Source organism: Acinetobacter sp. BMW17 (assembly GCF_001592855.1).
Lineage (GTDB): Bacteria > Pseudomonadota > Gammaproteobacteria > Pseudomonadales > Moraxellaceae > Acinetobacter > Acinetobacter johnsonii.
The window spans coordinates 1-170,627 of the sequence record NZ_LSOD01000008.1; the positions used below are offsets into that span (position 1 = coordinate 1).

Annotated in this window: 152 protein-coding genes, 2 tRNA genes, 4 pseudogenes and 1 riboswitch; of the genes and pseudogenes, 87 read left to right on the plus strand and 71 right to left on the minus strand. The window is 43.0% G+C overall.

Going from position 1 to position 170,627, the window contains the following annotated elements:
* Nucleotides 1–71: 71 nt before the first annotated feature.
* From AXW61_RS17050 to AXW61_RS01765, 3 genes and pseudogenes are all read left to right on the plus strand, one after another.
* Nucleotides 72–1,162, plus strand: a protein-coding gene (locus AXW61_RS17050; protein ID WP_085940648.1) for an IS4-like element ISAba1 family transposase whose coding sequence is annotated in 2 segments (ribosomal slippage) — nucleotides 72–612 and nucleotides 612–1,162 — 1,092 coding nt in all. Because the reading frame shifts where the segments join, the coding sequence is not laid out codon by codon here.
* Nucleotides 1,163–1,182: 20 nt separating this feature from the next.
* Nucleotides 1,183–2,598, plus strand: a pseudogene (locus AXW61_RS01760) (TonB-dependent receptor); the annotation flags it as partial.
* 161 nt (nucleotides 2,599–2,759) lie between these two features.
* Nucleotides 2,760–3,497: a sulfite exporter TauE/SafE family protein gene (locus AXW61_RS01765; RefSeq protein ID WP_062031789.1), complete on the plus strand. Its 738-nt coding sequence runs from the start codon at nucleotides 2,760–2,762 to the stop codon at nucleotides 3,495–3,497.
* Here the strand turns inward: AXW61_RS01765 and AXW61_RS01770 are convergent.
* The 4 genes from AXW61_RS01770 to AXW61_RS01785 all read right to left on the minus strand — a co-directional run bounded on the left by AXW61_RS01770 (nucleotide 3,494) and on the right by AXW61_RS01785 (nucleotide 9,676).
* Nucleotides 3,494–4,399, minus strand: coding sequence for a LysR family transcriptional regulator (locus AXW61_RS01770; RefSeq protein WP_062031790.1), 906 nt, complete (start codon nucleotides 4,397–4,399; stop codon nucleotides 3,494–3,496). The genes AXW61_RS01765 and AXW61_RS01770 overlap by 4 nt on opposite strands.
* 158 nt (nucleotides 4,400–4,557) lie before the next feature.
* On the minus strand, nucleotides 4,558–5,859 hold the full coding sequence (locus AXW61_RS01775) for a solute carrier family 23 protein (protein ID WP_058951473.1): 1,302 nt from the start codon (nucleotides 5,857–5,859) through the stop codon (nucleotides 4,558–4,560).
* A gap of 300 nt (nucleotides 5,860–6,159) precedes the next feature.
* Entirely contained in the window at nucleotides 6,160–8,844 is a 2,685-nt protein-coding gene (gene ppc, locus AXW61_RS01780; protein ID WP_062031792.1) for a phosphoenolpyruvate carboxylase, read from the minus strand.
* Between the two features lie 205 nt (nucleotides 8,845–9,049).
* On the minus strand, nucleotides 9,050–9,676 hold the full coding sequence (locus AXW61_RS01785; RefSeq protein ID WP_062031797.1) for a TetR/AcrR family transcriptional regulator: 627 nt from the start codon (nucleotides 9,674–9,676) through the stop codon (nucleotides 9,050–9,052).
* 150 nt (nucleotides 9,677–9,826) lie between these two features.
* On the opposite strand from AXW61_RS01785, the gene AXW61_RS01790 reads away from it, so the two are divergent.
* From AXW61_RS01790 to dnaJ, 4 genes are all read left to right on the plus strand, one after another.
* On the plus strand, nucleotides 9,827–10,927 hold the full coding sequence (locus AXW61_RS01790; RefSeq protein ID WP_062031800.1) for an efflux RND transporter periplasmic adaptor subunit: 1,101 nt from the start codon (nucleotides 9,827–9,829) through the stop codon (nucleotides 10,925–10,927).
* Nucleotides 10,928–10,929: 2 nt separating this feature from the next.
* Nucleotides 10,930–14,067, plus strand: coding sequence for an efflux RND transporter permease subunit (locus AXW61_RS01795; RefSeq protein ID WP_062031801.1), 3,138 nt, complete (start codon nucleotides 10,930–10,932; stop codon nucleotides 14,065–14,067).
* Between the two features lie 131 nt (nucleotides 14,068–14,198).
* Complete coding sequence (locus AXW61_RS01800) at nucleotides 14,199–14,576, plus strand: hypothetical protein (RefSeq protein ID WP_004978426.1); 378 nt, start codon at nucleotides 14,199–14,201, stop codon at nucleotides 14,574–14,576.
* A gap of 104 nt (nucleotides 14,577–14,680) precedes the next feature.
* The gene (gene dnaJ, locus AXW61_RS01805; protein ID WP_004978425.1) at nucleotides 14,681–15,799 is read left to right on the plus strand and encodes a molecular chaperone DnaJ; all 1,119 of its coding nucleotides are present in this window, start codon (nucleotides 14,681–14,683) and stop codon (nucleotides 15,797–15,799) included.
* 63 nt (nucleotides 15,800–15,862) lie between these two features.
* Here the strand turns inward: dnaJ and AXW61_RS01810 are convergent, their stop codons facing one another.
* Nucleotides 15,863–16,102: a hypothetical protein gene (locus AXW61_RS01810; protein WP_062031804.1), complete on the minus strand. Its 240-nt coding sequence runs from the start codon at nucleotides 16,100–16,102 to the stop codon at nucleotides 15,863–15,865.
* 197 nt (nucleotides 16,103–16,299) lie between these two features.
* Between AXW61_RS01810 and dapB the strand changes: the two genes are divergently transcribed.
* Nucleotides 16,300–17,121 (plus strand): 4-hydroxy-tetrahydrodipicolinate reductase, encoded by an 822-nt coding sequence (gene dapB / locus AXW61_RS01815; protein WP_062031806.1) that lies wholly within the window; start codon nucleotides 16,300–16,302, stop codon nucleotides 17,119–17,121.
* Nucleotides 17,122–17,180: 59 nt separating this feature from the next.
* The gene (locus AXW61_RS01820; protein WP_062031808.1) at nucleotides 17,181–17,828 is read left to right on the plus strand and encodes an START domain-containing protein; all 648 of its coding nucleotides are present in this window, start codon (nucleotides 17,181–17,183) and stop codon (nucleotides 17,826–17,828) included.
* Between the two features lie 42 nt (nucleotides 17,829–17,870).
* On the opposite strand, the gene AXW61_RS01825 is transcribed toward AXW61_RS01820, so the two are convergent.
* Nucleotides 17,871–18,272 carry a hypothetical protein gene (locus AXW61_RS01825; protein WP_062031811.1) on the minus strand — a complete coding sequence of 134 codons (402 nt, stop codon included), beginning with the start codon at nucleotides 18,270–18,272 and terminating at the stop codon, nucleotides 17,871–17,873.
* Nucleotides 18,273–18,371: 99 nt separating this feature from the next.
* Between AXW61_RS01825 and AXW61_RS01830 the strand changes: the two genes are divergently transcribed.
* Entirely contained in the window at nucleotides 18,372–19,823 is a 1,452-nt protein-coding gene (locus AXW61_RS01830) for a PLP-dependent aminotransferase family protein (RefSeq protein WP_062031814.1), read from the plus strand.
* Between the two features lie 30 nt (nucleotides 19,824–19,853).
* On the opposite strand, the gene AXW61_RS01835 is transcribed toward AXW61_RS01830, so the two are convergent.
* The 8 genes from AXW61_RS01835 to AXW61_RS17055 form a co-directional block, all read right to left on the minus strand.
* Complete coding sequence (locus AXW61_RS01835; protein WP_062031817.1) at nucleotides 19,854–20,876, minus strand: NAD(P)-dependent alcohol dehydrogenase; 1,023 nt, start codon at nucleotides 20,874–20,876, stop codon at nucleotides 19,854–19,856.
* Between the two features lie 36 nt (nucleotides 20,877–20,912).
* Nucleotides 20,913–21,467, minus strand: a complete 555-nt coding sequence (locus AXW61_RS01840; RefSeq protein ID WP_062031819.1) for a DNA-3-methyladenine glycosylase I — start codon at nucleotides 21,465–21,467, stop codon at nucleotides 20,913–20,915.
* Between the two features lie 19 nt (nucleotides 21,468–21,486).
* Nucleotides 21,487–21,732 (minus strand): hypothetical protein, encoded by a 246-nt coding sequence (locus AXW61_RS01845; protein ID WP_004691836.1) that lies wholly within the window; start codon nucleotides 21,730–21,732, stop codon nucleotides 21,487–21,489.
* 15 nt (nucleotides 21,733–21,747) lie between these two features.
* Nucleotides 21,748–22,290, minus strand: a complete 543-nt coding sequence (locus AXW61_RS01850) for a M23 family metallopeptidase (protein WP_171254037.1) — start codon at nucleotides 22,288–22,290, stop codon at nucleotides 21,748–21,750.
* Nucleotides 22,291–22,374: 84 nt separating this feature from the next.
* Nucleotides 22,375–23,409, minus strand: coding sequence for an A/G-specific adenine glycosylase (mutY, locus tag AXW61_RS01855; protein ID WP_062032076.1), 1,035 nt, complete (start codon nucleotides 23,407–23,409; stop codon nucleotides 22,375–22,377).
* 108 nt (nucleotides 23,410–23,517) lie between these two features.
* A complete protein-coding gene (locus tag AXW61_RS01860; protein ID WP_004691832.1) occupies nucleotides 23,518–23,880 on the minus strand; it encodes an HIT family protein in 363 nt (120 codons plus the stop codon).
* Between the two features lie 74 nt (nucleotides 23,881–23,954).
* Nucleotides 23,955–24,695 carry a dienelactone hydrolase family protein gene (locus AXW61_RS01865; RefSeq protein ID WP_062031824.1) on the minus strand — a complete coding sequence of 247 codons (741 nt, stop codon included), beginning with the start codon at nucleotides 24,693–24,695 and terminating at the stop codon, nucleotides 23,955–23,957.
* 165 nt (nucleotides 24,696–24,860) lie between these two features.
* A complete protein-coding gene (locus tag AXW61_RS17055; RefSeq protein ID WP_004647174.1) occupies nucleotides 24,861–25,019 on the minus strand; it encodes a DUF1328 domain-containing protein in 159 nt (52 codons plus the stop codon).
* Between the two features lie 201 nt (nucleotides 25,020–25,220).
* Between AXW61_RS17055 and AXW61_RS01870 the strand changes: the two genes are divergently transcribed.
* Both AXW61_RS01870 and AXW61_RS01875 read left to right on the plus strand, forming a co-directional pair.
* Nucleotides 25,221–25,673, plus strand: coding sequence for a YcgN family cysteine cluster protein (locus tag AXW61_RS01870; protein ID WP_062032079.1), 453 nt, complete (start codon nucleotides 25,221–25,223; stop codon nucleotides 25,671–25,673).
* 99 nt (nucleotides 25,674–25,772) lie between these two features.
* A complete protein-coding gene (locus tag AXW61_RS01875; RefSeq protein ID WP_062031827.1) occupies nucleotides 25,773–27,050 on the plus strand; it encodes a replication-associated recombination protein A in 1,278 nt (425 codons plus the stop codon).
* Nucleotides 27,051–27,147: 97 nt separating this feature from the next.
* Here AXW61_RS01875 and AXW61_RS01880 read toward each other — a convergent pair whose 3' ends face one another.
* Complete coding sequence (locus AXW61_RS01880; RefSeq protein WP_171254036.1) at nucleotides 27,148–27,768, minus strand: LysE family translocator; 621 nt, start codon at nucleotides 27,766–27,768, stop codon at nucleotides 27,148–27,150.
* Nucleotides 27,769–27,854: 86 nt separating this feature from the next.
* Between AXW61_RS01880 and AXW61_RS01885 the strand changes: the two genes are divergently transcribed.
* Nucleotides 27,855–28,322, plus strand: coding sequence for an Lrp/AsnC family transcriptional regulator (locus tag AXW61_RS01885; RefSeq protein WP_228254617.1), 468 nt, complete (start codon nucleotides 27,855–27,857; stop codon nucleotides 28,320–28,322).
* Nucleotides 28,323–28,481: 159 nt separating this feature from the next.
* Here the strand turns inward: AXW61_RS01885 and AXW61_RS01890 are convergent, their stop codons facing one another.
* The 9 genes from AXW61_RS01890 to dapA all read right to left on the minus strand — a co-directional run bounded on the left by AXW61_RS01890 (nucleotide 28,482) and on the right by dapA (nucleotide 35,957).
* A complete protein-coding gene (locus AXW61_RS01890; RefSeq protein WP_062031829.1) occupies nucleotides 28,482–29,258 on the minus strand; it encodes an ATP-binding cassette domain-containing protein in 777 nt (258 codons plus the stop codon).
* 8 nt (nucleotides 29,259–29,266) lie between these two features.
* Nucleotides 29,267–29,980 carry an ABC transporter permease gene (locus tag AXW61_RS01895; RefSeq protein WP_004691821.1) on the minus strand — a complete coding sequence of 238 codons (714 nt, stop codon included), beginning with the start codon at nucleotides 29,978–29,980 and terminating at the stop codon, nucleotides 29,267–29,269.
* Nucleotides 29,977–30,666: a histidine ABC transporter permease HisQ gene (gene hisQ / locus AXW61_RS01900; protein ID WP_004691820.1), complete on the minus strand. Its 690-nt coding sequence runs from the start codon at nucleotides 30,664–30,666 to the stop codon at nucleotides 29,977–29,979. Before hisQ ends, AXW61_RS01895 begins: the two co-directional genes overlap by 4 nt.
* An 84-nt stretch (nucleotides 30,667–30,750) precedes the next feature.
* Complete coding sequence (locus tag AXW61_RS01905; protein ID WP_005401457.1) at nucleotides 30,751–31,536, minus strand: ABC transporter substrate-binding protein; 786 nt, start codon at nucleotides 31,534–31,536, stop codon at nucleotides 30,751–30,753.
* 434 nt (nucleotides 31,537–31,970) lie between these two features.
* Nucleotides 31,971–32,642, minus strand: a complete 672-nt coding sequence (locus AXW61_RS01910; RefSeq protein ID WP_062031832.1) for a YrbL family protein — start codon at nucleotides 32,640–32,642, stop codon at nucleotides 31,971–31,973.
* Between the two features lie 49 nt (nucleotides 32,643–32,691).
* Nucleotides 32,692–33,321: a YrbL family protein gene (locus AXW61_RS01915; protein ID WP_062031835.1), complete on the minus strand. Its 630-nt coding sequence runs from the start codon at nucleotides 33,319–33,321 to the stop codon at nucleotides 32,692–32,694.
* A 358-nt stretch (nucleotides 33,322–33,679) separates the two neighbouring features.
* Nucleotides 33,680–34,399 (minus strand): phosphoribosylaminoimidazolesuccinocarboxamide synthase, encoded by a 720-nt coding sequence (purC, locus tag AXW61_RS01920; RefSeq protein ID WP_004691818.1) that lies wholly within the window; start codon nucleotides 34,397–34,399, stop codon nucleotides 33,680–33,682.
* A 36-nt stretch (nucleotides 34,400–34,435) separates the two neighbouring features.
* Nucleotides 34,436–35,044, minus strand: a complete 609-nt coding sequence (locus AXW61_RS01925; RefSeq protein ID WP_005401459.1) for a hypothetical protein — start codon at nucleotides 35,042–35,044, stop codon at nucleotides 34,436–34,438.
* Nucleotides 35,045–35,057: 13 nt separating this feature from the next.
* Nucleotides 35,058–35,957, minus strand: a complete 900-nt coding sequence (gene dapA, locus AXW61_RS01930) for a 4-hydroxy-tetrahydrodipicolinate synthase (protein ID WP_039890664.1) — start codon at nucleotides 35,955–35,957, stop codon at nucleotides 35,058–35,060.
* 599 nt (nucleotides 35,958–36,556) lie between these two features.
* On the opposite strand from dapA, the gene pncA reads away from it, so the two are divergent.
* The 3 genes from pncA to ppk1 all read left to right on the plus strand — a co-directional run bounded on the left by pncA (nucleotide 36,557) and on the right by ppk1 (nucleotide 40,449).
* Nucleotides 36,557–37,195 carry a bifunctional nicotinamidase/pyrazinamidase gene (pncA, locus tag AXW61_RS01935; protein ID WP_062031838.1) on the plus strand — a complete coding sequence of 213 codons (639 nt, stop codon included), beginning with the start codon at nucleotides 36,557–36,559 and terminating at the stop codon, nucleotides 37,193–37,195.
* Nucleotides 37,196–37,265: 70 nt separating this feature from the next.
* Complete coding sequence (locus AXW61_RS01940; protein WP_062031840.1) at nucleotides 37,266–38,240, plus strand: bile acid:sodium symporter family protein; 975 nt, start codon at nucleotides 37,266–37,268, stop codon at nucleotides 38,238–38,240.
* Nucleotides 38,241–38,385: 145 nt separating this feature from the next.
* Nucleotides 38,386–40,449 carry a polyphosphate kinase 1 gene (ppk1, locus tag AXW61_RS01945; RefSeq protein WP_062031843.1) on the plus strand — a complete coding sequence of 688 codons (2,064 nt, stop codon included), beginning with the start codon at nucleotides 38,386–38,388 and terminating at the stop codon, nucleotides 40,447–40,449.
* A 54-nt stretch (nucleotides 40,450–40,503) separates the two neighbouring features.
* Here the strand turns inward: ppk1 and AXW61_RS01950 are convergent, their stop codons facing one another.
* The gene (locus AXW61_RS01950) at nucleotides 40,504–41,757 is read right to left on the minus strand and encodes a hypothetical protein (RefSeq protein ID WP_062031846.1); all 1,254 of its coding nucleotides are present in this window, start codon (nucleotides 41,755–41,757) and stop codon (nucleotides 40,504–40,506) included.
* A 77-nt stretch (nucleotides 41,758–41,834) separates the two neighbouring features.
* Here AXW61_RS01950 and serB point away from each other — a divergent pair, with 77 nt between their 5' ends.
* From serB to AXW61_RS01965, 3 genes are all read left to right on the plus strand, one after another.
* On the plus strand, nucleotides 41,835–43,055 hold the full coding sequence (gene serB, locus AXW61_RS01955) for a phosphoserine phosphatase SerB (RefSeq protein ID WP_062031849.1): 1,221 nt from the start codon (nucleotides 41,835–41,837) through the stop codon (nucleotides 43,053–43,055).
* A gap of 410 nt (nucleotides 43,056–43,465) precedes the next feature.
* Nucleotides 43,466–43,801 carry a ciprofloxacin tolerance protein AciT gene (gene aciT, locus AXW61_RS01960; protein ID WP_004691806.1) on the plus strand — a complete coding sequence of 112 codons (336 nt, stop codon included), beginning with the start codon at nucleotides 43,466–43,468 and terminating at the stop codon, nucleotides 43,799–43,801.
* A gap of 150 nt (nucleotides 43,802–43,951) precedes the next feature.
* Nucleotides 43,952–44,431 (plus strand): SCP2 sterol-binding domain-containing protein, encoded by a 480-nt coding sequence (locus AXW61_RS01965; protein ID WP_004691804.1) that lies wholly within the window; start codon nucleotides 43,952–43,954, stop codon nucleotides 44,429–44,431.
* Nucleotides 44,432–44,535: 104 nt separating this feature from the next.
* On the opposite strand, the gene dtd is transcribed toward AXW61_RS01965, so the two are convergent.
* Entirely contained in the window at nucleotides 44,536–44,976 is a 441-nt protein-coding gene (dtd, locus tag AXW61_RS01970; RefSeq protein WP_062031851.1) for a D-aminoacyl-tRNA deacylase, read from the minus strand.
* Between the two features lie 300 nt (nucleotides 44,977–45,276).
* Between dtd and pncB the strand changes: the two genes are divergently transcribed.
* The 3 genes from pncB (at nucleotide 45,277) to asd (ending at nucleotide 48,348) form a co-directional block, all read left to right on the plus strand.
* Nucleotides 45,277–46,488 (plus strand): nicotinate phosphoribosyltransferase, encoded by a 1,212-nt coding sequence (pncB, locus tag AXW61_RS01975; protein WP_062032087.1) that lies wholly within the window; start codon nucleotides 45,277–45,279, stop codon nucleotides 46,486–46,488.
* A 163-nt stretch (nucleotides 46,489–46,651) separates the two neighbouring features.
* Entirely contained in the window at nucleotides 46,652–47,500 is an 849-nt protein-coding gene (locus tag AXW61_RS01980) for a sulfurtransferase (RefSeq protein ID WP_062031854.1), read from the plus strand.
* Entirely contained in the window at nucleotides 47,497–48,348 is an 852-nt protein-coding gene (gene asd, locus AXW61_RS01985; protein WP_062031857.1) for an archaetidylserine decarboxylase, read from the plus strand. Before AXW61_RS01980 ends, asd begins: the two co-directional genes overlap by 4 nt.
* Nucleotides 48,349–48,446: 98 nt before the next feature.
* Here the strand turns inward: asd and phoR are convergent, their stop codons facing one another.
* The 3 genes from phoR to AXW61_RS02000 all read right to left on the minus strand — a co-directional run bounded on the left by phoR (nucleotide 48,447) and on the right by AXW61_RS02000 (nucleotide 51,438).
* A complete protein-coding gene (gene phoR / locus AXW61_RS01990; RefSeq protein ID WP_004691795.1) occupies nucleotides 48,447–49,805 on the minus strand; it encodes a phosphate regulon sensor histidine kinase PhoR in 1,359 nt (452 codons plus the stop codon).
* Between the two features lie 9 nt (nucleotides 49,806–49,814).
* Nucleotides 49,815–50,525 (minus strand): phosphate regulon transcriptional regulator PhoB, encoded by a 711-nt coding sequence (phoB, locus tag AXW61_RS01995; protein ID WP_004691794.1) that lies wholly within the window; start codon nucleotides 50,523–50,525, stop codon nucleotides 49,815–49,817.
* 214 nt (nucleotides 50,526–50,739) lie between these two features.
* On the minus strand, nucleotides 50,740–51,438 hold the full coding sequence (locus tag AXW61_RS02000) for a TetR family transcriptional regulator (protein ID WP_062031860.1): 699 nt from the start codon (nucleotides 51,436–51,438) through the stop codon (nucleotides 50,740–50,742).
* Between the two features lie 203 nt (nucleotides 51,439–51,641).
* Between AXW61_RS02000 and AXW61_RS02005 the strand changes: the two genes are divergently transcribed.
* On the plus strand, nucleotides 51,642–52,481 hold the full coding sequence (locus AXW61_RS02005) for an SDR family NAD(P)-dependent oxidoreductase (protein WP_062031862.1): 840 nt from the start codon (nucleotides 51,642–51,644) through the stop codon (nucleotides 52,479–52,481).
* A 97-nt stretch (nucleotides 52,482–52,578) separates the two neighbouring features.
* On the opposite strand, the gene AXW61_RS02010 is transcribed toward AXW61_RS02005, so the two are convergent.
* The 5 genes from AXW61_RS02010 to AXW61_RS02030 all read right to left on the minus strand — a co-directional run bounded on the left by AXW61_RS02010 (nucleotide 52,579) and on the right by AXW61_RS02030 (nucleotide 57,812).
* The gene (locus AXW61_RS02010; RefSeq protein ID WP_062031865.1) at nucleotides 52,579–53,946 is read right to left on the minus strand and encodes an MATE family efflux transporter; all 1,368 of its coding nucleotides are present in this window, start codon (nucleotides 53,944–53,946) and stop codon (nucleotides 52,579–52,581) included.
* A gap of 124 nt (nucleotides 53,947–54,070) precedes the next feature.
* Nucleotides 54,071–55,228, minus strand: coding sequence for a methionine aminotransferase (locus AXW61_RS02015; RefSeq protein WP_062031868.1), 1,158 nt, complete (start codon nucleotides 55,226–55,228; stop codon nucleotides 54,071–54,073).
* Between the two features lie 112 nt (nucleotides 55,229–55,340).
* On the minus strand, nucleotides 55,341–56,648 hold the full coding sequence (locus tag AXW61_RS02020) for a DUF445 domain-containing protein (protein WP_062031872.1): 1,308 nt from the start codon (nucleotides 56,646–56,648) through the stop codon (nucleotides 55,341–55,343).
* Between the two features lie 16 nt (nucleotides 56,649–56,664).
* Nucleotides 56,665–57,234 carry a hypothetical protein gene (locus tag AXW61_RS02025; RefSeq protein ID WP_058951504.1) on the minus strand — a complete coding sequence of 190 codons (570 nt, stop codon included), beginning with the start codon at nucleotides 57,232–57,234 and terminating at the stop codon, nucleotides 56,665–56,667.
* A 38-nt stretch (nucleotides 57,235–57,272) separates the two neighbouring features.
* A complete protein-coding gene (locus AXW61_RS02030) occupies nucleotides 57,273–57,812 on the minus strand; it encodes a DUF924 family protein (protein WP_062031874.1) in 540 nt (179 codons plus the stop codon).
* A gap of 225 nt (nucleotides 57,813–58,037) precedes the next feature.
* Here AXW61_RS02030 and gshA point away from each other — a divergent pair, with 225 nt between their 5' ends.
* Nucleotides 58,038–59,615, plus strand: coding sequence for a glutamate--cysteine ligase (gene gshA, locus AXW61_RS02035; RefSeq protein WP_062031877.1), 1,578 nt, complete (start codon nucleotides 58,038–58,040; stop codon nucleotides 59,613–59,615).
* 19 nt (nucleotides 59,616–59,634) lie between these two features.
* The gene (locus AXW61_RS02040) at nucleotides 59,635–60,150 is read left to right on the plus strand and encodes a disulfide bond formation protein B (protein ID WP_058870537.1); all 516 of its coding nucleotides are present in this window, start codon (nucleotides 59,635–59,637) and stop codon (nucleotides 60,148–60,150) included.
* Between the two features lie 54 nt (nucleotides 60,151–60,204).
* Here AXW61_RS02040 and AXW61_RS02045 read toward each other — a convergent pair whose 3' ends face one another.
* The gene (locus AXW61_RS02045) at nucleotides 60,205–61,536 is read right to left on the minus strand and encodes a hypothetical protein (protein WP_062031880.1); all 1,332 of its coding nucleotides are present in this window, start codon (nucleotides 61,534–61,536) and stop codon (nucleotides 60,205–60,207) included.
* 240 nt (nucleotides 61,537–61,776) lie between these two features.
* Here AXW61_RS02045 and AXW61_RS02050 point away from each other — a divergent pair, with 240 nt between their 5' ends.
* The 7 genes from AXW61_RS02050 (at nucleotide 61,777) to urtE (ending at nucleotide 70,238) form a co-directional block, all read left to right on the plus strand.
* On the plus strand, nucleotides 61,777–62,352 hold the full coding sequence (locus AXW61_RS02050; protein WP_062031883.1) for a YqiA/YcfP family alpha/beta fold hydrolase: 576 nt from the start codon (nucleotides 61,777–61,779) through the stop codon (nucleotides 62,350–62,352).
* A 14-nt stretch (nucleotides 62,353–62,366) separates the two neighbouring features.
* Nucleotides 62,367–64,247 carry a DNA topoisomerase IV subunit B gene (parE, locus tag AXW61_RS02055; protein ID WP_062031885.1) on the plus strand — a complete coding sequence of 627 codons (1,881 nt, stop codon included), beginning with the start codon at nucleotides 62,367–62,369 and terminating at the stop codon, nucleotides 64,245–64,247.
* Nucleotides 64,248–64,624: 377 nt separating this feature from the next.
* Nucleotides 64,625–65,908: an urea ABC transporter substrate-binding protein gene (urtA, locus tag AXW61_RS02060; RefSeq protein WP_062031888.1), complete on the plus strand. Its 1,284-nt coding sequence runs from the start codon at nucleotides 64,625–64,627 to the stop codon at nucleotides 65,906–65,908.
* Nucleotides 65,909–66,004: 96 nt separating this feature from the next.
* The gene (urtB, locus tag AXW61_RS02065) at nucleotides 66,005–67,636 is read left to right on the plus strand and encodes an urea ABC transporter permease subunit UrtB (protein WP_062031891.1); all 1,632 of its coding nucleotides are present in this window, start codon (nucleotides 66,005–66,007) and stop codon (nucleotides 67,634–67,636) included.
* 4 nt (nucleotides 67,637–67,640) lie between these two features.
* The gene (gene urtC, locus AXW61_RS02070) at nucleotides 67,641–68,714 is read left to right on the plus strand and encodes an urea ABC transporter permease subunit UrtC (protein WP_062031893.1); all 1,074 of its coding nucleotides are present in this window, start codon (nucleotides 67,641–67,643) and stop codon (nucleotides 68,712–68,714) included.
* Complete coding sequence (gene urtD / locus AXW61_RS02075; RefSeq protein ID WP_062031896.1) at nucleotides 68,711–69,529, plus strand: urea ABC transporter ATP-binding protein UrtD; 819 nt, start codon at nucleotides 68,711–68,713, stop codon at nucleotides 69,527–69,529. Before urtC ends, urtD begins: the two co-directional genes overlap by 4 nt.
* Nucleotides 69,530–69,539: 10 nt before the next feature.
* Nucleotides 69,540–70,238 (plus strand): urea ABC transporter ATP-binding subunit UrtE, encoded by a 699-nt coding sequence (gene urtE, locus AXW61_RS02080; protein ID WP_004978326.1) that lies wholly within the window; start codon nucleotides 69,540–69,542, stop codon nucleotides 70,236–70,238.
* A gap of 73 nt (nucleotides 70,239–70,311) precedes the next feature.
* On the opposite strand, the gene AXW61_RS02085 is transcribed toward urtE, so the two are convergent.
* Nucleotides 70,312–71,034, minus strand: coding sequence for a hypothetical protein (locus AXW61_RS02085; RefSeq protein ID WP_062031899.1), 723 nt, complete (start codon nucleotides 71,032–71,034; stop codon nucleotides 70,312–70,314).
* A gap of 196 nt (nucleotides 71,035–71,230) precedes the next feature.
* Here AXW61_RS02085 and AXW61_RS02090 point away from each other — a divergent pair, with 196 nt between their 5' ends.
* On the plus strand, nucleotides 71,231–71,737 hold the full coding sequence (locus tag AXW61_RS02090) for a DUF1877 family protein (protein WP_062031902.1): 507 nt from the start codon (nucleotides 71,231–71,233) through the stop codon (nucleotides 71,735–71,737).
* On the opposite strand, the gene AXW61_RS02095 is transcribed toward AXW61_RS02090, so the two are convergent.
* The 3 genes and pseudogenes from AXW61_RS02095 to AXW61_RS17910 form a co-directional block, all read right to left on the minus strand.
* Nucleotides 71,726–72,232 carry a GNAT family N-acetyltransferase gene (locus tag AXW61_RS02095; RefSeq protein WP_062031905.1) on the minus strand — a complete coding sequence of 169 codons (507 nt, stop codon included), beginning with the start codon at nucleotides 72,230–72,232 and terminating at the stop codon, nucleotides 71,726–71,728. The genes AXW61_RS02090 and AXW61_RS02095 overlap by 12 nt on opposite strands.
* Before the next feature lie 94 nt (nucleotides 72,233–72,326).
* Nucleotides 72,327–73,076 carry an outer membrane protein OmpK gene (locus tag AXW61_RS02100; protein ID WP_062031908.1) on the minus strand — a complete coding sequence of 250 codons (750 nt, stop codon included), beginning with the start codon at nucleotides 73,074–73,076 and terminating at the stop codon, nucleotides 72,327–72,329.
* 153 nt (nucleotides 73,077–73,229) lie between these two features.
* Nucleotides 73,230–73,436: pseudogene (locus AXW61_RS17910) on the minus strand (purine permease); the annotation flags it as partial.
* 332 nt (nucleotides 73,437–73,768) lie between these two features.
* On the opposite strand from AXW61_RS17910, the gene AXW61_RS02105 reads away from it, so the two are divergent.
* The 5 genes from AXW61_RS02105 to AXW61_RS02125 all read left to right on the plus strand — a co-directional run bounded on the left by AXW61_RS02105 (nucleotide 73,769) and on the right by AXW61_RS02125 (nucleotide 78,113).
* Nucleotides 73,769–74,143 (plus strand): HPF/RaiA family ribosome-associated protein, encoded by a 375-nt coding sequence (locus AXW61_RS02105; RefSeq protein ID WP_004691760.1) that lies wholly within the window; start codon nucleotides 73,769–73,771, stop codon nucleotides 74,141–74,143.
* Between the two features lie 139 nt (nucleotides 74,144–74,282).
* Nucleotides 74,283–74,825 (plus strand): hypothetical protein, encoded by a 543-nt coding sequence (locus AXW61_RS02110; RefSeq protein WP_004978318.1) that lies wholly within the window; start codon nucleotides 74,283–74,285, stop codon nucleotides 74,823–74,825.
* Between the two features lie 14 nt (nucleotides 74,826–74,839).
* Nucleotides 74,840–75,610 carry a transporter gene (locus tag AXW61_RS02115; RefSeq protein ID WP_062031911.1) on the plus strand — a complete coding sequence of 257 codons (771 nt, stop codon included), beginning with the start codon at nucleotides 74,840–74,842 and terminating at the stop codon, nucleotides 75,608–75,610.
* A 19-nt stretch (nucleotides 75,611–75,629) separates the two neighbouring features.
* Complete coding sequence (gene dsbD, locus AXW61_RS02120) at nucleotides 75,630–77,456, plus strand: protein-disulfide reductase DsbD (protein ID WP_062031914.1); 1,827 nt, start codon at nucleotides 75,630–75,632, stop codon at nucleotides 77,454–77,456.
* Between the two features lie 18 nt (nucleotides 77,457–77,474).
* A complete protein-coding gene (locus tag AXW61_RS02125; RefSeq protein ID WP_062031917.1) occupies nucleotides 77,475–78,113 on the plus strand; it encodes a glutathione S-transferase family protein in 639 nt (212 codons plus the stop codon).
* Here AXW61_RS02125 and AXW61_RS02130 read toward each other — a convergent pair.
* Nucleotides 78,110–79,345, minus strand: coding sequence for a GGDEF domain-containing protein (locus AXW61_RS02130; RefSeq protein ID WP_062031920.1), 1,236 nt, complete (start codon nucleotides 79,343–79,345; stop codon nucleotides 78,110–78,112). The genes AXW61_RS02125 and AXW61_RS02130 overlap by 4 nt on opposite strands.
* Nucleotides 79,346–79,591: 246 nt before the next feature.
* Here AXW61_RS02130 and AXW61_RS02135 point away from each other — a divergent pair, with 246 nt between their 5' ends.
* The gene (locus AXW61_RS02135; protein ID WP_039890677.1) at nucleotides 79,592–80,158 is read left to right on the plus strand and encodes an NAD(P)H-dependent oxidoreductase; all 567 of its coding nucleotides are present in this window, start codon (nucleotides 79,592–79,594) and stop codon (nucleotides 80,156–80,158) included.
* A gap of 70 nt (nucleotides 80,159–80,228) precedes the next feature.
* Here AXW61_RS02135 and AXW61_RS02140 read toward each other — a convergent pair whose 3' ends face one another.
* Nucleotides 80,229–81,140: an alpha/beta hydrolase gene (locus AXW61_RS02140; protein ID WP_062031922.1), complete on the minus strand. Its 912-nt coding sequence runs from the start codon at nucleotides 81,138–81,140 to the stop codon at nucleotides 80,229–80,231.
* Between the two features lie 155 nt (nucleotides 81,141–81,295).
* Here AXW61_RS02140 and AXW61_RS02145 point away from each other — a divergent pair, with 155 nt between their 5' ends.
* Entirely contained in the window at nucleotides 81,296–81,733 is a 438-nt protein-coding gene (locus AXW61_RS02145; protein ID WP_004691748.1) for a DUF2147 domain-containing protein, read from the plus strand.
* Between the two features lie 49 nt (nucleotides 81,734–81,782).
* On the opposite strand, the gene AXW61_RS02150 is transcribed toward AXW61_RS02145, so the two are convergent.
* Nucleotides 81,783–82,133 (minus strand): Spx/MgsR family RNA polymerase-binding regulatory protein, encoded by a 351-nt coding sequence (locus tag AXW61_RS02150; protein WP_062031925.1) that lies wholly within the window; start codon nucleotides 82,131–82,133, stop codon nucleotides 81,783–81,785.
* A 454-nt stretch (nucleotides 82,134–82,587) separates the two neighbouring features.
* A complete protein-coding gene (locus tag AXW61_RS02155) occupies nucleotides 82,588–83,406 on the minus strand; it encodes an exodeoxyribonuclease III (protein ID WP_062031929.1) in 819 nt (272 codons plus the stop codon).
* A 39-nt stretch (nucleotides 83,407–83,445) separates the two neighbouring features.
* Between AXW61_RS02155 and pyrE the strand changes: the two genes are divergently transcribed.
* Nucleotides 83,446–84,096: an orotate phosphoribosyltransferase gene (gene pyrE / locus AXW61_RS02160; RefSeq protein WP_004691742.1), complete on the plus strand. Its 651-nt coding sequence runs from the start codon at nucleotides 83,446–83,448 to the stop codon at nucleotides 84,094–84,096.
* Between the two features lie 37 nt (nucleotides 84,097–84,133).
* Here pyrE and AXW61_RS02165 read toward each other — a convergent pair whose 3' ends face one another.
* From AXW61_RS02165 to AXW61_RS02180, 4 genes are all read right to left on the minus strand, one after another.
* The gene (locus AXW61_RS02165; RefSeq protein WP_062031932.1) at nucleotides 84,134–84,994 is read right to left on the minus strand and encodes a methylated-DNA--[protein]-cysteine S-methyltransferase; all 861 of its coding nucleotides are present in this window, start codon (nucleotides 84,992–84,994) and stop codon (nucleotides 84,134–84,136) included.
* A 168-nt stretch (nucleotides 84,995–85,162) separates the two neighbouring features.
* Nucleotides 85,163–87,400 (minus strand): TonB-dependent siderophore receptor, encoded by a 2,238-nt coding sequence (locus AXW61_RS02170; RefSeq protein WP_062031934.1) that lies wholly within the window; start codon nucleotides 87,398–87,400, stop codon nucleotides 85,163–85,165.
* Between the two features lie 196 nt (nucleotides 87,401–87,596).
* Entirely contained in the window at nucleotides 87,597–87,794 is a 198-nt protein-coding gene (locus tag AXW61_RS02175; protein ID WP_062031937.1) for a DUF3565 domain-containing protein, read from the minus strand.
* Nucleotides 87,795–88,247, minus strand: a complete 453-nt coding sequence (locus tag AXW61_RS02180; RefSeq protein ID WP_062031940.1) for a MarR family transcriptional regulator — start codon at nucleotides 88,245–88,247, stop codon at nucleotides 87,795–87,797.
* Between the two features lie 181 nt (nucleotides 88,248–88,428).
* On the opposite strand from AXW61_RS02180, the gene AXW61_RS02185 reads away from it, so the two are divergent.
* The 9 genes from AXW61_RS02185 (at nucleotide 88,429) to lpxC (ending at nucleotide 98,666) form a co-directional block, all read left to right on the plus strand.
* A complete protein-coding gene (locus AXW61_RS02185) occupies nucleotides 88,429–88,911 on the plus strand; it encodes a glutathione peroxidase (RefSeq protein WP_062031943.1) in 483 nt (160 codons plus the stop codon).
* Between the two features lie 215 nt (nucleotides 88,912–89,126).
* Nucleotides 89,127–90,071 carry a glutathione synthase gene (gene gshB / locus AXW61_RS02190; protein ID WP_062031945.1) on the plus strand — a complete coding sequence of 315 codons (945 nt, stop codon included), beginning with the start codon at nucleotides 89,127–89,129 and terminating at the stop codon, nucleotides 90,069–90,071.
* Nucleotides 90,072–90,551: 480 nt separating this feature from the next.
* On the plus strand, nucleotides 90,552–91,649 hold the full coding sequence (murG, locus tag AXW61_RS02195; protein WP_062031947.1) for an undecaprenyldiphospho-muramoylpentapeptide beta-N-acetylglucosaminyltransferase: 1,098 nt from the start codon (nucleotides 90,552–90,554) through the stop codon (nucleotides 91,647–91,649).
* A 12-nt stretch (nucleotides 91,650–91,661) separates the two neighbouring features.
* Nucleotides 91,662–93,110, plus strand: a complete 1,449-nt coding sequence (murC, locus tag AXW61_RS02200) for a UDP-N-acetylmuramate--L-alanine ligase (protein WP_004691731.1) — start codon at nucleotides 91,662–91,664, stop codon at nucleotides 93,108–93,110.
* 56 nt (nucleotides 93,111–93,166) lie between these two features.
* Complete coding sequence (locus AXW61_RS02205) at nucleotides 93,167–94,096, plus strand: D-alanine--D-alanine ligase (protein WP_062031950.1); 930 nt, start codon at nucleotides 93,167–93,169, stop codon at nucleotides 94,094–94,096.
* Nucleotides 94,097–94,951, plus strand: a complete 855-nt coding sequence (locus tag AXW61_RS02210; RefSeq protein ID WP_062031953.1) for a cell division protein FtsQ/DivIB — start codon at nucleotides 94,097–94,099, stop codon at nucleotides 94,949–94,951.
* Between the two features lie 66 nt (nucleotides 94,952–95,017).
* Entirely contained in the window at nucleotides 95,018–96,280 is a 1,263-nt protein-coding gene (gene ftsA / locus AXW61_RS02215; RefSeq protein WP_004691727.1) for a cell division protein FtsA, read from the plus strand.
* Nucleotides 96,281–96,443: 163 nt separating this feature from the next.
* Nucleotides 96,444–97,640, plus strand: a complete 1,197-nt coding sequence (ftsZ, locus tag AXW61_RS02220) for a cell division protein FtsZ (protein WP_062031955.1) — start codon at nucleotides 96,444–96,446, stop codon at nucleotides 97,638–97,640.
* Between the two features lie 123 nt (nucleotides 97,641–97,763).
* A complete protein-coding gene (lpxC, locus tag AXW61_RS02225) occupies nucleotides 97,764–98,666 on the plus strand; it encodes a UDP-3-O-acyl-N-acetylglucosamine deacetylase (protein WP_062031958.1) in 903 nt (300 codons plus the stop codon).
* A 97-nt stretch (nucleotides 98,667–98,763) separates the two neighbouring features.
* On the opposite strand, the gene AXW61_RS02230 is transcribed toward lpxC, so the two are convergent.
* Nucleotides 98,764–99,204, minus strand: a complete 441-nt coding sequence (locus AXW61_RS02230) for a hypothetical protein (RefSeq protein WP_058870506.1) — start codon at nucleotides 99,202–99,204, stop codon at nucleotides 98,764–98,766.
* 108 nt (nucleotides 99,205–99,312) lie between these two features.
* Between AXW61_RS02230 and AXW61_RS02235 the strand changes: the two genes are divergently transcribed.
* The 10 genes from AXW61_RS02235 to recJ all read left to right on the plus strand — a co-directional run bounded on the left by AXW61_RS02235 (nucleotide 99,313) and on the right by recJ (nucleotide 112,852).
* On the plus strand, nucleotides 99,313–99,996 hold the full coding sequence (locus AXW61_RS02235; protein ID WP_062031959.1) for a M23 family metallopeptidase: 684 nt from the start codon (nucleotides 99,313–99,315) through the stop codon (nucleotides 99,994–99,996).
* Nucleotides 99,997–100,272: 276 nt separating this feature from the next.
* Complete coding sequence (aceE, locus tag AXW61_RS02240) at nucleotides 100,273–102,975, plus strand: pyruvate dehydrogenase (acetyl-transferring), homodimeric type (RefSeq protein ID WP_062031962.1); 2,703 nt, start codon at nucleotides 100,273–100,275, stop codon at nucleotides 102,973–102,975.
* A 2-nt stretch (nucleotides 102,976–102,977) separates the two neighbouring features.
* Nucleotides 102,978–104,948 (plus strand): 2-oxo acid dehydrogenase subunit E2, encoded by a 1,971-nt coding sequence (locus AXW61_RS02245; protein ID WP_062031966.1) that lies wholly within the window; start codon nucleotides 102,978–102,980, stop codon nucleotides 104,946–104,948.
* Between the two features lie 149 nt (nucleotides 104,949–105,097).
* A riboswitch (yybP-ykoY riboswitch) is annotated at nucleotides 105,098–105,236 on the plus strand.
* A 76-nt stretch (nucleotides 105,237–105,312) separates the two neighbouring features.
* Nucleotides 105,313–105,888: a TMEM165/GDT1 family protein gene (locus AXW61_RS02250; protein WP_062031969.1), complete on the plus strand. Its 576-nt coding sequence runs from the start codon at nucleotides 105,313–105,315 to the stop codon at nucleotides 105,886–105,888.
* Nucleotides 105,889–106,070: 182 nt separating this feature from the next.
* Nucleotides 106,071–106,868: an MBL fold metallo-hydrolase gene (locus AXW61_RS02255; RefSeq protein WP_062031972.1), complete on the plus strand. Its 798-nt coding sequence runs from the start codon at nucleotides 106,071–106,073 to the stop codon at nucleotides 106,866–106,868.
* Nucleotides 106,869–106,962: 94 nt separating this feature from the next.
* Nucleotides 106,963–107,328: a YkgJ family cysteine cluster protein gene (locus AXW61_RS02260; RefSeq protein ID WP_062031975.1), complete on the plus strand. Its 366-nt coding sequence runs from the start codon at nucleotides 106,963–106,965 to the stop codon at nucleotides 107,326–107,328.
* Between the two features lie 226 nt (nucleotides 107,329–107,554).
* Nucleotides 107,555–109,021, plus strand: coding sequence for an IMP dehydrogenase (guaB, locus tag AXW61_RS02265; RefSeq protein ID WP_004691717.1), 1,467 nt, complete (start codon nucleotides 107,555–107,557; stop codon nucleotides 109,019–109,021).
* A gap of 121 nt (nucleotides 109,022–109,142) precedes the next feature.
* Nucleotides 109,143–110,474 carry a phosphoglucosamine mutase gene (gene glmM / locus AXW61_RS02270; protein ID WP_062031978.1) on the plus strand — a complete coding sequence of 444 codons (1,332 nt, stop codon included), beginning with the start codon at nucleotides 109,143–109,145 and terminating at the stop codon, nucleotides 110,472–110,474.
* Nucleotides 110,475–110,488: 14 nt separating this feature from the next.
* Nucleotides 110,489–111,145 (plus strand): pyridoxamine 5'-phosphate oxidase, encoded by a 657-nt coding sequence (pdxH, locus tag AXW61_RS02275; RefSeq protein ID WP_062031981.1) that lies wholly within the window; start codon nucleotides 110,489–110,491, stop codon nucleotides 111,143–111,145.
* The gene (recJ, locus tag AXW61_RS02280) at nucleotides 111,146–112,852 is read left to right on the plus strand and encodes a single-stranded-DNA-specific exonuclease RecJ (RefSeq protein ID WP_062031983.1); all 1,707 of its coding nucleotides are present in this window, start codon (nucleotides 111,146–111,148) and stop codon (nucleotides 112,850–112,852) included.
* Nucleotides 112,853–112,898: 46 nt separating this feature from the next.
* Here recJ and AXW61_RS02285 read toward each other — a convergent pair whose 3' ends face one another.
* Together AXW61_RS02285 and AXW61_RS02290 are read right to left on the minus strand one after the other, a co-directional pair.
* Nucleotides 112,899–113,735, minus strand: coding sequence for a putative porin (locus AXW61_RS02285; protein WP_062031986.1), 837 nt, complete (start codon nucleotides 113,733–113,735; stop codon nucleotides 112,899–112,901).
* 167 nt (nucleotides 113,736–113,902) lie between these two features.
* Nucleotides 113,903–114,685 carry a putative porin gene (locus AXW61_RS02290; RefSeq protein ID WP_062031990.1) on the minus strand — a complete coding sequence of 261 codons (783 nt, stop codon included), beginning with the start codon at nucleotides 114,683–114,685 and terminating at the stop codon, nucleotides 113,903–113,905.
* 483 nt (nucleotides 114,686–115,168) lie between these two features.
* Between AXW61_RS02290 and prfB the strand changes: the two genes are divergently transcribed.
* The 5 genes from prfB to AXW61_RS02315 all read left to right on the plus strand — a co-directional run bounded on the left by prfB (nucleotide 115,169) and on the right by AXW61_RS02315 (nucleotide 120,116).
* Nucleotides 115,169–116,264 (plus strand): peptide chain release factor 2 gene (gene prfB / locus AXW61_RS02295; protein WP_100222790.1). Its coding sequence is split into 2 segments (ribosomal slippage): nucleotides 115,169–115,240 and nucleotides 115,242–116,264, totalling 1,095 coding nucleotides; the frame shifts between segments, so codons are not numbered across the junction.
* 140 nt (nucleotides 116,265–116,404) lie between these two features.
* Nucleotides 116,405–116,704 (plus strand): metalloregulator ArsR/SmtB family transcription factor, encoded by a 300-nt coding sequence (locus AXW61_RS02300; protein WP_062031993.1) that lies wholly within the window; start codon nucleotides 116,405–116,407, stop codon nucleotides 116,702–116,704.
* Between the two features lie 27 nt (nucleotides 116,705–116,731).
* Nucleotides 116,732–117,811, plus strand: a complete 1,080-nt coding sequence (locus AXW61_RS02305; protein ID WP_062031995.1) for an alkene reductase — start codon at nucleotides 116,732–116,734, stop codon at nucleotides 117,809–117,811.
* A 99-nt stretch (nucleotides 117,812–117,910) separates the two neighbouring features.
* On the plus strand, nucleotides 117,911–119,191 hold the full coding sequence (locus tag AXW61_RS02310) for a 3-deoxy-D-manno-octulosonic acid transferase (RefSeq protein WP_062031998.1): 1,281 nt from the start codon (nucleotides 117,911–117,913) through the stop codon (nucleotides 119,189–119,191).
* A gap of 214 nt (nucleotides 119,192–119,405) precedes the next feature.
* The gene (locus AXW61_RS02315; RefSeq protein WP_062032000.1) at nucleotides 119,406–120,116 is read left to right on the plus strand and encodes a 16S rRNA (uracil(1498)-N(3))-methyltransferase; all 711 of its coding nucleotides are present in this window, start codon (nucleotides 119,406–119,408) and stop codon (nucleotides 120,114–120,116) included.
* Here AXW61_RS02315 and AXW61_RS02320 read toward each other — a convergent pair.
* Nucleotides 120,102–121,073: a mechanosensitive ion channel family protein gene (locus AXW61_RS02320; protein ID WP_004691703.1), complete on the minus strand. Its 972-nt coding sequence runs from the start codon at nucleotides 121,071–121,073 to the stop codon at nucleotides 120,102–120,104. The two genes, AXW61_RS02315 and AXW61_RS02320, sit on opposite strands and share 15 nt — an antisense overlap.
* Nucleotides 121,074–121,527: 454 nt before the next feature.
* On the opposite strand from AXW61_RS02320, the gene acs reads away from it, so the two are divergent.
* Complete coding sequence (acs, locus tag AXW61_RS02325; RefSeq protein ID WP_062032003.1) at nucleotides 121,528–123,471, plus strand: acetate--CoA ligase; 1,944 nt, start codon at nucleotides 121,528–121,530, stop codon at nucleotides 123,469–123,471.
* Nucleotides 123,472–123,590: 119 nt separating this feature from the next.
* Here the strand turns inward: acs and AXW61_RS02330 are convergent, their stop codons facing one another.
* The 5 genes and pseudogenes from AXW61_RS02330 to msuE all read right to left on the minus strand — a co-directional run bounded on the left by AXW61_RS02330 (nucleotide 123,591) and on the right by msuE (nucleotide 127,485).
* Nucleotides 123,591–124,205, minus strand: coding sequence for a riboflavin synthase (locus AXW61_RS02330; protein ID WP_062032006.1), 615 nt, complete (start codon nucleotides 124,203–124,205; stop codon nucleotides 123,591–123,593).
* A gap of 61 nt (nucleotides 124,206–124,266) precedes the next feature.
* Nucleotides 124,267–125,088 (minus strand): annotated as a pseudogene (locus AXW61_RS02335) (SDR family NAD(P)-dependent oxidoreductase).
* Nucleotides 125,085–125,495: a DoxX-like family protein gene (locus tag AXW61_RS02340; protein WP_062032009.1), complete on the minus strand. Its 411-nt coding sequence runs from the start codon at nucleotides 125,493–125,495 to the stop codon at nucleotides 125,085–125,087. Before AXW61_RS02340 ends, AXW61_RS02335 begins: the two are co-directional and overlap by 4 nt.
* 127 nt (nucleotides 125,496–125,622) lie before the next feature.
* Nucleotides 125,623–126,729, minus strand: coding sequence for a dimethylsulfone monooxygenase SfnG (sfnG, locus tag AXW61_RS02345; protein WP_062032012.1), 1,107 nt, complete (start codon nucleotides 126,727–126,729; stop codon nucleotides 125,623–125,625).
* A 27-nt stretch (nucleotides 126,730–126,756) separates the two neighbouring features.
* A complete protein-coding gene (gene msuE, locus AXW61_RS02350) occupies nucleotides 126,757–127,485 on the minus strand; it encodes an FMN reductase (protein ID WP_062032015.1) in 729 nt (242 codons plus the stop codon).
* 377 nt (nucleotides 127,486–127,862) lie between these two features.
* Between msuE and AXW61_RS02355 the strand changes: the two genes are divergently transcribed.
* Nucleotides 127,863–128,513, plus strand: coding sequence for a response regulator transcription factor (locus tag AXW61_RS02355; RefSeq protein ID WP_004691689.1), 651 nt, complete (start codon nucleotides 127,863–127,865; stop codon nucleotides 128,511–128,513).
* Nucleotides 128,514–128,571: 58 nt separating this feature from the next.
* Here AXW61_RS02355 and AXW61_RS02360 read toward each other — a convergent pair whose 3' ends face one another.
* Together AXW61_RS02360 and AXW61_RS02365 are read right to left on the minus strand one after the other, a co-directional pair.
* Nucleotides 128,572–129,339, minus strand: a complete 768-nt coding sequence (locus AXW61_RS02360; RefSeq protein WP_062032017.1) for a hypothetical protein — start codon at nucleotides 129,337–129,339, stop codon at nucleotides 128,572–128,574.
* 402 nt (nucleotides 129,340–129,741) lie between these two features.
* On the minus strand, nucleotides 129,742–133,239 hold the full coding sequence (locus tag AXW61_RS02365; RefSeq protein WP_062032089.1) for a PAS domain-containing hybrid sensor histidine kinase/response regulator: 3,498 nt from the start codon (nucleotides 133,237–133,239) through the stop codon (nucleotides 129,742–129,744).
* Nucleotides 133,240–133,425: 186 nt separating this feature from the next.
* On the opposite strand from AXW61_RS02365, the gene AXW61_RS02370 reads away from it, so the two are divergent.
* From AXW61_RS02370 to betT, 4 genes are all read left to right on the plus strand, one after another.
* Nucleotides 133,426–133,758 carry a DUF485 domain-containing protein gene (locus AXW61_RS02370; RefSeq protein WP_004691685.1) on the plus strand — a complete coding sequence of 111 codons (333 nt, stop codon included), beginning with the start codon at nucleotides 133,426–133,428 and terminating at the stop codon, nucleotides 133,756–133,758.
* Entirely contained in the window at nucleotides 133,758–135,473 is a 1,716-nt protein-coding gene (locus AXW61_RS02375; RefSeq protein ID WP_062032020.1) for a cation acetate symporter, read from the plus strand. Before AXW61_RS02370 ends, AXW61_RS02375 begins: the two co-directional genes overlap by 1 nt.
* A gap of 251 nt (nucleotides 135,474–135,724) precedes the next feature.
* The gene (locus AXW61_RS02380; protein ID WP_004691682.1) at nucleotides 135,725–136,414 is read left to right on the plus strand and encodes an ion channel; all 690 of its coding nucleotides are present in this window, start codon (nucleotides 135,725–135,727) and stop codon (nucleotides 136,412–136,414) included.
* A gap of 157 nt (nucleotides 136,415–136,571) precedes the next feature.
* Entirely contained in the window at nucleotides 136,572–138,539 is a 1,968-nt protein-coding gene (gene betT / locus AXW61_RS02385) for a choline BCCT transporter BetT (protein ID WP_062032021.1), read from the plus strand.
* 49 nt (nucleotides 138,540–138,588) lie between these two features.
* On the opposite strand, the gene omp33-36 is transcribed toward betT, so the two are convergent.
* Nucleotides 138,589–139,476: a porin Omp33-36 gene (gene omp33-36, locus AXW61_RS02390; protein ID WP_062032024.1), complete on the minus strand. Its 888-nt coding sequence runs from the start codon at nucleotides 139,474–139,476 to the stop codon at nucleotides 138,589–138,591.
* 1,086 nt (nucleotides 139,477–140,562) lie between these two features.
* Between omp33-36 and AXW61_RS02395 the strand changes: the two genes are divergently transcribed.
* Both AXW61_RS02395 and AXW61_RS02400 read left to right on the plus strand, forming a co-directional pair.
* Nucleotides 140,563–142,308 carry a GGDEF domain-containing protein gene (locus tag AXW61_RS02395; protein WP_062032028.1) on the plus strand — a complete coding sequence of 582 codons (1,746 nt, stop codon included), beginning with the start codon at nucleotides 140,563–140,565 and terminating at the stop codon, nucleotides 142,306–142,308.
* A gap of 60 nt (nucleotides 142,309–142,368) precedes the next feature.
* Nucleotides 142,369–142,836 carry an HIT domain-containing protein gene (locus tag AXW61_RS02400; RefSeq protein WP_062032031.1) on the plus strand — a complete coding sequence of 156 codons (468 nt, stop codon included), beginning with the start codon at nucleotides 142,369–142,371 and terminating at the stop codon, nucleotides 142,834–142,836.
* A 231-nt stretch (nucleotides 142,837–143,067) separates the two neighbouring features.
* Here AXW61_RS02400 and uvrA read toward each other — a convergent pair whose 3' ends face one another.
* The 3 genes from uvrA to tenA form a co-directional block, all read right to left on the minus strand.
* Nucleotides 143,068–145,899 carry an excinuclease ABC subunit UvrA gene (uvrA, locus tag AXW61_RS02405; protein ID WP_062032033.1) on the minus strand — a complete coding sequence of 944 codons (2,832 nt, stop codon included), beginning with the start codon at nucleotides 145,897–145,899 and terminating at the stop codon, nucleotides 143,068–143,070.
* A 320-nt stretch (nucleotides 145,900–146,219) separates the two neighbouring features.
* Nucleotides 146,220–146,594 (minus strand): hypothetical protein, encoded by a 375-nt coding sequence (locus AXW61_RS02410; RefSeq protein ID WP_062032036.1) that lies wholly within the window; start codon nucleotides 146,592–146,594, stop codon nucleotides 146,220–146,222.
* 160 nt (nucleotides 146,595–146,754) lie between these two features.
* Nucleotides 146,755–147,429, minus strand: coding sequence for a thiaminase II (tenA, locus tag AXW61_RS02415; RefSeq protein ID WP_004691671.1), 675 nt, complete (start codon nucleotides 147,427–147,429; stop codon nucleotides 146,755–146,757).
* Nucleotides 147,430–147,641: 212 nt separating this feature from the next.
* On the opposite strand from tenA, the gene AXW61_RS02425 reads away from it, so the two are divergent.
* The 3 genes from AXW61_RS02425 (at nucleotide 147,642) to ssb (ending at nucleotide 150,881) form a co-directional block, all read left to right on the plus strand.
* Nucleotides 147,642–148,721, plus strand: a complete 1,080-nt coding sequence (locus AXW61_RS02425) for a DUF475 domain-containing protein (RefSeq protein ID WP_058870674.1) — start codon at nucleotides 147,642–147,644, stop codon at nucleotides 148,719–148,721.
* A gap of 159 nt (nucleotides 148,722–148,880) precedes the next feature.
* Nucleotides 148,881–150,245: an MFS transporter gene (locus AXW61_RS02430; protein ID WP_004978200.1), complete on the plus strand. Its 1,365-nt coding sequence runs from the start codon at nucleotides 148,881–148,883 to the stop codon at nucleotides 150,243–150,245.
* 51 nt (nucleotides 150,246–150,296) lie between these two features.
* Nucleotides 150,297–150,881 (plus strand): single-stranded DNA-binding protein, encoded by a 585-nt coding sequence (gene ssb, locus AXW61_RS02435; RefSeq protein WP_058951561.1) that lies wholly within the window; start codon nucleotides 150,297–150,299, stop codon nucleotides 150,879–150,881.
* A 207-nt stretch (nucleotides 150,882–151,088) separates the two neighbouring features.
* On the opposite strand, the gene AXW61_RS02440 is transcribed toward ssb, so the two are convergent.
* Nucleotides 151,089–152,507, minus strand: a complete 1,419-nt coding sequence (locus tag AXW61_RS02440; RefSeq protein ID WP_062032039.1) for an aspartate ammonia-lyase — start codon at nucleotides 152,505–152,507, stop codon at nucleotides 151,089–151,091.
* A 134-nt stretch (nucleotides 152,508–152,641) separates the two neighbouring features.
* Here AXW61_RS02440 and AXW61_RS02445 point away from each other — a divergent pair, with 134 nt between their 5' ends.
* Nucleotides 152,642–153,532, plus strand: a complete 891-nt coding sequence (locus AXW61_RS02445; RefSeq protein ID WP_062032041.1) for a LysR substrate-binding domain-containing protein — start codon at nucleotides 152,642–152,644, stop codon at nucleotides 153,530–153,532.
* 135 nt (nucleotides 153,533–153,667) lie between these two features.
* Here AXW61_RS02445 and AXW61_RS02450 read toward each other — a convergent pair whose 3' ends face one another.
* Entirely contained in the window at nucleotides 153,668–154,966 is a 1,299-nt protein-coding gene (locus AXW61_RS02450) for a dicarboxylate/amino acid:cation symporter (protein WP_062032044.1), read from the minus strand.
* Between the two features lie 896 nt (nucleotides 154,967–155,862).
* Here AXW61_RS02450 and AXW61_RS02455 point away from each other — a divergent pair.
* The 4 genes from AXW61_RS02455 (at nucleotide 155,863) to ahpC (ending at nucleotide 159,339) form a co-directional block, all read left to right on the plus strand.
* Entirely contained in the window at nucleotides 155,863–156,855 is a 993-nt protein-coding gene (locus tag AXW61_RS02455) for a DUF1852 domain-containing protein (RefSeq protein ID WP_062032047.1), read from the plus strand.
* Nucleotides 156,856–156,878: 23 nt separating this feature from the next.
* A complete protein-coding gene (locus AXW61_RS02460; RefSeq protein ID WP_062032050.1) occupies nucleotides 156,879–157,925 on the plus strand; it encodes a methionine synthase in 1,047 nt (348 codons plus the stop codon).
* A gap of 80 nt (nucleotides 157,926–158,005) precedes the next feature.
* Nucleotides 158,006–158,497 carry a flavin reductase gene (locus AXW61_RS02465; RefSeq protein WP_017396908.1) on the plus strand — a complete coding sequence of 164 codons (492 nt, stop codon included), beginning with the start codon at nucleotides 158,006–158,008 and terminating at the stop codon, nucleotides 158,495–158,497.
* A 278-nt stretch (nucleotides 158,498–158,775) separates the two neighbouring features.
* Nucleotides 158,776–159,339 carry an alkyl hydroperoxide reductase subunit C gene (gene ahpC / locus AXW61_RS02470; protein WP_062032053.1) on the plus strand — a complete coding sequence of 188 codons (564 nt, stop codon included), beginning with the start codon at nucleotides 158,776–158,778 and terminating at the stop codon, nucleotides 159,337–159,339.
* Between the two features lie 97 nt (nucleotides 159,340–159,436).
* Here the strand turns inward: ahpC and AXW61_RS02475 are convergent, their stop codons facing one another.
* On the minus strand, nucleotides 159,437–160,360 hold the full coding sequence (locus AXW61_RS02475; RefSeq protein WP_062032055.1) for a LysR substrate-binding domain-containing protein: 924 nt from the start codon (nucleotides 160,358–160,360) through the stop codon (nucleotides 159,437–159,439).
* Between the two features lie 127 nt (nucleotides 160,361–160,487).
* On the minus strand, nucleotides 160,488–161,114 hold the full coding sequence (gene ycaC / locus AXW61_RS02480) for an isochorismate family cysteine hydrolase YcaC (RefSeq protein ID WP_062032058.1): 627 nt from the start codon (nucleotides 161,112–161,114) through the stop codon (nucleotides 160,488–160,490).
* 332 nt (nucleotides 161,115–161,446) lie between these two features.
* Here ycaC and AXW61_RS02485 point away from each other — a divergent pair, with 332 nt between their 5' ends.
* From AXW61_RS02485 to AXW61_RS02495, 3 genes are all read left to right on the plus strand, one after another.
* A complete protein-coding gene (locus AXW61_RS02485) occupies nucleotides 161,447–162,328 on the plus strand; it encodes a pirin family protein (RefSeq protein WP_062032061.1) in 882 nt (293 codons plus the stop codon).
* 414 nt (nucleotides 162,329–162,742) lie between these two features.
* Entirely contained in the window at nucleotides 162,743–164,041 is a 1,299-nt protein-coding gene (locus AXW61_RS02490; protein WP_004978178.1) for an FAD-dependent oxidoreductase, read from the plus strand.
* 3 nt (nucleotides 164,042–164,044) lie between these two features.
* On the plus strand, nucleotides 164,045–164,875 hold the full coding sequence (locus tag AXW61_RS02495) for a class I SAM-dependent methyltransferase (RefSeq protein ID WP_062032064.1): 831 nt from the start codon (nucleotides 164,045–164,047) through the stop codon (nucleotides 164,873–164,875).
* A gap of 67 nt (nucleotides 164,876–164,942) precedes the next feature.
* Here AXW61_RS02495 and AXW61_RS02500 read toward each other — a convergent pair.
* The 3 genes from AXW61_RS02500 to AXW61_RS02510 form a co-directional block, all read right to left on the minus strand.
* Nucleotides 164,943–165,018 (minus strand) — tRNA-Thr (locus AXW61_RS02500).
* Between the two features lie 183 nt (nucleotides 165,019–165,201).
* On the minus strand, nucleotides 165,202–165,429 hold the full coding sequence (locus AXW61_RS02505) for a hypothetical protein (protein WP_004691623.1): 228 nt from the start codon (nucleotides 165,427–165,429) through the stop codon (nucleotides 165,202–165,204).
* 313 nt (nucleotides 165,430–165,742) lie between these two features.
* Nucleotides 165,743–165,832 (minus strand) — tRNA-Ser (locus tag AXW61_RS02510).
* Between the two features lie 119 nt (nucleotides 165,833–165,951).
* On the opposite strand from AXW61_RS02510, the gene AXW61_RS02515 reads away from it, so the two are divergent.
* Nucleotides 165,952–167,832, plus strand: coding sequence for a potassium transporter Kup (locus AXW61_RS02515; protein ID WP_062032068.1), 1,881 nt, complete (start codon nucleotides 165,952–165,954; stop codon nucleotides 167,830–167,832).
* A 58-nt stretch (nucleotides 167,833–167,890) separates the two neighbouring features.
* Here the strand turns inward: AXW61_RS02515 and AXW61_RS02520 are convergent, their stop codons facing one another.
* A complete protein-coding gene (locus tag AXW61_RS02520; protein ID WP_062032071.1) occupies nucleotides 167,891–168,499 on the minus strand; it encodes a hypothetical protein in 609 nt (202 codons plus the stop codon).
* Between the two features lie 257 nt (nucleotides 168,500–168,756).
* Between AXW61_RS02520 and AXW61_RS02525 the strand changes: the two genes are divergently transcribed.
* Together AXW61_RS02525 and AXW61_RS02530 are read left to right on the plus strand one after the other, a co-directional pair.
* Nucleotides 168,757–169,845: a DNA/RNA non-specific endonuclease gene (locus tag AXW61_RS02525; RefSeq protein ID WP_062032092.1), complete on the plus strand. Its 1,089-nt coding sequence runs from the start codon at nucleotides 168,757–168,759 to the stop codon at nucleotides 169,843–169,845.
* A 76-nt stretch (nucleotides 169,846–169,921) separates the two neighbouring features.
* A complete protein-coding gene (locus AXW61_RS02530) occupies nucleotides 169,922–170,167 on the plus strand; it encodes a hypothetical protein (RefSeq protein ID WP_062032074.1) in 246 nt (81 codons plus the stop codon).
* 83 nt (nucleotides 170,168–170,250) lie between these two features.
* Here the strand turns inward: AXW61_RS02530 and AXW61_RS02535 are convergent.
* Nucleotides 170,251–170,532, minus strand: a pseudogene (locus tag AXW61_RS02535) (aquaporin); the annotation flags it as partial.
* Between the last annotated feature and the right edge of the window lie 95 nt (nucleotides 170,533–170,627).

Below are 170,627 nucleotides of genomic sequence, written 5' to 3' on the forward strand. Positions count from 1 at the left end.
CTCTGTACACGACAAAAATAGATAACTCATTGAAATAATGTCACAATAATTGTTTTCTAACGACGAATACTATGACACATCTCAATGAGTTATATCTTATCTTAAACAAATCTCTAAAATGGAACAAGTCACATTTAAAGTGCTTTGCGCTCATCATGCTTGTGATTATTTTAAAGCAAACATGTAATCTTTCTTCTGCATCTAAAGCCTTGCCCATCAAGTGTTTACCACAATCATTTTATCGACGTATGCAGCGCTTCTTTGCAGGTCAGTATTTTGATTATCGTCAAATTTCTCAGTTGATTTTCAATATGTTTTCATTCGACCAAGTGCAACTGACTTTAGATAGAACCAATTGGAAATGGGGAAAACGAAATATTAATATCCTGATGCTCGCAATCGTTTATCGTGGAATAGCGATACCTATCCTTTGGACATTGCTTAATAAACGTGGAAATTCAGATACGAAAGAGCGTATTGCTTTGATTCAACGCTTTATAGCCATTTTTGGTAAAGACCGTATTGTGAATGTGTTCGCAGACAGAGAGTTTATCGGTGAGCAGTGGTTTACATGGTTAATTGAACAAGACATCAACTTCTGCATTCGTGTTAAAAAAACTTCATTGTCACCAATCATTTAGGAAAGAATCATAAAATTAGTGATTTATTTCGCCATCTTAAAGTTGGTCAAATTGAATGTCGTAAACGACGGATTTTGGTTGGTCGGGTGAAACTATATATAAGTGCACTACAGTTAGAAAATGGAGAGCTTTTACTCGTCGTTTCTCCTCAGTTTAATGCCAATGCTATTCAGGATTATGCATTACGCTGGGAAATTGAAACCTTATTCAGTTGTCTCAAAGGACGCGGGTTTAATCTTGAAAATACGCGCTTGACAGACCCTAGACGAGTGAAAAAATTGATTGCGGTGTTAGCTATAAGCTTCTGTTGGTGTTACTTAACGGGTGAATGGCAACATAATCAAAAAAAAGCGATAAAAATAAAGAAGCATGGACGACTCTCAATGAGTTTATTTCGCTATGGTTTAGACTATGTTCAAATGGCGATTCAGCGTTTAATTGGTTTTGGGAAAAAAGAAGAGTTTAAGGAAATTTTGGCAATTTTAAGAAAGCAGAATCCTGATAGGATAAGGGTTCTGTGAAATTTGTCGTGTACAGAGATAAAAATTATTATATTGCACCGTCTTATAATTTTGACTTAGGTGAAAAAGACGAACTGTCTGTAATTGCCAGCTATCAGCATCGGGATTTTATTCGCCAGCAGGGGATTCCCTATAGTAATGGCGCTTATAAAAAATATTCACAGATCTTATTTTTTGGCGCGCCGAATCTAAGCAATACGGTTGATGTTTTGCGCTTAGGTTCGAACTATGCGCATTATTTTGATAATGGCTGGACCTTTAAACAAAATTTTGCGGTCACCAAAACCGATGCAGATAACAATCCTGTATTGGCGGGGAGTAATAACACTTTACCGACCATCAAACGGACGGTGGAAAGACAGATTAAAGACGATGTGAATTTTGCGCTGGATCATAATTTGTCACGTCATTTTGATTGGGGCAAAACCCAATATGATTTGATGGTTGGTTTGGACATGATGCATGAACGCAGTGACTATGAGCGCCGTAGTAACAGCTTGTCATCCTTTAATGCCAATAATCCGATCTATACCCCTATCGCAAAGGCGACCACGACCAAATCGCATCAAATTACAGATACCCAATATATGGGCGTATATCTGCGTAATAATTTTAAAATTGATGATCATTGGATCTTGGGCTTATCGGGTCGTCATGACTGGACACAGGTCGAAGTCGATGACCTTTTCAATGATACGACGCTGAAAAACTCGGACAATGCTTTCACAGGTAATGCATCCTTGATGTATCAAATCAATGATAAGTTTGCTCCCTATGTGAGTTATGCAACCTCATTCTTTCCTGTGAGCGACACTGGCGCTGGCGGAACACTGTTGGACCCTGAAGAGGGAGAGCAGTTTGAGGTTGGGGTTAAGTTCCAAGGGCTGAATCAACGGCTGCAAGGTTATGTGGCTTATTATGATTTAACCCGTCAGAACGTGACTGAGTCGGATTCTACCCTCGGTTATTCTGTGCAAATCGGTGAACAAAAAACCAAAGGTTTTGAAACGGAATTATCCGCTGCATTGACGGATCAATGGAACCTGACTGCAACCTATAGTTATATTCCTACTGCGGAAACGACAGAAAGTACGACCACAAGTGATATTGGTAAGCGGATTAACCATGTGCCTAAAAATGCCGCCTCTTTATCAACCCAATACTTCTTTGCGGATGAGCAACTGGGCTGGAATATTGGTGCCAGTGCGAATTATCAAGGCGAGCGTACAGCACAACGTGGGACTTCTTATGTACCGCTATCGAGCTATACGCTCTATGACGTCAGTGCTGGCTATGAAGCTAAAAATTGGGGCGCAAAGTTCAGTGTAAAAAACCTGTTTGATAAAGAGTATCTAGTCGGCACCACGCCAAATGCGCAATTGGTCAATTGGGGCGATCCACGTACTTTCCGCTTCAGCCTAAATTTCAAATACTAAGCAGAATTGCACTGCATCACATCTGGATTCAATAACAGTTGAGTCCAGACCATTCTTTCCAGTAAGCCTCAATCTTTGGTTGAGGCTTACTTCTAAAAACAGTGATATGAGCACAGATTTAAATTTTATAGCATGGCGCTAAGTGTTTAGAGAGAAGCGTCATGCTTGCTTTTGTTATTTTTGTTTTTGCTGTCGCAGGCATGATTAAGGGTACCATTGGTCTGGGTTTGCCCGCCGTGTCGATGGGACTTTTATCTTTGGTGATTAGTCCATTTCAAGCGGCAACTTTGCTGATTATCCCTTCAATGGTCACGAACTTTTGGCAATTGTTTGCAGAAGGGCGTGTACTGCGACTGGTACAACGCTTTTGGCCGTTGCTGGTGGGCATGATCATTGGTTCAGTTTGGAGTGTTTTTCCTACACTTGGACATGGCGAATTTCAAAGTGAAGCGCTGTTGGGCGGGATGCTGGCCATTTATGGTCTATATGGTTTGTTTGCTAAAAACATGCCCAACTTAGCCCCGTATGAAAAATATTTATCACCAATCATGGGATATTTGGGCGGTGCTTTGACGGTGGCGACAGGGGTGGTGGTGATTCCCGTGGTTCCATATTTGCAGTCCTTGCATTTGAAACGGGATGATTTGGTACAATCGCTCGGCCTTGCCTTTACCGTTTCAACTTTATGTCTTGCTGTGTATTTACATCTAAATCCTGTTGAAGACACTCCCATTGACTATCAACTGTCGTTGATCGCTCTGCTTCCTGCATTGCTCGGAATGTGGTTGGGCACTAAAATTCGCTACCGCATCCCTGAACAAGCCTTTCGTAAGGTGTTCTTTGTGGGCCTAGTGCTATTTGGCAGTTATATGGTTTTACATCAACTGGGCTGGCTTTAATGCGCAATGAGTTGGTCATGTTGGCTCAAGAGGAATTGACTAAAGCGTTGGTAATCTGCGGGGAGCTGATCAAAACACTGTGCGGCTAACAGCAACTTACGGTTTGCCCATTTGCCTAAGAGTTCAATTTGCTGAAAATCATACTGTGCTTTTAAACGCAGTGCTGCCCGTTTGGGAATAATCGCAATGCCGACGCCATTGGCAACGACTTGGGCGATTGCAGCAAAGTTCGGCACCCGTAGACGATAGTGGATGTCACAGCCTAAGCGTTTGGCTTGCGCTTCTATTGACTGTTGTAAGGAGTGATATTGCATGAGGCCCACAAACGGATGTTGCAATAATTCACCCAGTTCTAGTTGAGCCGCAGTGGCAAGTGGATGCTGGCTTGGGCAGATCAGTACCAACGGGTCTTCAGCAAACTCTTGGGTTTCAAGCTGCCCTGCATCAAAAAAACCGGAGATCAGTCCTAACTGTGCCGTGCCTGTGCTGAGGGCCTGAATGATGTCATTGGTTTCGGCTTCTTTCAATTCAATATGAATCTTCGGATTTTCCATCAAATACTGCGGCAGCAAGTGCGGTAAGTACTCACTCTGTGCCGATGAGTTGCACCACAATATAATGTTGCTCGTTGCACTGTGGGCAAAGGGCAACATGGCCTGTTGTAATTGCTGCTGTTGTTGCAGTAAGTGCTGCGCATGTTCCGCAAAGGTTTGTCCAGCAAGGGTCGCTTTTACCCCAGTTGCATGGCGGGTAAATAAACTGACTTCAAAATGCTGTTCTAATTTTTTAATCCGCTCACTGGCGGCCTGTAAAGAAATGGCGGAACGTTCTGCACCTTTGGTCAGACTGCCTGTACTCAGGATATTGATAAACAATTGCAGATCAAAAAAATCAAGGCGCATGGCAGGGTCAAAGCGAAAAATGTTGCTTTATCTTAGTCCTTTTTGCGTTTTGAGACATCCTTTAGCGTAGCAGCGTGTGTAATCGGAGCCAGAGTATTCGACCAAAAAAAGCAGCCCGAAGGCTGCGATCAAAATGGATAATCAAAATATCAGGCAGATTAATCTTTTTGTCCTAAGCTGAAGAACCAGTTTAAGAACAACGCTGCAAACGTAGCAGTACCAATACCACCCAAGTTAAAGTTGCCAATTTGTAAGGCAAAATCACCTGTACCTAAAATGATGGTGACTGCAGCGACCATCAGGTTTTTGTTCTGTGAAAAATCGACTTTGTTTTCAATCCAGATTTTTGCACCTGCGATGGTAATCAAACCAAACACCACAATTGACGCACCGGTTAAAATCGCGGTCGGAATGGTATGGATGATGGCACCAAACTTCGGAGATAGACCTAAGAAAATGGCAAACACACCTGCGATGGCAAAAATGATGGTCGAGTAAACTCGTGTGACTGCCATGACCCCAATGTTTTCACCATAGGTGGTCATGCCTGGTGCGCCGACACCACCCGCTAATGTCGTAGCGACACCGTCGGCAACAAACGCTTTACCAATGTGCGGATCCAGATTTTCACCAGTCATTGCACTCACGGCTTTGATGTGACCGAGGTTTTCTGCTACCAAAATTAACGCGATCGGTGCAATGATCATCATGGCATTGGCATTAAATTCAGGCGCATGAAAAGTTGGTAAACCAAACCAAGCGGCTTGTTGAATCGGGGCAAAATTAATCGCTGTGCCATAGCCCATAACATTGGTCACGATGAAATAGACCAAGTAAGACAGTAACAAACCAATTAATAATAAGAGACGTTGCAATAAACCTCGGGTAAAGACTGCAATTGAGCCCATACATAACACGGTAACCAGCGCCATCCACATATTAAAGGAATTGCCCGCAACGCCTTTGACCGTCACTGGGGCAAGGTTGAGACCAATAATCATCACCACAGCACCTGTCACCACAGGCGGCATCAGTTTTTCAATCCACTTAGTGCCCGTTGCCATGACCATAAAACCAAACAAAGTATAGAGCACGCCGCAGGCAATAATACCGCCGCCCGCCATAGCTAAGTTTGGATTGAGTGCTCCTGTGCCCGATGCGGTATAGCCCGTTGCTGCAATCACGACCCCAATAAAGGCAAAACTTGAACCTAAATAGCTCGGAACACGTCCACCCGTCATAATAAAGAACAAGATGGTACAAATCCCGGACATTAAAATAGCAAGGTTGGGATCGAAGCCCATCAAGAAAGGTGCAAGAACCGTTGCTCCAAACATGGCAAAGGCATGCTGCACACCTAAAATTGCACTTTGTGAAGCAGGGAGGTATTCACTTGTGCCAACAGGACGTGCATCGATATTGCCTTCGTACGGGCGCCATTTGGGAAACCAATTGGACATTTTTTGAGCACTCTAAAGATAAATTGTGCACATCATACTCTTGTTTTTTAGAAGATTTAATCAGTGATACAAAAAATTGTTAAAACTAATCTTATGACTTTTCAGAACTTTTTACCGCATGGTAAAACTTTATATTTTTAAAAATAATGATAAATCAAGGTTTAATTGGTAAATTTAGCCAATCGCACATTCATAAATATTTATGATTGGATTGATAAAAAAATTATAAAAGGTTTGACCATGCGTTCAATAAAAAAGCACATCATAGTGATGTGCTTTAAATGGAGCGGGCTTAAAACTTTATCCTGTGTTACGAAGACCCGCTGCAATGCCGGCGATACTTACCATAAGTGCATGATCTACAGGTGTATTTGTTTCCTGACGCTCTTCTAGGTAACGGCGGCGACGTTTCATTAACTCTGCTTGGAGTAAATGCAGGGGCAATAAATACGGTTTGCGTACTCTCATCGACTGATCTAAAACTTCGTTACTGCTGAGGAGTTTAGACTCACCTTTAAGTGCCAATAGGGTTTGCACCGCATACTTTAAGCGCTGACGTAGATGTTCACCGAGCACTTTCAAGTCTTCATCATCGGTCAGGTGCGACTCATAATACAGCGCCACATGAGCATCAGACTTTGAGAGCACCATTTCCAACATATCAATCAGGGTTTGGAAATATGGCCAAGCCACCAGCATTTCATCTAAGGTGGTTTTATGTCCTTGATCAATCACTTGGTTAATTGCTGCGCCTGTACCCAACCAAGCGGGTAGCATCAAACGAATCTGGGTCCACGCAAATACCCAAGGAATGGCACGTAAGGACTCAATGCCGCCAGTGACTTTACGTTTTGCTGGGCGTGAGCCAAGTGGTAACATTTGCAGTTCAAGCTCTGGCGTGACTGTACGTAAGTACTTTACGAAGTGCGGGTTTTCTCGCACGGTTTGACGATACACCTGTACCGACAAATCGGTCATGCTGTGCATTAACTCGCGCCACTCAGGTTTTGGGACGGGCGGTGGCAGTAAAGTGGCTTCTAAAGTGGCAGCGGTATAAATCTCTAAGTTTTGCAGCGCAATGCCTTCTAAGCCAAACTTGAAGCGAATCATTTCACCTTGTTCAGTGACTCGAATTGCACCTGAAATCGAACCGGGTGGCTGTGAAAACAGGGCTTGTTGCGTTGGCGCACCCCCACGGCTGATGGAACCGCCACGACCATGAAATAGTGTGAGTTGTATGCCATGCGTTTTCGCAATCGCGGTTAATTCTTCTTGCGCACGGTACTGTGCCCAATTGGCTGACATAAAACCTGCATCTTTTGCCGAGTCAGAATAGCCAATCATGACTTCATGTTTGCCCTGAATATGCTGTTTATACCAATGCATATTGAATAGGGTATTCATGGTGGCTGCGGCGCCATCTAAGTCTTTCAATGTTTCAAACAATGGCACCACACGTAGTGGATGTTGGATGCCTGCTTCTTTTTGCAAAAGCAGTACCGCCAGCACATCACTTGGATATTCAGCCATCGAAATAATGTAGGCACCTAAACTTTCTTGAGGCTGCGCTGCCAAAGTACGCATGGTGGCAAACACTTCTTGCACTTCAGGTTGTTCAATTAAACTTTGCGCAGGTTCATTTAAATGCTTCGGCAACAGTGGACGTTTGCTTTGTAGCTCTTGCAATAAGAAGTTTTGACGCGCTTGTTCGGTCCACGTTTCAAAATTACCCAGACCCAAATATTCAGTAATGGCCGAAATTGCTTGGCGATGACGGCCTGACTCTTGACGAATATCCAGTTTTAGCAGTTCAATCCCGAAACAGTTCACCCGATGGATAAAGTCCAGCAGTTTCCCATTGGCAATTTCAGGCAGGTTGCTGGCAATTAAAGAACGATAACACAGCAGTAAAGGCTGTAGCAGTTCCTCTTTGGCTTTAATCACCAAGCTATCATCGGCATCGGCACCGCGCAGTTTTTCTGCGAGCCAATGGCGTGTAGCTTTTAAACGTTCGCGGGTATCGCGTAAATATTCGCGGTAGGGTTCAGGATGGTCTTGACCCAAGGCTTGACGCAGTTCATCGCTACAGCTTTGAATCGACAGTTCCCAACGCAAGTCTTCAATGTCACGTAAGTAAAGATCAGCCGCTTTCCAACGCGATAGCCACAGGACTTCTTGAGTAATGTTGTGTGTCACATTCGGGTTGCCGTCACGGTCACCACCCATCCATGAAGCGAAACGTACAGGTGCCACATGTAAAGGCAGACGTTGCCCACAGTGCTCAATCACCATGTCGTCTAGTTCACGCATGAACTTCGGCACGGCATTCCATAAGGTTTGCTCAATAGTAGTAAAGCCCCATTTTGCTTCATCGACTGGGGTTGGACGGTGTTGACGAATTTCATCGGTCTGCCACGCCGAACAGATCAGTTGTTTTAAATCTTCAAGGACTGTTTGGCGTTCACGAGGGGTTAGTTTTTGCTGATCCATTTTAAATAAGGCATCGTTGATACCATCATATTTTTGGATCAGAGTACGACGGCTGACTTCAGTGGGGTGAGCAGTCAGAACCAGTTCAATATTTAAATCACAGATTTGCTGGAACAGCGTATCGGTTGAAATGTCGTTATTTTTAAATTTAGCAAAGAGATGGTCGAGCGGATTTGGAGAGGGTGCGGTCTCATCAAATTCACTTTGACGACGGCTACGGACCACATGGTATTGCTCTGCAATATTGGCAAAGTTCAAAAAGTGGGTAAAAGCACGCGTCAGAGGTAAAATTTCATCATCTTCAAGGCTAAAAAACAATTGTTCCAGCTGTTTTTCAGCTTCGACTTGACCATCACGAGCACCTTTAGACAATGCGCGAATTTGCTCGACCTGATTAAACAAATCTTGTCCTGCATGCTCCTTGAGGGTTTCACCCAATAGGTTGCCGAGTAATCGGACATCTTCACGTAGTGGAGCATCAATTTGTTGAATCATGATTATTATTCCCTCGTTGTTCTTAATTTGACTATACCCCGATTCGATGACAATCCAAGTAGGGGCAGACAAAAGTAGGGGATTAATTGCTGAATTTAGAATCAAATGAACAACTTAGGGCAAGAAATTGTTTTAAAGGAAAGAGGGTTTTTAATTTCAAGCATTTGAATTAATTATAAAAAATATAAATTTAATTAACCGAGTCTTAAGGTTTTTGTAAGGGGTATTTTAATAAAAAAACCGCCATAGCCTCTTGAATCAGTTGCTCGCGTTGTTCGGCATTTGGCACTTCATTCATCCCCAGTAACATTTCTTGGTGACGATATCCAAACAGCAAAGACATTAATAAGGTGATGACCTCGTTGGCCTGTTCAAACTGAAGAACGCCTAAGGTTTGGGCTTGGTCAAAGAACTGTTCCCAAATCGCCCGCATTTTGAGGTGAGAGGCTTTATAGAAGTTCTCTAGCAATGGGTTTTGTTCAGCGGCTAGCTGCAAGAGCAGGTGCTCCAGCTTGATGGCCTCAGGCAGGTTAATAATATGCATTGATAACGCACAGATCTGTTCGAGCATGGGCACAAAGTCTTCGGCACGTTGCAATTGAAATGAACGACCCAGCATCAGCTTTTCACAGGTTTCCTCAATTGCACAACTGAACAGATTGGCTTTGTCCTGAAAATGGTTATACACCGTAAGTTTGGTGACATGTGCTTCCTTGGCAATATGATCCATGCTGGAGCCGTGGTAGCCATGTTGTAAAAACAACTGACGTGCCACCTCCAAAATACGTTGCCGTTTTTCTAAATCCTTGGGACGTCCTGCTGAAGCTTGCACACATTTTCCTAAAAAAAAGTTCAAAAAGTCATTTACATCTGAGCATATCTTTAATTAGTGTACTATACAGTATATTAATTAAAAAATAACCAAGTTAAGTCTGGATATTGTGCCTGATTAATTGGTGGTTATGGAAGAAGAGCAGACTTCATGAGCAAAATTCAGACCCTTGTGGCAAGTATGATGGTGGTGTGTAGTATCACCTTGTGGGGATGTAGCAAAGACACGACCGAACCAGAGTCAGTGCCTTTGGTAATGGTGAGCCAACCGAATACCACGCATCTAGAACAAAAAAGCTATGCAGGCGAAGTGCAAGCCCGCCAACAAACGGCACTGTCTTTTCGTGTTGGGGGACAAGTCACGGAGCGTTTGGTCGATGTGGGTGACCAAGTTAAAGTCGGACAAGTTTTAGCACGCTTAGATGTACAGGATGCCCAGTTGCAATTAAATGCAGTCAAAGCACAGTTGGAGAGTGCCCAAGCGGCTGAAAAAAATGCGCAGGATGAACTCAATCGCTTTAAACAGTTATTACCGAGTAATGCAGTGAGTCGTTCACAGTACGACAGCGTTGAAAATCAATATAAAGCCGCACTGTCGAGCTTGAAACAAGCACAAGCCAATTATAACGTTACGCAAAACCAAACCAGTTATAACCAACTGATTGCCAATAAAAACGGTGTGATTACCGAGCGAAATATTGAAATTGGACAGGTGATTTCAGCAGGGCAACCCGCGTTTCAACTGGCCATTTCAGGTGATCGTGAGGTGGTGATTGGTGTGCCTGAACAAGCCATTGCTCAGATTAAAGTTGGACAGGATGCAGTCGTCACTTTGTGGTCCAAACCCGATGAACGTTTTGCTGCCTACGTCCGTGAAATTTCGCCTGCAGCAGATCAGTCACGTACTTTTAGTGTCAAAGTGGCTTTGCGTGAAGGACAAAATACGATTCAACTGGGACAGAGTGCTCGGGTGTTTTTCAGTTCAGCTGAAAGCAATGTGTTGAGTGTACCGTTAGCCAGTGTTTCCGCTGCAGGTAAAAATGCCTATGTCTGGGTGGTGAATGCTGATAACAGCATTCGTAAAGTCCCTGTCAGCGTGGGGGAGTATGGTCGAGACAGCGTTACCATTCGTTCAGGTTTACAGCCAACGGACTATGTCGTGGTGGGTGGGGTGCATTTACTGCGTGAAAAACAAAAAATTCAACCGATTAGCCGTGACAATAAAACGGTCAAGATTGCGACAGGAGGTTAAGCATGAACTATAACCTGTCGGAATGGGCCTTAAAGAATAAGGGCTTGGTCCTTTATTTGATGTTGTTGCTGGGCATCGTGGGTGTGGTGTCTTATTCCAAACTAGCACAGAGCGAAGACCCGCCTTTTACCTTTAAAGTGATGGTGGTACAGACCTATTGGCCGGGTGCAACGGCGCGTGAGGTGTCTGAACAGGTGACCGACCGTATTGAAAAAGAGCTGATGACCACGGGTAAGTATGAGCGCATTATGGCCTACTCCAGACCCGGCGAGTCGATGGTGACTTTTGTGGCACGAGATGCCATGCGCTCCAGTGAGATACCTGATGTGTGGTATGACGTACGCAAAAAGGTTGGAGACATCAAACATCAGCTGCCCAATGGGGTACAAGGACCATTCTTTAATGATGAGTTCGGCGATACATTTGGCAACATTTATGTGCTGACGGGTAAAGACTTTGATTATGCAGTGATGAAAGAATATGCCGACCGTCTACAGTTACAACTGCAACGTGTCAAAGATGTCGCCAAGGTCAACTTGGTTGGACTGCAAGATCAAAAGATCTGGATTGAAATTTCCAACACCAAGTCGGCACAGCTAGGCATTCCTGTGACAGCGGTGCAACAAGCCCTGCAACAGCAAAATACCATGGCCAGTGCAGGTTTTTTTGAAACAGAATCAGATCGTATTCAACTCCGAGTCACAGGGCAAATTAAGAGCGTTGAAGAACTGCAACGCATGCCTTTATTGGTGAATGGAAAAACCATCCAGCTCAGCGATGTTGCCGACGTCTATCGTGGCTTTAGTGAGCCTGCTCAACCCCGAATGCGCTTTATGGGGGAAAATGGCATTGGTATTGCAGTGTCGATGCGTAAAGGTGGCGACATCTTGGCTTTGGGTAAAAACTTAGAAACTGAGTTTTCCAAGCTGCAAAAAACCTTACCTTTAGGTATGGAGCTGAAAAAAGTTTCAGATCAGCCTGTTGCGGTGAAGCGTAGTGTCAACGAGTTCATGAAAGTTTTGGCTGAAGCGGTGATTATTGTACTGCTAGTCAGCTTTTTCTCGCTGGGTTTCCGGACTGGACTGGTGGTGGCATTCTCCATTCCACTGGTCTTGGCCATGACCTTTGCAGGCATGAATATTTTTGATGTCGGTCTACATAAAATTTCTTTGGGTGCCCTGATTTTAGCGCTGGGCCTCTTGGTCGATGACGCCATTATTGCTGTGGAAATGATGGCAATCAAAATGGAACAAGGCTACAGCCGACTACAAGCCGCAGGGCATGCATGGCGAACCACTGCCTTTCCTATGTTGACGGGAACTTTGATTACCGCTGCGGGCTTTTTACCAATTGCCACGGCAGCGTCCAGTACAGGTGAATACACTCGCTCTATTTTCCAAGTGGTGACCATTGCCTTAATTGTGTCATGGTTTGCAGCGGTGCTTTTTGTACCTTATTTGGGTGACAAACTCCTGCCCGATTTTAATAAAGAGCTGATTCAAAAAGCGCCGTGGTATAGCCGTCTGTGGGCACGTTCGCGCAAACAGCCAGAACCTCAGCCGATGGTGCATCATACAGGTGAGCATCACGATCCTTATCAAACCAAGTTCTATCAAGGTTTTCGCCGTTGGGTCGATCTGTGTGTGACCTATCGCAAAACGGTCATTGCGACGACTGTGGCTATTTTTGTGCTCTCGGTGTTGATGTTTAAGTTAGTACCACAGCAGTTTTTCCCGCCTTCAAATCGTGCCGAAATTTTGGTCGACTTAAAACTTGAAGAAGGTGCATCTTTAACGGCAACTGAAAATGCGGTGAAAAAAGTTGAACAGTTCCTGTCGAAGCAAGAAGGCATTGATAATTATGTGGCATATGTGGGCACAGGCTCGCCACGTTTTTATTTACCGCTCGATCAGCAGCTACCACAAGCCAGCTTTGCTCAGTTTGTGGTCTTGGCCTCTTCACTGGATGATCGCAATGAAATTCGTAAATCCTTAGACACCCAAATCCGTCAGTTATTGCCTGATGTGCGTACTCGCGTCTCTTTACTTGAAAATGGCCCCCCTGTCGGTTATCCACTTCAATATCGCGTGTCGGGTGAAGACTTGACCCAAGTGCGTGCTTGGGCGGATAAAGTCGCGGCGATGCTGAGTGTTAACCCCAACACCACCAATGTGCATTTGGACTGGGGTGAACCAAGCAAGATGATCAATTTAGAGATTGACCAAGACCGTGCCCGCCAAATGGGGGTATCGAGTTTAGATTTGGCCAATTTCTTGAACAGCTCAATTTCGGGTGCCACCATTAACCAGTACCGTGAGAAACGTGAGCTGATTGAAATCCGTTTACGTGGCGATCAAGCCGAGCGGGTTGAAGTAGCATCATTGGCAAGCCTTGCCGTTCCAACCTCAAATGGCGGAACAGTACCATTGGCACAAATTGCAAAAATTGATTATAGCTTTGAAGAAGGTTTGATTTGGCATCGTAACCGCCTACCGACTATTACGGTACGTGCAGATATTCGGACCAAGTTACAACCGGCCACTGTGGTGGATGAAATGGCGGAGCACATGAATCAGCTGCGTGCGGAACTGCCGAATGGTTATTTGGTTGAAGTCGGCGGCACAGTGGAAGAGTCTGCGCGTGGGGGTAAATCGGTTGCAGCGGGTATGCCTTTGTTCTTGGCCGTAGTCATGACTTTGCTGATGATTCAACTGCGCAGTATGTCTCGTGCCACGATTGTCTTGCTCACCGCGCCTTTAGGTTTGATTGGCGTGGTGTTGTTCCTGTTACTGTTCAATAAACCTTTTGGCTTTGTTGCGATGTTGGGCACCATTGCCTTGTCGGGCATGATCATGCGCAATTCACTGATTTTAATTGATCAGATTGAGCAAGACATTCAAGCGGGGCATGAATCATGGGATGCGATCATTGATGCGACGGTGCGACGTTGTCGTCCAATTGTGCTGACGGCATTGGCAGCTGTTCTGGCGATGATCCCATTGTCTAGAAGTATTTTCTTTGGACCTATGGCCGTTGCGATCATGGGCGGACTGATTGTGGCGACGCTATTAACCCTGTTCTTTTTACCTGCCTTGTACGCGCAGTGGTTTAAAGTAAAAAAAATTAGCCATAAGCTGTAAATTTATGCCAATATCAGGTGCGAAACGTTGAAAATTTCAATATAGTAGCACCTGAAATTTATGGCATTTTTATAAAGCAGTTTTTTGCTACACATTAAAAAACCAACGATGTGGCAAATGGGGTTAAACGCATGATGCAAGACAATGTAACCAAGTATCGCCGCTCTATCGCGATTTCTTATGTCTTCATGTTTTTGGCTTTGTTTACTGTGATTAGTGGCGCATTTTCCTATTGGTATGCCCGAAAAGTCACGCAAATTGATCATGCCGAAGTGTGGTTACAAGCGCAAGCACTCTGGGTCATGCGCAATATTGTGATTTATAGCATTTTGGCTTTATTTGCAGCACTGTGGTTTATTCCTCTTATTTTCTTCACTTGGGACAGCGCATTGTGGGTGACTGCATGCACGGTTGCAGGTGTGGTTTTTAGCTGTATTGCATTTCTCTTCCTTCTAAATGCATGGTTTAAAGGCCTGTCTAAATTTTTGAAAAATAAAGCAGTTTTCTAATTCTACTGATTTTTTTTCAAACACCCCCTTGTAAAACTTGGTTTGAACCCAATTTCAGACCACAGTTGAGTATTAAATAAATTCCGTGAGGAGCATCGCCAGACATGGCTAAACGTGATTATTATGAGGTTTTAGGTGTTGCTAAAACCGCTAGTGATGATGAAATTAAAAAAGCCTACCGTAAGTTGGCGATGAAATATCATCCGGACCGCAACCCTGACAATGCTGAAGCTGAAGAGAAGTTTAAAGAAGCGGCTGAAGCTTATGAAATTTTATCGGATAGCGAAAAGCGCAGCATGTATGACCGTATGGGCCATCAAGCCTTTGAAGGTGGTATGGGCGGCGGAGGCGGCTTCGGTGGTGGTTTCAGCGCAGAAGACATTTTCAGTCAATTCGGTGACATTTTCGGTGGCGCATTTGGTGGCGGCGGTGGTCGTGGTCAACAGCGTGCACGTCGTGGTTCTGACTTACGTTATGTGATGGAACTGACGTTGGAAGAAGCAGTAAGAGGGGTGAAAAAAACCATTACTTTTACCGCACCAGCGCCGTGTGAAACCTGTGACGGTAAAGGCTCTAAAAACCCGAATGATGTTGAAACCTGTAAAACTTGTCATGGTGCAGGTCAGGTTCGCATGCAGCAAGGTTTCTTCTCTGTACAGCAGACTTGTAGCACCTGTCGCGGTCAGGGTAAGATCATTAAGAACCCATGTAATACCTGTCATGGTTCAGGCGTTAAAGACCGTCAACAAACCTTAGAAGTGACGATTCCTGCGGGCGTCGACAACGGTGACCGCGTTCGTTTAACGGGTAAAGGCGAAGCGATTCGTGATGGTCAGTCAGGCGACTTGTATGTAGAAGTGGTGGTGCGTGAGCACGAAATCTTCCAGCGTGATGGTGCAGACCTGTATATGGATGTCCCTGTGAGCATTGCCGATGCTGCTTTGGGTAAAGAAATTGAAATCCCGACACTCGAAGGTCGTGTGAGTTTGAAAATTCCTGAAGGCACACAAACGGGTAAAATGTTCCGTTTACGTGGCAAAGGGGTTAAACCTGTACGTACCAGTATGCAAGGTGACTTACTCTGCCGTATCGTGATTGAAACGCCAGTCAACTTAACAGCACGTCAACGTGAACTGTTGAAAGAGTTGCAAGAAACTTTAGATGGAGATGATCACAAATCATCACCAAAGAAGAAGTCTTTCTTTGACCGACTGTTTGATTAATTGAATACGGTACGTCTGAATTGGTGTTGAAAAGAGCGGGAATATTTTCCCGCTTTTTTTATGTTATTGCGCTTCTGCTGGCAGCTCAGGTTGATCGATCTCTTCAACCGACACCATTTCTTCAGCCATAGGTGCAGTGGCTTGTACTTGTTGCTCGGCCTGTGCTTTGGGATGTGTGCTGGTGGTGATCTTTACCTGTGACAAACTTTCTAAGGTGTCGCCCGCTTGAACAGCGGGTTCAGCCTGAACCTGTGCCCAACTGCCCCCAAACGCCATCGCTAGAAAAAGTACCTTGGCTTTCATTCTATTTTCCTCATTTTAAAGTTGTTTTTAAACGCGAACCTAGTCTGCGTAAGATTGATTGCAAATTTGTGAAAAGCTGGAGAAATCATGTTTGAAAATAAAGCGATTTTTTCGATGAAAATGGTCAACAAACCTTAGTCTGGGCAATCAGTTTTGCTATAGTAAGAGCAATTTTGAAGCTAGATTAGGAATATGTTATGTCAGCAGCTCCACGCATTGGTGTCTTAGGTGCCGGCGGCCGTATGGGTCGCATCCTTATTCAAGCGGTACACGAAGCAGGCTATCAACTCGCTGCGGCAGTGGAACGCCCTGAAAGCTCACTGGTTGGTACAGATGCAGGTGAGCTTGCTGGTATTGGCAGCCTCGGCGTGAAGGTGGTGGGTAGTCTGGAAGCGGTAGTGAAAGATTGTGATGTGATTATTGATTTCACTGCACCAGTAGCGACTGTTCAACATTTAAAAATTTGTCGTGAAGCTGGGGTTGCCATTGTCATTGGTACCACGGGTATGAATGACGAACAAAAAGCTTATTTGGATGACTCTGCGACTCAAACACCTGTGGTCTATGCAGCCAACTATTCTGTGGGGGTCAACGTTTCGATTAAGCTGTTGGAATTGGCGTCTAAAGTCTTTGGCGACACAGTGGATATTGAAGTGATTGAAGCGCATCACCGTCATAAAGTCGATGCACCATCAGGCACAGCGTTGATGATGGGTGAGGCCATTGCGGGTGCTTTAGGTCGTGACTTGAAAACCGATGCAGTGTATTGCCGTGAAGGTCATACAGGACCACGTGAGCGTCAAAGTATTGGTTTCCAAACCATTCGTGGCGGCGATATTGTCGGTGAACATACGGCTATGTTTATTGCTGATGGTGAGCGTGTTGAAATTACTCATAAAGCGACCAACCGTATGAACTTTGCTTCGGGTGCGGTACGTGCTGCGGCTTGGGTGGTAGGACGTGAAGCACGTAAATATGACATGAAAGATGTACTGGGTTTTAACGACATTCAAGTTTAAAAACCTGCTTCATTCGCCATAAAAACAAGATAAAAAACTAAAATAAGACGAAGAATAGAATGAAAAAAGTCATATATATGGCTTGTGTTGTTGCCGTGATGACGACAGCACAAGCCAAACCTATGGATCAAGCCAAACTCAGTATTCATAAAAATAATATTAAAGTTTGGACCTATCAAAATGCGCAAAACCCAGTCTTTTTATATAAGGCTGAAACCACGTTTGATGTACCGATTGAAAAAGCAGTGTCATTGATCTTAGATGTTGACCATGCGGTGAAATGGGTGCCGTATATGGGCAGTGTGAAAGTCTTGTCGCGTGATGATAAAAAAGGCGAGTTTCAGCTGTATATGGTGCTGGATTTTCCTTTTCCTTTAAAAGACCGTGACTTGGTGGTGCAGGGGAAAATGACCAAGGACAGTCAGGGCATTATTAGCATTAAAAATAAAGCGATTGATAAAAACATTCTTAAAAATCCAGATTATGTGCGTCTAAATCATTATGAGGGCGATTGGACTTTTCAGAAACTGGGATCAAATAAAGTCAAGGTTTCGACCTCAGGTTATGCTAACCCTGAGGGATCGATACCACTGAAGTTTGTGAATATGTTTGTCCAACAACAACCCTATCAAATGCTGCAAAAAATGAAAAATCAATTGCTGGAACAAGAGGGGACACCTGCCCACTTACCGACTGCCTTACATTAATTTTAAAGACGAAGAAGCCTGCAATGCAGGCTTTTTTAAAACTTAAGGCTGTTGATAAGCGTTCAGCAGCTCTAAGGTTGAAGCCTTAGGCAGGTCTAACTGGATTAAACTGAGCATGGCATGTCCTTCACCAGCGAGCGAGATCTTGAAGTTTTCAGCACTGCTTTGGTCACATTGAAACTGTAAATTTTTCTGGCGAGGCAAGTTCATCTGCATTTCACGTTCATTGTTCAACCGATATTGATAGGTTCGTTGGGTCGAGGTTTCAGTCAAGCTCGGCGCTAAACTTAAAAACTGATAATCCGTTAAATTTTGCGTTTTCAGAAAGCCTTCAATCAGTGCTTTACAAATAAAATGCTGCTGCTGTACCTGCTGCGAAATATGTGGCGGTTGGCAAGCCGATAAGCTCAATAAGCAAAAGAGAGATATGATTATTTTTTTCATAAAAGTGCCTATTTATGGTTGTGAACGAATGACAGAAGCATAATTCTGTTGGCATAATGGATACAGATACATAAGATTTAAAAAAATAGGTACAGATGAATGGCATTTCAGTATCAAAGCTTGGCTGCACAGTTGCTTGAAAAAATTCAAAATGCTGAATTACCCGCAGGGCAAAAGTTGCTGTCGTTACGCCAGTTTGCTAACTTACAAAAGGTCAGCTTGAATACGGCCAAGAGCTGTTATGAGCTACTCGAGTCGCAGGGGTATATTCATGTGAAAAATAAGTCGGGTTATTTTGTCAGTTATCAGAAAAATACCAGCCCATCTATTCCTGTACCACAGCATCCTGATTTTCAGTCTCAAGCCCGTGATATTTCTAATTTAGAGCTACAGCTAGAAATTCAACAGTCTTCCATTAATAGCCGTCTCATCCATTTGGGCGCGATTCAGCTTTCTCCAAAACATGTGCCTGTAGAAGCGCTCCGCCGCTCCATTCAACGCGCCTTAAAACACAGCCAACCTGAAGATTTTTTATATAGCGATAAGCAGGGCCATATTCGCTTACGGCAGGCCTTGTCTGAGCATTGGGCTGAAGATGGCTTCTATATTTCGCAGGATGATATTTACATCAGCAATGGCTGTATGCCTGCGTTGTCGGTGATGATCCAACACCTCAGCAAGGAAGGGGACAGCGTAATTGTGCCCACCCCGAATTTTAATGGTCAGTTGCAAATGTTGGCGGGGTTAAAACGAAAAATTATTGAAATTCCAGCCGATACCCAAGGCTTTGATCTTGAACGTTTAGAGCAGGTCATGCAAAGTTCAGGCGCAAAAGCGTGTTTACTCACGGCCAATTATCAAAATCCATTGGGGTTTTGCTTAAGCAATGCAGAAAAAGAAAAAATTGCACAACTGGCGGCGCGCTATCAGTGCTATGTGATTGAAGATGATATCTATGGTGAATGTAGTTTCAGTTCGAGTCGTCCGTTGCCGATTAAGTATTGGGATCAGCAGGGTTATGTGATTTTCTGTGGTTCGGTTTCCAAGTCACTTTCAACTGCGTATCGGGTAGGTTGGTTTTGTATTCCGCAGCGCTTAGCGCATTTGAAGGCTACGTTACTGATGCAAAATATCACAGTGAATACACCCTTGCAGTTGGCACTGGCCGATCTCATTTATAGTCGTGCTTATCGGGAGCATTTACAGCAGTTAAAGCCGATTTTGAAACAGCAAGTTGAGCAATACCGACACATGATTCAGCATGCCTTTAACGGAATTGAGTTACGTATCAATCAACCCTTAGGTGGTTATGCGCTGTGGTTACAGCTACCCGAGTGTATCGATGGTTTAGATATGTACTATTTTGCTCAGCAGCACGGTATTAATATTGTGCCAGGCGAAGTCTTTGGTGAAGGGCAGCGTTATAAAAACTGTATCCGCCTCAATGCAGGTCATGAAATTTCAACAGATATTCGAGCAGCGGTCACCTTGTTGGCCGATTGGGTGAAAGCGCAACTCAGCAGTTCGACGTTGGTCAAACAAGCGGTATAAAAAAAGCGCCTGTTTTGAGGCGCTTATGGATTAAAAATCGGCTTTGAGGACGATCCGATAGCGGGCTTTTCCAGAATGTAACCGTTCCAGTGCTTCATTCAACTGTGACATAGGATACAGTTCAATTTGTGGCGCAATGTTTTTACGTGCAGCGAATTTGAGTAGCTGACGTAATGCCGCAGGGGAGCCAGTGGGTGAACCCGTGATAGACTTTGCTCCAGCAATCAGACTACCTGCATTTAACTTGATGGGCTCAAGGGGCAGGCCTAGCAGATGGATCGTGCCATTCGGTGCCAGTGTACTAATATAGGCAGGCCAATTGAGCGTGACATTCACCGTACTGAGCAATAGATCGAATTTGCCTCGCTGGGTTTTAAGCGCATCCACATCACGGCTATTCACCACATGATCTGCGCCCATAGCTTTGAGCTCGTCAGTTTTGTCTAGGTTCGAGGTGAATGCAGTAATTTCACAGCCCCATCCTCGAAGTAGCTTAATGGCCATATGCCCTAGACCACCAATCCCAATTACCCCGACATGGTGAATGGCTTGGATTTGGTGTTTTAAAATCGGATCAAAAACGGTAATACCGCCGCACAATAAAGGACCCGCTGACTCAGGATCCAGCTCTTCAGGTAAAGGAATAATCCACTGCCAACCTGCGCGGACTTTGTCGGCAAAGCCGCCTGCATGACCGACGATGGTTGCTGTCGGTCCTCCTGTACAGAGCACTTGTTGGCCCGACACACAGGGATCACAGTGTTGGCAGCTTTCTGCCGTCCAGCCAATACCGACGCGCTGTCCAAGTTTAAGCCCTTTGGCTTCGGAGCCTAAGCGACTGATGGTGCCAATAATTTCATGACCAGCGACAACGGGGTAGACCGAAGAGTTCCATTCATTGTTAATGACTGAAACATCGGAATGGCACAATCCACAATATTCGACTTGGACTTCGACCTGATGTGGTTGCAGTTCACCCGCATCGAATTGATAGGGTTGTAGTGCTGCACCTGCTTGCATTGCCGCATAGGCACGAATGGTGTTATCCGTCATATTCTATATCCTTATTTTCCTGTTTTTTATGTACTTTTATTTAAAATGACAGCTGTTTTCGTGATCATTGACCATACCGACTGCTTGCATAAAGGCATAGCAGGTGGTGGGTCCGACAAATTTAAAGCCCTGTTTTTTTAGGGTTTTAGACATATTTTGGCTTTGAGGTGTCTGTGCAGGTGCTGTGCGGTAGTCCGGGACATTATTGTTGATTGCGTGTTGCCCGACAAAGTTCCAGAGCCACTCAACGGGGTCAATGCCTTGTTGCTTTAGGGCTTGCCATGCAAGCGCATTGTCACGAATGGCGGTCAGCTTCCCGATATGGCGAATTAAGCCGATATCTTGGACTTTTTCGGCTAAGTCTGTATCACTCAAAGCCGCAATTTGTTCAATGGAATATTGAAAAAACTGGCGATGATAATGTTCACGCTTTTTCAGGACGGTAATCCATGACAGCCCCGCTTGTTGACCTTCGAGGCAGAGCATCGCAAATAACTGCTTTTCATCATGTAGTGGTTTACCCCACTCATGATCATGGTAGTCGATGTAAAGTGGGTCTGAGGAGCACCATCCGCAGCGTTTAGTGGTCATGAACATGCTCCTGATCTTTTTATAGGGTAAAAGGTGCCCATTGGTCGTGTTGATTGTCCCAATAAAACAATTGGGCGTGTTCGAGGTCGGAAAAGTTAATCCAAACATCTTTTCCTGTTTTTTCAGCAAATCCAGTACTGATTAAAAGCGCATCTTCGGTAATTTCCATGATCCAACCTTGGTGGTTTTGTCCGGCCAAGATGATTTTTTGTTGATTGCCTGATTCAGCAAATTCGACCAGACGGTTGATCAACGCTTCTGACATGAAAAATTCCTAAAGTTAACGTAAATAAGGATAGGGATTTACTGCACCACGGCCTTTACCTTGTAAATAAAGTCCATAATGCAAATGTGGGGCTGTGTGCCGTGCATTGCCTGTATTGCCGACATAGCCGATCAGGTCGCCTTTTCTGACATAGTCGCCGACACTTAAGCCACGTTTATGGTCATCAAGATGAGCGTAGTAATGCCAAGTGCCTGCTGGCCCCATAATCCAAACCACTTTACCACCCAAATTGTTATTGCGTAAGTCTGCGACGAGCCCTTCTGTGGCAGAAAAAACTTTTGTTCCACGTGGAGCCAGAATGTCGATGCCTTCATGCGTCCGTCCACTACTGCGAGACGCTCCCCACGTATCTGTGAGTCCATGACGTTTAATGCCTTGAACGGGTACAGGCAGCTGCTGAGCTAAACGCATGTTTTTCAGCTGTTGGACTTGTGAGGCAGGTAACTGGCTTCCACTTGGTGCAGGCGGCGTGGTACGGCAAGCTGCGAGTAACAGAATCACAAAACTTAAACTGGCAAGCGCAGAAAGGCGGGGCAAACAATTACGCACGAACAATCCTTTATTATTTCAGTGATCTAATTTTAAAGTCTAAGGGTGAACCCAATCGATCACCCAACTATGTCACAGTTGAATTGCTGAGATCAATTTTTTCATCGCAGTTGGGATGCCCATTTCTGTGACGTTTTGTATGTCTATCCATGTGCTGGCCAATTCTATACTTAAATGTTCGAGTTGATCGGCATCGACTTCAAAGCAAAGCGCTTCCAGTTGCCAAGTGAAATGGGTGAAACTATGCGAAATTTCAGCACGTTGCGAGACTTGTTTCAGTCCTAGACTTTGGCACAGTTGCGTGAGTTCATCACGATTTTCAAAAATAGGTAAACACCATAAACCACCCCACAGTCCACTATTGGGACGCTGTTGCCACAGCCATTGATTGTGATGACGCAGCACCAAAACTTGGGCTGACTTCACAGGCACAGCTTTCTTGGGTTTTTTAAAAGGCAGCTCAGTTTCTAGCCCTTGTGCATGGGCCTTACAGTGTTGCTGCATTGGGCAGTATAAACACAGCGGTTTTTTAGGGGTACAGACGGTTGCCCCCAAATCCATGATGGCTTGGGTATAGTCGTGGTTACGTTCAGTTGGACAGAGTTCAGTGGCCAGTTGCCACATGCTGCGTTCATGCACAGGTTTGCTTAGATCATCCTCAATGGCAAAAAAACGCGCGAGCACGCGTTTTACATTGCCATCCATAATGACGCCGTACTGACGTAAACCCAAAGACATCAGCGCCCCTGCGGTTGATGGACCAATACCTGGCAGTTCAATCCAGTCCTCTAAAGTTTGAGGAAAGTGTCCCTGACGTGCCACAACCCCTGCGGCTTTATGTAGATTACGTGCACGGGCATAGTAGCCCAGACCTGCCCAGTAAGGTGCGACCTCATCCCATGATGCTGTCCCTAAAGCTGCAACGGTTGGGAAGCGTTCGATAAAACGCTCGAAGTATTGCAGCACGGTTTTGACTTGGGTCTGTTGCAGCATAATTTCAGACACCCAGACTTTGTAGGGATCATTGGCTACTTGCCATGGCAGGTCATGTCGACCATGAACATCGAACCAAGTCAGTAACGCATCTGAAAAAGAGAAAGGAGACATCTGAGGCACAAGCAAGAAATTCGGCTTAGTATAACTGAATGTCTTTTCTGAGCCCGAGTTTTTGCGCATAAAAAATGGCGCTTACGCGCCATTTAAAACCATAAAAACTTAGTCTTTTGTCATGCCCCAACGTGCATCGAGTTTTAGCTCTTGGTCTTTGTAGCGTGGAATAATATGGATATGTAAGTGTTCAGATACATTCCCAAATATTTCACCGTCATTAAAACCAATATGAAAGCCTGAAGGTTGATGACGTAATTGAAGTTCATTACGTGCCAGTTCCAGCAAAGACATTAAACTTTTACGTTCTTTGTCGGTAATGTCAAAAAATGAGCTCACATGACGTAGAGGGATAATGACACAGTGACCTTTAGACAATGCATTGGGTTCGGGCAAAATCACCCCAAAGTCATTTTTATCAAGCACGTCATATTCATCAAAATTACAATATTGGCAGTGGGTCTCAGTCATTGTTATCTCCTCTAAAATCTAATTATGTATCCTGTTGGATCTGAAAAATCAAATAGTTGAATTCTCAGCTCTAGTTAAGCACTGAGATTGCGTTCTAGCAAGTCATACATTGCATCTAGCCCTTGTCTTTCTGCTTCTGGGTTATAGCCCAAGTCTACGCCATTGGCTTTGGCACGCTCATCGGCCAATGGGTTGCTAAAACCGTGCTTCGCATCTTCAAAAATGATGACTTCATGGTCCACTTTTGCCGCATGCATTTCTTCACGGAAGCTGGCAACATCATCCAACGTGACCATGCTGTCTAACTCACCATGTAAAACTAAAATTTCACCCTGAATTTGACCTTCGACCGCAGGGGCTTTCGGTGCCAATGTGGCATGGAAAGTCACCACTGCTTTTAGTGGTGCGCCTGAGCGAGCTAAGTCTAAAACCACTTTACCGCCATAACAAAAACCAATCGCCGCCAGTTGAGTGGGATTCACTTCAGGCTGGGCTGCAAGCGTATCTAAACCTGCTTGCGCACGGTTGACGATGGTGTCTGCATCGGCAAAAGTTTGCATCATCCATTCATAGGCTTGTTTCGCATCTGTGGTGACATTTTTGTCGCCGTACATATCAATCGCCAGTGCGGCATAACCGTGTTCAGCCAGTTCGCGAGCACGTTGTTCAGTATATTCATTTCGGCCCCACCATTCGGGTGCAACGATGATACCTGCATGCGGTGTTTGAGAGCTTGGTGCTGCAAAATAACCGACTAAGCGTTGTCCATCGGCTGCGTTATATTGAATTTCTCGAGTTTGAATACTGATTGTCATGCTCAAATCCTGATAGATGATCTGTTCTGATTAAAGCATAAAAACTTTTACAAGGATTTGAAAAATATTCCGATCTACATGAGAAGTGTGAGAAATTATTTTTAAAGGCACACATAAAAAAAGAAGGATCTGAATCCTTCTTTTTTTTATTAATAGTCGCGTACTTTAGACTTTGCCACGGGATAAAAATCCGACAATCGCTAGAATCACAGCAATCACCAATAAAATAATCGCAAAGTCTTTGGATAAACCTGCTACGCCGCCAAAACCAAGTAAACTTGCAATCAGTGCAATCACTGCGAAGATAATCGCCCAACGAAACATAATTTTTCTCCATAGATGTTCTTATTTATTACTCTATTAGTATAGAAAGAAGGCTCGGACACACTGTGTTGCTTTTGTTTAAAAAGTGTTCTGTTTGTATTTTAAGTTTATGAATATGATGTAAATATTGAAAATTTGATGGTGCTGAAAAGTACAGTTACTATAGGGTATAATGTGCTATTGAGTTTATCGGCAAGCGTCATGTCACAGGAATTACGACTAGAGTTTTGGAAGCATTATGCGCTCACTGAGCTACGTTCAGCAGAGTGGGAAGCGTTGTGTGATGGTTGTGGTCTGTGCTGTTTGGTGAAACTTGAAGATGAAGAAAGCCAAGAAGTCGCCTATACCAAAGTGGCCTGTAAACTGCTGGACTGTCAAACGGCCAGTTGTCGGGATTATCCGAACCGCAAGCAGCATGTGCCCGATTGTATCCAGCTCACGCCCGAACTTTTAGACACGATTCATTGGTTACCACCGAGCTGTGCTTATCGCCGTCTGCATGAAGGTAAAAATTTGCCCAGATGGCACTATTTGAACACGGGCTCACGTCAAAGTATTCTGAAAGCGAAAAAGTCTGCAGCAGGACGCTGTATTTCTGAAGAAGAGATTCAGGATGACGACATCGAAGACTATATTGTGCGTTGGGTTCGCTAGCCGATAAAAGCACAATCAAATTGCATGAAAAGCTTGTGTCATTTGCCTGAATTTGCCATAACATAAGCATTCGATGAACGCATGATAAGTCCTAGCCCTATGTCTGATAGCAATATTCCACTGCCTGAACGTTTACGCCCGCGTGATTTATCTGAAATTATTGGGCAGGATCACTTATTGGGTGAGCAGGCACCGCTCCGCCAAATGATCGATCAAGGGCATTTGCCATCGATTATTTTTTGGGGGCCGCCAGGCGTGGGGAAAACCACCATTGCTTTACTGCTGGCGCAAGCGATTGATCGACCTTTTGTCAGTCTATCTGCACTCAATACGGGTGTTAAAGAGCTCCGTGAGATCATTGCTGATGGTGGAGATTTAATGCCACCTGTGGTGTTTATTGATGAAATTCATCGCTTTAACAAATCACAGCAAGATGCCTTACTGAATGCTGTGGAGAAAGGCAAAATTACCCTCATTGGTGCCACCACCGAAAATCCTTCTTTTGAAGTCAACAGTGCATTGTTGTCGCGTTGTCAGGTCTATACCTTAAATGCGCTCGATGCCGATGCGATTCAAACTTTATTACTGCAAGCGATTAAGAACGATCCGTTTTTAAAAGAACGTTATATTCAAATTGAAGAATTTGAAGCACTGGTGCAGTTTGCCGCAGGTGATGCCCGCAAAGCCTTGAATTTAATTGAACTGATTGCGGGCACCTTCGAGCCTGACGTTGAAAATATCGTGACCAATGCAATGGTGGTCAAAGTTGCACAGCAAAATATCGCCCGTTATGACAAATCGGGTGAGCAGCATTATGATTTGGTGTCGGCTTTTATTAAGTCAATTCGAGGGAGTGATCCTGATGCCACCTTGTATTGGATGGCACGTATGCTCAAAGGCGGTGAAGATCCTGTTTTTATTGCCCGTCGGATGTTGATTGCAGCCTCTGAGGACATTGGCAACTCAAACCCCAATGCACTGCTGCTTGCTGGAGAATGCTTCCGTTCTGTTCAAGCGGTGGGCATGCCAGAGTGTCGAATTATTCTTGGGCAGTGTGCGGTGTATTTGGCGACCAGTGCCAAAAGTAACAGTACTTATCTTGCGATCAACAAAGCGTTGGATTTGGCTGAAAAAACAGCGAATTTACCTGTGCCGTTGCATTTAAGAAATGCTCCGACCAAGTTGATGAAAGAGCAGGGCTATGGCGTCGACTACTTGTATCCGCACAACTATCCAGAGCATTTTGTGATGCAAGAATATTTACCCCCTGAGCTCAAAGGAACCAAACTGTATGAGTCAGCACGTAATAAGCGTGAGGTTGAAGGTGAGCGTTTACAGCAACGCCGTTGGCAACAAGAGCAGCAACAGCAGCAGTAATAAAAAAGCCTGATGAAAAAATCAGGCTTTTTGCTTTTGAGGCATAGGATTTAGTCACATTTATTGAGCAGTTTTTTCTTTAAGTACTGTAGCGTTTTTATGTTCCGATGTGCGTATTCATCAATTTTAATGCTGCAGGTAACACAGCGACCAATAAGGCGATTGCCATCGTTATGTTAAAGCTCAAGGCAAAGCGCGGTTTCATTAGATATTGGCGTAAGAAAAGACCACCGACTGCCCAAACCCCGACACATGGAATGGAAACCACCATTAAAATCAGGGCCGCATAAAGAATATCACTGACATAATGGTTTAAAGCAAAATATGTGGCAATGGTGCTGATAGAGATAATCCATGCTTTGGGATTGACCCACTGAAAAAGAGCCCCTTGTAGAAAACCCATCGATGGTTTTTGTTCTAATTCGATGTTGAGTGGCCCACTGGACGCGATTTTCCATGCGAGCCACAGAATATAAGCAGTGCCGATCAAACCTAAAATAAATTGGAGCTGGGGCAGGGCTAGAAACATCTGATTTAACCCGATGCCAATGGCGAAGAGTTGCACGGCCACACCAAAGGCAATGCCTAAAACCAGAGGTAGGGTTTTACTGATGCCAAATCGTGCACCAGACAGCATGACCAGTGCATTATTGGGTCCAGGTGTGCAGGTCATCACGACACAGAACAGCAGATAAGAGACAAACAGTGACGCATTCATAAAGGGGATGGCGTAATCAAATAAATATCATTTTATTGTTGATCTAGCACAATTTGGTTGTATATTGATCGTTAATACTGAGTTTTATGCAACAAATGATTGAATTAGATCGATTAGACCGAAAAATATTGTGTGAGCTTGAACGCGATGCACATTTAACCAATATTAAACTGGCAGAACGCGTGGGTTTGTCACCCTCGGCCTGTTTACGACGCGTGCAAGAGTTAGAAAGAATTGGTGTGATCCGAGGCTATAAAGCGGTGATTGACCGTTCGCTTTTGGGTGTTGGTTTAACGGTTTATGTGACTATTGGGCTGTCTTGTCACTCAAAAGAAAGCTTGAGTCAGTTTGAGGATGTGATCACTGCAACGGATGAAGTTACTGAGTGTCATACCATTACAGGCTCGGTCGAGTATTTGCTCAGGGTTGAAGTGGCAGACATCAAGTCTTATAAAAAGTTTCATACTGATGTTTTAGGAACGATTCCATCCATTAGCTCGATCACCAGTTTTTTGGTGATGGATACCACTAAAAATCGATACACCAATCTATAAAAACTTAGGTGGAAAGATAAAAAAACCGAGCGAAACTGCTCGGTTTTTTATCTGAATGCATATAGTTTCGCGGGATCAGATCAAACGAGGCGCTTTATCTTTTCAACAGAGCATTGAATGTTGAATCATTGCTGAGACAAGCTCTTGAAAGCTATTCAATTATTTAAAGTTACCCTCTAAAAACTGTTGCAGGCGTTCACTTTTGGGGTGAATCAAAACTTCTTTTGGATCACCTTGTTCTTCAATTTTGCCTTGATCTAAGAAAATAACATGATTGGACACATGGCGTGCGAAGCCCATTTCATGGGTGACCACAATCATGGTTCGGCCTTCTTCAGCCAAACTTTGCATCACTTTCAATACCTCACCCACCAGTTCAGGGTCTAGAGCACTGGTCGGTTCATCAAATAACATCACTTCAGGTTCCATCGCTAAGGCACGGGCAATTGCAACACGCTGTTGTTGTCCTCCTGACAAAAAAGACGGATATTTCTTTTCGACATTTTCTGCGAGCCCAACTTTTCTTAAATATTTTCGCGCACGCTCTTCTGCCTCACTCCGCTTTAGCTCCAAGACATGAATGGGCCCTTCAATAATATTTTCTAATACCGTCATATGCGACCATAAATTGAAATGTTGAAAGACCATCATCAGTTGGGTGCGCATTTTTTGCAGTTGTTTAGGGTTTGTCGCTTTGAGATCGCCATTTTTATCTAAAGTGGTCTCTAACTGTTCGCCATTGAGTTGAATGCTGCCTTGGCTCGGTTGCTCTAGAAAATTGATACAACGAAGAAAGGTACTTTTACCAGAACCCGAGGAACCAATAATACTAATCACATCACCTGCATGTGCCTCAAGTGAAACCCCTTTTAAGACTTCATGATCGCCAAAACTTTTACAAAGGTCTCGAATCACCAGTTTTGCTGAATTTTCCATTGTTTCTCCTAATGATTCGATGGTTTTAAAAACGCCAGCCAGCGTTGTTCCAATTTACGAAAGATCCAAATGAGGATAAATGCCAGACAGGCATACAGCACAGCGGCAATGCCAAAGGCATCAAACGTGGCATAAGTGGCAGCATTGACATCTCGTGCAATTTTGAGAATATCAGGCACGGTTGCAGTGAAGGCAATGGTGGTTGCGTGCAGCATCAAAATGACTTCATTGCCATAAAACGGCAATGCTCGGCGTAGCATCGACGGAATAATAATGCGGGTATAGCGTTTCCAAGGCGACATTCCAAAAGCTTTTGCTGCCTCAATTTCGCCATAGGGAATCGAACGTATGGCCCCTGCAAAAATTTCAGTGGTATAAGCTGCTGTATTGAGTGCAAACGCTAAAATGGTGCAATTAAGCCCCTCTCTAAAAAACTCATCGAGCCGTTCATGGGCATGGACAAATTCGAGACTATAAATCCCAGTATAAATAATCAGTAGCTGCACATATAAGGGGGTACCACGGAAAATATAAGTAAAAAACCAAACAGGTCCACGTACAAAAGCATGCTCAGAAACTCGAGCAATTGACAAAGGCACAGCCAGAACAAAACCAATCGCAATCGATAAGACCAGTAGCCACGCGGTCATGGCGACCCCAGTCATTTGAAAACCATCGGTCCACAGATAGGACTGCCAGTATTGTTGAATAATTTCAATCATAGTTGTCCCTTTTTCACACCAGCAGAGTAACGACGTTCCAGCCACATGAGAATCAAATTCGAAAGGGTGGTGATGGCCAGATAAATGACGGCTGCAACAATACTGAAATAGAACACTTGCATGCTGCTTCGACCTGCATCTTGGGTAATTTTGACGATGTCGGTCAAACCAATTAAGGACACCAAGGCAGTGGCTTTGATGAGGACTTGCCAGTTATTGCCAATCCCCGGTAAGGCAAAACGCATCATTTGTGGAAAGAGGACACGCCTGAAGACTTGAAATGGGGTCATGCCATAGGCATATGCAGCTTCAAGTTGACCTTTGGGGACGGCTTGAAATGCGCCACGAAAGGTTTCCGTAAAATAAGCCCCATAAATAAAGGCTAAAGTAATCACCCCTGCCACAAAGGGATTGATGTCAATTTGCTCCATATGGATCGATTCGGTAATCGAGTTCAATCCAAGTTGCAGGCTATAGAACAGCAACAACATGATCACCAGATCAGGAACACTACGAATGAGCGTGGTATAGAGGGTTGCAACATGACGTAAGATTTGAATACGAGAGAGTTTGGCACTCGCCCCAAACAATCCAATAATGATCGAAAGCACTAGTGATAACAAAGCAAGCTGTATGGTCATCCAAGTGCCACTGAGTAATACGGGACCATAGCCAGACAGAAACATACTCAGTTTCTCCGAGTAAAAATATAAAATTTTATAAATCAGCAATATATATAGGGTGTCGGTATTTAACCGACACCCTATAAATTAATAAATGCTGAAAGAGAAGTATTTTTTCTCGAGTTTCTTATAGGTGCCGTCGGCAATAATTTCAGCTAATGCTTTATCAATATTCTTTTTCAGATCAGCATCTTCTTTACGTAAGCCGATTGCAGCCCCTACACCTAGTGTTTTGGCATCGACCACATTATTGCCTGCAAAAGCAAAGCCTTTGCCTTTCGCCGATTTTAGGAAACCAGCATCGACCATAATCGCATCTTGTAATGTTGCATCTAGACGTCCCGAAACCATGTCTTGGTAAAGCACATCCTGGTTTGGGTAAGGAACCACATTCACACCTTTAGGTGCCCAATAGGCTTTTGCATAGCCTTCTTGAATCGTACCTTGTTGTACACCCACACGTTTGCCTTTTAGGGATGCAGGCGTAGGGAGTAAAGGAGAGCCTTTCTTCGCGACCATACGGGTAGGCGTGTTGTAAATTTTATTGCTAAATGCGATTTGTTTTGCGCGATCCGTAGTGACCGTCATTGAAGACAGAATACCGTCGAATTTTTTCGCTTTGAGCGCAGGAATCATTCCATCAAAGGAATTTTCTACCCAGACACATTTGGCTTTTAATTTGGCACAAATGGCATTGCCCAAGTCGATGTCAAAACCGACCAGCTTATTGTCTGGTGTTTTATATTCAAAAGGTGCATACGCAGATTCTGTGCCAAAACGAATGGTTTTCCATTCTTTTGCTTGGACAGTACTACTTAGTGCTACGGCTACGAATGTAGTGGAAAGTAGTAATTTTTTTTGCCAGTTTTTCATTTTAAATATAGCCATCCGTAAAAATCAAATCTAAGAAATAAGACGAAGATAGAACTTACCCTACTGAGTACTTTTGAATAAAAGCAACATCTATACCAGTTTTCTGCTCTTAGGGGATCGATGGATCTTGTCGCCATGAGAGATGAGGAAATAAGGGTATTTTTTCGGTTGGAATAATTTTTATCTGAGAACGTCCTGTTCATATGTTTTTATCATATTAAAAAATGAAGTTGAGACATAGCTGAAATATACCTGAAGTCTTGTGCGCTATGACGTACAGGATTGTTGATTTTTTAACAGTGGCCCAATGTTTTACAAGACTATTTTTCAGTGCTGAATAGCTCACAAATAAACTGAAGTACTGCAATAGCTGTGGATCTGAAAACAAAAAACCGAGCGATTAAGCTCGGTTTTTTATCTTATTGCATGTTTAATTATGCAGATTTAGCAAAATCAGAAAATTCAGGTTCTTTTGCTGTATCCAGATATTCTTGCATTTTGGCACGAATTCTTTGTTCAATTTTACGAACATTATGTGCATTAATTCTTTTGCTCATAGCTCGGATTGGAATAAATAATTTTTCACCCATACCATCGACCAAGACAAATTCGGGTTGATTGCTTCGTGTTTCGGTATACATAATGCCTTCGATATTCACATCGTTATACACAATATGTAGTTCACAACAATCATTAAAAAATTGATCTAAGGCTTTTGCATGTTGTTCAGTAAATTGATGTGTTTGACAAAGCTTAGCCAGTGTTACCCCTTGCTTGGTAGGGCTGACAATTTTTTCAACAACGAGTCCCAAACCTTTGTTGGTTTGTACTAAACCATATGGGGTTTCAACTGGAAATTGGAAACGATTTTGACGGTAGTGATTTTTACACAATTGCAGGTATTGTAGAATTTCTCGACGAAATTGTTTATACGGACCTTGCGCGTGCGTGCGTTTGAATCCTTTGAGATGAGCCCATTCACCATCAGCAGTAAATCGGTTTGGGTTCATTATTTTAATGGCTTTATCGTGCTCTGTCGGGTGTTGGTAAACGATTTTATAACCACCTTGTCCTAAGAGTTGCAGCTGGTCGAGTTGATAAATCATAATTTTGGCTTCAATCAAATAAAGTATGCGGAACAAATGGAATACGGACTTATTGCATAAGATTATTCATTTGTTGACGAATTTTATTTTCAACTTTATGGATGTTGCTGGTATTGATGGACTTGAACATGGCTCTGAGGGGGATAAACAGCTTTTCACCCATACCATCAACCAAGACAAATTCGGGTTTATTATTACGAGTTTCGGTATACATAATGCCGGCGATATTGACCTCCCCAAAAACAATATGTAAATCACAACATGCCTTAAAAAACTCATCTAAAGCTTGCGTATGTTTTTCTTCAAACTGTTTGGTTTTGCAGAGTTCAAATAAGGTCATACCTTGGTCATTTGGGCTGACAATTTTTTCGGTAATTAGACCTAAGCCATGACTGGTTTGAGCAAAGCCATAAGGGGTTTCGACAGGAAAGACAAACTGATTGTGCTTATATTGGTTTTTACACAGTTGAAGATACTGGAGAAGTTCTCGGCGAAACTGTTTGTAGACTCCTTGTGAGAGCTGGCGCTTAATTTTTCCGTGACCTTCCCAGCCGCCATCACTTCCTACACGCTCAGGATTCATGATTTTAATCACTTTATTTTCATCAACAGGATGTTGGAATACGATTTTTGAACAACCTTGTCCTATTTTTTGTAGATCAGTAATTTCATAAATCATGGTACTTTCCGAAACAAATGAGAGCTACACGATTGAATCATGTAGGGTAAAAATCTGCGTAGACTTACAATTGTACACAGAATATAGGCAAAACTCATGCTTTTGCCACTTTGTTTTAATATTGTTTTAATAATTGTACGTTATAGGAGTGCATTATTTTGAATAAAAAACAAACAAATTAGAGATTTAAAAGAATTTTATAAACGATTAAAATTTATACATATGTGACCAGTGGTTATCATTTTTTATAAGTAAGGTTTTTCTTTTTTACCGCATTCAAAATGCATCATCAGTGTTTAATGGATGTTGCATAAAAAAACCGAGCGATTAAGCTCGGTTTTCTTGAATCTGTAACTGATTAGATATCAGAAAGGTCGATACCTAAACGTGCAGCAACTTCTTCATAAGCTTCAACCACACCGCCTAAACCTTGACGGAAACGGTCTTTGTCGAGTTTTTTCTTGGTTTCTTTGTCCCATAGACGACAACCGTCTGGAGAGAACTCATCACCAAGAACAATTCGGTCGTGGAATACACCAAACTCAAGTTTGAAGTCCACAAGTAGCATGCCACCTTGGTCAAATAAGTTTTTAAGCACTTCGTTTACTTGGTAAGTGAGGACTTTCATTTGCTCAAGTTGCTCGGCAGTTGCCCAACCTAAAGCAATTGCTTGAGACTCATTGACCATTGGGTCACCAAGCGCATCATCTTTGAAAAATAATTCAAAAGTCGGCGGGGTTAATTCCTTACCTTCTTCTACACCTAAGCGACGGCATAAAGAACCTGCTGCATAATTACGAATTACACATTCAACAGGGATCATGCTGAGTTTTTTCACTAGAACTTCAGTTGGAGAAAGAAGTTTTTCAAAGTGAGTCTCAATGCCAGCCGCAGCCAATTTATCCATGATAAAGGCGTTAAAACGGTTGTTCACCTTACCTTTACGATCTAGTTGTTCGATCTTTTCACCATTGAATGCCGAAGCATCATCACGAAAGACTAAAATCAGGTGGTCTGCACTGTCTGTTTCATAGACAGATTTCGCTTTACCAGTATAGAGCAAGGTTTGTTTTAACATGAGGGAACCTTTTTCAAAAAAAAATGCCTAGTACGACTAGGCTGGCCAATTTTGGTAAATCTGGGTTAACAATTCTGTGGCTTTTTCAGGCGCTGCAAAACTGTTATCGGCATTGAACACAGCGAGGTTATTGCTGCTGCCGACCGCGGTTAGTCTTAACACATAGACCTGTTGATCGATTTTAATGGTTGCTTCATAACCATTTTTGCTTTGACCAACAATTTGATGGTTGAGGCTGCTGAGGGTGGCAAGCGTATATTGCCAAATTGTAGCAGAATTTCCCTCAATTTTGAGCAGCGGATTCTTATTTCCGTCAATAATCAATTGAGGGCGGCTCACAGCTGTATCAACTGTTTCCGTTGATTCTGCATTCGACATGACTTGAGCAGCTTGAGGGCGCGGCATTGCAAAACGGTTTCCGCGCTTATTTTCAAGTACAGGTGCATGTTCAAGAGCGAGCGCTTCAACCGTTGGAGCTGGATACAACGGCGTTGCAGGTCGAACCATAGAGCCTTCAGGGTACTTAAGAGGTTCTAAGGTTGCTGTTTCTTTATAGTCCAAACTACCGTTATTGACTGCAAGGGAACTACAACCCGCTAAACTGACAACTGAAAGTGCGAGAGTAAGACCTAAACGTAATTGCATATTGATGTGCTCTTTATTTAATGACACCCGCTGTTGTGAGTGCTTCACGGAGCGGTGTGCGATATTGTTCTGCAAGTGGTGTTAATGGTAAACGAATACCCGTTTCGATTAACTCCATTTCATGAAGTGCCCATTTCACAGGAATTGGGTTTGATTCGCAAAATAGAATTTCGTGTAAATTTGCAACTTGGGTATTTAGGTTTTCAGCTTGTTCAGCTTCGCCTGCCAGTGCTGCCGCACAAACATCGCTCATTTCTTTTGGGGCAACGTTCGCAGTCACAGAAATATTACCTTTTGCTCCCGACAGAATCAGTTGATAAGCCGTTGCATCATCACCTGAATAGACGGTCATCGCTTTGCCAGCAAGGCCTTCGAGCAGTGCTTGGCCACGAGGGACATCACCTGTGGCATCTTTAATGCCCACAATTTGAGGAATATCGGCCAAACGAATGACCGTTTCATTCGCCATATCGACACCTGTACGACCAGGTACGTTATACAGAATTTGAGGAAGATCAACAGCTTCAGCAATAGCTTTATAGTGTTGATATAAGCCTTCTTGAGTCGGTTTATTATAATAAGGGGTAACCAGAAGAGCAGCATCTGCACCGAGTTCTTTGGCTTCTTTCGTCAACTCGATGGCTTCACGCGTTGAATTCGCGCCAGTCCCCGCAATAATCGGGATACGTTTGTTGGCGACACGAATGATTTCTTTAATCACTTGTGTATGCTCTTTCATGCTTAGAGTAGACGCTTCACCCGTTGTACCGACAGCAACAATGCTATTTGTGCCTTGTGCGATGTGCCACTCAACGAGCTTCTCTAGACCCTTCCAATCTACGCTGCCATCTTCAAACATAGGGGTGACGATTGCGACAATTGAGCCTTGGATGGTCTGTGCTTGCTGAGTCATTTTAAAAAAATATCCTATTTGTCCATCCAGTTAGGCCAGAAAAACATAAGATTGGATGGGTGCGTATTTTAATTTATAGCATTTTCAAAGCGCTGATGCATTGAATAATGCTTATGCAAATTATGAACGAACACAACATGAAGAACAATATGCTTTAGTCAAAGTGTATAAAAACTTTATCTTTCGCTACAAAAATACAGCTTGTTCAAATGGTAGACAAAGAAATGCTTTTCATTTTGCATCTGAAAAGGGCATTTTGCATAACCTATGGCCGTGGATTGAGGTATTTAAAGAAAGAATCTCTTCATCTCAATCGAGCATTAGAAGCCGATCAAATTGAATATTGGGTTATAAGCTTCTATAAACGTCAGGATTTTGCATGATTATACGAGTTCTCTAAGTATGTGTGACATCGTCCTTTTAACGTTATAGATCAATGTCCAGTATTTTGTTCTATATTCTATCTTCGCTTCAATTTGCCACAATACCCATTGCACTCAAGGCTGCGGTCATTTAATTTTGACCCGCGAGGATGAATACTGTTTTATAAATTAAGCTAAGCTTGGCCTTCGAGCGCAGAACTAAAAGGACAGAGAAGAATGCAGAAGAATATGGCATTGATTGTGGTGGATGTACAAAATGGTTTTACGCCTGGTGGAAATTTAGCGGTAGCAGGATCAGATCAAATTATTCCTAAAATTAATCAGCTTGGCGATTATTTTGACACTATTATACTCACCCAAGATTGGCATCCTGAAAATCATATTTCTTTTGCAGACAATCACCCCGATCAACAAGCCTTTCAAACGATTGAATTAGACTACGGCACACAAGTGCTCTGGCCACGTCACTGTGTACAAGGTACACAGGATGCGGAATTGCATCCCGATCTTGACCTTGCCAAAGCGCAGTTGATCATTCGTAAAGGATGTCATACGCACATTGATAGTTATTCGGCTTTTTTAGAAGCCGATCATAAGACCCAGACGGGACTCGCAGGCTATTTAAGAGAGCGTGGGATTGATACTGTATTTATTGTTGGGATTGCAACTGACTTTTGTGTGGCATGGACGGCAATAGATGCCTGTAAACTCGGTTTTCAAACTTATGTGATTGCCGATGCCACCAAAGGCATTGATTTACATGGTTCTTTACAACATGCATGGCAAGAGATGCTGGCCCATGGTGTGAAACGTCTGTATTGCAAAGATATTGTGCAACAATATGCCGTGAACTGATGCGCTGAACCAATCGGCTCACCTCAATCACTAATATCGACATTATAAAAACATGCAGTAGGGAAAGGTCATGGGCACTTTTTTAAAATTTACCGCTTGGATTCAAAAAACCTTTGCTCTATGGGTGGTGTTATTTGCATGCATTGCGCTCCTAAGCCCTGAAACTTTTGTCTGGATGAAAGCTTATATCACGTGGATGTTAGGGCTGATCATGTTTGGTATGGGCATGACCATGACACTGGATGATTTTAAAGGGGTGATGCAAAGTCCTAAAGCAGTTGCAATTGGGGTGGCGGCTCAGTTTGTGGTGATGCCAAGCGTGGCTTATCTGTTGTGTTTATTATTTCGCTTGCCGACTGAAATTGCGATCGGGGTGATTTTGGTGGGTTGCTGTCCGGGTGGCACTGCATCCAATGTGATTACTTATATGGCGAAAGGCAATACGGCTTTGTCTGTCGCATGTACTACGGTATCGACCTTATTGGCACCTGTGTTGACTCCCGCGATTTTCTATCTGCTAGCCAGCCAATGGATTGAAATTAATGCATGGTCGATGCTGAGTTCAATTTTACAGGTGGTTCTGTTCCCGATTATTTTAGGGCTGGTGGTACGTGCCGTGCTGAAACAGAAAGTCGAAAGCTATATTTCGGTGATGCCCTTAATTTCTGTAGTGGCGATTGTGCTGATTGTGGCAGCGATTATTGGCGGCTCAAAAGCACAAATTTTAGAATCAGGCTTATTGATTTTAGCTGTGGTGGCGTTACATAACGCGATTGGTTATTTACTTGGCTTTGCAGCAGCACGGATGTTTCACTTGCCACATGCCGACTGTAAAGCGGTTTCGATTGAGGTCGGTATGCAAAACTCAGGACTAGGTGTGGCTTTGGCAGCTGTACACTTTGCCGCTTCGCCAATTACGGCTGTACCTAGCGCAATCTTTAGTTTGTGGCATAACATTTCAGGGCCAATTTTAGCCAGCTATTGGGCCGCGAAAGCAGACGCTACAGCCAAGGAAAAAAGTGAAAAGGAACATATGTCGGTTTGAATACTGTACGCTGTTGCAGCTTTAAGCATAAAGTCAGGATGAATTTTCTATTTGGCATGAGGTTGTAACTAAACTGTCATAAAGACTACCTAACATCCCCGCCAAACACTTCATAACAGACTGTTGCAAACAGCATTGAGAGGGTATGGATAATTTTCAGCATTCATCGGCGACGTATTTTAACCGAGAGTTATCGTTATTTGAGTTTCATCAGCGGGTTTTAGCACAAGCATTAGATCCGAGTTTGCCAGTGCTGGAGCGTTTAACTTTTTTAATTATTTTTTCACGTAATTTAGATGAGTTTTTTGAAATTCGTATTGCGGGCTTGATGAAACAACGCGATATGAATGTGATAGCACGAACCCCTGATGCTGTTCCTACTGAAGTGATATTAGAAGGCCTGTCCGAATCCATTCATTGTGCCGTCAAAAAACAGTTTGAAGTTTTAAATCATTCGATTTTGCCTGAGTTACAAGCGCAAGGTATTCAGTTCATCCAGTTCCAAGATATTTTAGAAAAACATAAAGCGTGGATTGCAGAATATTTCGCCAAAGAAATCCAACCCGTTTTGACCCCAATCAGCTTAGATCCATCACATCCTTTTCCTCGCCTCGTGAATAAAAGCCTGAATTTCATTGTGAGTTTACAAGGTAAAGATGCTTTTGGACGAAGCATTGAGATGGCGATTGTCCCAGCGCCGCGCTCATTACCGCGTTTAATTCAGATGCCGAAAAACGTGGCAGGCAATATCGACACGCAGATTTTTTTAACCGCAATGATTCAACAGCACATCAGTGATCTGTTTCCAGGGATGAAAGCCACGGGCTGTTATGCTTTTCGTGTGACGCGTAATGCAGATCTGATATTGTCGGAAGATGTTGATGATTTGGCAGTGGCACTAAAAGATGAGTTGTCGTCACGCCGTTTTGGTCGCGCGGTGCGTTTAGAAATCGAAGATGACTGCCCCGAAGCGGTGATTGATTATCTGCTCAAGGAATTTGATTTAACTGAGCAGGAGCTTTATCGCATTGATGGGCCGATCAATCTTTCACGCCTCAGTATCAGTTGTGACCGACCTGAATTGAAGCATCCAGTTTTTATTCCAGTCATTCCCAAAGTTTTGCGTAAACAAAAAAGTACCTTTGATACCTTAAAAGCACAGGATGTGTTATTGCATCATCCTTTTGATTCTTTTCAGCCTGTGATTGGTTTATTAAAAGAAGCAGCGAAAGACCCAAATGTGCTGGCGATTAAACAAACGCTCTACCGCAGTGGGCCTGACTCTGAAATTGTACAGGTCTTGGCAGAAGCAGCACGAAATGGCAAGGAAGTCACAGCCGTGATTGAGTTACGGGCGCGTTTTGATGAAGAGTCGAACATTATCGTGGCGAATATTTTGCAAGAAGCTGGGGCGGTGGTGGTGTATGGCATTGTCGGTTATAAAACTCATGCCAAAATGATTTTGATCGTACGCCGTGAAAATGCCCAGTTGATCCGTTATGCCCATCTGGGCACAGGCAATTATCATGCGGGTAATGCGCGTATGTATACCGATTATGGGTTGATGACCACACAGCCTGATATTTGTGAAGATGTACACCGTATGTTCCAAGAACTGACGGGAATGGGCAAAATGGCCAAGTTGAAGGCGTTGTTACATGCGCCTTTTACGTTACATAGTGAACTGTTAAAACTGATTGAGCAAGAAATTCAGTTTGCACAAGCCGGTCAAAAGGCGCGTATCATCATTAAAGTCAATGCCTTAACGGAGCCGCAGTTAATTGCCGCACTGTATCGTGCGTCACAAGCGGGGGTACAGGTCGATCTGATTATCCGTTCGATCTGTTGTTTGATTCCACAGGTCCAAGGCATGTCTGAGAATATCCGTGTGCGTTCGATTGTGGGCCGTTTTCTGGAACATACCCGCGTGTATTGTTTTGAGCATGGCGGTGAGAAAAAGCTGTACTGTGCCAGCGCAGACTGGATGGGCCGTAATTTATTTTCGCGTGTGGAAACCTGCTTTCCAATATTAGATCGCGTTTTGAAAAAGCAGATTTATAAAGACGGATTAATCAGTTACTTAAATGATTGTTTGAATGCTTGGGAGCTACAAGCCGATGGTCATTGGCTTAAAGTGGCCTGTACCGATCCAGAGCAAAGGTATAGTGCGCAGCAACATTTAATTGCGCAGAAGCAACTCAAAATTTAACAGTTGCCATAAAAAAGCCTGACGTAGGTCAGGCTTTTTTATGGTTGGACTTAGTTAAGAGGCCTTAGATTGTTTTGCTTTTAAAATTTCCGTTCTTAAGCTTTGTGCCAACTCTGCAGACTCCGCACCCATGCCATTGACCATAAAGGCATGACGGGTCAAGACATTGGTTGGATTAGGTAAATTCACCAGTTGGTAACTTTCAGAAATGTCTTTCAATAATTCGTTGCTTAAATGTATGGCACTTTCTTTGGCAGACAACTGTTGGACCAAACGCTCAGCAGCTTGATTTGCAGACAGCTGCATCGCATCGACTGAGGTTGAAATGCCACAGCGCGTTTGCAAAACAAAGCGCTTTTCTTCGCGGTAACGTTTATATAAAACCTCAGATAGCAGTTGGAACACACTACTGATCATCATTAAACACGGCACTGCATTCGGCGTGTCTGTCGACATGCTGAGGGTGGCACCATGTTCATTAAAGGATTGAACTGTAGTGATGTCCGTGCTGTTGAGTTTGTAGTGTTTTAGACAAAGTTCTGTGCTTTTATTGAGGAAAATTTGACACAAATTAAAGTATGGAATAGACACGGTTGTATTCACCGAGTCCATCAACTGTTTCGGGTCATAAAATTGAATATTGAGCGCAACCGAATGATTATCCACGATCACAGGTTTCTGTTCTTTGGGCTTCGCACTGGTTTTGATTTGTTGTTGTGCTTGGGCAATCGCGACCGCCGTATGGTGTTTTTCCTGTTCAAGCGTTTGGGTTAAAACTTGAATTTCATGTTTTAAGCGGGATTCGTTATTGATCCGTGCCAAATATTCGGTACGGCTTGGGCGCGCAATGGCGCGATAAGCCAACCACAGTAAACCATGAATCGCTAAGGACAATAAAATCGCTAACCACTGAGTACGTAAAATCTCACCCATACTTGGTTTAATGAGCGTGATTTCAATGCTACCTACTTTCTTTTCATTTTGCAGCGCATCACGGACAAATACTTCACCATCACGTGTTCGAACTTGGCCACCTGTGGCCAAGACTTGATTGTTGGCATCCAAAATACGAATGGAAGCTACGCTTGGGTTGGTCGCATAGCGATCCACCAAAAGCGCAAGGGAAACCGTGTTGGCAGGCTCCAGCTCTGCAAGACTGTCTGTGACCAATTGAGAGGTCATCAGTTGGCCTTGGTTGGCACGGTTTTCATTCAGTTGATGAGTCGTTGCCAATACCAATAAAAAGGTATGTAAAGCAAAACTTACAATTAATAGGCTAGCAAATAGCCCTTGTCTAGGCGCATTCAACGTAAACTTCCAAAGAAAATATATTCAATTTCGATTATGATTCTAACAATAGTCGTAGCTCAGACCCGAGTCAATTCATGCGAGAAATCATTCTTATTTCATTTTTAGGACCAGACCAGCCGAATCAGTTCACTCGATTAATGCAGGTATTGTCCACTCATTCATTACAAATTTTAGATGTCGGACAAGCAGTTATTCATAACCAATTGACCTTAGGTATTGTTATTTCTTCAGACAACCAAACCGCAACAGCTTTGGCGATGAAGGAAATTCTAATTTTAGCACATGATATTGGTTTAACTGTACGTTTTAAACCAATCACTACAACTGAATATGACCAGTGGGTGAGCGAAGGTGGGCGGACGCGTTATATCGTCACGGCTTTGGCGCCAGAGCTTGAGGCGTCTCACTTACAAGCAGTTACAAATATTGTGTCCAACCAAGGTTTCAACATCGAAACCGTGACCCGTTTGTCAGGTCGTCCAGTCTTAAATGGCGAAGTCGATGGGCCGAAACGCGCCTGTGTTCAATTCGGTTTAAGTGGTCAAATGCTGGATGCCGCAGCCATGCGTGCAGCCTGTTTACGTTTGTCACATGAACTAAATGTCGATGTAGCGGTACAAGAAGACAATGCCTACCGTCGTAACCGCCGTTTGGTCTGTTTTGATATGGACTCGACCTTAATCGAGCAAGAAGTGATTGATGAGTTGGCGATTGAAGCGGGTGTCGGCACACAAGTCGCTGAAATCACAGAACGTGCAATGCAGGGTGAGCTGGATTTCCAACAAAGCTTCCGTGCACGTGTCGCACTGCTCAAAGGGATGGATGCCTCTGTCCTACCTAAAATTGCAGAACGTCTGACTGTTACAGAAGGTGCTGAACGCTTAATTTCAACTTTAAAAGCATTAGGTTACCGCACGGCTATCCTGTCGGGTGGTTTTCAGTACTTTGCAGAGTATCTACAAGCTAAACTTGGTATTGATGAAGTCCATGCCAATGTCTTAGACGTTGAAAATGGGTTGGTGACGGGCGAAGTTAAAGGTCACATTGTCGATGGTGCACGTAAGGCATTATTATTACGTGAGTTAGCCGATAAGATGGGCATTTCTCTTGAGCAAGCGATTGCAGTGGGCGATGGTGCGAACGATTTACCGATGCTGTCGATTGCTGGCCTAGGTGTAGCTTTCCGTGCGAAACCGCTGGTGAGACAAAACGCCAATCAAGCTATTTCAAGTGTCGGCTTAGATGGGGTGTTGTATTTATTGGGTGTGCACGATAAAGATTTAAATCGTGCTTAAAGCATCTCAGTCTTATCAAAAACGCAGCCTTTGAGCTGCGTTTTTTTGTTGCAAATTTAAGCGAAAAACGATGAGCGGTCAGTGAAAAATGTCGATAAAAACAACGATCAATAGAATTGGAAAAAATATTTTTAAGTGCTGAAAATACGGGTTTTATTTTGTAATGACACGCCAAGACTGAGCGCGTCTTTGTTTTGGAAAAGTTCAAATCTAAAAAAATGTAATGACAATATAATATGGCGACAAGGTATGTCGCATTCTAAAAATACAAGCCTTTTTTTCTTTTCAAAACTGCTCATAATGCATGCATAGAGTTTGAAAGATACACAATCCATTAATTTTAAACGGTATCGGGGATGAGTTCAGCACAGTGTATCAGTCGCCTGAATTTATCTTAGACGGAGGTTTTTATGGTAACAGCGAATTTAGCAACCATCGTTGGCTTAAGTTTAGTCGCCGCTGCGTTAATTGCTGTTTTCTTTTCGCCTTATCGTCGCTGGTTGAGTTTTATGGTGGCGGGTATGGTGTTTTGGGGAATATTGGAAGTCATTCGCCTAGGTGTGCAAGCAGTGTTTGAAATGCCGATCACTTATAGCTACTTAACTGCTTTAACTTCAGCGATGCTTATTGTGACGATGTTGCTTCTACGTGAAGACCGTCGCGCAGAACGTGCACTGGCGCAGCGCCGTTGTATTGAACATACACCTGTATATGAAGATGACCAACAGCAGTGTTCTAGCCGCTAAGTCATAACCTCATACCGTAAAAGAAGATGCCTAGAGCATCTTTTTTACGTTCTTACATGATTGTTATACAAAGCCTAGCGGTAAAAATGGCAACTTGTGGTAGCATTGAAAACAGTCAATTTATCAACAATTACAATAGGCTTTCATGTCATGAAACTATCTTCAATTCCTGTGGTTAAACTTCCATTGGTTGATGTCAGCACGGATCCGCTGGATTTAATGGTTACTGGTTTGGCACTTCGTATGAAACAGCTGGCGCGTACCAGCCCAAAATTTATTGAATTAGTTCATGAACGGCAGTTCCGTATTCAAATTGGCACGGATCTGGGTATGGCACGCCAAATTATTGTGAATAATGGTCAGATTGATACCGTTTCAGGTGATGCTGAAAAAGCCGATTTTATTTTACAGTTTGCGGACAGTGAGCAGGGTGTGAAAACTTTAATCAAAGGCGACCCAACCGCATTTATGACGGGTATGCAAAACGGCAGCATTAAAATGGAAGGTGATTTTGGTCTCTTGGTTTGGTTTAATCAAGTTGCAAAATTGGTTCCACCAAAGTTACCAAAGCCTGTGAAAGCAAAAATTAAAGCCGCTCGCGCGTTTTTGAAAGAAAAAACCGGTAAGTAAAAAGATTTTTTAAACATCTCGATTCCGTCTCCTTTATAAAAGGCAGATTGAGCGCAATGAAATCGAAAAAGCCCTCTATCGAGGGCTTTTTATGCATGGTGTTTTTATTCGATTTCTAAATTGAAAGTTACGGGCCCATCATTGACCAAATGTACTTTCATGTCGGCAGCAAAAATACCGGTTTGCACATGCTCAAACTGGGTCTTGGCATAGTCAACCAGTTGTTCGTATAAGGCTTGAGCATCATTCGGTGGCATGGCTGGTCCAAAGTCAGGACGTAAGCCTTTTTGGGTGTGCGCCATCAAAGTAAATTGAGAAACCAGAAGAATCCCACCACCGGCTTGGCTGACATTCCAGCCCATTTTGCCTTGTTCATCGTCAAAAAAGCGATACTTTAAAATTTTATCGATCAGTTTTTTGCCTTTGTCTAAAGTGTCTTCTTTCCCAAGGCCTAAGAAAACCAAGATACCGTGTTGAATTTCGCCTGTGGTTTCACCATCGACCACCACTTTGGCTTCGAGAACGCGTTGTAATAAGGCCCGCATGACTGATTCTATCTACCATTTGATTGTGTAGACTGAAATTGTAGCAAACCTAATGCAGCACAGGAGAAACATCGATTGAAAAAACAAGGCTGTTGCGTTGATATCCATAGCAATGTTTAAGTAAAAGAACATAGGCCAAGAGCGATGACAATAAAGACATCAACACTTGGATTCTGAATCAAGAGAAACAAGGATCTATCGAGTAATTGGTCGAATAGCAAGACCGAATTACCAAAACATGGCTATGCAGTTTAAAAAAATGTGCTTTAATGCAATAAGTTGCTAAAAACCGAAAATGATATGTCTGCCATCATCCAATCCTTATTAGATACTGATCTGTACAAATTTACGATGCTACAGGTGGTCCTGCATAAGTTTCCCCAAGCGCATAGTGTGTACCAGTTCCGTTGTCGCAATTTGGATGACACGGTCTATCCTTTGGTCGACATTCTCGATGATTTAAATCACCAATTAGATTTGCTCTGCCAATTACGTTTTCAAGACGATGAGCTGCAATACCTGCGTGGTTTGCGCTTTATCAAAAGTGATTTTGTCGATTATTTAGAATTGTTTCAGCTCAAACGCCGTTTTATTGTGGCCAGTATTGATCACCAAGGCCGTTTAGACATTCGGATTGAAGGGCCGATGGTTCAAGCCATGATGTTTGAAATCTTTGTGCTTGCTATCGTCAATGAGCTGTATTTCCGCCGTATTCGAAGTGAAGAGGTCATGGTTGAGGGCGAACGTCGCTTACAGGCCAAAGTGGCATTATTAAAACACTATGAAACATCGCAAACGCCAAGTGATCCCCCATTTTTAGTCTCTGATTTTGGTACGCGGCGCCGCTATAGTTTGGCGTGGCAAAAACATGTGATTGAAGTGTTTAATCAAGCTGCACCGCATATTTTCCGTGGTACCAGTAATGTCTTAATTGCGAAGCAATTGGGCCTAACCCCGATTGGCACCATGGCACATGAATTCCTACAAGCATTCCAAGCGCTGGATGTACGTTTACGTAATTTCCAAAAATCAGCACTGGAAACCTGGGTACAAGAGTACCGTGGTGATTTAGGTATTGCTTTGACGGATGTGGTGGGGATGGACGCATTCCTGCGTGATTTTGACTTGTACTTTGCCAAATTGTTCGATGGCTTGCGCCATGACAGTGGTGACCCGTATGAATGGGGCGATAAGGCCTATGCCCACTATAAAAAGTTGAAAATTGACAGTAAAACCAAAATGCTAACGTTTAGTGATGGACTGAATTTAGAGAAAGCATGGGACCTGCACAATTATTTCAAAGACCGTTTCCAAGTCAGTTTCGGAATTGGTACCAATTTGACCAATGATATGGGACAAACGCCATTAAATATTGTGCTTAAACTGGTCGAGTGTAATGGCCAGTCGGTTGCGAAAATCTCAGATAGTCCGGGTAAAACCATGACGGATAACGACACCTTTTTAGCGTATTTACGTCAGGTTTTTGAGATTGCTGAAGCAGAAGCCAATTAATCCAAAATATAGGCAATGCCAGAATCCGTTCTGGCATGGTTGTATTAAAAAACTGATGAATAGTGATATCTATAATTCTGCTAAAAGAATGCAAAAAATCAGAATAATTGTAAAAATGAGTTGTGCTAAGATCAAAGCATAATCTGAAAACATACGAAATAATATGACACATTCTGCCTTTGATTTTGGCTTGTTGATAGACGCAGAGCAGTTGGTTCCGCATTTAGGGAATGACAAATTACGCATCGTCGATTTAAGTCGAGCTTCAGTCTATGACCAATTGCATATTCCTCATGCTTTACATTTAAAGCCAAAATTTTTGGTGCGCCAAGATGAACAAGCCACCGGTCTACTTCCTGATGTAGAAGGTTTACAAGAGCTGATTCGTTATTTGAATATTTCACCCGAGCATCATGTGGTGGTTTACGATGATGAAGGTGGCGCTTGGGCGGGGCGTTTGATTTGGAATTTACACTGCTTAGGTTTTGAAAATACCAGTCTGCTGAATGGTGGAATTCATGCATGGCTTGCAGCAGGACTTCCAACCACTTCTGAAGTGGAGCAGTTTGAACCTGTCCGTGCTTTGGTACAGGTCGATCAAGCCAAAATACAGCAGTATCGAATTGAATATGCTGAGTTATTAGAGAAAGTTCAAAGCAGCCAAGTCCAACTCTGGGACTGCCGAACAGAAGACGAATATACGGGTCTACGTCTTGCAGCGCGACGCGGCGGTCACATTCCAAATGCACTACATTTTGAATGGAGTACTGCCCTTAACCGTGAAAATCATTTAAGATTGCACCCTTTAGAACGCACGCAGCAACGCTTAGAACAATTGGGTTTTAACTTAAATGAACCTGTGGTGGTGTACTGTCAGTCACATCACCGCTCAGGACTGGCTTATATTTTAGGTCGTTTATTGGGTTGGAATATTCAGGCGTATGACGGTGCGTGGAGTGAATGGGGCAACCGCCTCGACAGTCCTATCATTACCGGAGAGATGCCGTCTTGAGCCTCACATCACGCTTAAAAAAACAAATTTTCATTCAAGCTCAACGTGTTGTACCCCAACATCAGTTATCACGTGTCGTGGGTAGAGTCGCAGCCAGCGAAAATCCGATTGTGAAAAATGCGGTCATCACTGCGTTTAAAGCGCAGTACGGCATTGATATGTCGATTGCTGAGCAGAGCAATGCACTGAAGTTTAAGTCCTTTAATGAATTCTTTACCCGTGCATTAAAAGAGGGTGTACGTGATATTGATACCGATGCGACCAGTATTGTATCGCCTGCGGATGGTGCGATTTCACAGTTGGGTCCAATTGTGGAAGGTGATATTTTTCAAGCCAAAGGACAAAAATTCACCGTTGATAATTTAATTGCAGATCCACAGTTGGCTGAACCTTTTAAAAATGGTCAGTTTGCAACAGTGTATTTATCGCCTAAAGATTATCACCGTGTGCATATGCCATTTGCAGGTACATTGACTGAAACCTTATATGTGCCGGGTGAATTATTCTCGGTCAATCAAACCACTGCTGAAAACATTCCAGGCTTGTTTGCCCGCAATGAACGTATGGTCTGTTTATTTGATACAGAAATCGGCCGTATGGCCGTAGTTCTCGTTGGCGCCATGATTGTGGCGGGGATTGAAACGGTTGCAACAGGAAAAGTGAAGCCGACTGGCCGTTTAGAATTAAATCAGCATAACTTGTTCTTGGACAAAGGCGCTGAACTGGGTCGCTTTTACTTAGGCTCAACCGCTGTGGTACTGTTTGAAAAAGACAAAATGACGTGGGATGCAGCCTTTAAAGCCAACTCGACTGTGGTGATGGGTGAAGCGATGGGACATACAGTTTAATCGTTTCAGCTCTCGGTCACCGTCCTTGTTAAACGGACGGTGAGAGACAAAAAAAGCACCGATATCGGTGCTTTTTTCATGCTTTTGAAGAAAGAGCCTTATTCAGGATTATAGGTGCGTTCTTTGGGGAAAATCACTTTAAAAATAGAGCCTTGATTTTCTTTGGATTCAATTTCTAAATGAGCTTGGTGTTGCATTAACACATGTTTCACAATTGCGAGTCCTAAGCCTGTGCCACCCGTTTGTCGACTGCGCGCGCTGTCAACACGGTAGAAGCGTTCGGTTAAACGGGGCAGGTGCTTAGGATCAATGCCGATACCAGTATCTTCCACAGTAAAATAAGCCTGTTCACCATTGTCATGCCAACCCATGGTCACCGTTCCGCCTTTCGGCGTGTATTTGATGGCATTGGTAATCAGATTACTAAAAGCGCTGGCCAACTCCATATCTGAACCGATTAAGTCACAGTGACTGTCGATATCGAGATTGAGCGTATGCCCATAATCAATATTATAGGCATGTGCATCGTCATAAAGTTGGTTCATTAAGCTAGGCATGTCAATGATTTGATTTTTAGCAATTTGCTTGTCATTTTCTAGGCGTGACAGTAACAACAAATCATTCACCAAGGCATTCATGCGTTTGGCTTGTGCCTGCATTTGGTCAAAGGCCCGCTTCCAACGTGGGTTGAGGTCTTCTTGGTCGGTAAAGGTCTCAATATAACCACTGAGTACTGTGAGTGGTGTGCGTAGTTCATGTGAAATGTTATCGACAAAGTCTTTACGCATTTGTTCGAGATTGTGCATGCGGGTCACGTCATAGGCGACTAGTAAGCGACTTTCACCACCAAATCGAGTCATTTTGACTTGAACATAATGTTCATCAAAACTGGATGACTTCATTTTTAAGCCATCTGGTGCAGCATCAATATTATTGTAATAATCCACAAAACTCGGTTGGCGTAATAAAGTCAAAATATTACGGCCACGGTCATTTTGTTCGATGCCTAATAACCGTTCTGCAGCAGGGTTCCACCATTCAATTTGTTGCATGTCATCGATCAGCACCACTGCTTCTTGCAAAGCGACCAAGGATGACTGCGCCCGATCAATCAACCCGACCATTTCCGCTTGTACAATACGTTCTTGGCGCTGTGCACGATAGACATTGAACAATAATGCCCCCCAAATGCCCCCAAGGTTGGGTGGAACTTCGTAGGGACGATTGGAAATCCAGTCATTGACTAAATACAAAGAGCGCATTTGCAGAATAAAAAAAACGGCAAAAGCAAAGGAAATACACGTCCAAAAATAACCGACGCCAAAGCCAATCAAGCTTGCAATCAGCAAGAAAAAGGCAAGGAGACGTAAGTCCTGTTTGGCAAAGCCCCATAAACTGCTGTATCGCGTTTTTTTATGCTCGCGTGCAAGTTCAGGGACCGGGTAGGGTTCATACATAAAACAAAATTAACCTAGGGCGATATCCGCACGTGTAGAGAATCGATAGCCTGTACCCCGAACTGTTTGCACAAAGCGATCTGCCGCATAAGGCTCAAGCACTTTACGTAAGCGGCGAATATGCACGTCGATGGTACGGTCTTCAATATACACGTTTCCGCCCCAGACTTGGTCAAGAAGTTGTGCACGGGTGTAGGCACGCTCAGGATGAGTCATGAAGAAGGCCAGTAAACGATACTCGGTTGGTCCCATGTCGAGGAAATTATTGCCAAAGCTGACCCGTTGGCTGACAGGGTCTAAGATTAAGCCATTGGCATCAATCGATTTTTCACCACTGAGCGCGTTAGCGCGGCGTAAAACTGCTTTAATCCGTGAAACCAATTCACGGGTCGAAAACGGTTTAGTCATGTAGTCATCTGCACCAGCGTCCAGACCTTGCACTTTATGGTCTTCTTCACCACGTGCCGTGAGCATAATGACTGGAATTTCAGAGAGATTTTCATCGCGCTTGAGACGGCGACATAAGTCTACGCCACTGACGCCACCAGGCATCATCCAGTCGAGCAAGATCAAAGCAGGGCGCTGATCCACAATCATTTGGTGGGCTTGTTTTGCATCTTCTGCTTGTAAGCATTGAAAGCCTGCCATATCCAACGAGGTGTGAATCATTTCTCGAATGGGAAGTTCATCATCGACGATTAAAATGTAGTCATCTTTCACAACGCAATATCCTATTGTAGGTAACGGCAGGCCGTTTTAATTTTATGACAGGCTTATTACAAAGATTAATTATGACAGTATCATTGCAAAAAACAGACGATTGATGAAATTTGCAAAAAAATGTGACAAAAAATCGTCATATTGGGATTCAAAATTAATGGAAGTTTAACCTAAATTGCATTCGGAAATGCCGATTGCATCCAAATGAAAAGTCTTAGACATCCAATTTTGCCCGTGTATTCGGGTCTGAAAAAGTTTCTAGAAGTGAAATAAACACAATACGGCTGGAGGATAAAACTTCTTCAAAGGATTGTTTAAATCCACTGACCACCCAACGGATCGCAATTTGTGTGACATAGCCATTGAGACCAGTGGCGACCAGCGAAATTTCTCGTTCGGACCGGTTAATTTGCGGCATCATTAGCATCACAAAGGCTTGAATCATTCGGTCAAAACGGGTCATGGTTTCATGAATGGTGGCTTGGTTATGTAATTCTTGCACCAACATTGCATCGATATAAATAATACGCGCCATGCGGGGATTATCTTTTAAGGTGGTGAGCAGGGCACGCAGACCAGCATCAATCATTTTGTGTGGATCTGAAGAGGCTTGCATGATGGCTTGCATAACATTGTGCTGTAACTCATCGATCAGCTTTAAAAAAATGGTTTGAAATAGTTGCTCACTTTTTTTAAACGACTCATAAAAATAACGTTCAGTAAGTTTGGCTTCATTACAAATATCTTTCACCGTCACGGCAAAAAAGCCGTGAGTGCCGTAGGCTTCAATGCCTGCTTCAATCAGTTTTTCACGACGCAGCTGTTTACGTTCAGAAAGCGATAAGCCTTTGAATTGTCTTTCTTTAATTTTATTGTTGTCGCTGTTTTTTTGTACTGGTTCAGATGCCGTCATCAGATTTCATCGCCCTATTTGAAAGCCAAGGTTTTGCATAGTTTAGCAATAAACCACGACTCTACCTATGCGTAGGCTCTAATCTCTAGCTGGTTTTCATGGACTTGACACTTTTGGCTATTAAATTTATGACAATTGATATTGTCAATTATAAAAAAAGCATCTACAGTCGATGTACAAAGATAAAGGACAACCACAATCTCATGAAGAATTTTAAAAATAAAGTTGCGGCAATTACAGGTGCAGGATCGGGTATTGGACAACAATTGGCACTTTTATTGGCCAAGGCGGGCTGTCATGTATCATTGAGTGATGTCAATGAACAAGGGTTGGCGAAAACAGTTGAACTGCTACAAGGCACCAATGTACGTGTCACCACGAAAAAATTAGACGTCTCAGACCGCTTAGCGATGCAAGCGTGGGCTGAAGAAACCGTACAAAATCATGGTTCTGTGAATATGATTTTTAATAATGCCGGCGTTGCTTTGGGTTCAACCGTAGAAGGTGCATCCTATGAAGAGCTGGAATGGATCGTGGGGATTAATTTCTGGGGTGTGGTCTATGGCACCAAAGAGTTTTTGCCTTATATTAAAAAAACAGGCGATGGGCATATCATCAATATTTCCAGCTTATTTGGTCTAACGGCTCAACCGACTCAATCTGCTTACAATGCTACTAAATTTGCGGTGCGAGGCTTTACGGAGTCATTACGCCAAGAGTTAGATATGGAAAACTCTGGTGTGAGCACGTTGTGCGTGCATCCGGGTGGGATTCGAACCAATATTGCCAATACTGCCAAAGTGAATGACAGCTTGCGTAGCATCGGGATGAACCCTGAGAAGTCTGCACAGACCTTTAATAAATTATTACGTTGCCCACCCGAAGAAGCGGCACGTCAAATTTTAGAGGCGGTACAAAAAGACAAGCGTCGTTTATTGATTGGTAATGATGCGAAAACGCTAGATTTGATTCAGCGTATCTTACCGACGGGCTACCAAAAAGTGACTGCTTTTGCGACCAAATTAAGCCAAAGAAAGTCTTAATGTCGTGATGTAAAAAAACCCGCATTGGCGGGTTTTTTATGCTTATGTTAAAAAGTGTTGTGATCAAAAACGTCTTCTATCAAATATCTATTTAGCTTTAAATGAGCGTTTCAATGGTCTTTTTCTTCCAAACAAATTGATAATAAAGTCCTTGCATGATGCATAAGCTGACAAAGGCCAGCGCATAAGCATACCAAATCCCTTGCAGTCCCCACCATTCACTAAATAAGTAGGCACAGGGCACTTCAATCGCAATAATCGCAACGATATTGATCACCATGGGCATGGTGACCGTACCGCTGGCCCGCATAATAGAGGCAAAAATGGCACTTGCACCAAAGAATAAAATGGACCACAGCACAATGAACAACAGCTGTTGCCCCAGCTCGACCACCGCATGGTCCGTGATAAAGAGTGCCATGAGGTATTTGGAGAAAAGATAAGCCAAGACCACCAAGGAGCCTGTAATGATGATATTCATGCCGAGTGCCGTACGCGTGACTTTGGCCAATAACTCGGATTTGCCTGCGCCAATGGCTTGTGCACCAAAAATCGATGCAGCAATGGCAATCGACAGGGCCGGGAATTGAATATAATTCAGAACCTGATTGACCGCGCCATAAGCTGCGGTCGCACCGGCCCCATGGCGGTTGACTAGACCTACAATCACAAGGCCTGCGACGGAGGTGGTGATCATTTGAATGCCTGTTGGAATTCCTAAGCGGAGAATGATTTTACTCAACTGACGGTCAAAGCGAATATGACGTAGCAGTTGTGCATCAAGCCTGAGTGGGTGCTGTTTATAGTTCAAATAGAAATACAAAAAGGTCAACACGGAAACAAAACCTAAAATGGTCGCAATGGCAGGCGCAACAATCCCCAGTTTGGGAAAGCCAAAATAACCCGCAATCAGAACGGGTGTGACACAAAGCCCAATCAAGATGGTCATGCCAGAGGCAATCAGAGGCGTCGTGCTATCTCCGACACCGCGTAAAATTGAGGTATAAATAATATATACAAACAGGAGGGGGCTACCTGCCAACATCCATTGCACATAAGGTAGCGAGAGATGCATGACATCTTCATCGATACCCAAAGCCGATAAAATTGGTCGCGCAAAAATCACCCCTAAAAATGCAATAAAGCTGCCACCAATGAGGGTCATAAAAATAGTGGAGCCGACTACCGCACGGACTTTTTCAATATTTTGTGCGCCCCATGCTTGACCAACCAAGACGGTAGAACCCGCGGATAGTCCAATTACGAAGGCCATTAAGCAAAATAGGATGGGGAAGAACACTGCAACCGCTGCAATCGCCTGCACCCCCATCATCTGTCCGACAAAGATGGTATTAATTGTACCCGACAGATTTTGCAGAATATTGGTGGCAATCAAAGGCATCAGGAAAATAAAAAAGGCTTTCCATAGCTTTTGCTGTTGCACCAATGGGGCGTGTGCTGACATAAGTCATCCTGAGGTTATTTTTATTACATTTCTAAGGCTTACCCTAGCATAGTTCGGTGCTGAAAAGCCGATGTATTTCAGTAAGCGAAGCCTGTTTTTGTACAAAAGCAAAGCTGAAAAAGGTTTAAACGCTTTGCAAAATTTCAGCTGCCTGAGCCAAGGTTTGATCGGTCTTGGCAAAGCAAAAACGAATCATGCGCAAAGCCTCTGGTGCCTGCTGATAAAACACCGAAACAGGAATGCCAACAATGCCATGCTGCTCTGCCAGAAAGCGGCAAAATTCAACATCGTTTAAATCGGGACGAATGTGGCTGTAGTCGACATTTTGAAAGTAAGTGCCTTGCGAAGGCAGCCATTGAAAGTGTGATCCAGTTAAACCCTCAATAAAACGATCGCGTTTTGCTTGATAAAAGCCCGCTAAGTTTTGAATATGCTCAGGATGTTGCTGCATATAATTGGCTAACGCCAGTTGTACTGGGGTGACTCCGCAGAAGTTGGCAAACTGATAGACCTGACGGAACAGTTGCATCAGCGTAGGTGTAGCAACGCAGTAGCCGGTTTTCCAACCGGTCACATGAAAGGTTTTGCCAAAGGACCCCACCACTACACTGCGCTCACGCAGTTCAGGAAAAGACAGCGCCGAATAGTGGCGTTGACCATCAAATACCAGATGTTCATAGACTTCATCGGACAGGACTAAAATATTGGTGTCGCGAATCAGTTCAATCAGGGTGAGCCAATCTTGTTTGCTCCAGATAGCACCACTCGGATTGTGTGGCGTGTTGATAATGATCAGTTTGGTTTTGGCAGTGATGGCTGATTTGACCTGCTCCCAATCGACCGAAAAATGCGGTGCTTGGAGCGCAATATGAATGGCCTTACCCCCGACCAAAGCCACACTTGGCGCATAGCTGTCATAACTGGGGTCAAAAATGATGACTTCATCGCCCGCATGAACCACAGCTTGAATGGTGGCAAAAAGGCCAATGGTTGCGCCCGGAGTGATGGTAATTTCAGTCATCGGGTCGAGCTGAATCTGATCGCGTTGTGCAAATTGCTGCGCCAGTTGCTCGCGTAATAACCAGACCCCGTCGCCTGGAGCATACTGATTGAAACCACTTTGAGTGGCCTGTGCTAAAGCATCCAGCAGTTCAGCGGGGGCTTCGAAGTCTGGAAAACCTTGGGATAGATTTAGGGCATTTAAGCGCTGTGCCATGGCACTCATGGTGCTGAAAATAGTGACGCCTTGTGCAGGCAGTTTAGATGAAGGCAACTGAATCATGAATGCTTAAAAGTGTCTAAATATCAGCCCAAAATAGCATATTCATCCCCTTTTACTTATGCAAATTTTGTATGTAGGACAGGGGTAAAGCATGCATTTTTATGGATTGCTTTTATAAGAGCAGTTCCACTGCCGCGCGAATAATCCCCAGTGCTAAGCCAATAAATGCACCGACTACCACACCATTGACCCGAATCATATGCAAGTCGCCACCGACTTCATTTTCGATCTTGTCAATCATCACACTGGAGTCCCATTCGTGAATACGTTCGCTGATAAAACGAATGACTTTTTCGCTGTATTGGTCGCTGAGATTGACCGCAATGCCGCTGAGGCGTTGATTGAGCAAATCTCTGACGGCTTGATTGGAGATGATGTTTTCCCCAATTTGTTGAATGGATACACGGATGTTCTGAGCAATGCCAGAGTCTGGTTTTTGTAAGTCTTGCTTAATGGCATCACATAAAATGACCACTGCACCGCTAATAAAATTCAGCACTTGTGGGCTATCTAGCAGGGCATCTTTGGTTTGGTTTAAACGCTGGCTGGCTTTACTCTCTGTGTCTGCTAGTTCGAGCATGAGCGTATGCCCTATCGCTTCAATCTTTTGACGCCACGGATGCTCAGGATCGGCCAACATCGACTCGACTCGTTGAATGAGTGAGTCGATGGTTCTTTGCTGCACATCGATACCAATCCAACTGGCCCCTTTGGCCAGTTTCCAAACCCCGAGTTCTTTGAACAAGGTTCGGGTCAACTCACGACTTTGTTCAGGATGTTGGGTCATCCAGTCATGCGCCAAGTCGAGTCCGCGTTGTAATACATCTTGATGGAAATCATTTTCTAGCACTGCACGCAGCATTTCACTGGCCAAATGATTGACCTGAGTGTTACGCACCCACTGCACGCTGTTACTTTGAATAAAGCGCCCGATTTGTTCTTGGCCCACAAACTCAAAGACTTTAGGCACCGTTTGTTGAATGACTTGGGTGACTTGCAGATTGTTTTGTGGGTTGGCGAGCCATTGGCCAACCGCCAAAGACAGGTCGGTACTTTGCAGGCTTTTTTCCACCACTTGTGGAGAAAGAAAATTCTCTTGTACAAAGCGGCCCATAGACTCTGCAATACGGTCTTTGTTACGAGGAATAATTTCGGTGTGATCGCGTAAAAACTTTGGAATCGGCATTTTTCCAAAGGGATTACGGAACAGCACAGTAATGGCATACCAGTCAGCCAAGCCACCGACCACACCTGCTTCTGCGGATAACATTAAAATATGAATGATCCAGACTTTGTCTGTGGGGACAAACTTGGCAACGACCATCAGCAGCAGCCATGTCACCACTGCCGTGATCAAGGCAATGGTGGCAAAGCGTTTACTGCGTTTCAGACTCGATGGGACGGCTTGAGGTTCATTCATAGGCAGGCTCTATGCTTTATTTGCTGGTCGACGCTGGACTGCTGGGTTCAGGCGGTGGGAGCACTTCACCAGTTGGACTCAAACCGTATTTTCCACCCAGCGATTTTAAAATCAGCGTGGCATCAAAGGCATCGCTTGGTGCCGATTTTTGGTCTTTAAAGCATTGAATGCTGTATGACACTTGCACGGGGTCAATGTCAACTACACGTGGTACATCGTAGAACGGGTCAGGCCAAAAGGCTGGATGGCGAGAATAATAACCATATGGGTAGTAAGGCATTGGGTTTGAATACACCACGGCCTGCCTTGGTGGTTGGTTCTGGTTGCTCGGGTCATTCAGTACTTTAAAGAAGCGATAACCATTTTGCACTGTGGTTTGCGCAGCTTTGACCAGCGTAATTTCTTCAGCCGTGCCATAGCTCATATTTGGACGAGCTTGGAAACTGATACGATAAGTCGAGGTGTTTAATGGCGTATTACTAAACCGACCTAACTGGTCGAAGGTTAAGGGCTTTGAGGGGGTAGAGGCACAGCCGACTAAACTCAGACCCGTCGCCAGTGCACAGGCGATTAAAATTTTCTTCATGAGATAGACTCCTTAGCACAGAGGGAGAAGCCGAACAGTTAAAAATGGCTGTTGGGCTGAGTCAAAAAATCCAGTTCTTCTTGGCTTGAGTTGCGGCCAAGGACTTGGTTCCGATGCGGATAGCGTCCAAAACGATCGATAATCACTTTGTGACGCTGTTCAAAATCGAGGTTAATCGGATTGCCTAAGTCTTCGAATAATTTTAAAGCATATTGATGAATAAGTTTCGATTCACTATGCATAAAGGGCATATATAAAAAACTACGTTGTATGGGTGGCAGTGCTGCATCCAGTTTTAGCGTGATGGCTTCTTGTGCCAAAGCCAAGGCCAAAGCGTCCTGAGCAAAGGCCGAAGAACTGTTGCGATACAGGTTTCTCGACAGTTGGTCGAGCACAATAATTTCAGCCAAACGCCCTTCAGCACTACTGCGCCAAGACCATAGCTCAGCATGCGCCGCTTGTTGATGAATTGTCTTAAATTTTTCTTCGATGAGTGCATCGAACGCATCATTTTGGCTAAACCACCAGCTTTGGTTTTTGGGATCGAACCAAAAATCTAAAATTTCTTGATAATTCATAAAGTTTACAATTCTTTAGCATTTATTCTTCAATACAATCACACTTTTGACATGTCTAATAGCGTAACTTTGTGATAAATATTTTCCGAAAAAATAGAACAGATGGTTTACTTGAAAATAGGACTGGGTGTAATGTGCCGAATTAAAATCACGTTATACTGATATAAACTGATGATTTTATTTTATTCGTCGTTGTAATTGTTTCTTCCAAAAAGTGAGATTGTAATGGGTCAACCCGCATCTAAATCTACAGCTGTGTTACCGACTTGGGTCAATTCATCACTTTTGCAAGGGATGTTACGCGGGATTGAGCGTGAAAGTCTGCGCATGCAAAGTGATGGTTTTTTATCACAAGCCGACCACCCTCAAGCTTTGGGTTCTGCGCTGACTCATCCACATATCACGACGGATTATTCGGAAGCTTTATTAGAATTTATTACACCGCCCCAGCCTAGCATTACCGAGGCGTTGCATTATTTAAAAGACATTCATAGCGTGGCGCATCGTCATTTGGAACATGGTGAAAAGCTCTGGCCGCTGTCGATGCCATGTATGTTGGATGACAATGACGATAAAATCCGTTTAGCCCAATATGGCAGCTCAAATATTGGGAAGTTCAAGACCTTGTACCGCCATGGTTTAGGGGTACGTTATGGTCGTCGTATGCAAACCATTTCAGGTTTACACTATAACTTGTCTTTTCCTGATCAACTGTTTGAACAATTACAACAACACGAAACAGATGAGGCACTAAAAGCTTTATCTGCACAAGACTATCGTAGTCACCGCTATTTTGGTTTGATCCGCAACTTTATTCGCCTTACACCGTTGGTCATGTTCTTGGTCGGGGCAAGTCCATCGGTCTGCCAGTGTTTTATGACAGGGCGTGAACATCATCTGTTGCCATTGCTGCGCGGGACCTTGTATTTACCGTATGCAACTGCTTTGCGAATGGGACGTTTTGGTTATCAAAACTCAGCACAAAAGCAGCTCGGGATTCATTACAACAATATCGACGGTTATCTCGAAGGCCTACAAAAAGCAGTCAAAACGGCTTATGCGCCGTTTAGTCGCTTAGGCCTCAACGATGCGCAGGGCGAACCGATTCAAATTAATGATCATGTCCTGCAAATTGAAAATGAGTACTACAGTTTGGTGCGTCCAAAGCAAGTACCGCAAGCAGGTGAAACGCCATCACAAGCGCTGAGCAATCGTGGTGTCGGTTATGTAGAACTGCGTGCGGTGGATGTGAACCCGTATAGCCCAATTGGGATCAATGAAGATACCGCAGGTTTCTTAGAGGTGTTGGCGCTGTATTGCTTGCTGCTGGATAGCCCAGATTTATTAGCTGAAGAGCAAGATCAAATCGAGAAAAACCAAGCGGAAGTGGTCAATCGTGGTCGCGCACCGAATGCTGCAATTGCTGTGGGTGAGCAATCGTTCCCGATTGAAGCATGGAGTCAGTCTCATTTAGAGGCTATGCAAGAACTGGTTGTGTTGTTAGATCAGTGCTATGACACCACACTCTATAGCAAAGCGATGACAGTCATGCAACAGAGAGTCGCTGAAGTTGATGATACTTTGTCGGCGCAGATGATCGAAGATACTCTGGAAGCGGGTGGGACATGGGGCTTTGGTAGCCAAATGGCCGCACAACATGCATCAAGTTATGAGCGTCATCAGTTGAGTGCAGAGACATGGGCTTATTTTGACGATTTAGCTACGCAATCACTGCAACAACAACAGCAATTAGAGCAAGACAGTCAACTGAGTTTTGAGCAGTATCTTGCACAATTTAGATAAAAAATTAAGAGGATTGACCATGCAATGGAGTTATCGCTTCGTGAGTGGTGTTTTGGTTTTAGCCAGTATCATTGGGATGGCCTTTGCCTTATATTTAGAGCATGGCCCGCTACAGTTAAACCCATGTCCACTCTGTGTGTTCCAACGTGTGGGACTGATTGGACTGGGGATTATTTCGCTGATTGCCTTTTTGCATAACCCCGCATCGAATGGTTTTAAACGCTTTTATGCATTTTTAGGCAGCCTCTCGATCTTATGGTCGGCCGGTGTGGCAGCACGTCACGTTTGGTTACAGAGCTTACCGCCTGATCAAGTGCCGAGCTGTGGCCCAGGCTTGGATTATTGGTTAGACACGTTGCCGCTGCGTGCTGTGTTTGAGCAAGTCTTAACAGGTTCAGGTGAATGTGCACTGGTAGATTGGACGTTCTTAGGTCAGTCTTTACCTGTGTGGTCTTTGGTGTTTTTTGTGGCACTGGCGTTGATTAGCCTGTGGCAACTGTTGCGTAAATATCCAAGCCATGCGAAGAAAAAATAATAAAGATAAAAAAGCCAACGTCATGTTGGCTGTTTTATTCGATGTATCAGTGGTTTAGGTGAGTGCAATGCCTTCTAAGTCATCCAACCCGATCATGTATTCATGCACTTGACCATATTCCGTTTCAGTTGGATTTGGATAGAACCAATTGACGATTTGTTCGGCAACACTGGCATGGGTGTGTAGCTCAAAATGGTTTAAGCCGTAGAAAATGGCTTTATGTGAATCGGGGACTTTTAGTTGAAAGCGCGGATTCATATGCTCGCCTAAGGCACTTTTCACACTGACCAAATAATCCCCGATCACATTGAGCGCACGATATTTGCGATGTTCAAACTCAATGGTACCTGCCACCAAGAAGGTATTGATATGGGAGGGTAAGGGGGCTGGTTTTCGGTTGTCATCAACATGACCAATACGCGCTTCATTATGTTCCCAGTCATCATCCCGCACACTGCCATGCCGTAAGTCTAAAATACCGTTGCTGCGAATGTTGACGATATGCCCAATAATTTTGACAAAAGGGAAACGTCCCAGTTTGTCTTGTAAATGAAAGCCAAAACGTTCTAAAGCCGCACCATGATGAGGAGAACCGATACAGACCATGTTTTCCACCACATGAATCCAGCTTTGCATATTTTGTTTGCCATAGAACAGCGCACTACGTGAAACCAGTCCACCCATACTGTGCCCAATGAGATCAATCGAGCTAATCCGTGGGTTGCGGTTGAGTAAGTCTTGTAATGAGTTGGCAAAGCTACGCCCATTGGCTGAAATACGACGACCCGTGTTGTAGTTGAGATATAGCATGGTATTTTGCGCACGTTGTGCCAGCAGCTTTTCCCCTATACCGCCATAACGCGCCGTGCTCCAGTACAAATGGTTCATGCATAGACCATGGACCATAATCACCACGCGACCAGACAACTCGCCTTGCTGGATAGCACCGTAATGATCATAAAACACCATCGGTAGCGCCACAGGGTTATGATATTTCAGTAAATAGTCGCCCAAAACACCATTGATTGCACCGACTAAATAATGCATGGTTGGAGTTAAGGGTTTGCGATGCAAATTTGGAAATTTTTCAATGATATGACGCAAACTTGGCGCCAATAAATAGCTACCGTAGTTTTGCAAGGTATTGAAGGAAAACTGGTAAATTTTTTCAATCGACCGTGTCGACAAAAACTTCTTGGAACTGGTTTCATTCATCCCAAATAAACTGATTAAAATTTCACGCTGAATGGCCTGAATTAAATCGTGGACGACATCGCCTAAGCGGGTTGTCACCAACTGAGCAATCCCTTCAAGCAGGTCGGCTTGGCTGGGAGGAGTACGATCCCATTTACAATAGGTCTCGTGCAGAGGCGTTAAACTTGGCATTTTTTCTACCCTTGTGTTTCTGTGTCCAAAGGGACTTTATTTTTTTCAACGATCACGGTATAAATTCTTAGCACTCTAGCTTATCTAATTCATCTCGAACAACTTTTACAATAGCGATGAATACACAGATGACCTTATTTTTTTGTCTGACAATTTTTATATCCATACAAAATAATACAGTCGGCTGAAGCCATCTCTTTTGAGTTCAATAAAAATGATGTAGAAGAGTAAATGTACAGCATGAATATTATTTATTTACATGGCTTTCAAAGCAGTTCTTTATCGATTAAAGGTCAATTGCTGAAACGCTATTGCGAATCTCGTCCACAGTGGTACGTGCATTTGCCAGACTTGAACATGCCGCCACATTTGGCCCTAGAAAAATTGGCCGCCTTGATTCAGGAGCTGGATCAGGTGGTACTGGTGGGCAGCAGTTTAGGTGGTTTTTATGCGACACAACTGGTCGCGAAGTTGGCAGTGCCGGCTGTGCTGATCAATCCAGCTATGCAACCATGGCATTTGTTCCGAGATCTATTTGGTGCGACGCAACTGCCCTATAGAGTCAATGAACATTGGACGCTCGATGATGCGCAATTGGACTATTTAGAGCAGATTGAGCTGCCATTTGTGCAAGATGCAGACAAAATTTTAGTGTTATTGCAACAAGGCGATGAAGTTTTGGATTATCGTGAAGCACAGCGCTATTATAATGGCGCAGCGCTTGTGATCTCGGAAACGCAAGGCAATCATGCGATGGAAGATTTCGCAGACAAAATACCGATGGCATTACAGTTTTTATCGGACTGCTTAAAATAAGGAAACAGTACAACGTGTCTCAATATACGGCTCAATCGCTTGAAGTATTATCTGGTTTAGATCCGGTACGTCGTCGTCCCGGCATGTATACCGATACCACACGCCCAAACCATTTGGCGCAAGAGGTTATTGATAATGCAGTCGATGAGGCACTGGCCGGTCATGCCAACAAAATTACCGTCACTGTTTATAAAGATGGTTCACTCTCAGTAGAAGACAATGGTCGCGGTATGCCTGTCGATATTCACCCTGAATATGGCCAGAGCGGGATCGAGATCATTCTCACCAAGCTGCATGCAGGTGGTAAATTCAGTACCGACAACTACCAGTTTTCAGGTGGTTTGCATGGTGTAGGCATTTCCGTGGTGAATGCCTTATCTAGCCGAGTCGAAGTAGAAGTTCAGCGTCAAGGCAACCTTTACCAAATGGCCTTTGAGCAGGGTGAGCCGACTGCGCCTTTGGCGGTATTAGAAGGCAAAGCTCCGAAGCGTGCGACAGGGACCACCGTTCACTTTTGGCCTGAAGCCAAATATTTTGATTCACCGAAATTTGCTCTGAAAGCGCTGAAGCACAACTTAAAAGCCAAAGCCGTTTTGGCGGCAGGTTTGCAAATCAATTACGTCGACCAAATCAATGACGAAAAAATCGTTTGGCAGTTTGAAAATGGCCTCGTCGATTATTTGATGGATGAAATTGAGGATCGTGAGATTCTGCCTCATCCAGCCTTTGTGGCAACAGGAGATGCTGAGCGTGCCAGTGCGGAATTTGCCATTTGTTGGAATGTCGATGGCGGCGAGTTGGTTCAAGAAAGTTATGTGAACTTGATTCCAACGGCGCAGGGCGGAACCCATGTGAATGGTCTACGCTCAGGTGTGACCGATGCGATGCGTGAGTTTTGTGAACTGCGTAACTTGCTGCCACGCAATATGAAGCTGTCGGCTGAAGATGTCTGGGATGGTGTGAACTATATTTTATCGTTGAAGTTCCAAGAGCCACAGTTTTCAGGCCAAACCAAAGAGCGTTTATCCAGCCGTGAAGCATCGGGCATTGTTCAAAACATTGCCAAAGATGCTTTTGCACTGTGGTTGAACCAAAACTCCGATATTGCCATGCAGTTGGCGGAAATGGCGATCTCAAAAGCAGGTCGTCGTCTGAAAGCTGCGAAAAAGGTCGAACGTAAGAAAATTGTGGCAGGGCCGACTTTACCTGGAAAACTTTCAGACTGCGTTGGACATACCCTAGAAGAGTCTGAACTGTTCATTGTGGAAGGTGATTCTGCGGGTGGTTCAGCCAAGCAGGCGCGTGATAAAAACTTCCAAGCGATCATGCCTATTCGTGGAAAAATCTTAAATACGTGGGAAGTCTCTTCTGATGAAGTCTTGGCTTCGCAAGAAGTGCATAACATTGCCATTGCGATAGGGGTCGATCCGGGGTCGGATGATTTATCAGAATTACGTTATGGCAAGATCTGTATTTTGGCCGATGCTGACTCGGATGGTCTACACATTGCGACGTTGCTGTGTGCTTTGTTTGTGAAACATTTTCCGATCTTGGTTGAAGAGGGACATCTGTATGTGGCGATGCCACCGCTGTATCGAATTGATGATGCAAAAGATGTGCACTATGCCTTGGACGATGACGAGCTCGAAAGCATGTTGAAAAAATGCAAAACCAAGAACCCGCAAATTACTCGATTTAAAGGTTTAGGTGAAATGAATGCCAGTCAACTGCGTGAAACAACACTGGATCCAAACACACGCCGTTTGGTGCAATTAGATTTGGATGATAGTCATTTTACTGCAGGTTTATTGGACAAATTACTGGCCAAAAAACGTTCGAGTGACCGTAAAGAATGGTTAGAGCAGAAAGGTAACTTGGCCGAATTGGTGGTTTAAGTACCGCTAAGGACAAAATAAAAAGCCCGCACATTGCGGGCTTTTTTGCTGCGCAGATGAGCAATAAAATTGCGCCTAATCTGTGCACAATTTTTCAGATCAATCGACTGAATTAGGCGAAATGAATTGATTTGGAACACATGATGTATACAAGTTTGTATGCAGAAAAGTAGCCATTTGGGCGAAAATCCACCTAAAATGCAGTGCATTTAATAATTAATAAATAATTGATAAATATTAAAATAATTAAAATTTTTACAATGATTTTCACATCATAAAACCCTGCTTGGCATAGAAATTGAATTGGCACTCATAGCGCGAATAACAATCATGCATTGCAAAATGCACCCTAAGTTTCAAGTTTGGAGAAAATCAAGATGTTCCAACAAAAATTACTCACGAAAACATTCCTTGCAACTGCAATGATGGGGACTATTGCTTTGACAGGTTGTTCAAAACCTGCGGAGAAAGCGGAAACAGCAACGTCTGAGCCAACAGCGGCAATGAGTAGCGGTGACACCATCAAAGTCGGAATTTTGCACTCGCTATCAGGCACCATGGCAATTTCTGAAACCTCTCTCAAAGACACGGCATTGATGACCATCAATGAAATTAATGCCAATGGTGGGGTACTGGGTAAAAAGTTAGAACCTGTAGTGGTCGATCCGGCATCTGATTGGCCTTTATTTGCTGAAAAGGCACGTCAACTCATTACCCAAGATAAAGTCGCGGTGATTTTTGGTTCATGGACATCGGTATCGCGTAAGTCAGTGTTACCTGTGGTAGAAGAGTTGAATGGTTTATTGTTCTATCCCGTGCAGTATGAGGGGCAGGAGCAGTCGAAAAATATTTTCTATACAGGCGCCGCACCGAACCAACAAGCGATTCCTGCGGTGGAATATTTGATGAGCGAAGAGGGCGGTAAAGCAGAGCGCTTTGTTCTACTCGGTACGGATTATGTCTACCCACGTACCACCAATAAAATTTTACGTGCGTTCTTGAAGTCCAAAGGTGTGGCCGATGCGGACATCATGGAAGAGTACACCCCCTTCGGTCATAGTAACTATCAAACCATAGTTGGTAATGTGAAGAAATTTGCTGCGGGTAAGAAAACCGCGGTCATTTCAACCATCAATGGCGATTCTAATGTGCCGTTCTATCGTGAGCTGGGTAACCAAGGCATTAAAGCTTCGGATATTCCAGTCATGGCTTTCTCTGTGGGTGAAGAAGAACTCCGTGGTATTGATACCAAACCATTGGTTGGACATTTGGCTGCTTGGAACTATTTCATGTCGGTGAAAAACCCGACCAACACCGAATTTGTCAATAAAATGAAGCAGTATGCGGTGCAGTATAAGTTGCCGAATGCTGACAAAATCGTGACCAATGATCCGATGGAAGCCACCTATGTGGGCATTAATATGTGGAAACAAGCGGTTGAAAAAGCAGGCAGTACCGATGTTGATAAAGTTCGCGTTGCGATGGCAGGCCAAGAGTTCAAAGCACCTTCAGGCTATACCTTAAAAATGGATGCTGAAAATCATCATCTACAAAAACCTGTGATGATTGGTGAAATTCGTGGTGATGGTCAGTTTGACGTGGTCTATAAAACACCAAATGTGATTAAGGCGGAACCTTGGAGTCCGTACATTCCTAAATAATTTTCTTAAGCGTTGAGCCTGCTGCGATCGCTGTGGGCTTTTCAGTAAGCACATCCCGATGCGGGATGTTTTAAGCAAGCTTAAGGAAGTCATATTATGAATCTTAAATTTTTTTGTGCTGCACTGATGTGCGCAATTGCACAGCTTGTGAGCAGCAGTGTTTGGGCTGAAGAGGCGCAACTTTCTGCTCAGGCCCAAAGCGTATCAGCATCGAATGATACGATTCAACGTTTTGTCAAAGCTGAGTTTGCTGAGCGCCGTGCCATGCTCAACCAATGGCCGGGGACGATTGAAGAATTTGATCGATTGGTGGCACTGATCGACAGTGATGAGCTGTATCGGGATAGTGCAGGCACGACGTATATCTTAAAAAATAATGAAAAATTATTGCGTTATCCCGATGAGCAAGTGATTGAAACTTGGCCAGGGGATTTGTCTCAGGTAACTTTGGTCAACACCTTACGTAAGGCTTTAAATTTTGGGCAGGCACAGGCCAAATTAAAATCTGAAGAATCTGCCCAACGTTTAGCAGCCATTGATATTTTAGAAAATAATCTGTCTGAACTGAATGTTGCGCAGATTAATCAGCTCTATCTGCATGAACAAAATAATAAAGTTAAACAGCGCTTGGCACAGCTTAAAGCGCGCCTCGACTTTGAAAGTCCAGATGTTTTAGTCCAAATTCAGGCTGCTAAAGTCCTTACCGATTCCAACAGTCCCGAGGTGTTGGCACTGGTTGAGCAGGCTTTAACTCAATCAAATTTGAACCCCGAACTCAAAGCTGTTTTGGTGGATGCCAAAAGTCAGATTAAAACACGGATTCAGGCCAGTGAATGGGCAGGGCATGTGTTTTCTGGTTTCAGTACAGCCAGCATTTTACTGCTAGCAGCACTCGGGTTGGCCATCACTTATGGTCTGCTTGGTGTGATTAATATGGCGCATGGTGAGTTGATTATGATTGGGGCTTATACCACCTATGTGGTGCAAAGCCTGTTTAAGACCTACTTGGGTAGCTATGTCGATTGGTATTTGATTGCTGCCATTCCTGCGGCCTTTTTGGTGAGCGCGCTGATTGGCATGTTGATTGAACGGACGGTAATTCGACCACTATATGGTCGTCAGCTGGAAACGTTGTTGGCCACTTTTGGCGTCAGTCTGATTTTGATGCAATTGGTGCGGATGATTTTTGGCGCACAAAATGTTGAAGTCTCGAATATTTCTTGGTTATCGGGCGGTATTGCGCTGAGTCCAAGTTTAATGCTGCCGTATAACCGGATTGCCATTATTGTGTTTACGGTTGCGGTGCTACTGCTGTTGGTTTACCTGCTTAATAAAACTCGCTTTGGTCTGTTTGTTCGTGCAGTGACACAAAACCGTCAAATGGCACGTGCTGTCGGTATCCGCTCTAGCCGTATCGATATGTTGGCCTTTGGGCTGGGTTCTGGGCTGGCTGGTCTAGCGGGCTGTGCCTTAGCACAAGTGGGCAATGTTGGGCCTGATTTGGGTCAGAACTATATTATCGATGCTTTCTTGGTTGTTGTGGTAGGTGGTGTCGGGCAAGTTTGGGGAGCTGTGCTGGCGGCGCTTGGTTTAGGGATCAGCGGTACGGTCCTTGAAATTGGGATGGGGGCTGTTCTTGCAAAAATTATTCTACTGGTTCTTGTGATTTTGTTTATTCAAAAACGTCCACAAGGTTTGTTTGCCATCAAAGGCCGTTTTGTGGAGTAAGCACATGAAAATCAATTCTTTATTTTCCGATAAACCTTATAGTGCGCTCGCTATTGCGGTCTGCTTTGCGGTGATGTTGATCCTGCCTTGGTTACATTTGTTACCAGTAGATTCAGCCTTTCATCTCTCTGCGTATTGGGTCACCTTGATTGGCAAAATCATGTGTTTGGCTCTGGTGGCTTTGGCGCTAGACTTGGTTTGGGGTTATGCAGGCATTTTAAGCCTAGGCCATGGCTTGTACTTTGCACTCGGTGGCTACGCGTTTGGTATGTATCTGATGCGCCAGACTGCAGGTGATAGCCTGCCTGACTTTATGCGGTTTTTAAGCTGGACTGAACTACCGTGGTATTGGGTGGGCAGCAATCATTTCTTATGGGCTTTGGCCTTGGTGGTGTTGGTTCCCGGTGTGGTGGCCTTCATCTTTGGTTTCTTTGCCTTTCGCTCCAAAATTAAAGGCGTGTATTTTTCGATTATTACGCAGGCGATGACATTTGCTGCGGCACTGTTGTTTTTCCGCAATGAAACAGGCTTTGGCGGAAACAATGGGTTTACAGGCTTTAAGAGCATTTTAGGCATGGACATCACGTCTGCTCCCATGCGTGCCACCTTATGTTCCTTAACGGCTTTGGTGTTGATGCTGTGCTTCGTGGGTCTGCGTCATCTCATGAATAAACCCTACGGTCGTGTGTTGGGGGCGATTCGGGACAGTGAAAACCGCTTGCAGTACTTGGGCTACCGCACGCTGTGGTACAAGCTTTCTGCATGGGTGCTGTCTGCAGTGATTGCAGGTATTGCAGGAGCTTTGTATGTGCCTCAGGCTGGCATTATTAACCCGAGTGAAATGAACCCCGTTAATTCGATTGAAATGGCGGTATGGGTGGCTGCGGGTGGGCGTGGGACTTTGATTGGCCCAATTTTGGGTGCAGGGTTAATTAATGGCGTAAAAACCTATTTCACCGTGGCTTATCCAGAAGCATGGTTATTGATCTTGGGTGCTTTATTTATTGTGGTCACCATTTTCTTACCCAAAGGTGTCACTGGTCTGTTTGACCGTTTTAAAAAGGAGCGTAGCGAATGAGTGAGCTAATACAACCTCATGGTGGCCATGCTTCAGACGGCTATGGACGTCCCAAAGAACAAGGCGCCGACTTCAGTCATGGGATTGCACTGTACTTGGAAAAAGTTAGTGTTTGGTTTGATGCTTTTCGTGCCTTAAATGATTTATCACTATACATCCAAGAAGGGGAGCTACGCTGCATCATTGGGCCCAATGGGGCAGGTAAAACCACACTAATGGATGTGATTACGGGAAAAACCCGACCGACAGAAGGCTCCGCTTTTTTTGGGCAAAACTATGATTTGGCCAAGATGAGTACCGAGCAAATTGCGGAAGCAGGCATTGGGCGTAAATTTCAAAAACCAACGGTATTTGAAAACTTTAGCGTGATGGAAAACTTGCTACTCGCTGCACCCAAAGATAAGCGGGTGAAGAAAAGCTTCTTCAGCAAACTAGATCCAGACGCACAGCTGGCTTTGGATGAGTCATTGGCGCAAATTCGCCTAGAAGAGTGGGTACATAAACCTGCGGGACTGTTGTCACATGGACAAAAACAATGGTTGGAAATCGGCATGCTGCTTATGCAACGTCCTAAGCTGATCCTACTCGATGAACCCGTGGCCGGTATGACCGATGCCGAAACGGAACGAACAGCTGAGCTATGTTTAGAGTTAAAGAAAAATCACACTTTGGTGGTGGTTGAACATGACATGAGCTTTATCGACACCATCAGTAAAAAAGTGACGGTACTGGCTCAAGGGGCGATCTTAGCCGAAGGTACATTGGCTGAGGTACAGGCCAATGAGGATGTGATTGAGAAATATTTAGGACGTTAAGGAGCCGACCATGTTAGAAGTCAAAGACGTCAATCAGTTTTACGGTGGCAGCCATATTTTAAGAGATGTCTCCTTTCAAGCCCCTGTGGGAGAGTGCTCCGTGGTGCTGGGGCGGAATGGCGTTGGGAAAACCACCTTACTGAAATGTTTAATGGGGATTTTACCGATCAAGTCCGGACAGATTCTACTCGATGGTCAGGACATATCGAAAATGAGTCCCGAGCAACGTGTGCGTGCAGGTTTGGCTTATGTGCCGCAAGGGCGTGATATTTTTTCAACCTTAACTGTCGAAGAAAATATCCTGATTGGCATGGCCAAGTTTAAGGGAGCGAAAACTCGAAGAGTGCCTGAGCATTTGTATGAAATTTTCCCAATTTTAGATGAAATGAAGCACCGCCGAGGTGGGGATTTATCGGGTGGGCAGCAGCAGCAACTGGCGATTGCGCGTGCTTTAGCATCAGAGCCTCGGGTATTGATTTTGGATGAGCCTACAGAAGGCATTCAACCTTCTATTATCAAAGACATTGGCCGAGTGATTCGTAAACTGGCGGATGGCGGCGACATGGCGGTGGTTTTGGTCGAGCAGTTTTATGATTTTGCCGAGGAGCTGGCCGATGCATATACCGTCATGGCCCGTGGACAAGTGATTGCGCAAGGTGCAGGCTGTGAAATGCCTGCAAAAGGTATTCGAGAATTGGTAGCGATTTAAGCTTTTTTATTCTCCCCCTCTTCCAAAGGGAGAGGGGGAGAATGATGAAAATATTGAATATTGTATCGCGATCTTAGTCTACTTTTAGAAATAAACCGTCTGCCGAAACATTGTGCCCAAAACCACAGCTCATGGTATTGGTTTCACTGACACGGATGGTGTGTCCCATTTTGGGATCGAAGGCGAACTTTAAATTTATTTTACAGTCATCGACCTGATATTGCGCTTGAGTTCGATTTAGCGGCATGGTGGTTTCAAATTCGCCAATATTGGGTCCATAGATGAGACTGCGTAGTCCCATATAAAGACCATTAAATTCAATTTGATATACATTCTTAAGCGGTTTTACCTCAATCTGATTCCACTGCCCAAAGCCTGCATACTGCACATATTTACCTGCCAGTGTTGCTGACTGTTTAGGGAGTGGCAGTTGCTTTAAATTAAATTGACTGGATTTCGACTCAGCATTACGCAAAAACCATGCTCTAGCCCAAAGCGGTTTTCCCAACTTGCTATAACTTAAACCGACATTGTTGTTGGCAATTTCGACATCACGTTCAGTGAGGGATACACCACTTTCAGGTTGATTCATTAAACAAAAAGAAGACCACGTCGCCTGATACTGAAATTGCTCTAACGCTTTTTGATATTGTTTTTGATCATAAAATTTCTTACCAGTGCTGGCAGAGCTTTTGATTTTGGCACAACCTTGGCGAAGTTCTTGTTCAAAGGTGTCGTCTGCTGAAGCGAGTGTGCTTACAGTTAAAAGTCCAATCAAGAATGGATACTTAGGCATGATTTGATTCCATTTTCGTTATGCTTTGAATAAAACATAGGGAGCTATTCGAAGTAAAGGGACAATCTTTAGGAGCTCGCAATTATTTAAGATAGAGGAATGATGGAAACTGAAAAATTACTCATACAAATTGTTTGAGCAGTGTGCTTTTAGACGCGCTAAGCTAATGCAAAGCAACAACAATAAGAGCAGCCATATGGACACATTATTATTAAGTATTCCGCCCAATGCTTTGGAAACGTTGATTTTAGAATCTATTTCTGTCGACGATGTGCTGAATTCGGAGCACATCGAGTCACATCTGCTTTTAGGTAAAAACTGGAAAATCTTACAGACCTTATTGCAAGGCAGTTTTAAGTCTGGCACTTCTTTACTGGCTTTGAGTTTGCAAGCCGAGCATCACTTGGCAGAGCGCCAAAAACAACTTACAGAGGTACGTTATAACACCGCGGTGCGTGTGGTTGAAGTCCAAGAAGCTTTAGAAAAACTGGATATCGAAGACTTTAAAAAGCATATGCAAACCAATTGTTTGAAACGCTTAGAACAGGAACATGGCATCCAGACCGAATCGATTGAATTGCAATTTGCCGAGTTGAGTTTAGTCTTTGCTCAGCTCAGAAACTTTTATGAACATGCGGCCAAGCATACATATGCCGTAATTAGCGTAACCAGTGACAAGGTAGTCCCGACCTCACTGATTTAACAGCAGTTGCATCAACACCAGATCACGCCATTGCCCAAACTTTTGTCCGACTTGGGGCATATAGCCAGTTTGTACAAAGCCAAACTTTTCATGCAAAGCAATTGAAGCCAGATTGGCGTGGTCAATCCCTGCAACCATGACATGCATGTGCTGCATTTTTGCTTGTTCAATCAAATACGCTAAAAGCTGTTGACCTAAGCCCTGACGTGCATAGTTGGGTGAAATATAAATTGAGTGCTCAACGGTATAACGATAGCCTGAAAAATTACGGAAGGTGGCATAGTCTGCAAAGCCTGCAATGGCCTGCGTTTCTTGGTCTTCCACCACGCAAAATGGAAATTGGTTTTGTTGAAAGTGTAGTAATTGTTTTTGGAAATGCGCTAAATCATAGGCATGTTCATTCCACGTCGCCATCCCATGTAGCACTTCAGCATTATAAATGTCTTGGATTGCAGGAAGATCGTGTTCAGTGGCTGGGTGAATGATAAAAGACATGAAAGTGGTCGTATGCTTTGGGGCTTTATGATGCTGCTTTTACATAAAAAAAAGCAAGACAGAAGTCTTGCTTTTGGATATTCACAAAAGTGAATTAGAAGTGGTATTTGATTAATGCACTTACGTCATTTTGGTCTAAACCTTTGATGGCGTATTTGTTGTTCCAAACTGAGTGCTCAACACCCACATAAAGACGTGTATCTGGAGAAATGTGTTTACCTACATTCCATTTCCATTGAGTTGTCCAGTTTAACTCACTTGCATGAGTTGCATTTTCACCTGTTGACCAGTCAAGGAAGCCGTCAATAAGAAAATCTTCTGAACCAAGTTTAACTGGGATACCGTAGGCAGCAGTCATTTGGTAGTCATCAGTCATCCCTTTTTCATTGTCTGCTTTGTAGAAGTTAAGCTGAGCATATTGGAAATAAGGAATAGCAAGATCAAAACCAATACCATAGAGGTAGTTATTGAAGTCTGCACCTGGGTAGTTAGAGCTGTTCGCTTCCCATGTTCCTGCAATTAAAATATCTTTGATCGGACCAGCTTCTAATTTAGTCCCTGTCACTGCACTTAAGCTTAAACGAGGAGAAAGCTCGAAATATGTGCTGTTTTCAAAGTCATTGTGAGCACGGTCAGCAAAGCCAAAAAAATCACCATATTTTAACTTAGCAGTATATTCTACAGTTGCAGTCGTTTGCTGGTTGTTGTCACCCATATTTGCAGGATGAGCATAGTTTTCACCATATAAACCAGTGATGCTAAAGTCTTGCCAAATCGGCGCAGCTTGAGAGATTGCCGCAGCAGAAGATAATGCTACGAAAGCAGCAATTTGAGTCAGTTTCATGAATATTTCCCCAAAAAATCGGATACAGGATACCGATTATTAAGCAAAAATAAAGCCAAATTTGACGAACGTCATGGAAAATAGATATCAAAATGAGCCATTTTTTATACTTTTTTTACCAAATGGTTTAATATTGCCTTTCAGACATGACACTTAATTTGATATGGACCTTCTTGGAAAAAATGTTAGGTGATTGAATAATAAATTTAGCAATATCGACATGATACTGCTCGAGAGAATCCTAGAATGCAACAGGGTTTGTACTTACTTGAGGATCTTTGCAAAGAATGAGTGATCGATGTTTGGAGTCATTCCTGCCGCAATTGAAATTGTCATAATCATTAGATTTTTTTGTTCATTCTAGCCAATGAAGTCACGTGAATAGTTAGAAGATGGAATCAAATCCATCTGTTTTTAGCCATGCAAGTAAGGGCTTGTCACAATAAGTATCCTTTTCATATTTTTTTAAAAATATCACTTGCATAATTTTCAGTTAGGCCCGATATTCAAAGGAGAAGGACACAGATCTGCAGACTCAAAAGTGTTCATCATTCAATCGATGGAGGTTATATTCCAAAGCAATTGAAGATGGTCGAATACTGTTAAAACAGTAAGTTACAAGTGTACCAAGAGATAAAAATCTTCGTACAACAAAAGAGTCGAATAAAGAAAGAGAGAGAGGATGTTATTTTATGAACATAGAAATCCGTACAGATAAAAACATTCAAAATAGTGACCGTTTAATTAGTTATATACGCGAAGAGCTGAATCAAGAATTTCAACGTCACAGTGAGCGCATTACCCACTTTTCAGTGCATCTAAGTGATGCCAATAGCCATAAAGGCGGAGATGACGACATTCAATGTATGATTGAAGCGCGTCCAGCAGGTTTAAAACCCGTGGTTGTAAATCATAAAGGTCATAATGTCGATACTGCGATTCATGGCGCGATCGATCGCCTTAAACGTAGTTTAGAACATACCTTTGAAAAAAATGATAAACCACGTGCTGGCCAACCTGTATATGCAGATCAGGATGATGGCCTAGTTGATGATGAGGAAGATTAAACCTCACCGAATTTAAAAAAAGCCCCTCAATCAGGGGCTTTTTTAATGCTGGGCACTCACTTTTATCCAACATTACGGATAACAAATGTCCCGTTTATTCGGCATAATAGAATAAACTGAATTGAAGAGCGTCATCTCCATGTTAACCGCGCAACAACAAGCTTTCGTGCAAGCACTTGAAGAATTAGATCTTCAACAAGTTCAACGTCTATTGACCGATGGGTTAAGTCTCAATTTTATCGATCCTGAAAAAGGACCTGTGATTTCTGTCTGGTCAGATGGCTTATTCAAATGGTGGGAAGCGATTTGCGAAGCGTATGAAGCAGGCGCACCGCTGTCAGAACAAGAAAAACAACAGACTCTAGCGGTACATTTAGACATTTTAGAACAACTGATTCATGGCAAAGCAAACTTGCATTTGTGGGATACAGAAGAAATTTATGGCCCACTTTGGGATGCTGCAAGTGCTGCATGTGCGCCCGCGGTCAAACGTTTATTGGATGAAAAAGTTGATCCAAACACCAAAGATGAAGATGGTTTAACCATTTTATCCTCCATTAGCGATTTATTCTTTGATTGTGAGTTTGACGAAATTAATTGGGCTGAAGCATTGGCTGAAGAAAAGCAAACCCTAGAGTTGCTTCGTCAGCATGGCGCAAAAATGACAAAAGAATTAGCTTAAACAGCGAGATCATCATGATGCAATTAAAACATTTAGGTTTATGTGTAGCCACTGGGTTCAGTATGAATGCGATGGCTGCAGATTTTTCCTTTGACCGTCCGGGTTCGGGCATAGGGACAGGGATTACGCCTGTGGGGCAGTTGGCTTGGGAGCAGGGCTTGGCCAATGCGCACTATGCTGAATCGACCACGACTGATGGTGAAAAAGTCAAAACCACCAGCTTAAATGCAGATATGTTATTGCGCACAGGTTTAGCTGAAAACATCGAATTGCAATTGGGTTGGGCTGGACCCTCTTGGCAACAAGTGAAAGTGGCTGGCCATAAGTCTGAAACAGACGGCTTGGGTGATGTCAGTGTCGGGGTGAAAGCGGCGATTCCCTTGGAAGATGAACGCTTGAGTATGGCAGTGCTGGCTGAAGCGATTATTGCCACAGGTAATGATGGTTTCACCAATGAAGATGATATTTATAGCCTGTCATCTGTGGTGGCATACGATTATAGCGACCTCGTGTCGACATCTATCACCATGCGTTATGAAGTGCAAAATAGTGATTGGGCCATTTCTGCAATTCCGACTTTAGAGTACCAATTTACCGATAAACTCAGTGGTTTTTCTGAATTGGTTTATCGTAAAGCAGAAAGTCAAGACAATGAATATGCGCTCGGTACAGGTGTCATGTATGCGGTGAATAATCGGATGCAGTTGGACGCAAGTGTTGGTGTTGACTTAAATGGTTCAGATAAAAGTTATTATTCAGGACTTGGCGTTTCATACTTATTTTAATTAGAAAAAAGAACATATTATGAAAAAGCATCTTCATCTGAAACAGGGGATGAGCGGCAAAACGTGGTATCTGGCGCTGTCAGTATTGATCATCAATCTGTGTATCTGGGCCAGTATCCTAAACGTTCATGCGGAAACTCCACTTCTTTCAGCTGAAGATGCTTTTCCATTTACAGTGGAATCCACGACTGAGCATAAGGCTCAACTGCACTGGAATATTCCTGAACAGTATTATCTGTATCAGCACAAATTTGAAGTGCAACAGGCGGGTCAGCCCCTTAAGCTTGAGCTACCGCCTGCGCATGATCTGTATGATGAAAACTATGGACACACCCAAGTTTATTATCAACAAGTGCAATTTGACTTAGACACACAGGCTTCACAAACTTATAAGGTGACTTGGCAAGGCTGTGCCAAAGATCGCATTTGCTATCCACCGCAAAGTATTGAGTTTAAAACCGATGTCAACGGTTTGGTCAGTCTACAAGACCAAGCAGGTGGCTCAAAACGACTGTTAGATTTAGCCGCGCAGTCGAATCCGCAATTTGAGCCGATCAGTCCAACGGTCACTGCTGAACCCGTCGTAACAGCTTCCGATGCGATGGCTGCGCAAGATCAAATTTGGTCTGAAGAGTTAGCCAAAAGCTCATTGGCTTATGGTTTATTGCTGTTCTTTGGCCTCGGGATATTACTTGCGTTTACGCCGTGTTCTTTGCCGATGTTGCCGATTTTAACCTCATTAATTATTCGCGATAGCAAAGGCCTCAAAGCATGGATGATTGCCTTGGTCTTTGTGTGCAGTATGGCCATGGTCTATGCCATTTTGGGTTTGGTGGCCTCATCTGCGGGTTTGAACTTCCAGCGTTGGTTACAACAGCCATCCACCCTGATTGCTTTTAGCATTCTTTTTGTTTTATTCGCGCTCAATCTATTTGGTTTGTTTGAACTTAAACTGCCGCAAGCCGTGGTGAATAAACTCGATCATATCCAGTCTATGCAAAAGGGTGGAAGTCTGATCAGTGCTGCGATTATGGGCATGATCTCTGCGCTGTTGGTTGGACCGTGTATGACGGCACCTTTGGCAGGCGCTTTACTGTTTATTTCGCAGACACAAAGCCAGTGGCAAGGGGCCATTTTGCTGTTCACCTTAGGCTTTGGTATGGGGACACCATTGTTATTGGCAAGCGTACTGGGTGCTAAGGTATTACCTCGTGCTGGTCTGTGGATGAATCAGGTTCGGGTATTCTTTGCTTTCATCATGTTGGCTTTAGCGCTGTATTTTGTGCGTCCTTTGCTTTCTGAAACATGGATGCAAGCACTGAGTCTGCTGCTAGGCTTGAGCTTTATTATTTATGTGTTGTATCGTTTGATGTGGCATAAAACCCAATTGCGTATGCTGTACATCGTGGCTCTAGTCATTGGCGGGACGTATATTGCTTATAGCCAATATCAGCAGAGTCAGCGTTTCTTTGAAGCACCAGTGGCTGCATCTGCGCGTTGGCATGTGGCAGCGACAGCAGCGGAGTTTAAGCAGCTCTTGGCACAAGCACCAAAAGGTCAAAAGATCATTATCGATGTCTATGCTGATTGGTGTGTTGCTTGTCAGCCGATTGAACGCCGTATATTAAAATCGGCAACGGTACAGCAAGCACTTGCGCCGTATTATTTGATCAAATTAGATTTGAGCCACTACGATGCAACCCATCAAGTGCTCTTAAACCAGTGGGATATTTTAGGACCACCGACCTATTTATTCTTAGATGCCTCACAACAAGAAATTCGTGGTTTACGTTTAACCGGTGCATTTACTGAGGCTGAACTTTTAGCTCAATTACAACGTTTTTAAACCTGAGGGAGAGCGGGTATGCAACGTTTATATATTGCCAATAAAAATTACTCCAGTTGGTCGATGCGAGCGTGGTTGGTCTTGACTGCATTTGATCTGGATTTTGAAGAAATCCTCATTCGCTTTGATGCGACAAACCCCAGTTTTAAAGAGCAACTGTCCCACATTCATTCCAATGCTAAAGTGCCCGTATTGGATGTGGGTGAATTTAAAATTTGGGATTCTTTAGCTATCTGTGAATATTTGGCCGAGCAAAATCCAGATTTAGCTCTGTGGCCCAAGCTTGACTATTTGAGAGCAGAAGCACGGAGTATCAGTGGTGAGATGCACAGTAGTTTTATGGCACTACGCCAATTATGCCCCATGAATATTCAAGCGCAGTACAGCATAGCTGAGGGGCTAGCTTTGTGTGCGCAGCATGCTGAATTAAGAGCAGATGTCGAACGAATTGAACAAATTTGGGCACAGCGTTCGGATGAGCATACCTTTTTATTTGGTGATTTTTCTATAGCCGATGCCTTCTATGCCCCTGTAGTGATGCGTTTCAAGAGTTATGCACTGCCTGTATCTGAACGTAGCCAGCAGTATATGCAACACATTATGCAGCATCCTGCGGTCATACAATGGGTCGACGCGGCACGGGCAGAAGCCGTTTAGTTAGGTGAAATGTGCTGTGTGTCACCACATGCAGCGCTATATTTGAGCTCACCGGGATTGATTTCTAAATAGCATTTGATTTGATTACGTCCACTGGCTTTAGCGGCATAGAGTGCTTTGTCTGCTTGACTCAAAACTTGCTGAGGTCTGAGTCCATGGTGAGATTGTGCAATACCAAAACTAGCTGTGACATGGATAGATTGGCCTTCATCATTGTTAATGACTAAAGCCTCGATGGCTGAACGACAACGTTCCGCAATTTGATGGGCTTTAGGGAGTGAAGCATGTTTTAAAATAAGGATAAACTCCTCTCCGCCAAAGCGCCCCACTAGGTCATGGTCTTGTATCTGGTCATTTAATTCTTGGCTCACAGCGATGAGCACGTTATCTCCGATATGATGTCCAAATTGGTCATTGATGCTTTTAAAATGATCGAGATCTAAGAGGATAACCGCATGGGGATTCTGCGGATCTTGCTGATGCAAATACTCCAAACTTTGGCTAATACGGCGACGGTTAAATGTATTGGTTAGTGGGTCGATCTGACTTAAATGTTGAATGAGTCGTTCACGATGTCGCCATTGGCTAAGTAAAATTTCAAATAAAATTAGACAAGTGATTAGAATGGGAATAACGAAATACAGCATCGATAGGAGCCAAAACCCATTGAGAAAGAGTTGGCCATCAATCTGAAAAATTGGAGCATAAGGAATCACATCAATAAAACTGAGGCAGCCTGAGACGGTTAAGAAGCCTGTCGCAGGAATTAGCATCGCATACACGATCTTTCGCTCAAACAACACCAAACCGACAGCGATCAGACAAATATAGACCACCATAGTGACAGGGCTAAACACCCCAATCATATAACCGTTATAGCAAAGTGAGATGATTAAAATTCCAATCGCAATATAAGGGAGGAATCGTTTTACCCAAGCTTGTTTTTGTAGGGCATAGCAAGGGTAAATCAAACCCAATAACGTGATGAAAAAAATGGAATTAATAACCAATTTATGGCGCAAAAGCTGAACATTAACGACATGCCAATATTCTGAGTTGAACAGTACAAAAGTCTCCCAAACTAACCAGATCAAATTGACACAACAGCCGAGAACAAGGATTAAAATACACTTTTTCAAGGTATCCCAGTTCATAATCACTTCCTCTTCAAGTAGATAATGAGAAAGTTTGCTGTTGCTTAGCTGTTTAGATATTGAGAACAATGAACTCATTCAATCGTTTCATCCTTGATATATCCGCTTTATTTTTTAAATAATGTGATTGATTTCTTATACATTGCTTTCAACATATCACAATCTTATAAAAAGACGGTATCAAAGGTGACGAACTGAGTATGTAGCTCAGCAGGGAAAGACCATTCTATTTTTAGAACATAGTGTTTTGAATAGGCCTATTATTCTAAGGATAATCTTATTTTAAAATGCAACTATTCAATAAAGATTATGTTGGAACATCCCATGAAAGTTTTACATATTGATTCAAGTATTATGGCGGATGCTTCTGTGTCTCGTCAGTTGAGCCAAGCGATTGTTTCGCAACTCAGCGAAAAGCATGCGCAAGTTGAGGTTGAATATTTGGATTTGGCAACGCAACCGATTCCACATTTAGACGCAGAAATTTTAATGGGTCAAAATGCAGAACAATCGGCTCTGGGCGAACGTATTATTCAACAGTACTTAGATGCGGACGTTGTGGTGATTGGTGCAGCGATGTATAACTTCGGGATTACTTCGACTTTAAAAGCATGGATTGACCGCATTAGTGTTGCAGGTCGTACTTTCAAATATACTGAAAATGGCCCGGTCGGTTTGGCTGGTGACAAGAAAGCCTATATTGCCAGTAGTCGCGGTGGTGTCTATGGTGAAAATAGTCCTGTTGACTTCCAAGAAGGCTTCTTAAAAACCGTCTTTAATTTTACCGGTGTGACCGATGTTGAAATCATTCGTGCTGAAGGCGTGAATATGGGGCCAGAGCTGAAAGATAAAGCCATTGCAGCAGCTTTAGCACAGGTGCAAGCGATTTAAACAATAACTGTAGTTCCATGATTCCTCATTTGGTCAGCGTTAAGCTGACCTTTTTTTATGCAGGATGTGTCTAGTCTTGGTCGAGCGCTTGAGCAAACGTTGCGATATCATCCAATGCCATTTTAGCTTCTGGAAACCATGCATTAAACATTTGAAAGTTATGCCACATGCCTGTGTATAGTTTAAATGTTACGTCTACGCCGGCCTTGGTTGCTTTATCTCTAAACCGCTGGGCATCGTCCAAGAGAATTTCTTTCGAACCGACTTGTACAAGGGTCGGCGGGAGGTCTGCTAAATCATCAAATAAAGGTGAAACAAGTGGGTCGGCGGGGTCGATTTGTTCTGGAACATAATAGTCGATGCCTGTTTCAAGGGCCTCGATGGATAAAAGTGCATCGAGCTTGCTGTTATAGCGAATAGATTCACTGGTTAAGCTTAAATCCAAAAATGGCGAAAGTAGAATTAATCCACTGACTTGAGGACGTTGCTCATCACGAATGCGCAGCGCCAAGGCTAGCGCTAAATTTGCACCACATGAATCCCCTGATAAAATAATATCTTTGGCCTGTATACCTTGCTCCAATAACAGCAGATAAACATCAAAAAGCGCATCAATGGCTTCAGGATAGGGGTGTTCGGGTGACAAAGGATAGTCAAGGTGAATGACTTGCATTTGTGTACTGGCTGCAAGGTCTGAGACAAACGCACGGTGGGTATTCATTGAACCTAAAAAGAAAGCTCCACCATGAATATGCAAAATGAGCTGAGTGGCTTCAGTTTCAGGTTTTAACTCTTCCGCACGCAGGCCTGCAAGACGTAGAGGACGAATCTGGATCGACTTATTGAGCGGAAAGGCACGACACATTTGTTCAAGAAGAAAACGCTGACTACTGGGTGGGAGACTAAAGCGACTTGGGGTTCGAATCGTGGTTTTTAAAAACTGCTCTGTAATGATTTGTTTCCATGGATCGGCAATCTTCATAGTTATTCCATTTTGTTATTTGTTTTACCTTGAGTTTGTGTATTTACCAACATAATTTACAAGGTTACACTAATTGGTCACATTGAAAAATTGAAAAATTGTTGTGACTTTTTAATAATGATAGTCGTCTATACTAGACTAGGGAAATGACAAAAATGAAAAAAATTGCACTTGCGTTAAGCGTACTAGGATTAACCGCTCTAGCTCATGCAGCAGATCCGCTGAATGGCACTGTTTGGAAAACGATTGATGACAAAACTAAACAAGCGAAAGCCTTGGTTAAATTCACTGAGCAAAAAAATGGAACTTTAACTGCGAGTATTCAAGGTATTTTGACACCAGGTGAAGAAAATGCATGTACCAAGTGTGAAGGCCCATACAAAAACAAATCGTTGAAAGGTTTAACGATTGTACATGGTCTGAAAAACGCGGGCGGTACAAGCTATGAAGGTGGATCAATTTTAGATCCGCAAACGGGCAAAACTTATAAATTAAAAGGCAACATTGCTGCTGGTGGTAAAAAACTAGAGCTTCGTGGCTACATTGGTGTGGCTGCATTAGGCCGTAACCAAACTTGGATTCGCGCGAACTAATCCCATCCAACAAAAAAAGCCGAGCAATTGCTCGGCTTTTTATTTTTTGTTAAGCCTTCAAGGCACGAATTGCATCTTCATTGAAACCCACAATAAAACCATCGGGTGTTGCAATCACGGGGCGCTTGATGAGACTGTTATGTGTGGTGAGAGCATCAATCAGTCCTTGCTCTGAAGCTAAAGCAGTGTCTTGTTCTGCTTCAGTCAGCTTACGCCAAGTGGTACCTTTCTTATTCAGGACCACATCTGCCCCAATCTGATCGAGCCATGTTTTGACAGTCGTAGCATCAATGCCTTGTTTTTTATAATCATGAAACTCATACGCTAAACCTAACTCATTCAGTAGGTCGAATGCTTTTTTCATTGAATTACAATTTTTAATGCCATACACGTTTAACATGGAAAACCCTTCTGAATTTTAAGCTGGGTTTAGAGTAACGGAAAAAGCAGAGCAGCTCTAGTGTCGCGATTTAAGCCAATAGCGTCATCGTCTTGTCATAAAAGCGTTTTAGAATTAAATCAAAGAAAAATAGAATATAAAAAGAAGAAGCATTAAAAAAAGGCAGAGACTAAAAAAGAGAAAACCCGCATTTAATCATCCTGATCATGCGGGTCTCATTACAACGTCCATTGTCACATCCTTGAAAACCAACTATTTCCATAGTTCGTTTTAATTTCATCCTACGGCGTCCTGTCCTTGTGCTGTCATCCTGACATCGTCCCTTTGCCGTGGAAACATAATGCATTGATTGATTGATCAGAAAAAGACTCAAAAAACGGCAGATAATGTAGGTTAAAAACTCATATCCAGTAAACAGTTGTTCACTGGATATGAGCTAAATATTTACATTTATCTAGATTTTGTAGTCAATAATGACAGGTGCATGGTCGCTAAACCATGTTTCTTTATAGACCCAAGCATTGACTGTACGGGCTTTCCAGTCAGGTGAGCACGCTTGATAGTCAATGCGCCAGCCCACGTTCTTCGCACGGGCTTGTCCACGGTTTGACCACCACGAATAAAGCTCAGCTTCTGGACGTACTTCACGGAAAGTATCGACATAGCCAAGTTCATCATAAATATGATCGAGCCAAGCGCGTTCGTGCGGTAAGCAGCCTGAGGCTTTTTGATTGCCTGACCAGTTTTTAATGTCGATGCGTTTATGCACGATGTTGTAGTCACCACAGACAATCACGGATTTATTTTCATCGCGCCATTGTTTCAAAATTTGTTTGTATTCTTCTAAGAAGTGGTCTTTACGTACTTGTGCTTCTTCACCAGAAGAACCCGATGGTAAATAGAGTGAACAAATATGCACGTTTTGGTCTAAGCCTAAGTCAAACTCAGCCGAAATAAAGCGGCCTTGAGAATCGGCTAATTCAAAACCAAGTCCATCAGTAACTGAAACAAATGGTAAACGGCTATAAATAGCAGTGCCAGCATACCCTGGACGTTCAGCAGGGAACAGGTGAGTATGCCAGCCTTCAGGTTTAAATTTATCGGTCCATTGTTCGTGGGTGATGCGAGATTCTTGCATGCAAATCACATCAGCATCTGATGTGGCAATCCAATCAAAAATCCCTTTTTTTTCTGCAGAACGTAGACCATTTACGTTAATTGAAACCACACGTAAAATTTTTTGATCACTTGGATAGCTACTCTTTGGTATCATGCGCAAGTCTTACCTCAATTTGAAAATACGGAGCACCGCATGACAACGCAAGCGACATTTAACCCTCAAGCTTTTATCGAACTCGCATTATCACGTGGCGTGCTTAAATTTGGTGAGTTTACTTTAAAATCGGGTCGTGTGAGTCCTTATTTTTTTAATGCAGGTCTACTTAATGACGGTGAAGCTTTGTCATTACTGGCGTCTGGCTATGCAGCCAAACTGACAGAATGCAACAATGTTGAGGTGGTGTTTGGTCCTGCGTACAAAGGGATTCCTTTTGTTGCTGCAACAGCAGTGGCTTTGTCACAAAATCATGGGGTAAGTGTGCCTTGGGGTTTTAACCGTAAAGAAGCCAAAGATCATGGTGAAGGTGGGGTCTTGGTTGGTGCATCTGTTGCAGGCAAAAAAGTCTGGATTATTGATGACGTGATTACTGCAGGTACAGCGATCCGTGAAGTGGTCACCATTTTGAAAAATGCAGGTGCGCAGATTGCAGGTGTGTTGGTGGCATTAGACCGTCAAGAAAAAGGTCAAGGTGAACTGTCTGCGATTCAAGAAGTCCAAAAAGAATTGGAAATTCCTGTGCATGCACTGGTGACCATGAAAGATTTGATGAATTATTTAGAGGCTAAAGGTGAGACAGAGGCTTTAGCAAAAATGGAAGCCTACCGCGTGAAGTATGGCGTCTAAGCATTGAAACAAAAAAGGGAAGCTTCGGCTTCCTTTTTTATTCGCTTTCTTTTTCAGTTGGTGTTTGGCTATGCGCACCTTCCCAGCCAATCATCGCGGTTTTACGTGTCGTCCCCCACATATAGCCGCCATGTTGCCCTGAAGACTGAATGACCCGATGGCATGGAATTAAAAAGGCAACGGGATTGTTACCAATTGCTGTTCCGACCGCTCGTGAGGCACGCTCTTGCCCAATCTCTTGGGCAATATGTGCATAACTGCTGAGCTGCCCCATGGGAATTTTGAGCAGGCTTTGCCACACCTTGAGCTGAAAGTCGGTGCCTTTCAGATGCAGTTTAATCTTTGATAGGCTGTGTTGATCTTGCTGAAAAATTGTGAGTGCTTTGCGTTGTAATTCATCCTGATCTTCAATAAATGTCGCACGTGGAAACTGTTTTTTCAGATAGGCCAATGCATCCCGATTTGCTTCGGTAAAGGCCATATGGCAAATCCCTTTAGGGGTTGAGGCAATAATGACGGAGCCAAAAATGGTCTCGGCAAAGCTGTAGTGAATGTGGAGTGCTTCACCGCCCTGTTTATATTCTGCGGGCGTCATCCCTTCGATTTGGACAAATAAATCATGCAATCGACTGGTGCTGGAAAGGCCAGTGTCAAAGGTTGCTGCAAAAATATTATTTTCTGTGTGATTTTTCAAAACCGACTTTGCATATTCCACACTAATATATTGCAGAAATTTCTTCGGGCTAATACCTGCCCATTCGCTAAAGATACGCTGAAAATGTGTAGGACTTAAATGCACGTGTTCAGCAATTTCAGCCAAACTGGGTTGCTGTTTGAAGTTTTGTTCAATATATTCAATCGCCTTTGCCACACGTGCGTAATTGCTATGTTCTGTCATGATTACTCGCGGAAATCATTTAACTTAAGAAAACACTAACAAATCCAGCGAGGCCTGAAAATCCGTTTCTTGCGCTTTATCAGAAAAGACTAAAGCATGCATTCCTTGCTAAGCATAAAAAACGGAACAGTGACCTGTTCCGCTTGAGATGGCGTTTTAATTAAAGGTTTAGAACTGGTAGTTCAAACGCATGAGGAAGCTACGTGGTGTACCTGGCATAGAGTCTGAACGCCAGTATTCTTTATTGGTCAAGTTACTGACAGCTAAAGTCACGTTCCATGGATCAGCACTATAACCAATGGCAGCATCGACACGATTGAAACCATCCATTTTGGTCAAGTTATTGATGTTTGGATAGTAAGAGCCAACATAAGTTACACCAACTTCACCATAGAGTTTTTCTGTAGGCAAGTAGCGCACAAACAGGTTACCTGTATTTTTAGAGGTATTAGAAAGGGTATTTCCTACATTTTCAGGCTTTTCTTTGTCTTTTTTCACTTCAGTATCGGTATAACCATAACCACCACGGACAAATACATTGTCCAGTACACGTCCGATGAAGCTGAACTCTAAGCCTTTTGATTGATGTTCACCACCAATAGACCAAAGGAAGGGTTGTTCTTTTGAATCAGGTTGATAACGAATATTCTTTTTACGAATGTCATAAACTGAAAGTTGTGTGTTTAAGCGTTGGTCTAACCAATCACTCTTAACCCCAATTTCATATTGTTCATTGTATTGCGGTTCAGCGTCATAGTATTTAGGGTCAGTATTGACATCAACAGAAATATTGCCGCGACCTCCATAAGGGGCGAAGCTCTTGTTATATGAGGTATAAAAACTATGTTGTTCTGATGGCTGCCATACAAAGCCAATATTAGGGCTGAAGGTCGTATCATCATATTGTTTTGAAAGGTTCTGGATATTATTGGTCGATTTGAAATTGTACTGATCATAGCGCATACCTAACATCATTTTAAGTTCAGGTGTGAGGCTAATTAAATCTTGAGCGAAGAATCCCATTGACTCACCTACGTGATGATTATCAGAGGTTACAGGGAGGCGTTCCGAGCTTGGCAACGTATTATATTGGTCTGCTGGATTGTAGGGGTTAATAAAACCATAGTAGCGAGGAACACCTGTACCACTTGAGTAATTTCCTAGTTTTGGTGAGCGGTCTTCACGGCTGACATCTGCACCGACGAGGAGCTGATGTTCTATAGTTCCAGTTTTGAATGAGCCAGAAATATCAAAAGTATTGGTAATGGTTTTATTCATGGTTTCTTGCCATGCATAGCTTTGACGTACGTAACCATTCCAAGTACATGCTTTCGGCGTTGTTTCTAAAGTGAGATTATTGTTGCAATAGGTGCCACCAAAGAAGTTGTCAAAGTTCTGATAAGCTTGGCGATAACTGAGCGCCCAGTGGAAATTCCAATTTGGCGCATATTGATATTTCACATCAGTACGAATAACTTGTAATTCATCTTCAATAAAATCGCCTTCTTGAGCAAAGCCAGTCTTGATTGAAACACCCGCAGGTAAGTTACTATAAGAAGGCCCGCGGTCAGGGGTTCGATTTAATTTGTCATAAGTATATTGTGTGGTCCACGTGAGGGTTTCATCATCATTTTTATAAGTGAAACTTGGCGAGATCATTTCAATTTTACTATCAATGCCTGAACGGAAACTATCCGCTTCACCGTATTCACCTGTTAAACGGACAGCCCAATTGTCATTCAACACTTGGTTAATATCTGCTGTTGCACCGTAGTTATCATATGAGCCTACATAAGTACCGACGGAACTTTTCGAGTCAAAGTTGGCGTATTTACTCACCATATTGATCACACCACCGCCAGCACTACGACCGTAAAGTACCGAGGCAGGGCCTTTTAAAATTTCGATCCGTTCAATGTTGGATGTGCTGCGACGTACTTGGCCACTTTCACGAATACCATCACGGTAAATATCACCCGAGTCGGCAGAGAAACCACGGAGGGTGATGCCATCACCACGCGTATCGTAGCTGGTGGATACTCCCGGTGTGCCTTGTAGCATCACACTGAGGTCGTTAGAGCCATAGATTTTATATTTCTGTACATCGATGGTATCGATGGTTTGAGGAATATCTTTTTTCTTTAACCCATTTCGTGTGACATTGGCCTGATCATAATCGACATAGCTTTTGATTGGATCAAGTTCACTCATTGCCTCAATTTTCAAGGTAGGCAGAACTGCTGTTGTGTTCGATTTGTTTGTCGTCGCTTGAGAGGAGGGGTTCTCATTATTTTGTAGTGTCGCTTCATCCGCATAGGCTGCATGCGCATTTAAAATCATAAAGCTGAGAAGGCTATATTTGAATAGGTTAGAACCACAAAGCGGCTGTGGTGAAAATTTCATCATGATTTAAGGCTCGAAGAGAGTGAATTGCCAATAAAAATGAGAAGTATAATCATTTACCAAAAATGAACAAGACTTACGGTAATATTCATTTTTTCTACATAGTTTTACTGGGTTGAAAAGTATAGCTGTACAGGCTTTTTAATTTTTCTAAAAAATTGATAAATAAGCATTAAAATTTGAAGAAAATGTAAAACAATTATTTTTGTGCATTTTCCATGCATTTTTTACAGCTTAAAAGAACGCCTATTTTTTCTTGGCGTCCTTGCTCAGTTTGTACCCAAGGGCGGTTTTGCCACGGTGGAGTATGGCGGACATGTTGTGTGTGGCCACAGGCAAGCTCCGCCACCCAATGATGTTCTGCATCGAGATGAAAACCGACAATCGCTTGTTGCACTTAAGTATCTCGACTGACGTGTTGAGGCTGTTCTAAGCCGTTTAAAAAACGCTGACACAGTTGATGGATGGCTACCAAATCATCGGGATCTAGACCTAAAGAACACGCCAGCTCAAATGGAATGGCCATAATTTTATCTTTGGCTAAGAGTGCTTTTTCCAGCAGAACGACTTTTTTCATACGTTCATCTTCTTTGACAGCAACACGCTTTAAAAACTGTTTTTCTTCTAGTTTTTTAATAATCGGGGTTAAGGTGCCTGAGTCAAAAAAAGTTTTTTGTCCAATCTCGGTCAGCGTCACATTGTCCTGCTCGTATAAAGCCAACAAAACAATAAATTGCGGATAGGTCAGATCGTAAACCTGTAAGCGTGGACGGTATTGACGAACCATGGCATTGGTTGCGGAATACATGGCAAAACACACGCGGTTTTCTAAAAGTGGGGTGTCCGCCATATTGCATGTCCTTGGGTGTTAATGTCTGTAAAGCAGTATAAATGAAATAGGGATGAAAGTATATTGCGCATAATAATATTGTGCGCAAGTTAATTGTGTGCGATATTATTTTGCGGATGAAGTCGGTTCAGTTTTTGAAGCGACTTTCAGTAATGACATTTTGATGAATGGAAGAGATGTAATGAGCACAATTTATGATTTTCAGGCCGAACTGTTGGAAGGCGAGCAAAAAAATCTGGCCGATTATCAGGGCAAGGTTTTATTGGTGGTGAATACCGCCAGCCAATGTGGTTTAACCCCGCAATTTGAAGGCTTGGAACAGTTATATCAGGACTATCAACAGCAAGGTCTGCTGATTTTAGGTTTTCCCTGCAACCAATTTGCGCAGCAAGACCCTGCGAGTAATGAAGAGATCGGCAGTTTTTGTCAGCGTAATTATGGGGTCTCTTTCCCGATGTTTGCCAAAGTTGACGTGAATGGTCCTACAGCGCATCCGCTGTATCAGTATTTAACCACTGAAGCTAAAGGCATTTTAGGTAGTCAAAGCATCAAATGGAATTTCACCAAATTTCTCATTAACCAAAAAGGGCAGGTGGTGAAACGCTATGCGCCGATTGTTAAACCTGAAAAAATTGCCAAGGATATTCAACGCCTTTTGACTTAATGGAGAAAGTGTGGAAAGGAGCTGCCGTGTGGTAATAGGCGCATACTTCCTTTGTTGTATCGAGCAGTTAGTATCTGATTTGTTAATGTAATGTGTTGTAGTTATTTGAATAAAATAGATTTTTTAATCTTTAATTATTACACAACTTGTTGCACTCAAACCTGAAAACTTCGTTATACTTTTTGCCAAGTTTAAAAAATATGAGCGTGAGAATTATGCGTGTACTGGTAGTGATGGACCCGATTGAAACGGTGAATCTGAAAAAAGATTCCACCATGGCCATGTTATGGGCAGCAAACCGTCGCGGACATGAACTGGGTTATGCATTACAACACGATTTATATATCGATCAAGGCAAAGCCTTTGGTCTGATTTCTCCCTTAAAAGTGTTTGAAGACTACGATCATTATTTTGAGTTGGGCGAACAGCAAAAAGAGTCCTTGGCCGATTACGATGTGATTTTGATGCGTAAAGATCCACCGTTCGACATGAACTTTGTCTATACCACTTATATTTTGGAACAAGCGGAACGTGAAGGTGCGTGGATTATCAATAAACCACAGTCCTTACGTGACTGTAATGAAAAACTGTTTGCCACGCAGTTCCCAGAACTCCAAGTCCCTACATTGGTGACTTCACAACAAAGCCTGATCCGTGAATTTATCAAAGAACATGGTGATGTGATTGTGAAGCCTCTCGATGGGATGGGTGGCATGGGAATTTTCCGTTTATATCAAGATGGTGTAAACATTGGCTCAACTTTGGAAATGTTGACGGAAATGGGCACACGTCCGATTATGGCGCAGCGTTATATTCCTGAAATTGTGGAAGGGGATAAACGTATCTTGCTGGTCAATGGTGAACCTATTCCGTACTGTTTGGCGCGTATTCCACAAAACGGCGAAGTGCGTGGGAATTTGGCCGCAGGTGGTTTGGGTCAAGCACGTCCTTTGACTGAGAATGACAAGGCCATTGCCGCAAAAGTGGGACCTTTCTTACGTGAAAAAGGTTTGGTTTTTGTCGGACTTGATGTGATTGGCAATTACGTGACCGAGATTAATGTCACCAGTCCAACCTGTATTCGTGAGATTGATGCGCAATTTGGTACCTCGATTGCCGATGATTTATTTGATGTCTTGGAAGCAGGCAAAGCCAGCTAAAACGACAGAACAGGAACCTGAAATGGTTCCTTTTTTACTTCATGGAGGTGGTCGGTTTTGGAATAGAGCTGTACTTTGCTGCAAAGTGTATAAATTTGGTTGAAAATAAAGCGGATTATGTTGCTAGACACCACTAATTTTCATTCTGTTCAAATGTATGCACTCAGATTGTATTTCTAGCCGCTAAAATGAAGTGAATTACACTTTAGAATGATGTTAAATATTTGATTCAAATCAGCTTCATTGTTTTATTTTTAAATATCTCCAATTGCACTGTTGAGCCTGATTGTGTGCTGTAGTTTGAGTAAAAATGCACATCTGATAACAAATCTAGTTTAAACTTGAAAATCAGTAGAAAAAAACAATCAAATGCCTGTTGAAAAAAAGTAAATAATCTTTCGCGGCTATGCGTTTGTGATTACAATTGATCGCTTAAAATTGAATTTTGTTTCCATATTTTTAGAATTGAAGAATTAGACTGTGACCGAAGCAACACCAACAAAGCCGAAACATGTAATGATGATGGCTGCCGGAACGGGCGGGCATGTTTTTCCAGCACTTGCTGTGGCTAAGGAATTACAGCAACAAGGCTGTCAAGTCTCGTGGCTTGCTACGCCTACAGGTATGGAAAATCGCCTGCTTAAAAATCACGATATCCCAATTTATCAAATTGATATTCAAGGTGTGCGCGGCAATGGCTTAGTCCGCAAAGTATTGGCACCCTTTAAAATTTTAAAAGCCACTTTAAGTGCAATGCGTTACATGAAGCAGCTCAAAGTCGATGCCGTCGCGGGCTTTGGGGGTTATGTCGCTGGGCCTGGTGGATTGGCTGCGCGCGCACTGGGTATTCCTGTGATTATTCATGAGCAGAATGCGATTGCTGGATTTACCAATACGCAGTTATCACGTATTGCCAAAACAGTGTGTCAGGCTTTTCCAAACACCTTTGCTGCACAAGATAAAATTGTGACCACGGGCAATCCCGTCCGCAAAGAAATTACGGAAATTTTAAATCCGTCTTGGCGTTATCAAGAACGTGAAAAAGCAGGGGCCATGCTTCGAGTTTTAATTGTGGGTGGCTCGTTGGGTGCACAAGCGTTAAATGAGCGTGTTCCTGAAGCATTGAAGCAATTGAATGTGCCGTTAAGCGTTTATCATCAGTGTGGTCAAAACCATGCAGATGCGACCCAAGCGCGTTATGCCAATGCCCCTGAACAGTTTCAGGTTGAAGTCCACCCTTTTATTGAAGATATGGCCCAAGCCTATAGCGATGCCGATTTAATTATTTGCCGTGCTGGGGCGTTAACCGTGACCGAAATTGCCACTGCGGGTGTGGCTGCGGTGTTTGTTCCACTGCCAAGTGCTGTGGATGATCATCAAACGGCTAATGCAAAGTTCTTAGCCAATATTGGTGCAGCCAAAATTTGCCCGCAAGCAAGCATGACGCCCGAGAGTTTAAAAGAATTATTATTACCCTTGATGAACCGTCAGTTATTGTCTGAAATGGCAGTGAAAGCACGTCAGCAAGCACAACCCGATGCAACCCAACATGTGGTTCGTTTAATTCAAGCATTGTAAACCGAGTATTTTATGTCGCCATCTACGCCTGCTGATCAAGCAAAAAAGTTAATTAAAGTGCCAGAAATGCGCCGTATTAAGCACATCCATTTTATTGGGATTGGTGGTGCGGGTATGTGTGGTATTGCTGAAGTGCTCAAGAACCAAGGCTACAAAGTCTCAGGTTCAGATATCAAAGCATCAAAAACCACGGCTCAGCTTGAAGAAAACGGCATCAAAGTCTATATCGGGCATACGGCTGAAAATATTCAAGGGGCAAACGTGATTGTGGTGTCGACTGCAATTGATGCAGAAAACCCAGAAATTAAAGCGGCTATTGAAACGCGTACACCTGTGGTGCGCCGTGCAGAAATGCTGGGTGAGCTGATGCGCTACCGTCATGGGATTGCTGTTGCGGGAACACATGGTAAAACGACGACCACTAGCCTAGTCACGTGCATGTTGGCAGAAGAAAATCTCGATCCAACTTATGTGATTGGTGGTTTGCTGAACCGCACCGGTGTGAATGCTGCGCTGGGCGCGAGTCGTTTTATCGTGGCAGAGGCAGATGAATCAGATGCGTCATTCTTGCATTTGCAGCCAATGGCTACCATCGTGACCAATATCGATGCCGACCACATGGACACCTATGGTGGTAGTTTCGATGTCCTAAAAGATACCTTTGTACAGTTCTTACAAAAACTACCGTTTTATGGCTTGGCTGTGGTGTGTGGCGATGATGCCAACATTCGTGAAATCATGCCGCGTATTGGTCGTCCATTGATCACGTATGGTTTTAACGAAGACAATGACATTCGTGCAGTGGATATTGAACAAGAAGGCATGCAGTCGCACTTTACCGTATTGCGTAAAGATCGTGAGCCTTTACGTTTAACCATCAATTTGCCGGGTTTACATAATATTTTAAATGCGCTTGCAGCAATCGGTATTGCAACCGATGAAGGTGTGTCTGATGCTGCGATTGCACGTGCGTTGGAAAGTTTCAGCGGTGTAGGTCGTCGTTTCCAAGTCCAAGGTGAATTTGACATCGAAGGCGGTAATGTGAAATTGGTGGATGACTATGGTCACCATCCAAAAGAAGTTGAAGCGACCATTAAAGCTGCACGAGCAAGCCATCCAGACCGCCGTTTAGTGATGATGTTTCAGCCACACCGTTTTAGCCGGACCCGTGACTGTTTCGATGACTTTGTGGATGTACTGTCACATGTCGATCAGTTGTTGCTGCTTGAAGTCTATCCTGCGGGTGAAAAACCGATTGTGGGTGCAGACAGTCGTTCATTGGCGCGTAGTATTCGTTTACGTGGCGATGTAGAGCCGATTTTGATCGATCCAGTCGAAGGTAATTTGCAGCATGCGTTGAAAAAAGTGTTACAAGCGGATGACTTGTTATTGACGCAAGGCGCAGGTAATGTGGGGGCTATCTCGGTTGAGCTTGCAAGCAATCATTTATATTTAAAATAATCACGTTTTGTGATTACTCAATGAATAAAACAGTCATAAAGTTTAAGGATATCAACGTGTCAAATGCTTCAAAATTCGGCAAAGTAGCGGTGTTGCTTGGTGGTAAGTCTGCTGAGCGTGAGGTTTCTCTAGATAGTGGTGCAGCTGTACTTGAAGCATTGGTTCGTTCGGGTGTAAATGCAGAGGCTTTTGATCCGCAAGAGCGTAGTGTGACCGAATTGGTCGGTTATGACCGTGCGTTTATTGTGTTACATGGTCGCGGTGGAGAAGACGGTCAAATCCAAGGGGTCTTGGAGTGGCTCAATATCCCGTATACCGGAACAGGCGTACAGGGTTCTGCTATTGGCATGGATAAAGTTAAAACCAAGCAAGTTTGGCAGGGTTCAGACTTACCGACAGCACCCTATCGCATTATTAGCCAAGAGTCAGATTTAACTGAAGTGGTGGCGAATTTGGGTCTTCCACTGATTATCAAGCCAGTACACGAAGGTTCAAGTGTCGGCATGAGTAAAGTTGAAAAAGCAGAAGATTTGGCAGCGGCAATTGCCAAAGCGACCCAACACGATGCTGTGGTGATGGCTGAAAAATGGATTACGGGACGTGAGTTCACGATTTCATTTTTAAATGGTCAACCGCTACCTGTGATTCGTCTACAACCGCCTGCGGATGTGGCTTTTTATGATTATGAAGCGAAATATCAACGTAATGATGTGGAATACGGAATTCCGTGTGGCTTAAGCACTGAAGAGGAGCAGAAGTTGCAAGCGCTTTGCCTCCGTGCATTCCAAGCGGTGGGTGCAAGTGGTTGGGGTCGTATTGATGCGATGCAAGATGAGCAAGGCAATTTCTGGTTACTAGAAGTGAATACAGTACCTGGGATGACCAGTCACTCTTTGGTGCCGAAAGCAGCAAATGCAGTGGGTTATAGCTTTGATGCGCTTTGTGTCCAAATTTTAGAGCAAACACTGACAGGTGCGACTCACTAAATGGCGCAATTACCCGCTTCTATGCGCCGTAAACGCGCAGCGATTACGTCGATACACGATAAACCACCGACGCGTAAGGAAAAGCTTGGCAACTTCGGTGGTTGGGTGATGTTGGTCGTTGCCGCGGCGGTGCTGTTGGTTGGTATTTATGGCTTATATCAAGTCATGACAGATGCACGTGTGGCCGAACTTGATGTAGTAGGTGTACGTTCTGAGGCGGAAAAGAATCAGCTGATGGGACATGTTTCACCAGCCATTACCCATAATTATTTCACCTCCGATTTAGAAGAAATTCGTGATCGAACTTTAGAGCTGGCTTGGGTCGATCGTGTGGTGGTTTCGCGCGCATGGCCGAATGCGATTCGCGTTCGCGTTATGCCACGGCATGCAATTGCACGTTGGGGGACAGGGCGTCTCTTAAGTGACAGCGGTGATGTATTTAGTGAAGTGACACCGAAAAATAATCAGAATTTACCTTTATTACACGGCCCAATCAGTCAATCTAAAATGATGATGCGCCGTTATAATGAAATTAATCAATTATTCCAGCCAGTCAACCTTCGTTTAAAAGAACTATATTTAACGGAGCGTATGACTTGGTTTATGCAGTTCGATTCAGGTTTACGTGTTATCGTAGATCAGGATCAAACCATGAGTAAGCTGCAACGTTTGAGTTATTTGGCTCAAAGTGATTTGAAGCCAGTTTGGGCCAAAGTATCTGCCATTGATTTGCGTTATCGGAATGGCTTGGCCATCCAATGGAAGAATGCTGCCGCACCAAAGATAGCAAATGGTCATTTTGTTGTAACGATTGATGACACAAGCATTGCAGGCGGAGCAGCAGCAAAGCCATAATACTTGGCTTTAAAACAGAGGCATAAAGCCATAAATTAAACAAACATGTGATGGTAGTAGTAAATAATGAATGAAGCGGTTCCCTCAGTTGTTGCGATTGACATTGGGACGCACAAAGTTTCAGTTTTGATTGGTAAGGTACATGCGCCAGACAATATCCAAGTGATAGGAATGGCAACTGCTCGTAACCGAGGCATGAATAAAGGAAAAATTGTAAGTCTTGATAAAGTCATTACAGCGATAAAAAATGCCGTGCAAGAAGCAGAAGATATGGCTGAATGCCGTGTCCATTCCGCGTGGGTGTCGATCCCAAGTGCCGAGTTAAAAAGCTTTTATGCATCTGGACGAACGCCAGTTGAAAATACTGACCATACAATTACAACAAGTGAAGTGGTTCGTGCATTAGAGTTGGCCAAAGCCAGCCACATGACCTCGGATCATTATTTGGTCAGTGCTGTTCCACTGGGCTTTGAGCTGGATGACTCCACTGAGTGGGTACAAAACCCAATACGGATGTCTGCACACAGCATGATTGGTCATTATCAGTTGATGATGTTACCGATTAGTACCATGCAAAACCTTGATCGAGCATTAAAAGGCGCGAACATCGGGGTAGAAAAACTGGTGGTGTCTTGTTTGGCAACGGCAGAAGCGAGCCTACTCAAAGATGAAAAAGAGTATGGCGTCTGTTTGGTTGATATTGGTGCAGGCACCACCAACATTGCGGTGTATTTGGATGGCCGTTTGGCGTTGACACATACTTTGCAGCGTGGTGGCGAGCATGTCACCCGTGATATTGCTGCTGTGTTACAAACCACCACTGAAGAAGCTGAGCGAATTAAATTACTCTATGGGTGTGTCGACATTAAGTCGGTTAAACCGGACCATATGATTCAGATCCAAGGGATTGATGGTCCGCAAACGATTAGCCGTATTGAGCTGACTGAAATCGTGATTGCGCGTTATGAAGAAATCTTAGGCCAAGTTCGCCAAGAGCTAGAGCGTAATGGTGCGATTCATGGTTTGTATCATGGTGTGGTGTTAACAGGTGATGCTAGTCAAATCGAAGGTATGGTGACGTTGACTCGTCGTATGTTGGGTGTGTCTGCGCATTTGGGTAATCCACCTGTGCAAGTGACAGCAGATGAGCAAAATATTGCCGCACTGCGTCGCTCTCAGTATGCCACTGCCGCAGGTTTGTTGATGTTTAGTCAGAGCGAAACACAAGAAACCATAGTGGAACCAGAAGATACAGAAAAACTGTCTCTGATTAAACGCGTTGGACGTGCTTGGTCTGGACTCAATGAAAAGCTGAAATCTGTTTTTTAAGTTGAATTTTTTTGGAATATTGTTAAGAAGTTGTACAACGCATCGCTTAAACTTGACAAGCTATGGCTTGCACAGCATGCTTAAAAGCAATTTTGTTTATTAAGATCAAGGCAGTATACGGGCTTAAGTGACTGCCAATAACGAATTAGGAAATCTATAGGTCATGGCCTCATTTGAATTTTTAGAAGATGATCAAACCGATAGCAACGGTCAAGCCCGTTTTACTGTGTTTGGTGTTGGTGGTGCAGGTGGTAACGCCGTACAACACATGCTTGAGTCAGATATTCAAGGTGTAAAATTTGTATGTGCCAATACGGACAAGCAAGCGCTAGACCGTATGAATGCACAATTCAAGATCCAGTTGGGTGAGCAAAGTACTCGTGGTTTAGGTGCGGGCGCCAATCCAAATGTAGGTCAAGCAGCGGCTGAAGAAAGTCGTGACTTGATTCGTCAGCACCTTGAAGGCACTGACATGGTGTTTGTCACTGCCGGCATGGGCGGTGGTACAGGTACAGGTGCTGCGCCAGTGGTTGCTGAAATAGCCAAAGAAATGGGCATTTTAACCGTAGGCGTGGTAACGACACCGTTTAACTTTGAAGGTAAGCGTCGTCTTCAGTCTGCTGAGCAAGGCATTGAAGCATTAGAAGCGCATGTAGATTCTTTAATCATCATTCCAAACCAACGTTTGTTAAAAGTTTTCCGTGACATCTCAATGAAAGATGCTTACAAAAAAGCGGATGATGTCTTATTAAATGCGGTGCGTAGTATTTTTGATTTAGTAGTACGCCCAGGTCATATTAACCTTGACTTTGCTGACTTGAAAACTGCGATGAGCACACGTGGTTATGCCATGATGGGGGCGGGTTTAGGTCGTGGTGAAAACCGTGCACGCCAAGCGGCTGAGCAAGCAATCCGTAGTCCATTGCTAGATAACGTCACTATTATGAATGCCAAAGGAATTCTGATTAATGTGACGGGTGGTGATGACGTTACGTTTGGTGAAATCGAAGAAATTACCGACGTTGTGAACCAAATTGTCGATCTAGATGAAGGCCAAGTCTTCTACGGTACCGTATTTGATCCAGATGCGCGTGATGAAATCAGTGTGACTGTGATTGCAACGGGTTTGACTCGAAATTCAGCAGATTCTGCTGAGCCAGTGAAGCGTCCAAATGCACATGTGCAGGTAGCACAACATGGGCATGCAACGCAAGCGGTTGTTGAAGATGATGATGTGCCTGCAATCCAGCGTCAGAACCAAGACGTGGCTGCTGCAGCGAATTCTGCATCGACAGTGAGTGCTGCACGTCCAACACCAATGAGTATTCAAGATTACTTGAAAAATCAACAACGTAAGTAGTATTTGTCTATGTGGTTAAGCCACATGTGATGAAGAAAAGGTAGTCTCTGACTACCTTTTTGTTTTTTATCAATGGCTAAATATGCTAACGTATAGCGGTTTAGTGGTGAGATGATATGAAACATGTTGAAACAAAGAACTCTACAACGTGTCGTTAAAGCAAGCGGCATTGGTTTGCATAGTGGTCAAAAAGTCTTAATTAACTTTGTGCCACATCATGCGGACGGAGGAATTGTGTTTCGTCGTATCGATCTCAATCCACCAGTCGACATTCGTGCAAATGCGATGTTGATCCAAGAGGCTTTCATGTGTTCAAACTTAGTTCAAGAAGATGCCAAAGTCGGTACGATTGAACATGTTATGAGTGCAATTGCAGGTCTGGGTATTGATAATTTGATCATTGAAGTGTCTGCCTCTGAAGTGCCGATTATGGATGGCAGTGCGGGTCCGTTTATTTACTTACTGATGCAAGGCGGCCTCAAAGAACTGGATGCCCCTAAAAAATTTATTAAAATACTCAAACCTGTTGAAGCGCTTATCGACGACAAACGCGCCATTTTCCGCCCGCATGAGGGTTTCCAACTCAACTTCACCATTGACTTCGATCATCCCGCTTTTAAGAAAGAATATCAGTCTGCTACTATCGATTTTTCAACCGAAACCTTTGTTTATGAAGTCAGCGAAGCCCGTACTTTTGGTTTCATGAAAGATTTGGATTATCTCAAAGCCAATAATCTCGCTTTAGGGGCAAGTTTAGACAATGCCATTGGCGTTGATGAAACGGGGGTGGTGAATGAAGAAGGTTTGCGCTTCTCAGATGAATTTGTTCGTCACAAAATATTAGATGCGGTGGGGGATCTTTACTTGCTCGGCCACCAAATTATTGCCAAATTTGATGGATATAAGTCTGGGCATGCTTTGAATAATCAATTATTGCGCAATGTCCAAAGTGATCCAAGCAGCTATGAAATTGTAACATTTAATGACGAAGATCAGTGTCCAATTCCTTATGTGAGTGTGACTTAAGTCATTGTCTTTATTGTGTGATGTTATATTGTAACAATCATAAATGTGATGAATTTATCATTTTAAAAACGCAATTCTGACGCGGTTCGAGACGAGGTTACTTTTTTTTGCTTGCCAAACGGCGCATTGCTTGGCTAAGCTTAGGGTCGCTCACAAAGTCAGCAGCACCTCGAATTAAGTCTTGAGTTTCTGTGCTTAGCGATCTTGAAATAGATTGTATCTTTGCGGGTGTTTGAGAGGGGATTCTCAAACGAACTTGGAGTTTTTGTAGGTCTTTAAACTCATCAAGTTCCGACAGTTGTGCAATATATTGTTTTTGAAGGTAACCAAGTTGACTAATCATCGCTTGATTTTCGCCGGTAATCGTCAAAATACCATATTGATAACAAACAACCTGCCACTGCTCTGGTTGCGGTAGGATAGGTTGAATCAGTTTTGTAAGTTTCTGCCATGCAGTCACTTGCTTTGAGAGAAACGTTAAGTTTCCTGTTTTTATGTGTTTTCTGGTTTGTTGAAAGAGATTCACTGGTTCGGACATACATATTTCCTTCATGTTAATGTCTTAATCTTATGCGCTTCTTTCGGTAGATATCAAGGACGAGATCACGCAAGAAACATTCGTAAGAACAGTTTTAAGAGGTTTTTTATGCATATGCGACGTATTTTGTTGGCTTTTTCTTTTGCGGCATCGGCTGCTTCAGTAGCCTTCGCTGATTTGGTAGAACTCAATACAAATAATGCATCTTCGGATCGAATTGAGCAATTGACACGCACTTTATCAGAAGGTGCTTATACCGAATCGAATGATATTGATGTTCCTGCCGAAACGAAAATGACCGTTCAGCTCCGTGAAAAAACGGTTGAACTCAACAATGCTTCACTGGCGAAAAAATACGGTTCGGAATCCTCTGCAAAAAGTTTTTCAAATAATCCATATTCGTGGTTAGTGACACACCCGCTTCCAAGCGCACGTGTGAGCTCAAGTTACGGCGGCCGCACCATGAATGGTCGTGCTGAGCGCCACTCAGGTCTAGATCTTGCTGCGCCAAGCGGTACACCGATTTATGCGACAGGTCCCGGGATTGTGACCAAGTCAGGTTGGGGTACGGGCTATGGTCAATATGTTGAAATTAACCATGGCAATGGTTACATCACGCGCTATGCTCATGCATCACGTTTAATAGCACGTGTTGGCGACCGTGTAGACGCGGGTGAACATATTGCCAATGTCGGATGTACAGGTCGTTGTACTGGCCCACATTTACACTATGAAGTAGTTAAAGATGGTCAACGCAAAAACCCATCGACTTATCTAGCAATGTTGCCTTAATCCGATTTGATCGATGATCCGAACTTACCGTTGGTCTGATGCTTGAAAAAGGAATACAGCTCTGACGGAATCTAAGTTAGCATCAAAAAACAGCATTAAATGTATAAAAAACCGCCTAAATTGGCGGTTTTTTGTTATCTTGGGTAACGAATGGTCAATGACTATTTAGTTGCTAAATAGTATGGCTCAGCCATATTCAGCTGTAGCGATACTCTTATAGGACGAAAGTATGATACATATTAGCGTATAAGATTAGGATATCGAAATAGGTGAATTATGGCGTTTTATGGTGATACTGACGCGCAAGAAACGCAAGAGTGGCAAGATGCGTTTGACTCCGTTTTACAACACATGGGGACTGAGCGTGCAGCTTTTCTACTAGAAAAACTGTATCAACAAGCAATCGCTAAACATGTCCCTATTCAGCGTTTAAACACGCCTTATTTAAATACAATTTCAGTGGCTGAAGAACCTGCAATGCCAGGCGATCAAGACATGGAGCGTCGTATCCGTGCATTGATTCGTTGGAATGCGCTAGCGATGGTACTCCGTGCCAATAAAACGGGTGATGACTTAGGTGGTCACTTGGCAAGTTTTGCATCTTCAGCAACATTATATGATGTCGGTTTTAACCACTTTTTCCGTGCCAATAACGACAACTTTGGTGGGGACATGATTTATTATCAAGGTCACTGTGCGCCAGGTATTTATGCGCGTTCGTTCCTTGAAGGTCGTTTGACTGAAGAGCATCTAAACAATTTCCGTCGCGAAGTGGACGGTGTTGGCTTACCTTCTTATCCGCATCCATACTTAATGCCTGATTATTGGCAGTTCCCAACGGTATCGATGGGTCTTGGCCCAATCATGTCGATTTACCAAGCACATATTCAAAAGTATTTGATGAACCGCGGTTTAATCAAAGAAGAAAATCGCAAAGTTTGGGCATACCTTGGCGATGGTGAGATGGATGAGCCAGAAAGCACAGGTGCAATTTCACTTGCGGGTCGTGAAAAATTAGACAATCTCATTTGGGTTGTAAACTGTAACTTACAGCGTCTAGATGGCCCAGTACGTGGTAACGGTAAAATTATTCAAGAATTAGAATCTTTATTCCGTGGCGCGGGCTGGCGTGTCATTAAAGTGGTTTGGGGCCGTCACTGGGACCCACTACTGGCTAAAGACAGCACTGGTGCTTTAAAAGCGGTTATGGAAGAAACACTGGATGGCGAATACCAACGCTTACAAGTGAAGGGTGGTGCATATGCACGCGAAAAATTCTTTGGTAAATACCCAGAAGCGGCTGAGTTGATTAAAGACTTAAGCGATGAAGATATTGATAATCTAAATCGTGGTGGTCATGACCCGTACAAAGTTTTTGCAGCCTATGCAGAAGCATGTACAGCCAAAGGTCAACCAACTGTAATCTTAGCGAAAACTGTTAAAGGTTATGGTTTGTCTGATGAAATTGAAGCAGTAAACAAAACGCATCAAATCAAAAAGATGCAAATCGAATCTTTAAAATATGTACGTGATCGCTTCAATTTGCCATTTAACGATGAGCAATTAGAAGAAGTGCCTTTCTATCGTCCAAGCGAAAACTCGCCTGAATTGAAATATATGAAGGCACGTCGTGAGGCCTTGGGTGGTTATTTGCCTGCACGTCGTAAAGAAAGTGAACAGTTGGCTATTCCAGAACTTTCTGTCTTTGATGCAGTATTAAAAGGCTCACAAGGCAAAGAACAATCAACCACCATGGTGATGGTTCGTTTAATCGCTGCATTGTTAAAAGAAAAAGCCATTAAAGACCGTGTTGTTCCTATTGTTCCAGATGAAGCACGTACTTTTGGTCTAGAAGGTATGTTCCGTCAGTTAGGTATTTATGCAGCCAATGGTCAGCATTACACGCCTGAAGACCAAGAACAGTTGATGCATTACCGTGAAGCAAAAGATGGTCATATGCTTCAAGAAGGCATTAACGAAGCAGGTGCAATGAGCGCTTGGGCAGCATTGGCAACAAGTTATTCAACCAATAACTTACCCATGATTCCAATGTACATGTACTACTCTATGTTTGGTTTCCAACGTATTGGCGACATTGCATGGGCTGCAGGTGATGCACAAGCACAAGGTTTCTTATTGGGTGCAACAGCAGGTCGTACCACGCTAAACGGTGAAGGTTTACAACACCAAGATGGTCACTCGCATATTCTTGCAAATACAATTCCGAACTGTGTGTCGTATGACCCATGTTTTGGTTATGAATTAGCAGTTATTGTGCATGATGGCTTACAGCGTATGTATGTGAACCAAGAGCGTATTTTCTATTACTTAACGGTAATGAACGAAAACTACGAGCATCCTGAAATGCCACAAGGTGCTGAAGAAGGCATTAAACGTGGTATGTACTTACTTCAAAAAGATGAAAAAGCCACTGTTCAGTTGATGGGTTCAGGTGTGATTCTGCGTGAAGTCATTAAAGCTGCTCAAATCTTACGTGATGAATACCAAATCCATTCAAATGTATTTAGCGTAACAAGTTTCAATGAACTTGCACGTGATGGTATGGCATGTGAAGAATATAACCGCTTGCATCCAATGAGCGAGAATGTGAAAGAGGCTTGGGTGACTGAGCAACTGCGCGGTACGGAAGGTATCGTGGTTTCTGCAACAGATCATATGCGTGCTTATAGCGAACAAATTCGTGCATATCTTCCAGACAACCGTCCATTCGTAGCATTGGGTACAGATGGTTATGGTCGTTCAGATTCACGCGCTAAATTACGTAGCTACTTTGGTGTAGATGCAGCGCACATTGTTGTTGCCACACTGAAGAAATTGGCTGATGAAGGTGAAGTGGATGCACGCTTAGTGAAAGATGCCATCTCTACATTTGAATTAGATACAGATCGTCCAGTGGCTTGGGCTCCTCAAGCAACGCCATCTGTACACGCTGTAGCTGACTACAAAGAGGAGAAATAAGTATGCAAATTACAACTCCTGATATTGGTGTAGATAAAGCCGTTGTTGCTGAAATTTTGGTCAAAGTTGGCGACACCATTGCGGTTGATGACAGTGTCGTTCTATTAGAATCAGATAAAGCATCTGTTGAAGTGCCTAGCACTTCAGCAGGCGTTGTTAAAAGCATTTTAGTAAACTTAGGTGACTCGGTTGCTGAAGGTGCAGCGCTGATTGAGCTGGAAGCCGAGGGACAAACTGAAGCGCCAGCAGTACAACCACAAGCTGCCGTTGTACAAGCTGAAGAAAAGACTGCACCCACTGCTGTTGCTGAAACGGTTGCACCCGCTGCGACTACAGCATCACAAGTGGTTGATGTGCAAGTGCCAGATATTGGTGTGGAAAAAGCAACCGTTAGTGAAATTTTGGTGTCGGTTGGCGATCAAATTGACGTCGATCAAAGTATCCTCGTGGTTGAGTCAGACAAAGCGACTGTGGAAGTCCCGAGTACGATTTCAGGCACAGTGGAATCGATTAGCATTCACGTCGGTGACAGTGTTAAAGAAGGCGTAGTGATTCTGACTGTAAAAACAGCAGCTTCAGTTGCACCAGTGACTGCTGAGCTTACGCAAGTTGCAGCACCTCAAGCCACTGAAACTCAGCCTGCTGAAGCGGCGCCACAAGTTGCTGCTGCGCCTGCAGGTGCGGTTGAAATTGCAGTGCCTGACTTGGGTGTAGACAAAGCGGCTGTTGCTGAAATTTTGGTGTCAGTAGGTGATACGGTTGAAAAAGACCAAAGTATCATCGTGGTTGAATCAGACAAAGCAACGGTTGAAGTACCAAGTACAACAGCGGGTGTGATTAAAGCCATTCATGTTGCATTGGGACAAAATGTATCGGAAGGTGTGGCTTTGGTGACCATTGAAGGTGAATCTTCATCAGCACCCGCTGCTGCACCTGCGGCGGCTTCTGCTCCAGCGCCTAAAGCTGAAGTTAAAGCGCAGCCTGCGCCAGCAGCACAGTCAGTTGCGGCTCCTGTGTCAGAACAGGGTGCAGACAAGCTGACGAAAGCGCAGAATGACGCCAATGCGAAAGTCTATGCAGGCCCAGCTGTACGCAAGCTGGCGCGTGAATTAGGCGTCGTATTGTCTGAAGTAAGCGCATCTGGCCCGCATGCGCGTGTCATGAAGGAAGACCTGAAAGCATTTGTCAAAGCGCGTTTAACTGCGCCTCAGGCTGCTCCAGCCGCTCAGGCTGCTGCTCAAGTTTCTGGCTTGCCAAAGCTTCCTGATTTCACAGCGTTTGGTGGTGTCGAAGAGAAAGTGCTGACACGTCTGCAACAAGTCTCTATTCCGCAGTTGTCTTTAAACAACTATATTCCACAAGTGACTCAGTTTGACTTGGCGGATATTACTGAGCTTGAAGCTTGGCGTAATGACCTTAAAGGTAACTTTAAGAAAGATGGCATTAGCTTGACCATTATGGCTTTCATTATTAAAGCTGTTGCGCATTTGCTGAAAGAAGAGCGTGATTTTGCCGGTCACTTGGCTGATGATGGCAAGTCTGTACTCTTGCGTAACGAAATCCATATGGGCATTGCTGTAGCAACACCAGATGGTTTAACCGTTCCTGTATTACGTAATCCAGACCAGAAATCGATTAAAGACATTGCTGTGGAGCTTGGTGTGTTGGGTCAGAAAGCACGTGATAAGAAGCTTTCGCCGAAAGATCTACAAGGTGCAAACTTCACGATTTCAAGCTTAGGTGCAATTGGTGGTACAGCATTTACACCACTGGTGAACTGGCCGCAAGTCGCGATTTTGGGAATTTCTCCAGCGACGATGCAACCAGTATGGAATGGTCAAGGTTTTGATCCGAAACTGATGTTGCCGTTATCTCTGTCTTATGATCACCGTGTGATCAATGGGGCGGATGCAGCGCGCTTTACCAATAAGCTGACCAAGTTGTTGAAAGACATCCGTACTTTGCTGATCTGATGATCTAGCTTTTAGCCCTGCTATTCTCTTTTCTCAAAAGAGAGAAAAGCTGCTGGAAGTCTTGAAAAAAATACCTCAATAAAGACCCTGCTTCGGCAGGGTCTTTTGTATTTATAGATTGCCAAAAAACATATTTTCGCCTAACATGGTGTTACTTCATTGGGGAGTAGCCGCTGTTCCTAAGAACAGGTGATGATCAACATATTTGCTCTAAAACGAGCATGGTCATCATAGCAAAGAACCAAATGAGCTTCTAAAGAGCTTTCTTTTGTTGGCAAGACCTTTGATTTACCACTCTGCAGATTTTTGGCTAGCAGGAGCGGTGAGTCATTGGTATTTGTTATGCTAGCCAGAGAAAGACATCATGTATGAATTCCTCCTCTCCACAGCCATCGTGGCTTTAGCTGAAATGGGCGATAAGACCCAACTGCTTGCATTGTTACTTGCTGCACGTTTCCGTAAACCCGTCCCAATTCTATTGGCTATTTTGCTGGCGACCATTATTAACCATGGTGTCTCTGCTGTTTTAGGCCAATGGATCACCACAGTTTTAAGCCCTGATGCGCTGATCTGGATTCTCTCGATTGGTTTCATTGCTATGGCAGGTTGGATGTTGATTCCTGATCAGTTGGATGATGAGTCAGGCAGCATTAAGAAATGGCAGAAACTAGGGGTATTTGGCGCAACGTTTGTGTTGTTCTTTTTGGCCGAAATTGGTGATAAAACCCAAATTGCGACAGTGGCTTTAGCGGCACGTTTTGACAGTATAGTTTGGGTGATGTTGGGTACGACTTTAGGGATGATGTTGGCTAATGCGCCAGCGGTCTTTATTGGCGATAAGTTGGCGACCAAGTTGCCAATTGCCTTAATTCATAAAATTGGTGCGGCCATTTTCTTGGTCATTGGTATTGCGACACTTGTACAGCATTATTTCTTCTAATTCACCGTAGAAAATAAGAATCCCGACTTAAAAAATCGGGATTTTTTATTGAAAAATGATCTTCAATTTATTGATATATCAAATGATATTGGTCGCAAATGCATTGTAAGTTTGTGTAAATCCATATATGTTGTAGGTATTAAAAAGTCTTTTAAGAAAAACAGCATTTTGAGGGGATGGGCATGGCATTTGACCGCACAACGTCACAGGTTTTATATGATGATGGCACACATAAGTGTATTAGCTTTACCAGCTTGGTCAAAGGCGAGGGTGTACAGGCAAATCAGTTTTTAATTATTGACCATGAGCGTGCTGCGGTCTTAGATCCCGGTGGTGATTTAACCTATGTGCCGCTGACCATGGAGTTGAATAAATATACGCGTTTGACCAATCTTGATTTTGTGATGGCCTCACACCAAGACCCCGACATTATTACCTCAATGCCGCGTTGGTTGGTCTATACCGAAGCGAAAGTGGTGGCTTCTAAACTTTGGGCACGCTTTTTACCTCACTTGAACTCTGCCTTTATGAGTGAGCGGATGAAAGGTAACTGGCTGGATCGTTTAGTGGAGCTACCAGACCACGGTCAGGTGATTACGTTGGGGCAGTCTTCGATTATTGCTGTGCCTGCGCATTTTTTACATTCGGTGGGTAATTTTCAGTTTTATGACCCAATTGCCAAAATTTTATTTTCAGGTGATATGGGGGCATCGATGGTGGACGATGCCTCAAAACCTTTGGAAAACTTTGCTGCGCATATTCCTAAAATGAAAGGGTTTCATCAGCGCTATATGTGCAATAACAAAGTGATTCGTTTATGGGTCAATATGGTCCGCACCATGGATGTTGAAATGATTGTACCGCAGCATGGGACACCGTTTATTGGGCACGAGCAGATTCATCAATTTTTAGATTGGATTGAGACGCTGGAGTGCGGTACAGACTTGATGGATGAGAGTGTTTTTACCTGTCCAACTTAAGTGACAAAATAGTCGTAAATTTTGCTTGTTTGGCAACCACAATTTTTTTAATATTTTCTTCCAAAAAAAGTTTTTGAAAATGAGAATATAAAGGATGTTGTCTCAAGTTCCAACGGAAGATGCCTGTTTAAGCTGCGGGGCATGTTGTGCCTTTTTTAGAGTCTCATTTTACTGGGCTGAAGGCATTTCCATGCCTGAACATTACACAGAGCCAGTGACGGCTGTGTATTCATGCATGGTTGGAACTAATCAAGCCAGTCCACGCTGTATCGCACTGCAAGGCACCATTGGTGAACACGTGAGTTGTGGGATGTATGAACAGCGTAGTTCTTCATGTAAAGAAGTTCAAATCGCTGATGATCAATGCAACAAAGCACGACGTGCGCACAATATGATTCCATTTGTGCAATTGGAAGCGAGCATTGCCGTCAACGATGAAGGTTTTGATCAAGTCTGTTAATCGTTAGAAGCAGAGTTAAGGCTCTGCTTTTTTGAGTTTTTTTTAAAGTAAATAAAATCCATCTCAAAACAAGAAATAAAAAAATAAAGGTGAAAATGAAGAGTTCAAATAAAATATAGGTTTTATCACTTTATTTTCTAAGATAAAAAAATAAATTTTCAATTGAAATGAAATTTAAGTTCATATTTGTTTATAATAGCGCACGGAAATTACCAGTGAGACTGCCATGTTGACCATCGTTCAAGACGCGTTAACTTTTGATGATGTCCTATTACTCCCTGCCTATTCTACTGTTCTCCCAAAAGATGTCTCATTAAAGACACGATTCACGCGCGGCATTAATTTAAATATCCCCCTTGTTTCAGCAGCAATGGATACGGTGACTGAATCACGTATGGCGATTGCGATGGCGCAAAATGGTGGTATTGGTATTTTGCACAAAAACATGGATATTGCTGCACAAGCTGCAGAAGTCCGTCGTGTGAAAAAATTTGAAGCAGGAATGGTGAAAGATCCAATTACTGTGACACCTGAAACCACAGTGCGCGAATTGATCTCGATTACTCAAGCCAACAACATCAGCGGTGTGCCTGTTGTGAAAGATGGCAAAGTGGTTGGTATTGTCACAGGTCGCGATACACGCTTTGAAACGAACCTTGAGCAACCTGTAAGTAACATCATGACCGGCCAAGACCGCCTTGTGACTGTTCGTGAAGGTGAGTCGAAAGAAAATATTCAAGCTTTACTGCAAAAGCACCGCATTGAAAAAGTTTTGGTCGTTGGAGAGCACAACGAACTTAAAGGCTTAATTACAGTCACTGACTTTCGTAAAGCGGAAAGCTATCCAAGCAGCTGTAAAGATGACCTTGGTCGCTTACGCGTAGGTGCTGCAGTCGGTACAGGTGTAGAAACACCAAGCCGTGTAGAAGCTTTGGTTGAAGCGGGTGTTGATGCGATTGTCGTGGATACGGCGCATGGTCACTCTGCGGGTGTGATCGAGCGTGTACGTTGGGTGAAAGCGAATTACCCACAGGTCCAAGTGATTGGCGGTAACATTGCAACTGGTGATGCTGCATTGGCACTCCTTGATGCAGGTGCAGATGCGGTCAAAGTCGGTATCGGCCCAGGTTCAATTTGTACCACGCGTATTGTGGCGGGTATTGGTATGCCGCAGATTTCTGCGATTGACAGTGTGGCTAATGCACTGAAAGATCAAATTCCATTGATCGCCGATGGTGGTATTCGTTTCTCTGGCGATATGGCGAAAGCGATTGGCGCGGGTGCGAGTACGATTATGGTCGGTTCATTGCTTGCAGGGACTGAAGAAGCGCCAGGTGAAGTGGAATTCTTCCAAGGTCGTTACTATAAAGCATATCGTGGTATGGGTTCATTGGGCGCGATGGCAGGAGCAACAGGTTCTGCGGATCGTTATTTCCAAGACTCTAAAGCAGGTGCTGAGAAACTAGTCCCTGAAGGGATCGAAGGTCGTGTGCCATACAAAGGGCCAATGGGCAACATTGTGCACCAAATGATGGGCGGCTTACGTTCTTCTATGGGTTATACGGGTTCGTCTGTGATTGAAGATCTTCGTCAAAATGCGAAGTTTGTGAAAATCACTTCGGCAGGTATGTCTGAGTCACATGTTCACGACGTTACGATTACCAAAGAAGCACCGAACTATCGCGTGGGCTAATTCAGCTATAGCACTTGTTCAAAGTAAAAGCCGTCATTTTTATGACGGCTTTTTCATTTTGGTGTAAAGTAATTCGCAATGAAAAGGATGATGCAAATCACCCGTTAAGAAGTGAGTAAACATGAGTTATTTTGGTACCGATGGTATTCGTGGTAAGTTTGGTGTTATGCCCATTACCCCAGAATTCGCTTTAAAGCTAGGTTTTGCTGCAGGCAAGGTAATCAAGCGAAATAGTAAAAAAGCAAAACCTGTTGTGGTGATGGGGAAAGATCCGCGTTTATCAGGTTATATTTTAGAGTCTGCGCTGCAATCTGGTATGAATGCGGCAGGCGTCTATGTACATTTATTGGGGCCACTGCCAACGCCTGCGATTGCACATTTGACCCGTGCTTTGCACGCCAATTTAGGGATTGTGATTTCGGCATCGCATAATCCTTATTTTGATAATGGAATTAAGTTTTTTTCTAGTGAAGGCAAGAAGCTTCCAGATGTGCTACAAGAAGAAATTAACCAAGAATTAGAAAATGACATTTTTATTGAAGATACTGAAAACTTGGGTAAAAGTGTCCGTGTAGATGATGCACAAGGCCGTTATATTGAATTCTGTAAATCCACATTTCCCTATCATTATGACTTGAATGATTTAACGATTGTGATGGATTGCGCGAATGGTGCAGCGTATAGCGTGGGGCCATCGGTATTTCGTGAGCTAGGTGCCAAAGTCATTGCCATTCATAATGAACCCAATGGTTTAAACATTAACGAAGGTTGTGGTTCAACACACCCTGAAAGTTTGCAACAAGCTGTAGTTGAAAATGGTGCAGATTTGGGCATCGCTTTTGATGGGGATGCAGACCGTGTCATGTTAGTCGATAAGGCTGGAAACTTGATTGATGGCGACCATATCTTATATATCTTGGCGACACAGAGCGCTAAAAAACCTGCTGGAATAGTGGGCACCTTAATGTCAAACATGGCTTTAGAGCTGGCTTTGGAAAGAGCCGGTGTAGCGTTATTACGTGCGAATGTGGGTGATCGTTATGTCCTACAAGGTCTAGAAGAAAAAGGCTGGGTCATTGGCGGTGAGCCATCAGGGCATATTTTAACCTTGGATAAAAGTACCACAGGTGATGCCATTATTGCGGCTCTACAAGTCCTTACCGTGATGGTCGAGCAGAAGAAAGCGCTGCATGAATTGGTTGCTGACTTTAAGCTTCTACCGAATGTGTTGGTGAATGTACGTTTAGAGGCGATGTTTGACCCTTATGCTGTGCCTGCTTTGGTGGCTGAATTTGATAAAGCCGAGCAACAACTTAAAGGTCGTGGTCGTTTGTTGATTCGTAAATCAGGTACTGAGCCTGTGATTCGTGTCATGGTGGAAGGGGATGATCTCGATGAAGTCAGCACTTTAGCCCATACATTGGCTGATGCTGTACGTACGAACGCAGCTTAATTAGGAGTGAAGAAATGAATGATTTAATTAAAGATCTCAGTGAGCTTCGTTTAAGTTACCAAAAAGGTGAGCTGCTTGAGGAGCGAGTAGAAATCCACCCGCATGCCCAGTTCTTGCTTTGGTTTAATCATGCTTTAGAAGCACAACTGCACGAACCCTATGCCATGTCATTGGCGACAGCGAGTGCGCAGGGTCGTCCGCATGTACGAACGGTATTGCTGCGTGGTGCAACTGAAGCAGGGTATGATTTTTATACCAATTATGACAGCCAAAAAGGCAATGATCTGGCAGAAAATCCATATGCAGAGTTACTGTTTTATTGGCAAGAGCAGGAACGTCAGATTCGCATTGGTGGTAAAGTAGTCAAAATTTCTGAAGCTGAATCAACCGACTACTATCATAAGCGTCCACGAGATAGCCAAATTGCAGCACATATCAGTACACCACAAAGTGGTGTGATTGAAAGCCGTGAGGTATTGCAACAACGTTTTGAGCAATTGCAAAGCCAAGTTGAAGGTAAATCAGAACTGAATAAACCCCTCTTTTGGGGTGGCTACCGTCTTGAGCCTGACTATTATGAGTTTTGGCAAGGGCGTCCGAACCGTTTACATGACCGTTTAAGTTATGAAAAACAGCAAGATGTCTGGATGCTGAAACGTTTGATGCCATAAATGTCAGCCATTCAAATTAAGCAAAGACCCTTTATGACCTGTCCTGAATTATTTCAGGACATTCCTGCGTTTATTGCAGAAATTTTAGCCCGCCGTGGGGTGGCGTCAACGCAGGAGCTGGAGTTAAAGCTCAAGCATTTACTGGCCCCTAGTCTGAAAGGCTTAAATGAAGCGATTCAGTTGATGGATGCTGCAATTGATCAGCAACACAAAATTGTCATTGTGGGTGATTATGATGCAGATGGTGCAACCAGCACCGCTTTAATGATCTTGGCTTTGCGAGAAATGGGGGCGCAGGTAGAGTATCTGGTTCCAGATCGCTTTAAATATGGTTATGGCTTAACGCCTGCGATTGCGGATTTAGCATTTACCAGCTTTACACCTGATTTATTGATTACCGTTGATAATGGTATTTCCAGTCATGACGGCGTGAAACAAGCGCAAGATCATGGTATGCAGGTGATTATTACCGATCACCATTTGACCACCAAACCGACTCCCAGTGCCCAAGCGGTAGTGAATCCGAACCAGTTGGGGTGTGATTTTCCAAGTAAAGCCTTAGCTGGGGTGGGTGTGGCCTTTTATGTCTTGGCTAACTTATCGACCTATCGTAAAAAACTAAATAAGTCTTCGACACTCATGAGTCAGTATTTGGATTTGGTGGCCTTAGGCACCTATGCCGATGTTGCCAGTCTTGACTATAACAATCGCATCTTGGTCGATGTCGGGCTGAAGCGCATTCAACAACATTTATGTCGTCCCGGCATTAGTGCTCTACTGGAGATTGCGGGGCGAGAGGCTGCAAGTTTAAAAGCGCAAGATTTGGGGTTTGTACTGGGACCACGTATTAATGCGGCAGGTCGTATGGAAACCATGGATATCGGGATTGAATGTCTATTGGCACAGGACTTTGCCTCTGCCTATCCATTGGCAGAACAACTGAATCAGTTGAATGTGGAACGTCGTCAGGTTGAAACCACGATGAAACAAGAGGCCTTAATAGCCTTGGATCAAATTCAACTAGATGATACGGTCTTACCCGCGGCTTTAATTATGTTCGAGCCGCATTGGCATCAAGGGGTGATTGGCATTGTTGCGGGGCGCTTAAAAGAACAGTTTCATCGTCCGAGTATTGTGTTTGCTGCAGATGAAGATGGGATACACATCAAAGGTTCTGCCCGTTCGATTGAAGGAGTGCATATTCGCGATGCCATTGAGTGTGTTGCTGAGCAATATCCACATTTGGTCACCCACTTTGGTGGGCATGCTGCGGCAGCGGGTTTAACCATTCAAAAAGTCCATTTTGAAGAGTTCAAGCAGGCCTTTGAAGCACTGATGATAGCTCAGGATGAACGTTTATTTACGGCGACTTTATGGACCGATGGCGAGTTAGCTGCACAGAATATTCAGGTTGAAACGGTCGATCTTTTGCAGCAGATTAGTCCATGGGGGCAAAAGTTTCCAGCGCCTATTTTTGAAGGAAACTTTCAAATTTTAGATTTCCGCTGGTTGAAAGAAGTGCATTTAAAATTACGTATTGCTTTAGACAATGGACAGGTCGTGGATGCCATTGCTTTTAATGCGGCGGACAAATACCAGTTCAATGAGATGAACCATCAAGTTCGTTTGGTTTATGAGCTGGATAAAAATGAATTTCGTGGCAATGTCAGCGTACAACTTCGCATTTTGCATTTAGAACAACATTAAAAAAACCGCTCTATAGAGCGGTTTTTTTAATAGATTTTAGTTGCAATTAGAAGCGGAATGTACCATTGATACCGTATGAATCAGCATCTTCCGTTGTTGTGTAGTTCAAGCCAACAGCAATAGCAGGCGTAAAGAATTTTTGCGCGCGAACAGCCCAAACAGTGTCAAAGTCATCGAATGTTGTATCCATAAATGAAACACCAACACTTAAGGTTGGATCGATATATAAATCGGCACCTAAGCGGTAAGCAGTTTCATCGCCAAAGTATGTTGCACCTTCAAAATTGGTAAAATGGTTACCAATTTGAGTCACATATTTAGCGCGTAAGGTCACAGCTGTATCATCTGCTACTGCGGAGATATTTGAGAATGTATCAATGAAGCCATTTTTTGAAACATACATTGGATCAAGATTTTCTTTGGCTACACCAGCCGCAATGAGTAGCCCATCGACAGGCAGGTAACCTGCTTCTAATGCATAACCCACATTATCATCTGATGCTTTACCAAATTCACTTTCAACCGTTACTTCAGCGCGGTTGAGGCTACCAGAAACATAAAATTGAGAGTTTGGGATGAAAAATTCACCATTTAAACCGACTGTGTCAATTTCTAAATCGGCGCCGTCTTCATCAATACTTGAGTTCGCATAACCAAGACCAATGTTGCTTGCTTTGCTTAAAAAAGCAGCCTCTGCAAGTGGCGAATTTTTAGTGTTCACTCCATTTAAGTAGTACTTTCCACTGATGCCAAAAGTATCAAGGTCTTCACTGTCACCATCAAAGCTTGTATTTTCGTAGTTTGCATTGATTTCCGCTTGGTAAGCATGTGCAGTCCCGAAGCTCGCAATAAGTGCGGTAGTAAGTGCAAGTTGTTTAAGCATTTTAGAGGTTCTCTCTTTGTTATAAAAATATGACTGTTCTATGACAGTTGTAACGAAGTGTACAAAAAAGTAGCAGGGAGTCAATCTTTATTTATAACAATGCTTTATCAGAGGGCAAAAAGCCCATTCGAAAATGGGCTTTGAGTATTCAAGGTTTTTAATTGGTTTTAGAAACGATATTTAGCAGCTAAACCGAATTTGTTGTAGTCGTTGTTGCCGACTTCACCAAAACCAACACGGCCTTCAAGGCTGACTTGCGGGGTAAAGAATTTACGTGCATTGATACCAAATTCGTTAGTATCACCATAGTCACGGTCTTTACTGTAGTAGTCTACACCTAGGCTTAAGGTTTTATCGATGAAGTAATCTGCTGCAAGATTATATTCGTCTAAATCACCAAAACCTGCGCCTGCTTCTAAGTTAATGTCTTTACCATTGCTTAGGGAAGTGACATATTTAGCGCGAAGAGTAGGATCTACACCGTCGTCATAATCGTTGTCATAGCCTTTTAGACCCGCAGCAATTAATAAACCTGGTGCTGGTAAATAACCAACTTCAGCGCCATAAACGGTCTCATCAAAATCGCCACCGCGGTCAAATTTCATATCATCGCGACCAACATTACCACTCACATAGAAATCTGAGTTAGGAATGTAAACTTCAGCGCCAACGCCATAACGATGACGTTCATCATCACCGACTTCGTCGTATTGGTATTTTGCGTTAACGTTACTTGCACGGTCTAAGAATGCTGCTTCTGCAAGTGGCGCGTTACGTGTTTGAACTGGGTTGAAATAGTATGTGCCATCTACGCCAAAAGAGCCGCTTGAACTACCGTTGTCTGGATCAATTAGGCCAACTGAAGCACCCACCTCTGCTTGGTATGCATGTGCAGTACCTGTGATCGCTAGAGCGGAAAGTAATGCTGAAGCAATTGCTAATTTTTTCATGGTATGTACCCCTCGTAAGTGGACCCGTATTTCATTAATTTTTTGTTACAACTTCAGTCTAGGGCAAAATAAAAAAGCGTCAACCAAAGGAAAGTTAATGCTCTGTATCTAAGGTTACAACGTGTAATTTTTTAAATTTAAATGATTGATAATAAATTATAAATTTATAATGTTTTGTTTTATTAAAATTGTGTAGATTCTGTGGATTTCATAATTTTTGACGGTATTTTAACCAATTTTAACTCAAAATGTTTAGTCCGTTCGTCTGTTGAGAACACTTCTCAGGTGTGTATTTTGTGGGATGGTTCGCATTTATATGTAGCTTGATTGCGGTTCAAGAGAATGCTTTTTTGGAGGCTAAACAGTTTTAATCCCTAGAAAGAAGGGTGTGTTTTTGTCGAATTTGAGATGAATAATCCTAGCCGTCGACTGTGATATAATCAGCGGCTATTTTTCGCTTTATATTGATTGAGAGTAATTCACGTGGAAATTAATCCGTATCTAAACCAATTAAAAGACTTAAACGACCGTGGTCTCACATTACGGGGGTATCTTTGACTACGATCTGAAAAAAGAGCGTTTAGAAGAGGTTCTCCGTGAATTAGAAGACCCAGCGATTTGGAATGATCAAAGCCGTGCACAAGCCATGGCCAAAGAAAAAGGCGAACTTGAAAACGTCTTAAATGTGTTAGATGGTTTGGCAACGCAGCTTGAAGATGCGCAAGCGATGCTTGATTTGGCAGTCGAAGCCGATGATGAGAGTCTGTTGGCTGATGTGCAGGCTGAATTGACCTCTGCAGAAGAAGAGTTAGCGAAGCTTGAATTCCGCCGGATGTTCAGTAACCCAATGGACCCAAATCCATGTTATGTGGAAATTCAAGCCGGTTCAGGTGGGACAGAAGCCCAAGACTGGGCTTCAATGCTACTGCGTATGTATATGCGTTGGATTGAACGTCATGGTTTTAAAGCTGAATTGATGGAAGAATCCGACGGCGATGTGGCTGGGATTAAGTCAGCAACGATTCGTGTTGAAGGTGAATATGCCTATGGTTGGTTGCGTACCGAATCGGGCGTGCATCGCTTAGTCCGTAAATCGCCATTTGACTCGGGTAACCGCCGTCATACCTCATTCTCTGCTGTGTTTGTCTCGCCAGAAGTCGATGACAACATTGAAATTGATATCAACCCATCTGACGTGCGTACTGATACCTATCGTGCTTCGGGTGCAGGTGGTCAGCACATTAACAAAACAGACTCTGCGGTACGTTTAACCCACGCGCCAACAGGGATTGTGGTGGCGTGTCAGAACCAACGTTCACAACATGCCAACCGTGACCATGCTTGGAAACAGTTACGTGCGAAGTTGTATGAATTGGAAATGAGCAAACGTAACGAAGCAGCTCAAGCACTTGAAGACTCGAAGTCGGATATTGGTTGGGGCAGTCAGATTCGTTCTTATGTATTAGATGACTCGCGTATTAAAGACTTACGTACAGGTGTTGAAAACTCGAACACCGGTGCAGTACTAGATGGTGACCTTGATAAGTTTATTGAAGCAAGCTTAAAACAAGGTTTGTAATTTAAATGATGAATGAAAGCAAAGGGTTATCAGTTATTTTACAATATATCTAAAATAATCGATATTAAAATCGAAAAAATGCGATATATTAAGTAAAACAAGCTGACAACGCTTTGCTGCCCATTAAACGTGTCTTGAGTATGGATATAGATTTAATTTTTAAAGCCTTGGCTAATCCAACGCGTCGCCAAATTTTGGAATGGTTAAAAAAACCGGAACAATTTTTATCGAGTGACGAATGTGGTGACTTTAGACGCGGCGTATGTGCAGGTCATATCGAACGGTTGGGAAAAGTATCGCAATCGACGATGTCGAACCATTTGTCTGTGTTACAGCAGGCCGGTTTAATTCAAGTCGAAAAATATGGGCAATGGTCTTATTTTTCGCGCAATGAAGCGTTGATTCAGCAATATATCGAACATTTGCAACGTTCACTTTAATTGAAAAAAGTGGCAATCGAGGTGACTATGGCTGAACTGAATACTCCTTTAACTTTAGGTGATCTACACTTAAAAAACCGTGTCATTATGGCTCCTTTAACACGAAGTCGTGCAACGGCAGACCGTGTGCCAACAGCCATGATGGCAGAGTATTATGCACAGCGTGCAAGTGCAGGTTTGATTATTTCTGAAGCGACCGTGATTTCTGAAGAAGCCAATGGCTATTTGAATACACCGGGGCTATTTAATGAAGCTCAAGTTGAAGGCTGGAAACAGGTGACTCAAGCTGTACATGACCAAGCGGGCTTAATTGTGGCGCAGTTGTGGCATGTGGGCCGTGTATCTCACCCTGATTTATTGGATGGTGAAACCCCAGTTTCAGCAAGTCGTGTGCAACAAAAAGGCTATGTCAGCTTATTGCGTCCGAAACGTGAATATGTGGTGCCTCGTGCATTAGAGATTGCTGAAATTCAGAGCATTGTTGAACAATATAAACAAGCAGCAATTCATGCCAAAGCGGCAGGTTTTGATGGGGTGGAGCTGCATGCAGCCAATGGTTATTTGATTGACCAGTTTTTACAAAGTTCAACCAATCTACGTGAAGATCAATATGGTGGCAGCGTAGAAAACCGTGCGCGTTTGTTGCTTGAAGTGGTTGATGCATTGATTGAAGTCTGGGGTGCAGGTCGTGTTGGGGTGCATTTAGCTCCACGTGGTGATGAGCATGACATGGGCGATGATGATCCACGTGAAACCTTTGGTTATGCGTTAGAACAACTAGGTCAGCGTCAGATTGCATTCTTTTTTACCCGTGAATATTTGGCAGACGACAGTATCAGTACTTACCTGAAACAACGTTCGGGTGGTGTGCCATTGATTGCCAATATGCGTTTAAGCCGTGAAGATGCGATTGATCTGTTGGCATCAGGTCAGGCGGATGCAGTGTCTTGGGGTAAGGATTATATTGCCAATCCAGATCTGTATGAGCGTCTACTACAAGATGCACCACTGAATGAATTGAAACTGGAAAACATGATTGGAACAGATGTCGCGGCAGGCTATGTGGACTATCCAACTTTAGCTGAAATGGAAACTGCTGCGGTTTAAATTGCTTTTCCGTTAAATTCGCGACAAGATAACAGCGCAATTCATGGGATAATATGAGTTGCGCTGTTTTATTTTTGCATTGATTTTTGGAGCACGTATTTGGCTACTCCTTTTTGGTATAACGCAGCACTTGCGCTGATCAAACCGCTGTATAAGTCTAAAATAAAAAAACGTGCAGAGACTACAGAACAATTTCAACAAGAATGTCTCGAACGTTTCGGGCCCTTTCAACCGGTTAAAAATCGCCAAGCGATTTGGTTCCATGTGGTGTCGGTGGGTGAAACCAATGCAGCGCAGCCTCTCATCGAGCATTATTTAAAAGCGGGTCATCCAGTCTTGGTGACCAATACCACCAAAACGGGTCAGGCGCGGGCCAAATCACTATTTTTAAAAGCACCGTATCTAGATCTGTTCCAAGCTGTATATTTACCTGCGGATCAAAAACCTTTAGTTCGTCAGTTTTTCGCATTGTATCAGCCCAAACTTTTGGCTTTGGTTGAAACTGAACTCTGGCCGAATTTAATTGCCCAAGCGGGGCAGAGTCAGGTGCCATGTATCTTGATTAATGCACGTCTTTCTGAAAAATCAGCCAAAGGCTATGCCAAAGTATCTAGCCTTACGCAGCCGATGTTACACGGACTAGATCAGCTTTTGGTACAAGATCAGGCAACTGCAGAGCGCTTTATTCAGCTTGGTTCAGTGCCATCGCTAACACAGGTGGTGGGGAGTATTAAGTTTGATATTCATGCGCCAGAATCGTTTGTCAAACAGGCAGCTCAGCTCAAGCAAGAATGGTCACTCGCTGGGCGTAAGATCATCACTATTGCCAGTACTCATGCACCCGAAGAACAAAAACTGTTAAGCGCATTTAAGCCATATTTGGATGCACAGCCTGAACTGTTGTGCATTGTTGTACCACGTCATCCAGAGCGTTTTGATGAGGTCTTTGCTGTTGCACAAAGTTTAAATTTAAATACCACTCGCAGAAGTACGGGACAAAGCATAGAGGCGGACACCCAAGTCTATTTAGCCGATTCGATGGGGGAGATGTGGTTATGGTATGCCTTATCTAATGCCTGTTTTGTCGGGGGATCACTAAATGAACCGGGTGGCGGACATAATATTTTAGAGCCAATTGCGTTACATGTGCCGACGGTTTTGGGCAAAAACTATTTTAATTTCCAAACCATTGTCGATGAATTTGTACAAGCCAATGCGGTGAAAGTTGTTGAGGATGCTGAACAAGCTGCTGCGGTGTTGATGATACTGTTAGAGGATACTGAGCAGGCCAACACACTGAATGAATCTGCACAAAAGATTATGCAGTTAAATACGGGCTCTTTGAAAAAGCATATTCAAGTGATTGATGCTTATTTATAAAACTTGAGTGAGTTTGTCATTACTACAAATACTGTAGATTTTATGGATGGTTTTGCGTAGGTGGTTCTTACTTTTCAAAGATGACAAATAACAAAAATCTTTTGCTGTGCTAAAGGTACATCCTGTACCTCAGCACAACGGGCGACATCCTTGTCGCCTTTCACGATGACATGTGCTGATGAGGCCTCCACTGTTTGGATTTTTTCTATTTATTATGAATATCGTTCTCTTAGATTCGCGCCAAACTGAATCGGAATTTTGGTCCATTAGCGCCAAGCGTCAGCTGGAACATTTACAGGCTCATTTACAGATTAAGGTTGGCGATACTTTAAAAGTTGGCATTCGAAACCAAAAGCGTTATGTGACAGAAGTTGTAGAGATCTCTGAAACAGTTGTACGTATAAAACCCTTATATAAAGAGCCTGTACCAGCCAAACTCCCAGTAACTTTAATTGTCGCGATGCCACGTCCTAAAGTTCTACGTCGTTTGGTCATGGACGCGGTGACTTTAGGGGTTGAAAAAATCATTTTGCTGCACAGCTATCGGGTCGATAAAAGTTATTGGCAAACCCCATTTTTACAACAGTTGGATCAATATGTGACTTTGGGGCTAGAGCAGGCAGGCGATACGATTGCACCGAAAGTTGAAATTTATAAACGCTTTAAGCCTTTTGTGGAAGACATTTTACCTAGCCTGATTTCAGCTAATTGTCCTGCCTATGTGGCACATCCCTATAGCGATGCCAAAATGCCTTTTGCGATTCAACATCCCTGTACGATTGTGATCGGGCCGGAAGGTGGATTTATCCCTTACGAAGTTGAACTACTTGTAAAAAACGGCTGTCAAGCGATGAGCTTAGGCAGCCGTATTATTCGGACTGAAACCGTGATCCCTTATGTTTTAGGACGCTTATTTAGCAGTTGAAGTTTCTGTCGGGTAGCTGTCATTTTTTGCGACGCGAACTTCTTGAACTGGGTAAGGAATAGAAATCCCTTGCTCAGCAAAGGCCTGAACCACATATTCTTGTACTGAACTGATTGAGCCAGATACCGTGGTTTCTGTGGTGTTGACCCACCATTGGACTTTGAGGTTCACTGAAAAATCTGCAAGTGCAGCGACGTTCACGCTAAAACCTGGTTGACTTAAAATGGTCGTATCTCGGTCTAAAATACCTAAAATAATATCTTTGGCTTTTTTGATGTCATCTTCATAACCAATACCGACCAAGAATTCACAGCGACGACGTGGATAGGCGGTGTTAACGGTGACTGCACTGGTATACACAGTTGCATTTGGAATCACGATACGACGACCATCTGGCGCACGTAGGTAAGTGGCACGAATTTGAATATCTTCAACGTTACCTTCCATACCCGAGACAATGATGTCGTCGCCAATCTTAAACGGTTCACCCAGTAAAATCAGGATTCCTGAAAGTAGGTTTTGGAAGATGTCTTTAAATGCAAAACCAATCGCAACCGAGCCAATCCCCAAAGCACTCATCAGCTGACCAGGGGTGAAACCCGGAATCGCAATCACCATGGCAATCAGGAAGCCAATAAAGACGATGGCCGAACTGCCGACACGGTTCAGGACAAGGACAAGGTTTTGCTTGGTATAAGAACGATCAGACAGTGCTTTACGAACAAAAAGTTTAAACAGCTTGGAGAGCAAATAAAAAATGACGAAGGTAATCAGCGCAATACAAAAATAAGGCATACGCTCCCAAAAACTATCGACAAATTTGTCGATGGTGGAATAGGCGTCATTATATTTTGCCGTATGTGCAATTACACTTTGCGTGGTTTTCGCTGTCGCGTCATGTAGCATCTCTGACGTACCTTGAGCAACCTCGCTCAAGGTATGGGTTTGTTCTGACACTGGTGCTCCAATCGCTGAAAATTTGGCATATTTTGCCTGAAAATTGTGTGTATTTAATAGAGAAAAGCGTATGAAATTATCGCATTCTGGTTGATTGATAGACGGATAAAAATCTATCTCTCTGTTTTTTAAATGCTTGAGTTTTGGAATGAAGGCACTGAGTCATGCTCCTTATGCATGAAATAACACCGACTGAAGTGTAACAATATGCTTTAAAAAGCCTAGCTGGAGCGACTTTACGGAGTTCGGCGTTGTTCATGTTACGGATTAAACACAGGATCTCATTGAAAGATCACTATAAAATGTGTTTTAAATTGTAGAAATAATATACGACCAAAGCCGTGTTGATCTGTTTAAAAAACAATCGTCATACTGTGGTTATGCAGTCCAATAATAAACGAATAACTGTGGCATGAACTCTCGCGATGAGAGTCAGAATATAAGGAAGTATGATATGAAAGAAGTCTATCCTGTACCTGCTGAATTTGAAAAAACTGCGCGCACCAATGAACAAGAATATTTTAAACGTTATCAAAAATCGATAGAACAACCTGATGAATATTGGGCTGAACAAGCTTTGAAGCTAGATTGGATCAAGCCTTTTAGCCAAGTTAAAAACACCAGTTATGACAAAGATAATTTTAAAATTGAATGGTTTGCCGATGGGCAGTTAAACCTAAGTGCCAACTGCCTCGATCGCCACTTAAAAGAGCATCCGTATAAACCTGCCATTATTTGGGAAGGTGACCATCCGTCACGCCATAAAATCATTTCCTTTGCTGAACTGTATGATGAAGTGTGTCGTTTTGCCAATGTCCTGAAAAAGCATGGGGTGGTGAAGGGTGATCGTGTGGTACTGTATATGCCGATGATTTCAGAAGCGGCCATTTCGATGTTGGCCTGTGCCCGAATCGGTGCCGTGCATTGTGTGGTGTTTGGTGGCTTTTCACCTGACTCATTGGCGAGCCGGATTGATGACAGTCAAGCCAAAATTGTGATTACCGCAGACTCTGGAATGCGCGGGGGGAAACCGATTCCGCTAAAAGAAAATGTAGACGCAGCATTGAATCTACCTGGGACAGACTCGGTACAAAACGTGATTGTGGTACACCGGACAGGCAATCCGATTACGCTAAAAGAAGGGCGTGATTTGTGGTATCACATGGAAATCATGACCGTCAACGAGATTTGTCCACCTGAACCGATGAATGCTGAAGATCCCCTATTTATTTTATATACTTCAGGTTCAACTGGTAAGCCGAAAGGTGTGCTGCATACCACAGGGGGCTATTTAACTTATGTGAATACTACCTTCCGTGAAGTGTTTGACTTAAAACAAGATGATGTATTTTGGTGTACCGCTGATGTAGGTTGGATTACGGGACACTCTTATGTGCTGTATGGCCCCTTGTCGAATGGAACCACAACAGTGATGTTTGAGGGGATTCCCCAGTATCCAAGTTGGGCACGTACAGGACATATTGTCGACAAACACAATGTGACGATTTTATACACTGCCCCGACAGCGATCCGCGCCATGATGCGTGAAGGGGATGCCTTTGTCCGTGAGAGTGATCGTAGCAGTTTGCGTTTAATTGGTTCCGTCGGAGAGCCGATCAACCCTGAAGCATGGAATTGGTACTACACGGTGGTGGGAGAAAGCCGTTGCCCAGTGGTGGATACTTGGTGGCAAACCGAAACAGGCGGGATTTTGATTTCTCCACTTCCGGGTGCGACACCACTTAAACCCGGATCTGCAACGCGTCCTTTATTTGGGATTCAACCCGCTTTGGTCGATGCTGAAGGCAATGAGTTGGAAGGAGAGGCTGAAGGCAATCTGGTGATTAAGGATTCATGGCCGGGACAAATGCGAACCATTTGGGGGGATCCTGAGCGGTTTATCGAAGCGTATTTTGCAACTTATCCGGGAACATATTTCACGGGGGATGGTGCACGCCGTGATAAAGATGGTTACTACTGGATCACAGGTCGAGTCGATGATGTACTGAATGTGTCAGGGCACCGCTTAGGCACGGCCGAAGTGGAAAGTGCTTTGGTGGCACATGAGGCGGTTGCTGAGGCTGCCGTAGTAGGAATGCCACATGAAATCAAAGGGCAGGGAATTTGTTCCTTTGTCACTTTACAAGCAGGCACAGCGCAAACGGAAGAGCTCCGTGCAGAGCTGATTCAGTGGGTAAGAAAGGTGTTAGGTCCTGTGGCAACACCAGATGCCTTACATTGGGCACCATCTTTACCGAAAACACGTTCAGGTAAAATTATGCGCCGTATTTTAAGAAAAATTGCGGCGAACGAGCTAGATAGTTTGGGCGATACATCGACGCTGGCTGAACCGCAAGTGGTCGAAGTGTTGATTAAAGAAGTATATCCAAACGGCTAAAATCGACCTAAAAAATACCGTCTCAAGCAGACGGTATTTTTATTTTGGTGTACCGATGGAATTCATCGGGTTGCTTTATACCAATTTGTAAGTGCAAGACGCTTAGAAATTAAAGAGTTCTAACGCTGATGGATGCTTTCTAAGGTATCCACCATTGTCCGTGTCATCTGATCAATTTCATAATTGACCGCATCGCCGACTTGTACCGATGCCCATGTGGTCAGACGCAAAGTTTCAGGAATCAAGTCAACTGAAATTTCATGGCTGTTACGATCAACACGGTTGACGGTGAGGCTACAACCATTCAGACCAATAAAACCTTTTAAGAAAAAGTATTTGATATTGCCCTCGGGTATGTGGAGATCCACATGTAGAGTCTCGCCGTGACGGCTCAGCTGCTTTATCGTAGCCGTTCCTTCGATATGTCCATACAAGTTGTGTCCCCCATTTTCCATCCCGACTTTGGCTGAACGTTCGATATTCACCTCATCGCCTGTCTGTAAAGCCCCTAAAGTGGTCAGGCGTCGAGTCAAATCTGAGACATCAAAATGGACTTGGTTGGCGGTAAGATCGATGTACGTTGCAGTTAAGCAGGTGCCATTGATGGCTACACTTGCACCGATGAAGACATCGTGAAAAAAGTTGTGTGTATTTGAAACCACAAGGGTGCTAAAACCATCGCCTTGACGGATATCTAAAATTTTCTCTAAGCCTTGTACGATACCTGTATACATCAGAAGTCTTCCTAATTCGGGGGTTATGTTTAATGTAAATGATCTACACCTTGATGTGGCATTATTTTGAGTTGAGGTGTGCTAAAGCTGTATCTTTGATTGGATTTCGACGCCAATAATAGGGCCGTAAAAATCAGAGCAACAGACGTAAGGGCGTCATCCATACGATGCGAGTATGGCGACGTTTATTCTCTAAAATACGTTGAGCCAAATAGCGACAGACCACTTCGGGAGGATCGATAATAAACAAAAAAAGCCGTTTCATTTTATTCCAGTGCTGAACATTGCCATTTTGCCATGAGGATACCAGTAGGTCGGTTGCTACCATTCCGGGACTGAGTGTGCCGACTTGAATGTGGGTCTGTTTGGTTTCTTTAAACAGGGCTTGACTAAAGTAGCCTACGGCACGTTTGGTGGTGGCATAGACGGTCATGCCTGCACTCCATCCCCAACCTTCCATATTGAAAATTTGACCATAGCCTTGTGCCAGCATGCCGTTTAAGGCCACTTGTGAGCCGAACATACTGCCGAGAATATTGGTTTGAACCACAGTTTGTATGTCTGCTGCTGCAAGATCTTTAAAGTCTAGTGTCGCTGTACAACTGCCTGCATTATTAATCCAAATCTGATCAGCACCAAAGTGTTGAATGGCTTCATCCCAAAGCGTTTGTACTTCATGGATCTGCGTGACATCGCAAGTGACGGCATGAATCAGCGCAGCGGGAAAGCGATGCTGTAGCTGTTGCAGGGCGCTGTGCAAATCTGTGCTATTTCGGCCAGAAATCACGACGGCTTGTTGCTGTTCCAAGAAGGCTTGAGCTAAACCCAAGCCGATACCTTTAGAACTGCCTGTAATGACGATGCAACCTGATTTTGAATTCATATGGATCCTTTACTTTGTGAACTAAAGGACGTCGCTTCTTGGCTGTGAAGCATGCAATAACAAACGGATAGACTGATCATCGCAAGGTTCATAACCACAGGATTAAAAGCACGAATGAGACTGTCTGGGATCAGAAAAGCGACCAGTGCGAATAAAAACACTAAGCTAAAGATACTGAGGTAATGCAGATATTTACTTGAATTAAATAGGAACAATAAAGCAAAAACACACTCAAGCACACCTGAGCCCTGACCTGCCAGTTGGGCCTGTGTGTAGGAAAGCCCAAAAGTTTGCCAAATGGCAATCTCATCGGGATTAATAAAGAGGATTTTAGGAATTAGACCTTGATAGCCCCATAAAAAGGCCAAAGAGAGATTAATGAATTTGGAAGGTTGGCTGTTGTTCATATCAAGTGGTTATTTTTTACTTTGTGTGGATTATACACCAATAAAAAAACCCTCAAGCCGAGCCTTGAGGGAAGAATAGAGTCACCTATCATTATTATTTTTTAGTTCGTGTCTGCTGCTTACCGAGCTAAGCAGATTTGGCAGTCTCAACCGATTGCTGCTGAGCTTCCAACTCACGAACCAATGGCAACACTTTGGCACCGAAGTATTCAACCTCTTCGATAAAATGTAAAAAACCTGAAAGGATTAAATCCACACCAACGGCTTTTAATTCCACAATCCGTTCCGCAATTTGGCGTGGTGTGCCAATCAAATTGGTTTTAAAGCCATCATTGTATTGAACCAAATCTTCAAAGGTCGATTTGGCCCAATTGCCTTCACCTTCAAGTGTTGCTGCACCCGCTTCACGGGTGGCATCGCCAAAGGCATGTACCGCTTGAATATTGGCTTTATCAATAATTTCTTGCAGAACCGTTTTCGCTTCTTCCTCTGTATCTCTAGCAATAATGAAAGCATTCACTCCAATTTTGACCTGATGGCCATTCTGTTGGGCTTTTGCACGAATATCATCAATCTGTTTTTTGAGCTCCTCAGGGGTGTTGCCATTGGTGAAATACCAGTCTGAAACCCGTGCAGCCATATCCCGTGCAGCGCGTGAACTGCCGCCTTGGAAAATTTCAATATGCGGCTTTTGCACAGGTTTGGGTGACAAGGTGTAGTCTTTGAACTGGTAGTACTTTCCATCGAAACTATAGTTGTCTTGGGTCCAAACGCCTTTTAATGCACGAATAAATTCTTCCGAGCGGGCATAGCGTTGGTCATGTTCAGGCCATGCTTCACCAATGGCATCAAATTCGCCGCGAAACCAACCACTAACCACATTAATCGCAATACGTCCTTGGGTTAAGTGGTCGATGGTTGCAAGCTGTTTTGCGGCAAGCACGGGTTTCCACGGGCCAGGTAAAATAGCGGCAATGACTTTGAGTTTGCTGGTTTTGGCTAAGATACCGTGACTAAAACTGACCGACTCATGTTGGTTTTCTGCATTATAACCTGCAGTAAAACGAATCTGAGTTAGAGCATAGTCAAAGCCATTTTTTTCCGCAGCCTGCGCTAAACGGACGTTATAGTCATAACTCCAGTCCGTGCGCTGCTCAATATTACTCACCACTAAGCCACCGCTGACATTGGGAACCCAATAAGCAAACGTAATATTTTTATTCTGTTGTGACATGTGAAAACCCTCTCAATGCTTTTTGCGTTAAGCGACCTGTGGTTTGGCTTTTTTCTGATGCAAGCGAGACTCGGCTGCATCTAAATTTGGTACTGCCGCTGAAGGCAGTACATCATCTTGTTCGATTTGTGTGTTGATACCCAAGTTCTGATTGGCAAGTTGGGTTTTTTCTTTCACCACTTCTGCACGCTGACCTTTGGCAGGTGCCCATTCTAGAATGGGTAAAGCACGGGCCACAGCAAGAGTGATGCGATCTCGTAATAATTCACTGTGGATGGTATACGCGGGTGTAAAGTCTTTGTCTGTGGCATAGACACCAATCGGTAAAGTTTGCGCTTGGAAGAAACTAAATAGTGGGCGAAGTTGATGCTCCAGTACCAACGCATGGCGTTCACTGCCGCCTGAGGCTGCAAGTAGTACCGGTACATCGACCAGCGCCGTTTGCTCAACAAAGTCGAAAAAGTGTTTGAATAAACCGGTAAATGAAGCACGGTAAACAGGCGTTCCAACAATCAAAGCATCGGCAGCTTCGACCGCGGCTAGGTCATCTTGCACACGTTGTGGCAGTTGGTTGCGGTAAATCGCGCCACCGAGTAAATGGCCAATTTCGCTGAATTTAATGAAATGTACATTGATTGGGGTTGCATTGCCCAGTTCATTTAATATTTCTTGTACTAATGCCTCAGTTTTAGACGGGGTATTTAAACCACCTGACACAGCGACAATATTGAGTGGTTTTTGCAGTAAAGTAGACATAAGGACAGCCCTAAAGTGTTGTATCTCGGAATGGGCTTATTTATCTAATATTTGCATTTGGTCTGTAAAATAAAGAAATAGCGTTAAGTTATCTGATTTTAAGATATATCTGTTGAACTTGAAAAAGGCTGCTTAAATTTTTATTAAATGGTTGTATTTTATATATATATTTAAAATAAATAACCTTTTTCGATGTACTGATAAATTTTATATCAAAATGTGATTAGTTATTTATATTTCAAGATCGACTTGGAATTGAGGCTATTTTTCTGAATAAAGCGTGATAAAGTGAAAAAAAGTTAGACTTTGCATATCCTTATCGGCACTTGTATGGTTAGAATAGTCAAGACTAGTGCACTCGAAATCTGTCGTTGCTTATGAATATATTAATCGTTGATGACCATCCGCTGTTTCGCCATGCGTTAATCCAAGCTGTTCGTTATAGCTTACCGCAAGCTCAAATTCATGAAACAGCCGCAGTAAACGAGTTTTATGAACGCCTTGAAAAAGGTCCTGAACCTGATTTGGTGCTATTGGACTTAAACTTACCAGGTGCTTCAGGTTTTTCTGCATTGGTACACGTTCGTGCCCAGTATCCATCATTACCGATTATTGTCGTTTCAGCGCATGAAGAGACTTCGATCATTCAGCGTTCAATTGCGCATGGTGCGATGGGGTATATTCCAAAGTCGGCACATCCAAGTCATATTGGCGAAGCAATTCGCGAAGTCTTAGATGGTGAAATTTGGTTGCCGCCAAATTTACCCGCTAACATGAACTTTGACCCACGTGCTGCCGATGAAACTGCACTGGCTGAGCGAATTCAATCCTTAACACCGCAGCAGTTCCGTGTTTTGATGATGGTGGCAGAAGGTTTGCTGAATAAGCAGATTGCTTATGAACTTGATGTTTCAGAAGCGACGATTAAAGCGCACGTGACTGCGATTTTCCGTAAGCTTGGAGTACAGAACCGAACTCAAGCGGTACTCGCGATCAATGCTTTAAATATTGAAGAAAAACGCATGTAAGCTGATCTATTGAATTAAAAAAGCGCTGAATCATCAGCGCTTTTTTTCGGTTTTGAGTTTAAGCCAAGCAGTTTTGTTTGCTGGTGACATCGGTACAAAATAAAGGATTTAAAGCACATTGCAAGTCATCAATTTGCTCTTCAGAGACATAGCCCTGTTGTTTCAAATAAGCGGCAACACGGTCATCACGCAGACTTAAAAAGGCCGCATCATACACGCCAAGATCGACAAATAAAGCCGCCGTTTCTAAGCTATTGAAACGGTCTAAGTAGATTTCGTTGTCATACATGAGGAAAATATGGTCTTGTGTTCCTTGCGCATCAATACTTAATCGATCCGCCAAGATTTGCGGTGGTGTTTTAATAAAGAGCAGATCCGACAATTGGTCAAACTGGGTGGTGTCGAGTTGATCCTGATCGGTTTTGACTTTACCGAGCCATGCTTTAAACACCAAAACTGCACCGCCGCGAAGGAGCATGCTCCAAATTTGATGGCGCACATCTGCACTGAGTCCGCTGGATTCGGCTTCCAATGCCAGCAAGAACGGGTCTTCTTGTTGCTGAAGTTTTTCAAATAGACCTAAACCTTGCGGTTGGTAAGCCGCGGGGCGAAACACATCAAAGTCGAGTTGTTCAAACACTTGTAATGCGAGGGGAATAGCGGTGTGATACAGCGTATCTAAGGCCTGAACATGAGTCTCGCTGAGTTTACTTTGTTTAAAGAGTTCAACCCAGTCGATACTGGGTAAAAAGGCATTGGCACTATACTGGCGCAGAAATTGTTGCGACTGATCTGAGCCATGTGGCATTGCTTTAGAAATGTTCATCATAAAACTCCAAGAGAAGGATGATCAGTTTCTTCAGCGAAGGAAGGGGTATATAGGTAGAAAAACTGATCTTTTCTTAGTCCTAGTTATCTGCCAATCCCCTATGGAGATGAATAAGACTAAAGTCGTAGTTTATGTTTTTATGCATATTTAGTTTAGATAAAACAGGTGCTTGAGAAATTGTAACTAAGTATACAAGTGTTCACTAATGTAATTGGTGTATTTTGCCATAGTAAAAGTAGGTGTGTAATTTTTAGCCAATATTGTTGGGCTTCAACGTGCTGAAAATGAGCACTTTTGTAGAAATCTTTAAAATTTTAGTCAGTTTGCCATGTATACAGAGCCTAAAAAAGACAAAACCCAAGTCAAGTGACTTGGGTTTTGTGAGTAAATGTAGTGAATTTATTCAGGATTTGAAATTTTTAAACCCGATAACCATGCTCGTAAAGAAGCAGGTTTTAATGGTTTTTTCAAAAGCACGATATTCATATCTTTGACCCGTTGTGGCAGTTCAGGATCTGAGTCTGCGGTAATCAAAGCGACGGGGACATTTTCTTGACGATTGGCCAAAATAAAGTCCAAACCAATTTTGTCATGGTTTAAGTGTTGATCGACCAACCAGACCTGAATGTTTTCTTGTTGAATCATCTCAAAAGCCTGTTCAGGCTCGGTTGCCTTAAACACTTGATAGCCCCATTTGGTCAGGAGAGTCGACATCCCTTCTAAAATGGTTTCGTCATTGTCCAAGCACAAAATCTTATAGGCTTTGGTTTTGAGTGGAACTGCTTGTACAGGCGCTGCTACGACTTTTGGTGGGTCAATGATTGGTACTTCAATCATAAAGCATGACCCTTTGCCATACTCTGAATAGACATGCACTGGGTAGTCGAGCAGGCTGGTCATCCGTTGTACGATGGCCAAGCCCAAGCCAAGCCCTTGCTCACCCCACGGTGAGGTATGGCCACAGCGCTCAAACTCTTGGAATAGTTTAATCCGTTGTTCTTCTGCAATCCCAGGTCCTGTATCCCACACCCCAATCCGAATATGGCGTGGCTTGTCCGTGGAGCGGAGTACCCCCACCACCACTTTGCCTTTGGCGGTATAGCGTAGGGCATTACTGACAAAGTTTTGAATAATACGGCGAATCCACTGTGGGTCAGTATCAATCCAGAACTGAGCATCATGTACGCTGAAACGAATACTGCGCTGTGCTGCAATGGATTTAAACTGCAATTCGAGGTCACTGAGTAAATCATGCAGCGGATAAGCCTGACGGTTCGGTTGAATGGTACCACCTTCAAGACGTGCAATATCCAGCAGGGCAGACAACATACTTTCTGCACCGTGTAAGGCACGATCAAGCTGTTGTAGGGTTTTACGGTCTTCTTCACTTTGTACGCTTTGTTCTAAAGCCGTACTGAACAGACGCGCGGCATGCATGGGTTGCAATAAGTCATGACTGGCCGCGGCAATAAAGCGGCTTTTCGACATATTGGCTTTATCGGCTTGCTCACGTGCTAGTTGTTGTTCAGTTAATGCATCTGCTAGCTGTTGAGTTCGGTCTTGGACACGCGCCTCCAGCATGGCTTCGTTTTCACGGAAGGCGGTAATGTCGGCGAAGGTGGTGACGAAGCCACCGCCTTCAATTGGATTGCCGCGCATCTGAATGACACGACCATCTTTACGAATCCGTTCAAACTCGTGTGCGCTACCGACTTGCATCCAGTGCATCCGTTTCCGTACATGTTCTTCGACCGAACCCGGGCCACATTCGCCGCGCTCTGCGTTATACCGAATCAAATCGGAAATTGGACAACCGACATAGACAATGTCCTTCGGATAATCAAACAGTTTTAAATATTGGTTATTCCATGCCACCAAACACATATTTTCATCGACCACACTCACCCCTTGGGTCATGTGGTCAATCATGGTCATGATCAGGTTTTGATTAAAACGTTGCCACTGTGAGGCTTGGTCTAGAATGTTTGCCACTTGCCCCAAAGCGAGGCCATTGTTGACCATTGCGGTGGTGAGCAGGGTACGTGCCGATGCAGCGCCAATCGTGCCTGCTAAATATTGTTCGGTAAAACGCCACCACATGCCGTTGGCATTGCTGTTTTCATTCAGCACCACATTGTTCTGGGCACAGAACTGTTGGAAAGCGCGCATAGTTGCGCCATCGCCAGTAATCCGTTTGGCTAAGGTGATTAAATCACCAACTTTTAAGCGTGCAACATCGTGATGAATGTAGTTGATGTCTGTTGACGTGCTCTGTGTTGGCAGTGGCTTAGTTTCATAATAGAAAAAGCTTTCTGCTTGAATTTGTTCGGCCACGCTGGGGCGGAAAATTCGGGAAATCCAAATGTATAAAATAATATTCAGACCCAGTGCCCACACCACCCCATGGGTAAGTGCGGCAAAGGATTCAAAACCGAGCAGGGCTTCAGGACGTAACCAGTTAATGCCCATTGGCCCGAAATTGAGAAAGCTTTCGGTAAAGTGTGAATATTCAGCAGGCAAACTGCGCAGTACAGTGGGTAACAGTAGGGTGTAGGCCCACATACCAAAACCAGCCAATAAACCTGCATAGACGCCTTGTTTACTGCCGCCACGCCAGTACAGACCACCTATGAGGGCAGGTGAGAACTGAGCCACCGCACTAAAGGCCAACAAGCCAAAGACTGAAAGTTGGTCAATGTCATTGAAAAAATGGAAGAACAAAAAGCCCAATAACATTACGGCTAAAATACAGACCCGACGGGTAAATTTAAGCACCAAAGGTAAGCGTTTATCGTGGCGGGACAGTAAATTAGTACGCCATAAGGCAGGCATGATCAAGTCATTACTGAGCATGATCGATAGTGCCACTGAAGACACCAACAGCATACCCGTAGAGGCAGAGAAGCCGCCTAAAAAGGCCAATAGGGTTAACCAGTCTTGGCCATAACTTAAAGGTAAAGACAAAACCGCTACATCGGGAATCGCTAAGTAACCTGGCGTTGCATGCAGCGCCCAACTGGCAATCGGGATAATGGCAATGATGGTTAAAACTAAATAAACTGCGAACCAGCGCCGTGCCCCGCGAATATGTTTTTCATCACGCAATTCGACCACAGCGACGTGGAACTGACGCGGTAAGCAAATGATCGCGAGTCCGGCCAACAAGGTTTGAATCCAAAATGTATCGGGCACACCAATCAGTTGTACTTGATGGAAAGTTTCTGCGACATCCTTAGAGATCTGATGGATGTTTTCAGGCGCAGCAAACACGAAAAAGAGCGCGACACACAGCAAAGCAAACAGTTTGACAAAAGACTCGAAGGCAACTGCCAACATCAGACCGCCATGTTGTTCTGTATTGGCAATCTGTCTGGTCCCGAAAATCATAGCTAAAATAGCCAAGATACCAGTGAGGAACAGTACACCGTTGGTGGTTGAGGCGATGCTGCCTGCGGTGGGCTCTAAAATCACCGCAGCACTGAGTGCAATAGCGCGTAACTGCAGGGCTAAGTAAGGAATAATCGCAATGACGGCGAGGATAGTCACCATTGAGGCCAAAGGCCCACTTTTACCATAGCGTGCAGCGACAAAATCGGCAATCGATGAAATAGCATGGTGCTGACGGACGCGGCCTAAACGGCGCCAAATGTCATAGCCCAGTGCGACGAAGAGTAGTGGGCCAAGGTAGATCGGCAGAAAGATAATGCCTTCACGAACCGCTGCACCTGTTGCGCCATAAAATGTCCAAGACGAACAGTAGACCCCTAAAGTTAAACTAAACAATAGCATGCGCCCACGCGTGCTCAGGCGGCTGGCGTGTTTCTCACCAAAAAAGGCGCAGATAAAGAGTAAGACGATATAGAGGGCCAATACCCCGATAATGAGCCAGCTGTTCATTTTACCTAAAGTTTTTCCATCATCTCGGCCATCATAGCGCATCTCGGATAGAGGCTGCTGAGCTTGTTTAAAATTTACAGACCAAAGTCTAAATTACAACCAATACAGAAGCTTGCTACTTTAGCAAATGTAATAATTCGAATTAAAAAATTGTATCTACGGTTGGATACAGACAGGAGTATGGTTATGGATGAGAGACAAGTAGAACAGATTCTACAAAATCCCAAATTCAAGGAAATGGTTAGTCGTAAAAGTAAACTGAGCTGGACACTGACAACTATTATGTTGGTTGTATACGTTGGTTTCATGTTGTTGGTCGGCTACAACAAAGAATTTTTAATGACTTCAGTCAGTGGTGGGGTGACCACGATTGGCATGCCATTGGGTCTAAGCATTATTGTATTGTCTTTTGTTTTGTGTGGTGTTTATTCGTATATCTCGAATAACAAACTCGACGCATTAAATGAAGAAGCAATGCGTGAAGTCGAAGCCATTGCGCAAGAGAAAGGACAGCACTAATGAAATGGAATTCATTGAAAGCGCTTACAGTCGCTGCTACAGCACTGTTGGCTTCGAGCCTAGCACTTGCAGGCCCAGATTTGGGTGAGGCTCAACAGCAAGCGACAAACTGGCATGCCATTATCATGTTCGGTATCTTTGTCGGATTTACTTTGCTCATCACCAAATGGGCAGCAAAACAAACCACCAACACTGCTGACTTCTACACAGCGGGTGGCGGGATTTCAGGTTTCCAAAATGGTTTAGCGATTGCGGGTGACTATATGTCCGCAGCATCATTCTTGGGTATTTCCGCAATGGTTTTCAGTTCAGGTTTTGACGGCTTGCTGTATTCATTGGGTTTCATGGTCGGTTGGCCAATCGTATTGTTCTTGGTGGCTGAACGTCTACGTAACTTAGGTAAGTTCAACTTATCTGACGTAGTGTCATTCCGTTTAGCAGAAAAACCAGTACGTACGCTTGCAGCAGTAAGTTCATTGGTTGTCGTTGCATTCTATCTGATCGCTCAGATGGTGGGTGCAGGTCAGCTGATCAAACTATTATTTGGTTTGAACTATAACATTGCTGTAGTAATTGTTGGTCTTCTGATGATGGCTTACGTGATCTTCGGTGGGATGTTGGCTACGACGTGGGTACAGATTATTAAAGCTGTAATGCTTTTGTCTGGCGCGACATTCATGGCTTTCATGGTGATGAAAGGCGTAGGCTTCAGCTTCTCTGAAATGTTCACGCAGTCAATTCAAGTTTTCTCTAAAGTACATGACATTTCTTTAGCAGAAGCGGGCAATATCATGGGCCCAGGTAAACTTGCAGCGAACCCAATTGATGCCATTTCTTTAGGTTTGGCTTTAATGTTCGGTACAGCGGGTCTACCACACATCTTAATGCGTTTCTTTACCGTTAAAGATGCTAAAGAAGCACGTAAATCAGTGGTTGTTGCAACAGGTTTCATTGGTTACTTCTACCTTCTAACTTTCATCATTGGTTTTGGTGCGATCCTTTATGTATCGAACAATCCACAGTTCCTTGATGTCGCGAAAATGGCTGTGACGGGCAAGCTAGAGCTTGTTGGTGGTAACAACATGGCAGCGGTTCACTTGTCTGATGCATTGGGCGGTGACTTGTTCATGGGCTTCATTTCAGCAGTGGCGTTCGCAACGATTCTTGCTGTTGTTGCAGGTCTGACCTTGTCAGGTGCTTCAGCAATCTCACATGACTTGTACGCAAATGTATTCAAGAAAGGTCAAACGACTCCTGAATCTGAACTTCGTATGTCTAAAATCGCGACTTTAGGTCTTGCTATTTTTGCAATGATTTTAGGGATTCTGTTCGAGAAACAAAACGTTGCCTTCATGGTCGGTTTAGCATTCTCTGTAGCAGCATGTGCCAACTTCCCAGTGCTTGTACTGTCAATGTTCTGGAAAGGTTTAACCACACGTGGTGCGGTGATTGGTGGTGTGATTGGTCTAGTGACTGCAGTAACACTAATTATCTTATCTAAAGCCGTTTGGGTCGATACATTGGGTATTTCTGAAACGCCAGTGAACCCATTCAATGGTCCAGCAATCTTTGCAATGCCATTGGCGTTCTTCTGCTGCTGGTTGTTCTCTGTGACTGATAACTCAGCACGTGCACAAGCAGAACGTAAAGCATTTGATGCGCAGTATGTACGTTCACAAACAGGTATTGGTATCTCAGGTGCTTCAGATCACTAATCTGAACCTGAACTAAAAAAAGCCCCTTCATCGGGGCTTTTTTTATGGTGTTGATTCTCTTAACTGTGTTGGCTTTGAATGCTGAAAGACCTAGATTGTGATATTCAGTACTCAAGCAGTACTCAAATTGTTGGACAAAATGAATCGACTGACACGAATAAAAAGCATCGGTTTCAGTGGCTATTCATGCTAAGTTAAAAAAGCGAGAATAAGAACCAATCAAACTTGGCTTTAAAAATAACAGGCTGCATATGCAAGTATTTGTCGAATTTTGGAAAGGCTTCCGTCTACTGCCTTCAGCATGGTTACTGCTGTTGCAATTTATTATGCTGATTTTGGCGCTGTTGAGCGGCCATAGCTTGTCCTTACGTGTATTGGTTTGGGGCTTAGGTGTTTTGGTCCTGTTACTCATTGCCAAGGTCATTCGTCAAACTCCCGTGTTTACCATCCTCGGCTTGAGTTTTGTTGGTGGGGCATTGTTCTTTTCCTTACTGATTTTGCTGGGTGCGCGAGATCCGATGCTGTTGGTGATTAGCCATGCCTTTGAGGCGATGGCCTATTTTATTGCGGCCTATGGCTTGCTGCGCTATATGTTTGCAGACCGTTATTTGACCAAAGATGAGCTATTTGCTGCAGGGGCAGTGTTTACGCTTATTGCATGGGGTTTTGCATTTTTATATAGCATTTGCCAGATTTTAGAACCCAATAGCTTTTTAAATCCCAATGTGGCGGGCGCACAGTCATGGCTCGATTTACTTTTTTTAAGCTTTAGTTTGCAGTCGGCGACAGGTTTGTCCGATTTAATGCCATTAACACCGCTGGCTCGTATGATTGCGATGTTACAGATGTTTTGTGGGGTGATGTATTTGGCTTTAGTCGTCTCACGCTTGATTGCCTTGCAGTATATTCAGCATCGACCCAATGATCATAAAGAAAATTAAACTGTTACAGGATTCGCACTGCCTTATTTTTAAACATAAATTATGATAGAACAGAATCGTTAAATTTTAAGCTATTCATTCTTCACTCTTTATTAGACTCGTCTAATTAACCATTTTGGTTATATCTTTGTACTAAAAATAATTTTCTGGGGGAATTATGCCTTCCATAAAGCCATCGCTGTTTGCAAACATCAAACGGAATGTATTTCTCAGCACTGTCGTGATTCTGGTGCTTTTTCTGGCCTTGATTCTTTTTGACCCAAGTGGTTTTGAGGCTTTAACTAAACATTTAAATCAATGGATTATTGACTCATTTAGCTGGTTTTACGTTTTATCTGTCGCGTTATTTCTGATCTTACTGATCTTTATTGCACTCTCCGATATGGGGAAAATCAAACTCGGCCCCGATCATAGTCTGCCTGAATATAGCAGTGGCTCTTGGTTCGCCATGCTGTTTACTGCAGGGATGGGGATTGGTTTGATGTTCTTCGGTGTCGCTGAACCCGTGATGCACTATGTCAACCCGCCCACGGGAGACGGGCAAACCGTAGATGCCGCACAACAAGCGATGCGGATCACCTTTTTCCACTGGGGATTACATGCATGGGCCATTTATGCGCTTGTGGGATTGTCACTGGCCTATTTCTCTTTCCGACATAATTTGCCTTTAAAGGTTCGCTCCGCTTTATATCCTTTGGTGGGCAAAAAAATCTATGGTGCAACGGGAGATGCGGTTGATACCTTTGCAACCTTAGGCACCATTTTCGGGGTTGCGACCACACTTGGTTTTGGGGTGACCCAAATTAATTCGGGACTGAATTATCTTTTTGGTATCCAGCAAAGTATTGGTATTCAGGTCGGGCTAATCATTTTTGTCACTTTTTTAGCTTCGCTCTCAGTCGGTTTTGGTTTGGACAAAGGCATTAAACGGCTGTCTGAATTGAACTTGGTGCTGGCAGTGGTTTTACTGTTATTTGTGTTTTTTGCCAGTTCTTCCATTTATATCTTACAAACCAGCATTCAAAATGCAGGGCAATATGTATCTAATCTGTTCACGATGACCTTCAACCTCTATGCCTATCAACCCAATGGTTGGATTGGCGGTTGGACCATTATGTATTGGGCTTGGTGGATTTCGTGGTCGCCTTTTGTTGGAATGTTTATTGCCCGAGTGTCTAAAGGTCGAACCATTCGCGAGTTCATTGTCGGGGTGTTGTTCATTCCTACAGGTTTTACCCTGATTTGGATGGGCTTCATGGGGAATGCAGCGCTGTTCAGTATTATTCAAGATGGGCACACTTCTTTAATCTCAGCGGTACAACAAGACTCATCCGTCGCACTGTTTGAATTTTTGACCCATTTACCTTTCTCTCAAATATCGAGCCTGATTGCGACCGTTCTGGTGGTGCTATTCTTTGTGACTTCAGCCGACTCAGGCTCATTGGTGATTGATTACTTAACCGCAGAAACAGAAAATTCACCCTTATGGCAACGATTGTTTTGGACCATTTTGATTGCGTTACTGTCGATTATCTTACTGATGGCAGGCGGACTTTCGGCCTTACAATCAGCCACCATTATGAGTGCCTTACCCTTTACTTTGATTATGTTGTTGGTCTGTTGGGGCTTACTGAAAGCACTGCGTTTGGATGTCACCAAAATGCGTGCACTACAAGATGCGCGAATCACGCCACGTGCGATTCAAAATCCACGCAGTTGGCAACAGCGTTTAGGTCTGATTATGCATTATCCACATACCCAGTCTGAGGTCGAAGAATTTATTGGTCAGCAAGTACAACATGCTTTTTCAGCGGTACAAAAGGAATTTCAGCGCCGTCAGCTAGACGTGACCATTCAACCGATTGAGCATGGCTTGCAGTTACGCGTGGATCACCATAATGAAATTAACTTCATCTATCAGGTGGTTGCCCGTGAAACCCAGCCACCCAGTTTTATGGCAGATCGACTCGAAGAACAGCAGTTTTATCAAGCTGAAGTTTTCTTAAGAGAAGGTGGGCAGAATTATGATGTGATGGATTGGACTTTAGATGATCTATTGCAAGATATTATTGACCAATATGAGCGTCATTTACATTTCTTAAACTTAGTCAGAGCCACAAACTAAAAAAAGGACGCTTAAAGCGTCCTTTTTTCTATTCAGTTTCTAAATTGAATTAGAAGCGGAATTTAGCGTTTACGCCAACAGATTGTGTATCAAGATTTGCACTTTCAGCATTAGCATTTACATAGCTAGCACCTACAGCAATCGCTGGAGTGATGAAGTAGTTTACGTTCGCGCCCCAAGCTTTGTTTGGTAAGTCATCAAAGCTAGACTCTGCATAAGAAGCACCAACACTTAACGCAGGTGTTAAGTAAAGGTCAGTTTTTAATTGGTAAGCAGTGTCTTCACCATAAACAAGACCAGCTTCTAAGCCAAGCGCCATGTTTGTACCGTCGATGTTACCTACGTATTTAGTACGTGCAGTAATCGCATCTTGGTCGTCAGCAATAGTCGCTGCTTCGCCAAAAGTTTTAACTACACCATTGTTCATGATACCGAACGCATCAAGAGCAGTTTGGTCAGCAACGCTAGTATAACCTACAGCAACCAAGAAGTTAGGAGCTACTACAGCACCAAGTTCTAATGCATAACGGTCGCCATTATCATCACGAGTTACTGAATTTTTGCCATCAGTGTGAGTGTGGCTGTAAGACGCGCTTGCATAAGCAGGAACGAATTTAGTTGGTACATAAGCTTCAGCTTTAGCACCGTAAACATGAGATTCGATGTCAGAACGACCTTCATCTACAGGAGCATCATACTGACCATATTGGTAAGCTAAAGATACATTTGATGCTTGGTTTAAGAAAGCAGCTTCAGCTAAAGGACCTTTAGATGAATCAACGTTTTTGAAATAGTAAGTACCTTGTACAGCACCAGTGAAGTTTTTGTCGTTTTCAGTTGTATCTACATACTCTGACTGACCTTGTACTTCGAATTGGTATGCTTGAGCACCGGTCATGGCTAATAATAAAGCAGTGGCTAAACCGAGTTTTTTCATGATATTTACCAGATTGTTAACATTGGATTAAACTAAGGCTATTCTATTGTAACAATTTATTAAGTCAATGAGCTCTAATGGTATTATATTATTGAGTAGTTATTCTAGCTGTGTTAGGGGTTAAAAAGTGCTCAATTGAGTGTATCCATGTCAACCAAAAAAAACTTACAGCAGAACAATAGGGTATACCTATTTAGAAAACAGACGATGCAGGAAAATGAATTGTAATGAACTTGATTTCTAATTGGTAAATTAGATTGAATGTATAGATATAAACGGTAAAAAAGTTAAATAAGGCACCTCAAATATAGGCGTTTTTGTGTCCTAAATCTAAAAAACGCCTAAAATTAGCGCAAAAAGCTCGTTTTTAGCTTGCATAATGTACATATCCTCTGAGTATTTGTGATAATTTTCACGATAATTATAGCGTTGTGTTAATCCATAGTGCTTTAGTTGGCTTTACAAGTGAACGGATTTATTTCATAATGACTTTAGCGAATCATTTAACAATATTGTTGTTTTCTGAGAAGCTAATTCTCCACAAACAGTTTTTGTTTATCTGCCCAACTTTCCCCAAGGTTGGGCTTTTTTTTATTTAAATTTTCGAGATCTTCTTTTTTCTGAATAAAAATCTATTGGAGTTTAATGCGCCATAATGGTGCAATTGTGAGTCTATATTTTTTCATTAAAAACTTTTATTCGGGCAAAAAAAAACCAACTTCTAAAAGAGGTTGGTTTTTTTCGTCAAAACTTGTGAGAAAATTAGAATATCTGCTGAGGATATACTCTAATTCGCCCCAATACCGTGCATTATGCACCTAAATGTCGCATGTGTAAATATAGGCACTTTAAAAAATGGGAATTAAAAATATTGAATGAAATTCACCCTAAACATGAATATTATTAAGGATTGATTTACTTAGCTTTCATAGGTGAGTGAAAGTTTAGCCGTGATCATTTGGGGCTGATGAAATCTTAAAATGATGCAAAACAAAGAATTAATCACTTAAATACACGATATACTGTTCGTATAATAAACAGTTAATTTGGTTTTCTTTTATTTTGGAATGGGGGCGTGGTTGAAGTATGCGAGAAATACGCTCTGAGTATTTGAGTCAAAAGCTGTATATTGCAATGAGCATTATCATTTTGTCATTGTGCAGTCTTTCTATTCCATTGATGGTTAAAAGTTATAATGATTACATTAAAGCCAATCAAGCTTTAATTGAAATACAAGCACTGCAAGCTGTTGCAGACTTGGCCAATAAAATTTCACGAGAGCGCGCACCAGCCAATAAAGTCATGTCGAGTAATCAGCAAGACTTTGCCAAACATGTGCTTGAGTTAAAACTGTATCGGCTTACAGTGGATGAACAGATACAAAAGACTTTAGCGACTTTAAAGCATTCCAACCTTTCCAATTTAGATTTAAGTTTATTTGACCGTTTAGATGAAGCCTTAAAACAAGGCAGACATCAGGTGGATGCCTATGCAGCTCTGCCACGTGAACAACGCAATGCAGAAAAAATGGATCAGGCCATTTTAGAAATGTTCAATGCTTGGGAGCATAGTCACGATGTCCTAAAAGATGTGATTGCAGTTTCGGGAGGCAAAGACACCGCGATTTCAAACTTTTATACCCAAATTTTATTATTAGCGGACTTACGTGATCAGGCTGGTCGTGCTGCATCCAACGTGATGGCGCATGTAGCTTTTAAACAACCAATTCCTGAAACCAATTTAGCGCGTTCTTTACAAACCCGTAAGCAAGTCATGTACCTGTGGGAGCTCATTGATACTTTACAGCCCGAGCGTGATAAAACTCAAGAATTCAGAGAGTTGCATCAAGCGGTTTATAACGAATTTTTAGTTAAAGGGCTACTGATCGTTGAGCGCTTGATGAATGAAAGTATCTACCATCGACCATACTATTTGACGGGGACGCAGTTAACTGAAGCAATCGTTGATAAGTTTTCAACTGTGGTGGAGTTACAAAAGTATTTACTCAAATATAGCGTTGAAAAAGCCACAATCGAAAAGCGTAAAGCGCAAAATGTTCTGCTGATGACGGTGAGTATTTCACTGATTTCAATTTTTGCGGCGCTGTTTACTATGATCTATGCACGCAAAAGAGTGTTTGGCCCACTCATTCAAGCACGTGAAATTCTGTTTGATTTATCCTATTCGAGTATTCGCCCCAACTCGATGGACACCAAAGATCAACCCGCTAATGTGTATTCTTTATTTACAGCAATTCAGCAGTTAAAACAGACGCTTCAGCAGCGAGATGCGTTGGAGTTTCGACTCAAGAATATTGCGCATTTGGATTCATTAACCGGGGTTGCAAACCGTTATGCGTTGAATGAATACATTAAACTTTTGGAAAATCAGCCGACTCAGTTTTCGGAGACTTGTTTAATGGTGATCGACATTGATCATTTTAAACAGGTCAACGATGTGTATGGGCACCTGATGGGGGATCAGGTGATTCAGTTTGTGGCTGAAAAATTAAAAGAAAATATTCGGACATCTGACTTGTTGGTACGTTACGGTGGCGATGAATTTATAGTACTGATTGAAAATGTTGGAATGGAGCGCGCTTTAAAAATTGCGGAAAAGATTCGCTGTGAGATTTATGAAGCGAAGTCGGTCGATAGCGTACGTTGCCCTGATTTGAAAGTTAGTATTAGTATTGGGGTTGCGATTGGCGCGACCAGTTGGATGGCGTTGTTAGAAAAAGCCGATCGTGCTTTGTTTCAAGCCAAAGAGCAGGGGAAAAATAAGGTTGTGGCTTATTCAGTCGGTGAAGTGAATGAATCATATTATATTTGAAATAATTAGCCCTAAATGAATAAATTTAAATAACAGTACAAAAGAATAGATGAGGGGCAAATGAGAACAGACTGTATTTTTTGTCAGATGACACGAAATGAAATACCTTGCCATATTATTGATAGCAATAACGACTACATGGCTTTTTTAACAATTTTTCCGAATACGTTAGGTGCAGCTGTTGTAATCCCCAAAAAACATTACATAAGTTATGCTTTTGATTTGGATGATGATGTTCTCACCGGATTGATACTTTACACCAAGAAAATTGCGAAAAAGTTAGATGGATTCTTTGAAGACGTTGGGCGGACTGCAATGGTATTTGAAGGTTTTGGCGTCGATCATATACATGCAAAATTGTTCCCTATGCATGGAACCAAGCAAATGCATGAAAACTGGAAAGCTGTGAACTCGAATGTCGATAAGTATTTTGACCAATACGAAGGTTATATTTCTTCACATGATTTTCAGCGGGCAAATGATGAAGAGTTGGCTTTGCTTGCTGAGCAGATTCGAGCTTTTGAATAATAAGTTGAACGATTGGTATTAATGACTATTGTTTTAGAGCATCTTCGTACTGGATTGCTGGCATAATTGCCATTGTGTAGCGTTATCTCATTTTTACTGGGCAAAAGTGACAAAACCGACTTGTTTAACTAATGTTCAGTCCCTTGAGCATAGTCAAACAGGCGACATTCATGTCGCCTGTTATGTGGAAGGAGGAAATCCCCCCCCTCTTAAAGTGGGAGAATCCCAGAATTACTTCAACAACGGCTTCAAAAACTTCGCAGTATGTGAAACTTTAGATTTTACGATCTGTTCAGGCGTACCTTCCGCAATAATCATCCCGCCACCTGCACCACCTTCAGGGCCCAAATCAATCACCCAGTCAGCAGTTTTAATCACATCCAAATTATGCTCAATCACCACAATAGTATTGCCCTTATTGCGTAGCTCATGAAGGATATCTAACAGTTTAGCAATGTCATGGAAATGTAGACCAGTAGTTGGTTCATCCAAAATGTACAGTGTTTTGCCTGTATCACGTTTCGCAAGTTCACGTGCCAATTTCACGCGTTGCGCTTCACCACCTGATAGAGTCGTTGCAGACTGACCTAAACGAATATAGCCTAAACCCACTTGATTCAATGTTTCCAAACGACGATGAATCACTGGAATCGCATCAAAGAAATGCATGGCATCTTCAACGGTCATATTCAGCACATCGGAAATGTTCTTACCCTTATAACCCACTTCTAAAGTTTCACGGTTATAACGTTCACCATGACAGTTATCACAAGGCACATACATATCAGGTAAAAAGTGCATTGCCACTTTGATCATGCCGTCACCTTCACAGGCTTCACAACGACCACCTTTCACGTTAAAAGAGAAACGTCCCGCAGCATAACCACGTGCTTTGGCTTCAGGTGTTTGCGCAAATAATTCACGAATAGGAGTAAATAAACCTGTATACGTTGCAGGGTTAGAGCGAGGTGTACGACCAATTGGGCTTTGGTCAATATCAACAACTTTATCAAGGAATTGCAGACCATCAATCGAGTCAAATTTCTCAGCCGTTAATGTCGTTGCACCATTCAGCTGTGTCGCTGCTAAAGGCAATAAAGTACGGTTAATCAGCGTTGATTTACCTGAACCAGATACACCAGTCACACAGGTCATCACACCCAAAGGAATGGTTAAATCCACATTTTGTAGGTTATGACCCGCAGCACCCATCAATTTAATTTGTTCTTCAGGCTTTGGCAGTTCAGTACGTTTTTTCGGTACTTCAATTTTCAGTTTGCCCGATAAATATTGACCCGTGAGAGATTCACTATTCGCAAGGATTTCATCATAAGTCCCTTCAGCAATCACATGACCACCATGAATACCAGCACCAGGACCAATATCGATAATATGATCTGCTGCACGAATCGCATCTTCATCATGCTCAACGACCAAAACGGTATTACCCAAATCACGTAAACGAACTAAGGTTTCCAATAGGCGATCATTATCACGTTGATGCAGACCAATCGATGGTTCATCAAGGACATACATTACGCCCATCAAACCTGCGCCGATTTGCGAAGCCAAACGAATACGTTGCGCTTCACCACCAGATAGTGTTTCTGCTGAGCGAGATAGACTTAAATAGTTCAGACCCACAGAGACTAGAAAGTGCAGGCGCTCACGAATTTCTTTAAAGATTTTATCGGCAATTTCACCTTTTGCACCATCAAGATTTAAATCTTGATAATAACTTTCTGCATCACCAATCGACATTTTGGTAATTTGGGCAATGGTTTTGTCTTTCACTCGAACATGACGTGAAATTTCATTTAGACGTGATCCGCCGCAGGCATCACATGCCGCATTAGACAGGTACTGTGCTAAATCATCACGAACATAGTTACTCTCAGTTTCACGATAGCGACGTTCTAAATGTGGCAAAATTCCTTCAAAAGGTTGTACACGATTATGTTTACGACCACGCTCATCGATATAACTTAAATCAACTTTTTCTTTGCCTGTGCCGTAGAGAAATTTCTTTTTGGTGTCGGCATCCAGTTCATTCCAAGGCGTATCCAAAGAAAAGCCGAAATGCGAAGCCACTTTTTCAATCATGCTGTAGTAGTACGGGCGTTGTCTGTCCCAACCACGAATCGCCCCTTGGCTAATCGAAACCTCAGGGCTTGGAATGAGTTTTTCAGCACTAAAATGGCTACGGGTCCCTAAACCATCACAGGTTGGGCAGGCACCAAAGGGATTGTTAAATGAAAACAAACGCGGCTCAAGTTCTGCAACGGCACGGTCACATTCTGGACATGAGTGTTTAGCCGAAAAGACCCGATCAGGGTGTTCACCGTTCATCCACGAGAGAATCGCAATATCACTTCCGAGACGTAGAGCAGTTTCAAAAGATTCTGCAATGCGGTTGCCGAGGTCATCACGGACTTTAAAACGATCCACCACCACTTCAATGGTGTGTTTTTTCTTTTTATCGAGTTCTGGAATTGGGTCGAGATCTACAATTTCACCATCGACGCGCGCTCGGACAAAACCTTGACTTTGTAGCTGTTCAAACAGGTTGGAATATTCGCCTTTACGCTCACGCACCACAGGTGCAAGCAGCATCAGCGCTGTTCCTTCATCCAATCCTTTTACGGCATCGACCATTTCCGATACGGTCTGTGCCACCATCGGCAAATCATGCTCTGGGCAAAATGGTGTGCCGACACGTGCGTAGAGTAGACGTAAATAGTCATAAATTTCGGTAATGGTACCCACCGTAGAACGTGGGTTATGGCTGGTTGACTTCTGTTCAATCGCAATGGCAGGGCTTAAACCTTCAATTGAGTCAACTTCAGGTTTTTCCATTTGTGATAGGAACTGGCGCGCATAGGCCGAGAGTGATTCGACATAACGACGTTGGCCTTCGGCGTACAGTGTATCAAATGCAAGCGATGACTTACCTGAACCAGAAAGTCCCGTGATCACCACGAATTTATCGCGGGGAATATCAAGGTTCACATTTTTTAAGTTATGGGTACGTGCGCCTCGAATACGGATATGACTTTGGCTCATAAAACTATCTCGAAATTGTGCAGATGAAGGAGGTATATGATAACGACTTATGCTTTATTCAAGTGTTAAACATGATTTTATAGCGACAAATCATGTCGGCCAAAAGAAAAGTGATGCTGCTAGACTGTAGCTAGATTTCAGTGTTGAAACAAGTCTCAAGCTATCGATACTGGCTGCGACTGAAGATAGAAAGATGTTTACGCATTGTGTAAAAAAGAGTGAATCTCCCATTCGGCGTAGTGCAAAAGTTGAATCATGGCTGTGCTATTTTTGGTTTGCCATACGCCTTCAGGGATAGAGTATTGTTATGGTTACGGCATTTAGCATGCTAGCGCATAACGACGTTCAAAGATTGAATCGACCGTCTCAAAAGCAAAGGGACGGATAATGTCATGATGGAGACGGGCATAGAAATTGACTTCATGCTCAAGAGTTTGTAAGAAGGCGTTGTAGTCATCTTCAAAGTCTGGCAGGTCGAGTAAGTCTTGTTCTCGACTTAAAACGCAATGATATTTTTTAATAAACGCCAACATCAATTTTTGAATATGTGGATTGGTATAATAAATGAGATAGGTCGCGGCAGAACCGCAGTGTAAACAGCCTTTTTCAAGGTAAATTTCTTCGTTATTCAGCCAGCAACATTGTACGGTAAAAAATGCACGAATGGCTTCAGTACCTAGAGTATCAGGATGCATGAGAACGGCCCTCGAAAGCTAATTATGAAAATGATAATTATTATCATTATTAGAGTTTAGTTTTAAATGCTTAAAATAGCAATCGCGCCTTCTGAAAAAATACGATATCGGTCAATAAAAAGCCCTGAAGGGTTCAGGGCTTTTTGGATCATTTTCGCTTTTAAGCGTGGTCTAAACCGAGCCACTGTTGCTGTTTATAAGCGCTGTCCCAGAACAACCATTCCAGTTCAGCCCCTTTACGGTAGGCTTTATGCATTTTCTCAATAGTGTCTGCATCGCAGCGTGCAGCCACTTTATCGATGGTTGCAATTACATTACGTACTGCTTGGTTGAATTCTTCACCTGCGTAAGTATCAATCCACGCTTGGTATGGGTTGTTGGCGATAGAGTTACCCACAATGTCTTTACCGACTTCAGCATAAATCCAAAAACAAGGTAAGAGTGCAGCTAACACCACAGGGTAGCTTTCAGACCATGCTGTTGCCGTTAGAAATGAAGTGTAATGGTGACATGCTAAAGTCAGCGGGGTTTCTTCAAACTGTTGTTTTGAAATATCAAAATTTTTCATAAAGCCATCATGTAAACTGCGTTCCACCACAATCGCTTCTTTAGCCCCTTGGCTAAACTGAATAATGTCGTCAGCCTCATACGCTTTGGCACCACACACCGCTAAAGCACGACCATAAGCCACCAAGTAGTGCGCATCTTGAATCACATAATGACAAAATGCTTCTTTATTAAGTGTGCCTGAAGCCAATTCTTGGTTAAAAGGTAAGGCCAGTGTTTTTTGATATAAGTCGACATTACGTTGCCAAACGTCTTGAGAAAAAGCCATGATTAGATCCTGAGGGAAGCCAAAATATGGGCAAGACTATAACAACAGTTTACGCGGAACAACAATCCATCTCCGTACATCGGTGAGATAAGTAAAAATTAACGAAGATGTTTTGGTTTCAGGCGCAAAAAGCGTCATAATTGCGGCCATAAAACTCAACCTGTTTTTTAAGTTTTCGTTCATCTCCAAATTTTTTTATAGGTCGATCTGTCATGATGAAACATTTTGGTTTCTCTATCATTTTTACGATCGTGTGTCTTGCGTTGTCTGCGTACTGGGGTTTTACCCATGGACCAGAAGCGGGCTTAAAGACCATGTTTACTGCTTTGACCATTACTGCAATTTTAGCGGTGATGGAGGTCTCGTTATCTTTTGATAATGCCGTGGTCAATGCATCTGTGTTACGTGGTTGGGATCATTTCTGGAAAACCTTGTTCCTGACTGTGGGTATTTTAGTCGCTGTATTTGGTATGCGTTTAATCTTCCCTGTCGCAATTGTAGCGGTAACTGCAGATATGGGCTTTGTTGAAGTCGTACAACTGGCTTTGAATGATCCAAAAACCTACTCACAACGTCTGATGGATCACCACCCTGAAATTGCTGCATTTGGTGGAGCATTCTTGTTACTTGTGTTCTTAAACTTCTTCTTAGATGAAGAGAAAGACACGCACTGGTTCCGCTGGTTAGAACGCCGTTTGACCAACTTAGCCAATGTTCCTGCAATGTCAGTCTTCCTTGCACTGATTGCACTTTTGGTGATGGCGGCCAATGTCGACGAAGCTAAACGTCTGGTGGTGACCATGGCGGGAATCTGGGGCATCGTGGTTTATATTGGCGTACAAGTCTTGAGTCATTTGTTGGGTGGTGAACCTGAAGTTGATGAAGACGGCAATGCAGTTACGCATGATGCCAATGGTGCAACTACAGGTGTGGTCAAAGCAGGTATTGGTGGTTTCTTATACCTAGAAGTACTTGATGCATCGTTCAGTTTTGATGGCGTAATTGGTGCATTTGCGATTACTTCCGATGTTGTGATTATTATGCTGGGTCTCGCGATTGGTGCGATTTTCGTGCGTTCGATGACGATTTACTTGGTAGAAAAAGGGACTTTGGATGCCTATGTCTTCCTTGAGCATGGTGCACACTACGCAATTGGTGCTTTAGCATTCATTATGCTGGCAAGTGGCACAGGTCTACATGTACCAGAAGTTGTCACGGGTTTAATTGGTGTGGCCTTTATTGTTTGGGCTGTTATTGCTTCTATTCAATACAAAAAACATCAAGCCGCTTAAAGCAGATTGCTTTAAACCGTGGAAAAGCGCAGCTCAGGCTGCGCTTTTTGTTTTTCAGATCAGGAAGGCTTTTATTAAACATAAAATTCATGCCGCTAGTCAGATTGAATAGCCTATAATCTTGATCCAAGATTAATTCAATACAGTCTGTCCTTGTTTATGATGAATGCTTTAGAACGTCGTTCAACTTTTGCCTTAAGCAGTATTTTTGCCTTACGCATGTTGGGTTTGTTCATGATCATCCCTGTATTTTCTGTGGCAGGGCAGACCTATGAATATGCAACGCCTGCGTTGCTCGGTTTGGCTGTGGGGATTTATGGCTTAACACAGGCCATTTTACAGATTCCTTTCAGCTTAATTGCCGACCGTTATAGCCGTAAGCCTTTGGTGGTTTTTGGGCTGCTTCTGTTTGCTTTGGGTGGTGCAATTGCAGCGATGTCAGACACCATTTATGGGGTGATTATTGGTCGTGCCATTGCGGGTGGTGGAGCAGTGTCTGCCGTGGTGATGGCACTACTGGCGGATGTGACCCGTGAAGAAAACCGTATGAAAGCCATGGCAACCATGGGCATGAGTATCGGGGTTTCTTTTGCTGTGGCTTTTAGTTTGGGGCCGTGGCTTACCGGTTTAGTAGGAATTTCAGGATTATTTTGGGTGACCACCATCATGGGTTTGGCGGCCATTTCGATGTTATTTTTGGTGCCCAAAGTCACCCGCCATCATCGTAATTATCAGCAAGGTTATTTGGCTCAGCTCAAACAAGTCTTAAAAATGGGGGATCTGAACCGTCTGCATGTGTCAGTGTTTAGCTTACATTTATTGCTGACGGCAATGTTTATTTATGTTCCCTCACAGCTCATCGATTTTGCAAAAATTCCACTAAATTCGCATGGCTGGGTGTATTTGCCACTGTTGGTGATTAGCCTATTTTTTGCCTTTCCAAGTATTGTGTTGGCTGAAAAATATCGCAAAATGCGAGGCATCTTTTTAACGGCCATTGGCGGCATTATTTTAGGCTTAGGCATCCTAATTTTTGGCTTTGAGTCGAAGTATATCTTGCTGACAGGTTTGGGCTTATTCTTTATTGCTTTTAACGTTATGGAAGCGTTGCTGCCGTCATGGTTATCGAAAGCTGCACCGATTCAGTCCAAAGCGACTGCGATGGGCGTAAATGCCAGCAGCCAGTTTTTAGGCGCATTCTTTGGTGGTGTCACAGGTGGTCAGTTGTTGCTGTTAAACAATACTGCTTTGGGTTGGAGCATCCTGACTGGACTGGCGATTGTTTGGTTATTGATTAGTTTTGGCTTGGCACAACCGCGTTATTTGTCTTCGATGGTATTGCGTTTACCTGAACATAAACAAACGGACGAATGGACTTCACAGCTTTTAGCGATTCGTGGTATTGAAGAGGTCGTGGTGATGTCTGATCAGCAAGTAGCGTATGTAAAAGTCGATAAGCAGCAAATAGATGATGCTACGCGACAAGATTTAACGCAGTTGTTGGGGAAAGAGGTAGCCATTTAAGCATAACTCTTATAAAGTAAATAATAGAAATAGATAGGAAGTAAACATCAGATGCGCGGTGTAAATAAAGTTATTTTAGTGGGCACATTAGGCCGAGATCCAGAGACGAAAACTTTTCCAAACGGTGGTTCGTTGACCCAGTTTTCAATTGCCACGAGCGACTCTTGGACAGACAAAAGCACAGGTGAGCGTAAAGAGCAAACCGAATGGCACCGTATTGTGTTACACAACCGTCTAGGTGAAATTGCGCAACAATACCTACGTAAAGGTTCGAAAGTTTATATTGAAGGTTCACTGCGTACTCGTCAGTGGACAGATCAAAATGGTCAAGAACGCTACACTACAGAAATTCGTGGTGAGCAAATGCAGATGCTCGACAACAACCGTCAGCAAGGTGAGCAAATGCAAGGCGGAAATGATGGTTATGCACAACCACGTTTCAACAATAACCAAGGTGGTGGTTATAACAATAACAACAACCAAGGCGGTTATGGCGCCAATCCTGCAGCAGGTAATAGCAACAATCAACAAAGTGGTTATGCGAACAATAACCCAAGCGGTTTTGCACCCAAGGCGGCTCCTCAGTCAGCGCCTGCGGCAGCACCAGCAGATATGGATGATGATCTTCCGTTTTAGACTATACAATAACTAAATATTGTATGAAGTGAAAAAGAACTTGATTTATATCAAGTTCTTTTTTTATGACTCGGAAAACTTTGTATTAAAAAAGAACTTTATGGCATCAAAATGTTCAGCTAGTACGAGTCACATAGCATACTTTTCTTTTCTATAAAAAAGGACCTCTGATGAGATCCCTTTTTAAAAAGACGAAATGCTAATAAATTATGATAAAGATTGCTGAGGATGAACCATATTTTTGATCGATAGCACATCAGCCAAAATTTGATCAGACAATAGGTTTTCAGCTTTAATTAAAGCCAATACACTTTGACCAGTTTCATTCGCTTGTTTTGCAATACGAGTCGTTGTTTCATAACCCAAATATGGGTTGAGTGCAGTAATAATGCCGATTGAATTATCTACATTTGCCTGACAGTGTTCAGCATTGGCACGGATGTTTTCAATACATTTATGTTGGAACATTTGCATAGCTTTACTTAACAAATCGATCGATTCGAACAGTTTAAAAGCAATTAACGGCTCCATCGCATTGAGCTGTAACTGACCTGCTTCGGCCGCCAAAGTAATGGCCAAATCATTTGCAATCACTTGAAAACACACTAAATTCATTGCTTCTGGAATAACAGGGTTCACTTTGCCAGGCATAATTGAGCTGCCTGGTTGACGCGGTTCCAAATGGATTTCATTCAGACCAGTACGAGGGCCACTAGACAGCAAGCGCAGGTCATTGGCAATTTTTGAGAGTTTAGTCGCGGTACGTTTTAAGAAGCTCGATAATAAAACGAAATCCCCCATATCTGAGGTTGCTTCGATTAAATCAGGTGAACTGCTGATCTGCTTTTGGGTAATTTCAGACAACGCTGCAATGGCATATTCACGATACTTAACTTCGGTATTGATGCCTGTTCCAATTGCTGTTCCGCCCAAATTTACAACACTTAGAGCAGACGGCATGATGTCATTGAGCTTGTTTAAATCATTTTGTAAGGTATTTGCAAATGCGCCAAATTCTTGACCTAAGGTCATTGGAACGGCATCTTGCAATTGGGTACGACCCATTTTTAAGATATGCGAAAACTCATCGGACTTGTTCTTAAAACTTTGAATTAAATTTTGAAACGGACTGTTCAATTGCTCAATTGCAAAAATTAAACCCACTTTAATGGCTGTTGGATAGACATCATTGGTTGACTGAGACATATTAATATCATTATTTGGATGTAAATATTGATATTCGCCTTTTAAATGCTCTAAATGTTCTAAGCCAATATTAGCCAGTACTTCATTGATATTCATATTGGTGGATGTTCCCGCACCACCTTGAATCATATCAATTGGAAATTGGTCATGATATTTATAATTAATAACTTGTTCACATGCATACTGAATAGCATTGTATTTATTTTCTTCAAGTTTATTGAGTTTAAAATTGGCTTCTGCGCATGCAGCTTTAACCATTGCAAGGGCATTAATAAAAACAGGGAATTGATTGAGTTTATTTGGACTTAAATTAAAGTTCTCTAAAGCTCTTAAAGTTTGTACACCATAATAGCAATGAGCAGGAATTTCTTTATGTCCTAATAAATCCTTTTCAACGCGTGTGTTAATCTTAATGTTCATTTAAATAGACTCTAATCTCGAATAAATCGATATTAAAGTGCACACGGTTTTTTTTCTAATGTAAAAATATATTACTACATGCATTTTTTGCATAATAGATTATAATTGATCAAAGGATGAGTGAAGAATGAGTTATGACTTTAGAAATTCGATGGATTGAAGATTTACTTGCATTAGAGCAAGAAAAATCGATATCTCAAGCAGCAGCTCTACGACATGTCACGCAGTCTGCCTTTACGCGCAGAATTCAGAATATTGAAAACTCATTGGGTTTCCAAATTTTGAAAAGATACAGTAAAAATATTGATTTCACAGAAGCAGGACAAGTTTTACTGGCTTCGGCAAAAAACATACAAAATCAACTCACTACAACAATAAAATATTTAGAAAAGAATGTGAAACATGATGAGTTAACCGTCAAGTTTGCAGTGTCACACTCGCTCATTACACAGTTTTTCCCCCGCTTTATTCATGAGTTATCGATGGATATGACGGACTTAAAATTGGAAATTATTGCCTCAAATTTCAAACAGGGGATGCGCTTATTAAAAGATGGCTCGTGTGATTTTTTAATCAGTTATTGCGATCAAAAAACATTAGAACAATTCGATCGTTCTTTGTTCGAATTTCATAAAATTGTTGAAATGGAAATACTCCCTGTGACGGCCTTAGATCATGACGGGACTGCCAAATATTCACTCAATCAGTCTTTCCCTTTGTTGTCTTATAGTAAACAAGCATATTTAAGAAACTGTGTGGATGAAGCAATTGAAAATAAGTTGGATTATAGAACTTTATATGAGACGGATAATGCAGGCGATTTAAAAGAGTTGGTGTTGCAAGGTTTGGGTGTGGCATGGTTGCCTAAATTATTGGTTGAAAGAGAAATCCAAGAAAATAAATTAAAAGTACTGGACGGTAAGCAGTACTATTTATTTCAAGATGTCTATCTGGTTAAACGAGAAATGTCATTTTCAAATCGAATTAATTATATTTGGAATATTTTAATTCAGAAAAATAAATAATTGGATTTTATGAATTATTTTGGTTAATCGTTGTCAGACATATTTTAATCATAAATAGGGTGATTTTATGAATAGTAAATAAAGGGCTTTACTTACTATTTAAAAATCACCATTTTATTTTCTCTATAAATAATTCTAACTGTTATCGGCCAATTGGTTTACGGGAGGAAGGTTGTCCACCATAATACCTTCTTGCTCCGTAAGTTCATCTTTATTGCCTTCAGTACGTGCAATTACGGCAGTTGCAATACTATTTCCAATCACATTGGTTGCCGTACGGCCCATATCTAAAAACTGATCAATCGCTAAAATTAATAGAATACCGGCTTCAGGAAGCTTGAACATAGCCAGTGTTGAGGCAATCACCACAATGGATGCCCGTGAAACACCTGCAATTCCTTTACTCGTAATCATGAGGGTAAAGAGTATGAGCGCTTGCTGAGAAAAACTTAAATCAATGTTGTAGGCTTGTGCAATAAACAACACGGCAAATGCCATATACATCATCGATCCGTCGAGGTTGAAAGAATAACCTAAAGGGAGAACGAAACTGGTAATACGTTTAGGCACACCGAATTTATCCAAAGCTTCCATGGTTTTTGGATAAGCCGATTCACTACTTGCGGTGGCAAATGCCAACATGGTGGGTTCACGCACAATTCGCATCAATCTAAAAATGTCTTTTTTCAAGAAGATATAGCCGAATGCAATCAGGAGAGTCCAAAGCACCAGTAATCCCACATAGAACTGTCCAATAAAAATACTATAATCGATAATCAGTTTAGGGCCTTGGATAGTAATCGCGGAAGCAATGGCAGCAAAAACGGCAATAGGGGCAAATGCCATGACATAATCTGTAATTCGGAACATGACCTTGCAGAGTTCATCAATTATTTTGCCAATGACGGTCACTTCACTTTGATGTTGAACATAGGCCAGTGCGGAGCCAAAGAAAATTGAGAAAACCAAAATTTGTAATATCTCATTATTGGCCATGGCTTCAGCAAAACTACGCGGGAAAATATGCGTAATGAAGCTTTCTAAGCTCAGACTTGTCGCACTGACACCGATATCAACCGCTGTTTGAGGAACGGTGAGATTCATTCCAGCGCCGGGCTGGAATAAATTGGCTAAGCCCATGCCCAGTAAAAGTGAAATAAATGATGCACCAATGAACCAACTCATGGCTTTTAAGGTAATTGATCCCAAAGAAGAAGATTTTCCCATCGAGAGCAGACCAGAAACGATTGTTGCAAACACTAAGGGTGCAATAATCATTTTAATTAATCTTAAGAATACATCGGTCACAATTTTAAAATAGGCGGCAAGTTCTGTGGTTTGTGCAGTTGTTAAAGTGCTATGAAAAGCCCAACCAATCAGTATTCCGGAGATCATGGCAATCAGAATATATTTCAGTAATTTCTTCTGCTTCATACTTATCGTTCCTTCTTTAATCTTCTTTTCATCAACTTTTGGCCTGATGTAGCAAGGCATTGATGACATTCCATGTTGATCAATTTATAGAGGCATTGCTTTAGATATTGAGTGCTAAATCGTCGATTGGGGGATTTAGCTGTGGCAAGTGTTACTTTTTTTAAAAAAAAACGACAATGCAATTTTTAATTCAGTTATGCAAAAAATGCATGAGATGATTCTTTAGTTTTACTTGATATAGGTGAGCTGTTCTTGAGATTAAGACCGAATGTTTGTTTTTTAATTCTGATTGATGAGAGGACAGAGACTAAATTTTCTGATTCTGTGAGGAAGAGTGAAGGTCAGAAAGCGAAGCCAAAGTTAATCAATACAAGAACTCAAAACCAAGCTTTCGCTTATCATTTTCCCACGGACAAAACCATTGAATTGCCCGTTTTATCCAATCTTTTAATAATCAACTCATGAATTTAAGTTGCTGATGTAAATAGATAATTAAAAAAGAGAGGTAGCGTGTTGATGACGTCGATTTAGCAATATCATGACTTTTCACAGCTCACGTACGAGGGCTTGATGTTTTCATTCTTTCCTTTCGTACATCCACAAAAAATTATCCACGCACAATTCATTGTTAAAGCGACAGAATTTCTAAACATGAATTTAGTTCACTTTTGTGTGAGATTAAATCATTTTTATTCATGTGGTCATTCAGGTATAAATTAAACCACGCTCTTAACGATAGATCATATTCATCGTTGCTTCTTAGCCTGATGTTCAGAAAAAACTGAAAAGGCTGGAAAGACGATTTGCTAGAAAGATCCAAGAAGAAAATTGGACCCTCTAGAAAGAGCATGAAAGAAATTCAGTTTTATCGCAGAAATATAGGGTAACAGATCGCCATGAGTACAGAGTTTGCATGTTCAATTAAACGCATTCGTTTTGATGAAAACTATCAACCAGCAGATAACACACGTCTAACGACGAACTTTGCTAACTTGGCGCGTGGTGAAAACCGTGAGCAGAATCTACGTAATACACTTCGTATGATTAATAATCGTTTCAATGCCTTAGCACAAACAGATAACCCGAATGGTGATCGTTATTCGCTTGAAATCGATATTATTTCTGCAAATTTAGACATTGAAGGGAATGGTCAAACTTTCCCAATTATTGAAATGCTGAAAAGCACAATTATAGATCATCACACCCATCAACGTATTGAAGGCATGATTGGCAATAGCTTCTCATCTTATGTACGTGATTACGATTTTAGCGTGGTACTGAAAGAACATAATAAAGAGAACTCGACTTCGTACGCACCTGAAGGCTTTGGTGATTTACATGGCAAACTTTATCAATACCTTGTGAACTCAGAGACTTTTAAAGCAGAATTTAATCAACAACCTGTGATTTGCTTAAGTGTTTCAACAGCGAAGACCTATCACCGCACGACCAATGAGCATCCGATTTTAGGGGTTGAGTATAAGCAAGATGCATATTCACGTACCGATGAGTATTTCCATAAAATGGGCTTACAGGTTCGCTTCTTTATGCCGAAAGGGAGCGCTGCACCTTTAGCATTCTATTTTGCGGGTGATTTACTACGTGATTATACCGATTTTGAATTGATCAGTGCGATTAGCACCATGGAAACATTCCAAAAGATTTATCGCCCTGAAATTTACAATGCAAATTCATCAGCGGCGCAAGTCTATCAAGCGAGTCTAGAATACCCAGATTACTCATTAACGCGAATCGTCTATGACCGTGTTGAACGTGGTCAGCTCGCGGTCAAGCAAGGTAAATGGACGGAAGAGAACTTTATTAAGCCTTATCAAAACATCCTTGAGCAATGGGCTGCGAATTATACCGTAGACAGCAACGCTGCTTAATTTAACTGAAATAGAGATTTAAAATGGCCATTTTATTACCAACATCAACTGCGGGCAGCTTACCGAAACCTTCTTGGCTTGCTGAGCCTGAGAAACTTTGGTCACCTTGGAAACTAGAGGGTGAGGCATTACTCGAAGCGAAACAAGATGCCTTACGTTTGTCATTGCAAGAACAACTCCATGCAGGCATTGATATCGTTAGTGATGGCGAACAAACCCGCCAACATTTTGTGACGACGTTTATTGAACATCTGGATGGCGTTGATTTTGAGAAACGCGAAACGGTTCGTATCCGTAATCGTTATGATGCGAGTGTACCTTCAGTGGTAGGTGCAGTAAGCCGTCAAAAGCCGGTATTTGTTGAAGATGCTAAGTTTTTACGTAGTCAAACTACACAGCCGATCAAGTGGGCGTTACCAGGTCCGATGACCATGATTGATACGCTGTATGATGGTCACTATAAAAGCCGTGAAAAACTGGCTTGGGAATTTGCTAAGATCCTGAATCAAGAAGCACGTGAGTTAGAAGCTGCGGGTGTGGATATTATCCAGTTCGATGAACCTGCATTTAATGTGTTCTTTGATGAAGTGAATGACTGGGGTGTTGCAACGCTTGAACGAGCACTTGAAGGTCTGAAATGTGAAACTGCGGTTCATATTTGCTATGGCTACGGCATTAAAGCCAATACCGATTGGAAAAAGACCTTGGGTTCAGAGTGGCGTCAATACGAAGAAGCATTCCCTAAACTGCAACAATCTAAAGTTGATATCATCTCACTTGAATGTCAAAACTCGCGTGTACCAATGGATCTGATTGAACTGATTCGCGGTAAAAAAGTGATGGTCGGTGCGATTGATGTTGCAACCAACACCGTTGAAACACCAGAAGAAGTTGCGAATACACTACGTAAGGCGCTTCAGTTTGTCGATGCAGATAAGCTTTATCCATCGACCAACTGTGGTATGGCACCTTTAGCACGTGAAGTGGCACGTGGTAAGCTGAATGCGTTAAGCGCAGGTGCAGAAATTATTCGACAAGAACTTTCGGCTTCATACGCAGCAAGCGCGTGATGTGAAAGGGCTACCCGTTTGATAAAATGGGTAGCTTTTATCCGAGTACAAGCATGTATCCGTTACTGAGGAATAAAATGATGATTGAAGCAACAGACTTTAGAGATGCAATGTCTTTGTTAACCAGTGCAGTGAGTGTCGTAACTACGGCAGGCATGGCTGATCGTCATGGATTCACAGCATCTGCCGTATGCAGTGTGACGGATACACCACCGACATTATTGGTCTGCATGAATAAAGCATCGCGTTCACATGCACATTTTGTCGACAATAAAATTTTATCGGTGAATGTGTTAGGTGCACAACATCAGCATATTTCGAATGTCTTTGCATCTAAAATGACGTCTGAAGAGCGTTTTAAACATGGTGTTTGGACAGAGCTAGAAACGGGCGCGCCTGTTTTAAAGGATGCTTTAGTCAATTTTGACTGTGAAATTGATGACATTCAAGAAGTGGGAACACATACGGTTTTTATGTGCCGTATTGTCGCGATTCAACAAAGCCAGCATGAGCAAAGTTTGGTTTATTTTAATCGTGCTTATCATCAGGTGGGGCAGACCGAAACGGCTTAAATTCACTTTTTTATTGAACATCAAAGCTCTGAAATGGCTTCCCAAATCATAGATTTTCCACTGCTTGACTCTAGATTTGACTGTATTGCACTCATTTGAAAAATCGAAAGGTTTTCATTTAGACCAAAAATGGTGAAAATCGGGCAACAGTATCGGGAAATAATAAATCTAAAAATCCGATAAAAATAATAAAAACATACTGTTTTACCAATTTTTGGTTTGTGCGTATTCTTGCTTCATCACTTAAGCACTCTCACAAATCTTTTGAGGACAAATACATGAGTTTAATCAATACTGAAGTTAAGGCATTTAATGCAACAGCTTACCAAAATGGCGAATTCATTGAGTTATCTGAGCAAAACTTGAAAGGCACATGGTCGGTCGTATTTTTCTATCCTGCTGATTTCACCTTTGTGTGTCCAACAGAATTGGGCGACTTAGCCGATCACTATGCTGAATTTCAAAAACTCGGTGTAGAAATTTACGGCGTATCGACCGATACCCACTTTACCCATAAAGCATGGCACGACACGTCAGATGTGATTGGTAAAATTCAGTATCCATTGATTGGTGATCCAACCAGGACTTTGTCTAAAAACTTTGACGTGCTGATTGAAACAGAAGGTCTAGCAGACCGTGGTACTTTTGTGATTGATCCTGAAGGTAAAATCCAAATTATTGAAATTAATGCTGGCGGTATTGGTCGTGATGCATCTGAACTATTACGCAAAGTGAAAGCAGCACAATATGTGCATGCACACCCAGGCGAAGTATGTCCTGCAAAATGGAAAGAAGGCGAAGCAACCCTTGCGCCATCAATCGACTTGGTTGGTAAAATCTAAGCTGACCTCGATGGTTGCATTGTGCTGAGTGATGAGCATGATGCCTGTACAAAATCAGCCCAAGTGGCTGATTTTTTTATGCGGGTTCTTTTCGGTTCTAGAGATGGTAACCTTTGCTGGTGCTGGCAAAGTCTCTTAAACCCTGAATCAAATGCTCAATCAGTTTTTCCATGACCAAACGTTGTCCTTTACGTGAAGCATAGACCAACTGTACGGTTCCAATATTGGAACACCAGTCGGGCAAAATGTGAACGAGGCGACCTGAAGCAATATCTGCCTCTACCGTTAAGTAAGGCAGGTTGGCAATGCCGAGTCCATCTAGAGCCGAGTAATACACGCCTGCGACATCATTACTTTTGACCCGTGGTTCTAAAGGAATCACGATCTGTTCATCACTCTGGGTATGATGCAATAACCATTGATAATCAGACTTTTGTACTCCCAGTGCGAGTGTTGGAAAATCATTCAGCTCGGTGGCAAATTGAATTTCACGGCCCTGTAGCAGATCAGGACTGGCCACCAAACAATGCGTGGTTTTGACCACATCACGGACCACAATGCTCGAGTCTTCATTGGCACTAAAACTGGTCCGAATGGCAAGATCAATGTCATCATGCAAGACATCGACACGACGGCTGGTCAGCTCCATTTCCACTTGGACTTTGGGATATTGTTTTAAAAAATGATTGAGTAAGTCTCGCACTTGATAGCGCATCATCACAGAAGGGCAGCTGATCTTGATTAAACCTTGCGGTTCGCTTTTCTGTTTCAGTAAAACATTGTGTGCACTTTCGACTTGCTGAATGATTTGACGACATTCTTCAAACAGCTCTTGTCCCAAGGGGGTGACTTTAAAATGTCGTGTTGAACGCTGAATTAGGGTCACGTTGTATTTGGCTTCAAGGTCTAAAATGCGGCGACTAAGCTTAGACTTGGTGATATTTGAGGCATCGCTTGCAGCACTGAAACCGCCGTGCTTGACCACAAGATAAAAATAATAATAGTCGTCAAATGAATGCATGATGGGTTCAAGCCTGTATTGATTTGTGACCGAAGGCAGTCTGTGATGGATGATCTGATACTGTATCATCGCTGATGATTGCACAAGACAAAAAAGCGATCCGAAGATCGCTTTTACTGAGGTCTGATTATTTCTGCGCTGTATTTTTGCTATAGCTTTGAATCAGGTTTTTATAGTCTGGAATATGCGCTGCAAAGAGTGAACCGAGGCCTTCAATATCATTACGCCAGTCGCGGTGTAATTCGCAAGCTGCACCAAACCATGACATCAGCTGTGCGCCTGCCTGAGACATGCGATCCCATGCTGCATCACGGGTGATGGGGTTAAAGGTTCCCGATGCATCGGTAATCACAAAGACGTCAAACTCTTCTTCCAGTGCTGACAGTGCAGGGAAGGTCACGCAGACTTCAGTTACCACACCCGCAATAATCAATTGTTTTTTACCTGTGGCTTTCACGGCTTGAACAAAGTCTTCATTGTCCCATGCATTGATTTGCCCGGGGCGTGCAATATAAGGTGCATCGGGGAACATTTCGACCAATTCAGGGACCAAAGGACCGTTTGGACCCTCTTCAAAACTGGTGGTCAGAATGGTTGGAAGATTAAAATATTTCGCGGCAGCAGCCAGTGCCAGCACATTGTTTTTAAATTTGTCTGGGTCAATGTCACGGACCAATGAAAGGAGACCCGCTTGGTGGTCAACCAAAAGAACCGCTGCATTATCTTTGTCTAAGCGAATATAAGGTTTCGCCATTTTTCTGTCCTCGTTGTGATTATCAGTCGAGTCTCAAGGCAATCAGTAAGAAGGTTGCTGCCTTGAGCCTGAACATCATCATAGGTAGGAAAATGAGACAATAAAATAAGCCAAATGAGATGCTTAATCTTGAAAATAGGAAAATTTGAGCAAAAATATGCCATAAAAATAAAGAATGGCTTTGTTTTTAAATTGGTTTTTATGCAGGTGAGATGATTTTAACGAGATTGTCCTATTCGTGTGATTGTGTGTGCTAGCGCAGTGCTATAAGACGGATGAGGAAACGGGTAGTATAGATTACATATTCATCCTATCGATATAGGAGTTCCAAGATGAAAAAAGTAATTGGTGTTTATCGTAATCAAGACATGCATTGGGTTGGTGATGGTTTTCCTGTCAAAAACCTCTTTTCATATGACCGCTTAGGGCAAGCGATTAGTCCGTTTCTACTTTTGGACTATGCAGCACCTTACAAATTTGATCCAACCACATCGCAACGTGGTGTGGGTTCACACCCGCATCGTGGTTTTGAAACAGTCACCATCGCCTATAGTGGTGAAGTGACGCACAAAGACTCTAGCGGCGGCGGTGGGAACATCAATACTGGCGATGTACAGTGGATGACTGCAGGTTCAGGTGTGGTACATGAAGAGTTTCATTCTCCAGCCTTTGCTGAGCATGGTGGTCTGTTTGAAATGGTGCAACTTTGGGTGAATTTGCCAGCCAAAGATAAAATGACCACACCACGTTATCAAGCCTTGACCGTGGCGGATATCCCGCGCATCGAAATGGATGATAATTCTGGACATCTACGTGTGATTGCGGGTGAGTTTGGTGGTCATCATGGCCCTGCTCAAACGTATAGCCCCGTCAATGTTTGGGATGGTGAATTAAAAGCAGAGTATGAAACTTTTATACATGTGCCTGTCACGCATAACGCGATTGTGGTGGTGCTCAGTGGTGAAGTGTTGATTAATGGCACGCAAAAAGTGGTGGATAGTTCGATTGTGATGTTTGCTCAAGATGGCGAAGCCGCAATTCAACTACAAGCGCTGCAAGACACTAAGTTCTTGGTGTTGACCGGTGAACCACTGAATGAGCCGATTCAAGGTTATGGTCCGTTTGTAATGAACAGCAAGGAAGAAATTGTGCAAGCCTTTGACGATTTTAATCGTGGCAAGTTTGGTGAAATCCCTGTTGCTGTGGTGGACTAAAATCTTGTCGCTAAAAAGAAGAAATCCCTACTCGGTCAAGGGTAGGGATTTTTTAGGCGCTGTAGTCTTCTTGTTTTGCATAGTTAGTCATGAATTATTATGTGATGTAATTATCGTTTTTATGCGGGGCGCATCTTAGCGCCTTTTCGCTGGTTTGTGAAACAGAAGTTATAAAAATAGTTAATTTATATACTTTGTTTTTAAAGGGTTTATATTTTTATTTAAAATAAAATGTATAAAAAACCTGTGTTTATTTAAGTGACTTTTTAGTGTAATGAAATGTAATTTAAGCAAATATCGTCCTACCAGTGCGGCACATGAAAAAATGTGATTCTGGTATTTTTTAATAGCCCTATTTTTTCGACATTGGGTCATAATTTCAGTCAATATAAGTCAGACTGACGGATCATAATTTTGGATATTGCAGTTATTGGTAGCGGCATGGCCGGTCTTGCTACCGCAAGAATTCTAAAGGATGCTGGGCATAATATTACTATTTTCGAAGCACTGACTGGGCGAGGGATGGACAGCCACAGTACAGAGTTTGAAGGTGGTCTGATTGATGCTCCGTTACGTGTCATGAACCCACACTTATGGAAAAACACCTTAAGTCTTGCGACTTATTTAGGCATCAAAACGTATCCAGTACGCACCTACATGGCGTGTAGTTGGTTGTTTGAAGACCGTACAGAAACATGGTTAACCACTACCCGTAGCCGCATTGGCAATTTCCCGATTATCAATAACCGTAAAGGCCTACAGCAGTATGGATGGCGCTTGGTTAAAGGTATGTTGCAGCTTAAAACCGCGATTGCTAAATTCTTCAAATCTAAAGATCAAGACATTACCTTGGCTGAATTTATCAACCAGCATGACATTGAAGAAGTATTTTGGCATGGCGCAGTAATGCCTGTGCTCTACACCATCTGTACCTGTAATCCAAAAACCATCGGCGAATGGCCAGCGAAACCGCTGTTGATCTTTTTACGCCAGTTGACGGATGGTGATGCTTTATTGCGTATACAAGGTGGAACACCTGCCTTGGTCGATAAATTGATTGAAAACATCAATATCCAAAGCGGATCTGCTATTAGCAAAGTCACTGAACAAGGTGACAAAGTTTTGGTTGAAAATAATAAGGGCGAACAGCAATTGTTTGACCGTGTGGTGGTGGCAACGCCAACCACAAAAATTGAAGAGTTTTTAGATCCTGTTCAGTTTGCAGATGATATTGCGCTGTTAAAACAGTTCCGTTTTGAGCAAGGTCAACTGGTGATCCATACTGATCCTTCCGTGATGCCACCTAAGCGTAAAGACTGGTCGGTGCTGAGCTATATGATGGACCGTAAGTTTACCCGTCAACAGTTCACGGTTTGGCTCAATTCAGTCGAACCAAGTCTGGTCGGTAAAAACGCCGTGTTCCAAACGTGGCAGCCAGTGACTGAGATTGACCCGAAAAAAGTGATTTCAACAGTAACTTTGACCCGTGCGGTGGTGGACTCGCAAACTGTGGCTTTGAATAAAGAGTTACAACAACGCCATAAGAGTGCTAACCGAAAAGTCTTCTTCTGTGGTTCATGGTCGTGCGATGGTCTGCCTATTTTAGAGTCTGCCGTAACTTCAGCAATGCATATTGCAGAAATTTTCGGTGCGCCATTGCCGTTTGTTGGATTAAAACCTAAAGTTGAGGTTGCCCCACAACTCGGCTACTAAAGCATGAAATGGCTCCAAACCTTACAGCGACATCTGCCCAAACATAAATATGCAATTGATGCAAAACAATTGGGAGATCAGGCGGTATTGGCTTGGAGCAATCTTGGCTATTGGGATGATGCAAGGTCATCCTATCCTGAGGCTTGCCAAACACTGGCAACGCATCTTGCTGATCGATTACAGCTAAAACCAAATGACTGCGTTTTAGACTTGGGCTGTGGACAAGGTGCGAGTCTATTGCTGTGGCAGCAGCATTACCATGTTCAGCAACTTTGTGCGGTTGAGTTACAAGCCGAATGTGTCCAGCGCATACAACATACTTTAAATTCAAAGATACACATCATTCAAACGTCATTTTTAAATTTAAATTCAAAGCTATTTTTAGCGCCTTTTGATGTGGTGTTTTGCCTCGATGCCGCTTATCACAGTGATTTAAATTCATTTCTGAGATCAACCCATTCTGTTTTAAATTCAAAAGGGCGCATCGGTTTTCACTATCTGATGTTGAGTGATGCATTTTTGAATTTAAATCGTTTTGAGAAGCTTCAACTGAAAATGCTGTTAAAAGCAGCCGATGTTCATTTGGAACATCTTCAGTTAGAAGAGAATTTGCAGCATTCGATAGAAGCGCAAGGCTATCAGCAGGTTGCTATTGAAGATTTATCAGATGCAGTTTTGGCGGGGTTTTCTCGTTATTATCATGTGCATTTAGTCCAACAGACCGTTCAAAATTTGGATCATTTCAAAATTAAAATGACCGCTAAGCTCTGCCAGAAATTATTTGAACAGGGCATCGTGCGCTATGTTCAAATTACAGCAGTTAAAGATATTTAAAATGAAATAAAAAACCAAAGGGCCAGAAACAACAAAGCCTCACTAAAAAGCGAGGCTAAGTATAAAATGGTGCCGGCACACGGATTCGAACTGTGGACCTACTGATTACAAGTCAGTTGCTCTACCAACTGAGCTATGCCGGCAACGTGGTGAGAATAATAGCGGATTTTCTTGAAAACGCAAGCCAAAAAGTGAGCGATTGAAATGCACATGATTTTTTGTGCAAACTTCACCCACCAAAGGGTGGGTGAAAGCTAAGAATAAAATTTGGGGGCTGTGATGAAACTGTTTTTAAATAGGGTTAGGGTTAAGCGAAAACATGGAACTTATTTGCTCCTTAAAATTTGGTCGAGGTCTTGGGCACATTCTTCCAACGTAAAAGCCATGTCGAGTTGCATTTGAGGTTTGAGTTCATTGGCCAGCGTTCTCCATTGTTCAATCAGACGAATTGCTTTTTGAATTTTATGTTTGTTGACATCCTTTGCAAGGGTTGGGGTATAACCGCCTCGTTTAGCGTTTTTAATTTGTTTGACATAATTGGTGCTGTTATTCATTCTGACTCCCGAATAGCAGTTTTATTGGTCAATTTAGTGTTTCGCTAGTTATATACCGCAAATGAATTGTGCTTCATAAACATTGCATCTAGATGATCATTGATGATTTATTTTAACCTCCCGTAGAAATTGTTTTAGCTCAAGTTTGAATCAGGTTCAAGCGCTTATTTTTGAATAAATATTTCACTTTGTGGTGCAAATTATCCTATTAGTTGAAGAGTCATTTTTATAAAGCAGACTTTGTGCCAAGTCTAAATAAGAATGTTCAGTATAAAAAAAGACCTTAATCTTTCGATTAAGGTCTTTAAAATTTTGGCGGTGAGAGAGGGATTCGAACCCTCGATACGCGCAAACGTATACACACTTTCCAGGCGTGCTCCTTCAGCCACTCGGACACCTCACCATGGCGGAGGATAATATCGAAAAACATAGCCATCGACAAGGTGAAACAATTGATTTAGAGAAAAACTTTTAGCGTGATGATATGATTCGCAAAAATACTGTCTAAATTGAAGACACACTATGCAAAGTACTGCAAAAAAAGCCGCATTGCCCGCAATCACTTTAGCCGCCCTTGGGGTCGTGTTTGGAGACATTGGAACCAGTCCACTTTATGCACTGCGTCAATGTTTTTTAACAGCCCATCTAGCGATATCAGAAGCGTCAGTTTTAGGCATTTTGTCCCTCATTTTTTGGTGCATGATGCTAACGGTGAGTTTTAAATACGTTACGATTATTATGCGAGCAGACAATAACGGTGAGGGCGGAATTATGTCCTTACTGGCACTAAATCTGCGAACCACCTTAATTAGTGATAACAAGAAAATTTATCTTATTGCTCTGGGGTTTATTGGTGCATCACTGTTTTTTGGTGATGGAATTATTACTCCTGCAATTTCGGTTCTTTCTGCAATAGAAGGTCTCAGTATTGCTACGCCTATTTTTAATCAGTGGTTAGAGCCCTTATCCATAGGAATTATCACTGGCTTATTTTTGGTACAGCGCCATGGGACAGGGACAATGGGGAAATTCTTTGGGCCATTAACCCTACTGTGGTTCTTAGCGATTGGTGCTTTAGGGCTGTGGAGTATTTTTCAGACCCCTCATGTATTATTGATGGTTAATCCGTACTGGGCATTGAGTTTTGTCTTTAATCAACCCTATGTGGCTTTTCTGACTATGGGTGCCGTGATTTTGACTATGACGGGCGGCGAAGCACTGTATGCAGATATGGGACATTTTGGTCGTCTTCCGATTCGTTTAGCTTGGTTTATTATTGTATTACCATGTTTGTTATTGAATTATGCAGGGCAAGGAGCATTGTTATTGCGTGACGCGGATGCACTCGCGAATCCTTTTTATATGCTTATTCCAGAATGGGCACTATTTCCAATGATTGGTTTGGCGACAGCAGCAGCAGTTATCGCATCTCAGGCGGTTATTACGGGCGTATTTTCTATGGTTAATCAAGCCATTCAATTACGTTATTTACCTCGTTTGGCAGTGCGACACACTTCAGAGGTAGAGCGCGGTCAAATTTATTTACCATTTATTAATTGGGCGCTGTATATCTCTGTACTGATCTTAATTTTATTGTTTGAGAATAGTGAGAATTTGGCTAGTGCTTATGGGGTTGCTGTCACCATGACTATGTTGTGTGGCACTATTTTAATCTCTATTTTGGCCTATGGGTTGTGGCGTTGGCCAATGTGGAAAGTTGCATTATTCGCCGTGCCATTTTTGTTACTTGATACAGTTTTTGTTGCCTCGACTTCGCTTAAAATTTTATCAGGTGGATGGGTTCCAATTTTAATTGGTGCAGTGCTGTATACTATTTTAATGACATGGAAAGATGGTCGTGCATTAGTGTTGAAGCGTCTTGAAAAGGATTCATTGCCAATAGACCTATTTATTAAAAGCATTAGTATGGGTAGTGAAACTAAGTTCGTTCCAGGTGATGCAGTCTTTTTGACTGGTACACCAAATATTGTGCCACACGCAATGCTTCACAATATTAAGCACAACAAAGTCCTGCATGAACGCAACATCATGGTAACGGTTATTACACGCGATATTCCTTTTGTTTCGTCACAAGAACGCAGTAGTGTTGAAAAACTGGATGTCCGTTTTTATCGTATTACTTTGTATTATGGTTTTAAAGATCAGCCAAATATTCCGCAAGCATTGGAAATGGCCTATGCTGAACTTGGTTTTGAATATGATCTAATGCAAATTAGTTTTTTCATCTCGCGTGAACGGATTATCAGTACTGTAGGGGATGGTATGGCGCCGTGGCGTGAAAAGCTCTTTATCTCAATGCAACGGAATACCAGTCCTGTGAGCGACTTCTATCAAATTCCAACCAATCGCGTGGTTGAGCTGGGTAGTCAGATCCAGATTTAAACTTCAATAAAAAACCAGCATATATGCTGGTTTTTTTGGAGGATAAATCAGTGGAGTCTTAGTTCATTGGGTCATTTATAGGTGCCTCAGGCATCGCTTGGACAGGCTGTTCTGCTGAAGCGTCAGGAAGTGCTTGAGCAGGAGCATCTGGTGATGGCAGTGAATCAGGCTCAACTGCATTAACGGGTGCCTCTGCTGATGAATTTAATTGAGGTGCAGCAGCTGGGGCTGCATTCATGTCTGTATTTGCCGTGGGTGCGACAGCATCATTTAACGCTGCCTCAGCCTGTTGTGCTGAGAGTTCTGCATTTGGGACCAGCGGATGTTGCTCTGTTGGAGTCGCAGCGACTTGTTGTTGCGCTGCGGTATCAGGTGCGGCCTGTTGAACAGGGGCTTCACTCTGTGGTGCGGTTGGCATCACTGCTTGGTCATTGGGTGCACCTTGGCCCGCTGGGCTGATAGGTGCTGCATTTGGATCAAGCAATTTAATTTGCCCTGAGCTTACGAGTTCTTGAATAGAACCAGGTTGACCATTAACAGTAGTCGTGACTTTGGCTTGAGAGAGACTTTCTAAGGTATCACCCGGTTGGATAGGGGGCTCGGCGAAGGCTGAAGCACTTATCACTGTGCCGATTAAACCAAGAGAAGCTAAAATCTTAGAATGCATAAGAACTCCGTAAATTGCATGTATTATTTCGTTCGATTCATTTTTACCTTGGCATATTTTTTGAAGCGACAGCAATCAAAGATACGCAATCGCATCACGTTGCCGTAGAAAAACTCTACAAAAAAGACATTTTGTTACATGCAAAATCATCTAAATATGGCGTTTTGTTTAATTGTTATGCGAATAGAACTCGGGCGATATACTTCGTATACGCTGATTGTTAAGCTCGTGAAAAACCGATGTTTATTGTAGTTGTGATGGCGAAGAAGAAAAGTAGTTCAGGTAAGTCAGTCTTTAACATGTTTAATCAAAATGGCCTGAAAGTGATTTTAGGATTGGTGGCAACGGGAAGTTTTGCGATTGCTTTTGGTCAAGAAAAAATTCAGCAATACGTGTCTTTAAGCCCAAGCTCAAATTCAGCCTGTTTAGAACAATTTTATCGGGAAATTCCGCCTTATTTACTCAAAGAAAGTTTAAGTAAACACAGCTATGCACTGTGCTTTAACGGTTTTAATGTGATGTATTCGGGCGTTTCGAAAACACCTCTCTGGGTTGCAGAGGCCCTGACGCCACAGCGCCTGAGCCAAAAAATTCCACGTGAAGATAGTTTTCACGAAGAAAATAATGTTGCAACCGAACATCGAGCGACATTGTCGGACTACCGTGGTTCAGGCTATGACCGTGGACATATGGCACCGAATGCTGATATGCCCAACAAAGCCTCACAATTCGACAGTTTTTCTTTGGCCAATATGGTGCCACAGGCCCCTAAAAATAATCAGCAAGTGTGGCGTGAATTGGAAGAAGCCACACGGGCGCTTGTGACCAAGCAAAAGCTGGATGTTTTTGTGGTAACTGGGCCTGTATTTCAGGGCAAAAAGCTCAAGACCATTGGTCAGGGAGTGATTGTTCCTAGTGCGGTGTACAAAGCGGTTTATATGCCAAAAACGGGTGCAATCGGCGCTTATTACGCACCGAATGATAATTCACAGCAGGTAAAAATTGTCAGTGTCTGCTATTTGGAAGAGCAGTTGGGTGTAAACTTATTTCCGCAACTGACAGAAGAGCAAAAACGTAATACTTATAAACTACCGTTGACAGCAACGGCGGTAAAAGCCAATAGTGCAATTCAATACTCACATTGGGATGCGGAAAGTCAGTGCGCAGAAGAGGTTTCATCCGAGCAGCTCAAAGCCTTACAAAAAAACTTTAAATCGGGCTCTACTCAGTCGAGTAGTGGTAGCACAGTCACAAAAGGCACGGGTATTGATGCGGCGGATCAAGATGCGATTGTGAAACAATTGGTCGACGTCTTATTGCAATATATTTTGCAGCTGTTACGTTAAAGTTCTACGCAGTTGGATGTGTAGGCATTCGACTGCAGTGCCCGATGCCTGAAGAATAAAGAAGAGTAAAAATAAAATGTTTAAACCTTTTGTACATGGCAATGAGTCCCATGCCATCCATGATTTGACCCTTGAAAATGACACGGACTGCGTCAGTATTTATGGCAATTTACAACTCACCAAAGACCAAGCCGGTTTAGCTGCGGCCAAAGCATTGCAGGCGTATCTGAATGCCATTGTGCAACAGCTTGAAAGTGAAGCCCAGCTTCCTGAGAAAATTGAACATCTGCAGTCGGGTGAAATTGACAATCCGTTTTTATAACATAAGCCTATCTATGTTCCATGTGGAACAATAAGAAAAGCCCACAGATTGTGGGCTTTTTCTTTTAAGGGATAGAGAAAAAATTAATCCTCTTTTTCTAAAATTTTATAAATAATAGCGCCGATAATGGCACCGACAATCGGAGCAACCCAGAACAACCAGAGTTGGCTTAAAGCGGCTGTTTCAGCAAATATGGCAACACCTGTACTTCGTGCAGGGTTAACCGAGGTGTTGGTCACAGGAATACTGATCAGGTGAATCAAGGTCAAAGCTAAACCAATCGCAATCGGCGCGAAACCAGCAGGCGCACGCTTATCTGTGGCGCCCATAATCACAATTAAGAACATTGCGGTCAGTAAAATTTCAGGTGGTGTTTCAAAAAGTATGCTGGCGTTAAACGAATCCGTTATTAAGGTAAAAGAAAGTCAAATCAAAGGCTTTAAAATGATTTTCGAGCTTT

What these genes read in the sequence shown, in the direction of transcription:
- ppc (WP_062031792.1), bottom strand. Translation starts at nt 8,844, where the DNA reads ATGATTCAACAAATTGATGCTCCACTACGTGAAGATGTCCGATTACTC.
- AXW61_RS01830 (WP_062031814.1), top strand. Translation starts at nt 18,372, where the DNA reads ATGGCATTTCAGTATCAAAGCTTGGCTGCACAGTTGCTTGAAAAAATT.
- AXW61_RS01865 (WP_062031824.1), bottom strand. Translation starts at nt 24,695, where the DNA reads ATGACAATCAGTATTCAAACTCGAGAAATTCAATATAACGCAGCCGAT.
- AXW61_RS01835 (WP_062031817.1), bottom strand. Translation starts at nt 20,876, where the DNA reads ATGACGGATAACACCATTCGTGCCTATGCGGCAATGCAAGCAGGTGCA.
- AXW61_RS01915 (WP_062031835.1), bottom strand. Translation starts at nt 33,321, where the DNA reads ATGATTTATGAAATTACTGATCTACAAAAAATAGGACAAGGTTGTTCA.
- AXW61_RS02520 (WP_062032071.1), bottom strand. Translation starts at nt 168,499, where the DNA reads ATGCATTCTAAGATTTTAGCTTCTCTTGGTTTAATCGGCACAGTGATA.
- sfnG (WP_062032012.1), bottom strand. Translation starts at nt 126,729, where the DNA reads ATGTCACAACAGAATAAAAATATTACGTTTGCTTATTGGGTTCCCAAT.
- AXW61_RS01890 (WP_062031829.1), bottom strand. Translation starts at nt 29,258, where the DNA reads ATGGAAAATTCAGCAAAACTGGTGATTCGAGACCTTTGTAAAAGTTTT.
- AXW61_RS02360 (WP_062032017.1), bottom strand. Translation starts at nt 129,339, where the DNA reads ATGAACATTTCTAAAGCAATGCCACATGGCTCAGATCAGTCGCAACAA.
- ycaC (WP_062032058.1), bottom strand. Translation starts at nt 161,114, where the DNA reads ATGGCGAAACCTTATATTCGCTTAGACAAAGATAATGCAGCGGTTCTT.
- AXW61_RS02460 (WP_062032050.1), top strand. Translation starts at nt 156,879, where the DNA reads ATGGCCATTTTATTACCAACATCAACTGCGGGCAGCTTACCGAAACCT.
- ftsZ (WP_062031955.1), top strand. Translation starts at nt 96,444, where the DNA reads ATGGCCTCATTTGAATTTTTAGAAGATGATCAAACCGATAGCAACGGT.
- AXW61_RS02440 (WP_062032039.1), bottom strand. Translation starts at nt 152,507, where the DNA reads ATGAACATTAAGATTAACACACGCGTTGAAAAGGATTTATTAGGACAT.
- AXW61_RS02355 (WP_004691689.1), top strand. Translation starts at nt 127,863, where the DNA reads ATGAATATATTAATCGTTGATGACCATCCGCTGTTTCGCCATGCGTTA.
- AXW61_RS02155 (WP_062031929.1), bottom strand. Translation starts at nt 83,406, where the DNA reads ATGATACCAAAGAGTAGCTATCCAAGTGATCAAAAAATTTTACGTGTG.
- AXW61_RS01840 (WP_062031819.1), bottom strand. Translation starts at nt 21,467, where the DNA reads ATGACCACTAAACGCTGCGGATGGTGCTCCTCAGACCCACTTTACATC.
- AXW61_RS02045 (WP_062031880.1), bottom strand. Translation starts at nt 61,536, where the DNA reads ATGCCAAGTTTAACGCCTCTGCACGAGACCTATTGTAAATGGGATCGT.
- dtd (WP_062031851.1), bottom strand. Translation starts at nt 44,976, where the DNA reads ATGCGGGCCTTATTACAACGCGTTCTCGAAGCCAAAGTGGTGGTCGAT.
- AXW61_RS02105 (WP_004691760.1), top strand. Translation starts at nt 73,769, where the DNA reads ATGAACATAGAAATCCGTACAGATAAAAACATTCAAAATAGTGACCGT.
- dnaJ (WP_004978425.1), top strand. Translation starts at nt 14,681, where the DNA reads ATGGCTAAACGTGATTATTATGAGGTTTTAGGTGTTGCTAAAACCGCT.
- AXW61_RS02380 (WP_004691682.1), top strand. Translation starts at nt 135,725, where the DNA reads ATGCAAGTATTTGTCGAATTTTGGAAAGGCTTCCGTCTACTGCCTTCA.
- AXW61_RS02185 (WP_062031943.1), top strand. Translation starts at nt 88,429, where the DNA reads ATGAGCACAATTTATGATTTTCAGGCCGAACTGTTGGAAGGCGAGCAA.
- mutY (WP_062032076.1), bottom strand. Translation starts at nt 23,409, where the DNA reads ATGTCTCCTTTCTCTTTTTCAGATGCGTTACTGACTTGGTTCGATGTT.
- AXW61_RS01925 (WP_005401459.1), bottom strand. Translation starts at nt 35,044, where the DNA reads ATGCAATTACGTTTAGGTCTTACTCTCGCACTTTCAGTTGTCAGTTTA.
- AXW61_RS02285 (WP_062031986.1), bottom strand. Translation starts at nt 113,735, where the DNA reads ATGCTTAAACAACTTGCACTTACTACCGCACTTATTGCGAGCTTCGGG.
- AXW61_RS02495 (WP_062032064.1), top strand. Translation starts at nt 164,045, where the DNA reads ATGAAATGGCTCCAAACCTTACAGCGACATCTGCCCAAACATAAATAT.
- AXW61_RS02125 (WP_062031917.1), top strand. Translation starts at nt 77,475, where the DNA reads ATGCAACGTTTATATATTGCCAATAAAAATTACTCCAGTTGGTCGATG.
- AXW61_RS01860 (WP_004691832.1), bottom strand. Translation starts at nt 23,880, where the DNA reads ATGACTGAGACCCACTGCCAATATTGTAATTTTGATGAATATGACGTG.
- urtA (WP_062031888.1), top strand. Translation starts at nt 64,625, where the DNA reads ATGTTCCAACAAAAATTACTCACGAAAACATTCCTTGCAACTGCAATG.
- AXW61_RS02340 (WP_062032009.1), bottom strand. Translation starts at nt 125,495, where the DNA reads ATGAACAACAGCCAACCTTCCAAATTCATTAATCTCTCTTTGGCCTTT.
- lpxC (WP_062031958.1), top strand. Translation starts at nt 97,764, where the DNA reads ATGTTGAAACAAAGAACTCTACAACGTGTCGTTAAAGCAAGCGGCATT.
- AXW61_RS02300 (WP_062031993.1), top strand. Translation starts at nt 116,405, where the DNA reads ATGGATATAGATTTAATTTTTAAAGCCTTGGCTAATCCAACGCGTCGC.
- tenA (WP_004691671.1), bottom strand. Translation starts at nt 147,429, where the DNA reads ATGGCTTTTTCTCAAGACGTTTGGCAACGTAATGTCGACTTATATCAA.
- ssb (WP_058951561.1), top strand. Translation starts at nt 150,297, where the DNA reads ATGCGCGGTGTAAATAAAGTTATTTTAGTGGGCACATTAGGCCGAGAT.
- AXW61_RS01820 (WP_062031808.1), top strand. Translation starts at nt 17,181, where the DNA reads ATGAAAAAAGTCATATATATGGCTTGTGTTGTTGCCGTGATGACGACA.
- omp33-36 (WP_062032024.1), bottom strand. Translation starts at nt 139,476, where the DNA reads ATGAAAAAACTCGGTTTAGCCACTGCTTTATTATTAGCCATGACCGGT.
- ahpC (WP_062032053.1), top strand. Translation starts at nt 158,776, where the DNA reads ATGAGTTTAATCAATACTGAAGTTAAGGCATTTAATGCAACAGCTTAC.
- AXW61_RS02005 (WP_062031862.1), top strand. Translation starts at nt 51,642, where the DNA reads ATGAAGAATTTTAAAAATAAAGTTGCGGCAATTACAGGTGCAGGATCG.
- AXW61_RS01825 (WP_062031811.1), bottom strand. Translation starts at nt 18,272, where the DNA reads ATGAAAAAAATAATCATATCTCTCTTTTGCTTATTGAGCTTATCGGCT.
- AXW61_RS02140 (WP_062031922.1), bottom strand. Translation starts at nt 81,140, where the DNA reads ATGAAGATTGCCGATCCATGGAAACAAATCATTACAGAGCAGTTTTTA.
- AXW61_RS02455 (WP_062032047.1), top strand. Translation starts at nt 155,863, where the DNA reads ATGAGTACAGAGTTTGCATGTTCAATTAAACGCATTCGTTTTGATGAA.
- AXW61_RS02475 (WP_062032055.1), bottom strand. Translation starts at nt 160,360, where the DNA reads ATGCATTCATTTGACGACTATTATTATTTTTATCTTGTGGTCAAGCAC.
- AXW61_RS02395 (WP_062032028.1), top strand. Translation starts at nt 140,563, where the DNA reads ATGCGAGAAATACGCTCTGAGTATTTGAGTCAAAAGCTGTATATTGCA.
- AXW61_RS02400 (WP_062032031.1), top strand. Translation starts at nt 142,369, where the DNA reads ATGAGAACAGACTGTATTTTTTGTCAGATGACACGAAATGAAATACCT.
- AXW61_RS02305 (WP_062031995.1), top strand. Translation starts at nt 116,732, where the DNA reads ATGGCTGAACTGAATACTCCTTTAACTTTAGGTGATCTACACTTAAAA.
- AXW61_RS02115 (WP_062031911.1), top strand. Translation starts at nt 74,840, where the DNA reads ATGATGCAATTAAAACATTTAGGTTTATGTGTAGCCACTGGGTTCAGT.
- AXW61_RS02530 (WP_062032074.1), top strand. Translation starts at nt 169,922, where the DNA reads ATGTTTAAACCTTTTGTACATGGCAATGAGTCCCATGCCATCCATGAT.
- AXW61_RS02095 (WP_062031905.1), bottom strand. Translation starts at nt 72,232, where the DNA reads ATGTCTTTTATCATTCACCCAGCCACTGAACACGATCTTCCTGCAATC.
- urtB (WP_062031891.1), top strand. Translation starts at nt 66,005, where the DNA reads ATGAATCTTAAATTTTTTTGTGCTGCACTGATGTGCGCAATTGCACAG.
- AXW61_RS02425 (WP_058870674.1), top strand. Translation starts at nt 147,642, where the DNA reads ATGATGAAACATTTTGGTTTCTCTATCATTTTTACGATCGTGTGTCTT.
- AXW61_RS02180 (WP_062031940.1), bottom strand. Translation starts at nt 88,247, where the DNA reads ATGGCGGACACCCCACTTTTAGAAAACCGCGTGTGTTTTGCCATGTAT.
- pyrE (WP_004691742.1), top strand. Translation starts at nt 83,446, where the DNA reads ATGACAACGCAAGCGACATTTAACCCTCAAGCTTTTATCGAACTCGCA.
- AXW61_RS01800 (WP_004978426.1), top strand. Translation starts at nt 14,199, where the DNA reads ATGATGCAAGACAATGTAACCAAGTATCGCCGCTCTATCGCGATTTCT.
- AXW61_RS01870 (WP_062032079.1), top strand. Translation starts at nt 25,221, where the DNA reads ATGTCACAGGAATTACGACTAGAGTTTTGGAAGCATTATGCGCTCACT.
- aceE (WP_062031962.1), top strand. Translation starts at nt 100,273, where the DNA reads ATGGCGTTTTATGGTGATACTGACGCGCAAGAAACGCAAGAGTGGCAA.
- AXW61_RS02170 (WP_062031934.1), bottom strand. Translation starts at nt 87,400, where the DNA reads ATGATGAAATTTTCACCACAGCCGCTTTGTGGTTCTAACCTATTCAAA.
- gshB (WP_062031945.1), top strand. Translation starts at nt 89,127, where the DNA reads ATGCGTGTACTGGTAGTGATGGACCCGATTGAAACGGTGAATCTGAAA.
- glmM (WP_062031978.1), top strand. Translation starts at nt 109,143, where the DNA reads ATGAGTTATTTTGGTACCGATGGTATTCGTGGTAAGTTTGGTGTTATG.
- AXW61_RS01965 (WP_004691804.1), top strand. Translation starts at nt 43,952, where the DNA reads ATGAAACTATCTTCAATTCCTGTGGTTAAACTTCCATTGGTTGATGTC.
- pncA (WP_062031838.1), top strand. Translation starts at nt 36,557, where the DNA reads ATGCAGAAGAATATGGCATTGATTGTGGTGGATGTACAAAATGGTTTT.
- dapA (WP_039890664.1), bottom strand. Translation starts at nt 35,957, where the DNA reads ATGACTCAGCAAGCACAGACCATCCAAGGCTCAATTGTCGCAATCGTC.
- AXW61_RS02465 (WP_017396908.1), top strand. Translation starts at nt 158,006, where the DNA reads ATGATTGAAGCAACAGACTTTAGAGATGCAATGTCTTTGTTAACCAGT.
- AXW61_RS02145 (WP_004691748.1), top strand. Translation starts at nt 81,296, where the DNA reads ATGAAAAAAATTGCACTTGCGTTAAGCGTACTAGGATTAACCGCTCTA.
- AXW61_RS02290 (WP_062031990.1), bottom strand. Translation starts at nt 114,685, where the DNA reads ATGAAAAAATTAGCAATTGCTTCAGCATTACTTTCCGCTCTAGCGATC.
- hisQ (WP_004691820.1), bottom strand. Translation starts at nt 30,666, where the DNA reads ATGTTTCTGTCTGGCTATGGTCCCGTATTACTCAGTGGCACTTGGATG.
- AXW61_RS02010 (WP_062031865.1), bottom strand. Translation starts at nt 53,946, where the DNA reads ATGTCAGCACACGCCCCATTGGTGCAACAGCAAAAGCTATGGAAAGCC.
- AXW61_RS02315 (WP_062032000.1), top strand. Translation starts at nt 119,406, where the DNA reads ATGAATATCGTTCTCTTAGATTCGCGCCAAACTGAATCGGAATTTTGG.
- AXW61_RS02000 (WP_062031860.1), bottom strand. Translation starts at nt 51,438, where the DNA reads ATGACGGCATCTGAACCAGTACAAAAAAACAGCGACAACAATAAAATT.
- AXW61_RS02485 (WP_062032061.1), top strand. Translation starts at nt 161,447, where the DNA reads ATGAAAAAAGTAATTGGTGTTTATCGTAATCAAGACATGCATTGGGTT.
- urtD (WP_062031896.1), top strand. Translation starts at nt 68,711, where the DNA reads ATGAGTGAGCTAATACAACCTCATGGTGGCCATGCTTCAGACGGCTAT.
- AXW61_RS01770 (WP_062031790.1), bottom strand. Translation starts at nt 4,399, where the DNA reads ATGCGCCTTGATTTTTTTGATCTGCAATTGTTTATCAATATCCTGAGT.
- AXW61_RS01810 (WP_062031804.1), bottom strand. Translation starts at nt 16,102, where the DNA reads ATGAAAGCCAAGGTACTTTTTCTAGCGATGGCGTTTGGGGGCAGTTGG.
- dsbD (WP_062031914.1), top strand. Translation starts at nt 75,630, where the DNA reads ATGAAAAAGCATCTTCATCTGAAACAGGGGATGAGCGGCAAAACGTGG.
- AXW61_RS01845 (WP_004691836.1), bottom strand. Translation starts at nt 21,732, where the DNA reads ATGTCAGAAGCGTTGATCAACCGTCTGGTCGAATTTGCTGAATCAGGC.
- AXW61_RS02330 (WP_062032006.1), bottom strand. Translation starts at nt 124,205, where the DNA reads ATGTATACAGGTATCGTACAAGGCTTAGAGAAAATTTTAGATATCCGT.
- AXW61_RS02050 (WP_062031883.1), top strand. Translation starts at nt 61,777, where the DNA reads ATGAATATTATTTATTTACATGGCTTTCAAAGCAGTTCTTTATCGATT.
- acs (WP_062032003.1), top strand. Translation starts at nt 121,528, where the DNA reads ATGAAAGAAGTCTATCCTGTACCTGCTGAATTTGAAAAAACTGCGCGC.
- AXW61_RS02525 (WP_062032092.1), top strand. Translation starts at nt 168,757, where the DNA reads ATGGCGAAGAAGAAAAGTAGTTCAGGTAAGTCAGTCTTTAACATGTTT.
- pdxH (WP_062031981.1), top strand. Translation starts at nt 110,489, where the DNA reads ATGAATGATTTAATTAAAGATCTCAGTGAGCTTCGTTTAAGTTACCAA.
- aciT (WP_004691806.1), top strand. Translation starts at nt 43,466, where the DNA reads ATGGTAACAGCGAATTTAGCAACCATCGTTGGCTTAAGTTTAGTCGCC.
- AXW61_RS02100 (WP_062031908.1), bottom strand. Translation starts at nt 73,076, where the DNA reads ATGAAACTGACTCAAATTGCTGCTTTCGTAGCATTATCTTCTGCTGCG.
- AXW61_RS02260 (WP_062031975.1), top strand. Translation starts at nt 106,963, where the DNA reads ATGTTGTCTCAAGTTCCAACGGAAGATGCCTGTTTAAGCTGCGGGGCA.
- AXW61_RS02410 (WP_062032036.1), bottom strand. Translation starts at nt 146,594, where the DNA reads ATGCATCCTGATACTCTAGGTACTGAAGCCATTCGTGCATTTTTTACC.
- ftsA (WP_004691727.1), top strand. Translation starts at nt 95,018, where the DNA reads ATGAATGAAGCGGTTCCCTCAGTTGTTGCGATTGACATTGGGACGCAC.
- AXW61_RS01895 (WP_004691821.1), bottom strand. Translation starts at nt 29,980, where the DNA reads ATGATTGAAATTATTCAACAATACTGGCAGTCCTATCTGTGGACCGAT.
- AXW61_RS01880 (WP_171254036.1), bottom strand. Translation starts at nt 27,768, where the DNA reads ATGAATGCGTCACTGTTTGTCTCTTATCTGCTGTTCTGTGTCGTGATG.
- recJ (WP_062031983.1), top strand. Translation starts at nt 111,146, where the DNA reads ATGTCAGCCATTCAAATTAAGCAAAGACCCTTTATGACCTGTCCTGAA.
- msuE (WP_062032015.1), bottom strand. Translation starts at nt 127,485, where the DNA reads ATGTCTACTTTACTGCAAAAACCACTCAATATTGTCGCTGTGTCAGGT.
- ppk1 (WP_062031843.1), top strand. Translation starts at nt 38,386, where the DNA reads ATGGATAATTTTCAGCATTCATCGGCGACGTATTTTAACCGAGAGTTA.
- AXW61_RS02230 (WP_058870506.1), bottom strand. Translation starts at nt 99,204, where the DNA reads ATGTCCGAACCAGTGAATCTCTTTCAACAAACCAGAAAACACATAAAA.
- purC (WP_004691818.1), bottom strand. Translation starts at nt 34,399, where the DNA reads ATGTTAAAACAAACCTTGCTCTATACTGGTAAAGCGAAATCTGTCTAT.
- AXW61_RS02165 (WP_062031932.1), bottom strand. Translation starts at nt 84,994, where the DNA reads ATGACAGAACATAGCAATTACGCACGTGTGGCAAAGGCGATTGAATAT.
- AXW61_RS01905 (WP_005401457.1), bottom strand. Translation starts at nt 31,536, where the DNA reads ATGAAAAACTGGCAAAAAAAATTACTACTTTCCACTACATTCGTAGCC.
- phoR (WP_004691795.1), bottom strand. Translation starts at nt 49,805, where the DNA reads ATGTATGAACCCTACCCGGTCCCTGAACTTGCACGCGAGCATAAAAAA.
- AXW61_RS02040 (WP_058870537.1), top strand. Translation starts at nt 59,635, where the DNA reads ATGCAATGGAGTTATCGCTTCGTGAGTGGTGTTTTGGTTTTAGCCAGT.
- AXW61_RS02090 (WP_062031902.1), top strand. Translation starts at nt 71,231, where the DNA reads ATGGACACATTATTATTAAGTATTCCGCCCAATGCTTTGGAAACGTTG.
- pncB (WP_062032087.1), top strand. Translation starts at nt 45,277, where the DNA reads ATGTCTGCCATCATCCAATCCTTATTAGATACTGATCTGTACAAATTT.
- AXW61_RS02135 (WP_039890677.1), top strand. Translation starts at nt 79,592, where the DNA reads ATGAAAGTTTTACATATTGATTCAAGTATTATGGCGGATGCTTCTGTG.
- AXW61_RS02110 (WP_004978318.1), top strand. Translation starts at nt 74,283, where the DNA reads ATGTTAACCGCGCAACAACAAGCTTTCGTGCAAGCACTTGAAGAATTA.
- AXW61_RS02375 (WP_062032020.1), top strand. Translation starts at nt 133,758, where the DNA reads ATGAAATGGAATTCATTGAAAGCGCTTACAGTCGCTGCTACAGCACTG.
- AXW61_RS01885 (WP_228254617.1), top strand. Translation starts at nt 27,855, where the DNA reads ATGCAACAAATGATTGAATTAGATCGATTAGACCGAAAAATATTGTGT.
- AXW61_RS02210 (WP_062031953.1), top strand. Translation starts at nt 94,097, where the DNA reads ATGGCGCAATTACCCGCTTCTATGCGCCGTAAACGCGCAGCGATTACG.
- AXW61_RS01790 (WP_062031800.1), top strand. Translation starts at nt 9,827, where the DNA reads ATGAGCAAAATTCAGACCCTTGTGGCAAGTATGATGGTGGTGTGTAGT.
- AXW61_RS02030 (WP_062031874.1), bottom strand. Translation starts at nt 57,812, where the DNA reads ATGAATTATCAAGAAATTTTAGATTTTTGGTTCGATCCCAAAAACCAA.
- AXW61_RS01775 (WP_058951473.1), bottom strand. Translation starts at nt 5,859, where the DNA reads ATGTCCAATTGGTTTCCCAAATGGCGCCCGTACGAAGGCAATATCGAT.
- AXW61_RS02130 (WP_062031920.1), bottom strand. Translation starts at nt 79,345, where the DNA reads ATGAGTTCATTGTTCTCAATATCTAAACAGCTAAGCAACAGCAAACTT.
- AXW61_RS02150 (WP_062031925.1), bottom strand. Translation starts at nt 82,133, where the DNA reads ATGTTAAACGTGTATGGCATTAAAAATTGTAATTCAATGAAAAAAGCA.
- uvrA (WP_062032033.1), bottom strand. Translation starts at nt 145,899, where the DNA reads ATGAGCCAAAGTCATATCCGTATTCGAGGCGCACGTACCCATAACTTA.
- AXW61_RS01765 (WP_062031789.1), top strand. Translation starts at nt 2,760, where the DNA reads ATGCTTGCTTTTGTTATTTTTGTTTTTGCTGTCGCAGGCATGATTAAG.
- AXW61_RS02020 (WP_062031872.1), bottom strand. Translation starts at nt 56,648, where the DNA reads ATGAATGAACCTCAAGCCGTCCCATCGAGTCTGAAACGCAGTAAACGC.
- AXW61_RS02025 (WP_058951504.1), bottom strand. Translation starts at nt 57,234, where the DNA reads ATGAAGAAAATTTTAATCGCCTGTGCACTGGCGACGGGTCTGAGTTTA.
- urtC (WP_062031893.1), top strand. Translation starts at nt 67,641, where the DNA reads ATGAAAATCAATTCTTTATTTTCCGATAAACCTTATAGTGCGCTCGCT.
- AXW61_RS02505 (WP_004691623.1), bottom strand. Translation starts at nt 165,429, where the DNA reads ATGAATAACAGCACCAATTATGTCAAACAAATTAAAAACGCTAAACGA.
- serB (WP_062031849.1), top strand. Translation starts at nt 41,835, where the DNA reads ATGCGAGAAATCATTCTTATTTCATTTTTAGGACCAGACCAGCCGAAT.
- gshA (WP_062031877.1), top strand. Translation starts at nt 58,038, where the DNA reads ATGGGTCAACCCGCATCTAAATCTACAGCTGTGTTACCGACTTGGGTC.
- AXW61_RS02235 (WP_062031959.1), top strand. Translation starts at nt 99,313, where the DNA reads ATGCATATGCGACGTATTTTGTTGGCTTTTTCTTTTGCGGCATCGGCT.
- AXW61_RS02445 (WP_062032041.1), top strand. Translation starts at nt 152,642, where the DNA reads ATGACTTTAGAAATTCGATGGATTGAAGATTTACTTGCATTAGAGCAA.
- dapB (WP_062031806.1), top strand. Translation starts at nt 16,300, where the DNA reads ATGTCAGCAGCTCCACGCATTGGTGTCTTAGGTGCCGGCGGCCGTATG.
- AXW61_RS01940 (WP_062031840.1), top strand. Translation starts at nt 37,266, where the DNA reads ATGGGCACTTTTTTAAAATTTACCGCTTGGATTCAAAAAACCTTTGCT.
- AXW61_RS01980 (WP_062031854.1), top strand. Translation starts at nt 46,652, where the DNA reads ATGACACATTCTGCCTTTGATTTTGGCTTGTTGATAGACGCAGAGCAG.
- guaB (WP_004691717.1), top strand. Translation starts at nt 107,555, where the DNA reads ATGTTGACCATCGTTCAAGACGCGTTAACTTTTGATGATGTCCTATTA.
- AXW61_RS02370 (WP_004691685.1), top strand. Translation starts at nt 133,426, where the DNA reads ATGGATGAGAGACAAGTAGAACAGATTCTACAAAATCCCAAATTCAAG.
- AXW61_RS02245 (WP_062031966.1), top strand. Translation starts at nt 102,978, where the DNA reads ATGCAAATTACAACTCCTGATATTGGTGTAGATAAAGCCGTTGTTGCT.
- urtE (WP_004978326.1), top strand. Translation starts at nt 69,540, where the DNA reads ATGTTAGAAGTCAAAGACGTCAATCAGTTTTACGGTGGCAGCCATATT.
- AXW61_RS02450 (WP_062032044.1), bottom strand. Translation starts at nt 154,966, where the DNA reads ATGAAGCAGAAGAAATTACTGAAATATATTCTGATTGCCATGATCTCC.
- betT (WP_062032021.1), top strand. Translation starts at nt 136,572, where the DNA reads ATGCCTTCCATAAAGCCATCGCTGTTTGCAAACATCAAACGGAATGTA.
- AXW61_RS02255 (WP_062031972.1), top strand. Translation starts at nt 106,071, where the DNA reads ATGGCATTTGACCGCACAACGTCACAGGTTTTATATGATGATGGCACA.
- AXW61_RS02085 (WP_062031899.1), bottom strand. Translation starts at nt 71,034, where the DNA reads ATGCCTAAGTATCCATTCTTGATTGGACTTTTAACTGTAAGCACACTC.
- murC (WP_004691731.1), top strand. Translation starts at nt 91,662, where the DNA reads ATGTCGCCATCTACGCCTGCTGATCAAGCAAAAAAGTTAATTAAAGTG.
- AXW61_RS17055 (WP_004647174.1), bottom strand. Translation starts at nt 25,019, where the DNA reads ATGTTTCGTTGGGCGATTATCTTCGCAGTGATTGCACTGATTGCAAGT.
- AXW61_RS01795 (WP_062031801.1), top strand. Translation starts at nt 10,930, where the DNA reads ATGAACTATAACCTGTCGGAATGGGCCTTAAAGAATAAGGGCTTGGTC.
- AXW61_RS02515 (WP_062032068.1), top strand. Translation starts at nt 165,952, where the DNA reads ATGCAAAGTACTGCAAAAAAAGCCGCATTGCCCGCAATCACTTTAGCC.
- AXW61_RS01875 (WP_062031827.1), top strand. Translation starts at nt 25,773, where the DNA reads ATGTCTGATAGCAATATTCCACTGCCTGAACGTTTACGCCCGCGTGAT.
- AXW61_RS02250 (WP_062031969.1), top strand. Translation starts at nt 105,313, where the DNA reads ATGTATGAATTCCTCCTCTCCACAGCCATCGTGGCTTTAGCTGAAATG.
- AXW61_RS02015 (WP_062031868.1), bottom strand. Translation starts at nt 55,228, where the DNA reads ATGATTCAGTTGCCTTCATCTAAACTGCCTGCACAAGGCGTCACTATT.
- AXW61_RS02365 (WP_062032089.1), bottom strand. Translation starts at nt 133,239, where the DNA reads ATGAACAGCTGGCTCATTATCGGGGTATTGGCCCTCTATATCGTCTTA.
- AXW61_RS01910 (WP_062031832.1), bottom strand. Translation starts at nt 32,642, where the DNA reads ATGATTTATCAACTCGACCAGCTGCAACTCTTAGGACAAGGTGGTTAT.
- AXW61_RS02430 (WP_004978200.1), top strand. Translation starts at nt 148,881, where the DNA reads ATGATGAATGCTTTAGAACGTCGTTCAACTTTTGCCTTAAGCAGTATT.